This is a genomic window from Paenibacillus sp. FSL R5-0475 (genome assembly GCF_038004585.1).
GTDB lineage: Bacteria > Bacillota > Bacilli > Paenibacillales > Paenibacillaceae > Paenibacillus_AQ.
In genome coordinates this window covers 6,803,367-7,029,750 of record NZ_JBBORK010000001.1, presented here as the reverse complement: position 1 = coordinate 7,029,750, position 226,384 = coordinate 6,803,367, and the positions used below count along the sequence as shown (strand labels likewise).

262 protein-coding genes, 5 tRNA genes, 3 pseudogenes and 1 riboswitch (2 of these 271 only partly in view) are annotated in these 226,384 nt (G+C 42.7%); of the genes and pseudogenes, 56 read left to right on the top strand and 214 right to left on the bottom strand.

All coding sequences use genetic code 11. From position 1 onward, the window contains the following. Positions 1 to 1,654, bottom strand: partial view of a biosynthetic-type acetolactate synthase large subunit gene (gene ilvB / locus MKX41_RS31695; RefSeq protein WP_340974685.1) — the 5' portion only. Its footprint begins 89 nt before the window's first position; 1,654 of the gene's 1,743 nt are visible here — the first part of the coding sequence; the start codon lies at positions 1,652 to 1,654; its stop codon lies beyond the left edge, outside the window. Positions 1,655 to 2,244: 590 nt separating this feature from the next. On the opposite strand from ilvB, the gene MKX41_RS31690 reads away from it, so the two are divergent. Beyond that, entirely contained in the window at positions 2,245 to 2,691 is a 447-nt protein-coding gene (locus MKX41_RS31690; RefSeq protein WP_042125089.1) for a GNAT family N-acetyltransferase, read from the top strand. Positions 2,692 to 2,713: 22 nt separating this feature from the next. Here MKX41_RS31690 and MKX41_RS31685 read toward each other — a convergent pair whose 3' ends face one another. The 5 genes from MKX41_RS31685 to MKX41_RS31665 all read right to left on the bottom strand — a co-directional run bounded on the left by MKX41_RS31685 (position 2,714) and on the right by MKX41_RS31665 (position 8,064). After that, a complete protein-coding gene (locus tag MKX41_RS31685) occupies positions 2,714 to 3,067 on the bottom strand; it encodes a hypothetical protein (RefSeq protein WP_042125087.1) in 354 nt (117 codons plus the stop codon). 200 nt (positions 3,068 to 3,267) lie between these two features. Further along, positions 3,268 to 4,224 carry an ABC transporter permease gene (locus MKX41_RS31680; RefSeq protein ID WP_042125085.1) on the bottom strand — a complete coding sequence of 319 codons (957 nt, stop codon included), beginning with the start codon at positions 4,222 to 4,224 and terminating at the stop codon, positions 3,268 to 3,270. After that, positions 4,225 to 5,298 carry an ABC transporter permease gene (locus MKX41_RS31675; protein ID WP_042125082.1) on the bottom strand — a complete coding sequence of 358 codons (1,074 nt, stop codon included), beginning with the start codon at positions 5,296 to 5,298 and terminating at the stop codon, positions 4,225 to 4,227. Continuing rightward, entirely contained in the window at positions 5,291 to 6,829 is a 1,539-nt protein-coding gene (locus tag MKX41_RS31670; protein ID WP_042125080.1) for an ABC transporter ATP-binding protein, read from the bottom strand. The genes MKX41_RS31675 and MKX41_RS31670 overlap by 8 nt, the downstream gene beginning before the upstream one ends. Before the next feature lie 179 nt (positions 6,830 to 7,008). Continuing rightward, positions 7,009 to 8,064: a BMP family lipoprotein gene (locus tag MKX41_RS31665; RefSeq protein WP_042185713.1), complete on the bottom strand. Its 1,056-nt coding sequence runs from the start codon at positions 8,062 to 8,064 to the stop codon at positions 7,009 to 7,011. 307 nt (positions 8,065 to 8,371) lie between these two features. Between MKX41_RS31665 and MKX41_RS31660 the strand changes: the two genes are divergently transcribed. Then, the gene (locus MKX41_RS31660; protein WP_042185711.1) at positions 8,372 to 8,914 is read left to right on the top strand and encodes an acyl-CoA thioesterase; all 543 of its coding nucleotides are present in this window, start codon (positions 8,372 to 8,374) and stop codon (positions 8,912 to 8,914) included. A 140-nt stretch (positions 8,915 to 9,054) separates the two neighbouring features. Here the strand turns inward: MKX41_RS31660 and rplT are convergent, their stop codons facing one another. From rplT to MKX41_RS31640, 4 genes are all read right to left on the bottom strand, one after another. After that, positions 9,055 to 9,414, bottom strand: coding sequence for a 50S ribosomal protein L20 (gene rplT / locus MKX41_RS31655; protein ID WP_042125073.1), 360 nt, complete (start codon positions 9,412 to 9,414; stop codon positions 9,055 to 9,057). 31 nt (positions 9,415 to 9,445) lie between these two features. Continuing rightward, a complete protein-coding gene (gene rpmI, locus MKX41_RS31650) occupies positions 9,446 to 9,646 on the bottom strand; it encodes a 50S ribosomal protein L35 (protein WP_036679507.1) in 201 nt (66 codons plus the stop codon). Positions 9,647 to 9,706: 60 nt separating this feature from the next. Beyond that, a complete protein-coding gene (gene infC / locus MKX41_RS31645) occupies positions 9,707 to 10,204 on the bottom strand; it encodes a translation initiation factor IF-3 (protein ID WP_036679510.1) in 498 nt (165 codons plus the stop codon). 279 nt (positions 10,205 to 10,483) lie between these two features. After that, on the bottom strand, positions 10,484 to 11,722 hold the full coding sequence (locus tag MKX41_RS31640) for a glycosyltransferase family 2 protein (protein ID WP_042185708.1): 1,239 nt from the start codon (positions 11,720 to 11,722) through the stop codon (positions 10,484 to 10,486). A gap of 403 nt (positions 11,723 to 12,125) precedes the next feature. On the opposite strand from MKX41_RS31640, the gene MKX41_RS31635 reads away from it, so the two are divergent. Both MKX41_RS31635 and MKX41_RS31630 read left to right on the top strand, forming a co-directional pair. Beyond that, positions 12,126 to 12,653, top strand: coding sequence for a phosphatase PAP2 family protein (locus MKX41_RS31635; protein WP_042185706.1), 528 nt, complete (start codon positions 12,126 to 12,128; stop codon positions 12,651 to 12,653). A gap of 49 nt (positions 12,654 to 12,702) precedes the next feature. Then, positions 12,703 to 13,818, top strand: a complete 1,116-nt coding sequence (locus MKX41_RS31630; protein WP_081382712.1) for an MGDG synthase family glycosyltransferase — start codon at positions 12,703 to 12,705, stop codon at positions 13,816 to 13,818. A gap of 84 nt (positions 13,819 to 13,902) precedes the next feature. Here MKX41_RS31630 and trmB read toward each other — a convergent pair whose 3' ends face one another. Then, positions 13,903 to 14,619, bottom strand: coding sequence for a tRNA (guanosine(46)-N7)-methyltransferase TrmB (gene trmB / locus MKX41_RS31625; protein WP_036679523.1), 717 nt, complete (start codon positions 14,617 to 14,619; stop codon positions 13,903 to 13,905). Between the two features lie 196 nt (positions 14,620 to 14,815). Further along, positions 14,816 to 15,001, bottom strand: coding sequence for a hypothetical protein (locus MKX41_RS31620; protein WP_042125061.1), 186 nt, complete (start codon positions 14,999 to 15,001; stop codon positions 14,816 to 14,818). Positions 15,002 to 15,324: 323 nt separating this feature from the next. Between MKX41_RS31620 and MKX41_RS31615 the strand changes: the two genes are divergently transcribed. From MKX41_RS31615 to MKX41_RS31600, 4 genes are read left to right on the top strand one after another with little or no spacing between them, the layout of a single operon-like run. Continuing rightward, entirely contained in the window at positions 15,325 to 16,281 is a 957-nt protein-coding gene (locus MKX41_RS31615) for a TIGR01212 family radical SAM protein (RefSeq protein ID WP_076286344.1), read from the top strand. Continuing rightward, entirely contained in the window at positions 16,281 to 16,883 is a 603-nt protein-coding gene (locus MKX41_RS31610) for a class I SAM-dependent methyltransferase (RefSeq protein ID WP_340974679.1), read from the top strand. The genes MKX41_RS31615 and MKX41_RS31610 overlap by 1 nt, the downstream gene beginning before the upstream one ends. Positions 16,884 to 16,929: 46 nt before the next feature. Next, positions 16,930 to 17,898, top strand: coding sequence for a type I phosphomannose isomerase catalytic subunit (locus MKX41_RS31605; protein WP_340974677.1), 969 nt, complete (start codon positions 16,930 to 16,932; stop codon positions 17,896 to 17,898). A gap of 27 nt (positions 17,899 to 17,925) precedes the next feature. Continuing rightward, positions 17,926 to 18,876, top strand: a complete 951-nt coding sequence (locus MKX41_RS31600) for an alpha/beta hydrolase (RefSeq protein WP_340974676.1) — start codon at positions 17,926 to 17,928, stop codon at positions 18,874 to 18,876. 315 nt (positions 18,877 to 19,191) lie between these two features. Here the strand turns inward: MKX41_RS31600 and MKX41_RS31595 are convergent, their stop codons facing one another. Both MKX41_RS31595 and recQ read right to left on the bottom strand, forming a co-directional pair. Then, on the bottom strand, positions 19,192 to 21,099 hold the full coding sequence (locus MKX41_RS31595) for a B12-binding domain-containing radical SAM protein (RefSeq protein WP_340975135.1): 1,908 nt from the start codon (positions 21,097 to 21,099) through the stop codon (positions 19,192 to 19,194). A gap of 16 nt (positions 21,100 to 21,115) precedes the next feature. Continuing rightward, positions 21,116 to 22,951 carry a DNA helicase RecQ gene (gene recQ / locus MKX41_RS31590; protein WP_042185693.1) on the bottom strand — a complete coding sequence of 612 codons (1,836 nt, stop codon included), beginning with the start codon at positions 22,949 to 22,951 and terminating at the stop codon, positions 21,116 to 21,118. Positions 22,952 to 23,121: 170 nt separating this feature from the next. On the opposite strand from recQ, the gene MKX41_RS31585 reads away from it, so the two are divergent. The 10 genes from MKX41_RS31585 (at position 23,122) to MKX41_RS31540 (ending at position 32,257) form a co-directional block, all read left to right on the top strand. Next, positions 23,122 to 24,735: a spore germination protein gene (locus MKX41_RS31585; protein WP_340974674.1), complete on the top strand. Its 1,614-nt coding sequence runs from the start codon at positions 23,122 to 23,124 to the stop codon at positions 24,733 to 24,735. Continuing rightward, positions 24,728 to 25,831 (top strand): GerAB/ArcD/ProY family transporter, encoded by a 1,104-nt coding sequence (locus MKX41_RS31580; protein ID WP_340974673.1) that lies wholly within the window; start codon positions 24,728 to 24,730, stop codon positions 25,829 to 25,831. Before MKX41_RS31585 ends, MKX41_RS31580 begins: the two co-directional genes overlap by 8 nt. Further along, on the top strand, positions 25,824 to 27,047 hold the full coding sequence (locus MKX41_RS31575) for a Ger(x)C family spore germination protein (RefSeq protein ID WP_340974672.1): 1,224 nt from the start codon (positions 25,824 to 25,826) through the stop codon (positions 27,045 to 27,047). The genes MKX41_RS31580 and MKX41_RS31575 overlap by 8 nt, the downstream gene beginning before the upstream one ends. 24 nt (positions 27,048 to 27,071) lie before the next feature. Further along, a complete protein-coding gene (locus MKX41_RS31570) occupies positions 27,072 to 27,260 on the top strand; it encodes a CLC_0170 family protein (RefSeq protein ID WP_149645127.1) in 189 nt (62 codons plus the stop codon). Between the two features lie 93 nt (positions 27,261 to 27,353). Continuing rightward, complete coding sequence (locus tag MKX41_RS31565; RefSeq protein ID WP_340974671.1) at positions 27,354 to 28,346, top strand: RluA family pseudouridine synthase; 993 nt, start codon at positions 27,354 to 27,356, stop codon at positions 28,344 to 28,346. Between the two features lie 103 nt (positions 28,347 to 28,449). Continuing rightward, a complete protein-coding gene (locus tag MKX41_RS31560) occupies positions 28,450 to 28,869 on the top strand; it encodes a GNAT family N-acetyltransferase (protein ID WP_339269406.1) in 420 nt (139 codons plus the stop codon). Positions 28,870 to 28,966: 97 nt separating this feature from the next. After that, complete coding sequence (locus tag MKX41_RS31555; protein ID WP_042185682.1) at positions 28,967 to 29,488, top strand: hypothetical protein; 522 nt, start codon at positions 28,967 to 28,969, stop codon at positions 29,486 to 29,488. Between the two features lie 46 nt (positions 29,489 to 29,534). Further along, positions 29,535 to 29,930 (top strand): hypothetical protein, encoded by a 396-nt coding sequence (locus tag MKX41_RS31550; RefSeq protein WP_076284126.1) that lies wholly within the window; start codon positions 29,535 to 29,537, stop codon positions 29,928 to 29,930. A 20-nt stretch (positions 29,931 to 29,950) separates the two neighbouring features. Continuing rightward, positions 29,951 to 30,520 (top strand): TetR-like C-terminal domain-containing protein, encoded by a 570-nt coding sequence (locus MKX41_RS31545; protein ID WP_042125036.1) that lies wholly within the window; start codon positions 29,951 to 29,953, stop codon positions 30,518 to 30,520. 156 nt (positions 30,521 to 30,676) lie between these two features. Next, the gene (locus tag MKX41_RS31540) at positions 30,677 to 32,257 is read left to right on the top strand and encodes an oleate hydratase (protein WP_340974669.1); all 1,581 of its coding nucleotides are present in this window, start codon (positions 30,677 to 30,679) and stop codon (positions 32,255 to 32,257) included. Positions 32,258 to 32,398: 141 nt separating this feature from the next. Here MKX41_RS31540 and MKX41_RS31535 read toward each other — a convergent pair whose 3' ends face one another. Next, complete coding sequence (locus tag MKX41_RS31535; RefSeq protein WP_076284124.1) at positions 32,399 to 33,121, bottom strand: DsbA family oxidoreductase; 723 nt, start codon at positions 33,119 to 33,121, stop codon at positions 32,399 to 32,401. Positions 33,122 to 33,394: 273 nt separating this feature from the next. Between MKX41_RS31535 and MKX41_RS31530 the strand changes: the two genes are divergently transcribed. The 3 genes from MKX41_RS31530 to MKX41_RS31520 all read left to right on the top strand — a co-directional run bounded on the left by MKX41_RS31530 (position 33,395) and on the right by MKX41_RS31520 (position 36,543). Beyond that, positions 33,395 to 34,327, top strand: coding sequence for a glycosyltransferase family 2 protein (locus tag MKX41_RS31530; RefSeq protein WP_076284123.1), 933 nt, complete (start codon positions 33,395 to 33,397; stop codon positions 34,325 to 34,327). Between the two features lie 180 nt (positions 34,328 to 34,507). Then, positions 34,508 to 35,614, top strand: a complete 1,107-nt coding sequence (locus MKX41_RS31525) for an FAD:protein FMN transferase (protein ID WP_340974668.1) — start codon at positions 34,508 to 34,510, stop codon at positions 35,612 to 35,614. 77 nt (positions 35,615 to 35,691) lie between these two features. Continuing rightward, positions 35,692 to 36,543 carry an RCC1 domain-containing protein gene (locus tag MKX41_RS31520; protein ID WP_340974667.1) on the top strand — a complete coding sequence of 284 codons (852 nt, stop codon included), beginning with the start codon at positions 35,692 to 35,694 and terminating at the stop codon, positions 36,541 to 36,543. Between the two features lie 73 nt (positions 36,544 to 36,616). On the opposite strand, the gene MKX41_RS31515 is transcribed toward MKX41_RS31520, so the two are convergent. The 10 genes from MKX41_RS31515 to MKX41_RS31470 form a co-directional block, all read right to left on the bottom strand. After that, entirely contained in the window at positions 36,617 to 37,327 is a 711-nt protein-coding gene (locus tag MKX41_RS31515; RefSeq protein WP_042185668.1) for an HAD family hydrolase, read from the bottom strand. Positions 37,328 to 37,363: 36 nt separating this feature from the next. After that, positions 37,364 to 37,825 carry a GNAT family N-acetyltransferase gene (locus tag MKX41_RS31510; RefSeq protein ID WP_042185666.1) on the bottom strand — a complete coding sequence of 154 codons (462 nt, stop codon included), beginning with the start codon at positions 37,823 to 37,825 and terminating at the stop codon, positions 37,364 to 37,366. Positions 37,826 to 37,928: 103 nt separating this feature from the next. Continuing rightward, positions 37,929 to 38,435 (bottom strand): metallophosphoesterase family protein, encoded by a 507-nt coding sequence (locus tag MKX41_RS31505; protein WP_042185664.1) that lies wholly within the window; start codon positions 38,433 to 38,435, stop codon positions 37,929 to 37,931. A 126-nt stretch (positions 38,436 to 38,561) separates the two neighbouring features. After that, positions 38,562 to 39,755 carry an anti-sigma factor gene (locus MKX41_RS31500; protein ID WP_340974666.1) on the bottom strand — a complete coding sequence of 398 codons (1,194 nt, stop codon included), beginning with the start codon at positions 39,753 to 39,755 and terminating at the stop codon, positions 38,562 to 38,564. Continuing rightward, entirely contained in the window at positions 39,748 to 40,251 is a 504-nt protein-coding gene (locus MKX41_RS31495) for a sigma-70 family RNA polymerase sigma factor (protein WP_042185661.1), read from the bottom strand. The genes MKX41_RS31500 and MKX41_RS31495 overlap by 8 nt, the downstream gene beginning before the upstream one ends. A gap of 197 nt (positions 40,252 to 40,448) precedes the next feature. Then, entirely contained in the window at positions 40,449 to 41,441 is a 993-nt protein-coding gene (locus MKX41_RS31490) for a siderophore ABC transporter substrate-binding protein (protein WP_269321807.1), read from the bottom strand. Between the two features lie 122 nt (positions 41,442 to 41,563). Further along, on the bottom strand, positions 41,564 to 42,319 hold the full coding sequence (locus tag MKX41_RS31485) for an iron ABC transporter ATP-binding protein (RefSeq protein WP_076298253.1): 756 nt from the start codon (positions 42,317 to 42,319) through the stop codon (positions 41,564 to 41,566). Beyond that, positions 42,313 to 43,257 (bottom strand): iron chelate uptake ABC transporter family permease subunit, encoded by a 945-nt coding sequence (locus MKX41_RS31480; protein WP_340974665.1) that lies wholly within the window; start codon positions 43,255 to 43,257, stop codon positions 42,313 to 42,315. Before MKX41_RS31480 ends, MKX41_RS31485 begins: the two co-directional genes overlap by 7 nt. Before the next feature lie 2 nt (positions 43,258 to 43,259). Further along, positions 43,260 to 44,207: an ABC transporter permease gene (locus MKX41_RS31475; protein ID WP_042125010.1), complete on the bottom strand. Its 948-nt coding sequence runs from the start codon at positions 44,205 to 44,207 to the stop codon at positions 43,260 to 43,262. A gap of 232 nt (positions 44,208 to 44,439) precedes the next feature. Then, positions 44,440 to 44,682, bottom strand: a complete 243-nt coding sequence (locus MKX41_RS31470) for a YqkE family protein (protein WP_143759304.1) — start codon at positions 44,680 to 44,682, stop codon at positions 44,440 to 44,442. A 109-nt stretch (positions 44,683 to 44,791) separates the two neighbouring features. Between MKX41_RS31470 and MKX41_RS31465 the strand changes: the two genes are divergently transcribed. Further along, the gene (locus tag MKX41_RS31465) at positions 44,792 to 45,136 is read left to right on the top strand and encodes a winged helix-turn-helix transcriptional regulator (protein WP_042185654.1); all 345 of its coding nucleotides are present in this window, start codon (positions 44,792 to 44,794) and stop codon (positions 45,134 to 45,136) included. Between the two features lie 18 nt (positions 45,137 to 45,154). Here MKX41_RS31465 and MKX41_RS31460 read toward each other — a convergent pair whose 3' ends face one another. Then, complete coding sequence (locus tag MKX41_RS31460; protein ID WP_340974664.1) at positions 45,155 to 45,658, bottom strand: GNAT family N-acetyltransferase; 504 nt, start codon at positions 45,656 to 45,658, stop codon at positions 45,155 to 45,157. Further along, on the bottom strand, positions 45,642 to 46,526 hold the full coding sequence (locus MKX41_RS31455; RefSeq protein WP_339801297.1) for an SDR family oxidoreductase: 885 nt from the start codon (positions 46,524 to 46,526) through the stop codon (positions 45,642 to 45,644). The genes MKX41_RS31460 and MKX41_RS31455 overlap by 17 nt, the downstream gene beginning before the upstream one ends. Positions 46,527 to 46,818: 292 nt before the next feature. Between MKX41_RS31455 and MKX41_RS31450 the strand changes: the two genes are divergently transcribed. After that, the gene (locus MKX41_RS31450) at positions 46,819 to 47,913 is read left to right on the top strand and encodes a M24 family metallopeptidase (protein ID WP_340974663.1); all 1,095 of its coding nucleotides are present in this window, start codon (positions 46,819 to 46,821) and stop codon (positions 47,911 to 47,913) included. A gap of 873 nt (positions 47,914 to 48,786) precedes the next feature. Here the strand turns inward: MKX41_RS31450 and MKX41_RS31445 are convergent. The 3 genes and pseudogenes from MKX41_RS31445 to MKX41_RS31435 form a co-directional block, all read right to left on the bottom strand. Then, positions 48,787 to 50,460 (bottom strand): DUF6138 family protein, encoded by a 1,674-nt coding sequence (locus MKX41_RS31445; RefSeq protein WP_340974662.1) that lies wholly within the window; start codon positions 50,458 to 50,460, stop codon positions 48,787 to 48,789. A 55-nt stretch (positions 50,461 to 50,515) separates the two neighbouring features. Then, positions 50,516 to 50,779, bottom strand: a pseudogene (locus tag MKX41_RS31440) (DNA alkylation repair protein); the annotation flags it as partial. Between the two features lie 34 nt (positions 50,780 to 50,813). Continuing rightward, on the bottom strand, positions 50,814 to 53,969 hold the full coding sequence (locus MKX41_RS31435; RefSeq protein ID WP_340974661.1) for a hybrid sensor histidine kinase/response regulator: 3,156 nt from the start codon (positions 53,967 to 53,969) through the stop codon (positions 50,814 to 50,816). 413 nt (positions 53,970 to 54,382) lie between these two features. Between MKX41_RS31435 and MKX41_RS31430 the strand changes: the two genes are divergently transcribed. Next, a complete protein-coding gene (locus MKX41_RS31430) occupies positions 54,383 to 55,162 on the top strand; it encodes an alpha/beta fold hydrolase (RefSeq protein WP_340974660.1) in 780 nt (259 codons plus the stop codon). 160 nt (positions 55,163 to 55,322) lie between these two features. On the opposite strand, the gene MKX41_RS31425 is transcribed toward MKX41_RS31430, so the two are convergent. The 10 genes from MKX41_RS31425 to MKX41_RS31380 all read right to left on the bottom strand — a co-directional run bounded on the left by MKX41_RS31425 (position 55,323) and on the right by MKX41_RS31380 (position 63,824). Beyond that, positions 55,323 to 56,288, bottom strand: coding sequence for an NAD(P)H-dependent flavin oxidoreductase (locus tag MKX41_RS31425; RefSeq protein WP_340975133.1), 966 nt, complete (start codon positions 56,286 to 56,288; stop codon positions 55,323 to 55,325). A 6-nt stretch (positions 56,289 to 56,294) separates the two neighbouring features. Continuing rightward, a complete protein-coding gene (locus MKX41_RS31420; RefSeq protein ID WP_340974658.1) occupies positions 56,295 to 57,098 on the bottom strand; it encodes an energy-coupling factor transporter transmembrane component T family protein in 804 nt (267 codons plus the stop codon). Then, positions 57,091 to 57,948, bottom strand: a complete 858-nt coding sequence (locus MKX41_RS31415; protein ID WP_340974657.1) for an ATP-binding cassette domain-containing protein — start codon at positions 57,946 to 57,948, stop codon at positions 57,091 to 57,093. Before MKX41_RS31415 ends, MKX41_RS31420 begins: the two co-directional genes overlap by 8 nt. Continuing rightward, complete coding sequence (locus tag MKX41_RS31410) at positions 57,933 to 58,733, bottom strand: energy-coupling factor transporter ATPase (protein ID WP_340974655.1); 801 nt, start codon at positions 58,731 to 58,733, stop codon at positions 57,933 to 57,935. The genes MKX41_RS31415 and MKX41_RS31410 overlap by 16 nt, the downstream gene beginning before the upstream one ends. Beyond that, a complete protein-coding gene (locus MKX41_RS31405) occupies positions 58,734 to 59,555 on the bottom strand; it encodes an SDR family oxidoreductase (protein ID WP_340974654.1) in 822 nt (273 codons plus the stop codon). 2 nt (positions 59,556 to 59,557) lie between these two features. Next, positions 59,558 to 59,899, bottom strand: coding sequence for a MaoC family dehydratase (locus tag MKX41_RS31400; protein ID WP_340974651.1), 342 nt, complete (start codon positions 59,897 to 59,899; stop codon positions 59,558 to 59,560). Beyond that, entirely contained in the window at positions 59,874 to 60,275 is a 402-nt protein-coding gene (locus MKX41_RS31395; RefSeq protein ID WP_340974650.1) for an FAS1-like dehydratase domain-containing protein, read from the bottom strand. The genes MKX41_RS31400 and MKX41_RS31395 overlap by 26 nt, the downstream gene beginning before the upstream one ends. Then, positions 60,272 to 61,423 carry a thiolase family protein gene (locus tag MKX41_RS31390; RefSeq protein ID WP_339245715.1) on the bottom strand — a complete coding sequence of 384 codons (1,152 nt, stop codon included), beginning with the start codon at positions 61,421 to 61,423 and terminating at the stop codon, positions 60,272 to 60,274. The genes MKX41_RS31395 and MKX41_RS31390 overlap by 4 nt, the downstream gene beginning before the upstream one ends. Continuing rightward, positions 61,420 to 62,901: an AMP-binding protein gene (locus tag MKX41_RS31385; RefSeq protein ID WP_340974649.1), complete on the bottom strand. Its 1,482-nt coding sequence runs from the start codon at positions 62,899 to 62,901 to the stop codon at positions 61,420 to 61,422. Before MKX41_RS31385 ends, MKX41_RS31390 begins: the two co-directional genes overlap by 4 nt. Positions 62,902 to 63,110: 209 nt before the next feature. After that, positions 63,111 to 63,824 carry a queuosine precursor transporter gene (locus MKX41_RS31380; protein WP_042185630.1) on the bottom strand — a complete coding sequence of 238 codons (714 nt, stop codon included), beginning with the start codon at positions 63,822 to 63,824 and terminating at the stop codon, positions 63,111 to 63,113. 10 nt (positions 63,825 to 63,834) lie between these two features. Continuing rightward, a riboswitch (PreQ1 riboswitch) is annotated at positions 63,835 to 63,880 on the bottom strand. Between the two features lie 343 nt (positions 63,881 to 64,223). On the opposite strand from MKX41_RS31380, the gene MKX41_RS31375 reads away from it, so the two are divergent. Further along, positions 64,224 to 65,912 carry a methyl-accepting chemotaxis protein gene (locus MKX41_RS31375; protein WP_042185629.1) on the top strand — a complete coding sequence of 563 codons (1,689 nt, stop codon included), beginning with the start codon at positions 64,224 to 64,226 and terminating at the stop codon, positions 65,910 to 65,912. A gap of 58 nt (positions 65,913 to 65,970) precedes the next feature. Here the strand turns inward: MKX41_RS31375 and MKX41_RS31370 are convergent, their stop codons facing one another. From MKX41_RS31370 to MKX41_RS31335, 8 genes are all read right to left on the bottom strand, one after another. Beyond that, positions 65,971 to 66,297, bottom strand: coding sequence for a YnfA family protein (locus MKX41_RS31370; protein WP_340974648.1), 327 nt, complete (start codon positions 66,295 to 66,297; stop codon positions 65,971 to 65,973). A 148-nt stretch (positions 66,298 to 66,445) separates the two neighbouring features. Beyond that, a complete protein-coding gene (cobS, locus tag MKX41_RS31365) occupies positions 66,446 to 67,261 on the bottom strand; it encodes an adenosylcobinamide-GDP ribazoletransferase (protein WP_340974647.1) in 816 nt (271 codons plus the stop codon). Next, complete coding sequence (gene cobU / locus MKX41_RS31360) at positions 67,258 to 67,806, bottom strand: bifunctional adenosylcobinamide kinase/adenosylcobinamide-phosphate guanylyltransferase (RefSeq protein WP_042185626.1); 549 nt, start codon at positions 67,804 to 67,806, stop codon at positions 67,258 to 67,260. The genes cobS and cobU overlap by 4 nt, the downstream gene beginning before the upstream one ends. Beyond that, on the bottom strand, positions 67,803 to 68,864 hold the full coding sequence (gene cobT, locus MKX41_RS31355) for a nicotinate-nucleotide--dimethylbenzimidazole phosphoribosyltransferase (protein WP_042185625.1): 1,062 nt from the start codon (positions 68,862 to 68,864) through the stop codon (positions 67,803 to 67,805). The genes cobU and cobT overlap by 4 nt, the downstream gene beginning before the upstream one ends. A 92-nt stretch (positions 68,865 to 68,956) precedes the next feature. Next, on the bottom strand, positions 68,957 to 70,120 hold the full coding sequence (locus MKX41_RS31350) for an aminotransferase class I/II-fold pyridoxal phosphate-dependent enzyme (RefSeq protein WP_340974646.1): 1,164 nt from the start codon (positions 70,118 to 70,120) through the stop codon (positions 68,957 to 68,959). Beyond that, positions 70,113 to 71,045 (bottom strand): D-alanine--D-alanine ligase, encoded by a 933-nt coding sequence (locus MKX41_RS31345; protein WP_076284158.1) that lies wholly within the window; start codon positions 71,043 to 71,045, stop codon positions 70,113 to 70,115. The genes MKX41_RS31350 and MKX41_RS31345 overlap by 8 nt, the downstream gene beginning before the upstream one ends. 19 nt (positions 71,046 to 71,064) lie before the next feature. Then, positions 71,065 to 72,516 (bottom strand): MocR-like pyridoxine biosynthesis transcription factor PdxR, encoded by a 1,452-nt coding sequence (gene pdxR, locus MKX41_RS31340; protein ID WP_042185623.1) that lies wholly within the window; start codon positions 72,514 to 72,516, stop codon positions 71,065 to 71,067. Between the two features lie 125 nt (positions 72,517 to 72,641). After that, entirely contained in the window at positions 72,642 to 73,178 is a 537-nt protein-coding gene (locus tag MKX41_RS31335) for an AAA family ATPase (RefSeq protein WP_042185621.1), read from the bottom strand. Positions 73,179 to 73,355: 177 nt separating this feature from the next. Here MKX41_RS31335 and catA point away from each other — a divergent pair, with 177 nt between their 5' ends. Next, on the top strand, positions 73,356 to 74,015 hold the full coding sequence (gene catA / locus MKX41_RS31330; RefSeq protein WP_340974645.1) for a type A chloramphenicol O-acetyltransferase: 660 nt from the start codon (positions 73,356 to 73,358) through the stop codon (positions 74,013 to 74,015). A 106-nt stretch (positions 74,016 to 74,121) separates the two neighbouring features. Here the strand turns inward: catA and MKX41_RS31325 are convergent, their stop codons facing one another. The 6 genes from MKX41_RS31325 to MKX41_RS31300 form a co-directional block, all read right to left on the bottom strand. Then, complete coding sequence (locus tag MKX41_RS31325) at positions 74,122 to 74,808, bottom strand: histidine phosphatase family protein (protein WP_340974643.1); 687 nt, start codon at positions 74,806 to 74,808, stop codon at positions 74,122 to 74,124. Continuing rightward, a complete protein-coding gene (gene cbiB, locus MKX41_RS31320; protein ID WP_340974642.1) occupies positions 74,787 to 75,746 on the bottom strand; it encodes an adenosylcobinamide-phosphate synthase CbiB in 960 nt (319 codons plus the stop codon). Before cbiB ends, MKX41_RS31325 begins: the two co-directional genes overlap by 22 nt. Positions 75,747 to 75,795: 49 nt before the next feature. Further along, complete coding sequence (locus MKX41_RS31315) at positions 75,796 to 76,575, bottom strand: adenosylcobinamide amidohydrolase (RefSeq protein WP_340974641.1); 780 nt, start codon at positions 76,573 to 76,575, stop codon at positions 75,796 to 75,798. A 574-nt stretch (positions 76,576 to 77,149) separates the two neighbouring features. Beyond that, positions 77,150 to 78,238 (bottom strand): threonine-phosphate decarboxylase CobD, encoded by a 1,089-nt coding sequence (gene cobD, locus MKX41_RS31310; RefSeq protein ID WP_340974640.1) that lies wholly within the window; start codon positions 78,236 to 78,238, stop codon positions 77,150 to 77,152. A 336-nt stretch (positions 78,239 to 78,574) separates the two neighbouring features. Continuing rightward, positions 78,575 to 79,321, bottom strand: coding sequence for a type I methionyl aminopeptidase (gene map, locus MKX41_RS31305; RefSeq protein WP_340974639.1), 747 nt, complete (start codon positions 79,319 to 79,321; stop codon positions 78,575 to 78,577). Positions 79,322 to 79,328: 7 nt separating this feature from the next. Beyond that, on the bottom strand, positions 79,329 to 79,913 hold the full coding sequence (locus MKX41_RS31300; RefSeq protein WP_149645163.1) for a TetR/AcrR family transcriptional regulator: 585 nt from the start codon (positions 79,911 to 79,913) through the stop codon (positions 79,329 to 79,331). A gap of 282 nt (positions 79,914 to 80,195) precedes the next feature. On the opposite strand from MKX41_RS31300, the gene MKX41_RS31295 reads away from it, so the two are divergent. Beyond that, positions 80,196 to 81,197: a lipoate--protein ligase gene (locus MKX41_RS31295; RefSeq protein WP_042185606.1), complete on the top strand. Its 1,002-nt coding sequence runs from the start codon at positions 80,196 to 80,198 to the stop codon at positions 81,195 to 81,197. Positions 81,198 to 81,281: 84 nt separating this feature from the next. Here the strand turns inward: MKX41_RS31295 and MKX41_RS31290 are convergent, their stop codons facing one another. Beyond that, positions 81,282 to 81,995, bottom strand: a complete 714-nt coding sequence (locus MKX41_RS31290; protein ID WP_340974638.1) for a metal-dependent hydrolase — start codon at positions 81,993 to 81,995, stop codon at positions 81,282 to 81,284. A gap of 229 nt (positions 81,996 to 82,224) precedes the next feature. On the opposite strand from MKX41_RS31290, the gene MKX41_RS31285 reads away from it, so the two are divergent. After that, positions 82,225 to 83,172 carry a DMT family transporter gene (locus MKX41_RS31285; protein ID WP_076284092.1) on the top strand — a complete coding sequence of 316 codons (948 nt, stop codon included), beginning with the start codon at positions 82,225 to 82,227 and terminating at the stop codon, positions 83,170 to 83,172. A 12-nt stretch (positions 83,173 to 83,184) separates the two neighbouring features. Then, positions 83,185 to 83,988 carry a Cof-type HAD-IIB family hydrolase gene (locus tag MKX41_RS31280; RefSeq protein WP_060624902.1) on the top strand — a complete coding sequence of 268 codons (804 nt, stop codon included), beginning with the start codon at positions 83,185 to 83,187 and terminating at the stop codon, positions 83,986 to 83,988. A gap of 279 nt (positions 83,989 to 84,267) precedes the next feature. On the opposite strand, the gene MKX41_RS31275 is transcribed toward MKX41_RS31280, so the two are convergent. Further along, positions 84,268 to 86,067 (bottom strand): ABC transporter ATP-binding protein, encoded by a 1,800-nt coding sequence (locus MKX41_RS31275; RefSeq protein WP_340974637.1) that lies wholly within the window; start codon positions 86,065 to 86,067, stop codon positions 84,268 to 84,270. A 282-nt stretch (positions 86,068 to 86,349) separates the two neighbouring features. Here MKX41_RS31275 and MKX41_RS31270 point away from each other — a divergent pair, with 282 nt between their 5' ends. Further along, positions 86,350 to 87,567 (top strand): sugar efflux transporter, encoded by a 1,218-nt coding sequence (locus MKX41_RS31270; protein WP_340974636.1) that lies wholly within the window; start codon positions 86,350 to 86,352, stop codon positions 87,565 to 87,567. Positions 87,568 to 87,596: 29 nt separating this feature from the next. On the opposite strand, the gene MKX41_RS31265 is transcribed toward MKX41_RS31270, so the two are convergent. The 5 genes from MKX41_RS31265 to cysT all read right to left on the bottom strand — a co-directional run bounded on the left by MKX41_RS31265 (position 87,597) and on the right by cysT (position 92,661). Continuing rightward, complete coding sequence (locus MKX41_RS31265) at positions 87,597 to 88,388, bottom strand: MBL fold metallo-hydrolase (RefSeq protein ID WP_340974635.1); 792 nt, start codon at positions 88,386 to 88,388, stop codon at positions 87,597 to 87,599. A 209-nt stretch (positions 88,389 to 88,597) separates the two neighbouring features. Then, positions 88,598 to 89,665 (bottom strand): sulfate ABC transporter substrate-binding protein, encoded by a 1,068-nt coding sequence (locus MKX41_RS31260; protein ID WP_340974634.1) that lies wholly within the window; start codon positions 89,663 to 89,665, stop codon positions 88,598 to 88,600. A 320-nt stretch (positions 89,666 to 89,985) separates the two neighbouring features. Then, a complete protein-coding gene (locus MKX41_RS31255) occupies positions 89,986 to 91,050 on the bottom strand; it encodes a sulfate/molybdate ABC transporter ATP-binding protein (RefSeq protein WP_042124940.1) in 1,065 nt (354 codons plus the stop codon). Position 91,051: 1 nt separating this feature from the next. Beyond that, positions 91,052 to 91,849 carry a sulfate ABC transporter permease subunit gene (locus MKX41_RS31250; protein WP_340974633.1) on the bottom strand — a complete coding sequence of 266 codons (798 nt, stop codon included), beginning with the start codon at positions 91,847 to 91,849 and terminating at the stop codon, positions 91,052 to 91,054. After that, entirely contained in the window at positions 91,846 to 92,661 is an 816-nt protein-coding gene (gene cysT, locus MKX41_RS31245; RefSeq protein WP_042185592.1) for a sulfate ABC transporter permease subunit CysT, read from the bottom strand. The genes MKX41_RS31250 and cysT overlap by 4 nt, the downstream gene beginning before the upstream one ends. 206 nt (positions 92,662 to 92,867) lie before the next feature. On the opposite strand from cysT, the gene MKX41_RS31240 reads away from it, so the two are divergent. Beyond that, the gene (locus MKX41_RS31240; protein WP_042185590.1) at positions 92,868 to 93,269 is read left to right on the top strand and encodes a secondary thiamine-phosphate synthase enzyme YjbQ; all 402 of its coding nucleotides are present in this window, start codon (positions 92,868 to 92,870) and stop codon (positions 93,267 to 93,269) included. Between the two features lie 141 nt (positions 93,270 to 93,410). On the opposite strand, the gene MKX41_RS31235 is transcribed toward MKX41_RS31240, so the two are convergent. From MKX41_RS31235 to MKX41_RS31225, 3 genes are all read right to left on the bottom strand, one after another. Further along, positions 93,411 to 93,992, bottom strand: coding sequence for a TetR/AcrR family transcriptional regulator (locus MKX41_RS31235; RefSeq protein WP_076284085.1), 582 nt, complete (start codon positions 93,990 to 93,992; stop codon positions 93,411 to 93,413). A gap of 4 nt (positions 93,993 to 93,996) precedes the next feature. After that, the gene (locus MKX41_RS31230) at positions 93,997 to 94,629 is read right to left on the bottom strand and encodes a YigZ family protein (RefSeq protein WP_076284084.1); all 633 of its coding nucleotides are present in this window, start codon (positions 94,627 to 94,629) and stop codon (positions 93,997 to 93,999) included. Positions 94,630 to 94,760: 131 nt separating this feature from the next. Next, positions 94,761 to 96,116: a glucose-6-phosphate isomerase gene (locus MKX41_RS31225; RefSeq protein WP_076298278.1), complete on the bottom strand. Its 1,356-nt coding sequence runs from the start codon at positions 96,114 to 96,116 to the stop codon at positions 94,761 to 94,763. 234 nt (positions 96,117 to 96,350) lie between these two features. On the opposite strand from MKX41_RS31225, the gene MKX41_RS31220 reads away from it, so the two are divergent. After that, positions 96,351 to 97,250: an NAD(P)-dependent oxidoreductase gene (locus MKX41_RS31220; protein ID WP_076298279.1), complete on the top strand. Its 900-nt coding sequence runs from the start codon at positions 96,351 to 96,353 to the stop codon at positions 97,248 to 97,250. 179 nt (positions 97,251 to 97,429) lie between these two features. Here the strand turns inward: MKX41_RS31220 and ppnP are convergent, their stop codons facing one another. Both ppnP and tkt read right to left on the bottom strand, forming a co-directional pair. Further along, positions 97,430 to 97,747 (bottom strand): pyrimidine/purine nucleoside phosphorylase, encoded by a 318-nt coding sequence (gene ppnP / locus MKX41_RS31215; protein ID WP_042185578.1) that lies wholly within the window; start codon positions 97,745 to 97,747, stop codon positions 97,430 to 97,432. 33 nt (positions 97,748 to 97,780) lie between these two features. Further along, positions 97,781 to 99,823, bottom strand: coding sequence for a transketolase (gene tkt, locus MKX41_RS31210; RefSeq protein ID WP_340974630.1), 2,043 nt, complete (start codon positions 99,821 to 99,823; stop codon positions 97,781 to 97,783). Between the two features lie 302 nt (positions 99,824 to 100,125). Here tkt and MKX41_RS31205 point away from each other — a divergent pair, with 302 nt between their 5' ends. Further along, a complete protein-coding gene (locus tag MKX41_RS31205; RefSeq protein ID WP_340974629.1) occupies positions 100,126 to 100,758 on the top strand; it encodes a hypothetical protein in 633 nt (210 codons plus the stop codon). Between the two features lie 66 nt (positions 100,759 to 100,824). On the opposite strand, the gene MKX41_RS31200 is transcribed toward MKX41_RS31205, so the two are convergent. The 15 genes from MKX41_RS31200 to MKX41_RS31130 all read right to left on the bottom strand — a co-directional run bounded on the left by MKX41_RS31200 (position 100,825) and on the right by MKX41_RS31130 (position 117,275). Continuing rightward, positions 100,825 to 101,604, bottom strand: coding sequence for a GNAT family N-acetyltransferase (locus tag MKX41_RS31200; RefSeq protein WP_076284079.1), 780 nt, complete (start codon positions 101,602 to 101,604; stop codon positions 100,825 to 100,827). Positions 101,605 to 101,699: 95 nt separating this feature from the next. Further along, positions 101,700 to 105,530 (bottom strand): hypothetical protein, encoded by a 3,831-nt coding sequence (locus MKX41_RS31195; protein WP_340974628.1) that lies wholly within the window; start codon positions 105,528 to 105,530, stop codon positions 101,700 to 101,702. Between the two features lie 13 nt (positions 105,531 to 105,543). Beyond that, positions 105,544 to 107,802 carry a PKD domain-containing protein gene (locus MKX41_RS31190; protein WP_340974627.1) on the bottom strand — a complete coding sequence of 753 codons (2,259 nt, stop codon included), beginning with the start codon at positions 107,800 to 107,802 and terminating at the stop codon, positions 105,544 to 105,546. 6 nt (positions 107,803 to 107,808) lie between these two features. Next, positions 107,809 to 108,453: a hypothetical protein gene (locus MKX41_RS31185; protein ID WP_340974626.1), complete on the bottom strand. Its 645-nt coding sequence runs from the start codon at positions 108,451 to 108,453 to the stop codon at positions 107,809 to 107,811. A gap of 35 nt (positions 108,454 to 108,488) precedes the next feature. Beyond that, the gene (locus tag MKX41_RS31180; RefSeq protein WP_339269308.1) at positions 108,489 to 108,986 is read right to left on the bottom strand and encodes a hypothetical protein; all 498 of its coding nucleotides are present in this window, start codon (positions 108,984 to 108,986) and stop codon (positions 108,489 to 108,491) included. 20 nt (positions 108,987 to 109,006) lie between these two features. Next, complete coding sequence (locus MKX41_RS31175; RefSeq protein WP_340974625.1) at positions 109,007 to 109,387, bottom strand: hypothetical protein; 381 nt, start codon at positions 109,385 to 109,387, stop codon at positions 109,007 to 109,009. 15 nt (positions 109,388 to 109,402) lie between these two features. Then, positions 109,403 to 109,546, bottom strand: coding sequence for a hypothetical protein (locus MKX41_RS31170; RefSeq protein WP_156113062.1), 144 nt, complete (start codon positions 109,544 to 109,546; stop codon positions 109,403 to 109,405). Between the two features lie 7 nt (positions 109,547 to 109,553). Next, positions 109,554 to 109,763: a hypothetical protein gene (locus tag MKX41_RS31165; RefSeq protein WP_042185565.1), complete on the bottom strand. Its 210-nt coding sequence runs from the start codon at positions 109,761 to 109,763 to the stop codon at positions 109,554 to 109,556. A 56-nt stretch (positions 109,764 to 109,819) separates the two neighbouring features. Beyond that, positions 109,820 to 110,689: a hypothetical protein gene (locus MKX41_RS31160; protein WP_340974624.1), complete on the bottom strand. Its 870-nt coding sequence runs from the start codon at positions 110,687 to 110,689 to the stop codon at positions 109,820 to 109,822. Between the two features lie 11 nt (positions 110,690 to 110,700). Beyond that, a complete protein-coding gene (locus MKX41_RS31155) occupies positions 110,701 to 111,750 on the bottom strand; it encodes a hypothetical protein (RefSeq protein ID WP_340974623.1) in 1,050 nt (349 codons plus the stop codon). A 12-nt stretch (positions 111,751 to 111,762) separates the two neighbouring features. Further along, positions 111,763 to 113,208 carry an ATPase, T2SS/T4P/T4SS family gene (locus MKX41_RS31150; protein WP_340974622.1) on the bottom strand — a complete coding sequence of 482 codons (1,446 nt, stop codon included), beginning with the start codon at positions 113,206 to 113,208 and terminating at the stop codon, positions 111,763 to 111,765. Next, positions 113,205 to 114,269 carry a hypothetical protein gene (locus tag MKX41_RS31145; RefSeq protein WP_340974620.1) on the bottom strand — a complete coding sequence of 355 codons (1,065 nt, stop codon included), beginning with the start codon at positions 114,267 to 114,269 and terminating at the stop codon, positions 113,205 to 113,207. Before MKX41_RS31145 ends, MKX41_RS31150 begins: the two co-directional genes overlap by 4 nt. A 12-nt stretch (positions 114,270 to 114,281) precedes the next feature. After that, a complete protein-coding gene (locus MKX41_RS31140; RefSeq protein WP_042185555.1) occupies positions 114,282 to 115,022 on the bottom strand; it encodes an SAF domain-containing protein in 741 nt (246 codons plus the stop codon). 178 nt (positions 115,023 to 115,200) lie between these two features. Further along, positions 115,201 to 116,100 (bottom strand): formyltetrahydrofolate deformylase, encoded by a 900-nt coding sequence (gene purU / locus MKX41_RS31135; RefSeq protein ID WP_042193405.1) that lies wholly within the window; start codon positions 116,098 to 116,100, stop codon positions 115,201 to 115,203. A gap of 65 nt (positions 116,101 to 116,165) precedes the next feature. Beyond that, positions 116,166 to 117,275 carry a deoxyribonuclease IV gene (locus MKX41_RS31130; protein ID WP_340974618.1) on the bottom strand — a complete coding sequence of 370 codons (1,110 nt, stop codon included), beginning with the start codon at positions 117,273 to 117,275 and terminating at the stop codon, positions 116,166 to 116,168. A gap of 172 nt (positions 117,276 to 117,447) precedes the next feature. On the opposite strand from MKX41_RS31130, the gene MKX41_RS31125 reads away from it, so the two are divergent. Both MKX41_RS31125 and MKX41_RS31120 read left to right on the top strand, forming a co-directional pair. Then, positions 117,448 to 117,912 carry a DUF2621 domain-containing protein gene (locus MKX41_RS31125; protein ID WP_042124904.1) on the top strand — a complete coding sequence of 155 codons (465 nt, stop codon included), beginning with the start codon at positions 117,448 to 117,450 and terminating at the stop codon, positions 117,910 to 117,912. A gap of 40 nt (positions 117,913 to 117,952) precedes the next feature. Continuing rightward, entirely contained in the window at positions 117,953 to 118,858 is a 906-nt protein-coding gene (locus MKX41_RS31120; RefSeq protein ID WP_340974617.1) for a TIGR01777 family oxidoreductase, read from the top strand. A 28-nt stretch (positions 118,859 to 118,886) separates the two neighbouring features. Here the strand turns inward: MKX41_RS31120 and MKX41_RS31115 are convergent, their stop codons facing one another. The 8 genes from MKX41_RS31115 to MKX41_RS31080 form a co-directional block, all read right to left on the bottom strand. Continuing rightward, the gene (locus MKX41_RS31115; protein ID WP_340974616.1) at positions 118,887 to 120,542 is read right to left on the bottom strand and encodes a DUF6382 domain-containing protein; all 1,656 of its coding nucleotides are present in this window, start codon (positions 120,540 to 120,542) and stop codon (positions 118,887 to 118,889) included. Between the two features lie 18 nt (positions 120,543 to 120,560). Further along, complete coding sequence (locus MKX41_RS31110; protein WP_340974615.1) at positions 120,561 to 121,070, bottom strand: A24 family peptidase; 510 nt, start codon at positions 121,068 to 121,070, stop codon at positions 120,561 to 120,563. A gap of 24 nt (positions 121,071 to 121,094) precedes the next feature. Continuing rightward, a complete protein-coding gene (locus tag MKX41_RS31105; RefSeq protein ID WP_149645188.1) occupies positions 121,095 to 122,087 on the bottom strand; it encodes a TadE/TadG family type IV pilus assembly protein in 993 nt (330 codons plus the stop codon). 18 nt (positions 122,088 to 122,105) lie between these two features. Further along, positions 122,106 to 124,364: a hypothetical protein gene (locus MKX41_RS31100; protein ID WP_340974613.1), complete on the bottom strand. Its 2,259-nt coding sequence runs from the start codon at positions 124,362 to 124,364 to the stop codon at positions 122,106 to 122,108. A gap of 60 nt (positions 124,365 to 124,424) precedes the next feature. Continuing rightward, the gene (locus MKX41_RS31095; protein ID WP_340974611.1) at positions 124,425 to 125,099 is read right to left on the bottom strand and encodes a TadE family protein; all 675 of its coding nucleotides are present in this window, start codon (positions 125,097 to 125,099) and stop codon (positions 124,425 to 124,427) included. Next, a complete protein-coding gene (locus tag MKX41_RS31090) occupies positions 125,096 to 125,284 on the bottom strand; it encodes a Flp1 family type IVb pilin (RefSeq protein ID WP_340974610.1) in 189 nt (62 codons plus the stop codon). Before MKX41_RS31090 ends, MKX41_RS31095 begins: the two co-directional genes overlap by 4 nt. Before the next feature lie 13 nt (positions 125,285 to 125,297). Beyond that, positions 125,298 to 126,173, bottom strand: a complete 876-nt coding sequence (locus tag MKX41_RS31085) for a type II secretion system F family protein (protein ID WP_445671351.1) — start codon at positions 126,171 to 126,173, stop codon at positions 125,298 to 125,300. Between the two features lie 327 nt (positions 126,174 to 126,500). Further along, positions 126,501 to 126,710 (bottom strand): hypothetical protein, encoded by a 210-nt coding sequence (locus MKX41_RS31080; protein ID WP_340974608.1) that lies wholly within the window; start codon positions 126,708 to 126,710, stop codon positions 126,501 to 126,503. 183 nt (positions 126,711 to 126,893) lie between these two features. Here MKX41_RS31080 and MKX41_RS31075 point away from each other — a divergent pair, with 183 nt between their 5' ends. Beyond that, positions 126,894 to 127,187, top strand: coding sequence for a helix-turn-helix domain-containing protein (locus MKX41_RS31075; RefSeq protein WP_340974607.1), 294 nt, complete (start codon positions 126,894 to 126,896; stop codon positions 127,185 to 127,187). 226 nt (positions 127,188 to 127,413) lie between these two features. Here the strand turns inward: MKX41_RS31075 and MKX41_RS31070 are convergent, their stop codons facing one another. From MKX41_RS31070 to MKX41_RS31045, 6 genes are all read right to left on the bottom strand, one after another. Beyond that, positions 127,414 to 127,794, bottom strand: a complete 381-nt coding sequence (locus MKX41_RS31070; protein ID WP_340974606.1) for a hypothetical protein — start codon at positions 127,792 to 127,794, stop codon at positions 127,414 to 127,416. Positions 127,795 to 127,806: 12 nt separating this feature from the next. Beyond that, positions 127,807 to 127,944, bottom strand: coding sequence for a hypothetical protein (locus MKX41_RS31065; RefSeq protein WP_340974605.1), 138 nt, complete (start codon positions 127,942 to 127,944; stop codon positions 127,807 to 127,809). After that, positions 127,937 to 128,422: an accessory gene regulator B family protein gene (locus MKX41_RS31060; protein WP_340974604.1), complete on the bottom strand. Its 486-nt coding sequence runs from the start codon at positions 128,420 to 128,422 to the stop codon at positions 127,937 to 127,939. The genes MKX41_RS31065 and MKX41_RS31060 overlap by 8 nt, the downstream gene beginning before the upstream one ends. Next, complete coding sequence (locus MKX41_RS31055; protein WP_340974602.1) at positions 128,415 to 128,858, bottom strand: hypothetical protein; 444 nt, start codon at positions 128,856 to 128,858, stop codon at positions 128,415 to 128,417. Before MKX41_RS31055 ends, MKX41_RS31060 begins: the two co-directional genes overlap by 8 nt. 327 nt (positions 128,859 to 129,185) lie before the next feature. Next, positions 129,186 to 129,431 (bottom strand): hypothetical protein, encoded by a 246-nt coding sequence (locus tag MKX41_RS31050; protein ID WP_340974601.1) that lies wholly within the window; start codon positions 129,429 to 129,431, stop codon positions 129,186 to 129,188. 161 nt (positions 129,432 to 129,592) lie between these two features. Then, entirely contained in the window at positions 129,593 to 129,901 is a 309-nt protein-coding gene (locus MKX41_RS31045) for a hypothetical protein (RefSeq protein WP_340974600.1), read from the bottom strand. A 148-nt stretch (positions 129,902 to 130,049) separates the two neighbouring features. Between MKX41_RS31045 and MKX41_RS31040 the strand changes: the two genes are divergently transcribed. Next, complete coding sequence (locus MKX41_RS31040; protein WP_340974599.1) at positions 130,050 to 130,280, top strand: helix-turn-helix domain-containing protein; 231 nt, start codon at positions 130,050 to 130,052, stop codon at positions 130,278 to 130,280. A gap of 18 nt (positions 130,281 to 130,298) precedes the next feature. Here MKX41_RS31040 and MKX41_RS31035 read toward each other — a convergent pair whose 3' ends face one another. The 4 genes from MKX41_RS31035 to MKX41_RS31020 are packed head-to-tail and all read right to left on the bottom strand — an operon-like array spanning position 130,299 to position 133,623. Further along, positions 130,299 to 132,668, bottom strand: coding sequence for a hypothetical protein (locus MKX41_RS31035; RefSeq protein WP_340974598.1), 2,370 nt, complete (start codon positions 132,666 to 132,668; stop codon positions 130,299 to 130,301). 4 nt (positions 132,669 to 132,672) lie between these two features. Continuing rightward, positions 132,673 to 132,906, bottom strand: a complete 234-nt coding sequence (locus MKX41_RS31030; protein WP_280788398.1) for a hypothetical protein — start codon at positions 132,904 to 132,906, stop codon at positions 132,673 to 132,675. Between the two features lies 1 nt (position 132,907). Further along, the gene (locus tag MKX41_RS31025) at positions 132,908 to 133,333 is read right to left on the bottom strand and encodes a hypothetical protein (protein WP_340974596.1); all 426 of its coding nucleotides are present in this window, start codon (positions 133,331 to 133,333) and stop codon (positions 132,908 to 132,910) included. A gap of 5 nt (positions 133,334 to 133,338) precedes the next feature. Next, complete coding sequence (locus MKX41_RS31020) at positions 133,339 to 133,623, bottom strand: hypothetical protein (RefSeq protein WP_340974595.1); 285 nt, start codon at positions 133,621 to 133,623, stop codon at positions 133,339 to 133,341. A gap of 126 nt (positions 133,624 to 133,749) precedes the next feature. On the opposite strand from MKX41_RS31020, the gene MKX41_RS31015 reads away from it, so the two are divergent. After that, complete coding sequence (locus MKX41_RS31015; protein ID WP_445671334.1) at positions 133,750 to 133,983, top strand: helix-turn-helix domain-containing protein; 234 nt, start codon at positions 133,750 to 133,752, stop codon at positions 133,981 to 133,983. A gap of 145 nt (positions 133,984 to 134,128) precedes the next feature. Here MKX41_RS31015 and MKX41_RS31010 read toward each other — a convergent pair whose 3' ends face one another. The 4 genes from MKX41_RS31010 to MKX41_RS30995 all read right to left on the bottom strand — a co-directional run bounded on the left by MKX41_RS31010 (position 134,129) and on the right by MKX41_RS30995 (position 135,404). Then, positions 134,129 to 134,602 carry a hypothetical protein gene (locus MKX41_RS31010; RefSeq protein WP_340974593.1) on the bottom strand — a complete coding sequence of 158 codons (474 nt, stop codon included), beginning with the start codon at positions 134,600 to 134,602 and terminating at the stop codon, positions 134,129 to 134,131. An 11-nt stretch (positions 134,603 to 134,613) separates the two neighbouring features. Beyond that, positions 134,614 to 134,913 (bottom strand): hypothetical protein, encoded by a 300-nt coding sequence (locus tag MKX41_RS31005; RefSeq protein ID WP_340974592.1) that lies wholly within the window; start codon positions 134,911 to 134,913, stop codon positions 134,614 to 134,616. Next, positions 134,906 to 135,103 carry a hypothetical protein gene (locus MKX41_RS31000; RefSeq protein ID WP_340974591.1) on the bottom strand — a complete coding sequence of 66 codons (198 nt, stop codon included), beginning with the start codon at positions 135,101 to 135,103 and terminating at the stop codon, positions 134,906 to 134,908. The genes MKX41_RS31005 and MKX41_RS31000 overlap by 8 nt, the downstream gene beginning before the upstream one ends. Before the next feature lie 88 nt (positions 135,104 to 135,191). Continuing rightward, complete coding sequence (locus tag MKX41_RS30995; protein WP_340974589.1) at positions 135,192 to 135,404, bottom strand: helix-turn-helix domain-containing protein; 213 nt, start codon at positions 135,402 to 135,404, stop codon at positions 135,192 to 135,194. A gap of 320 nt (positions 135,405 to 135,724) precedes the next feature. On the opposite strand from MKX41_RS30995, the gene MKX41_RS30990 reads away from it, so the two are divergent. Beyond that, the gene (locus MKX41_RS30990; protein ID WP_340974588.1) at positions 135,725 to 135,847 is read left to right on the top strand and encodes a hypothetical protein; all 123 of its coding nucleotides are present in this window, start codon (positions 135,725 to 135,727) and stop codon (positions 135,845 to 135,847) included. 241 nt (positions 135,848 to 136,088) lie between these two features. Continuing rightward, positions 136,089 to 136,952 (top strand): ATP-dependent DNA ligase, encoded by an 864-nt coding sequence (locus tag MKX41_RS30985; protein WP_340974587.1) that lies wholly within the window; start codon positions 136,089 to 136,091, stop codon positions 136,950 to 136,952. Between the two features lie 406 nt (positions 136,953 to 137,358). Here MKX41_RS30985 and MKX41_RS30980 read toward each other — a convergent pair whose 3' ends face one another. From MKX41_RS30980 to MKX41_RS30620, 73 genes are all read right to left on the bottom strand, one after another. After that, positions 137,359 to 137,637 (bottom strand): holin, encoded by a 279-nt coding sequence (locus MKX41_RS30980; RefSeq protein WP_340974586.1) that lies wholly within the window; start codon positions 137,635 to 137,637, stop codon positions 137,359 to 137,361. A gap of 13 nt (positions 137,638 to 137,650) precedes the next feature. After that, positions 137,651 to 138,568 carry a peptidoglycan recognition protein family protein gene (locus tag MKX41_RS30975; protein WP_340974585.1) on the bottom strand — a complete coding sequence of 306 codons (918 nt, stop codon included), beginning with the start codon at positions 138,566 to 138,568 and terminating at the stop codon, positions 137,651 to 137,653. Continuing rightward, on the bottom strand, positions 138,569 to 138,853 hold the full coding sequence (locus MKX41_RS30970; protein ID WP_149647245.1) for a hemolysin XhlA family protein: 285 nt from the start codon (positions 138,851 to 138,853) through the stop codon (positions 138,569 to 138,571). It lies immediately after the preceding gene. A gap of 75 nt (positions 138,854 to 138,928) precedes the next feature. After that, the gene (locus MKX41_RS30965; RefSeq protein WP_339241483.1) at positions 138,929 to 139,060 is read right to left on the bottom strand and encodes an XkdX family protein; all 132 of its coding nucleotides are present in this window, start codon (positions 139,058 to 139,060) and stop codon (positions 138,929 to 138,931) included. Further along, entirely contained in the window at positions 139,061 to 139,543 is a 483-nt protein-coding gene (locus tag MKX41_RS30960) for an XkdW family protein (RefSeq protein WP_340974584.1), read from the bottom strand. Between the two features lie 21 nt (positions 139,544 to 139,564). Beyond that, positions 139,565 to 141,124: a hypothetical protein gene (locus MKX41_RS30955; RefSeq protein WP_340974582.1), complete on the bottom strand. Its 1,560-nt coding sequence runs from the start codon at positions 141,122 to 141,124 to the stop codon at positions 139,565 to 139,567. 11 nt (positions 141,125 to 141,135) lie between these two features. Then, positions 141,136 to 141,744, bottom strand: a complete 609-nt coding sequence (locus MKX41_RS30950) for a putative phage tail protein (RefSeq protein WP_340974581.1) — start codon at positions 141,742 to 141,744, stop codon at positions 141,136 to 141,138. A 3-nt stretch (positions 141,745 to 141,747) separates the two neighbouring features. Further along, positions 141,748 to 142,086: a hyaluronate lyase N-terminal domain-containing protein gene (locus tag MKX41_RS30945; protein WP_340974580.1), complete on the bottom strand. Its 339-nt coding sequence runs from the start codon at positions 142,084 to 142,086 to the stop codon at positions 141,748 to 141,750. An 11-nt stretch (positions 142,087 to 142,097) separates the two neighbouring features. Next, positions 142,098 to 143,120: a DUF2793 domain-containing protein gene (locus MKX41_RS30940; RefSeq protein WP_340974579.1), complete on the bottom strand. Its 1,023-nt coding sequence runs from the start codon at positions 143,118 to 143,120 to the stop codon at positions 142,098 to 142,100. Position 143,121: 1 nt separating this feature from the next. Next, positions 143,122 to 143,535, bottom strand: coding sequence for a phosphoglucomutase (locus MKX41_RS30935; RefSeq protein ID WP_340974578.1), 414 nt, complete (start codon positions 143,533 to 143,535; stop codon positions 143,122 to 143,124). A gap of 1 nt (position 143,536) precedes the next feature. Further along, on the bottom strand, positions 143,537 to 144,601 hold the full coding sequence (locus MKX41_RS30930; RefSeq protein WP_340974577.1) for a baseplate J/gp47 family protein: 1,065 nt from the start codon (positions 144,599 to 144,601) through the stop codon (positions 143,537 to 143,539). Then, entirely contained in the window at positions 144,588 to 145,001 is a 414-nt protein-coding gene (locus MKX41_RS30925; protein WP_340974576.1) for a DUF2634 domain-containing protein, read from the bottom strand. The genes MKX41_RS30930 and MKX41_RS30925 overlap by 14 nt, the downstream gene beginning before the upstream one ends. Further along, positions 144,998 to 145,291, bottom strand: coding sequence for a DUF2577 domain-containing protein (locus tag MKX41_RS30920; protein ID WP_340974575.1), 294 nt, complete (start codon positions 145,289 to 145,291; stop codon positions 144,998 to 145,000). Before MKX41_RS30920 ends, MKX41_RS30925 begins: the two co-directional genes overlap by 4 nt. Before the next feature lie 2 nt (positions 145,292 to 145,293). Continuing rightward, on the bottom strand, positions 145,294 to 146,259 hold the full coding sequence (locus tag MKX41_RS30915; RefSeq protein ID WP_340974573.1) for an XkdQ/YqbQ family protein: 966 nt from the start codon (positions 146,257 to 146,259) through the stop codon (positions 145,294 to 145,296). 4 nt (positions 146,260 to 146,263) lie between these two features. After that, positions 146,264 to 146,959, bottom strand: a complete 696-nt coding sequence (locus tag MKX41_RS30910) for a LysM peptidoglycan-binding domain-containing protein (protein WP_340974572.1) — start codon at positions 146,957 to 146,959, stop codon at positions 146,264 to 146,266. A 13-nt stretch (positions 146,960 to 146,972) separates the two neighbouring features. Continuing rightward, positions 146,973 to 149,396 (bottom strand): tape measure protein, encoded by a 2,424-nt coding sequence (locus tag MKX41_RS30905; RefSeq protein WP_340974571.1) that lies wholly within the window; start codon positions 149,394 to 149,396, stop codon positions 146,973 to 146,975. Positions 149,397 to 149,453: 57 nt separating this feature from the next. Further along, a complete protein-coding gene (locus MKX41_RS30900) occupies positions 149,454 to 149,918 on the bottom strand; it encodes a hypothetical protein (protein WP_340974570.1) in 465 nt (154 codons plus the stop codon). A 243-nt stretch (positions 149,919 to 150,161) separates the two neighbouring features. After that, positions 150,162 to 150,569 (bottom strand): phage tail assembly chaperone, encoded by a 408-nt coding sequence (locus MKX41_RS30895; protein WP_149647231.1) that lies wholly within the window; start codon positions 150,567 to 150,569, stop codon positions 150,162 to 150,164. Positions 150,570 to 150,604: 35 nt separating this feature from the next. Next, complete coding sequence (locus MKX41_RS30890; RefSeq protein WP_340974568.1) at positions 150,605 to 151,066, bottom strand: phage tail tube protein; 462 nt, start codon at positions 151,064 to 151,066, stop codon at positions 150,605 to 150,607. Then, on the bottom strand, positions 151,067 to 152,383 hold the full coding sequence (locus MKX41_RS30885; RefSeq protein WP_340974567.1) for a phage tail sheath family protein: 1,317 nt from the start codon (positions 152,381 to 152,383) through the stop codon (positions 151,067 to 151,069). A gap of 3 nt (positions 152,384 to 152,386) precedes the next feature. Beyond that, a complete protein-coding gene (locus MKX41_RS30880) occupies positions 152,387 to 152,581 on the bottom strand; it encodes a hypothetical protein (protein WP_340974566.1) in 195 nt (64 codons plus the stop codon). Beyond that, entirely contained in the window at positions 152,578 to 153,000 is a 423-nt protein-coding gene (locus MKX41_RS30875; protein WP_340974565.1) for a phage tail terminator family protein, read from the bottom strand. Before MKX41_RS30875 ends, MKX41_RS30880 begins: the two co-directional genes overlap by 4 nt. 2 nt (positions 153,001 to 153,002) lie before the next feature. Further along, entirely contained in the window at positions 153,003 to 153,407 is a 405-nt protein-coding gene (locus MKX41_RS30870) for an HK97 gp10 family phage protein (protein WP_340974564.1), read from the bottom strand. Continuing rightward, on the bottom strand, positions 153,404 to 153,775 hold the full coding sequence (locus MKX41_RS30865; RefSeq protein WP_340974563.1) for an ABC transporter ATP-binding protein: 372 nt from the start codon (positions 153,773 to 153,775) through the stop codon (positions 153,404 to 153,406). The genes MKX41_RS30870 and MKX41_RS30865 overlap by 4 nt, the downstream gene beginning before the upstream one ends. Positions 153,776 to 153,777: 2 nt before the next feature. Then, positions 153,778 to 154,146, bottom strand: a complete 369-nt coding sequence (locus MKX41_RS30860; RefSeq protein ID WP_076303918.1) for a phage head-tail connector protein — start codon at positions 154,144 to 154,146, stop codon at positions 153,778 to 153,780. Further along, the gene (locus MKX41_RS30855) at positions 154,130 to 154,408 is read right to left on the bottom strand and encodes a hypothetical protein (protein ID WP_340974562.1); all 279 of its coding nucleotides are present in this window, start codon (positions 154,406 to 154,408) and stop codon (positions 154,130 to 154,132) included. Before MKX41_RS30855 ends, MKX41_RS30860 begins: the two co-directional genes overlap by 17 nt. Before the next feature lie 19 nt (positions 154,409 to 154,427). Beyond that, positions 154,428 to 155,420: a major capsid protein gene (locus MKX41_RS30850; RefSeq protein ID WP_340974561.1), complete on the bottom strand. Its 993-nt coding sequence runs from the start codon at positions 155,418 to 155,420 to the stop codon at positions 154,428 to 154,430. A 26-nt stretch (positions 155,421 to 155,446) separates the two neighbouring features. Then, positions 155,447 to 155,803, bottom strand: coding sequence for a hypothetical protein (locus MKX41_RS30845; protein WP_340974559.1), 357 nt, complete (start codon positions 155,801 to 155,803; stop codon positions 155,447 to 155,449). Then, complete coding sequence (locus tag MKX41_RS30840; RefSeq protein WP_340974558.1) at positions 155,800 to 156,420, bottom strand: phage scaffolding protein; 621 nt, start codon at positions 156,418 to 156,420, stop codon at positions 155,800 to 155,802. The genes MKX41_RS30845 and MKX41_RS30840 overlap by 4 nt, the downstream gene beginning before the upstream one ends. A 142-nt stretch (positions 156,421 to 156,562) precedes the next feature. Beyond that, positions 156,563 to 156,811, bottom strand: coding sequence for a hypothetical protein (locus MKX41_RS30835; protein ID WP_340974557.1), 249 nt, complete (start codon positions 156,809 to 156,811; stop codon positions 156,563 to 156,565). 5 nt (positions 156,812 to 156,816) lie between these two features. Continuing rightward, positions 156,817 to 158,577 carry a minor capsid protein gene (locus MKX41_RS30830; RefSeq protein WP_340974556.1) on the bottom strand — a complete coding sequence of 587 codons (1,761 nt, stop codon included), beginning with the start codon at positions 158,575 to 158,577 and terminating at the stop codon, positions 156,817 to 156,819. Next, on the bottom strand, positions 158,574 to 158,798 hold the full coding sequence (locus MKX41_RS30825) for a hypothetical protein (RefSeq protein ID WP_340974555.1): 225 nt from the start codon (positions 158,796 to 158,798) through the stop codon (positions 158,574 to 158,576). Before MKX41_RS30825 ends, MKX41_RS30830 begins: the two co-directional genes overlap by 4 nt. Then, the gene (locus MKX41_RS30820) at positions 158,776 to 160,287 is read right to left on the bottom strand and encodes a phage portal protein (RefSeq protein ID WP_340974554.1); all 1,512 of its coding nucleotides are present in this window, start codon (positions 160,285 to 160,287) and stop codon (positions 158,776 to 158,778) included. Before MKX41_RS30820 ends, MKX41_RS30825 begins: the two co-directional genes overlap by 23 nt. A gap of 19 nt (positions 160,288 to 160,306) precedes the next feature. After that, positions 160,307 to 161,551: a PBSX family phage terminase large subunit gene (locus MKX41_RS30815; RefSeq protein WP_340974553.1), complete on the bottom strand. Its 1,245-nt coding sequence runs from the start codon at positions 161,549 to 161,551 to the stop codon at positions 160,307 to 160,309. Next, the gene (locus MKX41_RS30810; protein WP_340974552.1) at positions 161,544 to 162,407 is read right to left on the bottom strand and encodes a terminase small subunit; all 864 of its coding nucleotides are present in this window, start codon (positions 162,405 to 162,407) and stop codon (positions 161,544 to 161,546) included. Before MKX41_RS30810 ends, MKX41_RS30815 begins: the two co-directional genes overlap by 8 nt. 562 nt (positions 162,408 to 162,969) lie before the next feature. After that, positions 162,970 to 163,560, bottom strand: coding sequence for a sigma factor-like helix-turn-helix DNA-binding protein (locus MKX41_RS30805; protein ID WP_340974551.1), 591 nt, complete (start codon positions 163,558 to 163,560; stop codon positions 162,970 to 162,972). Between the two features lie 47 nt (positions 163,561 to 163,607). After that, complete coding sequence (locus MKX41_RS30800; RefSeq protein ID WP_340974550.1) at positions 163,608 to 163,829, bottom strand: hypothetical protein; 222 nt, start codon at positions 163,827 to 163,829, stop codon at positions 163,608 to 163,610. Further along, positions 163,826 to 164,005: a hypothetical protein gene (locus MKX41_RS30795; protein ID WP_340974549.1), complete on the bottom strand. Its 180-nt coding sequence runs from the start codon at positions 164,003 to 164,005 to the stop codon at positions 163,826 to 163,828. Before MKX41_RS30795 ends, MKX41_RS30800 begins: the two co-directional genes overlap by 4 nt. Before the next feature lie 100 nt (positions 164,006 to 164,105). Continuing rightward, positions 164,106 to 164,444 carry a hypothetical protein gene (locus MKX41_RS30790; protein ID WP_340974547.1) on the bottom strand — a complete coding sequence of 113 codons (339 nt, stop codon included), beginning with the start codon at positions 164,442 to 164,444 and terminating at the stop codon, positions 164,106 to 164,108. After that, positions 164,441 to 164,632, bottom strand: a complete 192-nt coding sequence (locus MKX41_RS30785) for a hypothetical protein (protein ID WP_340974546.1) — start codon at positions 164,630 to 164,632, stop codon at positions 164,441 to 164,443. The genes MKX41_RS30790 and MKX41_RS30785 overlap by 4 nt, the downstream gene beginning before the upstream one ends. 13 nt (positions 164,633 to 164,645) lie before the next feature. Next, positions 164,646 to 165,071 carry a YopX family protein gene (locus tag MKX41_RS30780; protein WP_340974545.1) on the bottom strand — a complete coding sequence of 142 codons (426 nt, stop codon included), beginning with the start codon at positions 165,069 to 165,071 and terminating at the stop codon, positions 164,646 to 164,648. A gap of 35 nt (positions 165,072 to 165,106) precedes the next feature. Then, positions 165,107 to 165,400 carry a hypothetical protein gene (locus tag MKX41_RS30775; protein ID WP_340974543.1) on the bottom strand — a complete coding sequence of 98 codons (294 nt, stop codon included), beginning with the start codon at positions 165,398 to 165,400 and terminating at the stop codon, positions 165,107 to 165,109. Between the two features lie 13 nt (positions 165,401 to 165,413). Further along, on the bottom strand, positions 165,414 to 165,731 hold the full coding sequence (locus MKX41_RS30770; RefSeq protein ID WP_340974542.1) for a BC1872 family protein: 318 nt from the start codon (positions 165,729 to 165,731) through the stop codon (positions 165,414 to 165,416). Beyond that, complete coding sequence (locus MKX41_RS30765; protein WP_340974541.1) at positions 165,728 to 166,033, bottom strand: hypothetical protein; 306 nt, start codon at positions 166,031 to 166,033, stop codon at positions 165,728 to 165,730. The genes MKX41_RS30770 and MKX41_RS30765 overlap by 4 nt, the downstream gene beginning before the upstream one ends. Continuing rightward, positions 166,030 to 166,329: a hypothetical protein gene (locus MKX41_RS30760; protein WP_340974540.1), complete on the bottom strand. Its 300-nt coding sequence runs from the start codon at positions 166,327 to 166,329 to the stop codon at positions 166,030 to 166,032. The genes MKX41_RS30765 and MKX41_RS30760 overlap by 4 nt, the downstream gene beginning before the upstream one ends. Further along, on the bottom strand, positions 166,330 to 166,998 hold the full coding sequence (locus tag MKX41_RS30755; RefSeq protein WP_340974539.1) for a hypothetical protein: 669 nt from the start codon (positions 166,996 to 166,998) through the stop codon (positions 166,330 to 166,332). Continuing rightward, a complete protein-coding gene (locus MKX41_RS30750; RefSeq protein WP_339248164.1) occupies positions 166,995 to 167,213 on the bottom strand; it encodes a hypothetical protein in 219 nt (72 codons plus the stop codon). The genes MKX41_RS30755 and MKX41_RS30750 overlap by 4 nt, the downstream gene beginning before the upstream one ends. Positions 167,214 to 167,281: 68 nt before the next feature. Next, on the bottom strand, positions 167,282 to 167,488 hold the full coding sequence (locus MKX41_RS30745) for a hypothetical protein (protein ID WP_340391981.1): 207 nt from the start codon (positions 167,486 to 167,488) through the stop codon (positions 167,282 to 167,284). 380 nt (positions 167,489 to 167,868) lie between these two features. Continuing rightward, complete coding sequence (locus MKX41_RS30740) at positions 167,869 to 168,108, bottom strand: hypothetical protein (RefSeq protein WP_340974538.1); 240 nt, start codon at positions 168,106 to 168,108, stop codon at positions 167,869 to 167,871. Beyond that, positions 168,105 to 168,425 carry a hypothetical protein gene (locus tag MKX41_RS30735; protein ID WP_340974536.1) on the bottom strand — a complete coding sequence of 107 codons (321 nt, stop codon included), beginning with the start codon at positions 168,423 to 168,425 and terminating at the stop codon, positions 168,105 to 168,107. The genes MKX41_RS30740 and MKX41_RS30735 overlap by 4 nt, the downstream gene beginning before the upstream one ends. 3 nt (positions 168,426 to 168,428) lie before the next feature. Continuing rightward, positions 168,429 to 168,824: a hypothetical protein gene (locus MKX41_RS30730; RefSeq protein ID WP_340974535.1), complete on the bottom strand. Its 396-nt coding sequence runs from the start codon at positions 168,822 to 168,824 to the stop codon at positions 168,429 to 168,431. After that, positions 168,821 to 169,402, bottom strand: a complete 582-nt coding sequence (locus MKX41_RS30725; RefSeq protein WP_340974533.1) for a hypothetical protein — start codon at positions 169,400 to 169,402, stop codon at positions 168,821 to 168,823. Before MKX41_RS30725 ends, MKX41_RS30730 begins: the two co-directional genes overlap by 4 nt. Before the next feature lie 142 nt (positions 169,403 to 169,544). Then, positions 169,545 to 169,997 carry an ASCH domain-containing protein gene (locus MKX41_RS30720; protein ID WP_340974532.1) on the bottom strand — a complete coding sequence of 151 codons (453 nt, stop codon included), beginning with the start codon at positions 169,995 to 169,997 and terminating at the stop codon, positions 169,545 to 169,547. Beyond that, positions 169,994 to 170,398, bottom strand: coding sequence for a hypothetical protein (locus MKX41_RS30715; RefSeq protein ID WP_340974530.1), 405 nt, complete (start codon positions 170,396 to 170,398; stop codon positions 169,994 to 169,996). The genes MKX41_RS30720 and MKX41_RS30715 overlap by 4 nt, the downstream gene beginning before the upstream one ends. 5 nt (positions 170,399 to 170,403) lie before the next feature. Continuing rightward, a complete protein-coding gene (locus MKX41_RS30710) occupies positions 170,404 to 170,817 on the bottom strand; it encodes a hypothetical protein (protein WP_340974529.1) in 414 nt (137 codons plus the stop codon). Positions 170,818 to 170,868: 51 nt separating this feature from the next. Beyond that, positions 170,869 to 171,555 carry a hypothetical protein gene (locus tag MKX41_RS30705; RefSeq protein ID WP_340974528.1) on the bottom strand — a complete coding sequence of 229 codons (687 nt, stop codon included), beginning with the start codon at positions 171,553 to 171,555 and terminating at the stop codon, positions 170,869 to 170,871. Positions 171,556 to 171,585: 30 nt separating this feature from the next. After that, on the bottom strand, positions 171,586 to 171,870 hold the full coding sequence (locus MKX41_RS30700; RefSeq protein WP_340974527.1) for a LexA family protein: 285 nt from the start codon (positions 171,868 to 171,870) through the stop codon (positions 171,586 to 171,588). Positions 171,871 to 171,919: 49 nt separating this feature from the next. After that, positions 171,920 to 172,597 (bottom strand): HNH endonuclease, encoded by a 678-nt coding sequence (locus tag MKX41_RS30695; protein WP_340974525.1) that lies wholly within the window; start codon positions 172,595 to 172,597, stop codon positions 171,920 to 171,922. A 140-nt stretch (positions 172,598 to 172,737) separates the two neighbouring features. Next, complete coding sequence (locus MKX41_RS30690; RefSeq protein ID WP_340974524.1) at positions 172,738 to 173,040, bottom strand: hypothetical protein; 303 nt, start codon at positions 173,038 to 173,040, stop codon at positions 172,738 to 172,740. Beyond that, complete coding sequence (locus MKX41_RS30685; protein WP_340974522.1) at positions 173,033 to 173,566, bottom strand: Holliday junction resolvase RecU; 534 nt, start codon at positions 173,564 to 173,566, stop codon at positions 173,033 to 173,035. Before MKX41_RS30685 ends, MKX41_RS30690 begins: the two co-directional genes overlap by 8 nt. Beyond that, positions 173,520 to 173,711 carry a hypothetical protein gene (locus MKX41_RS30680; protein WP_340974521.1) on the bottom strand — a complete coding sequence of 64 codons (192 nt, stop codon included), beginning with the start codon at positions 173,709 to 173,711 and terminating at the stop codon, positions 173,520 to 173,522. Before MKX41_RS30680 ends, MKX41_RS30685 begins: the two co-directional genes overlap by 47 nt. Continuing rightward, positions 173,708 to 173,968 (bottom strand): hypothetical protein, encoded by a 261-nt coding sequence (locus MKX41_RS30675; protein ID WP_340974520.1) that lies wholly within the window; start codon positions 173,966 to 173,968, stop codon positions 173,708 to 173,710. Before MKX41_RS30675 ends, MKX41_RS30680 begins: the two co-directional genes overlap by 4 nt. A 2-nt stretch (positions 173,969 to 173,970) precedes the next feature. Next, positions 173,971 to 174,138: a hypothetical protein gene (locus tag MKX41_RS30670; protein WP_188114690.1), complete on the bottom strand. Its 168-nt coding sequence runs from the start codon at positions 174,136 to 174,138 to the stop codon at positions 173,971 to 173,973. After that, on the bottom strand, positions 174,135 to 175,058 hold the full coding sequence (locus MKX41_RS30665) for a DnaD domain-containing protein (protein ID WP_340974519.1): 924 nt from the start codon (positions 175,056 to 175,058) through the stop codon (positions 174,135 to 174,137). The genes MKX41_RS30670 and MKX41_RS30665 overlap by 4 nt, the downstream gene beginning before the upstream one ends. Next, a complete protein-coding gene (locus MKX41_RS30660) occupies positions 175,051 to 175,488 on the bottom strand; it encodes a hypothetical protein (protein ID WP_340974518.1) in 438 nt (145 codons plus the stop codon). The genes MKX41_RS30665 and MKX41_RS30660 overlap by 8 nt, the downstream gene beginning before the upstream one ends. Further along, on the bottom strand, positions 175,488 to 175,880 hold the full coding sequence (locus MKX41_RS30655; RefSeq protein WP_340974517.1) for a hypothetical protein: 393 nt from the start codon (positions 175,878 to 175,880) through the stop codon (positions 175,488 to 175,490). Before MKX41_RS30655 ends, MKX41_RS30660 begins: the two co-directional genes overlap by 1 nt. After that, entirely contained in the window at positions 175,870 to 176,364 is a 495-nt protein-coding gene (locus MKX41_RS30650) for a hypothetical protein (RefSeq protein ID WP_340974516.1), read from the bottom strand. The genes MKX41_RS30655 and MKX41_RS30650 overlap by 11 nt, the downstream gene beginning before the upstream one ends. Next, complete coding sequence (locus tag MKX41_RS30645) at positions 176,342 to 176,662, bottom strand: hypothetical protein (protein ID WP_340974515.1); 321 nt, start codon at positions 176,660 to 176,662, stop codon at positions 176,342 to 176,344. Before MKX41_RS30645 ends, MKX41_RS30650 begins: the two co-directional genes overlap by 23 nt. 25 nt (positions 176,663 to 176,687) lie before the next feature. Next, positions 176,688 to 177,386 carry an ORF6C domain-containing protein gene (locus MKX41_RS30640; protein WP_340974513.1) on the bottom strand — a complete coding sequence of 233 codons (699 nt, stop codon included), beginning with the start codon at positions 177,384 to 177,386 and terminating at the stop codon, positions 176,688 to 176,690. Positions 177,387 to 177,392: 6 nt separating this feature from the next. Further along, positions 177,393 to 177,668, bottom strand: a complete 276-nt coding sequence (locus MKX41_RS30635; RefSeq protein ID WP_340974511.1) for a hypothetical protein — start codon at positions 177,666 to 177,668, stop codon at positions 177,393 to 177,395. A gap of 4 nt (positions 177,669 to 177,672) precedes the next feature. Then, positions 177,673 to 177,861 carry a hypothetical protein gene (locus tag MKX41_RS30630; protein WP_340974510.1) on the bottom strand — a complete coding sequence of 63 codons (189 nt, stop codon included), beginning with the start codon at positions 177,859 to 177,861 and terminating at the stop codon, positions 177,673 to 177,675. Between the two features lie 49 nt (positions 177,862 to 177,910). Then, positions 177,911 to 178,141: a helix-turn-helix domain-containing protein gene (locus MKX41_RS30625; protein WP_340974509.1), complete on the bottom strand. Its 231-nt coding sequence runs from the start codon at positions 178,139 to 178,141 to the stop codon at positions 177,911 to 177,913. Between the two features lie 50 nt (positions 178,142 to 178,191). Further along, positions 178,192 to 178,407 carry a helix-turn-helix transcriptional regulator gene (locus MKX41_RS30620; protein WP_340974508.1) on the bottom strand — a complete coding sequence of 72 codons (216 nt, stop codon included), beginning with the start codon at positions 178,405 to 178,407 and terminating at the stop codon, positions 178,192 to 178,194. Positions 178,408 to 178,556: 149 nt separating this feature from the next. Between MKX41_RS30620 and MKX41_RS30615 the strand changes: the two genes are divergently transcribed. The 3 genes from MKX41_RS30615 to MKX41_RS30605 all read left to right on the top strand — a co-directional run bounded on the left by MKX41_RS30615 (position 178,557) and on the right by MKX41_RS30605 (position 180,616). Continuing rightward, on the top strand, positions 178,557 to 178,880 hold the full coding sequence (locus tag MKX41_RS30615) for a helix-turn-helix transcriptional regulator (RefSeq protein ID WP_340974507.1): 324 nt from the start codon (positions 178,557 to 178,559) through the stop codon (positions 178,878 to 178,880). Between the two features lie 12 nt (positions 178,881 to 178,892). Next, the gene (locus tag MKX41_RS30610) at positions 178,893 to 179,363 is read left to right on the top strand and encodes an ImmA/IrrE family metallo-endopeptidase (RefSeq protein WP_340974506.1); all 471 of its coding nucleotides are present in this window, start codon (positions 178,893 to 178,895) and stop codon (positions 179,361 to 179,363) included. A gap of 65 nt (positions 179,364 to 179,428) precedes the next feature. Next, positions 179,429 to 180,616, top strand: coding sequence for a tyrosine-type recombinase/integrase (locus MKX41_RS30605; protein ID WP_340974505.1), 1,188 nt, complete (start codon positions 179,429 to 179,431; stop codon positions 180,614 to 180,616). Positions 180,617 to 180,684: 68 nt separating this feature from the next. Here the strand turns inward: MKX41_RS30605 and MKX41_RS30600 are convergent, their stop codons facing one another. The 4 genes and pseudogenes from MKX41_RS30600 to MKX41_RS30585 all read right to left on the bottom strand — a co-directional run bounded on the left by MKX41_RS30600 (position 180,685) and on the right by MKX41_RS30585 (position 184,901). Further along, on the bottom strand, positions 180,685 to 181,386 hold the full coding sequence (locus tag MKX41_RS30600; protein ID WP_340975131.1) for a type II secretion system F family protein: 702 nt from the start codon (positions 181,384 to 181,386) through the stop codon (positions 180,685 to 180,687). 31 nt (positions 181,387 to 181,417) lie between these two features. Then, a pseudogene (locus MKX41_RS30595) lies at positions 181,418 to 181,819 on the bottom strand (ATPase, T2SS/T4P/T4SS family); the annotation flags it as partial. A gap of 103 nt (positions 181,820 to 181,922) precedes the next feature. Beyond that, entirely contained in the window at positions 181,923 to 183,968 is a 2,046-nt protein-coding gene (locus tag MKX41_RS30590; protein WP_340974504.1) for a hypothetical protein, read from the bottom strand. 135 nt (positions 183,969 to 184,103) lie between these two features. Continuing rightward, positions 184,104 to 184,901 (bottom strand): hypothetical protein, encoded by a 798-nt coding sequence (locus MKX41_RS30585; protein WP_340974503.1) that lies wholly within the window; start codon positions 184,899 to 184,901, stop codon positions 184,104 to 184,106. 121 nt (positions 184,902 to 185,022) lie between these two features. On the opposite strand from MKX41_RS30585, the gene MKX41_RS30580 reads away from it, so the two are divergent. Beyond that, positions 185,023 to 185,277, top strand: coding sequence for a helix-turn-helix domain-containing protein (locus MKX41_RS30580; protein WP_340974502.1), 255 nt, complete (start codon positions 185,023 to 185,025; stop codon positions 185,275 to 185,277). 49 nt (positions 185,278 to 185,326) lie between these two features. Here the strand turns inward: MKX41_RS30580 and MKX41_RS30575 are convergent, their stop codons facing one another. The 3 genes from MKX41_RS30575 to MKX41_RS30565 all read right to left on the bottom strand — a co-directional run bounded on the left by MKX41_RS30575 (position 185,327) and on the right by MKX41_RS30565 (position 187,374). Then, a complete protein-coding gene (locus MKX41_RS30575) occupies positions 185,327 to 185,686 on the bottom strand; it encodes a hypothetical protein (RefSeq protein ID WP_340974501.1) in 360 nt (119 codons plus the stop codon). A gap of 619 nt (positions 185,687 to 186,305) precedes the next feature. After that, positions 186,306 to 186,572, bottom strand: a complete 267-nt coding sequence (locus MKX41_RS30570) for a hypothetical protein (protein WP_340974500.1) — start codon at positions 186,570 to 186,572, stop codon at positions 186,306 to 186,308. 196 nt (positions 186,573 to 186,768) lie between these two features. Then, complete coding sequence (locus tag MKX41_RS30565; protein WP_340974499.1) at positions 186,769 to 187,374, bottom strand: recombinase family protein; 606 nt, start codon at positions 187,372 to 187,374, stop codon at positions 186,769 to 186,771. A 283-nt stretch (positions 187,375 to 187,657) separates the two neighbouring features. On the opposite strand from MKX41_RS30565, the gene MKX41_RS30560 reads away from it, so the two are divergent. Continuing rightward, positions 187,658 to 190,813 (top strand): metallophosphoesterase, encoded by a 3,156-nt coding sequence (locus MKX41_RS30560; protein WP_340974498.1) that lies wholly within the window; start codon positions 187,658 to 187,660, stop codon positions 190,811 to 190,813. A 230-nt stretch (positions 190,814 to 191,043) separates the two neighbouring features. On the opposite strand, the gene MKX41_RS30555 is transcribed toward MKX41_RS30560, so the two are convergent. Then, positions 191,044 to 191,274 carry a helix-turn-helix domain-containing protein gene (locus tag MKX41_RS30555; RefSeq protein ID WP_340974497.1) on the bottom strand — a complete coding sequence of 77 codons (231 nt, stop codon included), beginning with the start codon at positions 191,272 to 191,274 and terminating at the stop codon, positions 191,044 to 191,046. Between the two features lie 161 nt (positions 191,275 to 191,435). Here MKX41_RS30555 and MKX41_RS30550 point away from each other — a divergent pair, with 161 nt between their 5' ends. Continuing rightward, positions 191,436 to 191,750, top strand: coding sequence for a hypothetical protein (locus tag MKX41_RS30550; RefSeq protein ID WP_340974496.1), 315 nt, complete (start codon positions 191,436 to 191,438; stop codon positions 191,748 to 191,750). A 130-nt stretch (positions 191,751 to 191,880) separates the two neighbouring features. On the opposite strand, the gene MKX41_RS30545 is transcribed toward MKX41_RS30550, so the two are convergent. Both MKX41_RS30545 and MKX41_RS30540 read right to left on the bottom strand, forming a co-directional pair. Further along, positions 191,881 to 192,210, bottom strand: coding sequence for a hypothetical protein (locus MKX41_RS30545; RefSeq protein ID WP_248548431.1), 330 nt, complete (start codon positions 192,208 to 192,210; stop codon positions 191,881 to 191,883). A 310-nt stretch (positions 192,211 to 192,520) separates the two neighbouring features. Continuing rightward, the gene (locus tag MKX41_RS30540; protein ID WP_340974495.1) at positions 192,521 to 193,744 is read right to left on the bottom strand and encodes a restriction endonuclease; all 1,224 of its coding nucleotides are present in this window, start codon (positions 193,742 to 193,744) and stop codon (positions 192,521 to 192,523) included. Between the two features lie 65 nt (positions 193,745 to 193,809). Here MKX41_RS30540 and MKX41_RS30535 point away from each other — a divergent pair, with 65 nt between their 5' ends. From MKX41_RS30535 to MKX41_RS30525, 3 genes are all read left to right on the top strand, one after another. Then, complete coding sequence (locus MKX41_RS30535) at positions 193,810 to 194,049, top strand: BRO-N domain-containing protein (protein ID WP_340974494.1); 240 nt, start codon at positions 193,810 to 193,812, stop codon at positions 194,047 to 194,049. Between the two features lie 84 nt (positions 194,050 to 194,133). Continuing rightward, a complete protein-coding gene (locus MKX41_RS30530) occupies positions 194,134 to 195,312 on the top strand; it encodes a hypothetical protein (RefSeq protein WP_340974493.1) in 1,179 nt (392 codons plus the stop codon). 203 nt (positions 195,313 to 195,515) lie between these two features. Then, the gene (locus tag MKX41_RS30525; protein WP_340974492.1) at positions 195,516 to 195,875 is read left to right on the top strand and encodes a hypothetical protein; all 360 of its coding nucleotides are present in this window, start codon (positions 195,516 to 195,518) and stop codon (positions 195,873 to 195,875) included. A gap of 629 nt (positions 195,876 to 196,504) precedes the next feature. Here MKX41_RS30525 and MKX41_RS30520 read toward each other — a convergent pair. The 7 genes from MKX41_RS30520 to MKX41_RS30490 form a co-directional block, all read right to left on the bottom strand. Further along, positions 196,505 to 197,710, bottom strand: coding sequence for a hypothetical protein (locus MKX41_RS30520; RefSeq protein WP_340974491.1), 1,206 nt, complete (start codon positions 197,708 to 197,710; stop codon positions 196,505 to 196,507). Positions 197,711 to 197,769: 59 nt separating this feature from the next. Further along, positions 197,770 to 197,970 (bottom strand): hypothetical protein, encoded by a 201-nt coding sequence (locus MKX41_RS30515; protein ID WP_340974490.1) that lies wholly within the window; start codon positions 197,968 to 197,970, stop codon positions 197,770 to 197,772. A 107-nt stretch (positions 197,971 to 198,077) separates the two neighbouring features. Beyond that, positions 198,078 to 198,548: a hypothetical protein gene (locus MKX41_RS30510; RefSeq protein WP_340974489.1), complete on the bottom strand. Its 471-nt coding sequence runs from the start codon at positions 198,546 to 198,548 to the stop codon at positions 198,078 to 198,080. Between the two features lie 28 nt (positions 198,549 to 198,576). Then, complete coding sequence (locus tag MKX41_RS30505) at positions 198,577 to 199,311, bottom strand: hypothetical protein (RefSeq protein ID WP_340974488.1); 735 nt, start codon at positions 199,309 to 199,311, stop codon at positions 198,577 to 198,579. After that, complete coding sequence (locus MKX41_RS30500; RefSeq protein ID WP_340975130.1) at positions 199,308 to 199,925, bottom strand: hypothetical protein; 618 nt, start codon at positions 199,923 to 199,925, stop codon at positions 199,308 to 199,310. Before MKX41_RS30500 ends, MKX41_RS30505 begins: the two co-directional genes overlap by 4 nt. A 366-nt stretch (positions 199,926 to 200,291) precedes the next feature. Continuing rightward, positions 200,292 to 200,741 (bottom strand): hypothetical protein, encoded by a 450-nt coding sequence (locus tag MKX41_RS30495; protein WP_340974487.1) that lies wholly within the window; start codon positions 200,739 to 200,741, stop codon positions 200,292 to 200,294. Positions 200,742 to 200,944: 203 nt separating this feature from the next. After that, on the bottom strand, positions 200,945 to 201,631 hold the full coding sequence (locus MKX41_RS30490; protein ID WP_340974485.1) for a hypothetical protein: 687 nt from the start codon (positions 201,629 to 201,631) through the stop codon (positions 200,945 to 200,947). Positions 201,632 to 201,987: 356 nt separating this feature from the next. On the opposite strand from MKX41_RS30490, the gene MKX41_RS30485 reads away from it, so the two are divergent. Continuing rightward, complete coding sequence (locus MKX41_RS30485) at positions 201,988 to 203,811, top strand: recombinase family protein (protein WP_340974483.1); 1,824 nt, start codon at positions 201,988 to 201,990, stop codon at positions 203,809 to 203,811. A 124-nt stretch (positions 203,812 to 203,935) separates the two neighbouring features. Here MKX41_RS30485 and MKX41_RS30480 read toward each other — a convergent pair. The 6 genes and pseudogenes from MKX41_RS30480 to MKX41_RS30455 form a co-directional block, all read right to left on the bottom strand. Beyond that, a pseudogene (locus MKX41_RS30480) lies at positions 203,936 to 204,796 on the bottom strand (CpaF family protein); the annotation flags it as partial. Beyond that, a complete protein-coding gene (locus tag MKX41_RS30475) occupies positions 204,789 to 205,952 on the bottom strand; it encodes a hypothetical protein (RefSeq protein ID WP_340974482.1) in 1,164 nt (387 codons plus the stop codon). The pseudogene MKX41_RS30480 and the gene MKX41_RS30475, both read right to left, overlap by 8 nt. Positions 205,953 to 206,139: 187 nt before the next feature. Next, positions 206,140 to 206,574, bottom strand: a complete 435-nt coding sequence (locus MKX41_RS30470; RefSeq protein ID WP_340974481.1) for a DUF6526 family protein — start codon at positions 206,572 to 206,574, stop codon at positions 206,140 to 206,142. Between the two features lie 15 nt (positions 206,575 to 206,589). Then, entirely contained in the window at positions 206,590 to 207,519 is a 930-nt protein-coding gene (locus MKX41_RS30465; protein WP_340974480.1) for a copper amine oxidase N-terminal domain-containing protein, read from the bottom strand. A 74-nt stretch (positions 207,520 to 207,593) separates the two neighbouring features. After that, a complete protein-coding gene (locus MKX41_RS30460) occupies positions 207,594 to 208,013 on the bottom strand; it encodes a thiol-disulfide oxidoreductase DCC family protein (RefSeq protein ID WP_340974479.1) in 420 nt (139 codons plus the stop codon). 93 nt (positions 208,014 to 208,106) lie between these two features. Continuing rightward, on the bottom strand, positions 208,107 to 208,385 hold the full coding sequence (locus MKX41_RS30455) for a hypothetical protein (RefSeq protein WP_042124803.1): 279 nt from the start codon (positions 208,383 to 208,385) through the stop codon (positions 208,107 to 208,109). A gap of 339 nt (positions 208,386 to 208,724) precedes the next feature. On the opposite strand from MKX41_RS30455, the gene MKX41_RS30450 reads away from it, so the two are divergent. Further along, entirely contained in the window at positions 208,725 to 209,204 is a 480-nt protein-coding gene (locus MKX41_RS30450; protein ID WP_042124801.1) for a glutathione peroxidase, read from the top strand. Positions 209,205 to 209,378: 174 nt separating this feature from the next. Here MKX41_RS30450 and MKX41_RS30445 read toward each other — a convergent pair. Beyond that, positions 209,379 to 209,461, bottom strand: a tRNA-Leu gene (locus tag MKX41_RS30445). An 83-nt stretch (positions 209,462 to 209,544) separates the two neighbouring features. Further along, on the bottom strand, positions 209,545 to 209,910 hold the full coding sequence (locus MKX41_RS30440) for a helix-turn-helix domain-containing protein (RefSeq protein WP_340974476.1): 366 nt from the start codon (positions 209,908 to 209,910) through the stop codon (positions 209,545 to 209,547). Positions 209,911 to 210,141: 231 nt separating this feature from the next. Between MKX41_RS30440 and MKX41_RS30435 the strand changes: the two genes are divergently transcribed. Continuing rightward, on the top strand, positions 210,142 to 210,765 hold the full coding sequence (locus tag MKX41_RS30435) for a hypothetical protein (protein ID WP_340974475.1): 624 nt from the start codon (positions 210,142 to 210,144) through the stop codon (positions 210,763 to 210,765). 75 nt (positions 210,766 to 210,840) lie between these two features. Here MKX41_RS30435 and MKX41_RS30430 read toward each other — a convergent pair. The 11 genes from MKX41_RS30430 to MKX41_RS30380 form a co-directional block, all read right to left on the bottom strand. Beyond that, positions 210,841 to 210,923: transfer RNA gene (locus tag MKX41_RS30430), tRNA-Leu, on the bottom strand. A 6-nt stretch (positions 210,924 to 210,929) separates the two neighbouring features. Beyond that, a tRNA-Glu gene (locus MKX41_RS30425) sits at positions 210,930 to 211,001 on the bottom strand. 84 nt (positions 211,002 to 211,085) lie between these two features. Continuing rightward, positions 211,086 to 211,946: a cation transporter gene (locus MKX41_RS30420; protein ID WP_340974473.1), complete on the bottom strand. Its 861-nt coding sequence runs from the start codon at positions 211,944 to 211,946 to the stop codon at positions 211,086 to 211,088. A 448-nt stretch (positions 211,947 to 212,394) separates the two neighbouring features. Continuing rightward, positions 212,395 to 212,931, bottom strand: coding sequence for a class I SAM-dependent methyltransferase (locus tag MKX41_RS30415; RefSeq protein WP_340974472.1), 537 nt, complete (start codon positions 212,929 to 212,931; stop codon positions 212,395 to 212,397). A 19-nt stretch (positions 212,932 to 212,950) separates the two neighbouring features. Continuing rightward, positions 212,951 to 213,427: a hypothetical protein gene (locus MKX41_RS30410; RefSeq protein WP_340974471.1), complete on the bottom strand. Its 477-nt coding sequence runs from the start codon at positions 213,425 to 213,427 to the stop codon at positions 212,951 to 212,953. 18 nt (positions 213,428 to 213,445) lie between these two features. After that, a complete protein-coding gene (locus MKX41_RS30405) occupies positions 213,446 to 214,354 on the bottom strand; it encodes a GIY-YIG nuclease family protein (protein ID WP_340974469.1) in 909 nt (302 codons plus the stop codon). 105 nt (positions 214,355 to 214,459) lie between these two features. Continuing rightward, complete coding sequence (locus MKX41_RS30400; protein ID WP_076298368.1) at positions 214,460 to 214,996, bottom strand: hypothetical protein; 537 nt, start codon at positions 214,994 to 214,996, stop codon at positions 214,460 to 214,462. A gap of 83 nt (positions 214,997 to 215,079) precedes the next feature. After that, positions 215,080 to 215,526 carry an oxidoreductase gene (locus MKX41_RS30395; protein ID WP_340974466.1) on the bottom strand — a complete coding sequence of 149 codons (447 nt, stop codon included), beginning with the start codon at positions 215,524 to 215,526 and terminating at the stop codon, positions 215,080 to 215,082. A gap of 271 nt (positions 215,527 to 215,797) precedes the next feature. Then, positions 215,798 to 215,886 (bottom strand) — tRNA-Ser (locus tag MKX41_RS30390). A 7-nt stretch (positions 215,887 to 215,893) separates the two neighbouring features. Continuing rightward, positions 215,894 to 215,969: transfer RNA gene (locus MKX41_RS30385), tRNA-Asn, on the bottom strand. Between the two features lie 153 nt (positions 215,970 to 216,122). After that, positions 216,123 to 216,875, bottom strand: a complete 753-nt coding sequence (locus MKX41_RS30380; RefSeq protein ID WP_340974465.1) for an MBL fold metallo-hydrolase — start codon at positions 216,873 to 216,875, stop codon at positions 216,123 to 216,125. Between the two features lie 126 nt (positions 216,876 to 217,001). Here MKX41_RS30380 and MKX41_RS30375 point away from each other — a divergent pair, with 126 nt between their 5' ends. Then, positions 217,002 to 217,433: an Lrp/AsnC family transcriptional regulator gene (locus MKX41_RS30375; protein ID WP_149645207.1), complete on the top strand. Its 432-nt coding sequence runs from the start codon at positions 217,002 to 217,004 to the stop codon at positions 217,431 to 217,433. 200 nt (positions 217,434 to 217,633) lie between these two features. On the opposite strand, the gene MKX41_RS30370 is transcribed toward MKX41_RS30375, so the two are convergent. Beyond that, positions 217,634 to 224,455, bottom strand: a complete 6,822-nt coding sequence (locus MKX41_RS30370) for an S-layer homology domain-containing protein (RefSeq protein ID WP_340974463.1) — start codon at positions 224,453 to 224,455, stop codon at positions 217,634 to 217,636. Positions 224,456 to 224,659: 204 nt separating this feature from the next. On the opposite strand from MKX41_RS30370, the gene MKX41_RS30365 reads away from it, so the two are divergent. Further along, positions 224,660 to 225,298 (top strand): pentapeptide repeat-containing protein, encoded by a 639-nt coding sequence (locus MKX41_RS30365; protein ID WP_042124771.1) that lies wholly within the window; start codon positions 224,660 to 224,662, stop codon positions 225,296 to 225,298. Positions 225,299 to 225,311: 13 nt separating this feature from the next. Here MKX41_RS30365 and MKX41_RS30360 read toward each other — a convergent pair whose 3' ends face one another. Then, positions 225,312 to 225,782, bottom strand: coding sequence for a SprT family protein (locus tag MKX41_RS30360; protein WP_081382729.1), 471 nt, complete (start codon positions 225,780 to 225,782; stop codon positions 225,312 to 225,314). Between the two features lie 120 nt (positions 225,783 to 225,902). Here MKX41_RS30360 and MKX41_RS30355 point away from each other — a divergent pair, with 120 nt between their 5' ends. Beyond that, the gene (locus tag MKX41_RS30355; RefSeq protein ID WP_042124766.1) at positions 225,903 to 226,265 is read left to right on the top strand and encodes a hypothetical protein; all 363 of its coding nucleotides are present in this window, start codon (positions 225,903 to 225,905) and stop codon (positions 226,263 to 226,265) included. A gap of 65 nt (positions 226,266 to 226,330) precedes the next feature. Further along, a protein-coding gene (gene cmpA, locus MKX41_RS30350; RefSeq protein WP_094874036.1) for a cortex morphogenetic protein CmpA crosses the window boundary here: on the top strand, positions 226,331 to 226,384 show its 5' portion. Its footprint extends 84 nt past the window's final position; the window shows 54 of its 138 coding nt (coding positions 1-54); the start codon lies at positions 226,331 to 226,333; the stop codon falls past the right edge of the window.

Sequence of the window (226,384 nt, the reverse complement as noted above, 5' to 3'; positions counted from 1 at the left end):
CCAATACTGGACCCGGTGTTTCCAGAGCTTTCTGCCATGCATCACGTGCTTCTTCCTTATTCGTCGCCCGTAGACCTTTTACACCATAGGCCTCAGCCAGCTTAACGAAATCCGGACTACCTGCAAGGTCTGTATAGCTATAACGTTTGTCATAGATAAGATTCTGCCATTGGCGAACCATTCCAAGCACTTGATTATTAATAACAACGATTTTGACAGGTATATTGTTAATCGCACAAATCGCCAGCTCTTGGGAACACATTTGCATACCGCCATCCCCGTTAATCGATACTACCAACCGTTCAGGATGTGCCATTTGCGCACCGATAGCTGATGGGAATCCGAAGCCCATCGTTCCAAGACCACCTGAAGTAATCCATGAACGCGGATGATTGAACTTGTAATATTGTGCTGCCCACATCTGATGCTGGCCAACGTCCGTAGTAACAATCGCTTCACCATTAGTGGTGTCAGTAATCATTTCAATAACCCATTGTGGTTTAAGCTCTGTCTCCGAATCTTTATACCGAAGTGGCTGATCAAGCTTCGACTGCGCGATATGCGTTCTCCAAGCATCAGCCTTAGATGCACGGCCAACTTCAGGAATCAGCATTTCCAGTACAGTTTTTACATCTCCAACGATCGGAATATCAGGCGATACATTTTTTCCGATTTCTGCAGGATCGATATCGATATGCACGATCTTGGCTTTTGGCGCGAAGCCGTCCAGCCTACCCGTAACACGGTCATCGAAGCGGGCACCGATATTAATGAGCAAATCACATTGCTGAATCGCATTGTTTGCGGTATATGTGCCATGCATACCTGGCATTCCCATCCAAAGCTCTTCAGCACTTGGGAAGGCTCCAAGTCCCAGCAAGGTTGTAGTTATTGGAATCTCTGTCCGTTTCACGAATTCGAACATAGCCTCATGTGCTCCAGAGTAGATAACTCCACCACCTGCAATGATAATCGGACGTTCAGCAACCTCAATCGCACGAACCAGTTTATCAAGCTGCAGTTTGTTTGGAACTGTACAAGGGTTGTAGCCACGAAGATTTACGGTCTTCACTGGTGTGAACAACGTCTTTGCTGCCGACACATCTTTCGGTATATCGATCAATACTGGACCTTTACGACCGGTATTCGCCACATGGAAAGCTTCATGTATTACGCGAGGGAGATCCTCAACATCTCTTACAAAGTAGCTGTGCTTAGTGATTGGCATCGTGATTCCAGTAATGTCTGCTTCCTGGAAAGCATCTGTACCGATCAGGCTTGAGAAAACGTTACCTGTGATTACGACCAATGGAGTGGAGTCCATATATGCTGTAGCAATACCTGTTACAAGGTTTGTTGCGCCAGGACCCGAGGTTGCGATACACACCCCTGGTTTGCCACTTGCTCTAGCGTAACCGTCAGCTGCATGAATCGCTCCTTGCTCATGACGTGTTAACACGTGATTGAAATCCGTAAAACCGTACAATGCATCATAAATGTACAATACAGCTCCACCTGGATATCCGAATACTGTGTCTACACCCTCCAATACAAGGCTGCGGAGTAGTATTTCCGAACCGGTAATAACTTCCGGCTCCATCCATTTTTCTTTTAGCTGCTCTGTAGACCGTAATTCCGGTATTTGCGCGCTCATCAGTATTCCTCCTCCGATATTTAACATTCATTATGCAAATGACGGACCGTCCTCTATACATCAGCAAATAGTTATTTATAAAACAAAAAAACCTTCCGCCTCCCACGCACAGTATTAGCGCGTGAGGGACGAAAGGTTGATCTTCCGTGGTACCACCCATGTTTGCATTACATCTCGCGATGCAACGCCTTATCAGGTATACAAAAATCCATCGATGTAGGCAAGGGCCCTAATCTCTGTAACCTGAAGTCCGTAACGCGGACTAAACGATTCCCCCTAATAATTCCACCACTCTAGCCAGTGGACCTTTCAGGGAAACAGCTCCGAGGTGAGCTCGTATATAAGGGATTTCGGTGGAGGTTGCAGCAAATCCTCACACTCTCTGAGCAAAAGAGCCCTTAAAACTTCGTCCTCATCATTGCCGATACATGTATGTTCGTTAAAATGTTTAGACACATTATATGATTCCTATCACGGATAGTCAATACCCTTATTTTTAAAATCGTCACAACTCCTGCTTCTACCCTCTCGGAACGCCTGCCCCTCTCCCAACATATGATGTACGACAATGCGTGGAAAGGGGACGCTCTATGATTCGTTATCGTCGACCGAAGCAGGATGACGTTGTTATTTTTGATTTAATCGAGCGACAGCTCGTTCCATTATCTCATCTGCCGCAAACTGAAATCACTAAAATCAAAAAGGATTTACCCCGTCGTCTAGGACACGGAATCACACTTGTCACCTGTCCCGACTATGAAAGCGATCCAAACGGGTTTGTCCATTTCTTGCTGCATGGTGATTTACTCTACATCGATATGCTAGCCATTGCACCAGATGCTCGGCGAAAACACTTGGGAAATATGCTTATGGATCGGGCAGAAAGATTTGCACTTTCTCGCGGTTGTCATCGTTCTAAGGTATCTGTCGATCTAGGGAATGCAGCAGCGCTAGCCTTTTATCGAAAATTGGGCTACAGCGTAGCCCGTTATCAATCGCTAAGTTTTTGTTACGAGCTTGAGAAACGATTCTCCTAGCCAAAGCAGCACTTATCGGAACTCAAAAGAATCCAAAAGGTGAATATGGTGTGCCTCCGTACCCATAACCTCCATAAGGAGTTCCATATCCGTAACCGCCACCATAAGGTGTAGCTCCACCATAGCCTCCTCCATAGCCACCGCCATAACCTCCACCATAAGCATAAGGGGCAGTACCAATGGCGAGCAAATCAAACAACACTAATGGAATGATTGCTTTAGTTTGTACTTTTTTACCACTTACACGTTGTAAAATAAGACGATTTCCTGATACACGAAGCAGCTTTCCTGTAACCTGTGTGCCATCTTTTTTCACAGCGATGATCTGTTTACCTATGAGCCTCATAACCTGCTTTTTCGTAACTGGCTTAGTCATAATATCCCCTCCAAAAAGTTTTGCATGCCTCTGATTCCCACCATCTTCAAAACAGTTTATTCGCACAAAAGTACCTTCGCCTGTACACTTGCCCTTACCTCTTAATGTTTATCCATATCGATCCTAACAAAAAAAGCCGTATCTCCGGAAAAGTCCGGAAATACGGCTTGATAATGATATAAGCAAAAAATCGAAAAGATCTAGCGTTTACCAGGATCGTAAGGCTGACCTAATGCCTTAGGAGCAGCGGAACGACCTACAGCACCTACCAATACAATGATCGTTAATACGTAAGGAATCATAAAGATGAACTCTTGTGGTATGTCCTTTGACCATTCAAACAATTGTACGTAGTTACGGATCGCTTGAGAGAATCCGAAGAATACAGCAGCGCCAAAGGCACCAAGCGGATTCCACTTACCAAAGATCATCGCTGCAATAGCGATAAAACCTTGACCTGAAATCGTATTATGCCCAAAGGTTCCGGTTGTAGTTAGAGTGATTGTAGCACCACCGATACCAGCCAGCAATCCACTCAGCATTACGCCGATATATCTCATCCGCTTCACCTTGACCCCTAAGGTGTCTGCAGCACTAGGATGTTCACCTACTGCGCGTAAACGCAGTCCAAATGGCGTTTTAAACAAAACGAAATAAATAACAATAACCAGCACAATGGCCAGATAAGTGGTCGGATAGGAATTAAATATCCCTTCACCGATCACTGGGATTTTGGAGAGTCCAGGAATTGAAACCTTGTTAAACCCATCGATTAGTGGAGTTTCAGCAGATCCATCAAACAGCAGCTTTACCATGTAGAGCGTACTGCCTGCGGCTAAAAAGTTAATAACCGTACCACTGATCGTCTGATCCGATTTAAAGGTAATAGCTGCAACTGCATGAATTAGTGAACCAATTACCCCGACGGCCATAGCACATAGTACGCCAATCCAAGGAGCCCATTCACCCATCCCAGCATCTTGAGCATAATAACCGCCCACTGCTGCGGCAAAAGCACCAAACATCATCAAACCTTCAAGTCCAATATTTACGACACCGGAGCGTTCAGAGAAGATGCCGCCAAGTGAGGCAAAAATAAGCGCTGTGGAAAAAACAAGCGTTGTATTAAGCAGTTGACCTAACGTCTGCAGATCCATCTATAACACCTTCTCTTTCTTGCGCTTGAAGTAAAAGGGCTTAAGCACCCAGCGCACAATCCCTTGTGCCGCAATAAAGAATATGATTGAACCTATAACGATACGAATAAGCTCTGGAGGAACATCTGCAGCAAAACTCATTCCTGCAGAACCATAAGTCAACGTACCATAGAGAATCGCAGCAAGAACAACACCAAGTGGATGTGTTAAACCAAGTAGAGCCACTGCGATACCATCAAAACCATATCCTGGTGATGCCGCGAACACAGATTGATAATGGAATACACCCAGTACCTCCCCTGCTCCGGCCAACCCTGCAAATACTCCACTTATGAACATTGCTTTTACAACGTTACGGCCAACATTCATACCTGCGTACTCGGCAGCATGAGGATTGTAACCAACAGCACGCATTTCATATCCTTGCTTAGTCTTCCATAAGTAGACATAGAAGAATACTGCTGCAGCAAGGGCAATAGCTGTTCCCCAGTGCAGACGTGCATTGTCAAATAACGAATTCAAGAACGTCATAGAAAGTGAAGCTGGAATATCCTCGGAACGATTCTGTCCCGGGAGTAAAAGAAATGCTCTTACAATATAATTCGACAAGTACAGAGCAACCCAGTTTAACATGATCGTGGTAATAACTTCATTAATCCCACGTTTGGCCTTCAAGTAGCCGGCGATACCAGCCCACAGACCTCCACATAACCCTGCTATAATAACAGCAAGCGGAACCAATATGAATCCTGGCAAGGCTGCAAATTTAATGCCCACCACGGTCGCAGCTGTCATACCAATCATCACTTGTCCGTCTGCCCCGATATTAAACATCCCTGAACGGAATGCAAAGGCTACGGCTAAACCAGTGAGCATTAATGGCGTCATTTCGCGCACGGCTTCACCAAAGTTGTACAAGTTACCAAATACACGTGAGAACAGTGCGGAGTAAGCAGTTATCGGATCATAACCACCCATAAGCATAACTATTGCTCCCACAAGAAAACCAAGTACGATGGCGACAAGAGGAACGATATAGCTGTCAGTTGTGAAGATTTTTTTGAACTTATTCAACTGCCTTACCTCCCCGCTTCAAGCTGCCTGCCATCATAAGACCCAGTTCCTGGTCATTCGTATCCTGCGGGAACACTTCACCGACAATTTTGCCTTCATAGATAACAGCAATTCTGTCTGATACATTCATAATCTCGTCCAATTCAAACGAAATGAGTAATACAGCTTTTCCTTGGTCACGCTGTGCGATAAGCTGCTTTTGAACAAACTCGATAGCCCCAACATCTAGACCGCGTGTTGGTTGTGCTGCAATAAGTAATGTCGGATCTTTATCTATTTCCCGAGCAATAATCGCTTTCTGTTGATTTCCGCCGGATAGAGAACGTGCTTTGGTCTGAATTGAAGGTGTACGCACATCAAATTGCTCCACAAGACCTTCAGCATATTTATCAATGACATCATTTTGCATAAAGCCATTTTTGTTATATGGACTCTTATAGTAAGTTTCCAGAACCATGTTCTCACTTACTGAGAAATCAAGCACCAAACCATGCTTATGACGGTCCTCTGGAATATGAGACACATTCATCTCCGTAATCTTACGCGGGGATAAATTAGCTATTTCGTTCCCGGACACCTGAATAGAACCAGAATCAATTTTACGCAGACCTGTAATGGCCTGAATCAGTTCACTCTGTCCATTGCCATCTACACCAGCTATTCCGAGAATTTCTCCGGCTTTCACATCAAAGCTAAGGCCGTCCAGCACTGAGACACCATCTTTACTCTTGCTGTTCACATCCTTCAGCTCGAGTACAGTTTTGCCAACCTCAGGAGCCTTCTTATCTACCTTGAAGGTTACGCCACGTCCAACCATCTTCTCAGCTAGTTCATTCGGATTAGTCTCTGCGGTATTTACGGTATCGATTACTTTTCCGCGTCTAATAATGGTGACCCGATCAGATATTTGCATAATTTCTTTAAGCTTATGCGTAATCAGGATAATAGATTTTCCCTCTGCAACAAGCCGCTTCATAATCGCCATCAATTCCGTAATTTCTTGAGGCGTAAGTACTGCAGTCGGCTCATCAAATATGAGAATATCCGCTCCGCGGTACAGGGTCTTCATAATTTCTACCCTTTGCTGCATACCTACAGAAATGTCATGAATAACGGCATTTGGATTCACTTGCAGGCCATATTGCTCCGATAGCTTCCGAACCTGTTCCGCAGCGGATTTATAGTCAATTTTAAGACCTTTCTTCGGCTCCATCCCAAGAACAATATTCTCGGTAACCGTAAAAGGTTCCACGAGCTTGAAATGCTGATGCACCATACCAATACCAAGCTCAATCGCTTTATTGGGATTATCAATTATAACCGGTTTCCCGTCGATTTCAATACTACCTTCGTCCGGTTGATACAATCCAAACACGATATTCATTAGGGTTGATTTACCTGCACCATTCTCACCGAGCAATGCAAGAATCTCACCCTTTTTTAAGGTCAAGCTAATGGAATCGTTAGCAACAATACCAGGAAATCGTTTTGTGATTTGCTTCAACTCTACGACAGGAGCCGCAGCACTCATGGAATCACCCTCATCACAGAATATATAACTACCATGCAGACACGGATGTACCGCCCTTTTCAAGACGGTATAACTGTGTCCAACTTATCATAACCAGTGCTTTAACAAGGAATAAGGCCAGCACATAACCGGCCTTATTCTTTGTTGCTTATTGTAATCCGACAAATAAAAGGGAGATCTTACTCGGTAGGAACTGTAATTGTTCCATCAATGATTTGTTTTTTGTAATCTTCAACTTTAGCCAAGATCTCTTCAGAAACGTTAACTTTAGATGTATCAGAGATACCTACACCATTGTCTTTCAAACCAAGAACAGTTGTAGTACCACCTTTGAAAGTACCATCGATTACTTCTTTGGAAACCTTCTTCACAGCTTCGTCAACGCGTTTGATCATGGAAGTCAAAGTTACGTCCGTACCAAATTCAATGGATTGGTCTTTGTCTACACCGATAACCCAAACTTTTGCACCGCCAGCTTTGTTACGGGATTTAGCTTCGTTAAATACGCCATTTCCTGTTGCACCAGCAGCAGGGAAGATGATGTCATTACCATCGTTATATAATGTAGCGGCAAGAGATTTACCAGTATCTGGTTTGTCATATGCACCTGCATAAGTAATTGTAACTTTAGCGTCAGGCTTAACTGCTAATACACCAGCTTTAAAGCCTACTTCAAAACGTTTGATTACTGGGCTTTCCATACCGCCGATAAAAGCTACCTTGTTAGTTTTTGTAGTCAAACCAGCAACCACACCAACCAAGAAGGAACCTTCGTTCTCAGAGAAAGTAACGGATGCTACGTTAGGAGCATCTACAACGCTATCAATAATTGCCAAGTTAGCATTTGCGTTCTCACCAGCAACCTTTTTAATTGCGTCGCCAAGATCAAAACCAATACCCCAAGTCAAGTTGTAGCCATCTTTAACGAATTGGTTAAGGTTTGGCTCATAGTCAGCGTTTGATTTACTTTGCAAATATTTAACGGAAGAACCTGTTTCTTTTTCAAGAGCTTGTAATGCTTCCCATGCGGATTGGTTAAACGATTTATCGTTTACGCCTCCGATGTCAGTAACCATACCAAATTTGAAATCAGATTTTGCGGCATTTGTTCCGCCATTTGTTCCTGCATTAGTCTCGCCATTTGCAGCATTTTTAGCGTTGTTGTTTCCGCAACCAGCCAATACTACTGTGAATGCCAGCAACATTACAAGAGATAGCTTGAAAACTTTTTTCATTGAATGTGATCCCCCTTAAAATATTGGATGTCATCTGTGTTCTACTTGGACATTCCATAGATCAAATTATAACTGCAATAAAATCTAAAATCCAGTCCATAAATGACCTCAGGTCAATAAATATTTGTACTTTTTCGTAAGTAACCGCTTTCCATGACACGACATGTTATCATCATGTTTGAATGATGTTAGAAAACCTTATTTTACTTTGTATAGTATTCCAACACATTACAAATATTATTGCACACTTATGTGTTTTCTATTATTATGATTGCTTAGTATTTGCACTGAAAGGAAGTTATCAGATATGACCGATGAAAAAAATCCACAAACGATGCCGGCTTTTAAATATTGCCGTGAATCCCGTGTCTTCAAAACCGGACGCGTTTTCCCTAATGATGTTAATAATCACAAAACATTGTTTGGCGGTAAGCTTATGAGCGGCATTGATGAAGTAGCCTCCATCTCAGCTATGCGCCATTGCCGTGCTAATGTCGTTACAGCCTCTACAGACTCTGTTGACTTCTTGAGGCCCATCCGACCTACAGACTCCGTATGTTTCGAATCCTTCGTTTCTTGGACCGGACGTACAAGCATAGAGGTATTTGTAAAGATCATTTCAGAAAACTTATATACGGGTGAGCGCGCCGTCGCTGCCACTTCATTCCTTACCTTTGTTGCAGTTGGGGAGGATGGCACTCCCACTCCAGTTCCTGCCATAATCCCAGAGACCGATGAAGAGAAACTGATCAGCGAATCAGCTAATGAACGTTCTGAGCTACGTAAAGTAAGAAGAACCATCAGTAAAAAGCTCGCTGCCGAGCTCAATACTGTGAAGTACTGGGAATAACTCTGCTTAATGCAGAGTTTTTTTTCTCGTTTTTTTACGGCAGAGAAATCATTTCCTCATTCTATATACTTCATACCACACAAAAAAGCACCGCTGCATGGGCAACACGCAGGCGGTGCTTTTCGATTATATTACAACACTTACGCGTTGATTTTCTCTTTGGCAATACCAGCCAAGGAGTTGAATGCGTTAAGATCATTTACAGCCAGATCAGCCAGCATCTTACGGTTAACTTCTACACCAGCCAATTTCAGGCCGTATACAAGCTTGCTGTAAGAAAGACCGTTCAAACGAGCTGCTGCATTAATACGAACGATCCACAGTCTGCGGAAGTTACGTTTAGTTTGACGACGGTCGCGGTAAGCGTAAACCATCGATTTCATTACTTGTTCTTTAGCTGTTTTAAAAATGCGGTGTTTAGAACCGAAATAACCTTTTGCCAATTTCAATACTTTTTTATGTCTACGACGAACTACAAATCCGCCCTTAACTCTTGCCATATTAATAAACCTCCCAAAAATGTGTGATAAACTATTTCAAGTTAGCCAATCCTTGTTTCAAACGTCTTACATCCCCAGGGGCCATTACTGGATTACCGTTCAGAACGCGCTTAGCGCGTTTAGATTTGTGGGACAGCAAGTGGTTTTTGTGAGCTTTGTAACGTGTTACTTTACCAGTTCCGGTAATTTTGAAGCGGCCTTTCAGGCTGCTATGTGTTTTCATCTTAGGCATGGTGTTTCCTCCTTGAATATTATGCGGCGCCAAATTGCATGTAAGCAAGTGACTCCAGATTTATTGGGCTTTAGGAGCCAAGATCATAATCATGCTGCGACCTTCCAGCTTAGGCTGGCGCTCAACAACAGATATATCAGCCACTTCGTTCTTAACACGCTCGAGGATTTTCTGGCCGATATTCGCATGTGTAATCTCACGTCCGCGGAAACGAACGGAGCACTTTACTTTATCGCCTTCACCCAAGAACTTGATCACATTGCGGAACTTGGTTTGATAATCATGTTCCTCAATGTTAGCACGGAACCAGACTTCCTTGATATCAACGACCTTCTGGTTCTTACGGGCTTCCTTCTCTTTCTTCTGCGTTTCATAACGGAACTTGCCGTAATCCATGATGCGGCATACCGGCGGCTTAGCCTGTGGTGCTACATTGACTAAATCTAGATTAAGATCGATCGCCATTTGCAACGCTTCGCGGATCGGTTTAATTCCGATTTGTTCACCTTCCGCACCAACCAACCGTACCTCTTTGGCCCGAATTTCATCATTGATCATATGTTCCTTACTGATAACTCTCCACCTCCGGATCTTTTTAACAACTATACTGCCTTACTCCATAAAAAAGGGGTGCCGGTAACACCCGACACCCCGTGTTTGATCAACGTTCATGAACATTAACATTCATAAAGCATTGAGATCAAAACCAGCCGGCGAATATGCCAGTCAGGTGAGAAGCAGGTGCTTCTTCTTGCAATCCCTATGATTTGCGTACTTGAATACTATACACCACTCCAAACGGAGTGTCAATTCTTTTATTCAATATTCTTAAATATCTTATACCTGCTTGCTTTGCACTTCTTCAAGTCTTACGACACGCGTATGCTTGGTATGGCTCCATTGCTTGTTGTTCTGCGTAAAGAACGCATAGAACGTAATTGGATACCAAGAGATCAGGTAAATTGGGAAGAACACCAGATAAGCGTACACCTTCTTGAATTTAACCTTCTCCAAAGCCATCGCAATCCCAAAGGTCACCAGATTCAAACCGATCGCAAGGAAACCGAGCCAGACTGGCAAGCTGCCGTAAATATTAGCAATATTCGGTCCGTTAAAGAGGGCCATATCCACCCACATTACCGCCGTCATCAAGAAGGTGAGCAAAACAATGTACACATTTGCTCCGTAAAGCGCAAGGTCAAACTTCGTTAGGCTACGTTCTTTAATACTTTGCCAAAGTAATGGAAAAAAATAACGACGAGCTACAGTAAAGTGTCCTTGCATCCAGCGCAGACGCTGTCTTGAAGAGGCCTTGAAAGTTAGAGGCTTCTCATCAAATACCTTTGCGTCATAGTTGAACTTAGGATATACACCATGAGATGCACTGCGCATCGTAAACTCCAGATCCTCAACCAAGCTTGTAGCTCCCCAGCCCATCTCTTTAAGGAGATTGGTCTCGAAACACATTCCTGTTCCGCCAAGGAAGTTCGCCATATTCAAATTATGGCGTGAAAGTTGCCACAAACGGTTAATATACCAATACGACACACCATACGCTGCAGTAATCCAGGAATCTTCTGGATTCTTGGTGTCAATATAACCTTGAATAACACGTGCTCCTGAACAAAGATCATTATTCATCTCCATTAGGAATTCAGTATGTGCCAGATTATCGGCATCAAACATTACAACTGCGTCATATTGACGCTGCATGCCCCAAAGCTCCTTGAGCATCCATTCAATGGCATAACCTTTACCACGTAGATTCGGGTTAGTACGGACACAAGCGTTCATTCCGTGCTCTCTAACGATGCGAGCTGTGCCATCTGTACAATTGTCACAAATTACAAATACGTCAAACAGTTCTGAAGGATAGTTAAGCTGCTTCAGGTTTTCCATTAACGCGCCGACGACTTCTTCCTCGTTATGTGCAGCAACAAGTACTGCAAATGTTTTTTCTGGCTTATACTTTGTCTTTGTCTTTTTCTTGTGCAGACCAAATAACGAAAAGGTAAACTGATATACTGCGATTGCTGCCAAGATCACTTGGAGCGTAACAAACAGTGCGTCTGTCATGACCTTTTGATGCCCCCTTTTTTTCACTCTCGGTGTTCTTTTTTTCTCTCTAGCTTGCTTGACGTTCCTTCTGACCCTTTTGTTGCATCCCTTAACAATAGACCAAGAGTATTCTTATTCTAAGCAGACTTCACAATTTTTATATGTGTTGTTTAAAAGAATTGTATGGATTCCATTTATTTGGATCCTTATTTATCTCTTACCCTTTTAAACATGTTTAGTCCGCTTGAATCATTGTACGGCGTTAGCGGCTCTAAGTCAAAACTAGCAAATTTCTAGCAAAACTGAGCTTTTCCTTGAAATGGACTACCTTTAAAAAGTATGATTAAGACAGATCTAATGCTAAAGAACGGACTGCTCATAAGCACCTGTTATCGGTAGCCGACTGGCGGAGGGACAAGATATGAGACATTTATTCATGAAGCTACATCTCTGGGAGCGGCACCTTTTTAAGTGGATCAACGGACGAATGCATAATCGTTTTCTGAACTTTTGGCTCTTCTATCTCACTCATTTGGGTGGAGCTACAAGCACAATTGTTATCAACATACTGATATGGGCATTTGCTCCTCAGCCATGGAGAACCGCTAGCCTGCAAGCAATGACGGCTCTAGCTGTTAGCCATTTGCCCGTTGCTGTCGCCAAAAAACTGTATCCACGCATGCGGCCTTATCTGGCGTTACCGGATACGAATACATTTCGTAATCCATTAAAGGATCATTCTTTTCCTTCTGGTCATACTACAGCTATCTTTGCTTCAACGGTCCCATATATGGTAGCATTTCCTGCCTTGACCGTTATTCTGCTGCCGCTGGCCTGTATTGTCGGGTTTTCACGCATTTATCTGGGATTACATTATCCATCTGATGTCTTTGCAGGCTTAGTGATCGGAACCAGTGTTGCAGCGGGCACTATAGCCTTATGGATCTGAAGTATATATGGTTAAACCGGGAAAACCTTTGAGAATAGGTGAATCAAAATTGCAAAAAAAAAGAATTTTAATACTCTCAGAAGGCTTTGGAGCAGGACATACTCAAGCAGCTTATGCGCTGTCGAGCAGTCTGCGCCAACTGTCACCTAATTTACAAACGAAGGTGCTAGAACTTGGGAATTTCCTTAATCCCAAAATGGCACCCATTATTCTGTCTGCTTACCGTAAGACGGTAACGACTCAGCCAAAGCTGATGGGGTATGTCTACCGTCACCAGAAATCATTTAATCGTCTTACCACGCTTGCCCTGCATCGTATATTTTATACGCATACCAAAAATGTTGTTATGCAGTTGAAACCTGACGTTATTGTCTGCACACACTTCATTCCGGGTGCTGTAGTATCTCGTCTTAAGAGAGTGGATCCTACCCTAAAGATGCCACTCGTAACTGTTATAACGGATTATGACGCACATGCCAGTTGGATCAGTCCAGAGGTAGACCGTTATCTGGTATCAACACCAGAGGTTAAATCCAAATTGCGTATGCGAAACATTCCTTCTGCGAAAATTCAGGTTACAGGGATACCCGTACACCCTAACTTTTGGCAGCATCCTGGAAAGCAGGAGATTCGACAGCAATTCAATCTCAAGGATATGCCAACGGTACTAGTCATGGGCGGCGGCTGGGGGATCATGAACGATCAGGTTGTAAATGCCTGTCTGGCGGAATGGCGAGAAAAGATTCAGATTGTTTTCTGTCTCGGCAAGAATGAAGAGCTGCTTCAGGAAATGAAAGAAGACTCACGTTATAATCATCCTAATATATCCTTGATCGGCTTTACGCGTGAGATTGACAAGCTGATGGAGGTGTCCGATCTGCTCGTCACGAAGCCGGGTGGAATGACCTGCAGTGAAGGGCTTGCTAAAGGAATACCGATGCTTTTCTATAACCCTCTGCCCGGGCAGGAGGAGGAGAATTGCCGTTATTTTACCGCAGCAGGTTTCGGAGAGCCGATAGAGTCTTTAGACGTAGTCGTAATGTGGATGGAACGTCTATTAAACAACTACGAGGATGTGCAGAATAAGCGAAAACTTCATCTTGAGGAAATCGCCCGTTACCACCCATTGCAATGTGCTCAGAGCATTATCGAATTATTGGAATAGTTAATTTAAAAGCGGCAGCCTCCAAACCACTTGGAGGCTGCCGCTTTATTATTGAAGCACATCTTTTGGAGTAGTGCTTTGTAACTACAACCGATATTTGTCCAAACGGGTAGCTTGATACTGCTTGAGCGCTTCCGCACCTACAATGGCCTCACAACGATGGATATTCACGCCACGTCCGACAAATTTCGTCTCGTATTCCGTCATAATATGATCCTCATTTATGATGCCGTCCGCATGTAGGTCTAACGAGATATTTTTCATCTGTAGACCAAAGTCCGCAAATGCATTTAATGAGAATTCAAATAGGCTTCGAGAATCTGTTTTCAAATGAATTTCACCTAAGTCGCTTAGCAGCCCCCGATATTTGTCAAGAAAACGCGGGTGTGTCAAACGACGACGAGCATGCTTACTCTTTGGCCACGGATCACTGAAGTTAAGATAAATTCGTTCCAGCTCTCCTGGAGCAAATACTTCCTCTGCATAATCAATATTGGCGAGTGCCAATTTCAGGTTGGGCGGCGTCTCATGACCTGCCGGCTCCCATACTGCTCTAGCCTTATCTCCAGCACGGCGGATCAGCTCATCATACATATCAACGCCGATAAAATTAATATCGGGATATTTGAAGCTCATTTGGCTGATAAACTGTCCCTTGCCCATTCCGAACTCCACATGGATCGGATGATCATTCCCGAACAGCTTGGACCACTCACCTTTATAACTCCGAGGGTCAAGAATGACTAGATCGGTCTGTTCTTCCAAACTTTCACGTATTCCTTTTCTTCCGCGTAAACGCATAGGTATTCCTCCGATTATCTCTTATACGATAACTGTCACTTGCAATATTGTGCCGAAATTGTCCCGAAAAGTAAAGGGATTGAGGTAAAAAAGAAAAAGGAATTCTCTGGCTCAGCTCTTAAATGAGCTATCCAGGGGAATTCCTTCGTTGTGTATATTTGGAATTAAGGCTCATTCTTGTCCGGTAGATTAGGATCTACTTTGTGTTTGAGCTGGTGGCAAATGTCTTTTTTTCGAATGCGCTGCGAATTTTACGCTGTGCATCTGTCTTGATCTTAGGGTTGCCGTTAAATTCCACACCTGTTAGTGCAAGGGCTTCATCTGGCGTTAAGTGGACTTCAATCGAATCTTTACCCTCAGCATATACCGTTTGAGAATTCATTGCTATCACCTCACGGTTATTATTATGGATCGGACGACACGAAATTATGAACTCCTGGCTGAATTTCTTTAAGCCACAGCAGCTTTTCACACTCTGAATATAACATACTATGTAAGCATTTTCAAGTTGAAAGCGCCTTACTTTCGGCCTATTTTTCATGCCAGTACCGGGAGTGAATGTTACGCCGAGCTCTGTTTTTTGATACAATGTATTGGATTATAAGAAACGGCTGTGTGTTCTTTTATAAAGGATGCCATCCGTCTCAGAAAAATATAAGGATAAGGATACTTATCTATGTTTATATTTTCAGAAAGGAGCTCCTCGTGTCTAATCTTCAATACACTACTCCTCCGCAGCTTTGGGGAGATAAACGTTTTCATACCTGGAATTACGAAATGCGTGAACATTTGAACACCAAGGTATTCAAAGTTATGCTTGATGCAGGCTTTACCTGTCCCAACCGTGACGGCTCCATCGCTAAAGGTGGTTGTACTTTTTGCAGTGCCAGAGGTTCTGGTGATTTTGCGGGAAGTCGCCGAGATGATCTCGTCACCCAATTTAATAATATCCGTGACAAGCAGCATCTAAAATGGCCAAACGCTAAATACATTGGATATTTTCAGGCCTATACGAATACGTACGCTCCGGTCGAAGAGCTTAGAGAATATTTCGAAGTGATTTTACAGCAGCCAGGTGTCGTTGGACTATCTATTGCTACACGGCCTGACTGTTTGCCGGATGATGTTGTCGAATATTTGGCCGAGCTAAACGAGCGCACGTATCTGTGGGTAGAGATGGGTCTCCAGACTATACACGACTCCACCTCTGAGCTAATTAACCGGGCTCACGATAGCCAGTGTTATGTAGATGCTGTTGAGAAGTTGCGGCGTCATGGCATTCGTGTCTGCACCCATATCATTCACGGTCTCCCACAGGAGACGCATGAAATGATGCTTGAAACGGTATCTGCTGTGGCTCGCATGGATGTGCAAGGAATTAAGATTCACCTTCTGCATCTCATGCGTAAAACACCCATGGTGAAGCAATACGAAGCTGGATTGCTACGATTCATGGAACAGGACGAGTATGTGAAGCTCATTGCCGATTCACTCGAAATTTTGCCCCCTGAAATGATTGTACATCGCTTGACTGGAGACGCTCCTCGGGATATCTTAATCGGACCGATGTGGAGCCTCAAGAAATGGGAAGTGCTAAATGCCATTGACGATGAGCTAGTTGCTCGTGATACTTGGCAGGGTAAGTATTGGAGGAAGAGCTAATGGGCTTTATGTCCGTTTTAAGCTTTGCTCATAAATTAATCTCTGAGCGGTTAACTTTAGGTGATCGTGCGATTGATGCCACAGTAGGTACTGGTGCTGATACGCTTTTTCTAGCCAAAGCAACCGGAGCTCGCGGTGAAGTCTACGGCTTTGACATTCAAGCTGCAGCAATGAGGCTGGCTGAAGAGCGCCTGCGGCTTGCAAGAGAGGAAGCTCCCTCGCTCGCCACCGTCACCTTGCTGGAACGTAGTCACGCCGAAATGGCTGAAGCTGTTCCAGCGAACTGGCATGGCACCGTTGGAGCTGTAATGTTCAATCTAGGCTACTTGCCTTCAGGAGATGCCGACAAGAAGATCATTACTCAGCCGGGCAGCTCCATTGCAGCCTTGGAAGCTTCTCTCCAGTTACTGCGTCCAGGTGGGATCATTACGGCAGTTCTTTATCCCGGCCATGCAGGCGGAGATAAAGAAGCCGCTGCCGTTGAATCTTGGGCAGCAGCTGTTTCCCAAAAGGTAGCACAAAGCATTGTTTATCGTCAGCTGCAGCGCACGGATTCACCTTATATGATTGCGCTCGAAAAGAAAAAAGGAATCCCCTCTTAAACTGTAAGCATCAAACTATTTTATATTTGGGAAGGAAGATGTAGCAATGACTCAACCATATCCTCTGAAATTTCAACCGGAGTTTAAAGAACGTGTCTGGGGAGGCCGCGCGCTGGAGAAATTCGGCCTAGATCTACCTGAAGGACATATTGGTGAAGGCTGGATGATCGCCGATCACGCGAATGGAACGTCTTCGGTGGTAAACGGAGAGTTAGCCGGTCAAGGCTTAGATCAAATTCGTGAGCAGTTCGGCCATGAATGGTTCGGAAGTAAAGGGATTTCAGAAACGGGTGGAAGATTTCCTCTACTAATCAAATTGCTGGATTGCAACGACAATCTTTCCGTTCAAGTCCACCCTACAGATGATTATGAGGGATTACCACAAGGTGAACTGGGTAAAACAGAGATGTGGTACGTGTTAGACGCTAAGCCAGGTGCCAAAATCATCTATGGTCTTAAAGAAGGCGTGGATCGTGAAACATTGCGCGAAGCACTGGAGAAAGGCACCGTTATGGATAGCCTTCAAGAAGTATCTGTCTCTGCAGGAGACTCCTTCTATATTCCAGCCGGAACCGTTCATGCGCTATGTGCTGGTGTCGTTGTAGCAGAGATCCAGCAAAATTCCGACACTACATACCGCATTTATGACTATGACCGTCCAGGCCTGGACGGAAAACCACGTGAGCTTCATATTGAAGATTCACTTAATGTTACAGCTTATGAAGGCGCCGGGGCTACTTCGATGAAGACAGATAACGCAGTCCCTGGAGAGTGGCTGCAACTTGCCGCTTCGCCATATTTTATCGTAGAAAAAGGACTCGTAAATGGTTCATGGGACCTCACCACTACAGAAGACAGCTTCACTATTCTAGTCATCTGTGAAGGCAGCGGACATCTTACTTGGGATGGCGGCTCCCAACCTTATGCTGCAGGAGAATGCTATCTGATTCCTTCCAGTCTCGGCCGTTACGCTATCGAAGGTCATTCTACTGTGCTTCGCTCTTATTTACCATAAGTCGAGAACCTTTAGGAGGAATGGACCATGAAGGAAAATAGCTTTACCATAACGGATCCCATAGGTGTAAATATCCATGTCTATGAATGGTTACCTGAATCCGATGTGCCAGTTAGAGGAATCGTGCAAATTTCTCACGGTATGTGTGAAACAGCTGTCCGCTATGCTCGTTTTGCGGAAGCATTAACCGGAGTAGGTTATGCAGTATATGTCAATGACCACCGGGGACATGGTAAAACCGCTGGTCAAGTCGATCTGCTTGGCGATGTTGGGGAGGACGGATTCTATTGGATGCGGCGCAATCTGCTCCAGGTAGCAGCCAAAGCACTCTCCAAACATGAAGGTAAGCCCATCTTTCTATTCGCTCATAGTATGGGTTCCTTTCTGGCTCAAAAGCTGATGTGTGAAGAGGGTAACGAAATCTATGAAGGATTTATCCTAAGCGGTACAAATGGTCCTCGCGGTATGCTGCGCCTTGGAGAATCTCTGGCTAGTGCACAGCTCAAGTTAAAGGGTGAACATCACCGAAGTGTACTACTGAACAGCTTAGTATTCGGCAGTTACAACCGTGCTTTTTCTCCCGTAAGAACTGCTTATGACTGGCTGAGCAGCGATGATGCGGAAGTTGATAAGTACATTGCCGATCCATTCTGCGGAGCCATTTGTACAACACGCTTTTTCCGTGGTTTTTTCCACCTCCTAAGGGAGATCCATTCCGAGGAATCACTTAGAACATTATGTACAAGTAAGCCCATTTATATATTTGGTGGGGATAAGGATCCTGTAGGGATGAGCGGCCAAGGCATTCCTCGTCTTGCGGAGCTGTACAAGAAACGAGGGATATCGGACGTAGAGTATCGGCTCTATCCAGGTGGCAGGCATGAAATGCTTAATGAGGTGAACCGGGATCAAGTTACAGCCGATGTGCTTAACTGGTTAGAACAGCATCTCCCTTCTGAGGTTACGACTACAGCTTAAAAGTACAAAACAGGGGTGCCCCAAAAGCCGTGAAATGGCTAGTTGGGACACCCCTTATTTTTGATTAGATAAACATTGGCACTTGTTGTAGACGCTCCCCTTCTTTGAGCAGAAAGTTTCTAAAATCAAAAAAACGTGGGGAGCGTAAACTTACCAGCTTCAGCAGAATGTTCGCAAACGAAACCAATACAACCTCTTGCGCCACTTTAGGCGTAACTGAAACACAGCGCTTGCGAATTCAGAAGACGTTTGCGTATGTAACAAAAAAAGACCGCCCCCAAAGGAACGGTCTTTCCTCCCAACACAATCGCCTTATTACAAAGGCAGCGTATAATACTGAGCGCGTTGGCTCTCGTTCTGCTGATACATTACGATTAGCAGTGTACGACCTTCTCGAACGGAAGGTGATTCAGCTACGGCTACAGCAGAGCTTGTAGTTTGGACAGACTCTTCTAAACTACTTTCTGTAACTCCCTGTATTAATGACTCAGGAGAAGGTACAGCCCCGTCGTTAGCATTGTCTGCTTCCTCTTCCTCTGAACCCCCATCCGCCCGTAGACCGCTGATGGATTCAAGCACCGCTTCAAGCGAGAACGGTAGCACTTCAAGAACCGTATATTTTTGCAGCTCTCTTTCGCTGAGTCCGGCTTCTGCCAACTGCTCAGAGATTTGACCCGGATTAGCAGCGATATCCCTCAAGTAACTCGACCAATCCGACTTATCCAGCACGAAATCCCACCAGATTTTGCGAGGCTTATACTTGTGTCCTAGGAAATAATCAAGCTTCATTAGCCCAGTAATAATATCCATAGATGGAGTCCCACGATCTATCAAGAAGGACTGCAAACGGGTAAAGAGATCTTCTAGCTGATGCCCAATCTTTTGCCAGCCTCTCTCCTCCCAGTAGTCACCGAACTCCTGAAAGAAATCAAATGGTGAATCAAACACGTGACGGATCAAGTATTTGGCTGTATGGTCCATCCGGTGGCTGTTCCAGTATTTCTCCAGCACATCCTCAAGCCGCTTCAAACGAATAATATCCGAGAAGGTCATCATATGACTGCTAAGAATTTCGTAAGGGGCATGTTCCATATACGTATACTCATATTTTGCCGCCTGTGCACGCAGACCCGTCCCGCGAAGCATTTTGAGGAATCCAAGCTGCAGCTCTTCTGGCTCCATAACGAATACATCATTAAAGGTTTTGCGGAAGGTGGTGTAATCCTCCATTGGAAGCCCCGCGATCAAATCCAGATGCTGATCGATATTGCGACTTTCCTTAATCTTCATTACCGTACGAGAGAGCTTCTTGAAATTCTGGCGGCGTTTAACAAGCTCGTTCGTCTCATCATTTGTAGACTGTACACCAATCTCAAATCTAAAGATGCCCGGAGGCGCATTATTCGACAGGAAATCCAGAACTTCTGGCCGCATGATATCTGCTGTGATTTCAAACTGGAACACACAGCCTTGATGATTATCGATCAGGAATTGAAACATTTCCATCGCATAGTTGCGGTTGATATTGAAGGTGCGGTCCAAGAATTTAATGATTTTGGCGCCATTTTCAATTAAGTAGAGTAAATCAGACTTCACTCGTTCAATATCATAATAACGTACGCCTACCTCAATACTGGATAAACAAAATTGACAGTTAAACGGGCACCCACGGCTTGTCTCAAAATAAACAATACGTTTGCTCAGATCTGGAATATCCTCTGGAAAACGATGCGGTGTAGGCAGCGTATTTAGATCGCTTTTGGGACGAGGTGGATTTACAATGATCTCCTCTCCCTTACGATAAGCAGCTCCGTACACAAAATGAAATTTCCGGTCGTCTCTCAGCTCCTGCAGCAGATGATGGAACGTCTCTTCTCCATCTCCGTTGACGATGAAATCAATGCCAGCTTCTCTCTTCATCCAATGCAGCGGCTCATAAGAGACTTCCGGTCCTCCGAGAACAATCGTAACCTCAGGCATCACTTGCTTAAGAATTCCGATCAGCTTAAGCGTCTCTTCGATATTCCAGATATAACAGGAGAAGCCAATCACATCTGGCCGTTTCTGAAACAAGTCGGACACGATATTCATCACGGGATCTTTAATGGTGTATTCCACCAAATGAATATTTTTAAATTCGTGCTCACTGTAGGCTTTAAGCAAACGGATCGCCAGTGAGGTATGGATATATTTTGCGTTTAGCGTGGTCAGAACGATTTTCAATGCTACACGACCTTTTCTACATTTCATTTTGAAAAAACTCTAGGAATGCCTTACCATACTTCCGGTATTTCACTTCCCCGACACCCTTTACCCTCAGCATTTCCGCTTCGGTCTGCGGGCAAACCACACTCATCTCACGCAGCGTTGCATCATTAAAAATGATATATGAGGGCACATGCTCACGTCCAGCCAACTCTCGCCGGATCAGACGCAGCTGCTCGAAGACGGTCTCATTGACTGCGGAAGGTGACAGGTCATGACCGCGACTACGAACTCGCGTACCAGATGCCGCACCTGCTCGTGACGGCCGCGCAACTCTCTGCATCACCTCACGCTGCCCGCGCAGTACTTCGGCAGCCAGAGGCTGAAGCCGTACTACTGGATACTGTCCTTCCGACAAGGCCAGATATCCCTCTGAGATCAGCACATTGATGCTCTCCGAGATTTCCTTCTCTGTCCGGCTCGACATCGCCCCATGCGTTGGCAGCTTGTCAAAACCATATTGCATCACTTTCTGATTGCGAGAGCCTTTCAGCACAGAAGCCACCAATGCTACTCCATAACGTTCCCGCATACGGTGGATGCAAGAGAATATCTTCTGCGCATCTACGGTCATATCTATAAGCTCTCGTTCATCTGTACACGAGCTGCAAATGCCGCATAACTTGTCCTCATGCTCCTCACCGAAATAATCCAGCTGGGCACTGCGCAAGCAGCGGGTAGTATAACAATAATCAATCATTTGCTGAAGCTTGCGATATTCGTTAGCTTTACGGTCCGTATCCTGTGGATTCTGCTCGATCAGGAACTTTTGCGTCATAATATCCTGCGCACTAAAGAGCAGGATACACTCACTAGGCTCACCATCACGTCCAGCACGACCTGCTTCCTGAACATAAGCTTCCATGTTTTTTGGCATATTGTAATGAATTACGTAGCGGACATTGGATTTATCAATCCCCATCCCAAAAGCGTTCGTGGCCACCATAACCCGGATATCATCATATAGAAAGCCTTCCTGACTGTCTGCCCGCTCCTGATCATTCATACCTGCGTGATAGCGGCCTGCCGCTATTCCAGAAGCCTGCAGCCTTTGATATAGATCATCCACTTCTTTGCGTGTAGCCGCATAAACAATACCCGGCTGATGAGAATGCGTTGCTGTGTAATCCATGACGAATTCCCGCTTATTCTCTCCACGTAGCACAGACATCGCTAGATTATCTCTTCCGAGTCCAGTCATGAAAATACCCGGCTCGCGCAGACGCAGCAGCCGAACCATATCCTCCATAACCTCTGGTGTTGCCGTCGCTGTAAATGCAGCCAAGATTGGCCGTTCTGGCAGCTCGTTCACAAAAGGCGATACCGACAAATAACTTGTACGGAAATCATGTCCCCACTGAGATACACAGTGCGCCTCATCCACAGCCACACAGGAAATCGCCAGTTCAGCCATCTCCAGTCGGAACCAGTCCAGCTCTAGCCTTTCGGGCGCGACATAAAGCAGCTTCAAATCGCCGCGACGGGCAGCCCGAATCCGCTCATTTACTTCTTTCCCGCTTAACGTGCTATTAATAAAGGCTGCCGGAATACCTGCCGTGGTTAACGCATCGACCTGATCCTTCATCAGAGAGATCAATGGTGAGATCACCAGTGTCAGCCCAGGAAGCAGCAGTGCGGGAACTTGATAGCAAATCGATTTCCCACCTCCCGTAGGAAGAATACCGAGTGTGTCGCGACCTTCCAGCAAGTTCTGAACAATCTTCTTCTGACCATCCCGAAAATCCGGATAACCGTAATATTTTTGCAGCTCAGCCTGCGCCTGTTCAATAGTAGGTGCTTGCATCATCATATCTCTCATAACCCCTTAAGCGTTTCTATCTTTAGTTTAGCGGTCAAAAGTGTATTGAGCAACACTCCTTAACTATGGTCACCATGTTCTTCCTTTGAAATATTTACATAAAAGGCCTTCTTTTAAGCCAAGCTTTAAGAAGAGAGATTTCATAGAAGGGTGGAGCGACCGTGCAAAATTGGAAACAAAAATATACCTTTTTTAAACATAAGCCTGCACGCAAAGAGTCCTCTGCCCAGGACAATCGTCCGGTAAAGCCACTGGATTCCAGCCTGGAGAGCAATATAAGCTTCATTCAACAAGTCTTTGGAGAAGACAGCGATCTTATAGTCCGTAACTTCAAGGTGTACGGTAGACATGATGCGGCTATTATCTTTTTTTCTTCTGTGGTGGACCAGAATCAAATTCAGAACTATGTTTTAAAGCCATTAATGAATGTTTCCTCTGATCTCTCAGAAATTCCAAAAGATCTAAAGGATTTACCTGATTACATCTGGAGTATGACGGTACAAGTAACACAAGGTAACCGTACTAAGGATCTAAATACTCTAGCCTCTATCTTGCTGGAGGGAAATGTAGTTCTAATCATAGATGGAATGGATCAGGCACTTTACTTCAATCTGCGTAAAATTGAGCATCGTAGCATTGAGCAACCTCAAACTGAACAAGTCATACGCGGTTCGCGTGATGGGTTTATAGAGAATTTAGAATCCAATATCTCTTTGCTTCGCTATCGACTACAAACACCGGATTTTCGTGTAGTAACTGCCCCTCTTGGCGTACGGACGCGCTCAAAAGTATCTGTTTGTTATATCGAAGGAATAGCCGATCCAGGGCTAGTTCAAAAGGTGATGAAGCGATTATCAGCAATAAATGTAGACGGCATCCTTGATGCGGGGTATATCGAGCAATTCATAGAGGATCATCCCCTTTCCCCGTTTCCACAGGTTCAGCCAACCGAACGTCCGGATAAATCTATAGCCTCTTTATTAGAAGGACGAGTCATCATCCTTGTAGATGGCTCACCATTCTGCCTCATCGTCCCGGCGCTTTTCAATCAGTTCTTTCAGACGATGGATGACTATACAGAACGTTTTGTTGTAGGAAGCCTCCTAAGAATGATCCGCCTGATCGCATTATTATTTTCCCTTTTCTTCCCAGCCTTATATGTATCCATTATCTCTTTCAATCCTGAGCTATTGCCGACAGAGTTCGCCGTAGCAATAACTGGTGCAAGAGCTGGCGTACCCTTTCCAGCCGTATTGGAAGTTCTGATTATGGAAGTCTTCATGGAGGTGCTGCGCGAAGCAACCATTCGCCTACCGCAAATGATTGGCGGGGCTCTTTCTATTGTAGGTGTGCTTGTCATTGGTCAGGCAGCCGTAGCAGCAGGTCTGGCGAGTCCCACTACCGTAGTTGTTGTTGCTATAACGACTATAGGGTCTTTTGCCACACCCGCTTACAATGCTGCTATCTCTTCAAGAATGCTTAGATTTCCATTGATCATATTGGCAGGCTGCTTTGGCCTGTACGGAGTAATGCTTGGCACTATTGTTATTGTTAACCACTTATTATTCCTGGAATCCTTTGGCGTTCCCTACATGACACCCTTTGTGCCTACGATTTGGAAAGACCTCAAGGATAGTATCGTTCGGGTACCTTTATGGTGGATGCGAAGTCGCCCAAGCTTTCTCAATACACCTGATCCTGACCTTCTTGCGAAGGATATCCCCAAAATGCATACCGATCTGATTTTTAAGGAGAAAAGTGAAGCTGATGAATAGTAACCGCCCCATAACAACGATCCAAGTCATGGCTGTAATCATCAGTACGATTATAGGAATAGGAATCTTAAGTATTCCTCGTTATATGGCTGAAGCCGGAGACAGTGGTGCACCGCTCGTAACTGCTTCTGGCGTACCTGTTGCTTTTTTGGGTTGCTGGTTTACAGCGGTTGTCTGCCGAAAATTCCCTAACGAAACGTTGTTCGTATTCAGCCGCCGCCTTCTCGGAACTTGGCTCGCAGATATTTTCTCCATGCTTATTACTTTGTTTTTTGCTTTCTCTGCCGGGATCACCATGCGCCAATTCGGAGAAGTATGTGTTGCGGTTGTCTTTAAAAAGACACCAATCGAAGCAGTAATTCTCTTAATGCTCCTACTAGTTGCCTTATCAATCCGTAGAAATATTGTAAAATTCACTTATGTACATGTTTTTTATTTACCCTTTATTCTATTATCCGTTATCGCAATTATATTGGTAGCTATGAGAAATGTTGATGTTCTGAACCTGCTACCCCTCACCGGAAATTACACCACCTTTTCAAGCTTTTCCAAAGGAACAATTACATCCGCTGGCCTTTATCAAGGCACATTTGTCATCACCCTGCTGGTTCCTCTAATGAAAAAACCTCAACAGATCCTTAAAGCAGGCACTGTTGCGCTTGGTATCATTGGATTCATTTATGTAATGATCGTGTGGGTCACTCTAGGCATGTTTGGAGCTCAGGAAACCAAATTACTGTCCTATCCAACCCTAGAAGCAGCTCGCTCCATATCCATCGGCGCAGGACTATTAGAACGGTTTGATGCTCTTTTTATAATAATTTGGGTGATTTCTATATTCACTACCATTTTTACGAACTACTACTTAGCCGCATACTCTCTGCAACAAGTGCTGCGGCATAAGGATCACCGCCTAATATCCAGTTTCTTACTTCCACTTATCTTCACTTTTTCACTTTTGCCGAGAAACATATTTCAGGTCTATTCATTTGCTAGCATCACAGCGATAATCGGTTTGATTTTTTTGACCTTCTATCCTCTTTTATTATGGTTAGTCTCTTTAATCCGAAATAAAGGAGCCATTTCTCATGAATGAAAAAATTTATAAGCGTGTAGTTCTTATTTTTATTCTCTCACTCCTGTCTGGATTGCTCGCAGGTTGCTGGGACCAGCTCGAAATTGAAGATCGTGCATTGGTGCTAGGGTTATCCATTGATTCCGTCCCTCCAGACAGCAAAACAAATGATGACCAAACCACTCATCTTAAAAGCGCAAATATTAACCTACCCCAAATTCGTGTAACCGCCCAAATTGCGGTTCCGGGAAGAGTTCCACTCGGACCAGGCAGTGGGGGTGAAGGCGGAGGCGGGAATCAAAATCCAGTATGGGTCGTAGAAGTATACGGGTACACATTAGATGACGCCATGAACAATTTGCAGCAGCAAATTTCTGATCCACGTTATCTAATTCATTTACGAGTAATTATTATTAGTGAGGACATAGCAAGAAAAAGCATGGACGACTTAAATGATTATTTGCGGCGAAATCCAGAAGTTCGTCGCCGGACCTGGCTGCTAGTATCCGAAGGGGAAGCTGCCAAATTCATGAATATTAATCCTCCACTGCAGCGAGTGCCGACCCTTTACATCCTCTCCACCATGGAAAAAGCAGTGACATCGGGGAAATTTCCCGCTGATTATATAGGTGTATTCTGGTCAGCAGATTCCAAATGGGGCGAAAGTGGTTATCTGCCTTACGTCTCATTACATCAGGAAGACAATATCATGATTAAAGGCCTAGCTTACTTTAGTGGTGGAGTGATGGTCGGTTCGACGATTCCGATTGAGATTGGAGCATATATGTCCATGAAGGGCATTAATCCCGGGGGATACTCCGATCTTTTTTATGCTGATGAATTCGGTCCGGTGATGCTCAAGGTCAACGACCGGTTCACGAGGGTGAAAGTTCAATTCAAAGAGGGCAAACCTCACATCACCTATAACCTCTCTTTAGAGGCGGCTCTAGATGAGCATTTACGTAGTAATATCCCTATCGATTCCAGCCGTTCTTTAGAAAAGATTGAAGATATCTTTCAAAAGAGAGTGATCGGTATTTTCAACCACCTTATTGAAGAAACTCAACAAGCACATTCCGATGTCTTTGGCATGGGTGAATATATTCGTGCATATGCTCCCTCCTACTGGAAAGCACATGTTCGTGACAAACATGACTGGGAGCAGCAGTATTCCAATCTCAGTATTGAAGTTAAGTTGAAAACTCACATCGACAGAGTAGGTCTTAAACAAAATTAAATGACGTTTATAGGAGGCTCTACTATGCTCTATCACCAGCTAACCTACGTAATTGTTGCGCTGCTGATCTCCAGTGTTCTGTTGCTTACTGTGGATACTAAAATATATGCAGTCAATGCTATGCACCGGGAAAAGAAATACGCTAATGTGATCGGTTGGATATATTTCAGCTTATTCCTGCTGATAGGACTAGCTCAGCTATTCTATCTATAAATCGAATTCGTTTCTTGCTGCCCTTCACATAGTATTTCTTAACCGCCCATGGTATATTGAGGAGTACAATATTAAAGGACGGAGAATGCAGTCATGAACACAAGAAGAAATCCTAAAGAAACAGCCAAAAGAGGTACTCGTTCCCACAGCAATTCCCACAGCAAGCCAAATGGCAAGCTTAATCATAAAGCTAAAGCACCAGCAGCGCCCAAGTCTTTTACAGTAAATGAACCTTCTGAGCTGCTACCCTTCTTACTCATCCATATCACAGGCCGTGGACGAAATGCTATTAAATCTATCCTCTCGCGTGGACAAGTAGCAGTGAACGGCAAAGTAATCACACAGCATAATTTTCAATTGCATCCGGGTCAAACTGTGACGATTGATCAAGAAAAGCCTGTACAAGTAGCGGAAATGATCGGACTCACCATCGTCCATGAAGATGATGATCTAATCATTATTCAGAAGGATGCTGGACTGCTGTCGATTGCCACTGCGGAAGAAAATGAATTAACAGCTTACCGCCAGCTTATGGAGCATGTCCGCATCAGCAATCCTAAGAATCGAATTTTTGTCGTGCATCGCTTGGACCGCGATACGTCTGGGGTAATGATGTTTGCCAAAAGCGAACGGATCCAGCAAGCACTGCAAACTACGTGGAAGGATACCGTGAAAGAACGTTCTTACGTAGCTCTAGTCGAAGGCGCCGTCAAAAGACCTGAAGGTACAGTGAGCTCTTGGCTAAAAGAAACCTCTACCCTGAAAATGTACTCCAGTCCTCATGAAGGCGATGGTCTACATGCGATCACACATTATAAGCTCATTCAGGCGAACCGCCACTTCTCGTTACTTGAGGTAAAGCTTGAAACTGGACGCAAAAATCAGATTCGTGTTCATATGGCAGATATCGGCCATCCGATTGCAGGAGACAAGAAGTATGGTGCAGAGACCAAAACGGTAGGCCGTCTCGGTCTGCATGCTCGTGTACTTTCTTTTATTCATCCTACTACAGGAGAGTTAATGACCTTCGAAAGCCCGATTCCGAAGACATTCCTGAAATATACCGCACCTGCACCTACGAACTAACAAGATCACAGTGAATACCCATTCATCCTAAGGGGGCTGATTACAGTGGAGCTTACTACACTACAATCGCTACAATAACTTAACAAAGAATGGGTGATTAGCTATGACAACAGCACATCATTATGAATGTATTGAACGTTTACCCACGACTGAGGAGCATGCCTCCTTATGGGAAGCTGTCGGTTGGGGGAACGTGAATACGGAAATGACCGCAGCCTCTCTGGCTCATTCGGTGTATGGTATGGTCGTTGTACAGGAAGACAAGGTTATCGGTATGGGGCGGATCGTCGGCGATGGTCATATGTATTTCTATATTCAGGACGTAGCCGTGCTTCCCGAATTTCAGGGCCAAGGCATTGGTAATGTCATTATTGAGCAGCTAATACACTATATTCGATCTCATTGTTTTTCTGGCGCGTTCGTCGGACTTTTCGCATCACATGGGAATGATACCTTTTACGAACGATACGGCTTTCAGAATCATGCCCCCGGTATGACGGGCATGTTCAAGGTCATGGAGTAACAAGCGAAAGATGCCCGGTCCATATGGTCCCTGGGCATCTTTTTCACTTCTATTTAGATCATGTTACAATACTAATAAACAAAAGAAGGTGCCATTATTGTTCCATCCTACTGTCTTCGATAATATTAAAATTGCTTTTGAGAACCAAATCTACGATTACGATAATTTGGACGGAATTCTAGTAGTTACGGATCGTTCCGACCTTCTGAATATGGCATTGATGTCCAGAGAATTTAGCCTTTCCTTCCAATTGACGGCTGGCAGGAGCGTAACCGCCGAAGTCTTTCTTACTTCATCTGTGAAAGATCTTAGCGATGAAATACTGGAAGTGCCTAACACGGATCCCGGTTGCAATCTTTCGTTACGTTTTTATATGGAGATCGAAGATATCCCTGCTGAATGTCAGGCGATCGAGAGTATTCTCAAAGCGATATGGGGGCCTGAATTCCAGCCCGTGCAGTCTTTAAGCTTCATTTATGGTCAAGAAGGTGAAACCTACAACAACTGCATCGAGCTGCGATTCAAAAGGCAAATCACGGAGGAGCAAATGGAGGACATTCCGAACCTGCTGAATCATCTTCTGCAAAGTGTAGAAGAACTGGAATCTTTCTCCGTATAATCCCTACTGCACACCGTTCGTACTTTGGAAAAGAGGTGAGCCAGAAATGAAATTCCTGCCTGCTACCAAAAGTAACCGTTGGTTTATCTGGATGGCTGTTTATGGTGTTTTTCTGTGGTTGCTTTTCATTCTGCACAGATTCGTTATGATGGCTCATACATTAGATGTCACACTCTTGCTGCGCTTCGCACTCTTTTCCATTATTGTATCTGGTATCGTTAACGTCTTAGCGTGGTTCGGAGCTCGTCTACTCTGGTTAATCACTACAACAGGAATAATCATCGGTTCAGTAATTATGCTAAGCTACACCTATAGAGAGATGTCCGGTTGGGAGGATCTCGCGGGATTCCTAGCTTTTTTCTTTTTTACATGTGGAGGATTTGCACTCGGTTTATTGGCGGAAGCAATTCGTCTGCTGGTTAAGCAGTGGCCGAAAGCTTGAACGGAGGAGATGATCGATCGTTGTCCAATTCTTTTCTAACCAAAAATGCATTGTCCCATTCTCTAAAAGAACTAATGGAACATACGTCGCTCAATAAAATTACAGTCAAACAGCTCGTGGACCATTGCGGACTAAATCGACAAACTTTCTATTATCATTTTCAAGATATATTTGATTTACTCGGTTGGATCTATAAGACTGAGGCTGTAGAGAGCATCGCCCAGTATCGTAGCTACAGTACGTGGACGGACGGTTTTTATAGAATCTTCTGCTATATCGAACGAAATAAAACCTTTTGCTGCAACACCTTGAACTCACTGGGCAGAAATCATCTGGATGCGTATCTATACGAAGTGACGAATGATCTCATTATGGGTGTCATAAACGAACTGTCCGCCGGGATGGAGGTTAGCCACGAAGATAAACATTTCATTGCTAACTTCTATACACTGGCCTTCACAGGCCTTGTCATTCAGTGGATGAGAGACGGGATGAAGGAGCATCCGGATCACATTATCGAGAAGCTAAGTGTACTCATTGAGGGGAATTTTCTAAAAGCTTTGCACAAATATGAGAACAAACCGTTGTAACCTTTGGGTTCAGCGGTTTTTTTGTCTAAAAACTAGACACATAGACCGTAATGACTAAAATCCATACACTCTAAAAGGATTGATTATACCTTCGAAATTGGAGTTGGTTTACATTAAGAATGTGATTATTTCAACAACAACTTGGAGGCGACCATTGTGAAAAAAGAGTACGGTAATAAACAGGTTTATTTTGTCGGTGGCGGAATTGCATCCTTAGCGGGCTCGGCTTACCTGGTCAGAGACTGTGACTTTCCGGGACAGAACATTCACATTATTGAAGAGATGAAGATTCTCGGTGGCAGCAACGACGGCGCAGGTGACGCTGAGCACGGTTATGTCATTCGCGGTGGCCGGATGCTTAACGATGAGACCTATGAGAATACATGGGATCTACTCATGTCGATTCCCTCCCTCGACCATCCTGAGAAATCCGTTAGAGAAGAGATTATAGAATTCGATACCGCCAATCCAACACATGCTAACGCTAGACTCGTTAACCGCAACGGTGATGTGGAAGATGTATTATCCATGGGCTTTGATATGGCTGACCGGCTTGCGATGGGTAAATTAATTATTACACCGGAAGAAAAAATGGGGAAAGCTCGGATTAACGACTGGTTTGGTCCACACTTTTTCACCACGAACTTCTGGTATATGTGGGCTACTACTTTCGCCTTCCAACCTTGGCATAGCGCGGTAGAGCTTAAACGATATATGATTCGCTTCGTTCATGAGTTCCCAAGAATTCAAACACTGGAAGGCGTAACCCGTACTCCATATAACCAGTATGATTCCATCATCTTACCTATGCACAAATATCTCGAAGGCTTTGGTGTAGACTTTACATTGAAATGTACAGTAACTGACCTGCAGTTCAAAGACGGAGATGGCATTACCGTAACCCAAATGAACGTCCTGCGCCAAGGTGTCCCAGACGTTATTAACATAAGCGAAGACGATATCGTAATCGTCACGAACGGCTCCATGACTGAAGGATCGAGCCTTGGATCCATGACCTCTGCCCCACGTCTCAATGGGAAGGGTAGCTCATGGAAGTTATGGGAGAACATCGCTGCCAAAAAACCAGGTCTCGGCAACCCATCCTCCTTTGATGATCATATCGATGGTTCAAAATGGGAGTCCTTTACCGTAACCTTCCAAGATTCCAAATTCTTCGATCTTATGGAGAAATTCACTCGTAATCGTGCAGGTACTGGCGCATTGGTTACCTTTAAAGATTCGAGCTGGTTAATGTCCGTTGTATTAGCTTTCCAACCGCATTTCCGCAATCAACCAGAGCATGTAAAAGTATTCTGGGGTTACGGTTTGTACCCTGACAACGTAGGAGACTTCGTGAAGAAGAAAATGAGCGAATGTACCGGTGAAGAAATCATGGAAGAATTAATCGGTCATCTTCATTTCGAAGAACATAAGGACGAGATCATGGCAACTGCTAATTGTATTCCATGTATGATGCCTTATATCACTTCACAATTCATGCCTAGATTAAATAGTGACCGACCTAAAGTAGTTCCTGAAGGCTCCACTAACCTTGCCTTCGTTGGCCAATATTGCGAAATTCCAGATGATGTTGTATTCACGGAAGAATACTCTATCCGAGCAGCAAGAACTGCAGTATACACATTGCTCGGCATTAACCGGCCTATCGAGCCAATCAATCAACATCAGTACGATGTCCGCACCTTGTTCACAAGCTTTATCACTTCTTTTAGATAAACACATCATAAAAAGACAAGCGCTCCCGTATAGATTCGGGGGCGCTTGTCTTTGTAGTGTGTAAAACAGAGCAGAGTTTCGGAATTAAAAAAAGAAGAAATGGATACTTCTCCATCTCTTCTTCTCCACACTATACGAACTTTATATATTGCAAGATCCATCTGCGCAGCCATCATCCGTGGATACTTCGGATTTTCCATTGCCAACCACCTGCAGCGTTGGCCCTGCTTGCTCCTCCGCCCACACGGTATCCAACACCTCTGTAAATACAGGTCCTGGCTGTGCACCGGATAACGCATATTTATTATTGAACACGAAGAATGGTACACCGGTAATATTAAGACGGCTTCCTTCCTCGATATCGCCGTTCACTTCAGCTGTGTAAGCATCTGTCTCCAGCATTTCCGCAACTTCTGCCTGATCCAGCCCTACCTCGGCAGCAAGTGTAGCAAGTACACTGCGGTCTCCAAGATTCAATGAATCCGTAAAGTAGGCACGTAGCAAACGTTCGGACATTTCTGCACCTTTTCCTTTTGAGCTTGCAAAGTGACTCAGGCGATGACTATCGAAAGTATTCGTATGCTTCATCGTATCGAATTGAAAATTCAACCCCACATCTTGTGCTTGCTCAGCTAGCTGTGCGTTCATTGCTTTTGCTTTCTCAATCGTCATACCGTATTTGGAAGCCAGCATCTCATGAATACTCTTAGTCTCATTCACTTTCGCATGTGGATCCAGTTGAAAGCTGCGGAATACCACCTCTACTTGATCTCTGTTCGGGAACTGACTCAGTGCATTCTCCAAACGTCTTTTACCAATATAACAAAATGGACACGCATAATCGGACCAAATATCTATTCTCATGAAAAATACCTCCTAATATTATTGTTCATTTGTAACTGCTGAATAAGATTGATAACTAAATATTCGTCGCTTACTATTATATAGTTAAAAACCGAAAAATACAAACTTAACTTTTATTTTCAAAAAATCTCTTTAGACCTGAATCCCAACTAAAAGTATACGAAAGTGGTATATACGCTCTTCTTCAGGAACGATAGAATCAAGGTAACCATTTCGCCGGAAGACTACATTCAGATTAGCGGAAGAAAGAAGTCCTGAAGGGAGATTCAAGAAATGTATGATCTATCTATAGTGATTCCTACCCGTAACCGAATTGAAGACCTTACGGTGTGCATAGAGTCTATTGGCAAGCAGACACAGCTTGAGGACATCACCATCGAGCTATGGATTGTGGACGACGGTGAGATCCCTGAGGACAGATTAGCATATTATCGTGAAATACTAACTGGATTACCGCAGGCTAAACTGCATTATCATCGCAAAACTAAGCCTGGTCTCTGGCTTTCCCGTTATGAAGCGCTAGGACTGATCCACGCAGAAATTATGCTTAACTTAGATGACGATGCAGAGTTAGATGACTCCTTATATATTCGACGACTGCTAGATACTTATGCAGCCGATGATTCCATAGTTGGTGTAGGTGGTGTAGCCAAAGGCATACATAGTAGCATGCCAAGCAGGCTATTCGGTATGCTAACCGGACAAATGTCCGGATCACCAGGCAGATTGTCGGCAAGTATGTTTGCAGGCTCGCAATTCCTTTGGGGAGAGAAGAAGCATGTATTTGAAACTGATTTTTTTCACGGCTGCAATATGTCCTTCCGGCGCTCGGCACTACGTGATATTAAACCCTATCCATGGATGACAAGCTATTCCATAGCCGAAGATATTTATTTGTCTCATTTGGCCAGCCGTTATGGCAAGCTTGTGATTAATCCCGCGATGAAAATCATCCATCATGAGTCGCCAGGCTCTCGCGATAAGGCAGGCGTTGTAGCACATGCTACCGCCATCAACCACTACTATCTGCTCAACTTGCGTAAAGCTCCTTTTATGAATTATGCTGCCTTGATCTGGACACTGACTTGTCTGACGGCTAAAGCAACTCTAAAACGGAATTTCAAAGCTGTTAGCGGATATGCCAAGGGTATCCTCTTCGTATTAAATCCTCGCAAGAATAAATATAGTGAATATATGCTCGATTAAGTAGCATCGTTTACTTCTAAATCTGTAGCACCGCTCCGAATCAGGATTCGGGGCTTTTTTCTATGTCGCCCGATTATATCCCTAAATGTGTCATGAAATTAATTTCCATCAACTTGTTATCTGGGGTATGATATAAATAATGTGTTTTGTTTTAGAAACTAACTTTATGGATGGTGGAATATGTTCAAGAACAAAAAAACGACGCTGATCCTCGTTGTAATCGTCATCGCCCTCATAGCTGTCGGTGCTTGGCTAATTACTAAGGATAAGGACGATAAAACAGCGGGAACTACGGGTAGCGCAACAACATCCGGAAAAGGAGAGGAAAAGTCTCTCTCTCAAACCTTTTATATTTATGACACTGTTGTGAATATCAAAGTGTTCGGTGCTACAGTAGAACAGAAAAATATGGATGATATCCAGCAGATGCTGGAGCGAATGGATATGGAGCTTAGCCGCACCAAAGAAGGTGGAGAGACTTACGCAGTCAATCAGGCAGCAGGAAAAGAAGCGGTTGTTGTTTCTGACGAGACCCTGGATGTAATTAAACAATCCATACAATACGCAAAGGAAATGGACGGGCTATTTGATCCTACAATCGGTCCGTTAATCGATCTTTGGAATATCGGTAGCGGTGGAGATAAGGTCCCTCCCCAAGCTGAAATTGATAAAGCGAAGAGCCTAACCAATTACAAGGATGTTGAAATTGATGAAGCTGCGAAAACTGTAAAGCTGATGAAGGAAAATATGGTGCTAGATCTGGGCGGCATTGGTAAAGGTTATGCCGCTGACCGTATCGCTGATTATTTGAAAGAGCAAGGTCTAAATAGCGCTATGATTAACCTCGGAGGCAGCAGTATTATTGCTCTCGGTAAGAAGCCAAACGGAACGGAATGGAATATCGGATTGCAGGATCCAGATCAAAGCCGTGGCACACAGCTAGGAACCATTAAAATCTCAGATGAGGTCATCGATGCTTCTGGTGTTTACGAACGGTATTTTATGCAGGATAATGTTCGTTATCATCATATCCTTGATCCACGCACAGGATATCCCTCACAGAACGGTCTCAAAAGCCTTACCATTATGAGCCCGAATGCAACAGATGCGGATGCCTTATCCACTGGGGTATTCCTGATGGGAATCGAGGAGGGCATGAAATATCTTGAAGCTTTACCTGATGATGTTGAAGCTTTCTTTATTACCGACGACAACAAAATCTATGCCACCAAAGGCATAAAAGAAAGAATGAACCTGACAGATCCAACGTACAGCTTCGCAGAGTAAACGAAAAAGCTTGCCCCATTGAGCCGAAGCTGGCTTTCTAGGGAGCAAGCTTTTTTTGGATAGAAGGAGCGAGATTTATGAACCTTGTGAAACCCCTACCTTCCATAGCGGCGGGCTATCGTCATACCGCCCTCCTTAAATCAGACGGCACGGTGACGGCTGTAGGTGATAATAAATATGGCCAATGTGATGTAAGTGACTGGTGCGATATGATAGCGGTTGCGGCGGGTAATGCTCATACCGGTAATGCTCATACCATCGGGCTTAAATCAGATGGTACGGTGACGGCTGTGGGTTGGAATAAGTATGACCAATGCGATGTAAGCGGCTGGGCTGATATTGTGGCGGTAGCCGCGGGTTGGCGTCGTACCGTCGGACTTAAATCGGATGGCACGGTAGTTGCTGTGGGTCGAAATAATGAAGGCCAATGCAATGTAAACGACTGGCGTGATATAGTAGCAGTTGCAGCGGGTGATTGGCATACCGTCGGGCTTAAAACGGACAGCACGGTGACAATTGTGGGTAATAATCGGTATGGCCAACGCAATGTAAGTGATTGGCATGACATAGTAGCTATAGCGGCGGGTTACCTTCATACCATCGGTCTTAAATCGGACGGTACGGTGATTGCTGCGGGTCGAAATCACGAAGGCCAATGCGATGTAAGCGGCTGGCATAATATTGTGGCTATAGCGGCAGGTAGTCATCATACCATCGGTCTTAAATCAGACGGTACAGCGGTTGCTGTGGGTTGGAATAAGCACGGCGAATGCAATATAAGTGACTGGCGCGATATAGTGGCGGTAACGGCAGGTTGCACTCATACCATCGGTCTTAAATCGGACGGTACGGTGGTTGCTGTGGGTAATAACGAACATGGACAATGCGATGTAAGCGGGTGGCGCGGCATTCAACTACCCGAAAATTAGTTATAAAAGTAATGAAAGCCATGCGCAGGTTTCTCTCGCATGGCTTTCTAATATCTTTGGAGGACTTGTTCTCTCACACCAAAGGAAGCTCGCCAAATTCCTTATAATTAGTAAAAATATAACTAGGCTTATGATCCGTAGCCGGTTGTCTTCCTCTCGGATTGTACCAGCAAACCTTCCATCCAGCCGCAAGTGCTCCAACTACATCGTTAGCCCAAGTATCCCCTATATAAAGCGAATTGTCCGCCAAAGTACCCGTCTTTTGGTTTACGTGTATGAATATTTCTGGGTCTGGTTTAGCAAGACCTACAGCATCAGAAATAAAGATCATGTCCTCGGGAATAATCTGATCTAAGCCTAGTCCACGAATCTTACTCATCTGATGATCCTTCGGTCCATTCGTAATAATGCCTACCTTATGACCATCCGCAATAAATCGTTCAAGATGCTCACGCACGCCATCAATCATCTGAATCGTATATTGACGTCCAATATATGCCGCTTGAACCGCCGTGGCTTGATCACGATTAATCTGCAAACCATACTCGGCAAAAGCAAGCTCCAAACGGCGCACCCTCGTCTCTTCAAGCGGAATCTCACCGCGCAAATACATTGGCCACAACACATCGCTATGATGTCTCACTTTATAAAATAATTCTGCAAAGTCCAGACTACTCTCATCTGGGCTGAGCACTTCCCGTACCGCTTCTTTAAATGGTACCAGATGATCATACAACGTATCATCGAGATCAAAAAAGATTGCCAACTTATGACTTGTTTCCACTTTAACGCCCCTTACTCGTCTTTCTCTCTAGCTGCTTTAGAAAAAAAGGTTATAGGTAAAAAATTCATCATCCCGAATGTAGCCATGCGCTTCATATAACCGCTGCGCCACCACATTCTCCGTCATCGTTGTCAGGGATAAGCCCTTCGTATTCGTAGAGACCGCATAATCTCTAGCACTTTCCAGTAGCATAGCACCTAGCCCTTGCCCTCGGATTTCTGCAGTAACGAACAAATCATTCAGTATCCAAAGGCGCTCCATCGTAACCGATGAAAAAGAAGGATAGAGCTGTGTGAAGCCCCGCGCGCGTTTCTCATCGCCTTCCCCCTCAACCACCATAAGGATCACAGATTCATTCAGCTTTAGTCTGTCGGCTAAGAAGACGCGTGCACCTTCCCGATCTGAGGCTGCTCCATAAAATACTCGATACTCATCAAATAATGGGATGAGCCGTTCTAAATCATCCAGAACCACTCGTTCTATCCGATAATTGTTCATCAACAGCGCTCACTTTCCGGCTTCGCCCGTTTTAACCTCATTGTAAATGGTTACTGAGCCGTTCACCATGGAGAGAACGCCGAATGATTTGGACAATTGAGCCTTATTCCTTTGAATCGTAGAACACGTGCCGGGCACTAACTTTACCCGCTTCGATATCTAAAATTCCGAAAGAATACAATTTCTCACGCCGCTTATCTGTAGGAGAACCTGGATTAAATAGCAGGATACCATTCTCCTCTCTTAGCAAGGGCTGATGTGAATGACCGAAGAGAATACAATCCACCTCATCATTCGCAAAAGCAAGCAGTGCATTCCCATCCGTTCCTTTGCGGGAATGTGGCGTATGTCCATGTACCATGCCAATCCGGATTCCTTCAAGGGTAATGATCTTGCGCTCTCCGAAACGCGCAATGATCTCATCGCCATCATTATTTCCGGCAATCCCCTCCACCGGTGCTAGTTCTGACAGTAAATCATAGATTCCCATACTCACCCAATCACCGAGATGCAAGATTAAATCCACATTTTGAAACTCTGCTATCAACGCCTTTGGCAGAGACTTAGCCATTCTTGACATATGTGTATCAGATACGACTCCTACTTTCATAAATCTCAGCTCCTAATCTATCATACTTAACTTCGCTTATCATACTTATTCATAAATCTAATATTCAAATAATTGTACGATTTGCTTAAGCGAGAAGCAAGTTCTGTGACTTCTTCCACTCCGCAGCTAGTTCTCTCTATCCTGCCAATTCCACAGCCTTACTTCCCCAACATGCATTCTGCTGACCCATGTTTCTTCCTTCAGCTTGAGCAGTTCTTTCACCGGACCGGTTACGACAGCTCCATAGAGCTTAACTCCATTCTTCTCTATATAACTAATGGAATCATCCAAATCAATGAATGGAATCACCCTTTTGGAAATGGATTTATACTCTTGCATCAAGTGCAGCGTCTTGAGGAAGTTTGCATTACGCAGTTCACCATCACCATATGAGTTAACAGATGGAGAACTACTTGAACGGCTAGTCACCCCTCCAAACCATCCTCGCTTCTCCCTCGATTCCTGTGTCACTTTCATATCATCCGCATGCCAAATTGGCATATATGGAAAACCTAATGGATCATTAACTACTGGCTGTCGTGTCCGTGGACCTGTATCTGCCGCAAACCACAAAGGCTGAAGATTCTTAGGCTCAAACTTCTTCAACAGCTCATCTGTCGTAAATAATTGGTCAAAAGACAAGTATGCTTCCGCTACCGTCCCCTCAGGGAGCTTCTCTAATCTCTCCCACTCACTGCCATTATCCATACTATTTGCCGCATCATTCTTCCCCTGTGGATATAGAAAGTAATAACCAACACTTCTACTCTCATTCGTCCAGGAATAGTTGTAGAGCCTAGCCCAGCCAAATAGAAGCTTCATTGAATAATCCCCGACAGTGATTTGTTCATCTCCCACTTGTTTCTCTATCTTACTTGTCAGATTCATACTAAAAAATGGACCGGTACCACTGCTCAAATGTACAATCGTATTCGGCTGTGAGACAGCAATAGCGGAAGAAACAACATCACTATAAGTCTCTCCTCTTTCTCCAGTGCCATAAAATATCGCGGTGATGACACTGCTGATAATCAAGAAAATTAAGAACGCAGAAATTACCGTAAAAGTATTCGATATACGGGCTCTCCATTTACCGCGGCGGATGATCTTTTTTTCCTTGCCAGATCTGTTTCTTTTACCCTTTCCGAATTTTATGCTCTTATCCTCACTTGAAGCCGGCTTTTCTTCACCCATGAGTTCATCCAGATAAGCCTGATAAGCTTCCATCTTCTCCAGTTCGCGCTCCACTTCATCCCTATCCTCATCAGCAAGGGTACCTTCGCCGTACCTTCTTAACTTCTCCTTGAACTCCTCACTCATGTTCATTCCTCCTCCGCTCTGCTTCACGCAGCTTCTGTCTAGCCCGAAAAATCAATATCTTATATTGGGACAGACCCACATTCATAATGTCCGATGCCTCCAGATAACTAAGACCATGAAAATCATGTAGCAGCAGTGCATGCCTCTGATTGTCCGGTAGCTCACCTATCGCAATCCTCATCTCTTCCCAACGTTCCTGCCGAAGCAGCGTGCTTTCCGTGGTATCTGGATGGGCGAGCTGTTTAAAAAAATCCTCACTCTGAACAGTACTGCGTCCTTCCTTCCGCTTATAATCTACGAAGGCATTGTACGCGACACGGAACAACCACGGCTTAATCTTCTCGTCTTTACAATCCTCCAAATATAAATAAGCACGGTAAAAGGTCTCCTGCATTAAATCTTCGGCCGCGTGATGATCACCACAAAGGGAGCGCAAATAGCGGTAAATATCCATCACATACATCTGATATATTTCATCCAGTGAATTTCGCTTCATGCACTCCCCCCTTAACCTAACCACGTATACTCGCATAAAAAGTTACAGCTAAATTTAGCAACTAGTATGAATATACCAGTATTTCTATGGAAGAATGCGAAAAAAAGCCTGCTGACAAGGAGGTTTACTCCTGCCAACAGGCTTGTTAATAATTATCTGAATATTCATTGATCATTCAATTCCCCAGGTTACTCTGCTTACAGAACAACCTCAACTTCTTTGAGCATTTCACTAACAGAGATTAAACCGCCACCGGACAAGTACCAGTAGTTAGGATCAAGGTAAATGATTTTACCGTTTTTAAAAGCATTTGTGTTCTTCACGAGATCGTTCTCAACTGCATCCTTCGCTGAACCGGATTTGCTGCCATCACTCTTCACAGCCGCATCTCTATCTACTACGAACAGATAATCCGGATTCTTGTCGGCTACATATTCGTAAGATACGCTTTGACCATGAGTGGATACTTCGATTTTATCATCCGCTTGTGCAAATCCGAATACATCATGGATAATACCAAAACGTGAACCTGAACCATAAGCACTGATTTTTCCTTCATTGGCAAGAATGATAAGAGATTTTTTACCATCGGCTTTAGCTTTCTCATTCAGAGCTTTAACGGAGTCAGTAATAGTCGCAAGCTCAGCTTCTACTTCAGCTTCCTTGCCAAAAATTTGGCCCAGCGTCTTCACATTTTTCGTGAAGGATTCCATATAATTCGCATTATCTACAGCAACGTACAATGTAGGTGCAATTTTGCTGAATTCATCATAAGAATCTTGCTGTCTGCCGGAAATGATGATCAGATCAGGAGAAAGACTATTTATTTTTTCGAAGTCAGGCTCTTTCAAACCACCGACATTCTCATATTTGGCATCGCTATATTTAGAGAGATAAGAGGGTACATTGCTTTGAGGCACTCCAGTCACCTCTACGCCCAGTTTATCCAAAGTATCGAGTGTACCGAAGTCAAATACAACCACTTTCTGCGGATTAGTCTTAATCGTAATTTCTCCAAGTTCATGCTTAATAGTAAGCTCTTTGGATTCTGTATTCGGTGCAGTAGTAGCCTCTGTATTGCCTGCCGCTGCTGTATTATTATTTGAAGTTGCTGCATTATTGGAGCCACAGGCCGCCAAGATTACGGCAAGAAACACTGTCATGATTAGTAAAGATACGTTCTTCTTCAAAATATTCACCCCTATAATTTATAGTCAAGCTATTTGAATTATTCGCGTATACGTCAAGAAGCTGGCGCCTATCACTTCTAGCGTTACGTCATAATAATTTCCGAATATAAGCGGCGTCTTGTTTAAAAATAGACACCAATTTTACGACCACCTATTGTTTCTATAGGGATATCCATGTCATATACATCCCTAAGCACTGCTGTATCAATAATTTCATCCACCGTACCCGATGAAGCTACCCGCCCATTCTTGAGCGCTACAATGTAGTCAGAGTAACAAGAAGCGAAATTAATATCATGAATGACGAGCACAATCGTCTTGCCCTTCTCTTCTACCAATCGGCGTAACACCTTCATAATTTGTACAGAATGCTTCATATCCAGGTTGTTGAGTGGTTCATCGAGTAAAATATACTCCGTATCCTGAGCCATAACCATCGCAATATATGCTCTCTGACGTTGTCCACCGCTAAGCTGATCAATATATTTATCCTGCATCTCTTGAAGGTCCATGTAAGCAATCGCTTCGTCAACGAACGCTCGATCCTCAGGTGTGAGCTTTCCCTGTGAATAAGGGAACCTTCCGAAAGAAACAAGTTCCTTTACGGTAAGGCGTACGCTGATATGATTGGACTGCTTTAGTACCGATATTTTACGAGCAAGTTCATTACTCTTACAGCTGCCAATTTCCTTTCCTTCGATCAGTACCTCTCCCGCGTCTTTGGAGATAAGTCTACTGATCATGGAAAGCAACGTGCTTTTACCAGCTCCGTTAGGGCCGATAAACGAGGTAATAGTACCCTTTTTAATGGATAAAGACACATCGTCAACGACGGTAATCCCGCCATAACGCTTGGTTACATGCTTAACTTCTACCACGACTTATTCTCCTTTAACAGCAGATAGACAAAGTAGACGCCACCTGCAAAATTAATGATTACACTAACCGTAGTAGTGAATCCAAACACACGTTCAACTAGAAACTGTCCCCCGACAAGAGCAATAATGCTTAGCAAAATCGTGCCGGGAATCAGATAGGAATGCTTATACGTACGGAACAACTGATGCCCCACATTGGCTACTAGTAAACCCAAGAAAGTGATCGGTCCTACTAAAGCCGTTGATATCGAAACGTAGATGGATACAATAACTAACAGCCTTTTGACTACATAGTCATAATTGATCCCTAAGTTAATGGCTTCATCTTTTCCTAAAGAAATAACATCTAAATACTTCACAAATCGTATGAAATACAGCGTAGTTAGCGCTAGAACAACTGTAGACAATATCAGTAGATCACTGCTGACGTTGTTGAAGCTGGCGAACATTTTTCCTTGTAGAATCAGGAATTCATTCGGATCAATGAGCACTTCCATAAAAGAAGATGCACTCTGGAACATCGTCCCCATAATAAGTCCTACGAGCAGCAGGAAGTATATGTTTTGACCCTCTCTGCGGAACATTAGCTTATACAGCACACCTGAGAACAGAACCATGATGCAAGCTGAGAACAAGAAATTCACATTTTTATTCATAAACGTCATATTTGATGAGCCTAGGGCGTATACACCGAACGTCTGGATCAACATGTACAAAGAGTCTAGCCCCAGAATACTAGGTGTCAAAATCCGATTGTTCGTAATGCTCTGAAAAACTACGGTAGAGACAGCTATCACCGCTCCGGTAATTAAAATGGCCGCCAGCTTTCTCCCCCGACTGGGTAGAACATAATCCCAATTCCCCATAACATGATAGGTCATAAACAAGACGATGAGAGCAACAGCGCTTAAGGATAATATAGTTAGTTTCGTCTTCATCACTAATTCGCCTTTCTTCTCATCAGCAAGTAGATAAATAGACCACTTCCGATGACGCCTACCGTGAGACTGATGGATATTTCGTACGGATATATAATGAGCCTGCCCAGAATATCACAGAACAGGAGGAACACCGCACCGAGAATGGCAGTATGCGCCAGATTTTTTTTCAAGTTATCGCCTATGTATAGCGTTACTATGTTAGGTACAACAAGACCCAGGAATGGAATCGTACCTACGGTTAAAATAACAACTGAAGAAATTAACGCTACAATCACCAATCCTACGTTCACTACCGCTTTGTAGTTCATACCGAGATTGACGGAGAAATCCTCCCCCATCCCGGCAACGGTGAACTTATTGGCGAAAACATACGCGAGAATGACAAGTGGAATACTGATATAGATTAATTCGTATTGACCCTTAATAATCGTTGAGAAATCGCCAAGCATCCAAGACGAGATATTCTGAACCAAATCATTTTTGTAAGCAAAAAATGTAGTAATCGAGCCTACAATGTTCCCGAACATGAGTCCGACCAGCGGGATAAAAATACTATCCTTGAACTTGATCCGATCTAAGATTCTCATAAATATAAATGTTCCCAGTAGGGCAAAAACAAAAGCAACGAGCAGCTTCTGCATCGGTGTCGCCCCTGTGAACAGCATCAGGGACACGAGAATACCGAATTTCGCGGAATCCATCGTGCCCGCCGTAGTGGGAGAAACGAATTTATTCCGTGATAATTGCTGCATAATTAATCCGGCAATACTCATGCTTACACCAGCTATAATCAGTGCAGCTAAGCGTGGAATCCGGCTGACTAACAGAGTCTGCATCTGAGATTCTGTAAGCGAAAAAAGATCCAAAGGTGAAATGTCTTTTACGCCTATAAACAAAGATATAAATGAGAATACTATTAGAAGTAGGGACAAATATTTTAGTTTCATGAGTTGTTCCTTATCTGTTTAATAGTTAAATAGTTTGGGAAATAGATGATATTATCGGTATTGATAATGATTTTCATTTGCACTATGTTCGATTATACCTAAGCCCACTTTGAGGGTCAACCCTTTCGTATAGTAAAATTTAAAACAATTGAATTTTATAAATAACATTAAAAAAGAGACACCCTAATAGGCATCTCTTTATCACATGATCTATTTCCGCTAGCTATAGCAGTTATTTATACTTGTGCCAATCCTGATTACTGTTCTCCAACAGATGTGCAAAATCATTCTCAAGCCGCTTTTGCTCAGCTTTTCGCTGATCTTCAACCGCTTTACGAGCAGCTTCCTTGCGGTCATTCTCTTCCGCTTTCAACGCATCAGATTGTGCCTTCAGCTTTCCAAGAACATCACTGCTCAACAGGTCTTTTAGCGTAGCTGGTCCATCGGTCGCAGCAGGACGCGGAGTGGTAGGCATTTTCTTTTTTTTAGCCACTGTCAATCATCCCTTCTAGTAATGAATTAAATTGGAATTTGTTTAAATTATTGGTCTTTTCGTTTATAATGTTCACTAAGAGGTGAGCCATATGAAGTCCACTGATTTATGTCCCCAGCTACAAAAAAGTATGGATATTATCGGCAGGCGTTGGACAGGTTTAATTATCTACCAGCTCCTCCAAGGACCGCAACGTTTCAATGTGATTGAAGCAGCCTTGCCCATCAGCGGAAGATTGCTCTCCGAACGACTTAAAGAGCTGGAACTGGAAGGGATTGTCCTTCGAGAAGTATTCCCTGAGACACCTGTGCGAATCCAATATTCCTTAACGGATAAAGGACTTGCCCTGGAGACAGTTATCCGGGATTTGCAGCGTTGGTCAAAAATATGGATTGATTGTGACACAAATAGCGTAAGCTCAACACTCAAAATGTAAGCGTTTCAATTGTGGCAGTTAGATTTTAAGTCCAACAATCACTAAATCACGTTCTATACCATCCAATTCAGCTACACCGGGTAGTAATCCCCACTGCTTAAAACCGAATTTTTCTAGCAAACCAAGGCTTGGATCATTATGTCCGAATACAAAACCAACTAGATTCTTAATGCCGAGACTAGGTGCTTTCTCAATGGCCTCTTTCAAAAGAATTCTACCGGCTCCACCACCACGGAACTTTTCACTCACGTATACACTAATTTCTGCTGTTGCATTATACGCTGGACGACCATAGAAGGATTGAAAGCTGAACCATGCCGCAATCTCATCTCCCTGCCTAAGTAACCATAAAGGACGATGGTGGCTGTTATGCTCATTGAACCATTTTTCTCTGTCTGCAACAGTAATAGGTTCCAGATCCGCAGTTACCATCCGTCCAGCAATCGTTGAGTTATAAATCTCCACAATAGCTGTTAAGTCTGTAGGTTTTGCATCTTCAATCCTGCTATTCTCCCAATTCATCCCTTGATTCCTCCAAATGTGTTAATTCACTCAGGCCGACCTGCTCCTGGCTCCATTGCCACAGCCGCTGCGCCTCTTGTTTATTCTTCGCTCTGGGAGTCAGCTCCTGATTCTTTCGTCGATAATAATATTGACCGGTTACCTCTTGCAAATCCGATTCTGTAGCCAAATAGATCGCTGTATCGGCTCCTTGTTCAGGAGTTAAAAAGAAGTATGACAGCAGCTTAAGGATCGACTTGCCAAAGCCTGTCTCCCGGTTAACACCTATATTTGTGCCCACTGCTCCTGGATGCACGCAATTCACCGTTACTCTTGTCCCTTGCAGGCGTGCTGCCAACTCTTTCGTGAACAGTATATTGGCTAACTTGGATCGAGCATAGGCTTTTGCGGGATTGAAACGGCGTGCGAGAGTTGGATCTTCATAGTGAAGTGCACCTATTTTGTAAGCACCGGAAGCAACCACAACGATACGGCCTTGCTCTGCTGCTTTTAAAGGCTCCAGTAACAGATTCGTGAGCAAAAAATGACCCAAATGGTTCACACCAAGATCCATCTCAAAGCCGTCCTTCGTAAGCTGACGCTTAATCGTGACTACCCCAGCGTTATTGATGAGTATATCTAGAATCGGATATTTCCGGGTGAATTCCTCCGCAAAACTGCGAATGCTCTCCAGCGAGGCCAGATCACACAACATCAGCTCGATATCCACGGAGTGGCTCTTTTGCTTGGCGGCAGCCAGTGCTTCCTCTCCACGCTGGCGATTACGGCATACCATAATTACTTTGGCTCCCTTGCGAGCCAGTTCAACTGTCGTCGCTAGCCCCATACCAGAATTTGCTCCAGTTACAAGTGCAATTTTACCTCTCATCCCAAGAATCACTCCTCTCTCAACAACCGTACCCCAATAAGCTTCCGCCTAACCTTACGAGAAGTATATTTAAGATTATGTTACACCAACTAGTAGGCTCAAGAAAAGCTTCTTGTCAGGTTTTAAAAGTATAGGTGATCAAATATGCATCCTTCTTTACGGAAAGCTTGCGAATAGGCATGTTATGATTAGCCAACGATAGATGTAGTCCGTCTCGTGCGTCTAGTCTATTTTTGATCTATAATAGGAATATTGCAGTTCTAATCGTGAAGTTGAAAGGGGAACACCAACTATGAATAATGCTCTGACAAGCCTAGAGCAGCAAATGGCGGGCGAAGGCCTTGATGCCCTGCTCGTAACAGATCCCAAACATGTTTACTATTTAACCGGATTCGCCAGCGATCCGCATGAACGTTTTCTCGGTCTGCTGTTGATACGCGGAGAAGAGCCAATGCTCATTCTACCCGCACTAGATGCAGAAGCGGCTCAAGCAGCTTCTTCGGTCACCAAAATCATAACTCATAATGATACCGATAATCCCTATAACCTGCTTAAAGATTGTTTCGGCAGCAGTAAGCTAGGTACTCTTGGTATAGAGAAGGAACATTTCTCAGTAGCCCGTTTTGAGCATCTAACCGCAGCCGTTCCAGCAGAACGTTTTAGTGATATAGGTCCATTTCTGCGTAGCATGCGCTCCAAAAAGACCCCAGATGAAGTTAAACGCATGAAACATGCCGCTGAGCTAGTTGAGGAAGCTTTGCGCCGCGTGCTTACCCATGTGAAAACAGGCGTTACAGAAAACGATTTAGTAGCGGAACTGGAATATCTAATGAAAAAGGTTGGCGCTTCCGGCCCTTCCTTCGACACTATGGTGCTTTCTGGTCCAAAAACAGCCCTGCCTCACGGTGTTCCAGGCAACCGGGTCATTCAGCCAGGCGACTTCCTGATGTTTGATATTGGGGTGTATGCTGATGGTTATGCTTCTGATATTACACGTACCTTTGCTATTGAATCCGTGGACGACAAGCTAATCACGATCTATAACACCGTGCTGGCTGCCAACGAAGCTGGGATCGCTGCTTCCAATCCTGGAGCTCCTTTCGGTTCTGTCGACAAAGCTGCGCGTGATGTGATTGAGGAAGCCGGATTCGGAGAATATTTCTTGCACCGTGTCGGACACGGACTCGGTATGGATGTGCATGAATATCCATCACTCCATGGACAGAACGATGACATTATCGAGATCGGCAATGTATTCACCGTCGAGCCAGGGATTTATGTACCGGGACTAGCGGGTGTGCGTATCGAAGATGATCTGATTATTACAGCTGAAGGTGCGGAAACCTTAACAAGCTTCCCTAAGGAACTGACTATTCTTCATTTGTAGAAAAGAAAATACCAAGAGTATCCGAAAAATATTAAAATCAAAGATAGCCCATCCCTAATAAGTTGGAAATGAATCACTTTCAACTTACTGTGATGGGCTTTCTCTTTTCCCGCACCATACTCGACTTGTTCAGATCCTTTCAAATCTATAATCCCTTTCAACCTTACAAACTCTTGTTTTATAAGTGAGTTTCAACATTTCATCTGCCATTTCCGCATATTGGTTATCTCCATCAGTTCGTTCAGATGTAAAAATCACTACATATAAGGTAGTTTTGATGTTTTAGCAATCTCACTCATGACTTTGCCTCCGTTTTTTGGTTATTAATAGGCACATTTTTTGCTTTCTCCATTAATTTATACTATATTAGCGCTTGAATAGAAACGAGCTGTTCAGTGAAAATAAAGTATCACACTGGAGCTGTTGATTTAGCGTGGTTTTTGAATTGAAGAATCGCCAGCTTTTGAAAAATAAGTAGACTGCTGCTATTGTCATTGAACTAACGTTTCCCGTTTGTTCAAAAACTTTGTGTTAAAATACATTCCTAACAACTGCAGTTGTATTTTCCAGAATTCTCTCTCAGTTATAAGTTTTCTAATCCCCAATCGCTGTAGGTGTATTTTTTATTATGATAAACGTGTTTGAAATCTTTACAAAAATTCAGAAGTTTTCGGCTTCTTGTTTCAAAAGATCTATCACATGTCACTTATGGTAAGGTTCACCGTAACGGGGCTAGCGGCGAAAAAAGTAAAAGGAGCTGCCGCGGCATGCTCCTTCGCTTAACGCTCTTAATGCTTCGATCGTCTTCTCAAGGTTTTTTGACGTGGTATGCTAATTTGCGAATGATCTTCACACAGGATAGCCTCCCTATCGTCAAGCTTGTTCCGCTGCCTTTAGCAATCGAAGCAACAGCCCCTTACGCGGTTCCTGCGCCTTTCGAGCCAATACAGCCAGCTTCTCCGCCTTGCCTAAAATCGGATACAGCACTCGTTCGGCCTCGTAATCCGCCAAAGCCTCGACATGCTGCACCAATAGCGATAGCTTGTCTTCACTTTCCAGTTCAGGCTGAATCCTCAGCTTCAGCGAATCATGAGAGCAACGCAGGCAAGCGATCAAGGCGGGCATCGAGCGTTCGGTTATGCCATGGGTCTCGGCGAAAACAGCCGTGAACTTGTCCTGCACCAGCTGATGCTCCTCGTCTACAAGGGCCATATAGGTCTCTACCAACGGAAAATAACGCTCGTCCGTGAGTCCCAACCCGAATACGGCATAACTGCCCGGCATGACGCTTTTCTCACCTTCCGTATCCTCGTACCACACGAACTCTTCCATCGCCTCACGAGCGTATTCCTCCAATAACGGATACAGCTCGGAATAGGCCAGTGCATTTGCGAAAAAACGATGCGTATCCGATTTGGCAAGTCCTTTAATGGGTAATGCCTCTCTCACGCTGGATTTTAGCTTGATTTTGTAGCTTTTTGGGAAACCCTTCCGGAGTAGGGAGAGAATGAACGAAATCGCCCGTTCGTACGCACCAGCCTCTTCTTTACGAATAACGACCGTAATGATGGAAAACACATCGTTAGCCTTGCATTCAGTCAACTCGTCACGCAGATGAATGTCTTCAAGCGCGAAGGTGTCGCTACCTTCCTTCAACATGCGTTCGGCTTTGCCGCTGCCCAGCTGCCTCGCAAGCTCCAGAAAAGTCATGCCCTTGGCTTTACTGTAACTTGGCTCGTAACGAAGAATCATCACAGCGCCGTACAACAGCAGATCGATAGGCTGGTTCGGCTCATCCATATGCTTGAGAGCCTTATCCGGCTTGATTCCATTTTCATTGGTTCTGTATTCGGAAAGCGTAACATCATAGTGACGTGGCAGGAATACTTCCTCGGTCCAGTGGGTTAAAGCTCGAATGATATCGCTTCGATGCTCCCTCAGCGCTTGCGCCCGTTCTTTATTCAACGCCTGAATCCGGTCAAATATAGCAATCGTCCGTCCGACGTCCGGTTCGTTGAACAAATACGGGTCCAACAGATGGCGTGTCAAAAAGAAAGTTTCTAACGGCTTTGTCGGGTAAGCACCCTTCTCCAGTTTTTGCTCGATATAGGACTCAACCCGCTCCAGAAGCTGCCGCTTTTTCTCTTCATATATGATGTCAAACACCGTTAATCTCACGGGCCCGTCTGCCGTTGCGAATCTTCCCTTCAAGGTAAATCGGTAATCGATAAGGGCCGACGTATGCAACTTGTCCAGTTTCTCCCTTACGATGCTCGTCAACCGGGGCTGCACCTCATGCAAGACCTCCTCCTGCGTAAAAGGAGACGCCTTCATCGACTTGTGCCCTGAAGCATTCCTTCTAAAATCCGAACTGCCAACGCTAGTCCTACCCGGTCGATAATCCAGCACAATGTCGTTAAAAATGCCCACTTGCAGCGTGGTACGCCTGACAGCGCCCTCCACGTCCTTTCGTTTCTCTTGTTCCTCAAACCACTCATAAATTGCCGCTTTCATCTCTTCCAGTGCTTCTTCCTGTAGTGCGTTCATGGTCTCCCGCCTTTTCCACATGTTTCTTCGCTCATCGCATCCAAAATATCGTTTTTTTCCCTTCGGAAAATTCACTATCCTTGCGATTTCCGAGCAGCCAGCAGTAACAATTCCAACCCGCCGACATTTTCAGCTCTACACCACTTGCAATCCATTTATCGGCTAGTTCTTGCGCAATATCCGTTACTGCCAAAGTTACTGCTACCACAAAATCCGATAGCATAGCTGCCTCAATCCACCGTTCAAAATCCGCCTCAGACATTACTTTAGGATCCGGGATCACTCCTGCAAAGTACATAGAGTCGTATTTCCATGTAGCTTAGAGCGGCCAAGGTTGCTCCTCATTAAATCACTTATTTATCACCTAGCTTTATCCCGTTCAACCTGTTATGTACATGAAAAGTTACCTTTGTCCCTGTACCTAACGTACTTGTGATATGGAGTCCTGTTCCAAAGTGTCGTTTTAATCGCAGATCCGTATTAATCAATCCGACGCCTGAACGACTATCTGCTTTCCTTTCTAATATTCCTTGCAATCGGACCTCGTCTATTCCGTCCCCATCGTCTTCAACGGTTATCTCTGCATGCGTCTCATAGACAGAAATCCGAATAAGAATCGTTCCTCCACGATTGCGCTTCATTATGCCATGTCTTATCGCATTTTCAACGAGAGGCTGGATCGTAAGAAATGGGACTTTTATGTCCCCACAGTCATCTGTCTCCCAAATAACCTGTAACCTTTCTTCAAACCGAACCTTTTCAATATATAGATAAGAACGTACTAGACTTAACTCCTCTTCTATCGGAACAAGCCTATCCATGTTTTGAAATTCAAATTTATTCCTCAGAAAATTGCTGAATTCATCGAGCAAAATACGCATCTTATCCAAATTAATATCACTTAAAGCTGTTACAGCATTCAACGCATTAAATATAAAATGAGGCTGGATTTGCGCTTGCAGCCATGCAGCTTCTAATCGCAGTTGTTCTCGAACCGATTGTTTAATCGTAGCTAACGCCTCAATCCGTGATTTTATTTCTATTGCTTCCACTGGCTTCGTCACATAATCGTTTGCCCCCGCTATAAAGCCGCTCTGAATATCTTTCGGTTGGCTTCTTGCGGTAAGGAGCAATACAGGGAGCTCCGTGAGTGTAAACCGCTCACGAATCATTCGTGTCAGCTCATAACCGGACATCTGTGGCATCATGATATCGGAGATGACCAGATCCCATTCCTTAGTGTCCAGTACAGCTAATGCCTCTTTACCACTCGTTACCATCGTTAAATCATATTCGTCTGGTGGTAGTATGGCTTCAAGTACTTGAAGGTTGACAGGATCATCATCAACAACTAATAGAATCGGACGTTCACGATTCATTTCTATTAAAGTTGTTTGATTCGTAGCTGGCGGAATCTTCACTTTTTCCATATACACTGAGGAGGCTATTTCTTGAATCGGCATGGATTGTAATGGTTCAAATGAGTTGGTCAAATCATTCTCTTCCTCCTCTTCCAAACCTGCTAGCCTTAATGAAAATGTGAATTTTGAGCCCTCTCCTAAAACAGAGGACACTACTAACGTACCTCCATGAAGCTCAACCAGTTGCTTGCTTATACTTAAACCCAACCCAAAGCCACCATCAATCATAGTCTCACTCGTGCTGGCTTGCTCGTACGGACGGAATAGGCGCTTAAGCATGTTCTCATCCATTCCGATCCCGGTATCAGCAATAACGATATAGGCTCGTCCATCTTTTACAAAAGCTTGAATCGAAATGACCCCATCATTCGTATATTTCACAGCATTATGAAGTAAATTGAAAACGATTTGAACAACCCGGTTCTCATCCGCATTTACTGGAGGAAAATCTTCAGGAATTTGATTTGCAATTTTTACAGACTTCACATCTGCATTTAATTGCAGCATATCAAGTACTCCGGTCACAATTGGCTGAATATATATGACTCTTTTGTGTATGCGCGGATTGCCTTCCCGTAAACTCATCACATCAATTAAATCGTCTAATATCAATGTCATTCGACGTCCTACAGATAAACCTGTTTCAAGCTCTTTGATACTCCTTTCCTGCAACAAATGCCGCTCCCGTTTTAAAACGGATTGTGACATATTAAGAATACTATGAAGCGGATTTTTAAATTCATGAGAAGTATTTGCTAGGAATTGATCTTTATGGTCATTCATCCTTTGCAATGTTGTCGCAAGCTCTTTCGTGTTCGCATGCATGATAAAATAATCTTTAAACCATACAGAGGCTAAACAAGCTATCGCAATAATCAAATCGAACGGATAATAGACAAGACTCAAACCGCTATCCAGCAAGATTAACGACCAAAGAGCATAGTTCATCAACGCAAGAAAAGAGAAAAGCAGTAAAAGATTGCTCTTTAAATCTTTAATTACTTTTTTAAACATCGTAATCAGCGTTATAACTGCAGCAGTACCACCTAATACATAATAAATAGGGAAGAGCATGATCACCTGAGTTGGATTTAAAAACAACGTGATGCCGGCAGTCCCTAGATTCATTATTTTATAGACAGGGTACATCCTACGCCAATATGGAAGCTCGCGATGATTCGTACACTGGAGCAAAGCATAGGCTGCAATAACGAAAGCAATATTAGTCAGCCTAAAATCCCAATCAATTCCAATGTAAAATAACTGATGGAACAACTTCTCATCCGTACTAAAGACACTCGTGATCGTTACACATAATGCAAGCAAACTAAAATAAAGCAGCTTCTTTTCCTTATTTCCTATTAAATACAAAATAAGTGCATAGACAGCGTGCATAATAAAAATAATTGCTGCTAAAAACTGCATAAAAATGGAAGCCTTCATCTCTTTGGCAATGGCTTCTTCTGAACCGAATTTTATGGATCGGACAATGCCCCCGCTTCGACTATCCACATAATTTGCCGCCTGAATCACGAGTTCGATTACACCGTTGTCATCTGCTGTAAAGGTTGTAGAATAAGGTAGGTCCTTCGAAATATATTCATCCTTTGTTGTCGCCACCTGTCCGGATTTAGTAAGTAATCGACCGTTTACATATAATTCTGATGCAGTGCGTACACTGGGTACACGAATACTATAATTAAGATGCTTCGCCGGGTCTACATAAAGAAGCAAACGATAAGAGCCATACCCGTATGGAGATGGCTTGTCAGCATGCAAAACTTCACTCCATCCTCCCGGTACCTGAATGTGTCTTGGCGCATTATCGCCTAACATTTGTTGCCGACTACCATCTATCAACCATTGCGAGGGATAAAACTCCCATTCCCCATCAAGTAAGTGAATGCTGCCATCTTCTGCATTCCAATTGCGTAAATCGAATTGCCCATTATGAATTGACGCCTGTTTGGGATATTGAAACGCTTCCATCCATAAAATGCGAAAACCGGTTAAAATAACTAATATGAAAACTAGCAATAATATTATATAGCTCTTTTTCATTTGATATTTGGATGAGTGAGTTTCCACGAAGTATTTCTCCCCTAGTCATTTTCTTCTAAGACATTTAAATAAGTGCTCTCCATAATTTACCACAGTTAATATAGGAGAAACAGACGATAAAGACATCTTGATGTCTATTATATAGAAATACCGACTTGGAATTTCGCGAGTTTGTTGTTCACAAGAAAACTATAGCATGTTCTTTTCAACTAAACTGCCAGTTAGTTGAACAAATAAAAAAAACGGCTGCCTAAGCAACCGCTGTTCCACTAACGTACCCCGTGAGCTCAATGATCTGAAGAAATTGTTTCACTCAAGCTATTCCTCAGAAATCTCTACGTACTATCTTAACCCAATTTGACGCTGAAATTAGGCATTAACCTTGCCTAGGGCGAATATCTTAACGGGGGAAATACATTAAAAAAAATGAGGCGATACACTTGGGATACTTCGTTACTGTGGAACCGGGCGTAAAAGTATTTATAGAGGACATCAATCCGAAGGGAAATAAAACGATACTTTTTATTCATGGCTGGCCGCTAAACCATAAACAGTTCGAATATCAGTTCAATTTCCTTCCTAAGCTCGGATATCGTTGTATCGGAATGGACTGGAGAGGATATGGCAATTCGGATAAACCATTCGATGGTTACGGTTTCGATAGATTAGCAGATGATCTTCGTATGGTCATCGAAGCGTTACAGTTAAAAAACATAACACTGGCAGGACACTCTACCGGAGGAGCGATCTCAATTCGTTATATGGCTCGTTATAAAGGGTACGGGGTATCTAAACTCGTCCTGATCGACGCTGCGTCTCCATCAAGCGTTCCAAAAGAATTTACGAATAAAATCATCGAAGAGACAAACAATGACCGTCCGAAAATGCTGCAAAACCAAACGGAGAGCTTTTTCTTTCAGTACATTTCTGAAGCGAAATCCGAATGGTTCTTTCTAATGGGTTTACAAGCTGCGAATTGGTCGACCTCCGCCATTATGGTCACGTTAAGAGACGAGAATGTTTACAACGATCTTGGACAAATCGATGTGCCCACATTAATTATTCATGGAATTCATGATAAAGTCGTTCCGTTTACCCAAGCTCAGGAAACTAATAAGCTGATTAAAAATTCGCAATTAGTTCCATTCCAATACAGCGGCCATTGCCCTTTTTTGGAGGAGCGTGATAGATTCAACCAACTATTATCTTCTTTTGCATAACGCCTCGGATTAGCCGCACCATCGCTCCCCATAAATATAGTCCGATAATGCCCGATGATTGAGCAAACCTGCTCGTTAGCTTAATAAAGCATCGTCAATCTAATACCTATCTTTCAGTTCATTGATTCATCTTTTGGATACAGCTGCTCTGCTGACATCTTCACGCCTGCATTCCCCACATCCCGCGAATCGACTCTGCCTCTTTGACCATCCTGCCGACTAGTTCCGAGACCGTAGGGGTATCATGGATCAACCCTGTCACTTGGCCTGCCCAGCCGATGCCCTCTTCTTTGACATCATCATAAATCCAGCGCTTATTGGCTGCACCGCTAATATATTCTTTTAAGGCTTCATAAGTCGGAGTCACACGCTCAATTTCGAGAATCTTATCTATGTACTCACTACGTAGCACTCGCGCGGGCGCTCCGATAGAGCGTTTGATTACGACTGTATCTGACTCAGAGCTTTCTACTAGGGCTTTTTTATAAGAAGCAGCCGCATGAACACATTCAACCGTAGCAACGAATCGTGTGCCCATTTCAATTCCCTCAGCCCCCAGTGCATGGGCCGCCATCCATCCGCGGCCATCCCCGATCCCGCCTGAAGCAATCACAGGAATATCAATCGCATCAACTACTTGCGGAACGAGCACCATAGTCCCTACATCATCACGTCCCAAGTGGCCTCCTCCCTCCTGCCCAACAACAATAACCGCAGAAGCGCCTAATTGTTCAGCTTTTTGGGCTTGTCTGCGTGAAGAGACAAGCACGAGCGTTTTAATATCAGTCTGCTGTAGCATTTCCAGTATAGGGGCCGGATTCCCACCGGTGAGACTCACCACGGGAACCTTCTCGTCGATGGCGACCTGCACCCGATCTTCATAACCGATACCATGCACACCGATGGCAAAATTAACGCCAAATGGCTTGTCCGTCAAAGTACGTACCCGTTCTATTTCTGAACGTAAAGCCTCTGCACTCGGAAGACTCATCGCTGTAACCTGACCCAATCCACCGGCATTCGAAACGGCAGCTGCGAGGTCTGCATAACCTAAATAAGCAAGTCCACCTTGAATAATAGGATACTCTATGTTCAATAACTCCGTAATACGGGTGTTCCATTTCATCTTCATCTACACCTTTCCTATCTTTAACCACAGCAGAATCACAGCAAATAAAAGAGCAATTCCCCCTGCCAGATAATCCATTTTCTGAAATTGCAAAACCCTATAAGAAGTTCTTCCTTTACCATTTCCATAAGCACGCGCATCAATCGCATAGCTCAGCTGTTCAGCACGTTGAATCGTCGTGAAGAGCAAAGGAATAATGATCGGGACATAAGCAAATATCCGTTTAGGCAGTGATAATGCTGTAAGGTCATAACCTCTAGCCTTTTGTGCGAGCAGAATACGATCCAGCTCCTCCTTGATGGTAGGAATAAACCGGATCGCAATCACTATCATTAAGGAGAATTGTTCTACGGGTACCCCCATTTTGGATAGAGGTGCAAGTAGCTTTTCAAGACCATATGCTAAGTCTAGCGGTTTAGTCGTTAACGTTAATACTGAGGCTAATAAGATGAGCAATATAATACGCCAAACAAAACGTAATCCTGTTCGCAGTCCCTCTTCAGTTACCTCAATAAAGGACCACGACCAGAGGATCGTTCCTTTGGTGAACACAGCATTATACAGCAGGGTAAACAGCAAAACAAATAATAACGGCCGCAGCCCCCGCCAGAAGAAATGAATAGGAACCTTCGACAGCAGCAAAATTCCGAATACAAAAACAGTTGCAACTCCATAGCTAAGCCATGTTCCAAGCATCAGAAAGCTAAGCATGAGAATCACGATACTAACAAGCTTTATACGAGGATCCAAACGATGGAAAATCGAATGCGTCTCCACATATTGACCCACAATTACGGAATCAGCCATGTTGACGCCCCCTCGAATGCCAAATTGGCTGAACAGCATCGAAGATATCCTGCTCTTTACAGCTAGCAACCTCTATTTTTTGGCCAGATAGTTCCTCTACTAGCTTCAAAAGCTGTACGGGCTCAGGCATGGACAAGCCCAGCTCCACCAATAATTCTTCCTTTTCCATAAATAGTGTTCTGGGGTCAAAATGTCCTTCTAGCTGACCTTTATGGAAAACCAAAACCTCATCCGAGTACTCAGCAACATCCTCCATCTGATGCGAAACGAAGAGAATGGTGCGCTGATTTTGTTGCTGCCAAGTCTTCAGTAGCTTCAGCAAAGATACTTGGCTAGCTGGATCTAACCCCGCTGTCGGTTCATCCAAAATTAGCAGCTTCGGATTCGTCATCAGCACGGAGGCAAGCGCCACACGGCGCTTTTCTCCACCGCTTAATTGGAATGGATTTAACGGGAGAATGTCCTCTGACAGACCCACTTGCGGTAAAATCCTTTCAATCGCCTCCGTGATTTGCTGGCGTGAAGCACCCTGCAGATTCAGAGCAAAAGCAAGCTCCTTTTGCACCGTAGTTTCGAATAGCTGATGCTCCGGATATTGAAAAACAAAGCCCAGCTCCGGGACCACCTTTAATTGTCCTTTAGCATCTCTTGGAGCAGGCTGCTGATCAATCCAATACTCTCCTTTTACGGTGGGAATCAAGCCCTTCAGCATTTTGACAAAGGTAGACTTTCCTGCACCCGTGGGACCGATAATCGAAATCCATTTGCCCGCAGTAATGGTGCAGTTTATATTGTGCAAAGCCACATGATCAGCATAGTTTACACTTAAATTATCTAATTTGTAGACCATTGTGATCGAATTATCCCCTTCCAATCGGCTGTTCGCGGCACTTCTGAATGGAGCAATGCATGTACACGCACGGCAAAGGGTAGGTGTAATTGATAGTCCGCAACAGGCATCGTTTCAAAAAAAGCCAGTGGAGCACCATCATACTCGAGTCTCCCTTGATGCAGGAGTAATAATCGTTCTGCTGAAAGCACTTCCTCCATATGGTGAGTGATCTGAATAATGGTCAGACCTTGACGATGCAGCTCTTGCATAATGGCAAGCACCTGCTGCCTTCCCTGAGGATCAAGCATAGAGGTGGCTTCGTCAAAAATAATGACTTGCGGGCGCATCGCCAATATAGCCGCAATAGCGACACGTTGCTTCTGACCTCCAGAGAGCTGATGTGGCATAGCGTCCAGGTAATACTCCATATGAACAGCCTGCAAGGCATGCTCCAATCGGCTGCGCATTTCCTCCCTTGGCACACGAACGTTCTCCAAACCAAAAAGCACCTCATCCATAACGGTTGTGGTGATAAATTGATCCTCTGGATTCTGAAAAACAAAGCCAATTTGCTGATGAATATCTGCAAGATCAGCTGGCTTTGTGGTGTCTAGGCCCTTAAACTGTACAGCCCCTTTTCGCGGCAGCAGCAGTCCGTCCATGAGCTTTGCAATGGTGGATTTGCCAGAGCCATTCGCGCCAACAATCGCCACAAACTCCCCCGCTTCTATCGTAAAGCTGATATCCTCTAGGACAGGCTGACCCTTTTTATAATAAAAATGAACTTGATCGAAGGTAAGCATTTATTCACTCCCCTTTTGACGATGCCAAGCAGCGAAAAATGCCCCAATGCTGTTCTCGGAAAATGCAGGCGCAGGCTTCTCCCATTTTGTCACTGTTGATCCATTCACGGCAAAGATTTCACCGGTTAAATCCACATCGGTCTCGCTCAATAATGCATTTACGAAGGTAGCAATATCCTCAGGAGCACCTATTCGCCAGAACTCCGGGAACGGTTCATTACGACAGGCATGTTTCGCTTTCAAATGATCAATGACAGGTCTGGTCATATCTGTTAAAGCGGCTGGCGAAATCGCATTGACTCTAATTCCATCACGTTTCAGCTCCGCTGCTAGTGTCCACGTCATTCCGAGTATTCCAGCTTTGGCTGCACTATAATTCACCTGACCCACAGAACCTGTTAGTCCAGCCGTAGAGGTCATCAACAGGATATCGCCACCTGTCTGGCGCATATATGGAAGTACGCGTTGAATGCTATAGTAGGTGCCATTTAGATGTACATCCAGCACAGCCTTCCACTCTTCATCCGTCATCCGTAGACATTTCTGATCCTGCAAATTCCCAGCGTTAGCTATCAATACCTCAATACGGCCATACCGTGTAATAACCTCATCCACCATTGCAGTGACCGCAACTGGATCTGCTACATTAGCAGAGTATCCTGATGCCTCACCACCCGCCTGACGAATCTCGTGGACAACCTCATCGATTAAGACTTGTTTTGTACCATTTACAACTACTATATAACCGGACTTGCCGAGCTGCACGGCAATACTACGCCCGATCCCTCTGGTTGCTCCAGTAATTAAGGCTACTTTGTTCATCACTACACCTCTTTCACTGAAAAAGCCCCCGAAGCAATAACATCGCCAGCTTCTGTTGTAAGGGTCACTTTAACCATGCAGTCATCCTCCGAAAAATCAAAAATCACGACATTATCGACCTCTAAAGGCTTATGAAATTTCATATCATATTGAGTGATCCACTGTGCCTGATGCTCCTCGATATATAAGGATTGGGCTAATCCCATTAGATACATCCCATGCGCAATGGGCCGCTTAAACCCAGCCTCAGCTGCAGCACCCTCATCTAGATGAATAGCGGCCAGATCTTGGGAAGCTGCTGCATATTGCCGGATAGCCTCAGCCGTTATGCATTTTCTCATCATGATCATCACCTACCCGAATTAACACCGTTTCTGCGGTGACTATAAGCTCGTCCTCACATTTACAAACCAGCGTATGTGTGTAAAAGGTCAGCTTGCCCTGCCGGCCATCTTTTTGCACCTTGCTCGTTAATGCTAATTCACAATCTAACGTCATCCCTGCCGTAATCGGAGCTTGATATGAGAATTTCTGAGTGCCGTGAAGCAAGGGCTCTCCCTTGCTAAGCCAAGGAATTTCGAAGGCTTGCCAAAAAATAATAGGCATCGTAGAAGGAGCAATCAGATTGCCATTAGTCGTCTGCACGGGTGCCTCAATACTCTGTGCGTAATCCGATATCCACTCAGCAGTCATAAGAATCTGATGTCGGACACTGTTCATTCCGTAACCTCCACAAGCGTAGCCAGCCCCAACCCGCCGCCAATGCCCAAAGTGGCAAGTCCCCTTTGATAAGGCGTATGCTGCATTTCAGCACATAAGCGAGTCATTAAAATCGCTCCGGACGCCCCATATGGATGACCGATAGCTAATGCGCCTCCTCCAAGATTGACCTTTTCCTGTGGGATCTGAAGCTCATTCAGTGAGGCTAGAACTTGCGAAGCAAAGGCTTCATTAAACTCTACGATATCTAAATCTGCTATGGTCAGCTGTTGACGATGTAATACCTTTTGTACAGCTGGAACTGGGCCCATACCTAAATAATTCGGATCTACACCTGCTGCTTGCGCATCTACGACACGCAGGATAGGTTTTAGCTTGAGTTGCCGACATTTCTCACGGGACATCATTAATAGAAGCGCCCCACCATCATTAATAGGACAGGCATTTCCAGCGGTGACAGTACCCTTTTCTTCAAAGATTGAAGGTAGCTTTCGCAGCTTGTCCAGGCTCGTATTAGCCCTTGGACATTCGTCGGTGTTCACCCACTCCCCCTCAACCAGAAGAGGTACAATCTCCTGCTGAAACCTACCACTTTGCTGAGCATGAACGGCCTTCTGATGGCTTTTTAAGGCATATTGATCCTGCTCTTCTCGCGAAATCCCATACTTCCGCGCTACATTTTCCGCAGCAATTCCCATATCCGGATCACCGTAAGCGCTAGGTGTAAAATGAGCACGGGTATATAGCTGCGGAACCCCCATCAAGGTTTGGGGCTTAGCCATTTTCCAAGGGGCACGACTCGTGCTCTCAACACCGCCCGCTAAATAAATCTCACCTGCGCCACTTTGAATAAGCCGTGCTGCTATATTAATGGCCTCTAGCCCAGAACCGCACTGCCGATCCACAGTAACGCCCGGAACCGAAACAGGCAGTCCCGCTTCAAGCGCAGCTACCCGGGCAATATTCCCACCCGGACCGACCACATTTCCAATAATCACATCATCGATCATATCGACGGGCAGATTCGTCTCTGCCACAATATGCTGAATAAGCGGCGCCAGTAATGCTTCCGGCTCAAATGTACTTAATAAGCCGCCCATCCTGCCAATCGGTGTACGTTTTGCCATAACAATTACTGCTTCTATCATACCATCGCTCTTTTCACATAGTCTTTCATCGCTTGCCGGGCAATTTTGCCACTGCTTGTATAGATAAACTCATCAACTGTCAGCAGCTGCTTCGGCGCTTTGTAACTTGCTAAATACTGGCGACAATAATTCTTTATTTCGTCTATAGATAAATGCTTTGCACCATTCCATTTCACGAGGACTGCCAGCTGTTCTCCCCAATAATCGTCAGGGACACCAAGCACCATTACTTCTTGTATTTCCGGAAGATGCTCCAGTACTCGCTCTATTTCCTCTGGATAAACGTTCAGCCCACCCGAGATGATTCTATTTTTCAAGCGACCCGCCAGATATAAATAACCAGCTTCATCCTGATAAACATAATCCTCCAACACAAGCCATCCCTCTCGAAAAGCTGCTGCGGTCTCCTTCGGCAATTGATGGTAGCCTAGAAATATCATATCACTTCGCACATATAACTGCCCAATCTCCCCCGTAGGGACTTCACGGAACTCTTCATTACAAATGGAAATTTGCACTCCGGGATAGGGCTTGCCTACAGAGTTCGGATTATGCTCTTCCAGAACATCCAAATAACTAATATAACTCGCTTCTGAGGAACCATAGGATTCATAGAGACGCGCTCCAGCGAACACTTCTATGCCCCTTTTTTTGGACAACTCCGACCACTTTGCACCTGAGCTAATAATCGCATCAATCTGCGTCTGCCCAGGAACAGCCTGCTGCATCATGGATTCAAGCATTGTCGGTACAACAAACAACACCACACCCGGAATCTGCCTGCACAGCTCTAACACCTGTGTGGCGCTAAATTTTTGCGTAATATGAAAGTTTGCTCCACCATACAGACTCTGCATTACAGCGAACAAGGACAGCGAATGCACAAACGGACCCGGTGCTAAAACATCACTCATAGCGTCCAATTCAAAGGCAGCACTCGATACCTCAAAGCTCTTTAACCACGATAAATGGGTACGCATATATCCTTTGGGGAGCCCCGTTGTGCCTGAAGTAAAGCCGATAAATAATAACTCATTCGTCTCATCCAATTCAGCTTCTGGCTTCAGAGCCTTCAACCACTGATCATAGGAACCTGTTCGTTCATTTGAAAAAGTCAGCGTTGGGATGGCTTGGTCCTTGAAGACCAAATTCTTTGCAGCTTCCGGCTCGGCAAAAATCATTGTCGGCTGGCACTGCTCTATAATAACCCGCAGTTCATTTGCACTCCACTTGGGATCTAAAGGAATGGGAACACAACCTGCATAAATAGCCCCCAAGAAAACCTCGACAAATTCAATGCGATTCGTAGATAAAATAGCGATTTTGTCATGCTTAAGGCCCTTTTGCTGTAGACCATTGGCAATTCTCCGCATCGCTTGCACTAATGTTGCATAGGTATGCGTTGCTTGGGTCTGGGTTAAGGCAATGCTGTCGGGCTGCTGTGCTGCATGACGCAGTATAGGAACTACTAGATTCATCCTTCACCACACCTATTCGTAATTTCTGTGACTACCGATTATGTACACTCTCTTCGCTCGGGATACAATTAGAATGGCTACGATAGCTTATTTTAGCTTTATATTAATTTTATGTACATATTTATATGGAACGATTAAGCCCTCTTACGACTGGAAAAATCAAACAGCGCGCATCGATTATGATCGGTACGCGCTGGCTGTATTGTTGTCTATTCCTTCTTATGAGCGGATGATGGTATTCCATCTTCAGCAAAAGTAAAAGTTCGGGCGATATATAAGATAGGTGTGCTTACTGCGGTTAGTAAGAATTTCGCTAGATACGTTGTAAGCAAAATTTCAAACCACACACTCCAGTTATACAACCCAGCAAATGCAATGGTACAGAAGATTAGTGTATCCACAAAGGAGCTAACCATCGTACTGCCGTTGGAACGAATCCACAACTGACTTGAAGTGCTGTAATATTTGCGAATCCAGGAGTACAACCGAACGTCTAGGAACTGACTAATGAAGTAAGCAGTTAGACTACCCAACGCTAGTCGAGGCATCAGACCAAAGATCGTCTCCAAAGAAGACTGAGCAATATCGGTCTCTTGCGGCTTAAATACTAGTACCATTTGCATAATGACTGTCGTCATAAGCAAGGTGAAGAAGCCAAACCAAACCGCTTTACGTGCTTCTGCTCTTCCATACTTCTCATTAAGCAAATCGCTGGTCATATACAAAGTGACATACATCGTATTTCCGAGTGTCATCACGATATCAAATGGCATAGCAATCGTCTTAGCTACCTGAATGTTTGCAATTACAGTAGCGATACCTACCCATGCATACATTCCACTTTTGCCGAACAGGCGGTAACAGAGTAGAAAAAAAGCAAAATTGACAATAACAAATAAAACTCCCCACATCAAATTAAACATATTGCTTAAACTCCTCCTAGTTTTGTTTACGCGGGATGGTTACGAACCGCGGCATACATTAAGTTTTGGAACAAAACATTAATACTCTATCACACTGTCGTCAAACAATCCATAAAAATAAACAATTTATGAAATGGGTATTTATACCCATTTTTATTAACTAAAAATAAAAGTGTCAGTAATAATTCATCTTTTTCAGAAAAATATGCTATATAAACTAAAACTTTCACTATTCATCCAGAGGTTAATTCTATAGAATAGTATCAAACACTTCATTCCCGATCCATTTAGTTGATATATTACATAACTATGGAATATATTGCAGGTTGCCAGTCAATAGCAGTCGGTAGGGATATAAAGAAATGGGGCTTCGCTGCCCATAAAAAGGGGGAGAACAATATGTTTCGTTTCAAGCAGTCGATCAGTCGCAGATTTACGCGTTTATTATTTGTAGTTCTATTACTCACGTCTCTTTTGTTAAGTACCAGCTTCTACTTTATATCCACCAGTATTTTCAACAGCTATGTCATGCCACAAATCAATCAAATTCTAACTGCAGCTGCTCAGGACGTATATAAGAATATAAATACAATGCATGCTCAGCAAGCACTAAAGAAGAACGAACAAGCAGCCACCAATCTTGAATTCTATTTCCAGGATAAGAGAAAGCAGCATGGGGTTGAGACTATTTTTCTACTCAATCTAAAAGGCAAGGAAGCTGAGGTTCTGTCCGTAGATCATGATGCAAAATTAAAGCCGGAGGAAATTGTTAAGGTATCCTCTGCAATGCAGCAAGCTCTTAAAGGAAAGAGTGGACTAAGCGATACATACAAGGACTCGCATGGTGTACATAAGTCAGCTTATATCGGAATTCCCGGAAGTACGATGGTTATCGGAATCAGCAGTGATGTAAGCTTTATTCAAGAAAAAACAGACAGTATTCTGTGGACCAGCGCGGGGATCACTCTGCTAACGCTGATTATAGGCTCAACTGGTGCCTGGTTTATGAGCATGCGGATCACTCGTCCTATCTCAAAGCTTGCAGCTTACAGTGCCCGTCTTGCAGAGGGAGATTTCACAGAGGAATTAACGGTTAAAGGCAGTGATGAGGTAGCTCAACTGTCCAGAAGCTTCCAAGCGATGACCCTGCGCCTAAAAGAAATGATTGGACATGTACTCGTCACCTCAAATACTGTGGTCACCGATTCCAATTCTTTAAGAGAACGTGTTGAGGTCCTAAATGAAATGGCAGACCACTCTAGTACATCTGTTGTAGAAATTGGTAAAGGTAGTACGACCATCGCGAGCAGCGCTCTAGATAATTCAAAAGCTATGGAAGAAATCAATTTCGGCATTCAGCATATTGCTTCAGCAGCCACCGAAGTCACTGAGCAGATCAGTGAAGCTTCCGCTGAAGCGATTGGCGGTAATGAGATTGCCCAAAGTGCCGTTCTGCAAATGCGCCATGTTGAACGTGCCTCCCTGCAGTCGCTGGAGCAATTACAAGTTATGAATGAACGTTCAGTAATGATCGGAGAAGTCGTTCATAGTATTACTGAAATTACGAAGCAAATCCAAATGCTGTCGCTCAATGCTTCGATCGAAGCAGCACGTGCAGGAGAACATGGACGCGGCTTTGCCGTGGTTGCCGGAGAAGTACGCAAGCTTTCCGAACAATCCCGTAATGCGAATGAGCAGATTCGTGATTTCCTACTCGGACTTCAGGAAGATATGAATCGCTCCGTTACTGAGATGAACCATGTGAATTCTGAGGTAGCCTCTGGGGTAGGCAAGGTGGCAGAAGCGGGCGATGCCTTCAATCACCTTCTGATTCTGATCCAAAGCATCAATCAGAATATTCAATCCGTATCTGCGGCGACGCAGCAAATCTCAGCAAGTACAGAAGAAGTTAGTGCTTCCGTTGAGGAAACCGCACAAATCACTTCAAGATCCCAAGAAAGTGCGGACACACTATCCGAGAACTCCGAGCGCCAACGTATAGAGCTTGAAGGACATGCAGTAACCGTGCAGCATCTATATGAGCAGGCTAAGAAGCTTCAGGAAGCTGTGCAACAATTTAAGATCTAAAGCTTAGGCTTAAATAAAAACAACCCGTTCACACGAAAGTGTTGAACGGGTTGTTTTGTTAGTGTCTCGGCCCCCAAAGAATGACCGAAACGCCGATCACACAAATAACAGCACCAACCCAGTCATATACATCGGGTGTTTTCTTGTCTACTAGCCAGCCCCAGAACACAGCGAGTACGATAAACACCCCGCCGTAGGCTGCGTACACTCTTCCGAAGGACGGAAACTTCTGCAACGTAGGGATGATGCCATAGCTTATCAGAATCAAAGAACCTACCAAACCGTACCAGAGAGGTCTTGATTCTCTTAGCCATAACCATACTAAGTATCCGCCTCCGATCTCAGCAAGGCCGGCAATTACAAATAGTAGAATGGCAGCAACCATGTCATCCCTCTTTCCTATTGAACTCTAAAAATATCACCATGTGGACCTGCAAGCATCCGGGCCACCAAACAACTGGACCCACAAGCATCAGCAGTGGATATAAACAGATTGAGCCAGCTGGCTACTATGCGTCACCCGCAGGAGCCACTCACATGAAATTGTGCTGGAGCAGCACTAATACTAGTAGGAGCACAGCCTCTAGCAGTTCATTCAGCGCGCCGTACACATCGCCGGTGAGCCCGCCGAGCCGGCTGCTAATCCGCCGCGCAGCCACGGTGCCGCTGGCCAAGGCCGCAGCCGGCAGCAGTAACGCTGCCGCCAGATGCAGCGGCCACGCGGCTAAGCCAGCGCCGAGCGCCAGAGGCGCACCGGCTGCGGCTAGCGAGAGCAGCGCGGCTATCGCCAGCGCGCGCCGCTCATGCGAGGGAGCGAGGCCGGCGAAGCTCGCAGCCAGCCCCTCGTTCCCGCGGGCAATGGGATAACGCACCATAGCCCGCACCATATACCAGCGGCTCCAGATCGCTGGCAGCAAGAGCAGTGGCAGCTCGTAATAGGCGTAGCCTTCGATTAATGCTGCCACTAAAGAGACCTTTAACAGCAAGAGCAGCACGCAGGCGAGCACACCCATCGCACCCACACGGCTGTCCTTCATAATCTCCAGGATCCGTTCCCTCGGTCGGTAGCTTAGCAGACCATCCGCACTGTCCATCCAACCATCGAGATGCAGGCCGCCAGTAAGTCCTACCCATAAGATAAGGGTAATAACAGCTGCTGGCCAAGCCGGTAAAATCCAACCCGTCAAAGCTGCCCCAGCAGCTACGCACAGTCCGATAGCTGCACCCACCACAGGATAGAACAGCACACTTCGGCGCAGCAGCTCAGGAGAAAATCCAGGGTCACTCTTTACAGGAAACCGGGACAAAAACTGAAAGGCAGCCGCGGCAGCATCCCTGCGCTCCCTCATAAACGATACTCCCTGCTCTTGAGTTCAATTGGAATGCCCGCAGTCACTAAAAAAACCTGCTCGCATTGCCGAGCAAGCAGCGCGTTCATACGTCCTGCCAGATCACGGTACAATCGGCCAAGCGCATACTCCGGAACAATACCATCTCCAACCTCATTAGTGACCAAAATGAGGTTTCCTTGAAATGTGTGTACACTGTCTTCAAGTCTTGTAATCTCGCTCTCAATCAACTCTTGCCTATCCGTAAATCCTTCCATGGCTAGCAGTACATTCGATAACCACAACGTTAGACAATCTACGAGAACCGCCTTTTCACCAGATAAACGCTTAAGAAGATCTGGCAAATCATAAGGCTCCTCTAACGTCTCCCAAGCATATCCGCTTTGCGAGCGCTGTTGCTGATGCAGTGCAATCCGTTCATTCATTTCATCATCAAACGCTTGTCCGGTTGCAACATAGAAGGCCTGATCTGCCAGTGACGACATCAGTTTTTCTGCAAAACCACTTTTCCCGCTACGCGCCCCTCCCGTTACAAGAATACTCATTGTTTCCCAGCTCCAGAGATGCCTGCACTTTCAAAGGTGGCCATTTCGCTCAAAATGCGGCATATCGCCTCAATTAAATGAAGGGACAATACGCCTCCAGTTCCTTCACCCAAACGAAGACCCAGGTTAAACAACGGTTCAAGCCCAAGCCGCTCCAGCATCAGCTTATGTCCTTGTTCTCCAGATAGATGGGAGCCTATCATATAAGCAATGGATTCTGGCGCAAGCGCCTTCGCCACAAGAGCTGCCGCACCCGAAATAAAACCATCCAAAATGACAGGTACCCTGGCAGCAGCTGCGCCAAGAATCAGACCCGTCAAACCGGCGATTTCCAGTCCCCCTACTTTGGACAATACATCCAGCGGATCTGCCGGATTCGGCTGATTCACCTTTAAAGCGCGTTCCACAACTGCAATCTTATGTAGTAAACGTTCATCATCAATTCCCGTTCCTCTTCCAACGGCTACTTCAGGTGGTATTCCTTTTAGAGCACACAGAATAGCTGCGCTAGCCGTTGTATTCCCTATGCCCATTTCACCTGTAATAAAAATCTCTGTCCCGTTCTCAATCGCTTCTTGTGCGATTCTTATACCTACAAGCACAGCATTCATCGCTTCTTCACGACTCATCGCAGGTCCCACGGCTATATTATCCGTTCCTCGGCGCACTTTACAATCAATCAGATCCTCATGACTAAGGTCGCCGTTAACACCGATATCTACGAACTTTACCTCAGCCCCAGCTTGACGTGCCAGTACATTCACAGCCGCTCCTCCGCTGAGAAAATTATAGGCCATCTGCATTGTGACTTCCTGTGGAAACGCGCTAACTCCCTCGCAGCATACACCGTGATCGGCAGCCATAACAACTACCGTTCGTTTGGTGAAACTAGGCTGCTCCGTACCCGAAATTCCGGCGAGCTTAACGGCCAGCGTCTCCAATTGTCCCAGGCTGCCCGGTGGTTTAGTTAGAATGTTCAAGCGGTGCTCCGCCTTTAGGAAAGACTGTTCATCCGCTGGTGTGATTCGTTTAATTACTTCTTGAATAGATGAAATCATATTTTAACCTCCAATTAAAGATATCCGTATAACCTATTCTATCTTATCTACACATAAAAGCCCCCATCTATGATAGATGGGGACCACTAGAATTACAACTTCACTTTCATAAATCCTTCGATTCTCTCCAGCGCTTCCGTCAATTTTTGTAGGGATGCTGCATAAGAGCAGCGAATATACCCTTCTCCACCCGCTCCAAACACATGCCCCGGAACCGCAGCAACACCAACCTCCTTGAGCAGCTGCAAAGCGAAAACTTCTGACTTCATTCCGGTATTAGCGATGGAAGGAAAGACATAAAATGCACCCTCCGGCTCGTGGCAAGGTAAACCAATAGATCGAAATCCACTAACCAGCAGCTTTCTTCGCTCATCAAAGCATCGTTTCATGTGGTCCTTATGCTCCATACCGTTCCGCAGTGATTCAATGGCAGCAATTTGACCTAGTATCGGAGCACACATCGCAGTGTACTGATGGATTTTGAGCATCGCAGCAATTAATTCCTGATCACCACAAGCATAACCCACTCTCCAGCCAGTCATCGCAAAGGCTTTGGAGAAGCCACTAATGACAATCGTTCGTTCCAACATCCCAGGAAGAGAGGCAATACTTACATGCTGACTATCATAGGTTAGCTCGGCATAGATTTCATCTGAAATGACAAGTAAGTTATTCTCTTTTACAATCTGTGCAATGGGTAGCCAATCCTCGTAAGTCATTACTGTTCCTGTAGGATTAGTCGGAAAATTCACCATAAGAATCTTGGAACGCGGGGTAATCACCTGCCGCAACGCTTCAGGAGTAAGTTTAAAACCCTGTTCGGCTGAAGATTCAACCTCTACCGTAACCCCACCGTTCAAATGAGTAATCGGCGAATACGCAATATAGCTCGGAGAAGGGACGATAATCTCATCCCCGGGTGTAATAAAGGCCCGCAGAGCCAAATCCACGGCTTCACTGCTTCCCACTGTAACCATAATCTCGTTAGTTGGCTCATAGCGGAGATTGAAGCTTGTGTGCAGATAAGAGGCGATCTCTTCTCTAAGCTCCAACAAGCCGGAATTTGGTGTATACATCGTCTCCCCATTATTCAAAGCACGAATACAGGCAGCTCTTACATGCTCCGGTGTAACGAAATCAGGCTCGCCTACACCAAGCGATATAATATCCTGATTCCCAGTACTTAGGTCAAAAAAAGCCCGAATCCCCGAGGGAGCAATCTCCCGTACACGCGGAGTAATCCATTCATTATGCATGACTGAGCACCTCTTCTTTCGGACTCTTTTCTGTTAGGGAAAGGGAAATGATCTCATCCAGCAGTCCGCTGAAGCTGTAACCTGCCGCTTGCGCGCTTTTTGGTAAAAGACTCGCCTTCGTCATGCCCGGTAATGTGTTCACCTCCAGCACATATGGAATACCATCCTTAATGAGCATATCCACCCTTGCGTACACGCTGCATTTTAGTGCTTTGTAGCAAGTTAAGGCTGCATCACGTACTCGCTCATACACCTCAGCTGGTAGATCAATGACTCGTTCGTCTGCCCCGCCATCTTCGTATTTCGCACTGTAATCGAACCACTCCGCATGCGCCGAGGTGATTCCCAAAACGGGCAGCATCTCTCCATTTAGAATAGAGCAAGTGATTTCCTGGCCTTGAATGTAGCTCTCGATCAGAATCGACTGATCACAGGCAAAAGCCTTCTGTACTGCGCTCAACAGCTCCTCGCTACTGCTCACCTTTTCCATACCGATACTCGAACCGCCTGCACATGGCTTCACCATAACAGGATATCCAATCCGCTCTACGGCTTCTTGAGAATAATCCTTCATACTATCCCAGCACAGCCAATCCGCCGTATTGACGCCTGAGCAGCGCATAAGCTTTTTGGAAAGATCTTTATCCATACAAATGCTGCTAGACAAAACGCCACTACCCGTATAAGGAATCCCCATTGTCTCCAGCGTCCCCTGAACCGTACCGTCCTCTCCGTAAGCTCCGTGGAGCGCAAGCAGCGCGATATCGATTCCTTTTGCCTGCTCAATAAGCTCTTCACGCTTGGTAATCACTATTGGAGCAACCTCATATTTATTGGGATCTAGATTCTTCAAAATCTCTCTACCGCTATTCATGGATACCTCATACTCTGAGGACACCCCGCCCATAATTACGCCTACCTTCATCTTCATCTCAAGCACCTCTTTATCCCATTAGTTGTCGTGCTGTTCTGCCAATAATCTCGATCCCCTTGCGGATATCCTCATCCGTCACTCTGGAGAAACCGATCCGTATCGTATTTTGACCTTTACCGTCTGTGAAGAATATATCTCCTGCTGTAAAAATAACCCCTTGCTCATGACAGGCCGCTAGCAGCGTCCTTGTATTAAAACCCTCCGCGAAGGTTACAAAAAGATGCAATCCGCCATCCCCTGATAACGCCGTATAAGGAATAAACTCCTTACAGCATTGCAGGGTTAATTCATATTTTCGTTTATATTCCGCTCTGGCTTTTTTCAAATACTTCTCTAAATGGCCACCTAATAAGTACTGATACAAAATGGATTGATCCAGCGTCGAGGTATGAATGGTACGTGCGCGCTTGACGCTTTCGAGAGAATAGATCAGCTCCTGATCTGCCAGCACCCAGCCTACGCGTAGTCCCGGAAATAATACCTTTGAGAAGCTACCTAGATAGATCACGCTGTTGCCGCTCCCTGCTGCTGCGATAAGTGGAGCCACATGTGAGCCCGAATAGCGTAACTCCTCGTTAAAACCATCCTCGATCACTGGTATTTGGTACCGGTTCATCAGCTTCATTAGCCTCTGTCTTTTCTCGGGAGACATTACAATGCCGGTCGGATTATGATAAGAGGGGACAAAGTAGGCACAGTCAAAAGCTTGCTCCTGCAATGCCTTCTCCAGCTCAACCAGATCAATCCCATCACGCTCCATAGGAATCCCGGTGATCTCAAAGCCATTCAGCTTCAGATTTTTGATCGCCGTATGATGCGTTGGATTCTCACAGATGACCGAACCATTCTTTTTGCTAAGTGCAGACAATACAATATCGAATCCCTCTGTAAAGCCATTGGTGATCAATATATCCTTGCCTTTCATTTCAACGCCTTTGTGCTCCATATACTGCTTCAAATAGTCTATTAAAGGCTTATACCCTTTGGCATATCCATAATTTAGTAAGACGTTGCCTTCCACCGACATACGATCCATAAAGGAGCGTTTCACATTATCTAGATCAAAAAGACTCTCATCAGGTGCGATGCTCGTGAAGGAGATCGTCCCCTTCTCCGCTCGTATGCCGCGCTTCATGATATCCAGATCCTCCGCCAGCCGCGCATGATCATTGATACGCGTCTTCCAGTCCATCGTCCAGGAAGAGATTGTTTCACTGCCGGGAGGTGTAGGTGCCACATAACTTCCCTGACCCTGCACGGCATACGCAAATCCATCATCCTCAAGCTCTGCATAAGCAGAGATTACGGAGTTGCGGCTAACCTTAAGCAATGTGCTGAGTTCTCGTGTGGAGGGCAGCTTTTGATTGCCTTGCAGACCGCCTTTTATGATTAAGTGCTTCATATAGTCTTTAATTTGTATATACACCGGCCGTCCGGCTATGAGCTTAAAATCCTTAAACATCTCTCAATCGCCCCCATGACTATCATGGCACAATCACTCGCTTAAAAAAAGAACCACAGCCATGGGATTTTAATCCGGCTGTGGTTCTATGAGAGGACAAATGCCCAAAAAATCAAGTTATAGATCTATGCTTCGATCACAAGCTCCCCTTCTCCAGCAGGGATCTCAAAACCATTTAAAAACCGGGTTAGTATGTCCTCAGTAATCGGAAATGCGGCATTAGCGTCAAAACGTTCACTCCGGATAAGCAGTCTCTGACGCAATTCATCTGGCTGAATTTTTAAGTGAATCAGTTCCCACACGCCACCATAACTCTCAATAAGTTGCTTGTAATCGTTCCGTCTCTGACGTTGCCAGAAGCTGAAATCGATGACAACATGATGTTTTGCCTGAAGCAGATTCACCAGCTCCCCCCGCAGCTTTATCTCCGACTCTTCTTTATAGGACTCATAATTCTGCTCTGGATAATCCACCCCGAAACGTCCGTGCGTGGCCCAAATATCTTCATCTATCGAAAGTCTGGCGAATCCCTCTTTCTCCAGCTTTTTAGCAAAGGTTGTTTTACCCGACCCCGCTACACCGCACATCATCACTACGATGGAAGCAACACTCGTACGCTTTTGCTGAAGCAATTTTTCAATAACCAACTTTTCACTCAGCATTATAAATGCATCTTCCTTCCACTTGATCTAGTAAATATATTTTTAATTACGGCGATGATGATGGTATACTCATCGTTACAAAATACTTTTTCAAAGGATTGTGATAAGGATATGGTGAAATCAGTCCAGCAGACCTCCTAAAATGAAAAACGAAATAATTTTAGGAGGTCATAATAAATGATTTTTAACCCGATTGTCATTGATAACTGGAGTAGAAAACCCTATTTTGAACATTATTTAAACAATGTCAGATGCACCTATAGCATGACCGCAAATATTGATATCACCCTTCTACTATCAGAGCTTAAGCATAAGGGAATTAAGCTGTACCCAGCACTAATCCACATGATAACTACGGTGGTGAACCGTCATAGTGAATTCCGCACATGCTTTGATTCTGAAGGTAGATTAGGTTATTGGGATAGCTTGTCACCTAGTTTTACAATTTTCCATGATGATGATAAGACTTTTTCAAGCATCTGGACTTCGTACGGTGAAAAGTTTAATGATTTCTATAACCGTTATCTGGATGATATGAAAATGTACGGAAGCGTGAAACAATTTATCGCTAAAGCAAACGAACCACCGAACACCTTCCCTATTTCTAGTATTCCGTGGGTCAGCTTCACGAGCTTTAACCTGAACGTGTATAACGAGGGAACCTACCTGCTTCCCATCTTTACTATAGGGAAATATTTTCAACAAGACAAAAAAATACTATTACCAATATCGGGGCAGTTCCACCATGCCGTGTGCGACGGTTACCATGCCAGCATGCTGTACAATGAATTACAATCACGTGCAGATAACTATAAGGAATGGTTACCTAACATCTAATTATCCACTTTATTCTGTTGACGGCGAACGATAGTTTAAACATAAAGGGTTCCACATATTAGGTATGGCTAATATGTGGAATCCTTTTTTTCATTTGATTTTCTCATCAATCTCCCGAAATATCTGCCGACCATTGCCCGTTCTGCCAAAATAGCCTGAGTACCATTGCTGTTCCCGGAGAAGGTGCAACTGCGCTGTAGAATGTGACACCAGGAATTAACTGTGCAAGGAAATTCCGAATAACACCACCATGTGTGACTACCAACACCCTGTTTGTTATTGTCTCAGCCTTTTTTCCACTAATTTCAGCCTGCACAAATGTATCCTTAGCCGCTCGCCCCAGATCTGACAGGAAGCTACGCAACCGTTCGTCAAACTGCGCCCATGTTTCACCATCCGGTGGTGTAACTGTGGAAGGATTATCAATCCAGCTTCTATACAGTGAGTTATCCTTCAATTCCTCATAAGTACAGCCTTCGAACGTACCAAAATTCATTTCACGCAGGCGCGGATCGTAGACAGCCACCTTCTCTAAAGAAGGAGAAATGTAAGCAAGAGTCTCCCGACATCTAAGCAAATCGCTGCAAAATACACACCAAAAATCATTCGATACTTCAGACTGCTGCTTAAGCTGAGATAGCTGCTCTACTGCACTAGATAGCAACGGGAGATCCGTATGTCCTAAGTAACGATGCTCAGCATTCCACTGAGTTTGCCCGTGGCGAACAAGTACTAATTCTAGCTCTATAGAAGGAAACGCCATGTCTAGCATTAGCCCCCGATCCATATCCATGCCACAACCGCGCATAAGCCTACAAAAATTGAAGAGCAGAGCATCATCATCCGCGAAGTCTGAATAATATCGTCCGGCTCCATCGGTCGTACCGGATCCCCCATATAAGCCCGGAAAGAAGCGACACCATGATATACGTTCTCTCCTCCGAGACGGATACCAAGTGCGCCCGCAACAGCGGATTCTGGATAGCCGCTATTTGGGCTTGGATGGAGACGCGCATCCCTCTTCACCATCTGCAGACAATTGCGCCAATCCAGACGAAGCAGCCATGCACACAGTGCCAAGAGCAATGCTGTAATCCGTGCTGGAATGAAGTTGGCAACATCATCAAGCCGAGCGGATGCCCAGCCGAGATCTCGGTATTTATCATTCTTATATCCCACCATGGAATCGAGTGTGTTTACTGCTCGATAAGCCATAGCAAGCGGCGCGCCACCGATGAGCGCATAGAACAATGGAGAAATAATCGCATCGACGATATTCTCTGCTACAGTCTCTACCGTGCCACGCACAATTTCCGGGGAATCTAGCGAAGTCGTATCACGCCCCACGATCATTCCCAGTACCTTGCGAGCAGCAGGAATATCGCCTTTACGGAGTTCCACGTACACCGCCATCCCTGCATCCTTCAGTCCCTTAGAGGCAATCGTCGTCGAAATTAACCAAGCCTCGGCTAACCAGACGAGCCAAGGTGAGATATATGACAGCAGCCATAGCAGAATGGCTGTCAGTGCCCAAGCACCACCCGCCACACATAGCGGAAGTAACACCCCTGCTCTGCGCAGGCTTTGCGGGTGGGACCATAAACGACGGATCGCCCGCTCCAGAGCCGTGATTGCTTTGCCCATACCAATTACGGGATGGGGCAAGCTACGCGGATCACCTACGAGACGATCAATTACATAAGCCGCAAGCAGTACTAAAGCGATTGTCACAGGCGATCACCTCTGAACATTCTCCAGCAATTCCAGCTACCTATTCTCATTAGCTGTCCTTCCTTGCCTGAACCGATAGCAAACTCCCTGTCACAGCGCTATATACAAGACGCCCGATTGCGCCCCCAAGATCGGTAGCGGTTCCGGCGTAAACATGCTCTGCCTTGAATCGCCCACTTTGGCTCACAGCGAGCACTATCGCATCCGTAGTTGTTCCGGTAGCGATCAGGCCATTCTCGGGATCGGTAATCCCGAGGTCTGCCAGTGCAGCAGCTTTGGCTTCGACAGCTGTCTGCACAGCATTGACCATGGCCGCCGGTGTCAGGCGGCCATCAATACCTAGCATTATGTTAATCGTACCCGGGCGATAAACAGCCAGCACATTGCGTTCCACACCCGCGCGCGCAGCATTTCCTGCGGCGGCAGTAACGCAAACAAAAATACCCGCTGAGCCTATGTCTTCCTCAGCTACCGCTGCATGCTCTAGCGGTACTGCCGTCATCAGACCGGCACAGCCAGACATTGAATAACCCCACTCGCGGAGCTTATTCTCCATATCCTGAACAGGATCACTACATTCATAATTGCGGTCAACATATAAATTGACGGCCCTCTCTAGCCGATTCATTCCTCCACCATAGAACGCACTCGATAAACCATCTGCTTCAGCAGGTAGCTCTAGTAGCAGATGGTTTCCCTTCCACTGTAAAGCAAGCCCTGGCCAGATGGCCGAATGGTACTCTTTTACGCCTCCTGCGAGGTTAAATGGAATCTTTACTTGCACCATATATCGATCTTGCTCCTTCCACAGCACATTACTTTTATCCATTCATCCAATCAGCTTCGCGGTCGCGCCTGTACTTCCCCAACCGCCTCACTTAGAAACTACCTAATTCTCTATTTCAGCAAATGACTATCTGCTCTAAAATCTACTCCAACACATGCCCCAATATCCACCTAAAAATCCGTCCCTCACCCATCTATTGCACTTTATACAACAGATTCGGCTTTATTCACTGGCAAAAGCCATTCTGCTGTATTCCTTGCAATAGAATGTCACGTAAAAACCTAATTCGCATCATTTTCCAAATTTCTATTGTACACAGTGCTATAGAATCGAATTACTGCGCCAGCAAAGCGAGTTCTGTTGTACGAAATACAACGAATGCACTTTGGAGGATGTCCATCAGAAGCTATCTCACCAAACTTTGTCACAACCCTAAGCATGCGAGCTGAAGCCCGCCATCCGGTATCAAATCGCAACTTCTGCGGTACTTGAGTCACTTATTCATTAGAATCCCTGCCTTCTCTACGCCGCGAGTGTCACTTACAGTAGACTCCCATCCCCCTGCGCTACACCAGACACTTTAACAGCAAACCCGCTGCCCTCTAAGCTACACAGTTCACTTATCCGCCAGAATTTCCTTCATCTGTTTTAGCAGCCGGACATTATCCTCATGTCCCTTAACGGCTACTCGGATATGCTCGTCTCCTAGACCGGGGTACATAGCGCAGCTGCGTACCAGTATACCGACACGCCCAAGACGGGTCTGCATCTCAGCCGCACTCCACGGCGAAGGCAGGCCACAGAGCAGAAAGTTGGCTTCGCCTGGCGGCACTTCGCAGCCTAGCTGCATAAGGCCTTGACGAAGCAGCTCCCGTTCCGTGGCGATCAGTTCGCGTGTGCGACGTCCATACTCGTGCCCACACTCAAGGCAGGCTTCGCCCGCCAGCAGCGCCAAACCATTCACGCTCCAGGTAACCTGCTTTCCGGTCATCGCCTTTGCCAGCTCCGGATGCGAAATGGCAAACCCGAGACGCAGTCCGGGAATCGCATAAAATTTCGTCATCGACCGCACCAAAATCGTATGCGGAAACTGATCCAGATCCGGCAAAAGCGTATTTCGTTCTGCTTCTGGAATAAAATCAATAAAGGCTTCATCCACAGCCAAATACGTCCCGTAGCTTTCAGCTTTCTGCGCTAACCAGCGCAGCTCATCCACAGTATACTGAACGCCATTAGGGTTGTTCGGCTGTCCAAGGAACAGCAGATCAACCTTCTCCAGCAGCCCGGCAATCTCATTCACTCCAGCTCGGAAGTGCTGTTCCCTTGTCCCCTGAACAGATAATACTTCTGCGCCGAATTGCACAGCTAGCTGCCGGTACTCAGAGAAACAAGGTTCTACGATACCTACCTTTTGCGGAGCAATCGCAAGCAGCAACAATGCCATAGATTCTGCGGCTCCGTTGCCTACTGTCAACCAACTACTATGTACACCAAGGTCCTCTGCTAGCAGACTTTTGAAGCGTCGATGTCCAGGGTCAGGGTAGGCAACCACCGTAGACAATGCTGTTCTAAGTAGCTCTAAGACGGCTGGCGGAGGCCCGATAGGATTGATGTTTGCACTGAAATCAAGAAATGTGCCACCAGCCTCCTCATAAAGTTCCGCAGCTGTTAGCAAATCACCACCGTGGCCGTATTTTTCAAGCATATTTACACTCCCTCTATCCACTTTCGTTTGTTCGATATGTATCTCATTGCCACCATTATTGCGTCTTTACCGGGATTACGTCAATGCTCACTAAAGGAAATACCTGAATACCCGTTTGCCTCAAATCGACATTAAAATCTACGAGATGTCAAAAGATAATAAAGTTCTAGACTGGCAGCCTCATCAGATCTATGGACACGCTGTCCCGAACCCGCTTCGGCTTGAAGATGGGAACGGGATATCGTCTACATGATCACCTGTACAATAAAGAAAGATGCTATGCCGAATACGAAAAAAAGAAGTCGACCATTTCGTTGGTCGACTTCTAATTTTTTTCTATTGCGCGGTCAAAATTTGTGGACCTTCAGCCGTAATGGCAATCGTATGCTCGTATTGGGCGGCGAGCTTGTTGTCCATCGTCCGTGCGGTCCAGCCGTCCGGATCGATTGTCATCAAGTAGGTACCTTCGGTGATCATGGGCTCAATCGTGAACACCATACCTTCCTTGATACGGGGGCCTTTTCCAGGCTTGCCGACATGCATATAAGTCGGCTCCTCGTGCAGGTCGCGGCCGATGCCATGAGCGAGAAGGTCGCGCACGACGCCGAAACCGTGTGATTCCGCATGCCGCTGAATCGCGCTCGTCACGTCGCCGAGTCGATTGCCGGGCTGAGCCTGCTCGATGCCCAGGTTAAGACATTCCTTCGTGACACGCATCAACTTCTCGGCCATCGGCGAGATCTGCCCGACCGCATAACTCCAGGCCGAATCGCCGAGCCAGCCATCGAGCTCAGCGACCGTGTCGATCGTCACGATATCGCCTTCCTCAAGTGGTTTATTGCTAGGGAAGCCATGCGCGATTACATCGTTGGCGGAGGCACACGTCACATATTGATAGCCTCTATAGCCTTTCTGGTATGGCTTTGCGCCGTGCTTCAACATAATGTCCTCGAATATGCGCTCAATCTCGTTGGTGGTAATACCCGGTTTGATAAGCGGGGCGATTGTACGATGACATTCAGCCACCACTTGGCATGCCTTGCGGATAGCCTCAATTTCATGCTTGCTTTTTAAAATGACCATGTTCGTATCAGGACCCCTTCGTAATAGCTTGGATAGCGAGTCGGGCGATTCGATCGACGTTCAGATCGGAATTGCCCGCATAGTAGTGCAGCCCACAGCAACCGACCAGCACGGCAAGCATATGGTCGACGCTGTCGTCTTCGCACTGGGCGATCGATTGGAGTGGAACGTAAAGGCGTTCCATAAACCGTCTCTTGGCGTGGTGTCGATCCCTTTCAGACAAGCCTACATAATGTTCCGCCGCCATTTTGTAGACGAGATATGCGCGGGCGTCCGACTGCCACAGCTGGAGCAGCGCTTTACAATACATCAACAACTGCCTGTCATCCGGTGGGCTGCCGCTGATGTTCGCCCATTTGGCGATAACTTGCTCACATCGCTCAAAGCCGCTTTCTAATACATCTTCTATTAATAAATGCCGGTTGGGATAATAATGGTATACTGTGCCGTAACCAAGACCTGCCTCGCGGGCGACGTCGCGAATATCAAAGCTGCCGCCCGTGCGAAAGTAGGAGCGCGCGGCGACGTCCAGGATCTGTTCTTTGCGCTGTATGCGTATGAGCTCATTTTGTTCTTTGGTACGGGGGCACATAGCGTGTAACCTCCTTATTTAGACCTGCAAATTTGTCAATATAAAAATAGTAACCCATGGGCTGAAGAAATGCAAAAGATTTTGTTGATTTTCGATAAAATGAAGTACTGAACAATAAGACTGGGCGCTGGAAATTCTTCAATTTAAAAATCGCATTCATTCAACGAATCCAGCCTAATACTTTATTTCCACCGAATCACGAAGCGATCTCTTTTGTTAAAAAACTGCTTTTGGTTTAAAATGAGAACTGTAATCAATTTTGCTGCAACGGAGGAATTCACTATGATTTTTATTGATAACACAGGGATTACTGACGCTTCCATCAATTTGGCGATTGAGGAATATGCGCTGAAACACTTGCCGATGGACGAGAGTTACCTGCTTTTTTATATTAACAGCCCATCTATCATCATCGGTAAACATCAAAATACGATTGAAGAAATCAATCAGGAATATGTTAAAGAGAATGATATTAAGGTTGTGCGGCGTTTGTCCGGCGGTGGAGCTGTCTATCACGATCTCGGAAATCTTAACTTCAGCTTCATTACTAAGGACGACGGCCAATCCTTCCATAACTTCCTGAAATTCACCCAGCCGGTGATCGACTACTTACAAAGCATGGGTGTAAACGCTGAGCTTAGTGGACGGAATGATCTTCAAGTCGGCGAACAAAAAATTTCCGGCAACGCTCAATTCTCCACACGTGGACGCATGTTCAGCCATGGCACACTGATGTTTGACCTCAATTTGGACAATGTACAAGCTTCTCTAAAAGTAAATCCAGAGAAGTTCAAATCGAAGAGCACCAAATCCGTACGTAGTCGCGTAGCCAACATCAAAGAGCTGCTAGGTACAGACATGACCATTGAAGAGTTCCGCTCCGGTCTCCTACGTTCGATCTTTGGCATGGAGCCATCCGAGGTCCCTCAGTATAAGCTTCAGGAAGCAGACTGGGACAAAATCCACGAAATTTCCAAAGAGCACTACCAGAACTGGGACTGGAACTACGGTCTGTCACCAAAAAGCAACGTCAAACACACACGTAAATTCCCTGCTGGAATTATTGATATTCGTATGGATATTGAGGATTCCCTCATTAAGGACATCAAAATCTATGGTGACTTCTTTGGGGTTGGTGACGTAGTAGATGTTGAAAATGCACTTCGTGGCAAACGTTATAATGAGGCAGAGGTTAGAGAAGCATTAGCTGATCTGGATTTGAAGCATTATTTCGGACGTATTGAGCCGGAGGACTTTATCGGACTGGTTTTCTTAGAGGAATAGTTACACAAAAATAAAGGGGCCTGCTTATCCTATGCGCAATTTGCGTAAAGAATAGACAAGCCCCTCTTTCATATTCATTTTAGTTCAAGGAGAAAGTATAAATACATAGACAACGAACGCTAGAGTCAGCATGATGCAGATGTTCTCTACGGCTCCACCTTTTTTCGTGCCTGTACTCATTAGCTTTAGACGCAGCTTAAAGGGAATTGGCGGCAATGGTGTAATTCCTCTTTGAGTAAGGGAGTCTGCCAGTAGATGAAGTGCATACGACATACCGCCAGCTATCCACAGACTGCCACTATCATTTATACCCGCTGAGGCAAAATACAATAAGGCGCTCCAGCCCGCAACTCCATACAAGGTATGTGTCAGTCCACGATGAGGAACAACCGATGAGACTACAAGCACGCACGCTGCAATGTAGTTCCATGGATCATAGGCTTCCCCGAACGCAAAGAGTGCTATGGCAATCAAGATCATGACCAAATGGCGCAGCTTTCGACTAGGCAGGAAAGATACACTTCCGACTAGCAGTGCAAGCACAATATTCCAAGGACGTTCCACGATTCCGGCAAAATAGAGATAGATCGCCGCGCCTATCAAAGCAATTTGCAGCGCTCTTAATAGAAATTCTGGAATCGCCTTGCGCACAAGCAGCGAATTCGGTTCATCAATATCAGGCAGCAAAGAGCTTAACGCTGCGACCGCAATAACTGGAATCGTAATCTCGTGTGACATCAAACTCATTACAGATAGGGTAACCCCAGTGCTGATTATTAAATGGGATCTGCCCATCATGGTGAAACCGCTCCTTTCTAAGATGCGAAAAACAAGAACAAATGTGCGGTTATCGAAGTATATCAAGACCCTGTTTTTTTGTCTAGCCTAATCCCTTAAATCCCTTTAAATATAAGCCTTTGAGCGATTCCTATCTTGTCCTCCCCATGAATATACGATACAATTTGGACAACTTGACCTTGTCGTTCTTACAAGGACGGCATTTGCCGAAGAGAGGATGACCTAAGAAGTGAAGCGTTCCCGTATGGCCGATTTTAGCCTGCTACTTGTGGCGATGATGTGGGGATGCACCTTTCTGATTGTTCAAAATGCTGTCAAAGTGCTCCCTCCACTCGCGTTTAACAGCATCCGCTTTACAGGTGCTGCCCTGTTGCTGGCTCTAATCACTTTTATTTTTTACCGCAAGGAGTGGAAACAGCTAAGTTTCCGCATGGTACGTGATTCTCTGCTGCTAGGCCTTTTTTTGTTTATGGGCTATGGCTTCCAGACCATGGGACTTCTATATACAACCACCTCCAATACCGGGTTTATTACCGGTCTATCGGTCGTATTGGTTCCGTTTCTCTCTCTGGCGCTACTAAAGCATGCCATTTCACGTTACACTTGGTTCAGCGCGGCGCTTGCCGCGGTAGGTCTTTATCTGCTGACCTTCACCGGCTCTGCCTTGTCCCTGAATAAAGGCGATGCTTTGATCTTGCTCTGCGCCATAGCTTTTGCGCTACAAGTCGCATATACTGGCGTTTATGCACCTCATTATCCGGCGTTGCCGCTGGCAACCTTGCAGCTCGCCTTCGTTGGACTGTTCAGTATTGTCGCTTCGCTTATCTTTGAAGGAGCTGCACCGCTGGCACACAGCGCAGAGCTTATCAAGGACCCGGACGTTCTCTGGGCACTTTTAATCTCTATTGGTCCTACCAGCGCTTTTGCTTTCTGGATTCAAACCGCTTGCCAGAAGTACACTACGCCTTCCCGGGTAGCCATTATTTATGCCACAGAACCTGTATTCGCTGTTCTGACAGGCTTAGCCTTTGGCGGAGAAACGCTTGGTATGTCCGCTCTGCTCGGTTGTGGTTGTATTCTGGGAGCTATGCTTATGGCAGAGCTGAGTCCGGAACCGGGTCAGAATCAACATAAAAAGAATTATTTTTCCAAATTACATTTATTTAGAAAGAGATAAGGAGAGAGACAAATGTACAAATTGATCGCGATTGATATTGATGACACTCTAATTAACGATGATAAGGAAGTAACACCCGCTACACAGACTGCGCTTGAAGAGGCTGTAGCCGCTGGCGTTGTTGTAACCCTTGCTACAGGCCGAGCTTATGCTTCTGCACAAGCCATTGCCCGTCAAACTGGACTTAACGTGCCAATCATCACTTACCAAGGCGCACTCGTTAAGAACTTGCTCGATGAAAAGGTACTATATGAGCGTTACGTACCACAAGATGCGGTACACAAGCTGTTCACTTACTGTGTGGAGCATAATCTGCATTTGCAAACTTACATTGACGACAAGCTGTATGCCCGTGAAGACAACCAGAAGATCAAAGATTATACAGACCTGAACAAAACGCCATATTATATTGAACCAGATTGGGAGAAGCTTGTCCCACAAAAAACACCAAAAATGCTGATTATCGATGATCCTGCATTCTTGGATGAGCTGGCTCCAATTCTACGTGAATTGCTCGGCGATTCCGTGCATATTACCAAATCTAAACCACAATTCCTAGAAATCATGCATCATGAAGGAACCAAGGGAATTGCGCTTGAATTCCTAGCCAATCATTTTGGTTGTGATCTCTCCGAGACTATGGCTATGGGTGACTCTTGGAACGACCATGAGATGCTGGAAGCTGCCGGTCTTGGCGTTGCTATGGCGAACGCTATTCCCGCGCTGAAAGAAATTGCTGATTTCATAACCCTAAGCAACAATGAAGATGGCGTAAAATACGCGATTGATAAATTCATTCTCAATAAAGTGAACTAAATCGGCTGAACTTAATAGTTTTAGTGATAAAGTTCAGTTGCAACTACGGTGAATATTTGGACTTACGGTCGCTGTTAGGTTTGAATTTCATGATTTAAACCGTTGTCAACGGTAGAAATTCAAACCTAAAGGCGATCGCTTACGCTCCTACAGTTCCAAACTTTCCCCTCCATTGCTCCTTCCTTTACCTCAAGTTCTTAAGTTCAATCTATATAAATTCACTTTTTTAAGAAAAGGGTGTTGCTACGCCATATTTTATGACGTTGCAACACCCTTTTGTTATTTCAGCAAGCTCGGTATTCCTGTAGATGCAAACTCTAATGCCTCTTGCTCACCCTCCCCAGCCTCTTCCTCTTCCAGCTGAGAATAGTACAAGCCATGATATCTTCCTTCTGCTGCAAGTAGCTCCTCGTGGGTACCACTCTCCACAATTTCACTGTTCTCCATCACTATAATGACATCAGCGTTCTGAATCGTTGATAGACGGTGAGCGATAACGAGTGTGGTTTTGTCTCCCATTAATTTACGAATCGCTTGCTGCACCAGCTTCTCCGATTCATTATCAAGCGCAGCAGTAGCTTCATCCAGCAACAAAATTGGAGAGTTCCTAAGAATCGCTCTCGCAATCGATAGTCGCTGGCGTTGTCCACCGGACAGGCGTGAACCTTCCTCACCGATATCTGTATCGAGGCCCTCCGGTAAGTCCATTACAAAATCATAAGCGTTCGCTTGTCGCAAAGCTTCCAGAATTTCATGCTCATCTGCATCTGGATTTCCATTTCGGATGTTATCACGGATACTTCCTGTATAAAGCCCAGACTCTTGCGGCACATAAGAGAAGTGACTCCTAAGTTTGGCTAAACTCATCTCGCTTGTCTTCTCATTATTTATAAACACTTCACCCTCATCAGGTTCATATAACCCAAGGAGTACCTTAAAAAGTGTAGATTTCCCTCCACCGCTCGGTCCCACAATTGCCATTTGAGCCCCTTTGTGAAGCTCTAAGCTGATTTTGTTCAAACTACGTCTCTCCGCTCCCGGATAAGAGAAGGATACCGAGGACATGACCATACGCTCAAATTCAGGCTGTTTCGTAGCTGCTTCGGGTAAAGCCTCCACTTCTACAGGGCTATCCAACACTTCAAAGATCCGTCCCGCCGCCCCAAGTGATTGCTGCATCGAATTGATCAGTCCTGGCAATGCCGAGAACGGCATCACTAAATAATTCATGAGCTGGATGAAAGCAATCATCGCACCGACCTCAAGTGATCCTTTTGCCACAAAATAACCAGCCACGACCAGCGCCAGAAGAAACGTAAAGTTTCCCAAAAAAGAGGAGAATGAGCCAGTAGCTCCCTCTATTCTTCCCCGTTTTAATTCTTCGGAAGTGATATTCTCACTATGTTCCTGATATTGCTTCATTAGTCTGCGTTCAATGCTAAAGGATTTAAACACCATACTACTGCCTAGAATGTCATGTAAAAAGGAAGTAATCTTGCTCATATTAGTCTGAATCTTCACACTGTTCTCACGCATCGCTGAACCGAAGATTTTTCCCGTAAGGAACATCAAAGGACCCATTGCAAAACAGATCAATGCCAGTAGCCAGTTAATATAGAGCAAATAACCAAAAGCCGCGAGAGCAAGCAAAGGGTTACGGATTAAATCAATCATTACCTCGCCGGTAGCATTACCCACAGATTGATTATCATTAGTAAAGCGGGACAACAAATCTCCGGAGTGATTACGGTCAAAATAAGACTGAGGAAGAGCTAAAGCATGTCGCATCATATCTAGCCGCAGTTCATTTCTGATCTTGGCTGAGATTTTATTTTTGAGATAGCGATCGAAAAAACCGTTGATTGCACTCACTAATAAGTAGATTAATCCGAATATAACCAGCCCTTTAAAAGCTTTCACATCAAGTCTAACCGCCGCATCCGTAATTACTGAGAGCAGCCAAGCAATCGTTAAATCCAGAACAATCCCAAATAAAGTCGTAAACAATAAAACCGTATATAAGAGCTTGTGCCTTAACATGTATGTACTTAATCTTGAGAAAACACCTTTCTGCTTCAAAAAAATCAGCCCTCTCCCCTATTAGCTACTTATTACTCCCTTCCTGTCGTTGATAATTATTCTATATATGTAAATATAAGACGGCAATACTTTCTGATTATAAAGGATAAGCATGATTCTGAATACCGAATGCAATAGATATCACAAAAGGGACATCAACAGTCTGAGATTTGTCCGAGTGATGCCCCTTAGCCAAATCGCATATATATTGTTGCTGTCTTTTTCATGTATACTAGAACCAGTTTGACTATCTTAGCAAAAATAGAGGAGTAACTTCACAACATGATCAAAAGACTTACTGCACTATTTTCAATTCCCTCTTATGCCTTACTCTTTTTATGTATGCTACTTCAGGGAATGGGGATTTCACTCAGTTCACCCTTCTTATCCATTTATTTCACGGAACAGCTTGGCGTATCTGTCGGATTGTTTGGTGTTTTTCTAGCCACCACGTTAATTGCCGGAATATGGATCAGTACACTAATCGGGAGACGCTCTGACCTCGGCTTAAATCGAAATAACATTTACCTTGTTGCCACACTCTGTAATGCGCTGGCATATAGCGGGTACTTGCTCATTCAGGATTTCACGATCTTGTTCATCTACATGATTGTGTTCACCGCCCTCGGTGCACCAGGGATGCCTCAATTGTTCGCCATTGCTAGAGAAGCAGTGAATAAGAGCAATTTTACGGATACTGCGTTTGCTAATTCTACCTTGCGTTCAGCTTTCTCTCTTGGCTTTATTACAGGTCCTTTAATCGGCACCCTGCTAATCGCTGCTGTTGGGTTTAAGGGGATTTTCACGGGTACGATCGGAGTATTCCTGCTTGTTGCCTTACTCGTTTTCTTCTTTCTCAAATCAAATACAGATACAGAGCTGAGCAGCAACAAGGCTGAAGTAAAAGTAAAAACTTTCCGGCTCAGTCAGAACCGCAATATTCTGCTTCCTTTTCTGATTCTGATACTCATGTATGTAGCTCACTGGACGAGCAGCATCAATACGGCCCTCTTTATTACAAACAATTTAGGGGGATCGACAAGTGATGTCGGTCTAGTCAGCAGTATATGTGCTGCGCTCGAAATTCCATTTATGATTATGCTCGGTCTACTCAGTGCGAAGTACAGTAACCGAGCCTTGATGATGTGTGGGGCCATTTTAGGAGGAGCATATTATCTCGTTGTCATTTTCTCAGGCGAGATGTGGCAGATGCTTGCAGCCCAAGTTCTACTAGCCGTTTTCGTTGCTGTGATATCAGCAATTGGCATTAGCTACATCCAGGATCTGCTCCCAAACATGCCTGGGTATGCATCCACTCTTTACTCTAATTCATCCACGATCGGTAGACTGATTGGGAGTCTTGTTGGCGGGGGCTTAGCCAGTATTGTAGGTTACCGGTATTCATTTGTGCTCTGTTTTATACTCATCATTGTTTCCTTAGTCATGCTCGCGGTAAGCGGACGTCACCCTTTAAATGAACCAGAACAATTAACTGTTTAATCCGTTTATTTCTACTTGCCCATTCTCTTCTAAAGTGAAGAGACTGGGTTTTTGTATATTGGAATTCTCATACCTGTCTGGGCTAGAGTAACGTTCTCCGGTAAAATATATGCTTCTCTCATATCTACATCATGCGACATATGGGTATACACTGCCTTTTTAGGCTTCACGATTTGCAGTAGCTCCGCTGCCTCCGTCATGTCGTACACAGAGCGAGTGGATAGCTCCGCCGCTTCGTAATAGAAGCTTGTACCAAGGACCAGCAAGTCCGCCCCATGCATCAGGCGTGTCTCCTCAGCCCCAAGAGATATGGAATCAGGACAATACACCCATGTATAACCCTCCTTCTCTAGCCGAAAGGCGTACGAATATCCATTCTTACCATGGTTTACTTTCCAGGTATCTATCTTCCAGCCGTCCAGTTCTATCCCTTCATCACAGGGAATCATCTCGATGTGATTTCGCAGCCAAGGGTATTGCCGTTCGATAATAGGAATAACTTCTGCTGGAGTATAAAGTTCACCCTTAATGCCCGTCCATCGACAAGCATCTGCCCATTCCGGTAGCCCACCAATATGATCAAAATGAGCATGCGTCACCAGCAGTCTTCGCATATTCAGAACTCCCTGCGCCTCCATCTGACGTCGCCAATCTGGCCCACAATCAATCACTAGAAAGTCACTGCCATTATCTATAAGTACAGAGGAACGCAGCCTTGTATTGCTCCCATGCTCCCTTGCTTCTGTGCAGGTCTCGCAGCTGCAATATATCCGTGGAACACCCATGGCATCCCCAGTACCCAAAAACACCAACGTATCCATAATCTATCTCTCCTTCAGTTCCCATCAAGGAAGTCTTAAATTATCATATGTCTATCTTAAAGATGCTCACCAAAATATCCCCACAAAGTGAAGCTTTGCTTCGATGCGTACCCAGGTACTTTGCGGGGGCCCCAAATATATACTTTCGTCAAAAAAGTCATCCCTTAAGCAGTTGCCCTGCTAGGATGACTCTATTTTTACACCTCTACCTATATTCCGGCAAGTACCTGATACCAAATTCCCCGCTTGGAATAAAGCGTGCTTCGCACCTCATCCCAGCCCCCTAAATAATTGATATCGAAGAGACCCGCTGGATCGGGGTAGCGGCTTTTGTTCTCCGCATAGACCTGTTTATCTACGGGACGAAAGCCATATTTTGCAAAGATCTCTTGTGCCTGTGGGGTCATCAAGAAATCAACTAATGCTTCTGCTGCCGCGCGTGTCCCATGCTTATCCGCATACTTCTCTACGACAGCCGCTGGGTTCTCAATCAGCATTGTATTTTTAGGAATAATGATTTCATATTTAACACCCTGAGCAATCCGGGCCAGCAGTTCATTCTCATAGGTGACAATGACATCACCCACTCCATACTCGAAGGCAGCCATAGATGCGCGTCCGCTCTTATCCAAAGACTCCACATTGGCATGTACACTTTCTAAAAAAGCTTTCGCTGCTGCTGGATCCTTAACGCCCTCTTGCTCCTCTGACAGCTTCAGACCAGCCCCATAGATCGCGTTAATATCCCACTGCGCACCACCGGATGTTTTGGGATTTGGGTATAACACTTTAATCCCTGGCTTGGCTAAGTCCGCAAAATCGTGAATTCCTTTGGGGTTTCCCTCACGGGTACCCAGTGCGACTACCGAACGTGTCACCATGCCTTGTTCACCCTGCTCTTTCCACGTTGGCGCTACGAGTCCAGCCTTAACCAGCTTCTCGACATCACCTTCCATGGCTAGCAGTGTAACATCCGCTTCGAACCCGCCTACGATTGCACGTGCCTGTGTTCCGGAAGCTTCATAGGACTGTTGAAAACTAATCTCCTGTCCACTATCCGCTTTCCACTGCGCTGCAAATAACGGCAAAATATCTTCCATCGCATCCTTAGCCACACTGTATGCGCCAACGACTAACGTAACATCCCCTTGCTTCGAAGGATCTGCCATCGTCGTAATCGCCTTCTCATTCCCGCAACCGACTGCTGCCAGCGTGAGTATGGCCAGTATTAGGGCAGCAAAACATCCGTGCAGTTGTCTGCTCCTTTTGAAATTCATTGCGGCCCACATCCTTCGAGGTAATGATTTTAATATTTCCTTGAAAGTAGCTCTATGGCTGAACTTAAAATTCAAGTAACCAACGTTCGGTATTTGCCGTAATTACGCGGAATGTTTGGACTTCCGGCCGCTGTTATGCTCTAATTTCTTGATTGGAACCGTATTACGGTTGAAATTAGAGCATAAAGGCGGTCGCTCCGCTCCTACAGTTCCAAACTTCCACTCCATTACTTCATACCTTCACATCAGTTCCTCTAATCCTAGCTCATCACATTCGCTACTCTTCAAAAAAATTGAAAATCATTTTATTTATTTTTATATTAAATAAATATCGGCATCGGATCTTCTTTCAGGTTGTTCTCCTGGATCCAGCTTCGCTCATCATTAAACAGGTAAGCGCGGTGCACAAGAACTGAGATATCCTGTCCCGGCTGCAATGTTTCTTTCTCCAAAGAACGGTAAGTGACCAGTTTATGACCATTAACTTCAACCTCAACGAGCCATTCACTTCCACGGAAATGCAGATGCTTTACGACGCCTTTTTCCGTAGCTGAAGCCATCTTGAACTCATGCAGGTTACCAACTTCAATATACTCCGGACGAATAAGTGCTTTGGTAGGCTTACCATCTCCAGCGCCTTTAAAGCCTTTCACCTCAGAAGCATCTTCAATCAGTGTCGACTCCCCGATGAAAGTTGCCACAAATGGTGTTTTAGGCTCCTTATAAATATCCCAAGGCGTACCCTTTTGTTCCAACTGCCCTTGGTTGATGATCATAATCTCGTCCGCGACTTCAATCGCTTCGTCTTGGTCATGCGTTACGAAGATGGAAGTGATGCCAACACGCTCAATCAGCTCACGTAGCCAAGCGCGCAGCTCCTGACGGATCTTCGCATCAATAGCTGCGAAAGGCTCATCTAAGAGTAATAGCTGTGGTTCAGGCGCGAGTGCACGAGCAAAGGCCACACGCTGGCGTTGTCCACCAGATAGCTGATGCGGATAACGCTTCTCGAAGCCTTTTAACCCCGTAAGCTCTACCAGTTCCATAACACGATCACGAATGGCGGTTTTGCTGGCCTTTTTAACTTTTAATCCAAATGCAATATTATCAAAAACAGTCATATGCTTAAATAATGCATAGTTCTGAAAGACAAAGCCGATCCCGCGCTCTTGAGGAGGAAGATTGTTAACTGTCTGACCATGAAAAATGATCTCGCCATTATCCGGTGTCTCCAGCCCTGCGAGCATACGAAGAATCGAAGTTTTACCGCCACCACTCGGGCCGAGCAGTCCGATCAGATGACCTTTTGTAATGGTGAAATTGACGTCCTTGACCGCATGAAAATCTCCAAAATGCTTATTTAATCCCCGCACTTCCACATGCATATTACTGCACTTCCTTTCTTCTCTTGGTCCATTCCATCAATAACAGTAGACCTGCGGAAAATGCAGCCAGAACTAGCGCTATTCCTCCAGCAGCCATTACATTAAAATTCTCAACATCCTGATAGACTAGCGTCGTCGCCGTCTGGGTTTTGTTCATAATGTTACCCGAGACCACGAGCACTGCCCCGAACTCACCTAGTGAACGAGCCACCGTAAGGATGACCCCATACACAACCGCCCAACGAATCGAAGGCCAAGTCACCTTCCAAAAAATTGTCCAGCCACGAGCGCCCAGTGTAGAAGCAGCTTCCTCCTGCTGTGAACCAATCTCCTGAAGCACCGGCATTACCTCACGCACCATTAAAGGAAAGGTTACGAACAAGGTGGCAATGATCATTCCAGGAATCGCATAAACGATCTTCAGCCCAATTCCTTCAAAAATCGCACCCAAGGCGCTATCCGGACCCAGCAGCAGGACAATCATCAGCCCGCCAATGACAGGGGACACAGCATAAGGCAAATCAACAATACTGTTAAGCAAGCCCTTTAGACGTCTATTTATCCAGTTCGCCCGGACAAGATACAGCGCCATCATAATTCCGAACAACGTATTTAATAACGTAACTACGATCACAACAAGCCCAGTCATCATAAGCGCATGCAGCGCTTCAGGCCTAGTCAGAGCATTCCAGAAACCACCAAATCCTTCACTAAAAGCACCTATAGCCATTTTCCCTAGCGGTGCAGCGATTAGCAGAAAAAACACCAAGTAGGTGAGTCCGATCCACAATTTTCTCATGAGCGTCTCCCCCGCATCTGCAGCATATTAATGAGCCAAAGAATGAGAAAAGATAAGGTCAAGAGAATGACAGAAACCGCTGCTGCGGAAACCGGATTATCACTTTCAACTTCACCAAAAATAAAAACAGAAGATACGAGTGTACGACCTGGAATATTGCCTGCTACGAGGACTACAGCGCCGAATTCAGCAAGTGCCCGCGAGAAGGCGAGCATTCCACCGCTGATCATCCCAGGAGCCATAGAGGGGAGAATAACATGCCAGAAGACTCTAGTTCCCTTGGCACCCATTGTATATGCCGCTTCCTCTTCGGAAGGATCAAGTTCCTCCAGCAAGGGCTGAACCGCTCGAATCACGAAGGGAAAGGTTACGAAGACCATAGCAATTACGATTGCCGGTTGATGAAAAACAATTTCAAAACCAAGCGCTTCTGCAGCCTTGCCGATAAGACTACCAGGTCCGAGCAAGAGCAAAATCATCAAACCGCCAACTGCCGTCGGCAGTGCAAATGGTAAATCCACAAGACTATTAAGCAATGCTTTACCAATGAATTGATAACGAATAAGAACCCAGGCAATCATTGTTCCTAAAAAGACATTAATTAAAGTAGCGATTATCGCCAGCTTTAAGGTTAACAGCACCGACTTCCAGGCAATCGGGTCACTTATGCTTTCCACAAAATTACCGAAACCCAGTGAAAAAGAGTTGTAATAGACCCCAAGTATAGGCAACACAATCAATACTACAAAGTAGAGCAAAATTGTAGTTCGGAAACCCCAAGTCCAACCTTTGTGTCTAAGCAGAGAATTCAATGATTTTGCCCTCCCACCTCCGGATAACCGGTCGGTATACTAACCAACATCTCCATTAATTATTCCTATTTATATACTTGGTTTTATATTATTACTACTTTACCAAATCCTTCTCGTTGTCGTCAATTACTTTCAAGTGAATTTGGGGTAAAATATATATAACAAAGGTTAGGAAAAAGTGGCACATCACAGGAAGGGGAATGATTATGCTGCATACACTGGAGATTACTACAACGAAACGGGATGAATTACGGGATATTACTCGTGAAGTCATTTCTTTTGTGAAAAAAAGCGGGGTGCGTAGCGGGGTGATCGTAGTTTATTGTCCACATACCACCGCAGGAATTGCAATCAATGAGAATGCAGATCCTGATGTGAGGCATGATGTTCTGATGCGTTTGGATGAAGTCTACCCTTGGGAGCATCCGAAGTATCGACATGCTGAAGGCAATACTGCCTCCCACCTTAAGTCTATTACATCCGGACCTTCCCAGAGCATAATCATCCATGATGGCGAACTATTACTCGGACGTTGGCAGGGTATTTATTTTTGTGAGTTTGATGGACCTAGACGTAGACAATGTTTCTTGAAAATTATTGAGGGATAAACGATGAATGGCCGCTTCCGTTATTGCTACGGAGCGGCCATTAAAATATAACTAGAATTAATTATTACTTTGACCAAGCAGAGAAGTAGCGTTATACCAATGCACAGCTTTAAAGTGTGAACTTATAAAAAAAACAGCATGTTAAAGGCTGCGACATAAAACCTTGATATGAGCTGATGCTGCCTCTTTTACATCCTCAAATGATACTTTATCTTGGATATAATAAGATATAAATCCGTGAGCGGATAAGAACAAGGTTAGCGGCACGTTCTGCCAATCCTCGGACACATATCCCTCTTCCTTCATATGACGGCGTACAATACTTGAGAATAAATCAAAACATCGTCCCTGCTCTGCTCTACAATAAGCCAGCAGCTCTTCATCACGAATCATGAACATAATTTCATACTGATAAGGATGATCTATTCCAAACCTTATAAACTCCATAATTAGCTGCTCTACTCGAGTCATACCCTCTTCAGGTGGCTTATTCATTACTTGACCAAGCAAAGTAGCCACATGATTAAAATCTTCGACAACAATGGCGTAGAACAATTCCGCCTTCTCTTTGAAATGATAATAGAGAGAGCCGTGGCTGTATCCCAAATGCTGACCGATGCTTCGCATTGAAATTGCTCGATACCCTTTGGTAATAAACAGATGCCTAGCGGCCTCTAATATTCTTTCCCTCGACAACTCCTGCTCCACTGCTCTCCTTGCCATATACCTAATCCCCTTCGCTGTAGTAAATCCGCCGCCCTTCTGTTACCAAGGCTTGCCCTTGGGTTAGATCTGTTATCCATGCCATAAATGCGTCTCCCTCATCATTTCGCGGTAAACATAACAACGTTACTTTATCGGTGAACAAAGTCTCGCCGGTCTGAATACCCCTTCCCCGAAGTTCGTTCTCAACCTTGCCTAGCCAAGTGTAATCAATTTCTACGAATACCTCTCGTCTTAGCACACGGGTGATTACTTCTCCTGCTTCAAGCGCAAGCACTGCCCCATCCGTATAAGCTCTAATCAGCCCTCCGGCACCCAGCATAATGCCTCCGAAATAACGGGTAACAACAATTGCGACATTTTTAACTCCCTGGTTGCGAATTACTTCCAAAATCGGTTTGCCGGCTGTTCCACTCGGCTCCCCGTCGTCCGATTGCCTCTGGATTTCGTCTCGCTCCCCAATCACATAAGCAGAACAGTTATGCGTTGCGTCCCGATGTTTCTTCTTGATGTCTTCGATAAACAACAATGCTTCTTCTTCATTCTCAACTGGCATAACATGACCAATGAAGCGAGATTTGCGGATTACGACTTCCTTAGAACCGGAAGATCGCACCGTTCGATATTGTTCTAACATAATTATTCCAGTCCTTATATACATATGATGTCTTCATATAATGTCAGGAGCAGCCCCGGTATTGGATTACCTATGGACTGCTCCTGGTGACTTACACTAGTATGAATGGTCTCTAAATTACTGCTGCAATACTATTCTGTAAGTCTTGCTTCCAGCTCTGCCTTTTCTTTTTCGTAACCCGGTTTGCCAAGTAGCGCAAACATGTTTTTCTTGTATGCTTCAACGCCTGGTTGGTCGAATGGGTTAACACCGAGCAGGTAACCGCTGATGCCGCAAGCTTTTTCAAAGAAGTAAACCAAATAACCAAATGTGTATGGTGTTTGATCAGGAATAGTAACGATAAGGTTAGGTACTTGACCATCTGTATGCGCAAGCATTGTACCTTGGAAAGCCTTCTTATTTACGAAATCCATAGTCTTTCCTGTTAAGAAGTTCAAGCCATCCAGATCATCAGGATCGTTCTCAATGGTCACATGATGAGCCACTTGTTCTACTTGGATTACCGTTTCAAAGATATTACGGTTACCTTCTTGGATAAATTGACCCATGGAGTGTAGATCCGTAGAGAAATCAACGGAAGAAGGATAAATTCCTTTGAAATCCTTACCTTCGCTCTCGCCAAACAATTGTTTCCACCACTCCGATACAAAGTGTAAGGAAGGCTCATAGTTCACGAGAATTTCAGTTGTCTTACCTTTGCGATACAGAGCATTACGAACTGCAGCATATTGATAAGCTTGGTTAGTAGCTACATCTGGATTATTGAACTCATCCGCAGCGGCAGCAGCACCTTGCATCATCTCTTCAATGTTAATACCTGCTACAGCGATTGGAAGCAAGCCTACAGGTGTCAATACGGAGTAACGTCCGCCTACATCGTCTGGAATGATGAAGGATTCATAACCTTCTTCAGTAGCCAATTTCTTAAGGGCACCTTTTTCCTTGTCTGTAGTAGCGTAAATACGTTTGCGAGCTTCTTCTTTACCATATTTCTTCTCCAGCGCTGCGCGGAAAATGCGGAAAGCAATGGCTGGCTCAGTCGTAGTTCCTGATTTGGAGATTACGTTCACGGAGAAGTCTTTGCCTTCTACTAAATCAAGCAAATGCGTGATGTATGTAGAACTGATGTTATTACCAGCGAAATAAACTTCTGGAGTTTTGCGCTTATCTTTAGAAAGGTTATTGTAAAAAGAATGCGAGAGCGCTTCAATCGCTGCGCGTGCTCCCAGATAAGAACCACCAATACCAATTACAATCAGTACTTCGGAATCGCTCTGGATCTTCTTTGCGGCTTGCTGAATGCGTGCGAATTCTTCCTTATCATAAGCTGATGGAAGATCAATCCATCCAAGATAGTCTGAACCTACACCAGTCTTATTATGCAACTGTTCGTGCGCTAACTTAACTGGAGCGGCAAGGTTGTCAATTTCTTGTTGGTTGAAGAAAGTAAGGGCTTTGGTGTAGTCAAAATTAATCTTCTTAGACATCGGTAATGGAAACCTCCTGTTTATCTCTTTAAATTTGAAACCGCTTGTTACAACTTTATAATTAGGATACTTTAATTTGCCTTGACTGGCAAGGTCTTAGGGCACATCCCGGGCTTTAGAACCAAGTTTTCGAAAGTTTCATGGAAGCGTTTCCCGCATCATTAGGCATGGCTGAGCTGTGGTGCTAGCCTAAGTGCCGTGATAGAATGAAGAAAACGGAAGGTGGCTATACAAATGAAACAAATCGGTTTTATCGGACTTGGAACAATGGGAGCGCCAATGGCTTCCAACTTGCTTCGTGGCGGCTTTCAGGTGACGGTGTACAACCGTACAGCAGCTAAATGTAAACCTCTTGAAGCAGAAGGTGCCCAGACTGCCCTTACGCCACGTGCCGCCGCTGAAGGTAAGGATGTTATTATTACCATGATCAGTAATGATGATTCGGTTCGTGAAGTGTTTTATGGTCAGGATGGTATTCTTGATGCACTTAAGCCAGGCGGCTTAATTATTGATTCCAGCACAATTTCTCCAGGACTAGTTCACGAAATTGCCACTGCTGTAGAAGCTCGAGGTGGACATTTCCTTGACGCGCCAGTGACCGGAAGCAAGCCGGCAGCTATTGAAGGAACCTTGGTGTTCATGGTTGGCGGCAGTGCTGAAGTTATAGAACAGCATCGCGATATATTCGATACTTTGGGCAAAAAGCTGATACATATGGGTGAGAACGGCAGTGGTGCTGTAGCCAAGCTGGCTCATAATGCTATGGTCGGCATTCACAACGTTGCCCTAGCTGAAGGATTCGCTATCGCTGTAAAATCAGGTGTTCCAGCTGACAAGTTCCTTGAACTAGTGCAGCTTGGTTCTGCGGGTAGCAAACAAGCAGAGCTTAAAGGCCGTAAAATCATAGAAAATGATTTCAGCAATCAGTTCTCCCTTGCATTAATGTTAAAGGATTTGAAGTTAGCCTCCGCCCACAGCGATTTCACAGGCGTCCCTTCTCCAATGCTGGGACTAGCTAAAAGCATGTTCCAAGCTGGGTTTACCCAAGGCTATGGCGACGAAGACCTCTCCGCTGTAGTGAAATGCTATGAAGAGTGGATCGGACAAAAAATGGGTTCTACTGTATCCGAATAACATTTCACTTACTCATGACCGTTTCCACATGATTTCCAATGTGAGAGGCGGTCTTTTTTAACGAATTTCCAACCTAAAAATACGAACGCTTGTTTGCAATAATAATACTAAATTATTCTTTGTAGTGCAAGAAAAAAAGGAAGCCCTGCTTTTCAGCAGAGCTTCCTTTAGTTATGTCTTTATAGAACCGGGTAAGAACAGCAATAATCAGTTACTTCAAATACTTCCAACGCAAATTTTGAGTTGCCAGGGACATTGAACGTTGCCGCTCCCTTAATCTCCTGCCATACCTCAGTGCCGGGAAGCAGCACTTTAAGATCGCCGGACAGAATCTCCATAATTTCAGGACCATCCGTACCAAATTCATATACACCAGGCAACATGATACCAAGGGTGACCTTAGTTCCATCCTGCAAAATTACCGTACGGCTTGTTACTTGTCCGCCATAATATACATTGGCTGCTTTTTCAATCGTTGCGTTGTTAAACTGACTCATTACTTGTTCTCCCCCTAATGATTATTCAGTTAATTACAGAAGTGCTTTCACACGGCTAACTACGTTCTCAACAGTAAAGCCGTATTCTTTCATTACTCTGTCTCCAGGTGCGGAAGCCCCGAAAGTAGTGATGCCGAGGATATCGCCTTGGTCACCAGTGTAACGTTCCCAGCCAAAGGTTTGTGCCATTTCGATTGCAAGACGAGCCTTAACTCCTGGAAGAATTACGGAATCACGGTATTCTTTATCTTGTTTTTCGAACAGATCCCAGCTTGGCAAGCTGATTACACGAACATCGATACCTTCTTCAGCCAAAGCAGCTTGTGCTTTAACAGCCAATTGTACCTCAGAACCAGTAGCGATCAGTTGTGCTTGTGGAGTGCCATTCTTGGAATCAGAAACAACATAACCACCACGTTTGATGTTTTCACGAACGCCATCAACTGTTCCAGCAAGAATTGGCAAGTTTTGACGAGTCAGAACCAAAGCAACTGGATTCTCTTTGTTTTCCATAGCATAAGCCCATGCTGCAGAAGTTTCGTTAGCATCAGCCGGACGAATAACAGTCAGACCTGGGATGATACGCAGGGAAGCCAATTGTTCGATTGGTTCATGCGTAGGACCATCTTCACCAACTGCAATACTGTCATGTGTCAGTACATAGGTTACTGGCAATTTCATGATCGAAGCCAAACGGATGGCTGGACGCAGATAGTCTGTGAACACGAAGAATGTTCCTCCGAATACTTTAAGACCCGTATGCAGTGCAATACCGTTCATTGCAGCAGCCATACCAAACTCACGTACGCCGAAGTAGATGTTGCGGCCATCATAAGATTCTGGTGTGAACGATGTCAAACCATTCAAATGTGTCATAGTGGAACTTTCCAAGTCAGCGGAACCACCCACAAGCTGAGGAACGCCAGCAGTCAGACCGTTAAGCGCACTACCGGAAGCTACACGAGTCGATACTGCCTTATCTTCAGTAGTGTAAGTTGGGAGGTTAGCATCCCAGCCTTCTGGAAGATCGCCGTTGATTACTGTTTCGAACTGTGCAGCAAGCTCTGGATATGCTTTTTTGTAAGCTGCGAATTTGTCATCCCAAGCTTTGTTAGCTGCGATTCCGTTTTTCTTCACTTCTGCAAAATGAGCACGCACTTCGTCAGGTACATAGAAATCTTCTTCGTATACCCATTTATAGAAATCTTTGGTAAGCTTAGCTTCTTCTGCTCCAAGTGGGGAACCGTGAGTACCGCCATGGCCGCCTTTACCTTGTTTGTTAGGGCTACCATAACCAATTACAGTTTTCACTTCGATCAAAGTCGGTTTGCTAGTCTCAGCTTGAGCTTCAGCAATCGCTTTGGCAATAGCCGGAAGATCATTTCCGTCTTCAACGCGAAGTACTTGCCAACCATAAGCATCAAAACGTTGAGCCACGTTCTCGGAGAAGGAAAGGCTCAATTTACCATCAAGGGAAATATCATTTGAATCATACAATACAACCAATTTGCCCAGTTTCAAATGACCAGCGAGTGAAGCGGATTCGGAAGAGATCCCTTCCATCAGGTCACCATCACCACAAATAGCGTAAGTATAGTGGTCAACCACTTTATGTTCATCTTTGTTGTAGGTAGCTCCCAATTGAGCTTCAGCCATAGCCATACCAACAGCCATACCAATACCTTGTCCAAGTGGACCTGTTGTTGCATCGACACCAGCGGTGTGACCTACTTCTGGGTGACCCGGAGTCAAGCTGCCCCATTGACGGAAATTTTTCAATTCTTCCATAGGAAGATCATAACCACTAAGGTGCAACAAGCTGTACAGAAGCATAGAACCATGTCCTGCGGACAATACAAAACGGTCACGGTTTACCCATGTTGGATGATCAGGGTTGTGTTTCATTGTTTTTGCAAACAATTGGTAGCCCATTGGTGCAGAACCCATTGGCATACCTGGGTGGCCGGAGTTTGCTTTTTCAATGGCGTCAATCGCCAAAGTACGAATCGTTGTAATGGACAGGTTATCTACAGTTGAGTTTTCTTCCTTTTGAATCACTTGTTCTTGTTCACTCATTTAATAGTTCCTCCTCTGAAATCTCAAGAATGTCATTTTGACTCTTATTGTATCATTAGTGTGGAAGCAATTCCAATTGTTTTTAAAAACTCTTTATTTGAACAGCTTATCTTTTGCAATATCGACGTATTTATATACACACAAGAACTATGAGACAAGCCAGAATTGCACTAGTCTATGGTCTAGTTTTTAATTGCGACTAAAGATTGTTTTACAATGCTCAAATATACAGTAAGATGGAGTTAGTTAAGCATAATTTTCATTCATTACCCAACATTTCCTAGTGGAAAGGAACTTTGAACATGAGTTCGAATAAGGACATCTTTATTGTGCTTACCGGTACAGGTACGGCCTTTAGTGGTTTTATTAAGTGGTTTACAAAAGCCGATCTGAATCATGCTTCGATCGCCTTTGACTGTGAACTGCGGGAGGTATACAGCTTCGGAAGAAAAAAAATGCACAATCCATTTGTGGCAGGACTAATCCAGGAGAACTTTATCGACCCTTTTTATAGCAGTGCTAATTGTTCCATCTATCAGTTGCGTGTTAGCGCTGAGGAATACGATACGATGTACAATCACGTCCAAGGGATGATGCAAAATCAGGAGCGTTATAAATACCATCTTTTAGGATTAATCGGTGTGCTTCTGAATATTAAAATCGATAGAGAAAATGCTTATTTTTGTTCCCATTTCGTTGCCTCTTTATTTGAAGAAACTGCAGTTCAGCCTGTGAATAAGCCTTCCTGCTTCGTTACACCGGAAGATTTCGCGCTTTCACTCTGTGCACATAAGATTTTTACTGGCAAGCTATCCTATTATTTACGCAGAGCTCAGAGAGCCTCTTCGCGCCCATCCTCTTTACCATTACATACTACTTCGGTTGCCGCACGAATGATGCGAATGAATGAAGACCGGACTGAAGGGGTCGTTTAAAAGGTTCTATGCTTGTGAAAAAGGACTAAGCGGATTTAAATCCGCTTAGTCCTTTTTCATTAACCATCAAATAACAAATTGGACCATGTACTGTTTGCACATAAGCTCAAAGCCGATGGATTGATATAGAGAAATTGCGCCTACATTTTCCTCAAGGACATTCAAATACACGTTAGAGGTAACCCTTCCCCCCGCTCGGGTGAGCTCGGCACAGATCTTTTTCCCGTAGCCTTGCCTTCTCCATCTTACATCCGTTCCGATGTTCCCCAATTCAACGTAATCTTCGCTATAAATATGGTATCCACCTACCGCAATCAGCTCATGTTGTTCCATCACACCATAGAACGGATACTGTAATTCTTCTTTTGAGAACGCCATTGTATCTAAATCGGCCATTTTCGACTCAATAAGTTCAAAATAAGGGGGACCCAAATGTAAAACGCTTGTATCCACCGGTGGTAACGCTTCTTGATGGATATGCTTCATTAGAAGCAGTTTTTTGGGTGACTTAACAAGTTCAAGCTGTGAAGCGAGTACAGCCATAACTTCTTCATTCACAATTACATTACCGACAGCATTGTCAGGTAAACTCAATTGATCTTTCATAAATGCAAGCACGGACCGGAGACAGAATGACTTCTCCACAGGGAATACGGAAAACGCATAGAACGAAAGCCCTCTAAAAAAAGCCAATACGCCGAGCAGCTCCCCATACTCTGTAAACTGTCCATAGTGTACCGTATTATGCTTACGAGCTGTAAGGTATGAATAGTATAAAAAATGCTGTTCCCTATTAATCGAACTCAAGATTGATTTCATTTCCGCTGGTGTTAACTCTCGAATCATGTCCCCTACCCCTATCAATGTTTGATACAATGCTTCAACATTAACATGATCCTGTGAAGTCACGCAAAAAAGATGGGGTGATATAGGCTCCTACTCTACTTAATTCGATGACTCTGGAAATACTCCGACCAATCCGATGATATAACAACCGTAACTGTATCCGTTTTGGTGTTGTACGCATTCTGAGCCGTAAAGGTAAAAGTAACAGGGCCATCTAGTAGCTTTTCAAAAGAGCTATCGTACATTTCACCTGTCCAGAAGGTTTTATCGTCGTTAGTTGGGCTGAGCTGCGTAATGAACCCTCCGTTCATGGTTACTTGCACAGTATCCGGGAGACCTGTTGCTGTACCTTGCAGAACAAAACGTTCTCCTGCCCAAAATACGTTGTATCCTCTTGGACTCTCCTCATTGCCGCTTTTTTTCAGATTGTAGCCTTTACGGTTGTTGTTCCACTCTTCAGTGTGCTTAACGCCTCCTTTAATACTCAGTAAATTCACCATGAAGTATTTAGGTGGAGAGACATTGCTCCAGTTGTAACCATCAAAAACTTCAACTTCAACGGCATATTTTTCATTCTCAATCAGTGAACCGACTGGAATCTGCCATTGCTTAGCGCTTGATACTTGCTCACCAGATTGTACCTTGATTGCACCAGTGGCCAAGTTAATAATTCGCACCTTATAACGTTGCTGCAGATCTTTGTCCTCATCTTGATAATCCCATTTAATGATCGGGGTGAGTGTACTTGCGATTGTTGGTTTTGACGAGTCCGTACTGGTTGGATACGTTATCGAAACTGTTGGTATACGGTTGACTATCGTAACATTCTGGGAAAGGTCTCGATATAGCCCTAGAGAATCTGTTACACGTTGTCTAAACGTAAAGATACCATTGCTGCTAAATTGCTTGGTAAAGTCATTCTTAACACTTGCGAAAGCTTCTGAACCATTTGATGTTTTCAGATAATACTTAAGGCTAATGCTATCTCCTTTAGGCTCATCTTGGTCCGTAGCCGTACTTTTAATATTCAAAACATCTGTACGGTAGATCGGTACCTTAGTCGCATCTTTACCAGTATCTGTGATCAGAGTGAATCCCGGCTTAGGTGCATTATCGATGATGAATGTTTTTTCATTTGATACATCTGACCATGAAAATTTGGAGTACGCCCGACCTTTCACTGTAAAGTATTCAAACCGTTCAAATGTATTATTTGGGATTTGATATTGTCTGAGCAATCCTGAAGGATCCGGATTTTCTATGGTGGAGACTAATAGACCATCCTTCGTAAAGAACTCTAACCTGTATTTCTCTTGTGAATCATTTTCCGGATCCGCGTAAGTCCACTTGATTAATGGATCGCCTTGTTCCGAGTCAATCACAGATGGGTTTGTTGCTGTACCTAAAGGACTAGTTAAAGTCATAGTAGGTGCCAAGTTTTCTTTCACTTGGACTTGCAATCCAGCGATATTCGACTTATCTCCTATTTGATCGATTGCCCAATGTTCTAACGTATATACTCCCGGATCTGAGAAAGTAAGCGTAATGTCACGCGTAAGATACGATTTCATTTCACCAGTACTGTTCGTTACTTTCCAATAGTATTCTAATGAGCCCTGATCTGATGTATCCTCATCGATATCCCCTGAAGTATATTGTTTCGTATCATACTGATTTACGGATGAAGGTCCGTTAATCTTAGCAACAGGGACATGATTCTTAACCATAAATGTACGTGTAGCATAAGAGCTTAATTTTCCATCAGAGGCTGTGAGCTGCATTTCCCAGCCATCAGAAATGGCTTTTTTATGTGATATACCGTTACGATTAATAAGATCACGAATGGTCATTGATTGATAACGGTTGTTTCCTGCCCAGTAGTAGGGAGAGTCATTAAATTTTGCATTCCAGGCATAAGATAAAACATCTCCATCTTCATCCGGATCTGGTGTTAAGTTATCCATTGTGATAATCGTATCGCGGTATATTTCGTTAGGCATTGTAAATGCTGCAGCCGGTGGATGATTGACTACCTGTACATTTTGACTGTACCAATCTGACCACAAGCCACGATTATCATGTACTTGTAGATTGAGTTGATAATTCCCTTCTCCGAATGATGCGATATTCGGTGGTGTTGTTGCTCCACCCCAATGTTCCCATACTTTATTCCATCCGTCTTTGATTACAGTCCAGTAGTATACATCTAATGGATCATTATCTGGATCGAAAGATTTGTCTATAATGCTCGTAGATTTACGATAGGAAACGATATTCGGATTAACGGTAAATAATGCAACCGGTGGTAGATTAACAGAGGCATTCCCCACAGTCCTTTGACACCAATCACTCCATACACCGATTCCATTATCTCCATCCACATCACGGACCCTTAAACGTATGTCGTAACTGTCTTTTTCAAAAACTCCCCCAGGTGGCTGCCCGTCGATCCACATCTCATCAACGGTCTTTTTATATTGCCATTGCCACTGCATAATCCCTTTATCAGAACTTGTAATATGATCTAAATCGTAGGATGAATCTATTAATTGAACATTTCCATTGATAAGCCTTGCTGAAAAAAGCGCTATTGGCTTGCGATGGACTTTAAAACTCATCGTAGATGCGGCATCTTTACTCCACATCTGATATTCAGCAAAGCGAGCATCCTGTTTCGGTATATCCTTAGCTTGATAACTCACTACATATTGTCCGGTATACGGAAATGAAGTGTAAAGGCTCGTCCTCCATAGTCCCGAATCCCCTATAATCCCCATTGAGTTATCAAAGTAATTCGGATCATGATCATATCTCACTCGATCAGCGTACTTAGCATCCCACTCATAATCTTCATAGGTGGTGCCGCTATTCTCTATAGGACTATTAACGAGAACAAAAGCGTTTCGCTTCAGTCTGTTTGTAACCTTAAAGGTCATACTCGCGGATTCTGACATATTTGAAGGATCTGCTACTTTTACAGTCATCGTATAATCGCCCGGCGGGATCGAATCAGCCACAGCGTCTACAGGGATAGAGAAATACTGATACCCTTTCGTTTGAGATACTACCGTCTTCCTATAAAATATATTTGGTATCTCAGCGCTTACGATAAGATCATCATTATCTGGATCGTGGACATATCCCTCGATGTTAAGTATGTTTCGTCCAGGCTCGTTCTGCAGGACTTGATTATTGGGTGTATTTAACGAAATGGTAGGTGGACTATTAGGTATCAAAGGAAATACTCTTTGAAAATTATGACCAATGTACGGCCCTCCAAATCCATGTTCTGGACCATATCCACGCCATCCATCTTGTTGACCTGCGCCAAAACCGTAGTTAATTACTAACCCTATTGGAAGTTCGCCGTACCCTAAAGTCCCCGTATAGTTGTAATAGGTAACATCTGTCGCTAGATTAAATGTATGTTCAAATGTATTCGGGTAAAACGGTCCATCAAACCAACTCTTGTACAATGGGGTGAAATTGGTATACTGACTGGTCCAGTCACTCGGACAACCGTATTGGTAACTTGGTAAATCTAATGGTTTCCCCTCTGGAATTGCCGCTACACAGAGATCCGCTCGAACGACACGTTTATCTAGAGCACTTTGTGAAGGAACCAAGTTTACTCCTAAAGTCAATGTTGCATCCGAACTAATGTCAAACGTAAGTTGCTTAGTGGTACGATTAAATTTAATATTCGTTAGCTTTTGGTTATTTATTGTCCCACTAAGAGTGCCATAATTCCAACCAGCATCAAAAAAAGAACCATCAGCAGGTATATTTATATCTTTATAAGTAATGAAATTTGGATCACCCGTCGCAGCCTCTGCTGTCTGAAGATACACTCCCTGACTAGGGAAAACTCCGAATAGGATAGTGATTATAATTACTAGTGAAAGTATTTCTTTTGTCTTCTTCATTTAAGCACCTCTCCTACCAGGACCAATCAACTTCTGGCGCTCGATTTTTCACTTCTACAATCCGTGAGCTTAACTTTTGTCCATCTGAATTTGTAGATTTCCGATCAGCTTCTGTCACAAACTCATCAATAGTTGGTTGACCAAACTCTTCAAACACAGTAAGTCGGACTTCATATTTCCCTACCTCGCTCAGCTCTAAATTTAAGCGATCTTTGTTCTCATTACTGAAGGTCACCCATGCTTCTCCGCTAAAACTCCCGTCATTATTAGAATCATAGCGATACTCCCAGAGTCTCCGACCCACTACATCTTTATCAGGTGAATAGGATATATCATCCAATGAAACCACCGCTTTATTACCGTAATCAGGACTTCGATATACCACTCCAGGCAGAGTAAAATAGTTGTACGGCGCTTCATCTGGCACAATATCAAAAGTAATCTCATCACTATCAGAATACCCAAGCGTATTTTCCACATAAATCGTAGCCTTATATTTTCCAGCTTTTTTAAATAAGATGTCTTTGCTTTCAAGTTCAGATAATGTACCACTATATTTAATATCTGCGTTCGTACCACCAGATACAGCAGTGATGGTAACTCGTGTTTTCGATGGTATTAACGGAAAGCGTGTTGGACTCTGGCTTCTATTAAACAATGTCGTTTTACGATTTTGTTTAAGTATTCCTTCTATATTTATAATTGCTGCTGGCTTCGGCTCAATGACGGTAACTTCTGTACTTGTACTACCTATTTGTCCATCATTGTCAACGACTGTGAGAGCTATAGGAAATGTCTCTCCAACTTGTTCTATGGTATACCATACATACCCCCTTGGGACATTTCCGATTTCTCCCTGCGCTCCAGATGTGCTCCAAGCATAATCAGTGATATATCCATCCGGATCATAGGAAGCATTCCCACTAACGAGCATATCAGACCCTGCTTTTATGTATCTAGCTGTTGATATTCTCGCAATAGGTGGCTTTCCTTCAGGTTCTGTTGGAATAGTTGGATTTGGAGGAAAAGTAACTTGAGGATTGTTTTTATAAACACCTGCTGAAATCTGTAGGGGCTGTTCCAGAGAGGTGATCGTTCCATTCTTTGTGACGATTGGCTTTTTAAAGCGGACGAGAACGGTTAAAGCATATTCCTGAGTAAAATATTCGCCCGTTACACTCGACTTTTTGATCTCAAAATCAAATAAAGTACTTACGTTAAATGTCTTTGCAGACTCCTTTTTCGTTTTGAGTGTATTGTTCCTGTCTTTCTCTTTAGCATAGAACACCCACTCGTCAATATTTGAAGCATCATTGTATCCTTGCAGCTGCCCCATTAACGAAATTTGAACGGGTTCATCTTTATCTCCCAATTTTGTTGGATTGGGATTAGGTTTATTTAGAGTTACGATACCGGTAAGTGTAGGTTCTGTAGGAAGGGTGTAGTCGAAGGAGACATTTCCGCTGTATTTGTAAGATGTTACATTAGCAGAGGCTGTGTAGGAGTAATACAAAAAAGTCTTATATCTTCTTCCTAAGGCATTACCTCCCTTGCCAAAACTCTCACTGACTTCTTCAGGATCGTAGTCCACTTTTGCCTTATCAAGAGAGTGGTAGATAATAAACCTGTTCCCACTTACAATATTATGACTAACATAATTAAGGGGTAATTTTTTATCATCAACATGGATTCGAACAGATGATTCGATGATATCTACAGGTTCTATGATTACGTACGCACTACCGTTGTACCACTTTATCCTATCTCTGGTTACATCCGATTTAGTAACTACTGTTAATAGTGGAGGATCTTCCGAAGGATAACCTGATCCGGTACGATCATAATGTTTCTGAGTATTGGTATTGGGATCCCATTCATTGATCTGCCAACGTCTACCGTCCGAATATCGCCAAATCGAGTTACCAGGTTCAGTATAAAAAGGAACTTCAAATGACCCGTAATATCCCTTTACATCATCAATGGTTTGTTTCCGCTCTACACCTTTCAGATTTAACTTAATTTTCCCATTCTCGATAGAAAGATTAACTTTTTGATTGGACCCATTGTACTTTAGTGATGAGGTAATTATTGAAGAACTAGATATCCCACTTGGAATGTCTAAATAATATGTTTTTTGACCATTTGAAGATCCAGATAATGATTCTGTAGGTATCGATAATGTCTTACTAGATGAATCTGCTGCGTATAAAAAATCAGGAATATAAGAAAAGAATAATGAAAGTATCAGGATAACCATTGATAATTTCTTCATGCTTCATTATTCTCCTTGACGTTTAACGATTATTTTTTCATCAAAACCACCACCGTAATATATAAGAATTTTAAGATTCGTAATGTCCTCTGTCGATACATACATCTGATAGGTTGATAATTTCTGACCGGGTTGTAATTTCCAATTCCACAAAGCTTCTTTACTATTTATTTCATCTGCCTTAAGTTTTGGCATAGAACCAGCAAGATTTGATCCATTCGTATTGATGATCCACTTGCTAGTTGGACTTTTCGATGTTTGTTGAACAAGCTTTTGACTGTCATTAGCAATAGTAATTTTTGTCCATACCATATATTTCGTAGCTTGCTTAAAAACTTGTTCACGATATCCATACTTTTTAATTAATTCCTGAGCATCTTTGGATTTCACATCATAAACCATCAATTTCTCCAGCGTATAACTCAGACCTCCAGCGCTGATCGTCACAGGCAGCTCCAAGTCTTTCTTCAATCCAAATTTACTCAGATTATCCCTCATAATAGGCGTTGGCGTTGCTGTAGGTTTCACGGTCGCTGTTGGCTTAGCCGTAACTACTGGTGTAACCGTTTCCGCATTTACAACCACTCCCTGCCCCAAAACCACACTAAATAACATTGCCGCTACCAAAGTCGCCTTTACAACTCTCTTCATCCCCAAATCTCTCCCTTGTCTCAATTGGATTTTTCCTACTTATTAAACTTATACTCCTGAACTGCTGGTACTCTGATTGGCTCTTGTGTTTTGGCTCTGGAGATCAGCAGCGGATGTTCCGTCTCAATGACGGCAATAACCGAGGGACCCTCTATGTATTTGGTAATGCCATGTTCACTATCCTCGTATAAAAGTGGAAAAGTCACTCCGTCCGAATCATCAACAATATCAAACTTCACAATCTTTACTTGATTCTTAAAACGGCTGCCTACTTGGGGAGAAAGGCCGTTATCAAGCCCAAGATTCGCCTGCAAGGCATGTTGAAAAGTATCGTAAGCAAGCGCGGGATCGATAATTAGACGACCTCGTGTGAGTTCAGTTTCATCTAATTCCTGCGCGGCATCATGAACAGCGATATTGTTTGCATCTTTTAGCATGCTGCGCAGCATGTCCCACTCCTGATTCTGGATCTGAAAGAACCAGGAGTAGATAAAGATCAGTAGGACAAATGCCAGCTTAATAATGTAATCCATAAATTAGGCTCATCCCTTAATCAATCGAGATATTCACTCATAATTGACCCATGTCCATAATATCGGGTCGGCTGCGAAACCGTGGAAAAGTTATACGGAAACAAATTTATCCGTGGTGCTGTTATATACACATCAATTCGTTGCTTGCGTTCTTGAATGGTATCTGTACTGCTCGTAATTTCTATAGAATCCTCTGAGAACCCAATCGCCTTCAGATTTGAAATCACTTCGTTCCGCATAGACGCTGTGACCATCCCCTCCGTTGCAGCTTTTTGTGTGATGTAGGATGTATTAGCTTTGACCTGTAAATCTAGCAGATAATCAATATAGGTGAATATGGGCTGCAGGATAATAAACAGGACAAGCCACATGAATAATGCCCGGAGGACGGTCTCCTTCAATAGAAACGCCTCCTTCTAATATTGTTCTACTTGCTTAGTATGCGTGATGATATCGTCTTGACTGCTGCCAATGATATGCGTAGCTACTGTGATAAACATCCCTGCGATTACAAAGCCAATAGCCAGAAACATTGCTATAGAGATAGAGTCTTTTTTCATAATCGAATTAAACCGAAGGTTGGGTTAAGACCCGAGCAGTTGCCGTTTGGCTGGAATCCAGCGGTTGAATAAATGTCACACCCGGAATCGTCGGTTTATTATCATCCGTAGCATCAATTACATCTCGAACTACAGGAATCAAAACGGCAATTACGATGGCCACACATAAAAATCCAATAGCAATAAACAAACCTGTAGAAATAGCATCCTTTTTCATTGTTAAAATCTCCCTTTTATTTTATATTTTTTAAATAATATTGAATATACTATTTTTCACTGGAACATACCGACCCCATTAAAATTCCCTTTGATCAGTAAAATGTACTGCATCGCCATCGCGACGATCATCAAAAAAGTAGCAATCGATGGGATAACATTAATGATCGTAGATAGATCACCGATAAAAGACCACTTTTTCAAATACTGATCGCTGGAGATTTTGGAGATAATCTTACTTTGCTCACGCAAATAATTCGCCGCTTCTGTGTCGTCATCCATACCCTCAGTAGCCAGCAAAATGGACCGAATGTCATTAATAAAACTATGATTATCCGGAAACTTTGCACAAAACCATTCAATCGCCCCCTCCACACCCTCATCTACTGCTCGTTCTGACAACTCGTACAAGTCCTGACGTATATATTGAAAATGTCCAGCCGTACTCCCGCAAAAAGTGCCAAATTGCGCATATCCGCGCTTGCGTAGCCGATTATTCTCGTATAGACGGATGAAAGAGATCAGCTCACCGTCTTTTTTAATAACCGTTTTTTGATGAAGCCATGCAAGCACCCAGCCAAACGGAAGGTAGCGCATCGGACTGCTGATTACGAGAATAAGAAGAGCAATTAGAGGGTCATAAATAGAAAAAGAATTAGAACGAATGAAATCACTGACGACTTGAGTTATTAAATAAATCAGCGCTGCAGAGTAACGGAAAAGCGTAATTTTACGGGCCGCAATCGATAAACCAGAATCATTTAATAATTGCTGAAGTCTATCCCCCTGCACCCGTTCCCCAAGCTCATTCCACCGTAGTCCTAATCGGACAAGATATCTTTCCTGTTTACTACTACTGCTTACAAAGACAAGTAATGCGACATAAACAATCCCGATTACAGTAACTAATAGTAACAATCTGTCCATATCTCATCACCTTAGTGGTAGTCCAGTTTAGGTCTGGCGAGAATAGTGCTGATCACAAAAGAAATAAAAAGACCGGAGACGATCACCATCAAAAAAGAAAGTCCTACTGTAGTCTCAAACTGCAATTGGAAATAGATATCAGGCTTCAGCATGTACATAAAGGTTCCAACCGTTGATACCAGCACCAAAAGATTCCCGTATAAACCAAGGCTAATCGCATCTCTACTTCCCGCTTTTACAGTCAAAATGGTTTCCCTCTGTTGCTCCATAGAACGATTTAACAGCATCAGTGAGCTTTTTAAATAACGGGTCCCTTCCTTCTCGGCATAGAGCAGATCCGATATAAATTCTAGGGCGAAAGTAGTGCCAATCGCATTGGAAAATCTCCCTGCTTCCTCAACAAGCTCCTTCTCATTACTGTAATTGGAAAATGCAGCCCCTAGCAGCTTCAAAGGACCCTTCAGCACATTCTTATCCGTAAGAAAATCCGCTGTCCGATCGAGAACGGAATCTACCGACAAGTGAGTGAATTTGGTGGAGATTTTGACTACATCGAGTAAATCATAGCTTCCATGCACCTTCCTCTGCGCGTAAATGTATCTCATACGAAAATAAGGAATCGTAGCAGAAATCACAGCCATAAAAAGTGGAAATCTCCAAGCCCCTTGAATAGAACGCCCTTCATTAAAAGTTATCCCCTCCAGAAAAGGATTGTTAAAGCTCAATTGCCCAGGAAGCTCGCTTAGCGTCAGTAGTCCTGATAGAAAAACCGCGATAAACACTATTGCTGTACGCGTCATAAAACGCATAACGCTAATTCCCGGCTCATATTTTCGGTGTACGAAATATAAAAGATTATCTAGATGACGGTAGAGCCACAGCCTTTTTTTTACCGAGCTAACTCTTTTGCCAAAAATACTCATTTTATGTTTGATACGAAAATCGACTTTCTGACCTACCTGTCGTAAATGCCGTTCGATTAGCGGTTTAATGAGCAGCCAAATTCCCCATACAATTAACAAATGAAGGACAAAACGAAGAATATACAATAATAAATCCACGGTTTCACCTCCTCACTCGTTAAGAATGATCTTAGATTTCAAGCTTTCTTTGATAGGCTGATCCATTGGTTTTGCTGCTGCAAGCTGTCCCAGCTCTTTCTGGAGCAACTGTGTTGCCTGCTCATTTTTCCTAGTCATCTTCAGAATCAGGTTCTTTGTCAGTTTTTCATTATAGGACCAACACATCTTCTGGGGTTCCCAGCGCATCAGATCATTCGCAAATACAGAGTTCTTTTCCTCGTCATAAAAGACTTCCGATATTCGCGTTAACCGCTTCTTCCCGTTCGGAACACTTTCCAAAATAAAAACCAGCTCGCATGATTTCAGTGCAGAGATCAAATGCCCCTTAAGGCTCCCGCCAATCCTTGTCGACACGGCAAAAGCGCCTTGATAAGGAATATCCTCCGAATCAACGGTGTGGAAGGTTCCGGTGATGCCGTCATACCCTTTTTCCCCACTCCACAGATAAAATTCCCATTCGTTATACCGCATTTCCGTCATATACAAAATGTTTGGGTCATGCCGCAGCGATTCTACCCCTACCTCCATCAATTCCTCGTTCGCAGCCTGGATTGGAATAATTCGGTGCCCTTTAATCTGGTATGGTAAAATCGACTCCGGATGCTTTTCTATCATCACTACACCCATACAGGATGAAGATCCGAGCAGTTGCTCGCCGACGATCGTATTTGCAAAGGTTGTTTTTCCCGAGCCTACAGCGCCCGCAATAATGGTATTGCGAAAGGTAGACGATAACGCCCGAATCATTTCAACCGCTTCCGCAGGAATGCATTCTGTACCCGCCTGATCTTCTAGACTCAGAAACTCTACAACCTGCCGCCGTAACGATATTGTGGTGAAGCCATCCCATACTCTCGGGGATACCCAAATGGCAAGCCTAATAAATCGACCAGGCCAGAGCGGGTCATCCATTTTAAACTCCACTGAAGGGTTGTCCTTGTTCAGCTTTTTGTTGGGATCACTTTTTAATAAGGAGCGCTTTAACTGTTCAACCCGATCTAGTGAAGGCATCTCATATGGATAAGCTACAAACTCACCTTTCTGGTTATAAAAGATCTGCTTTCCGATCATCTGTAGCCCGGTTGATTCACTGTATGCACGATCAGTAAACCAACGATACGCCGGACCAAAACCCTTCCATTCATGATAGAGCGCTTCTGCAGCCGTTCTGTATGCTTCTGGAACCTTTCCCGTAAAGGGTGTCTTCCGCAAGTATTTCTCTATCTCATTCATAAAAAAGCTAACCGCCTGCGGATCGCCAATTAGCGCCTTCGCATTTAACTCGAAGTAAGCATCATCCTCACGTTCCAGCCCTTCATTCATATCGTTTTTCATTTTTTGCAAAAATGCGTAAAAGTCTTCCTTGCCCGGTTTGCTCATGCGTAGGATACTTTGTTTTAGAGAGAACAACGGACGATTCAGTTGGTTTCCATTCATAGGAATATGCCTTTCTTTTTAGCTTCTGGCGCCAGGCTCATGGACACGAGCAAAGAATGTACCTTATCATCCACATGCTGCAGCTCTTTTTTGCCTAAAGGTAAGCTTTCCTGCAAAGGCTGGTAATACGGCAGCTCCAGCAAGATTTCAGTCCCGAAGCGAAGCGCTAGATTTTTAGGAGAAGATATTTCTTCCACATTACTGCGGTTAATAATCAGTTGAAAATCATGTGGACGTAGATCCATATGCCCAGCAAGCTCTAGTAGAGGTTCGAGTCTGTATTCATGCTTTGGATGAGTGACGATCATACGCAGTGCCGATTTGTGCATTCCGACATACCATGCAGCACTTTCCGGAATAGAGCCAAAGTCAGCAATAACAACATCTGCATTTGTCCCAGCCCTAGCCAAAAAATATTCAATCTCATCCTCCTGATAATCTTGTGCACTCAAGTAATCGTAATTGCCTGGGAGATACGAGTAACCGTCTTGCTTAATCAATTGCTCAAAATCCTCATCATAAATCATCTTCCCAGTAAGCCTTGATCGAAGCCTATCCAGACTAATGGTCGCTTTACGGTCATATCCGGGATCATATAAATCAAGTCCAAGGACAATAACACGAAGGCCTGCCGCGGCAATTCGTCTTGCGAACAGTTTGGCTACACTAGTGCAGCCGATCCCAGGACCAGATCCAAAAAAACCAACCAGATTACTTCGTTCCTCCCCTTCCTCGTCTAGAATAAAGCGAATCTTCTCTATCACCACTGACGAGGTAGAGCGAGGAGGGATAAAATAGATTCCTAAGCTTTCACACAGCATATGTACAGCTTGGTAACCACTGATTCCCTTTTGCAAATATACATATAGGATCGTTGAGCTCGGATAATTCCGGCGCAGTTCGCTAAGTGACTGAGCTTGAATCTGGTCACTGGTAACCATTAGCATATGGCCCTCTGCATGAGACGGATCAGGAAGTACGCTTTGTGTAATTACAATAAATCCTGCATTTTTGATATCATTAATGGTTAACTGATCTATGCCTAGACTAAATATTTTCAAGACTCTTCCCTCCTACTCGACCCGTACGATCCACAGCTTTTTTCCCTGCTCCAAAAATTGTCCGAGCCGCTCGCCATCACTTTTCTTCAGCTTCAATTCTGGTGTCGCCACCTTGCCAGTCGAAGTGAACCGATTATTGTTGTTTCCCTTTTCTGAATCCAGCACATCATTATTGTCTTCTGTTCGCACATAATTCACGGTGACTCCAGATATAAACACCTCCTTTGCAGGTTCACTAATTGAGCTCTGCACGATCAGTTCCTCCTCTTCCTTCTTGTTTGGGCTAAGCGATTCACTCCGCCTCTCTCGGTCTCCATCAACAAGATAAATATCTACCTTATCCCGGCTGCGCAGTGAACCATTGATGGCATAGATCGCTTCCTTTGGTATAGGAAAAATCCCTTCATCCTTGAGGGGTTCTAAATCACTAACATCCACTAAGGATGCCGTCAAAATACTTCCGTTGGTCAGATTTACATTCGTAATTTTATGCTCCACTTGTGCGATTTCTGTAATTACACCCGAAGGTATATCCTTGGTCTGAACAGAATCCAGATATAAATCACTTGCTTTCAGCTCATAGTTTTTTGGAAGAAGCTCCCCGCCTTCCACCTTGATTTTGACCACAGTTCGGGATAGTACGTAGGGCTTGAAGTAGAGATCATAGCCTAGCAATCCCCCGACTCCAGTAATCAAAATGAGACTTGCGAAGAAATAATTGCGTTTCAACAGTTGCCTACGCTGTAAAGCCAAGCCTTCCACCTCCTCAAAAACACAGTTTTGAAAAACGACAAAAAGCAACTTGGCGTAAATAGCCAAGCTGCTGGTAAAATGCTTTTTTACCTGTAGAGATTTAGAGAGCTATTAGATTATAGAGTTCCGGTAAAAGCGCTCAGGTTCATACCATAGGCTCTCACCGAAAAATAACCTTTTATTTAAACACTACGGTCTTATTTTGATGGACGAGGATCCGGTCTTCGATATGCCACTTCACCGCACGAGCCAGAACAACCCGCTCAATGGTGCGTCCAATCCGCTTCAGCTCGATGACATCATCACCGTGACTTACCCGCTGCACATCTTGTTCAATAATCGGCCCACCATCAAGCTCTTCTGTAACATAGTGAGCAGTTGCTCCGATAATCTTTACCCCGCGTTGGTACGCTTGAGCGTAAGGATTACCGCCAATAAAGGCCGGCAGGAAGGAGTGATGAATATTAATAATTTGGTGGCGATAGTGCTCAATAAACGACGGTGAGATAATCTGCATATACCGAGCCAGAATTATAACATCAATGTCGTCTCCGATGACCTCAAGCTGACGTTTTTCCGCCTCAGCCTTAGTATCAGCTGTAACTGGAATATGGTGAAAAGGAATGCCGAAGGACTCGACATACGATTTCATATCCAAATGGTTGCTCACGACGAGAGCGATGTCGGCTTCTAGATCACCAGCTTGCCACTGCCAGAGCAGCTCCACAAGACAATGGTCTTCTTTAGAGACAAATATGGCTAATCTTTTCTTATGACGAACATTGAAAATTTTCCAGTTCATCTTGAAACGTTCAGCCACCCCACCGAACAAAGAACGTATCTCTTCCAGACGATCTCCTAATTCGGGAAGGTCAAACTCAACTCTCATGAAGAACATTCCGCCATCTGGATCCATTGTGTACTGATCCGATTGCACAATATTCGCGCCATGCTGATACAGAAAGTGTGATACAGCCGCCACGATTCCCGGTCCGTCAGGACAAGAAATGAGCATACGCGCCCGGTTGGAATAAGACTCAACACCTGACGAATTGTTTCTTTTTACGTGTAATTCCATGATCCTCATCCCATCCTCTCATCTACATGTGCAATCTGAAGTCTAACTTATGCGTGAACGAGCACTTACTTGCCTGCTAACCATGCAATCAAGCGATGATTAATGGCTTCCTCGCTCAATTGCGGGAACAGCTCGGCAGCGATGACTTCATCATATAGACGCTCCAGCGGTTCACGTGGATCAGCTTTTTTAGCCTTGGCATCGTTCTTCAGAATCTCCCAGACATTAAGCACAAATTGACGGGAATCGATCTCCTTATTAGCAAAAAACTCACGCAGTTTTTCAACATCCTCTATAAACTCCGGTCCAAATCGTTCCGCTACGTTACCACGGAGCAAAGCAATCTCTACCTCATACATCGGACGCTGTTTCTTCGCATCTTTACCAACCCATGGCGTCTCAAGAATGAATGGCAGACCTGTCAATTTCTCATGATGGACGATTTTGTTAATCGTATCAAAACCGATCCAACCCGAACCAATTGGAGTGTGACGGTCTTTACCTGCTCCACATGGATTTTTGCTGTCATTGATATGGATAACCCCAAGACGATTCAAGCCGATAATCTCATCAAACTTGTTAAGAACGCCATCCAAATCATTAACGATATCATAGCCAGCATCATGAATGTGACAAGTATCAAGACATACGGACAAACGCTCGTTATGTTCAACCTTATCAATAATAGAAGCAATCTCCTCGAAGCTGCGCCCGATCTCTGTTCCCTTACCAGCCATAGTTTCTAGGGCGATATGAACTTCCGTTTCATTAGTTCCCCCAAGAACCTCATTAAGGCCATCTGCAATCCGCTGAATGCCGTATTCTGCATCCTTATCAGTGAATGCACCTGGATGTAATACGATATGCTTGACCTCAAGTGCGTGCGTACGGCGGATTTCCTCTTGTAAGAAATCAACGGCCAACTGATACGTGTTCTCTTTATAGGAAGCGAGATTAATAATGTAAGGTGCGTGGACGACAATCTCCTCCACACCGTTTTCTTTCATTGCTCGCTTTCCTTCAACCGGATACATGGCATCAATCGGCTTGCGGCGCGTGTTCTGTGGCGCTCCTGTATATATCATAAATGAGCTGGAACCATACTCATTTGCTTCATTTGCTGCGGTCAAAAGACCCTTGTCCGAGCAAGACACGTGTGAACCTATTTTCAGCATACTTCTTCCCTCTTTCCTTCACGAATTACCCCCTATTCTACCGTGATCAGAAAAATAAATCTAGACAAGGTCAATATGCTGGGTTCTGCTTCGCAAAACTTTGGAAATAAGCTATACTTTAATATGAGATTAAATTATGTGAGAATACTCATTGCCAAAAGGTGGTGTATGCATGTCTATCCAATCAGGACTTGGTTTATTATCCGCAACACCGAGCAATTGGTTCATGAACTCTATCGCTTTCTGGACATTTATGCTGCTGGGTTCCATGTGTATCGGCGGTTTTTTTATGTTCCGGAAATTCCTAAAGGTGTTGCCAAAAGCTGATGGAAAATCAAAGCTGGACTGGCAAAATTACTGGGTAGAACGCAGCCGTTCACTCTGGAGTGATGAATCAAAAGCTTTCTTAGACCAGCTTGTTCAGCCTGTGCCCAGCCCTTTTCGCGATATCGCCAAACATTCCATTGCTGCCGAGATCGGAAAGATCGCTGTGGAAAGTAATGCAAAAGAGGTTACTCGTGATCACTGCATTAAAGGTTACATAGTCGCCACACCACGGCGTGACAATCGTTTTCTCGTCAATTTTCTTGAAAAGAATAAAATCGACTACTCTGCTTACCAGCATTTGTTCAAGTGATTGATAATCTGATGTTGTGTTCAGAACGGAGGCCAACCTTATGAAATATGTAATATGTGGCGGCACCGGTTTCATTGGCAGTGAACTAACAAAATACTGGCTACAGGCAGGAAATGAAATTGCAATCGTCGGTCGCAATCTACCTAAAGCTGCGCCATATCATCCTAAGCTGAGTTACCACACATGGGACAGCCTACACGCTGATTCAACACCCGTGGAAAATGCGGACGCTTTGGTCAATCTTGCTGGAGCCTCTCTCAGCCAACGTTGGAGTCAGAGCGGCAAAAAGGCAATTATGCAATCCCGTCTTTGGGCCGTTTCCGCTGCTGCTAAGCTACTCGCCCGTTTGAAACACAAACCTTCTGTAGTCATTCAAGCGTCAGCTGTGGCTATTTACGGAACCTCCTTGCAAGATACCTTTAATGAATCATCGCCAGCCCATGTCATGGACTTCCCTTCTGACGTGGTTAAGACATGGGAAGAAGCTTCAGATGAAGTATACAAGAATATCCGTATGATCAAGTTGCGTACTGGGGTTGTGCTCGGTAACCGAAACGGAGCATTCCCTAAGATGAAGCTTCCCTATTTACTGGGCTTTGGTGGTAACATCGGCGCGGGAAACCAGTGGGTATCCTGGATTCACCTGACCGATATCGTTCGTCTGATCGATTTTTGTATTCAGAATCCCACCATCGCCGGACCTGTTAATGGGACTGCACCACATCCGGTCACGAACGAAGAGTTCGGTAGAACGATCGGCAAAGTATACAAACGGCCGCATTGGTTCCCACTACCCGCCATTCTGTTAAAAACAGCAGTAGGTGAATTGTCTGAGATCTTGCTCAAAGGACAACGCGTTCTTCCATCGGCGGCATTAGAACATGGCTTTATCTTTACCTTCCCCATACTTCAAACCGCTTTAGAAGATTTGAAAAGCCAAAAATAGCAGAATTAACATTCTTTGCTTGTACTCTTCATCCCATGTGGAATGTGTAACTTCCTTTTACAATCTTAAATACGGTCCCCTCTGACAGCGGGTACTCTTTGTAAGGGATCATGGCTTCGCCTTGAAAAAGCGTTCCATTTCTGGAGTCGAGATCCTTAAGTACGTATCCGCTTGGGCTCCTAGATATCTCCGCATGTACTCTTGAAGCTCCTTCTGATCTTTCTACATACTGAGCTACTTCTGCCGATCGGCCAATGATAAAACTAGTTCGGTTTAACGCTATAGTTTCCGACTCTGCCTCTTCCTCATCGCTTCTTTTGAGATAAGGAACATTTCGAGCTAGCTTCTCATTTCGTTTGCCTTGCTCAGGTGTTTCCTCCCGTGATAATAAAGCGGTTGGGGCTATTGGACCTGGTGGTATTACAGAACTATCCTCCTCTTTCCTTGATTCAGATTGCACAGACGGAATGTTAGATAAAGGGTCGGATGGATGCTGATCTCCCTTTGGAATCGATGCTGCTGGACGCACAGGGGTCACAGGATACCTACCGAAATCCCACTCCAGTTCTCTTCGATTCGGACTCCGGTTTGTATCTTCAGAATCCTCACTCGTATGTTCCTTTTCTTCGTCACTTCCAAACCTAATTCTTTCGCTCCATACCATCCAGCTAAAAGTAACCAAGGCAATCGTTGCGATCCCACAAACGGCTAGCCATAACGGTTTTGGGTTATTCAAATATAGGAATTTCCATAATAATGCATCACCCAATAAGCAACCTAGAATAATATAGGTTCTTGAGCTTGAGGGTTGTGAATTCGTCAACTTATTATCGTCTGTAGACCGAAGAGACCTTTCCTCTTCTTTCACCCTAAGATTCGGACTGGAATAGCTATTTAACCACGGAGCTGAATTCTGCTGCGTACGCAGACCCTTATCCTCGTTCCGCTCACTCATTTTTTTCTGGGGAGCAGGTACCTCATTCACAAACAGTTCCCTTACTCTCTCTTGCATTCGTCTTTCAGGCTCTGCCGGACGTACTTCTGTCAACTTAGGAGATGTGTATGCCATTTCTGCGTTACTACTGAATTGTCCTCTACAAGAGTCGCCCTCTGTCAACAGCTCTGAGAGAAGACCCTTTAAGCCCGCTGGTGTAAATTCTTCTTCCCCACAGTATTGCAGTACTCTTTGAACACCACTCCCAGTAAGCTCTGTGATAGAAGCCATCATCACCATGATCAGCGATTTGAGGGACTCTCCCAGCCTAGAAGCAGGCTCATTCCCCTGAACAGGGATATAGGTGAGATATACCTTACCACTCTGCAATGATCCTTCAATAAAAATATAATCTTCATGCAAAGCATACTGATCCGCCCGAAGCATATATAACCTGCCATCTTCCATCCCTTGCGCAATTTGCAGAAGTAATCCAAAAAATGAGGTCATGCTCAACTTCTCACTTTTGAGCAAATGACTGAGCATTTTTTTACGCAGAACAGCATATTCCATCGTAACCTTTAAATCAATTTCCCTAAGCAACAACCTTAAATGATGAGGAATATCAGTGTTCATCAGCATACGAGCTTGAACCATATTAAGCTTACCCACCGGCATCCCTTCTGCTTCGCCAAGCATCATATATATACCGTCCTGCTGCATAAAGTCACGGGATAATCCGTACAACAAGCATCACCACCTCCTATTTTAAAAATAAAGATAAGCGCAAATGGTACCAGGGACTACAGCCAGCATGAAGGGAAATCTCAACAGCTCACTATCTTTATTTCTTAATAGGAATGAACTCTTCAATAATATGAATCCGGAAATTGTGTTAAATATCCTGCGCGTACGCCTGCCTGTCTCCCGTCTCTTTAAGACAATTAGCCAGCCTATCAAGGCCCCAAACAGTACGGAGTACATCACGACCTGCAATGTAAATAGCATTCCTGTCCACGCCCCGATCCCGGCAAAAAGCTTAACATCCCCTGCACCAACCGCCCCTATCAAATGCATGATTAGAAGCACTGCAAATCCTGAAGCGGCACCCACACCAGCCTTAAGCAGTCCATCCCAGCCGTTCATCAGCGCTTGAGCAAGCAGACCAGCAAGCAAGCCTGAGACAGTGATCCAGTTAGGTATTCTCATCGACTTTATATCCGTAATAAATGCAGCTGCCAGAAACGGCAGACATCCCCAAAAGGCCCACTCCGCCATGGATTACACTCCTTTCCCCTTCACTCATTTCACTACTGTGAACATCACCTCAATAGATCTACCGTCATCGAGCTGAATTACAAATGGCCACGAGCCCGGTGTAGTATTCACACCAATTTTCCACTCCCACTCGATATATCCGTCCGCATCCGCTTGTTTCCAGCCTAAATATTTAGCAGTGCTTCCCCCGCTTTTATAAAAAACGGATAAGCTAGCGGAAGCATTCGGCGGAATCTTGGCACGAACTTTACCTTGCTTATTGGCTACAGCTGGATTCGGTTTCTCCAAAATCTTAATAAAATCCTCTGGTTGACCAGTGCCGTCGTTGCCCTTATTTGTACCTTCTCCTGTATCCCCGATCCAAAGACGTTCAACAGCACTTGCCTCAAGTACAATGCGTTGGTTTAGAAAGGGAACCTTCATCGGCAGCTCATAGCTAACCACCAATCCAAAGTAAGGTCGGGTACCCTTCTTTAACTCAGGCACGATAATGTTGGATACATGAATTCGATCATAATCCAGTAAGTCTGATGACAGATACGGCTTTAGTAGGGGTTTTATCGCTAGATCCAGTACACTTTCAGAGGTCTCAGCCTGTAGCTTCTGCAGAGGTCCCTCGCCCTTCTCTAAAGCTGACATGACCCACTCATTCAGCGGCTTAGGTAATGACATTGCATAACTGCTGCCCCAATCTGTAAGTGACAAGCGAGGAATCGTCCAATTCGATTCGGCTTGATTGCCAGCGGATAGGTCGGTGCCATCCTTCACTGGATTAGCGCCAGCTTCGCTTGTTGCTCCCCATTTCTGCACAGCCAAAGCTGCCGGGTACATATGCGTTGAAATAGATTTCACAGTATCAGATGCTGTGCTTTGTAAGGCTGTTGAATACAAGGTCATCTGTACGATAGAAATTAGGAACAAAACAAACAGTAGGAAGATCGGAAGTACCATCGCCGCTTCTACTACCATGCTGCCTTCTTCCTGCGTCTTCCTCCTAATCCGGTACCCGTCCCCCATATCCTTACCAACCTCCTGCTAGTATGAAAAATCAGCCTGCACTGCTCTCATATATGTACTGCCTTGCACTTCTCCAGAATACCCAGCGCTATAATCCAATAGCTTCACAACACCCGGTAGAAACCATAGTCGCATTCCAAGCTTAATATTCGATGAGACATACGTACTTCTTTCATCTGGATTTATTCCTGTGTTCAGTCGAATGAGAGCCAGCATCCGAGATAATTGAACATTCCCGCCTCCATGCAGCATCATGAACAGACGCAAATGATCACGATAAGTCAGCTGGGCCGGTAAATATTTAGACAGTGGTATGGAATCTTTCTCACAGAGTAGCAGCATGTCCTGAATAGCTTGCTGGATCCCATACAACAGTGCTGCGGCCAGAACAGCCAATGGGTTTCCTAAACTTGCCTTCTCAATAAAACCTTCCATCGTTCGAATAGACAGCCGCATGGCGAATATTTCAGCATACGCTGCGGCTACATTTCCTGCAGGATTAAGAAATCCATAAAGAATGTATTCCAGCTCTTGCGCTTGAGGATTAAGCTGGTCTGTAAGTTCGGCTGTCCCCTCAGAACCTTGTGCTAGAGTAGCTAACTTGGAAACATCAAAATGTTGAAAAAAGAGAGCAGAATACTCCGTTTGAAAAAGTTTATCTCTAGCCCCTCCCATAATGCCACCCATCGCTGCATAGATTCCGTCCATATCCTCCATCGCCGAACTCCCAGCAGTATACGGGTTAGTGCTGACTTCAGATTTAACAAGTGGATCTGATACTAATTCCTTATTAAAAGCAATATTCTCCTCGTAATATTGACGAAGTGTATCATAGCTTTTCAGAGAATCTGTCACTCCGTTACCCATCATTCGAATCTTATCAAGTAACGCTTTCGCTTCACCCAGCTTCGATTTTGCTTCTCTCTCCAATTGCTTACGCTCTTTATCCGAGCTACGGTGCTGTTCGATTAAAGCCAAATCACTAACGATAATACTTCCCTTCTTACCGTAATTCTGTAGATAGTTATTCACTACGCGTGAAGCTTCAAGAACAGAAGAGATCATTTGATAGGGGTCACCATATTCACTCAAAGCTTCATACAGCACACCCGACATTCCTGTTACGATAGGTTCATTGGCCTCGTAAGAACTTTGCTGCATAGATATACTATTCTCCATCTGACTTAGATCAGTTGAGGAGAGAATCAGTGCATCTTCCTGCTCACGCAGCTTTTTAAGCGGGTCTGAGCTTATCTCTCCTGAGCTCGCCGGAATATCCCAGTCATAAGCAGGATCATTTGATAGATCCACCCCCTCCATTCGTGACTGTTCCAATATATTTCTCATCTCGTCATTCAATTGCTCTGCCTTCTTTAACGCTTCATTCGCTCCCTCCATTGATCTTTCATGGTCTTCACGAAAAGCTGTTAATAAGGCAGGAAGCCGCGATAACATTTCAGTAGTTCGACTCCGGTATAGAGACAATTGATAAGTGTACTTTGCAGGCTTTTTACTATCACGATAAAGATCATCGTAATATTTCCCAAGATAGTCACTATACTGTGCGGGAATATCCGCCGCCGATTGCATACTTCCGAGTGAACTGGCAGAAATGGACTCTGCAGGGGGATTCATAATCCATTGAAGTAACCTTCTTCCACTCTCCGCAGCCTGGCTTCTCTGCTCTAACATAAGATCCAAAGCCTCTTCTCGCTCGTCATATAACGGCTGCAGCTTACTAATTAGTTCAGTAGCCCGTGAGGCCTCTGCCATTACTCCTGACATCGGCTTGAATTTACCTGCCAATTCCAAAGCAAAATCCACCGGAGCCTTATACTTCATTTCCTCCAGTATTTGTCGACTCACAACATCATAGCTACCCAGCGGCCTGCTCCATTTCAAAGATGACGATTCCAAAGCGAAGGGTACAAGATTGAACGTGTCACTCCTACCACTTTTATGCATATTATCATTGAGTACCTGAGACAGCAGCATATCCCCGTCACTCTCTCCAAAGGCGAATAAACCATACTTTTCTCGTAGCTCAACATCGTAAGATGACATTATAGAGCGAACGCTAGCCCTCGCTAAACGTTCCTCCTGAACATTGAAGGCAGCAATCCGCGCATAGTCAATCAGCACAGCGGTAAATAAAAAGACGAAAGCCAGTACCATAATTAAAAAAATTGAGACTGAACCTTCCGTTTTGCCCTTACCCTGCCTCTGTTTCTTTCGACTCTTACCGCTAACAAGGCAACTGGTAAATATGCTCCTCATCAAAACCTCCCTCCTTATCCCTACCTTCAATAGATACAAGATCTACTAGCAAGGAAATATTCACTTATCCTGAAGCTTGGTCATCATCGCGGATGCATCCTTCTTCTCCATGTGGACTCCAGACCCACTAGTACCCTCTAAGCCTCCCTTAAACTTAGCCCCGAAGTAACGCATCAGGTCGACCGTACGGATAAACTCAACAGGCTCAGCGATGATAGATTGAGTTTTTACAGTCGGCTTTGCCTCATCAGACAAAACTTCATCAAGTACAGGTAAGTGCAGTAGACGATTTAATTCAGCACTTACTTTCCGTCCTGCAAGTGAATATGCGTAGTTCAAATTTCCCGGCATATTATTCGGAATCATAGAGGACGAATGTCTGAGTTTAAGCACTGGTAGATCACTTTCCTCTGACACTTCACCAGGTAGCTCTATTGCCGCGCCATCACTTCCAGCTTCTCCGCCGAATAAAGCGGCTAGCAAAGCATCGTCTCCAATTCTCCAATAAAGGGAGTCATACTCACCTGCAGCATAGGAGCCAGAAACCTCTTTATGGCTGTTGTCCCAATTGTAAGCCGCACGCTCAGTAGCCCCTGAGGCCACTTGCAGAAGCATAGATTTCTGGTAGCTATACAAACAGAAGAACAGAAGGAGCATTGTAATACACATGACCATTGGTAGTAGAATTGAAGCTTCAATAGTAAAGCTGCCTCGATCGTCCTTAAGCTTTTTCACTCGAATACTTCCTGGCTCTTTTCTCCTGCAGTTTTAATCAAAGCCTCCACTACTTCCTGAATTTTGTCCTTAAACAAAAGAACGACCGCAATCAGCACTGCAATAATCAGAATCATTTCCAGTGTCCCCAGGCCTTCCTCATCCTTCCAAAAATTCTTCACGCTACCCAATATTGTCGTCATCATTAGTTTCACCCTCCTACATTTTTAACATCATGAATGCTGGCGTTCCCACCAGTACAATTACTATTAAAAAGATAACTACCATCGGAAAGACTAGTTTAGAGGAAGCTTGCTCCCCTCGCGTTCGGCTGATAGCTTTCCGTTTATCCCACAGCATCCGCGAGAGATCGCGTAGCGATAACACAAAATCCGCTCCACCTCTGCGATAATTCAGAAGAACCGTCGTCGTGAACAACGATACCTCCTGCACTGCACATCTCTTGCTAAAATTCTCGAATGCCTGCTGAAATGAATACCCTCCTTCCCATTCACTGGTCATGATCCTAAGCTCCTTATACAATGGGTGATTAACATCACCTCGATGGCTCTCCACATAGCGGATAATCGCCCGTTGCACAGTCTCACCTGCTCCTACCAGCAATACAATGCTGTTCAGAAGTTCTGGTAGCTCGAGCATAATGTTCTGCTCTCTCACCCTCACCTTTTTATGTAAATCACTCACCATAGCAGCTGGTAGAGCTACCGCCAAGAAAAAACCTAGAATCAGACCTGCCTGATCGCCGCTAAAGCCTGTGATCAAACTTCCACCCACAAGAAGCAACCAACTGTAGCTAAGCATCTCACCCATGAATAACAGGGTTCGTTCTGCACTGTAACGCATCCCATAACTTCGCTGCAGGGAACGTTGAATCCTGAACATCAACGATGGAAAACGACTGACAATGCCGGTTTTCTCAATGAGCAGCAACAGCGGTTCACCCAGCTTCCGAAGTCGTAATCCTTCCATAGGAAGTTCTCTTAATCCGTCATATCTTTTTCCGCATTTAATTCGTAACAGAGCCCAGACAACAAGTAAAAATATAGTGACTACTGCACATAGCCATCGCATGATTTCATCCCCTTCACAGCGGAATGTCCATTATTTTAGTAGTCCAGAGATAACATAAAAACAAAGCTACTAATGCAAGCGTCGATATGGCTATACCCGCTCCTGTGTACATGGGCTGCATGTTATCATGACAAGGAAGTTAAAGGAATCAAAGAGAATCCGCAAGTAGTAAAACCCTTATGGGACAAGCATTTCTCCCGTTTTATAGGGAATGTTGAGGAATGTTGGAGAATCCCGAAATATCCGCAAGAATCAGTATTTTGTGGGTATTTTTTGGGTAAACAAAAAGAAGGTGCATATTAAGCACCTTCTTTTTGTTTGGGAGTTTTATTAGTTAAAGTTAATTGTATCAACTGTCCTTTGATAAATATTAGCTAAGGTTAAAGCTATACTTACAGGCACTTCGCCTGGAGTTTCTTCGTATTGAATTAGTTCATTAATTGTTATTCCGGCAGCTTCAGAAGCTTTAATTTCGTTCAATCCCAATCTTACTCGCGCTTCCTTCAAACTCACTTCTTTTTCAATATGCAAAATAACCATGATGTTCCCTCTCTCTATGTATATTGGCTAAAAGTGAAAATCAAAATGTCAATAGGAATTTACCCGGCAAAACCGTATAATATAATATCGATAAATATGGTAAAGTAAAAATAGATTTTTAATAATGCACTCTTTTCAAGGATCTGCCGGCCAGGGTAGATCCTTGATTTCGTTTTGTTCAGAATGCTAAAACACAAACGTCATGATATAATCTCATTGTTATTATATTCCACCTCATTTCTACAAGGAGTTAAAACAGTGGTTAAGCTCTCCCGTGGGAGATGCCGACTAAGATATTTACTAGCTAAGTCCAAGGTGACACAAGTAGAATTGGTGCGGAGAACTGGATACTCCAAACAGCAGATATCAAACTGGGTCAATAACCGCGAACTCATGTCGTTTGAAGCTGCCGCCACTATTGCTTATGTACTTAAATGCCACATAGAAGACTTGTATGAGCTAGTTATACATCATTGAGCCGGTCGGCTCTTCCCGGGAGAAAGTATAGCTATAGCTATACTTTTTATTTCTTCTAATAACCTAATCCCACATTTAGATTACTAAGTTCTTTCTTACATCCCTATTTTACCATCCACAAAACATGAAAATTGTCGATACTTGCTGTCGAATCCGTATTTCGTACCCGGGTACGAAATGTCTTGACAAAGTTTCTATTTCGTGAATATAAAAAAAGACACAATCACTATGATTGCGTCTTTTTTATTAAATCTTCAATTATATCTAACTTTTTTTTGTTTTCTGCAATTGGTACGGGTTCCACTCCTTCACCGAAATGTGCAATATATACACCAAATCTCCCTGGTTCAATGCCTGTAATTTCGTTGACATTGACCAGTAGTCCGCTGTCTAATTGTACGAACCCTTCTGACCTAAAAGCGTGTTTGGTGGAATCATAAGTTCTTGTGTGTCCGAACTTGCCTTGTCTAGTGTTAAACAACGGGGCATATAGTTTTCTTCTTGGTTCAAAACTATTTATATAGCAAAGCCCCTCAAGCGAGTATATACCATGATTTCCAGTCTCTTTTCCATCGATAACTTCAGAACCAACTATATGAATGCTCATTGTTCCGCACCACTACAAAAGTTCTTTCGGTAATTTTTGAGAACCGATGAACACTTTCAATGTTGTTGCGCCTGCCTTCTCACGCGCCACAGACTTTCTAGCGCTTTTTTCTAGACCTTGAGTCAGCTTTTTTGCCATTTCCTTAATCATACTTCGGCCCCTCCTTTCTTTCTATAATCAGTGCTGTTTGAACGATAAAAACTATCGTTAAAACCGGAGATTGTATAAATAGATTAGCTACCACTAATGCCAGAGAAGCTAATTTTATAGGCATTTCCTTTTTGGAATACAATAACAGCAATGTGACTGTTAACCATGTTAATAATACCATATTTACAGTACTTATGGATAGTATTGGAGTAATAGTAAATAACGAAACAGATACTATTGTACATGGTGTTAAGGGCAAGTGACGACCGCCACTAAATTTTCGTAAAGCAGCAAAACCGACCATTCCTAAACAAGATTCCCAAAAATGATTTGTTAACGCGCCGATCCCAGCAGTCAATATTATAATTGAATAGAAATTTAGTTTCCTAGCAATTTCATAGGTCATGATATTAACGTTTGATTCAGGAACAATAGAATTTAGTTTCATAGATATTTTTCTAGCAGTATACTCAATCAATGGTAAGATCCCTCCTGTTTGAAAAGTAATAAGACAATCCGAAACTAATTATCGCTGAAGGAAAAACAAGCAATTCATTAACATTTAGTAATAGCACTAATGATAAAGCCACCACAATTAATGTTGTTGCAACTGCTATATTTAACCCCAGATGCTTTGAGTAATCATTTTTAATCAAGAATTCATGAGGTGGAATAGGTATAAAAGAAAATCCATAACCAAACAGTTTCATGAATGTGGCTATCACTAAAGTTATAGCTATAGAAGTAATCTGAAATAGTTGTACCTCTACACCTTGTGAATGAAAAATAAATGATTGTTTGCCACCGTCTACGGCTATAAACCCTATTAATACCGCTAACTGCACTAAAATGTAAGCATTAAGCCCTGCTCCAGTAACCAAAGCGGCATAAAACAACTTCAGCTTCATTGCCAATCTGAAAAACGCTATTAGAAACAAGGCTAGGATAGCAAGGTCTAGCCAAGGTAGTCCAATTACTATTCTAACAAAATACGATATCGTAGAGGATGCAAGACAGAATCCGAAAATAGGGAACATGTATCGCTTAAGTGGCAAGCGATACAATTTCAGAGATAGAACAAATACCGCGAAAACGTCCACCAATCCAATTAAGATATACAAAACAGCTGACACAAGCAACACCGCCTGAATTTATTTTATTTCACCAGATTAATTATATAATTGAATTAAGTTGATAGCATAGGACTTTTTTCCAATACAGGCGGTGCGCCTGACCTAAAATCATAGATCGTATTCAGCCCACCCTTTAGGTAAGTCCTCCTTCTTTACTCCTTCTAAATGTTCAGCTTCAACAAGGACTAACAACGGTTCTTGAATATCGATCTTAGCCCCCTCAATTTCAAGTAATCCATCATAAGACTTAAACTTCCCTTTCTTGACTACATATCCAATACGTCCACCATTACCACTTGAATGCCCTTCTGCGATCCTTACCGACATCCCAATTTTTAGATCCTTTTGTTTCATGCTTCGTCACCTTCCAGGTTTAGTGAGAGCGCGCGCTGCTCTCATATGGCGGATTCCGCGACAACCACACTTCACAGTGGTATTGTTTCGACCTACCCCGCAGCAGGCACTCATCAGGCGGTTACAAGCTCATTTGTTACTAAAGGGGCCGCGGCCCTAAGCTAGTCTAAATTACATTCCATACTGATTGAATACTGTGATTTCAGCTTTTCAAAAGCTGCAGTCGTAACCTTGTAAGAGTTCCAGCCAACCTTGTGACTAGGTCGGATAAAATCTTCTTCTGAGTAGATCTTTAGTAAAGTTATTCCTCTTCCTTTTAAATCAAGTTGAGTATCTACAAAGTAATGATTACCGTAATAGCTCAAACGTGCGTCCATTTGAGCATTAACTTTTCTTTGACCCATTTCAGGTGTGAAAGAATGAATACCTTTCGCAATTCTTTCTGCTGGAAATTCAAGTACCTTTGACATATCTCATATCACTCCTTATGTTCTTGTCTCAGAATTGACTCTAATTTCGTGTCGTTCAATAAACTTATACTATCATGACTCTATTTTCGTGTCAACACCTTATTGACACATTTTTCGTGTCATTGTATGCTTGCTTTGAGGTGGTTATATGGGAAGAGTAAAATCAAATCTGAAGAACCTTGTAGACGCGAAGGGTAAGTCGATTCGCGAAGTGGCCAAAGAGATCGATTATAGATTTGAATCAGTGAGACAGTTGTATAATGATGATTCAAGGCAGTTCCCTCGCGATCTATTAGTAAAACTTTGTGCTTATTTTTCTTGCGATATAGGCGATATACTCAAATATGTTGAAGATGAAGAAGAAACCCCACCAGCTTAAATAGCTGACGGGGTTTCTTTATTGTAGGGGCTTAGGTAGGGCCGTTATAAATCTTGCATATCCATTTTTATTCTTAAGTAGATTCAAACTACGAAAACGCGGTAGTCGAAGAAGATCCTCTAATTCAAATGGAGCTAATTCATCCCTCAATTCATTAAAGTTCTTCTTATCACATCCGCTTATAAGCATATAGGAAGCATTAGCACTCCTAAGCTCTTCACGGATATATTTCAGTTGGTTTAAATAGTGACAACTAATGATGGGCTTAGCTGCAAATTTAGCCAATCTACTTAGCTTTTCTGTTAAAAACTTTTCTGTATTTTGGACCTGATACAATTCATCGAAAACGATATTTACTTTTGTAAGCTTATTACGCTCTGGGATACGCTGCCCACGTACCTGAAGAGCCAACCAAAGTTTGGTAATCCAATACGTTGTGTATACATCACGTTCACCGTCTGTAGAAAACATCGTCTCCGCCATCCGGATAGTGATCAATTGATTTTTCTGCAGCTCCTTCGCAAGATCGATGTTTCCGGCAGTCGATTTTTTTAGCATCATTTCCATATAAGTATTAGCTTTAAGTTTATTTAAACGATCAATTACACCTGTGATAAGATGTTCTTTTGTTCCGATCAACTGCGAAATTGATGTAGTTACCCCATCCTCTTTAAGCTTTATATCCTTGTATTCATCTAGTTCACAAAGGCTGCTGATATACTCAGTAAGGTTTTCTTGCTGTTGTCTAGGGACCTTTTCAATAAACACGTGACGTGCCGTATGATCCTGCAGGACGCTGAATACATCCCGTATACTGCCTGTAGACACAAAGACTACAAGGGCTGCACTGGTTAGGTATCGCTCCATCTTGGCGCTGAGGCGCGTATCATCGGCGTTAATACTATTAATAAGTGTCATGAGCTGTGTAGTCTGCTTCTTAGCATTGTCATACTGGATAAAGGGATCAGTGCTAGTTCCTACTTCGTTGTATCCTAATCCCTGTAATGTCTTTACATCGCCGCAGTTAATCGTAAGTGTTTGATGTCCTGGAAATGCAGCAGATACTTCACTGCTCAATTCGCAGTTTTTAATGTAATCAAAAATCACTACACATTCGCCAGCTGTAATCGCGTCTTTACTCATGTTTCCGATCAATGCCGATTTCCCGGCGCGTGTTGGCCCGATCAAAACAAGAGTTAAATTTTTATACTCCTTGTCATTACTGATATAAGCCGCTTGCTCTTTTCCTCTATATAGATTGGTTCCAATCCTAATAACGCCTTTCTGTAAATCCTCTGGTACTTCCGTTTCTTGAGTCTCGACCTTATCTATAAAATCATATCGTTCCAAAATGTCACGCCCAGCAAGCGCAATAAAATTCTGGAGTTCTTCGTCACCCATCTTATTTACGGCTGCTCCGCGAAAAGAAAAATCATTATACCGTGATTTACTCCTGAGTAATCGAGAAGCAAGTTCATTATCTCCACTAACTGAATCGAAGCTATGCGTAAGACTTCGCCCATTATTCCTCTGACGTAAACCATCTGTGCTCTCACTCATTACTATTATTTGTGTATTAAGTATTGTTGCTGTTGCCTTTTGTTCTGTGCTAGAGCTAATCTTTCCGCCCCCGTTCAGACGAAGTAGGAGCCCATCAAACGGGTTCTCACTTGCAGCCTTACGTTCACCCCCTATAAGCTCGCTAACTTCACCAGCGATGCCAGCGAGCATAGATACTGCCATTCGTAGTAAGTACCCAATCCCAGCTTTATTACGATCAACTGGCATCCCTCGCCGAACTTTATCTATGGTTGCTTTATATGCGCTACGCCAGCTAAATTGCGAGGTTGGCATAAGGTTAAATAGTATTCCTGCTCGATCTCCATCCTCTAAAGCTTCAATTATATTTAGTGATGAGTTTAGCCAATCATTATTCCTGCGATCCACAGTAAGGCTAAGAGCATCTTCTTTCTTATAACTCAAATGATACTTTGCAGTTCCAGATTCAAACTCAGGAAGTTCAAAAACTTCCTCGATCGTAACGCCTTGCCAAGAATCGCCCATCTTTTCTTTCATCAACCCTAAATGCTGCCGAGGAATAATAAAGTAAAACTCTACTTTTTGTTTTTCTAGATAAATAAAGTACCCTACCTTAGCTGGCAAGGAGTACGACATTGAAACAGGTACTGATAATCGTCGACCCAGCACACTTATAACCCGTTCCTCTTCCATCCGGACTGACTCAAAAACATTCTTATATAGGGACCCTATAATCCGCGCCAGCTTGTGAGTGTTATTATTTCGGATACTATTGCTAGGCTTCAGCCGCAAGTACACATATTCAGGTTTGATTATTCGCAGGGCTTCGCTAAACTTGATAGCCTTCATACGATCACCCCACTAGATACTTAATTAGCGTGTATCCAACAACTAACAAACTGGTCCATCGTTTCCCCTTTTCCCAGCCGGCCACATATAAAATAATGGACAAGCCCCCACCAACCAACGCGATAGAGTAAGAAAGATCGACTGCTACATCCTTTAATCCACTAAGAGCCCCTATTACAATCTCCTTCACTGCTTCCCGTGAGTGCTCCTTCAGACCATCAATAAATGGATTCATCATCTCACGCTCCCATATCAGCAAACACAACATCTACCTGCTTTAATCCCCACGGCAGCGCCCATAGTACAACGTATACAAGTAAATATCCCAAGAAATTTTTCTTAGCTGATTGAACGTCACCTTGAATTGCGCTCTGGATTGTATCGATACCGCCTTTCATGATAATTATCCATTTCCCAACGTTGAGCAGTTTTTTATACAACTTGTCGGCTACTGCATCTATACCGGTTGCAGCGTGAGACGTATCTGGTAAGCCGATAAGAAGCAGCAAAGTTATTCCAGCAACCTTGATAAGTGTTTCTTTTTTCATAACGGATTTAGTGATCTTTTCACAGATTCCATCCAAATTAATAGTAATAACAGGCTCTTCCAACCGTTTATGTTCTATAAAAAAATCGCACCAGTTTACCGTTTTCACTTTGGCCATGTTAATCATCTCCTATTAGGGATGTATACAGCAGGTTTACTTGCGACCGACTTACTTTTAGTCTCTGCAGTTAACCATGGCAATGCTCGATCAGACTCAATCAAAGGCCTATCAGGTACAACCAACGGACGTTCAGTAACTGTTGCGCTTTTGGTAGTTCTAATCCCTAGCATCAGCCTTAGTCCGTCTCTGGACAAGCTACTTACTGTTTTCTTATCCATGTTTCTAACAGCCTCTTTTATATCTGCGTCTAGATCCTTTCGAAGTCTAAATGTAATTGGATCGTTCATCTTGTTTACCTCCTGTAAACGTTGGTATACAAGAGCATACTGAGCACCGCTTGGACAATATTCGCAAAAAATTGTGAAAGATTCGTATATATTTGCGAAGCTTGGACAAAATAAACCATAAAGGGAGTGATTCTTTTGTGGGGATTAGGTAAAAAGAGGAGTCCATTAGGCAAGTGGTTGGACAGAGCAGGTTATAATCAAGAGGATTTAGTAAAGCGGTCAAAAGTAAGCAGAAATACAATAAGTAAGTCCTGTTCCGATACGGATTATATTCCATCACCTGCCGTTATGAAGAAAATATTAAAGGCCCTTCGAGAGGTTGACTCCTCTGTCCGGGCCGATCAATTTTGGGATTTGTAGACTTTATGTATACTTTCCCTATTTGGTCATGCTCTTAACTTTCGCTTCCGCTTCCTTGCGGCTTGCCGCTGCGGTTCTCAGCTGAAAGTTTATTTATACTATATACCTACGCACAAAAAGGGGTAATATGACTCTTGGCTTCGGCTTATTTAAGATGCTCTTTTAGAGCACCCCCAAGATCGTTAGTGTACTGAGTCAGCCGCAAGCTAATTTCAGTACGCATAACATCACGAGTTAATCCAAAGCGGTCCTGATATCCCCGGCAAAAGATTTTGTAATACGTGATAAATTCGTCTTGTTCATCCGCCAGCATTTTGATATTCCGCTGCTTCAGCTCTTTCTGCAGTCGATAGGTATCCTGCATGATTCGGCGTTGTATGGCTTCACCAGCCATCAAAAAGGTACGTTTAAGAATGCTGCTGGAGTGTTCGAGCTCCTTCAAGCTCTTGCCCACCATTGTATCTATGTAGGGAAGCAAAATGAGATCTCGAACCATCGTGCGCTCCTCCGTTGTTATCATTTTATTTGGATTCTCACGCTGCTGTTCCTCGTACTGCTCAACATGCTCGGTCATGATCATTTTCGTTTTCCAGCGTTCATTACCGTCCAATTTGGTCATAGTGACCCCTCCTAATGATAAAGCCAGTAATCAATATTAGTACTGCCTCTGCTGTTCTCTGTGCCTTGTTGTGGCGTTTTTTCGTATGGCACGTTCCGTTCCCAATTATCGATAATAATTGTTGTCTCGATAGGCGTAGACACATCCCAAACTATATAATGCTCCGCAGACAACACCTTAAACCCCTTAATTATCTCCGCCGGTCGGCGTCCGCTCAATCGTCCCAACTCTTTGATGTTGGGCATCCGCCTAAAATGATATCTAAATTGCGATATAATCCGCAGCAGCTTGCGCGAAGTATCATCAAGCATGACGCTTCTCCACTACAGGCTGCCACGAGAGGACACTCGCTACCAAGAACACACGCGGTGCCCCAGTGGTCAGACAAGTAGCCCTAATACGGCCAGCACGAATGCCGAGTATCTCAATCTTGCGTTGCGTTATCTTCTCCGACTTGTCTTGGTATATAATTTCAACTATTTGGCCGGCACTCATTTTCATTTGATCGCCTCCATTTACGAGAACGTTTGTTTGTATTATAACCAAACATGCGTTCTTAAATCAATGTAAAAAAAAGGAGCCACAATTATTATCCGGGCTCCTCTTCGTATTCTATTAATTGATCGATCTGTTTTAAGTTAAAGTATTTCATTAGTGTTTCCAAATGTTCAGGCGGCCAATGTTTAGCGGTGTTTTTCTCCATATCGCTCAAGGTGTTCCAACGTATACCAGTTGCTTCACTTAATTGGCGTACACTCAACTTTTCTAATTCTCTTAGTTCTCTAATTTTCAATTTCAGCATTCTAATCACCTCAATCTGACTATACTATATACCAATCATAAATTCAACGATTTTCGTTGACATTCAACGATATTCGTTGTATAATTAGAGTATAGAAGAAAGGGGGTGAACAAGGCACATGAAAGATTGGGTTACGCTCCTTACAGCAATCATTCAACTCATTACCGCAACACTGCTGCTAAAGGACAAAAAGAAAGGAACCAAAAAACGCCGCGGACCACGCAAACGTAAATAGGTTCCCGGAGAGTAGGGGTTGCACCCCCTGCTCTCCACCCAATCATAACATATAGATATTAAAAAATAAATTGGAGGCTGGTATCATGGTTTACATTCAGATTAAGCCCTGGAAATCATTTTTAGCTCTCCGGCGTTATATTCGAGAAATGAAGAGGATCGGTTTACCTGTGAAGGTGGTCGATGAGACAGCTTGGTGGAGATTTTAATTACGGGGGCTACGGCCCCTCAAAGGAGGAGTACTAATGTTCAATATAATTGTATGGGGAGTCGTTGTGGCTGCGTTGATTCTCTCAATCGCAGCACTAATTAAAGCCCGTGGACGGCGTTAATTCTAAAAACAAAAAAATACCCCGCCGATCAATTAAGGTTGACGAGGTATTTTTATGCCCAATACTTCCCTGCCCTTTCCTCTTCCATTGGCATTTATAATTAGGTAGAGGTGAAACTATGTTTATATCCCCAATGTTGTTGCAAACGGCTCCCGGGCCATTTTCGCACAGCGATTATATATTTGAACCAAAGATAGATGGCCATCGACTTATTTACTCCCAAGAGTCCGGTAAGATTCGGTTATATACAAGACACGATAATGAATGTACCCTGCAATACCCTGAACTACATTTCCCATTTACGGATGATGTTATTTTGGACGGCGAGGTTGCCTGTGTCGATCCTACAACTGGTGTTTCAGACTTTGAATCTGTTATGAGTCGATTTCAGACGAGACGAGCAGATAAAATCATCCAACTTACCGGGACTCTCCCCGCGTATTATGCCATCTTTGATATTTTGATGTACAAAGGTCAGGATGTGCGTGGGTTGCCCCTGATGAGCCGTAAGGAGATACTGGCGGGATTAACCCTACCATCTAATAGCTATGGAGTAGTACCGCACGTGGAAGGTGCTGGAGAGGCATTGTTCAAACAGATTGAAACAATGGGTATGGAGGGCGTAGTAGGTAAGCGTAAAAACAGCATATACGAGACTGGTCGGCGCTCTCACGCGTGGCAAAAGGTTATCAATTGGACCTATGCTGATGTTTTCATAACTGGTTATCGCAAACAGGAATTTGGTTGGTTAGCTGCTGTACCGTCCGGTTCATCTGGAAAATTACGTCCAGCTGGGATCATTGAACTCGGCGCGTCACCGATTCATAAGCAGGCATTCAGAGGCGTTGCTCAGCAGCTTGTAAAAGGCGAGGATAAGGAGTTCGTACATCTTGAACCAAGATTACGGGCAAAGGTGCGAATGAGGAACTGGACCAAATCTGGAATGCTTAGAAGTCCAGTGTTTACAGAGTTTATAGTTTAAACGTAAAATACCCGCTGACCAATTAAGGTTAGTGGGTATTTGTTGTACATGCTTAGGCTAAAACCATCCTAAATTCAAATTCGGTTCTCATGTAATAAGCATCCGCGACTTTAACACTAACAGGATTCCATTTCTGGACTGGACCTCCACAATCGATAATACAGCCGGCCAGATCACCTCTACGTTCAAGTATATCAACTTCTGACTGTTTTAAAGCAGCCGTTAGAAAATCAGAATCTGTCTTTAGGACTTTGTATATATTGCTCAATACGATCACTCCTATGTACTTAAATACTTTGCCATTATTGACAGGGTACGGCGCATCTGTCGCCTATATATTACTCGACGCAGAAGTAATCTGTAAACGACAAAAAGCCCACCAGCCGAAGCCAGTGGGCTAATTTTTTTATTCTTTTGTAGTCCCATCCCTCTTACTAAAAGCTAATTCAAATAGTCCAGTTGCTGATAGCCCAGCCAACCCTCCAGCCCACAATCGAAGCACAAGTTCTAGCTCCGTAAATGGATAAGTAGCAGCGCCAACCAGTAAACCGATAACCAAACCAATCAGCGGCAATATGTTTTTTGGCACATTAACTGTAGTCTTTACGAACTGTACTCCTGCCAACACAAAAACGGCGATCACCGAGGCGAACGCCAGAACATCTGTTAAGTTTTGATTTCCCATACATAAATCCCCCTTATTCTACTGGCATACCAGCTGCTCTACGCAAGTGATTTGCAAAATTATTAAAGAGCATCATCCCCGATTTATCCCCATTAGACTTGGCAGTATACCATTCAGGCGAGAGCCAACGGAAAATAATTTCTTGGGCATTACTTTTATGCAATTGCTTAAATGGCGCTGTTGAACCTGGCTGTAAGGGGATACCCGAAGCCATTCTAAGATTATCAGCAAGGTTGTGAAAGTGCGTTAACCCCACCTGATCCTTTTCCTTATGAGCCACAAACCATGCTGGGGATACATAATCATCGATTAGCCTTTGAGCTACACTGGCAGGCATCTGCACAGCAATAGGCGGTATAACGGGCACTGGCTGTTCCTTAATCTCTGATACCACATCATAAAGCAAGTCTTTAAGCGTTTTACCTACAGACGTTAATGCTTGATCAATGTCGCGTTTACGCGTAGGATCTAGCTGCTTATGACTTGGAATATGTGTCAGTGGATTTAGACCCCACTTGTCACAGCAATAAGCCATATACCACACAAAGCGCTTGTACGCCTCAAGTGTTTTTATCTTACCGCCGTAGCATAGCTCCACACCTAATGCGATATCATTAGCATCATCTCCATAAAGCTTATTGTCAGTAGTAACGTTGTAAAGGACATGCCAGGCCTTTTCTGCTGGATCCAATCCCGTACCTGTTGGGATGATCTCTAGTATTTTTGTATCGTCAATAAACGTCTGAGCCGAAGCTGAGCGGTCTTTAAGATTTTGAAAATAAGTATAATGGTTATCCGCAGTTGCCCCTGGATTGCCAGTATCATGAGCAACTAAAAAACCCGGCGTTCCCGATGTTAAACGGGTGCCGGGCCGAACATTTTGACGCTTGTTTATATAACGCCGTTCAATCGGGTATTTGTCCTTAATCACTTAGTTTCCTCCCATTCTGATAGCCACCACAATAGCCCCTATAATCACTGTAATGATTGCCCCGCCAACAGTCCTCCAAAGCCAGCGTTGTGCATCCTCAATCCTGTCTAACCTATGATGTGCTGATTTAGTAGATTGCATAGCTTCACGCGCTAAATCTCGCGTGGCTTCAATAGTCGTTGTTAGGGCAGGTACTGCTTCAAGTGTCTTTTCGATTCTGGCCAACTGTATCTGGATTTCCACAAGTTTATCCTCTGTTCCCAAGACTCCGCCTCCTCCTGACATCCCTACTCCCCCTCTCTAATCCTCCCAATATAAATAGCCCCCGTAATTGCTACGAGGGCAAAATAAAAACGCCTACTATATGGCGCTATCTGTAATCTCTTTAGCTTGTTCAGTCGTTATCTTTTTGGCGGTAACAAATACCTGTACTTGCTCCCCCGTATACAACCCTGCGTCAAAGTATCGCTTAATCAGTGCGTACCAGTTCATTTACAACACACCTCCTTCCACGAGGCTCAGGAGTAAGGCTGCCTGGTCCTGTTCCGCTTGATCTTGCCTTGCCTGAGTCTGCACAAGCTCCAGTAATAAAGCAGCGTTATCGGCTCGGAGTTGCTCGGTCTCCGTCAGCTCTGGTGGTTTATTAGCTTCGGCTTCCTGGTAGGCTGTCCAGGCTGCTTGAAGTTCGGCTTCTGTTGGTTGGGGTTTGTCCAGATTCCACACCGCGATAAATTGCCCACGCTCTACCATGTCAAAATCTACGCCTTCTGCTAGTCGATTGTAGTCCACTACATAACGGTAATGTACGCCCTCTATATATTCAGTCTCGTCTTCATCTAATGGTCGGATCTCATAACGAAACCGACCATCTACGCCTTCACGTAATACGGGTTCAGCTCCGTTGTCCCAAACTTCAAAATCTCTTATAGGGTCAGCTTCGGGATAAATGTGCATAATTGCTTGGGCAATATTCATTTTTTGAACACTCCTTATTGTTTAGGCTACTCTAACAATTTCAAGTCGCGTTGTATCCATCCCAGTTGACAATACCACTTGTGCATCAACGTAAACTTGTGGAAGCACAACTTCTCCTGCTTGAAGCATGAGCATTATACTACCATTATATATAATATTTTCGCCACCGATTGCATACCGCACGTCTACGCTCCAGCCATTGGTACCATGCAATATCCTAAGTTGTACTTGTTTACCCGCAGGCATAGATACAACTAATCCTTGCGCTTTTATGCTATACCAACCAGTTTGAGGGGCAGTAAAAGTTCCCGTAGTTGTATTCAAACCACCAAACTGGTTTGTATGGCCTACATTGTATTTTATTACATTCCATGTTCCGGCTGTAAGAGTCATATTTGCTGACATTGTTGCCCACACTATAGGGCGGTTATTTTGCGTATTATCTCCCCATGGGTTAATAACACCAGAAGCGCTATCAAATATAGTCCCTCCGCCCGATGTCACATTCGTACCAGATGGCTTGCTTCCGATAAGAGAGATTTTTCCGCCTGCTCCAGCATTAGCTGCGTTAGCGTTGCCCGTTCCTGTATTGGCTTCCGATACAATTTCCCCGTTGATTAAAGCATGTAAAGCAGCGGCTTTATTTGATATTACGCAAGAGTTTACATAAACTTTCGATGAATGCGCTTGAATCCCTATTATTGTAGTAGCGGCGCTCACTATGTTCAAATACTGCAAAATTACATTTGTACAACCTTCTACATATAAATTTGTAACTGTTGTACTCGTAATATTAAAGCCTTTTGCGGTAATCTGAACTGAATTTCTATAAATTGTAAGTACGTTTATAATTCTACTTGTACTAGTGACGCTATCGCCATTAAGTGTAATCACACCAGAACCAGAAAAACCCGCTATTGTTACTTGTTCAGGATATGTCCCAGCGGCTACGTTTATAGTCACATTGTGGTTTACAACTTGTGGAATGGCTGAGATAGCCCTAGCAATTGTCTTAAATGCCCCCGCTGCTGTGTTAACTTGTCCTGTATTACTATCACTACCATCTGTACGGACATAGTAGGTGATGTCTCCCGTTGTTTGTTTTGGTCTGGCGTTTAATTGATCTTGGATTGGACTTGTTACGCCGTAAAGCTGATCTAGTGTAGCGTTATTTATCTTACCAGTACCGATCTTGAGCATGTTAATATACGCTTCATCATTGATGTCACTATCCATGATAGAACCAGCCGCATTTATCTTACTGAACTTAATTCCGGCATTAGCATTAACGTCAGCATCTACAATTACTCCTGCTGCAATAGCTGTAACACCATCACCGGTACTGGTAACGTCTCCGGTATGGTTTGGATGCGTGTAGTTATTCGCGCCTGTTGCGATACCCGCTAGCTTTGTTTTTTCAGCTGCGGTGTAATCGTTCGTAGACAGCTGTTTGCCAGTAACTTTATCGACCTTACCAGTAACGGCATTATCCAATATGTCCATATTCCCGTTCAGATCGGCAATATCAACGAGATCCGTTCCCTCTGGCTTCTTTAAGCCCAAATTCCCTGTAGTTTTCATTTCTCACTCTCCTATCCAAAAGTTCTTAAGTCGTTCCATGTACCAGTACCGGCAGTATTCCATGATATTGCTTTAAGCGAATCCCAGAAGGTATACGTATAAGCAAACTCATAAGCTAGGTGTGCTGGCTTAATTTCATCAATTATCTGAATTAGTCCAGCCATATTCGGTGGTATGCCTAGAATCCCAATAAATCTGATAATGAATCGGTATTCTCCTGGAACTTCTTCTACGGATACATCCCCGCCAGCAAAAGCCGATGCTGTTCGTTGAATCATTTCGGGTGTCGTTGTGCCAGTTCCCCGCCGTTTAGCCTTAATCATTTCTCTTCTACTGATGTAAGACTTTGATGGATCCGAACTTAATCCAAGCTCAGCCTCCCAACGTGTAAGGCTCCATGTTGCAGTTTCAACATAAGCCTGATCTAGCACGTCCTGTACACCTGTAGTTAAGCCATGTATTTCAATACCTAAAGATTCCTGCAGTTCTTCTATTTCTCGTATACCCCTGTAATAGGATGGTAAGTATTTCATAAGATCAACTCTATTTATCTCATCACTGTCTTCTATTTCATCAGCCGAAAAAAGAAGAGTGCTGTATAAAGAATCTCCATAGCTCAACCATCACACCCCCTTTAATTGGTTCCACGTTAATGGACCCTTACCCATGTATTCGGAGTGTGTGTGTGATGATGGAGGATATGTTGATGGTTTCCCAGCTACACCAGACCAAGGGACAGCATCAGCGTTAGCAGCATAGTCAACTTTGCCATCGTTGTTCGTATCATAAATACTTTTAAGCATATCTCCTGAGCTTTGAGCAGCCACCAACAACACATTACCGGTTATTGTACCGATATATAACTTACTCGTATCAGTACAATAACCAAGCTCACCGACAGCTAGTGTTCCGATGGCACTTTCCAGGCCTCGTCGGATCTGGATCATTACATTTCTAGCCATTGCCTCGCCTCCTAGAACGTACCGCCATCAATCGTAGCCACCGTAAGTTTATTGCCATTAGCTGTATCGTATACAATGCTGGAACTATCAATATTAGCCTCGATCCCGGTCGCGTTAACAACAATGCCTTTACCTGGCTTAGCAGCTACCGTAGTAGAATCTACAACAATCCCATTTCCAGCTCCTACCGTCAATGTAACGGTATCTGATTGACCACCACCAGTAAGACCGTTACCCGCTGTAATCGTCTGTAGGGCACCACCAGTCCTAACCCATGCCGTTCCATTCCAGCTGTAGATCTTTTGTTCATCGTCAACGTAAGCAGTCCAACCGACAGCCGGGGTATAGTAAGCCCAGGCTCCAGACTGATACTCTGCTATCTGGTTTGTCTTACCTGCCCATGCCCCTGTCGCTGATGCTGGAATAATATAACGGTCGGCTTCTGCTGGGCTTGCCGGTGGGGCTAATAAATGTTGGTCTTTTACGGATGCTTGTGGTTCGATATTATGTTTTGCTAATTCGATTTCATTTTTGATTTTTTGTGCGGACCAGATGTCGGTAATGGCTGTACCTGAATCATTAATGACTCGGTGTTTAGCTGCATCATCAATATGGCTTTTAATCTCAGCAGCAGTTTTAGTATTTGTGCCATCTGACACCTTATTGATATGACCTGCACTGACATCAGCCTTTAATACCTTTGCATAAGTAGCACCATCCGCAATATTATCAAGTGAACCCGTTAAATCACTGAGTGCTTGGGCGTTCACTCGTCTCCAAGCTGTACCATCGTCAAAGTAAAGATATCCGCTATTCGCCCCACTCGTTACATAGAACAGACGTCCGACCGATGCGGCCACCGGACGAGAAGCCTCTGCACCTGATAACGCTCGTCCAACCATTGAGTTAGTTGTACCGTCTCCGATATATATTTCTTTCGTATCTGTACAAAAACCCAGTTCGCCAACAAGCAATGCACCGTAAGTGCTAAGTTGAGCTTTAGTACCACGTTTTATTTGTATCGTCTGTGCCATCTTATACCCCTCTCGTAAATGATCCGCCGTCTATCAGACCACTCGATTTATACCGCTCTACCTCTGTCTGTGTGGCTGTTACAGACTTTTGTAGCACATTAATATCATCAGCCTCTACCGTGTCCCCTGGTGTTTCATAGGTTACGTAAACTTCAGCAGCTCCACTAAATATCTTAATTAACCTACGCCATGGTGTATCACTGGGGATGGTTAAGGTCCAGTTTGTCAATTTATCACCAGTTAATTTACTACCGCTATAGACTTGGATAGTTGAGTTATTGATATTATCGTGATTCAATAAACCCTCATAAACGCCTGCTACAAGTGCTATCCGTTCTTCAATAACATAGTTGTTTCCAGTTGGATTTTTGTTCAGCTTCTCTTGAAAAACATCTATTTTATTCGGGTAGGCCATGTTACACCCCCAATTCCACAGTACCGATCACTGGCACCTCTTCTTCGGAAAGAACAATGTTCCCAGCGGCTCCATTGAGTAGCAATCCAACATAATCAATAACCCCATCAGTGCCTAAAAGGAGCGATCCAATTACGGCTTGACTAACATAAGTAGATACAAAAGACGCTGACTTACGCCAAGCTTCCAATCGCTCCAAAAAGGTATTCTTCACACCCTGCAAGCTATAACCGGGTGCTAAGGTTACCTTAGCTGATATATTAATAGTCTTGCCGATTGCTGATGTAACTGTTACGACTGCACCTATTGGAGCTTGTCCTTCGCCTTTCCCTGCGACTGGATCAATGTAGTCTTGTACTTGATTAACAAGAACGCTTGATGCCGGAGAACCTTCTGCATTTACAATGACGACTTTTACGGTTTTCGGACCTGACCATAATGGAAATACGCGAGCTCCGCCCACTCCGGAAACTTCAAGAGCCCATTCAATGTAATGATATTTGTTTCCGCTGGTCGCTGGACGTCTGGCAGAATCAAGGTACCGCTGTCGTAATGCATTGTCAGTCTCTCTATCAGTCCCGGGAACAAGTAACTCTTTCAATTCAGCTCTTGCTAGATTGTTAATAAAATCGATAGGAATTAAGACACCGAAATGCTGATTTCCCGCAATTCCATCAACCTCTGCCTCAAGGCGGTACTCTCCTAAGGAGAGCCGAGAAACCACCTTATAATTGTTTGAACCAATCGCGAAGCGACTACCAATTGGAACATCCATTAAGGTGTTGGCCGCATTATAAAACAGCCCCTGGAGTTGAGCCTTAGTTGCCTTCTTGCGGGTCACACCAGACCAAGCAATCGACCGATCCAGATAATCGCCACTAGCGGTATCGGCAAATATTAAATTCGCGTTAATATCCAACTCAACATACATCTGAGCCAACTCCATTGCCGCCGGAGCCATAGCATCATAAATAATACTGCCCTCTCGCTTATCCAGCTCATCGGGTATTCGATCTAGCATCCGCTCTAAGATCGTTTCAAACGTTTGGTTCTCATACACCACCATTCACCTCCAATCGGTCTGTATAGTTTCCGTAGTCGCTCTCCACATCAAATAAGACAAGTGCAGTATCACCATCATAGGTAAATCTAAAGTTGGTCACGGAAACGATACGATCATCTTGCAGAAGCGCCTCCCTAGCCCAGCGTTCTAATTCTGTTTCAAAAACTGCTCTCCCACGCACTACACCTACATCCGCCTCACTACCGTAATTGTCGCTGTAAATTAGATTTTCAAACCGGGTTGTGGAGAGGATTTTAATAGCTGCCTGTTTTACAGCATCCAATCCGTCCACTACCACGGATCCTATACGTCCGTTTACAAGGTCTAATTTGTAGGTGAGGCTTGGTTGTGGCGTATCCTCCATGTCCTCATTTAGCAGTACATTATCGCTCTGTGGTATCAATTACTCACCACCCTATCCATGATTACGTAATGCTGACCGCCCTGCATACGGATAAGAAGCAGTTTATCTCCAGCGGCAAGGGCTTTCCGGATTACAACTTCCTGAGTGCCTACAGTCGCCTTTAGCTCAGTTAATGATTCCGGCACAATTAAAAAATCCTCTGGAAGAGATAGCCGGTTATCGACTAGCACTTCAAGAGGATTTATCTTTGTTACGGATCCTAATTGCACTATGACGGGACCTTGAGCATTGACAGCGCCTAAGGCAGCTTGTTTTATCGCTTCAATCATGTTTACACCAACCTCAACTCTAGGTCCATGGTATGCACGCCACCTTCTTTCTTGTGAGTACATTCATCGACCAAGAAGAATTTATTTATGTTCATCGCCTTGATATATAAATTGACGTAACATCCTGCGCGCATCCGATAATCGCCAAGAGCCTCTATACTAAGCGTTCTCTTTTCTCGATTTTTCATAAATAATTGCTGTTCCAATTGCTCTTTAATCTGAGCCTGATTCAATTTTTCATCCACCGATTCGTAGAGTTGTAGTAACCCCCACTTAGCAATACTGGCGCTATCCTTGGTAACGTAAGTTTCCCGCTTACCCGTTTCCTTGTTATCCCGATACAAGACGATTTGATTATAGGTTTCATCATCAATGTTGCGGCTGTAGGAGTAATCAGTCATAAGTGAATCATCACCCACAACAAAAGGTAAGCGCATATTAGAAACATTACGTATCGTCAAGCTCCCAAAATCGTCGAAGAATACGAAGTTGGTCCCGTAATTAATCAGCGTTTCATCTAACGCCATGCAGATCATATCAATAAACGTTTTATCGTCACGGATTTGGGAAGGTATAATGTATCTAGTATCTTCCAGCTTTCCAGTCTTTAGCTGCATGTCCTGTGCGATCTTTTGAACTACCTGAGTCGCAGTCTGTTTGCTGAAAACATAAGTTCCGCTATTCATCAGATAACGAACTTGATCATAGGCCAAAATTGTTATTTCTTCAGCCGTACCCGTTTCAATACTGAAGATATATCCATAGAAGACCTTATGTCCTTCATCTGTGTACCGAACCACATCGCCATTGTTCAACTGGAATTTTTTATCTTGCCATGGTCCACCGTCTACAAGAGTGAATTCTAGGGACGCTGCCTTGCCTATGCGGATCGTCTTCCAAGATATATCAGTAACGATGCTGGATACATCCCAGACGGCTCCATTTTTATTATCGATCAATAATTCCACTTAATCACCCCGGAAGCTTCAGGACGGAACCGATCTTGAGCGTCTTCAACTGTGCGTCGGTGAGTCCATTTAGTTTTTGAATTTCATTCCACCGACTACCGTCACCTAGTTCTCTTTTAGCAATCTTCATCAAAGTATCCTCGGATTTGACGGTAACTGTTTTCGACTTGGTACGTTCATCTGCACGTTTTGCTGGCTCTTTCTTTGTTGTAGTGGTTGTACCGGCTGCTGTCTCGGTTGTCTTCAACTTCACTTTTTTAGCAGCGTAAAAAACATACTCCTTCAAGCTGATGTTATATTCAAAATCACCTGGGGATCCAGCAACCTCTTTATAATTAAATTCCTCAATACTGGTCGCAATGTTGATTTTTAGACCCGTTGACGTAAAAATAAACCGGATCGGCTTCCGCTTGTTCATCCAGGTTTCAATCAGTTGGATGTAGTCAGCGGGTTGCCCCCAGTTTTTTGATGATACATAGCTTGGTACGGTACCACCTACAGCGATAGCCGGGAAAAAGCTGCTGAAGCTGATCTCTTTGAGCTTAGCAGCTTTGATTACGTTAATTTCGCCAAGGTCCGTTATATTGTAGGCCTCCCCATCGCCTTCTCCGCCAATCTCTATTTCTTCAGGAAGGACAGGGATCTCAAACCATATAGCACGGTTGTTAAAACTCAGTTCGATGCTGTAGCCATCGGCCACACTACCGCCCCCTTTAGTTATAGAGACCCTTCGCGGTACTAGCGATCTCTTCATTAAGCTTCTGCGTTATCTTTGACACAATCGAATCAACATTCGCCTGATTGGTTACTGGACCAGTCTTCATCTGAATAGTTGGTGTCAATGTCACAAAGTTTTGAATGTTTTTCATTTCGGCGACATCACGCATAACCTTTAGGTCTTCTTTACTTATATCAATTGGCTTCTCTACTTTACCGAGCTTATCAACTTTTTTGAGCTTCTTCTTGTCATCATCAGCGGATGCCATTTCTGCAGTAGTCGCTGCTCCGGGTGGCAATATCGTAAAAGAATCTTTCGCTCCTTTGAGTGCTTCATCAGCCGCTTTATTGTCACCTCCAAAAAGATTTGCTCCTTTATCGTAACCAGCTTTATATGAATCCCCATAATTAAAACGCTCAAGACCAATTCCCTTTTCCTTTAGGATACTGTCTATATCCAGATCTTTTGCTTGGTCCTTATATTTACCATTGCCGTATTCTTTTACGGCTTTTTCTGCCATGCTACCAAGACCAGAACGCCATCCTGCTACCGTATCCGCCATACTACTTCCAAAGATAAAATCCATCGCTTTTGCGATCTTTTCCAATATCCCTAGTACACTATCTGCTAAATCGGCAAATAAATTTATAACAGCCCCAATCGGATCGTTAAATAAATTTCCAAAGAAATTGGCAAAGCTATTCCAAATGTCGAAGAAAAATTCTACAACACCAAAAACCAATTCCAATAATCCAAAAAAGAGATTACCTATAAAGGCCCCCACCGCAGCAAAAGCACCGGCAATAACCCCTGTAGCAGAAATTGATTTCCCTGCAAATTTATTAATTGCAGCTATTACAAGATAGAACAGAGCAATCAAAGCTATGATCGCGAGAATAATCCATGTTATTGGACTCGCGAGCATCGCGGCATTAAGTCCCCACTGCGCTGCTGTTTGAGCAGCTGTAGCCGAAGTAGCTGAAAGTGTAGCACCAGACAATACAGCTTTTATGCTGGCAGACGCAAGTTCAACCGCTGAGGTTATACCGCTCCATACAGAAATTGCAATAAGTGCACCTTTATATAAGCCTAATGCAGTCACAATCCCTAAAACAATAGGTTCGAGTATTGGCCAATAGCTAGACATGAAGTTATAAACATTAATTAATGCAGTCAACAAATTATTTGCCGCGTCTGCTGCGCCAGCAATTCCTGATTTAAAGTCTTCAATGAACGCCGTTCCTCCCGGGCTATTTAACATATCGTTAATACGCTGGATTAATGGTCCGAATGTTTGAAGAGCAGAATTTTGCAATTCATTCATTACGTCGCCAAATGTCCGAGGCATAGAAGCGAATTTCACATTTATATCATCGGCTGCGTTGAACATAGCCGCCTTGATGATATCTGAAGTGATAGTCCCGTCAGCACTCATTTCTTTGAGTTGACCCTTAGTCTTCCCGGTTACATCTGCAATCGCAGCTGCCAACATTGGAGCATTCTCCATGATAGACCTAAATTCATCCCCTTGGAGTTTTCCTGCGGCCATCGCTTGAGATAATTGATACATCCCAGCTTGTTGTTCCATCGTGCTGGATCCACCAATACGGAATGACTTTTGCATTAACTCTGTAAAAGCAACTAATTCGTTATTAGACTTAAATGCTTCGCCTGCCAAAGTACCCATTCTACTTATAACCGCCGCCATATCTGTGTAGCTACCTTTAGCACGATCAGCGGACTCAAAAATTTTATCTTGAAGTTCGGCCGTGGTTTGCATTTTGTCATTAATTAAATCTAGGCGAGCAATTGTGTTAATGTAATCATCACTTATTTTCGTACCTAATCTAATACCTTGAATACTCAAGTATGCCGCTGCGATATTCTTCATGTTGCCTAGCCATCCGCTACTCGCTTTCCCCGCTTCGCGAAGACCTCCGTTAGCTTGTCTCTGTAAATCAGCAATTTGTTGTTCAAGTCGGGCTATGCGTTGCAAAGCTGAGGATAGCTGTGCGGCTTGATTTGAGTCGGTTCTAGTAGTTGTTCGTAATCTGTCCATAGATTGAACTAGTCGTAACACCATGCGCTGTAAGCTAGTAAACGTAGCACGTAGAGCAGGGGGCATTTCCAAATCGATACTTGCTTGTATGTTTCGCAATCGTGATTCTATCAGCGCTCTCGCTGCATTTACTTGTTGCATTAGTCCTGCTTGATCAATGGTAATTCTTAATATTGGTTGTCTGAGACGTTCAACTTGTTGAACCGCTTGACTCGCGTCCATCCTTATAGAGATAGGAGATTCTACAACTCGCTTCAACCTCTCCATACGTGCTGTAACTTCTAGTACCTGGTTAGCGACACGTTGCATAGGGCTTGAAAAGCTGTCTAGCATTTTAAGGGTACTGGATACTGTTGTCACTCAGTTATCACCTCCTAAAAAAAATAAAAGCCGCCATATAGGCGACCTCTAAATTATTTATAGTTGAATTGTTTGCTTCGGATTATTTGATATTATAGGTCGTATCTTATCAATGAATTTTGCCGCTTCAAATGATTTGGGATTGTCCCGGAACATTAATACAGCAAGTTCATTTGCAGAATTAATGTAGTTCATAATCAAGTATGGGGTTACCGTTCGCTCCTTTTTACTAGTTGCTCTTGCACCGACAACTAATCCGATAGGACCGAATAAAAGCCCTCCGGCAATACCCTTCGCTGCGCTGCTATTCACGATATGCGCAATCTCAACATCAGTCTTAAAATCAGCAGCTTGGATCTGAGACAAATTGACAATAAATTCAGATCCACCACCAGTGATTACTAACTTCCCATCGTTTATTCTGAGTTCACAATGAGTATTTTCAGCAATCGGCAATCCCTCTGTATGGAATAGAGAAGCGCCAAAACTACCGTTAACCTCTTTCTTCTTAAAGATACCCATGCACAACCTCCGTTGCTTTTTCCCTATATTCTACCACATAGTGAAAAACGTGAGAGGGTAATAATTCCTATTTCTTTGCTTTTACCTTTGCTGCATCTTTCTTCTCTTTTTCAACACGTTCATTAACCGCAGCCATAACAAAGGCCCTTTCTTGTCGCGAAAGAGCCATATATTCATGAGGCCACTTATGGAACTTATGGAGGGCGTAATATGCATAATTCGCATCAGCATCACCCTCCCGTATTAGTTTTTTGCTTCTTCAACCAAGTCTGACATTTCTGCATCAAAGCCACTCAACTCACTGATCTTTTGAGCCAATGTTGCAATCTCCCCAGCTAACAACACCTTCTGTACATACTCTTCAGGAGATGCGCATCCCAACTTTTTAATACTAGTAGCATCTTTAAAGTTGGGCTCTACGCAATTCCGGATTATTGTCTGCAGATTAAATCGGCCTGAATCAAATTCAAATTTACGTCCCTTCTTTGGGATCGTGCAAGACTTGCGAGTTTCGTTGAATTCCTGATCTGTCATTGCCTTAATCTTAAAAGAAAGAACCTTTCCCTCTTTATCCTTAAATCGTGACGATACTACAACTTCATCAGTCAAGCCATCCACAGGATTTTCATTCAAAAATTCTTGTAAACTCATATTAATAATTCCTCCTAATATAATTTCGTTTTAATTTAATTGTTTGGCGCGGTGAATGATTGACCCATATCAATATCTTCAAATGTAAAGTCGATATCTTCTTCCAATGCATCTGATTCAGTATCCAAGGATACCATCACCACACTATCTAAGTTTACCCCTAGAAGTGTTACTGTTTGTGCGCCGATAGTGGATCCGGGGTCTTCGTTTGTAACGGTAATATCAAAGTTGGTATCTCTACCCGTTTTGATATAATCGATCATCAACTGGCGGAACCGACTTGTTACATAATAAATCGTCATGCTGCCAGTACCCGACCATCCAGTAGTTTTATGCTGAGTACCACGACGGCCTAATGTTTTAACTTCAGCCTTCTCCTTTTCAACTGACGCTTCAAGAGTCTTGATGTAGAACATTTCCTCTACCTGACCATTGATTGTGGCGTAAGCCCGCCCCTCTTGTCCGCTAATCGTGTCATTTGCTTTTAAGAACGACATTTATCTCACCTGCACTTTCATATATACTTTTTCAATACTATCTACTGGTTGAATATTTGCTTCAACATAGATTGCATCTGAGTCAACACCAGGGAGTACCGTGATATCCGTCTGGGCATCAAAGTTTTGAATAGCAGAAATGCCCTGCAAGCTATCCAGATAGATTACAGCCTCTTTACGAAACAAAGCTCGGCCATCAACATTGTTTGATACCTTACCGATGTAAAATGATTCAAAGATACGCTTTAAATCATTCGCAATACCATCCAACACACGGAGCACACGGTTTTTTTGAAGTTGTTTCCCCTTCTTTGGAGTATAAGAGAGGAAAGTATTAATATCCTGCTCCACCACGGCCCGATTAACGGAAGGTGTAAAGACAAATTCCCCAGCTTTTAACGCTGCCTCAATTTGTGTGCTCGTATACCTTGGTGCCACATCTACAGCATCGTCGTATGCCGAATAAGTCAGAGACTCATTCATCTCAGCTGCTGCCGAAGCACCGGCTACCCAAGCAGTGGCCTGCGCTGCTGTAAGTATGGTCCCATCTGAAAGTACTACGCCATTCTTGACGCTGATTACACCTTCGGAATCGGCTACAGGGTAGTTCTCAAGTGCTGCCTGTACTTTTTTACCCTCTGACTCTCTCAAGCGCCGTACAAAGGCAGCATATACTGCTTTAAGTGCGTTGTCCGTGGATGTCAGCGCCACTGTTTGGAAATCGTACAGCTCTAGTGCAGCTAAATAAGCAGTATGATCAGCATTAGTCACAGTACCATTAGCTCCGCCCACTAAAGGAGCCCCTGCGCTTGCTGTTAAAGCCCCAGTCCCACCCCAAACAATCCAGTCATTAGCTTTGAGACCAGCGATGTTAGCGACCACCTGAGTATCCACCACTGCGTTATCCAGCAACGTTTTCACATCAAATTTGCTACTGTCGTCAATGTTGGTTTGTACTACAATCTTTAGATCGTTCCCCCGAGTACCACCGTATTTTGCTGTTGGTATAAAGGCGCCGATTGTAGCAGATGCTTTAACTCCATCATTAAGCTTGTAAAGCAATACTGTACGCGCTCGCTTTTGCGCCTCACGCACAGGCAACAGTTCTGAAGCTGTAATGTCAAACCCAAGTGTTTTGAATGTATCCTCACCAGCTATAATCGGTGTGATGATCTTTGCTGCTCCCCATGGGAGTGTCAGCGCTAGAGAGGTTATTCCCCTGCTGCCAACTGTACCTAATGCCCCGCCAGAAGTTTCCACGTTGACATATACACCGGGTCTTTCTTTATTTTGAGTGGTCCATGTTCCACCGGCCATAATCTATTCAACCTCCTTGTTCTTAAATTCTTCGATAACCTGCTGTGCCTCGGCCGCCGTATACAACTTTCCCGGCTCCAGCAGCGCCGACAGGACATCTTTATCCTGGTATGAGTATTTGGTAGAGCTCAAGAACTGCTCCTTTGTATACGAAGCCTCAGGAGCTTCAATAGCTTCCTTTTCATTTTTCACACTCACTTAATACCGCCCCCTTGCTTCATAGTCTGCATTTTAATTTCCGGTGCTTTGTCTCGGATCAGGTGTACATTGTACTCAACGAAGAAATGCAACACTCCATCTACAATTTCATGACGCATCCCAGTCCCTCGGTAAATACCACTATGTCCCGTTAGGTACTCCAGTTCTGAGTAAAACTTTTCAGCTACTAATTCACACTCTTCGCGGAGAGCAGCCGATTTACGTTGTGGGAAGTAATGGACATCGAAGGGATTAAAACGCTGGTAGCGTCGGTTAACCCCTCTGACCTGGCTACTTTCCAATAACAGCACAAAAAAGCACGGCTGCTTCATGCCCTGCTCTACTGCTTCGTCATAAACCGGATACTCCGGAGTAAATAACGATAGCTTTTTTATGAGTGCGTTTTTGATATCCTGCATACTCACCGCCCCAAGTGTTTCTCCATGTATTTCTTAAGCTTCCTCTCCATGATCCCCGGCAACTCTCTCTCAAGTTCCTGCTCGGATAGAGTCAGCATAAATTTACCGTTAACCCAACCGGTACGCAGTCTGGTAACATGGCCGTACTCAACATAGAGTGCATACTCTACATTGTTGACAATCTCAACGTGTACACCGCCTCCTGGGAGCCGAACCACATCACCAATTTGCCAGCCCCGACGCAAGTCACCCGATTTTACCGGAGTTCTAGCTATAGTCTTCGCCAGTAACCGTCCTGCAAGCTCACGAATACACTCCTCCATAAATGCTGGAAATTCATTTTGCATCCTTTGAAGGTTCTTCTGAAGCTTTTTGACATCGGAGAAATCGAATTTACCCATACTCATGCGTTCAGGACCTCTTTTAGCTTAATCTCCTGATGAGTCGCATAACGGAATGGTTTCCCGGCTTGTTCGCCTTCAAACACCATCCCATTTTGTACAACAGTAATCTGGCTGCCCGGCTTGATAGTTACATCAGGAGAGATAAATAGTTTAGCATCGTATTCCACCCTGTCTGACGTTACGGTCTGTGTAGCGCTTGGAAGAGTTGATTGAGAGAGTCCACAAGGCTCGTCAGCCAACACAACGAAAGGCTGCTGTCGTGTTTTACCGCTTACTGGATCTTTTGCATCCTTCATTTCCGAAACAGTACATAAACCTTCATAGGTGCTCTCCAGCGCTGCACGTTCCGCAGCTACCATTCCAAATTGCATAGTTACCACCTCAATCTGCGGAACGCTTGCAACTGAGCCGCATAATTCCGCACGAAAGCTGCTCCAGATCCGACCGTAACCGTAGCCTTAGCGGATCCGAACGCTGTTGTAACATCCCCACGTTTGATACTAGTAACTGCTGGTGCTGTTTGTTCGAATTCTGTCGGGTACTTCGTCCGGTAGTAATCCTCAGCTATATGCAGAACCACGTTATCTAAGGCTTCAGGAATAGAAGAAATGTTGCAATAGGTCTTTATCTCCTGAACAATGGTCTCCAGAGCAAACAGTAACCTTTGATCCTTGGAGGTATCCTCTATTGTGATTGAGAGCAATTGTTTTAGCTTAGGTAGATATTTAAGATACTCCTCCATCAGACTCACCAGCTTTCAGGATAGCTGCAAGGACGTCCTCCCTTTTGGTAGCCTCACCGAGATCAATGTTATGATCTTTAGCGTACACCTTGAGTGCAGGCAGCTTCATCTCTTCCAAAGGAACAGATTCTTCAGGGACTTCCTCTCCGATAGCACCCAACTCTTGCAATCGTAAAGCCTGTTTATCATCTAATTCAATTTCCCCAGAAGCAACAATAACCCCGCCTTGAAGGACGGGGGTCAGCACTTTATATCTAGTCATATTTATGATAGCTCCTCTCTTAGACCGACAGGCGGTAGATTTGGGATGGTTGTTTGATACCTACAAACGCCGATTCCCCTACATAGATTTCATCTTGTGGCGGTGGACCAAGATCGCTTTTTGTAACAACATAAATGCCGGGTTCAAAGCCCTTTTCTACTGTAGGGCCGTGAACTGTGATAACTGGCTGCGCTCCTAGTAACGCTACAGTTCTCACAGGAAGCAAGCGAGATGCTGCCGCTCCTTCTAATGAGATTTGATCGTCATTGATCCGGATTTGAATTGTAGCGTCAGCCGCTTGAGCCAAAAGAGCCTCAACCTGTGAACGGTTTGGAATCATCGAACTATTTACTCCGAAGATAGCCCCTCTTATTTGCTCATTAAGTGTGATATCAAGCATTACGCTGCTGGACATATCAATATATACCGGCGCCAAGCCACCGTTTGCGTCTTTATATGCTTGTACAGCTGCCCGTAGATCATCTAATGGTGTAGAAGTCGCGCGATTACTCCATGCCGTTGCTGTAGGGACGATAGGAGATACTCCGAAACTAACATTAATCAGAACGTCATCCCCGGATTTGTACACAATGCTTCCCCCATAAGTGGCTTGAGCACGCAACCATTCTTCAACATCTCTAACGCCTTCGATCAATCGATCAGTTTGATCATAAACCTTTTGAATAGCGCGCTCCCTTTCAGCTTGCACCCGCGGATTCATAAATTTAAGCTGTTCACGCTCATCAATCCGTACACCGTGCTGGATCTTTGCTACTTCTTGAGTAAGTGTTTTGAATCCTTGCTTATCACGAAGTGGAGCTCCTGCATTCCATCCGGTAATAGAAGCCGATGGTACATACGTTTGCGTGAATACATCATAATCGAACGACAGATCATATACTGTGTCGTGATCACTGATAGCATCAAGCAAGTATTTTTTTGGCAAAATCCGATTCTCTACATATCCCATAAATTGAGGTTGTTTAAATTGATCCAGTGAAAGAATTCCCATTCTTTATTCACCCTTCCTTTTCTATTTTAGTAGTATCTATAACGACCGCCAGCAGCTGTCTTAAATGCTGCTGTAACCCCAGTGAGTTTACTTGCAACAATCAGCGCCTCAGCCCATGCACCCACAATCACATTCACAGTAGTAGCTTCGCCCGTAAATACATCGTGGTTCGTCAGATATGGTGTACCTGTATCAGCATCTGCCCAAGGTTTAGCCAATCTGTTTGCCTGGATGCTAACTGCTGTACCAGCTGGAATCAATGTGTTTAGTGCGAATTTAGTGCCATCCAGAGTAATGCCCCCGACTTTTTCGATAGATCCTTTAACTGTATAGAGAATTTCCTTTTGTGATCCGTATTCCTTAACTCTTGGATTCAAATTCATTTTTTCTCACTCCCTTGGTTTCTTTGTTCTGCAATAGACTTCCCGGCGTTGTACCCTTCAGGCGTAGTACCAGCAGGTTTTGTTGCATCAAGCGGTGTTGTCCCTCTAAATGAGGGAGCCGGCTGTTGCTGCTGCTGCTGTGGATCGGCTTCCGGCTTGAACAGGTATGCATCAGTACTTTTTAAGCCTGTGAGTTGTTCATCCAAACCGACCAAATTCCCATCATCACCAAATATCAGCCTGGTCTTGTCAATCAAACCAGTTACCACCTTCTCGTTATGCACCTTACCAGAGAGTACAGCAGTAATGGCATTGTCCAACTTGATCTGTTGCAGGTCGGCATCATATTTGTCCTTTGCCGTCTTGTTATCAGTCTTGAGCTGATCAATCTGCTTCTTCAGATCATCTGACAGTCCAGCAGCTTTACTCAGATCCTCGATTTGCTTGTCCCGATCAGCGACATCCTTCTCAGCCTGCTGTTTAGCCGTAGAAACTTCGTTATACTGACTCTTCGGAACAAAGTGCTTCGGAATCTCTTTGCCAGCATCTGCAATAGCTCCGTCAATCTTGGAATCTTCAACGCCCAACTTCTTCAACAACTCTTTCAGCCAATCCATATATCATCTACCTCCATAGATTTGTATAGCTGCTCTCCAGCTTAGGGAGTGAACCGATATGCTCCGGTTCATGAGCAAATAGGCCGCGGTAGTCTCAACCGTGGCCCAATATAAAAAGCACCCTCGCATATTGGAGAGTGCTTCATATACCATATTTCTGTTTGATTAATACCCATTTCATAGCTTCTTCACGATTTAACCGCCGTTCGTCTGGTGCATTAGCATCCAGGACACCTACTAGCTGTTTCGAGAGCTCATCGCGCTTTTGAAGGTACTCATATCTAACGGCGCTGATCTCGTCTACCAAAGCGTCAAATCGTTCGCCTAGCTTATCGCGTTGCGGGGCAAACTGTTCAGCAATAGCCGCTCTATTCTCTTCTTTAGTTCGCAAGATCATCACTCCTTTGTATATTGTAGCGATTCAAGTAGCATTACTAGCTGTTCCATGGTTAGATGCTTTTCGTCATAACCTGTGAGTGCCTGCTCAATAGTAAGCAATGCAAGATACGAATCTTCTGCTTTATCAAGTAAACGGTTAATCTCATCTGTACTCAGGTTTATTGGGGCTGACTTCTTCAGGATGTATGTGCTGCTAGAATCAACAGCTCGTAATTCCTTTATTCCATTCTTTATGAATGCTAGGACATCATCCCGGCTGAATGATCCTCCAGGTTCTCCATCCACTGTAGGGTGATTGTGGGTGACGATGCTCTTTTTAAGTACTTCAGGTGGTTTGATCTTAGTAATATCAACTGATGCCTTATCACCCTTAACATGGATAACCTCACCTTCTTTAGTGAGAGCAATAGCATGTTCTTCTGGTGCATTCCTAATAGCTTGTTCAGCATCCTTTACATAGTTCCGAACGATATCAGGTTTTGACAAGTCAATATTACCTAATTTACGCGGTATGTCTGGCTGCAGCTTTGGCAGATCCATCTTACTGAGATTAATCAGCGGTGGTGCAGTCTTTCCGGTTTCATCATACCATTTCTCCGGTTCCGGGGTATAGATGCTTTTCACAGGAATTGGAATATCCTTTGTTGGTCCACCCGGAATCTCAATAGTAGGTAAGGGAGTCTCAGGCGCTAGCTTAGTCGGAGTTTCAACAGAAACAGTCTCTGTAGCTTCAGGAGCGTATTTCTCCGCCCATTCCTTATAGTTGATATCCTCTGGTATGGTTTCAGTCTTACCATCCTCGTCACGCGCAACCCGAGCTTTAATGTTATCGTCATAGTGCGGAATAGTCGTTGACCGACAGTGTGCATGCAGAGGTGGATAGTTAACATTAACCACCGCATCGGAAATAGCAAATACCTTTCCATCCATGTCCTGGCACTTAGCAGATGTCTTATTATCCAACGTAGCTGTAAAGCGGTATTCTTCAACACCTATTTCTTTATATCCAGCCATTCGAGACTGTCCAGCAAAATAAGCTGATTCCGTGAGGATTAATCGTGTCGCTGCTTTTTCTGATACACCCATACGATCCTGAAGCTGTTGGATCATCTGTTTAGATGTATCTCCGCGAATGAGACCTTGAGTGAAGATATTCCGCAACTCACCATTTAACCTTACTCGATCGGTCCATATACGAGATGAGAAGTTGCTACCATCTGGCGCCCATGGAGCCGAAAGGATAGCTTCAAGCTGCCGCTTATCTATCTTAGAGAATGATGCGCCTATACCGATACCCTTTTCCAGTTCAAAGATACTTCGATAATAACCGTCCTTGTAAACGTTGCCTAGCAGTTCTGTTGTGCCTGTCAAACGCTTAGCTGATAATACCTCAATATGTTGCTTCATCTGCAACTGAATGGATTCTAAGCGGGTAACGCGCACTCTTATGCTGGCATTCTCAAGTTCCTTCATCCATCGCTGATCTATGGCGTTTTCTTTACCACGAGCAATGTAATCCTCAACGGTCCATTTGAATTCTTTAAGCTCGCCTGCTTTGAGAACTTGTTTAGCAGCGGATAAACTAACTATCCCGTTATTATCTGCGAACCGCTGATAGAAATTGTTAACGTCCATCTGGATAGATATTTGAGCCTTGCGGTATTCCTTTTGCATTGCTTTGTTAAATGGTACACCCTTATTCAGTAGCGATTCATTCAGCTGCTCCATCCGTTTGGACCAATAGGCGGCTGATCTCATTCTTCATCAACTCCACCGCCCTCTGAAGGTGCAGGAACTACGAACCCGCAAACAGGTGATCGATCTCCTTCGCCACCCTGTACAGAAGATATCAGACTAGCTAATGATTCAATATCCTCTGCGTCTATGGTTTTCCCAGATTTATAGGTTTCAATTGCTGATCGAGTCATACCTTGAATCAGCTCATTTACCAACATCTCACTCTTTTTTGTTATCGCCATCTTTATCACCTCCTGGAGGAGTGTCATTATTAGGGAGCCCGTATTCATCCATTTTCGCAAGACTCGCGGCCTCTTCAGATTCCAGACGTTTCAATTCTTCCTTCACATCAGTAACCCAAGGATGATTTGCTACTTGTGTTTCTTTGGATACGATCCCCTCACTGTTCTTAGCATCAGTAATAACCTGTGATTCATTAATGACGATATCACGGTTAAATAAGAAATTGACTGTCTCTTCTGAGAAGTCATTCCCCGTGGTATTGAAGATATGTTTGTCAACGAACCACAAAAGTTGCTCAAGTGCTGCTTGGAATTCGTTTTCGATATCGTTAGCGTCCATATCCAGATCAGCATATAAGAATTTTAACGCTTCCCCGCTCGGTGCTGTTGCAAATGAATCCGCTTGAGTATCTACCCCGCGACCGAATTCATATATATCAGACCGGGTCATCTCCGTATGGAGTTTATAAGCCTCAGTATTGATATTGACATCCATAGTTTCGACATCAGCGCCATCTTCTGCAGTTACCTTAACAGACCTAAAAATCATCAAGTTTCTTCGAAACTCACCAAGATCAGTTCCATCATATCCCTTAAGTTTAAATATGCTGTTGGGAATGTCTTCTAAGTTATTGCTGTTATCAGACTTGCTTCTATCATAGTCATCTATCAGCGATTTAAGTAAGCTGATCAACGGTATCTCGTCCTCGTTATATTTAAAGCAAATGAAAGGGATGCGCTCCCAGTTTAATGCATGTTCAGCTTTTTCAGACCCGTCCATAGCAGCAAAATGACTGCTGAACTCACCTAATTCCACATCCGGTATCAGTCCGCTTGTTGTCGGTAGAGCTATGCTACTGGTACCGATCACATAGCGGTTAACGCCTTTGGAGTGCCAGAATTCAACCTTTTGGATAGTTGTTTTCTTTTTCCCCTCATATGCTTCAACCTCATATACACGGATTATCGCATCCAGTTCGGTATGAGCGGCGTCTTTCCAAAGTGGTATGATTTCTTCAGATGGTAACTTCTTAAACCGGAAACGGCCTTCCTCGTCGTAATAAACATGCAACCAGGCGCGGCCCTTCTTGCTACTTTCCTTCAACAGGCTTTTTAAAAGTCGCTTAAACCCTTTATCAAATATTCCTGTCAAAAGTTCATCATAAACTTTGTTCTTCGTCTGTATGCTCATTTCCTTACTCAGCAGATAACCAGCTTTCTGGTCAATAAGCTTCCGCAAGAATCCATGGACGATCTTGTTATTAGCAAGGTTTTTAGCTTCAATTAGCGCTCCACTGTCTCCAATGGTCATTCGCTTACGTTCTAAGATATCTGCCTTATTCCGATAGTAACGTTCACCAGCAAGCATATCCTTACGTCCCTGGGATGATAACCAATCATCTATTTCCTGTTTAATGATCTCCTCGTCTGTCATAGCTGAAGCAGCGCCGGTTTCAATAATCCGGATAACCTCCTGTGTTGTACTCAAATAGTTTCCTCCTCTCCTATTAATCAAATGAGAATGCATCTGGTTTGCGGATTTGTTCCATAGCATAACGCAACGCATCCATAGCATGGTTAAAGTCATCAACTGGCTTTTTCGTGAACTTACCAGCTTTATTCTGTTCCCATACATAGCTTGATAGCTCTATGCTGACATTTGGACATTTGAATTTATGAACAACGATTTCATACTGCTGAATGGTTTGAATACCAACCTTAACGCTATCCCCACCCTTTTCAGCGGCTCTGATCCTACCAATCCCGAAACCACGGATTTCAGCAATTGATTTTGGCTCTGAGGAATCCGCAATGATACGCTCCTTAGAGTAGCCCTTTTCTTTCAGCATATCGGCAATATCATCGTTCAGCATGCCATGCTCATAGTGTTCATCGAAGATATACAGCTTCTTCTCCTCTTTGTTAACCAGAGCGCATACAAGAGCAGTAGGGTCATTCGTATAACCAAAGTCGAGTCCAAACACTGCCTTGTAACCCTTTTGCTTGGCAATAGCTCGATAATCAAACTCTTCTTCCCGCCAGTCTTCATATATAGCACCCTCAGCAATACCCCAATCTCCGTCACCCTCTACCCTATGACGCTTTGGTTTATTCTTCTTCATCCACTCAAATAGTTTGCGGTCCTCGTCTCCCAGGAACTCATTACAGCGGTATGTTGTAGTATCCACAAATGTATCTGGGTTCTCAGTATCAAAGAAGCGATGTTTCAACCAATGTTTTTCATTCCATGGGTTAAAAGTAATCGTTAGCTGCTTATAGTATCCTTCCGGCAGCAGACCACGAATAGACATATCCACCTTATCGAAATCATCCTCATTAAGGATCTGATAGGCTTCTTCAAACCATGCCCAACACAAATATCCGGTGTCCACCGTAATAGAGGTGATTGACATCGGATCATCAAGGCCGCGGAACAATATCTTTTGTCCTGTTGGCTTATATATGGCTTCTAACGGCACTTTCTTAAACTGCCACTTGTTACCCACTCCTAACCTATTCGCTGCCCATTTAAGCTGTGCCCAGGTAGAGTCTTTATGAGTATTGAACGTCTTACGCAGAACTAAAGTATTCGCTAAAGGATATTCCATCATCTTTGCAATAATGGATAAAGCAGCTGTTACGCTCTTTTTCGAACCCCGACCACCTTTGACCACCCGGTAACGCCCTTTAAAATGCCAAAACTTTGCGTATCCCTTGCCGACGGTCTCCTGTAAACTAATAACTTTACTCATGGAGATCATCCTTTATGAATACGACCTCAGATTCAACCGTTTTACTGATAGCCGTAACCTCAAGCTGCATTTTCTGAACGCGAAGCTTAGTTTCTTCATCCATATAACCTAGGTACTTCTCCAGCTCTTTCAGTGCTCGCATCTTATCGTAAAACTTGATACTTACACCATCACGACCTTGCTTCACTTCACTGATTAGTGTGCCATCTACCTCATATGCTGATTTAAAGTGGACAAAACTAACTGTTTTGGTTACCGGATCGCCCTCTTCATCATAAGTAGGTCCATCTATACCGATTACTGGTTCTTCAGTTGTACCAAAGTCTACGTAATCAGTAGTATCAGCAAATGCGATTTTAAGGTACTCGGCTATGACCCGATGAACGCTCAACCCGAGCTCACCAACCATCTGATCCTTCAACCTTGTTATCTCCGCCTGTATTTCAGGTTTCCTCAGGTTTTCCCATCCTATGGAATAAGCAGCCCTCTTTGAATAACCGGCAGCTAATGCCGCTCTAGTTGCGTTGAAGTCTCTCATATATTCAAGGACAAACATTCTTTGCTTGTCAGTCAGCTCATCTTCTACTTCTGACGGATCGCCTCGAGCCACTTCTTTTTTCTGCTTGTTGATCTTCGGTTTCTTTTGTTGTACAACACTTTTCTTTTCTTTTGGCTGTTGTACAACGTTGTCTGATGATTGTTGTACAACATTCCATTTATCACGTTGCTTCCAGACAGCTACCTTCTTTTCATCAATGTCCAGTTGCTCGGCTATCTGCCTGTTTGTTATTTCCCCACCGTGTTCACGCCATATCTCTAGTGCGCGGTCACGGTTTGGATCGCGTGCTCTTGGCATTACATTATCACCACCCCCGTATTTAAGGCATGAAAAAAGCACCCTTACCGGGTGCTATGAATCAGCGCTAACGTTATAAACACTAAAATTTTTGAAAATAGCATCTTGAATAGTATCCAATTCTTTTAATGCCTTATCCAAAGTTGAGAAACTGCCCAAAAGAACGTTTGATCCTACCAAGTTATAATTTGAATTGGGTTTATACGGGTTTTCGCTTTTGACTACAATACTATCAGTCTTTACCAAGACCTCTCTCGATTGCGACCTTATCCACATACATTTCACCTCCCTACGACATCATATTTCGACGTTCAGGAAGGATTTCCCTGCTACTATTTACCCATGTACCTTACTTCGCCGTCACCTCTGCAGCTTTTGGGGTTTAGATTATGGGCTCTGTGAAATAAAAAAGCCGCCTATTGGCCGCCCTTGAAAATTAATTTGGTTGAGCTCAATTAACCGTGAGCTCATCGGCTGGCGTGGTTTTTTACACGTCATTCATTATAAGAGTCGAACCGTTAATAGGTTCCTCCTATATATAGGTGGCAGGCGTACGGCAAGATTAGACACATTGGAGGAATAGACTCATTCCCTTGTTAATCTCTACTTTGGTTGTAGCCCGATCCAGATAAGATTGCACCGTGCTTTTTTTAGTATCCAGTTCAAGAGAAATCTGTTTAAGGGACATTCCACAACCGTGGTGTAGAACGAAACATTGCCTTTCTCTCTCAGATAAATTATGCATAGCATCCTCAATAGCGTATTGTTCATGAGGTTGCAAACATCGTCCTTCCTCTTCTTCCTGTTGAAACTCTACTTCATAGGCTGTCAGATATTCCATCCATGCAGGATCCCATACACTTGTTCGTTGAGCTCCAGATCTTCGATCAATCGTTCTACGCCAACCTGGAGGATATCCAGTTTCCATCCATTCAATTGAATAATCCAGATCACTTATAATTGCGGACATCATATTTTTATCTAATTTAATCGGTTCCATCTGCTTACGTAAGAGTTCACGCTCATTCCTATCTTTAGAGTCTTCTATTTTCTTCTTCAGCGGCTCAAGTTCTTTTTCCAGTGAAGCAAGCTTTTTATTTAACTTCCCTTTAGTGTCTTTATAACTCGCAATCAACGCCCGATCATTAATCATTAACCCTCAACTCCTTTATGATATAATCGACTTGAGGATAAAAGCTGCTATTGCCCTGATGCGTCAGGGCTTTTTTCTATATAAATACCTTCCACCATCATAGAAAACATCTTCATGTTTGTGCTGATAGGATACGTGTTATATGCATCTTTAAATCTCACCCAGCTCGGTCCCCACTTCAACACTTCAACAGGTTTTCCAGGGCTTGCAGTAAAAACAAATTGTCTATGCCCGTCCGCCAATGCTTTTTGAGTGTCCTTGTATTTCATTCTACCGACCCCTTAATAACGAATGGTCTCTCTGCTGCTTTCCCGGTCGGTTTGGGATATTTAGCGTCAATTTCTGCGATTTGTTCAGGAGTGAGTTGTGAGCTCATGATCTTCCCTTGTCCACCGCCTTTAGCTTCTATGTCCTTGCTTTTGATTCCTGAGTACCAATCGCTCATTATGATTTCCTCGCTTTCGGATTGTAATAGTGTCTTGTTCCTCTCTTTATGGGGAGCAGATAAGCCTTAAACCCTTATCCGGCCCCCGTTATCACTGGGATTATTCGGTCTGACTCGATGACCTGACGGCCTGATACAAAACTTCTCGCGTGATAAACTCATTCACTCTATCCAGTTCCGTTTTTTCAATGACAATACGGTCGGTCATATCAGCAGCATGGAAACTTATAATTTCATTCGTGAATTCTCTAACCATCTCGTAAAGTTCGCCAGGACTATCAGATGCACTCTGCCAACTTTCTTGCTCTGCCCAGTCGGTTACGTCCTCTTTTCTGATTGTGAACTGTTTTTCTTTGCTGGTTTCGATCTGCGGAAGTTTCTGGCTGCAGCATTTGCAATACGCTCTTTTCGTGACATATTTTACGATGATTTTGCTCATATCCTCTTCTTCCCCTCTCTATATGCTCGCCACTCACCGTAATATTTGAATTGCAGAGTGTATGTCAGCCCAAGCACAACACAATCATGTTCTACGTCTACGATTCCCCATGCTGGGTTGTCACTCGGAATATGACACCAAACCGGAACACCATGCATCTTCTTGATTTCGTCGATCGTTAATTCCATCCTCTTCTCCCCCTTATACCTCTATTAGTTCTGGATTCTCGTATATAGTTCCAATTACTTCAGCATTTTCGTTCTCAAAGTAAAGCATGGTGGAACCGTATGGATGATGACCGATAAGTTCTGCATTGTATTTCCCTTTGTCAAAGGTGACTTTATAATGTCGTATCACTTTTTCTTGAGACATTGGATTAATCCAACTTCCATCTAGGACATCCCCTTTGTATATCTCCCGTCCGTTCTTGTCTTTTAATCCGGTGTACTCACCCATTGACTTTAAATCGCATTTAACTGGAGAGCTTTCTGTGTAAAGAACCGCATAATCCTCAATGTTTTCACGCTGTTTGCATTCATCCGTTAGTCCATCTAAACACCAACCAAAACCATAATGCCACGACTTATTTTCTATACTATAGCCCCTATATTTAGGCTCTCTGATCACGGTGTATCGTCTCCTTTGATTGGGGTCTCAGCCCCCTAAATGTCACCTGTATCAACGAATCTTTGCAGTACTTCGATTATTTCTTTAGCCTGATCCTGATTAATGTGCATCCTGGTGCTCAGCAGTACGCCCTCCGGTATGGCATACGGCACCCAGCCCGTTCCACCTTGCGGCGTTTGGCTCGCCATGATTTGCGGATTGGCATCACTGACTCCGATCCATATAGCATCCTCTGTAGCCAAGGAAGATTTCTGTATTGAGCATTTGTCTCCGTATAAATCTTCAAATTCTATAATGGCGAATCCTCTGTTTGTTTTTCCCGTTTGCATTGTCTCAGCCCCCTTATAAGTTCAGTACAGCCAGTAAAGCAGCTTTGCAGATGGCTTCAGGTGCACTTGATTGCATAGAAGTTACTGCTAATTCATCCTCGTGTTCGTATATCGCACAATCGAATAATCTGTTCTTTTCAAAGGACACACCTTGCACAAGCACATCTTTGTGATCATTCATCAAGTGTGTTACTACTTCCCATGCTGCGGATATGTCCGATGAATAATGGACATGTGCGACCATCTCTAAATCAAATATATGATTACAAATTAGTTCATCCAGTTCCTGTCCCGGCTCCATCGCTAGTATCTCTTCCCTTGTGAGTGTCATTGGGCACCATCCTTTGTAATTCCTTCAGCATATTCTTGCTTGCACCATTCTTCATATTTGGCATACGCATTGTTCATTTCTTCTTGACTGCCATCCTTCAGTTCTAAGCAAAACTCACTGTGCCAGAAATCCAGCCTGAAGCATTCTTTCGGCGCGGGATCGAATGGAAAGTCTGCATCTTCCGGCAGCTCATCTCCGCGCTTACCGCAGTCCCAGTTAGTCGATATGGTAGATCCGTAATCTCCATACTCGCAATCATCCATGATGTGGTGACAATTGAAGCATGAGTGTGGTTGTGTCATTGGTTATCTCCTTCCTCAACCTCATATGCATGGAACCCTTTAAGATCATCTACATGCGGCCATTGTCTGTACCAATCTCGGGCGTGTTTAGCAAAGACTGCGTTATGCTCATCTCGATTGTTGACCACCCATGTTATTTCGTGGTAACTATACTCGGGATGTCGGGTTTTCAGATCGTCGATCTTATAACTACCGCTAAGCTTCCGTTCCCCGACTTTCCAAATCTTAATTTTATCGTTCTTAAGAATGACAGAAGCATGCACCTCATGTGGGTAAACATCTAACCAGTGCGGCATCTATTCGCCCTCCTTGGGTACTGGGGATACTGGATACACGAGTGGAGTCCAGTGCGTATGATAATCGGGCCAATCCATGTCCATCGGTGACCCACAGTATGGCGGTTCGTTAACCGGGAATATCCACCAAAGTACATCTCCCAAATCTTCATGCCATTCGTCTATTGGTTTTGTGGTAATCTCCGGTGTGGGTTCTGGGGTATCTGGGTAAAGGGTGGCTAAGATATCATTCAGGACCGCATCAATCTCAGTCATGTTCGCTTCACCGTGATACCAAGTCCACTTTAAAGCTTCTTCAATTGCCTCCTTCAGCTGTCGTTCCCGTTGCTCTGCTGCGTCTGCACGGGCTTCTGTTGCTGTCAGTTCATCATTGAGACCTCCCAATAAGCTGCGTAATCTCAATACCTCTCTGCCGCGTCCTGAAGCGATCTCCTGTAGTGTCTTAGCTTCTTGGAGCCAGTAAGGAAGGGCTTCATGTGCTGTCATGATAAAATCAACCACAAGCTCATTCTCACATTCAGCCACATACTGACATGGTTCATCTGGCATTACTTCGTGTATTATCCATATTCCCGTTCCTTCTTCTGTTCCTGTCATCCAATCGTTCTCATGCCACTCTTTAAGCTTTAGACAACTCTCCATATCCTTTTGCCAGTCCCTTTGTGTCATTGGGCTTCCTCCCCGATCTTGATCAAATCACCTTTAAACATTTCTGACTCTTTTCTGCATTCTGGATTAGGGCAAATGTGAAATGAATTGTTTTCCCTTTGTTGAATCTCGCAAATTTCATCTGAGTATGTTCCGTACTTTTTCATTGTCTCGGCATTCCAAAGTTTTGAGTAAGATTTAATCCTGCAGTGTGGACATGTATATTTCAGTTTCACGTTATATCCTCCTTGTGGGAGAGGAGGGCTATTAACCCTCTCTGTCCCTGTATCTTCGTACTCCGAAATTAATCTCCATCCACCATTCTCAATTTACTTTCAAACTCTAACTCTTTGCCATTTTTCACTTTCCAATAACGCAGATTTCCATTCGCCATTCTTAATTCATAGGCTTGATGACATTTAGATGCGTCCATACAAGCAAAATTCTTAACTCCGACTTCGTTCACTTCTACTAAGAACTTCTCTTCAATTTGCTTCGCTGTCAATCTCAACTTAGCACCCCCCTATTACATAGTTTGCGTCTACTCTGTCTTTGGGAGAGGAGGGATACTCCTACTCCCTTAATGATCTGGTACGGCCCCCGCGTTGCTGGGTTTATGCTGTCGGACGATGGCCTTCGGCCGTTATGAGACAGTTACGACTCAATCACGTAAATAACGTTATCGCACTTCTCGTTCAACTTTTTTGCCACGCCTTCAGCTATCTTTTTCGTTTTATATTCCTTGGCCTCATACCGTCTGTTTGTCGTGCAAGGAAATCTTTCTCCTTGATGTGTATATGTTTTTCCCAAATAATAATCACCATCGACCTGTATATAAAAAGGCATTTTACCCTCCAAGATTTGAGCCCTTCGGCTGTTAAATGGTATGCATCAATCCTGTGGCGCTGAAGTTCCTGCGTTACCAACGATAGTCCAGACACCATCCGGATAAACATCCAACCAATCACCAATTCCGACTATTTGGTTTTCGACCGCCAAGCCCTGCACACCAGATTTATTTGTGGCGTAGACCACCAATGCCATCTCTCCGGTTTCTTCATCTTTCAGAACATCATGTAGTTGTATTTCCTTGCCCGTGGTATCAAATCTGGCTTCGACTGTTCTGGTCATACTGTAATTCCTCCTTCATAATCGGGAAGCTCAACCTTCCCGTTCTCGTCGTACACATCAAACAGCTCATTGGTGGCCCTGAGAGTGGACTCTCTAAGCTCAAGGATGCGCTTAAGCGTCTTGCAGGTGTACACCTTCATCCCTTGATAGCGCCCATCCAGCCCGGTGAAGCCGCCACGATAGAAGCGTGCAAAATCACTATGCTTGTAGACCGCGCGATCATCGCTCATATATGGTCTCTCTGGTATCACAGTTCCGTCAGTCTTGCGTATCTCCGGCAGTGTCTTCGCCTCCGGCTCCTTACGTAAATAGTACATATGCTATTTCTCCCCCTGTATCGTGACATATGCCGCCTCTGCCCTCTCTCTGGGGCTGGCGAGCAACAAACTTGCTATAGCTCTATAGCTTGGTTCTGAACATATCGTGAGTTCATCAGTGTTTACGAACTCATCCAAGTGGTCAATATACGCCTTGTAATTCAATTCAAGCGCCTTTGCCTGTACCTCTAGGCTGGCAGCAGGGTCGGTGCAGTAAGTAGGGGCGTCTAACCAAGCTTCATCTTCAGTTTTGCGATACATCCGCGCTGACCAATTACCTCTGACAAGGTTGAACGGAAAGGGGTGCGTCGGCTTCTGCTCAAATACTGAAATTTCGTACCCCATCAACTCCGCCAGCTCCCGGTTAAGCTGCTGGTCTGTCATCTGTACCTGTGTCATGCCTTGTCGCTCCCTTCCTTATTTCCTAGGGCTAATAGGTTTGAGCTGAGCAACATTATCCGATTAAGTGCTGTGTCTGCTCTATCCAGACTGCCACTATTTCCAGCGGCAGCTTCTTTGTGGATTTCTGATACTTCGTATATGATGGATTGTTCTCTTTCCTGTTGTCGGGCTATGGTCTGCTGTGCCTCGACTAGCTTCTTTCGCAATTCTTTATTCGTTTCGTGCAATGTATCGTTGAGCTTTTGCTCAGTTTCAGCATCTTGGTTTACCTCATACAACCTGTCTCGCAGCTCCGTAATCTCTTTTCCGTGTCTAAGGATTAATGCGGCTTTGTCGTCCAGGTTGTCGCCAAGCAGGTCTATAGCTTTGTCTTTTTCCTTTTCTGCCTTATCTAGAGCTGCTATATAATAATCAATAATTCCGAGTAAGCACGCCCTGTCCCCATGAAGAGATCCGGGTTTCACCTCTAATTCGTTCCAGAATATCTCCTTATCCATTCGTAGGTGCTTATCTCTGATGGATTGTAATCTTGTGTAGTCAATTTCCGGTAAGGAAACTTTTCCTGATTCACTCATTTGCCCCATACCTCCTTATGGCATGCCTTGCAAACTTCCAGTTCATTGCCGTTGAACTTATTTTTCATGACCAGTTCAGAATGATGCTCATTACAGAGTTTGCAGAGTGGACGACCACATCCGGGACATTTCTTGAGTTCAATCATGAGTGCGATCCTTCCCAGTTCCATATCCGTTGCTGACCTCTGGCAGGGATCGGCTCCGGCAACTGCTTAACGTCCCGCAATTCCCAAGCGTAGCGTCCAGAACCGTACCAGCCAAAGGCATACTCTTTATCTAGGGTATTGAAGTGTGTTTTTCTAGTCTCGGATTCCAAAGCAATCACACCGCCCAGTAAATCGCAACGGACCTTAAAGCACTCTTTCAGACCTGCTATAGCTACCACAGCTCCGGTCGGTAGCTTGTCCGCTGTATAACCGTGGCGAGCCAGCGCTGCCTTAATCTCTGGCTGTTCGCAGGCTTCACGGTCCACCTGTTTACCAGCATGTATCGCTAACTTTCCACGGTGTTTAGTAGGCCAACCGCGAGTCTCAAAACGTTTCTCCCCGAGAGCAATTAACGTTGCCCAGGGCTGTATGATGGTTATGGCTTTCATACCTTCGCCGCCTCTCCCTTAGTTATCACGGTCACATCTGGCCGGAATCCACATGCAGCGCGGTTATCGAATTCGACATGGCCGGAGCAATCAATCTTTGTGATGACATGAGGGGTCGAGAAGTCGAATCCGGCGTTGCTACTACCACTTCCGAGCCTCGTTATCATTACGTTGTCACCTACGTTTGCTCCCAATCGTTCAACTTCTTCTGCTAGCTCCTGGGCATTATAATGTTCCTCGTCGATTTGATTTGTCAGTAGCCGATATTTCTTGCCCTCAGGTGTTTCCACTTGGTAGAGGTCCGGTCTTCCTCCACGGTGATAATAGTCGAAATAGATAATTCCACCTTCAAGTTCTTGCCCAAAGCATGGATGTTTTGGATCAGTAATTTTAACTTTCATACTGGTTATGCCTCCCCTGATTTATTAGCTTCACGTGCTTTCAGCTTGCGGTAAAATTCAGCATTAGTGTGGGATGTAATCTTTTCGTACTCAAATGGCATTTCACAGTTTGGACAACTAGGAAGCATTGTGCCTCTCTTATAGGACTGTTCTAGCTTTTTGAAGAGTACTGAATGAGGCTTTTCCTTGAGCCACAACTTCTTTTGCTCATGCATCCCTTTATGTTGCTCATTCAACCTATCGTAGTGCCTAGCCAAATACTCCATGGCTTCAAATGGATCAACAATCTGCCCACAATCACAGGTAACCTCCCGGTTCACGCTGTCCACGGTGAATTTCTTATTGTATTGATCACAAATGCATTTCCGTGGCTTATTACGCTCGATTCGAAGCATATCCAAAGTAACGATATTATCCATTGCAAATCTCCTTTATAGGAAAGAGGGTAGTTAACCCTCTCTCAAGATTGCTTACTCGTATTCAGGATTGCTAAATTCTGTTTCATAGTCATCCATAATAACTTTTGTGCCGTGTGTATAAAGTTTAAACAGGGTTGCTTCAAGTCCGTGCAATCCGCCCATAATCGTTTTTGTATCAAATGTCTTGTCGGCAATTTGGACACTGTTGATGCAACCCTCCTTGTCAAGAACGAGGCGGTATTTACAGCGATAATTAGGTTGATCGGGTTGTGGATCAAAGTAAATGAAGGCGAGTGTGCTGTAATTTTTATCTGCATGGACCGTGATTTCTTTATAATCCTCATAGTCTAGTTCTCCGAGTTTGAGTTCATCCTCAACCATTTCTTTGATAATTTCCGAAAAGTTAATTGACTCTTGCTTCGTTCCCAGCAATTCCTGCAACTGCTCCTGCATTTTGGCAACACCAACATCATGAACGGATCTTTCCAGTTCTGTTTTGATAGCATCGAGAATCACGTGGTTATAAGATGGAATATCCAATTGTTCAAGATTAATCTGTAGCTGATTTTTTACGGCTTCTTTCAATCCCTTGCCGAAGTCGCTCCAGCTTCTCAAAGAGTCTTCAACAACATCCTTAATTGTGTCTTCAAGCTGCTTTTTGATAATTTTTTCTAAATATCCCTCAGTGTTCAGTTCAGACAATTTAGAATTAATGATTGCGTTCATATCCATGCTCATCGTTTATCTCTCCTTATGGGCTATGCCCTATTAATCATTCGCTAAATCATCAGCCTTTGCGTTTATCTCAGATGCTCCCGCCTTAGTTACCTGATTCATTCCTTTTCTGGTGAGCACTATGGTCCTTGGTTGATGCCTCTTCCAGGACAGGAGCTCTTTTTTCTCCAAACGCTCAATAAAACCGTGAGTTGTCGATATTGACTGGTGGCCCATAGCTGCTGCAATTTCTCGTATACTGGGCGGATATTGAAATTCAAATGAGAATGTATCAATAAAGTTGATGATTGCTTGCTGCTTTTTCGAAATGAATTCCATCTTCAACCCTCCCTTACAAATAACTATTATTCGTTGTTATAAGAATTTTCTAATCTTCAAATCGGTCATTAGGATGGTAAGATCCCTGGGCTGCATAGCCATTAAGAGCATCAGTAAACATTGCAGTGAAGGTGTTTAAGTCCTTTGTTTCTAAGGATTCCAGTAATCTAATTTCCTTTACTCGGAGATCCCTACCGGCTGCGGTTGAGATTAGATCTGCTATAGGTTCAATCTGCTGCAGCCGCTTATCCCTTGCTTTCTCCAACTCAAGTTGCTTGTTTAACTTGTGATTGTGTTCATTCCAGTCTTGTTCATCAAACCAGAAGTAATCTCCGTGACGTTCCCGAAATACATCAATCCATTCTTGCAACAATTCTGGAGTGGTTTGCACGATGTCGTGGCAAGGTCCGCAAAAGCGTACCCCATTGGTCTTGACTCCTCGTCCCTTCCGGCCACGCGGCCATACATGGTGAGTTGTTGTACTAGGTGCAGATAAACATTGCTGGCAAATGCCATCCGTCTCATCTTTCAATTCATTTACTATTGAAGGTGGGAACTCTGCGCGGCTGGCTGAGCTTTTACCTGGTTTATGATCCGCGAATATCTTTTGCTTTAAAGGAGATACTTCTTTCTTCTCCTTCTTCCGTTGCCCTAAGCTACTTGACTTCTTGGGTTTCTCTTGTTTCTTCGGTTTCCAGAAAGTTTTATGAGGGGTTTCTTGAAGCATGCTACACCTCATCTCTCTTTGATTTTGTTTAGTAGGTTGTCCAATAGATAATTGCTCTGCCTCCCACTCACATTCAGTACAACGATATAAGTCCGTAGTTATTTCCCTCATATCTGATCCACACTGGAGACATACCAGAATCATGATCCTCTCTCCGCTTCTGCAAGTTCGGCTGGTGTTAAATCGCCAACGTTAATCTGATCTCTAGCCCGGGCATATAATGGAGCGTAGCTATAAGGTGGTATTGCGTTTCGAACATGAAGATAAGCAATGGGTTGTTCTGTAGCTTCCACATGAGCTTTAAGTTCCGCACATCGGTATTTGGGAAGGATCGCCCAGCCTTTAGGACGTTCCGGACGCCATCCGGGACCACCTGTGATATAAAGTGGCTTACCACACGATGCGGCTTCGTCACGGGTTAACCACCCGTTTCTATCAGGCATTCATTTTACCTTCCGCGAACCAGACTCTATCAACTGCAGCTAAGTAATCCAGCGGTACACGGCCTGTCCTAACTTCAAACGCGTCAATCTCGAAGTTATCCAACGTCATGCTTTTGCGTCCGCCCCTGGAAGCCTCAACCTTGTATGCACGTAATGCTGTGAAGGGTAAAAGGTATGTTTTACGTTGTTTTCTAAACTCGACTAGTACGAAGCATAGAGCTCCGAACTTATGACACTTCTCTAAATGCTCGTACTGATGATCCTCAACATTTTTTAGGTCAAATCTATCAAGCTCCTGGACTGACTTAGCTTCGAAAAAAACAGCTCTTCCACGATAGATGCCATCATAATCAACAGTTGATTTAGCTTCAAAGAATCCAGCGAGTACCTTTGTTCCTTTACTTCTTGTTACCTTTACTGGGGTTGATCGTTTATTGATAACCGCTACTCCCCGATGTTCATATGATTCATTTGTGTAATTAATCAGATTTTCGAACGCTGCCCCGCGGTTTCCTTGTCCTACCATCTTTTAGCCCCCCTTTTCCGTCTGGACGCGGTGGATCGAAAACATATCGCTTGTCATCGATCACAAGTACGCTTGGCAGATCCTCGTACATTTTTGCAACGGTTACGATTTTCTTATATTTCTTACCTAACTCGTAATGTGTCATTTCAATTCTTCCCTCCCTCTTGTCGGAGATTCTAATTCACGTTTCTCGGCTATTTGGTCAATCATGTCTTCAATCTTGGCCCGTACAACTTTTTGACTAGTTGATAACCCAACACCTGCAGTTGATGCCTCTGAGATAATTTTAGCTATGATATGATCAGCTGCCGCCAGATGTTCAAACAGTCGGTATTCCAAGGGTTCAAAAATTCTATCAAATTCATTGAGCAAGTATTTTTCTCGTCTTTCAGCGGGAGTCATAGTCACCACACTTTTTCACGTTTGCGATCGACGAGCAGCATTATAAGTTTTTTTATTTTTTCTCGAGCTATGAGTTCTTTAGTAGCGTGGATCCGTATGTCATAGTCCAGAGAATCATTGTTAATTATCTGTTGAAGCTCTGTGTCAGTCTTCCAGTTTAGAAAGTTCATCGATTTTTTTCCTCCTCAGCTCGTTTTCTTTTTTCAAGAAGTTCAGCCATTGACCTCTCATGAAGTTCGATTTCCTCTTGAGTAGGAGGAGCAACAGGGTTCTTAGTAATTTCAATTTGTGGTTTCCCACTTTGTCCACCACGACCATTCCTATATCCATTACTAGAAGTATTGCTTCGTATATCCTTTTCCTTTGTCCATGGCTCGTCTATGCCTTCGGCTTTCCAGTTTTTCAATGTGCCTCCTACATAATTCAAACTACGCTTTCCAGCCAAAACAGCCTTCTTCATAGCCTCACAAAGCCACCGTTCGCTATAGTCCTTTATGAAATCATTGATTTGATCCTTTATCACATCACTGATAGTTCCGAAGCCCTCTGCTTCAAACATTCGATATGCATCAGATACAGTTGGAAGAGGACCACCATCAAAGAGATATTCGTCTTCAGCGTTGTTGAGCGAAAGCTCAACGGCTGGTTCTATTCTTTTCCGTTCTTGTTCCTCTTCTCTTCTGTTCTCTTCAGTTCTATTAAGTTCAGTTCTATTAAGTTCAGAGGGAATTTCTTGGACATTCCCGGAAATTCCCGGAAATTCAGGAAACTTGGAGTTTGTTCGTTTATGCAATCCTTGCTGATGCTTCTCAAATTGAATAATCTGAACAAACTGTTCACCATCAACTTCATACCAATGAATAAGTCCATGATTCTTTAAGCGCTGTAAAGATTCAGCTATTTCTTGTTTGGTTTTATCCAACATTGGAACAATAAGACCTTTCACTTTTCCTGGAGAACCGCCCAAGCGTCCAAAATCATCTGTATGAGGTATCATCCAAGTAAATAGGAGCATATCAAAAATATCTGGCAGCTCATTTACTTTCTCCGAAATAGATATTACTTTTGAAATCATTCTCTTTTCAGCCATCTTCAACGCTTCCTTTACTTTCCATGATGTTCTTTTCATTTCCGGGAAATTCCCGGAAAGGCTGACCTCCATCCGATAAAGCGCAATCCGCACTGCAATAGTGCCTTTTTTTGAACATTATCTTTTCATGACCATCTAGTATTTTATTTTCACAATCAGGATGTGAACATTCCCAAGGGATTTTTAATCGTCTTGGATTGCGCGGACTTCCTGCTTTATTTGACTCGACAGGTTTATCCTCATAATCTAGGCCAACTGACTTCCTATCCACGATCTTTAGACGTTTACGTTTTTTCTCAATCTCTGCCTGTATTGCTAAAGATGTTTTACCGTTAAGGCGTATATGATTAGCTTGACTACGGTATAACTCATTCAAATCTTTGCGAAGTTGTTTACGTTCCACTGGATCGAATTGCTTTGCTTTAGCCATCAATCCCCACCTCCTAGCGTGTTCATATCATGCCGCACTCTCAACCGTAGCTCATAGATATACTCCCGTAATGATGTGAACTCATTTTTCCACATCATCTTTTCTTGCATGGCATCCGCCTCCAACATGCGGAATTCCTCTATAGCTAACTCACCAGCTGATTCCTTATCGCCGCGACCAGCTGACTTTCTAGCCTTTGCATATGCCGCCTTGCGTGCTGCATATATCCGTAGATATTCTCCGTCTCTGACGGCTGACACGCGCCCCATCAGCATATGCGCAGCCGTCAGGAGCCTTATCTTTTCAAGGATTGCTCCTGGGGCGTCTGCGTTATATTCATCTGCTTGGGCACGAAATTTTTTGATATCGATAATGTATTGGTCAATGTCCATTATCTTTAGCCATCTTCAGGGCAAAACAGCTATAGTCGCAAAGAAAATGTCCACCTCTTACCTGTAGGATTTCATAATCTTTTGCAGGTATCACCCCTCCGCACCCCGCGCAAACTACTGATTTCCATATCGACGTTCTTGTAGGTTCCTCCAACTTCAAGAGCCTTTCTAGTTTACGTCGCAGAATACTTTCTGGAGTTTGTTGGAAAACAGCTAGATGTTGGGTATGAAAAAATAGTTCATCGATTCTTTTCTTTACCTTCTTATTTTTTTGAGCATGTACTAAAACTAATGTTTCTCCGTCATCAAATGAGTATTTTTGAAAATCAACGTGTTTATCAACCTGACTTGAATACACTCTAACGACTGCATCAAATTGAGTGAATGCTTTAATCTCAACGGTTGATACAGCTTTTGTAATAGGTTCTTTGATCCAGACCGAGAAAATGCGAGTTTTTCTTTCAAGAGGCTGTGACGTTAACATTGCATTCACCTCCATCGCGTGGTAAACTATGCGTAATTATATTTGTAATGTGCGTGACTGGCTCTCCGGCTCCTACCCCGGTGGGCCGTTTTTCATTTAATCGAGTCTTCCGGAACTCATTCAAGGCCATATCATCCCAAACTTGCAGCAGCTGATTCTGACACTCACGCCGATATCGAGCAGCAAAAAGATAGATATTGAAATCAACCTCTCCACCCCGTAATAACGCATCATCCTCAACTGTCTTCCAAAACACAACTTCTTCGCGGAGATCCGCAGCTATCATATGCTTGTCCATAAGATCCCTCCTTTTCTTGATAAATTCAGAACAGCATTTGACCGTTTGCTTGTTCAATCTGTCTCATTAGGTTATTTGGTGGATTCCAAATCGGAACGTATTGAATCGCGCGATCGTAATCCTTAATGAATGTGTTGTTATACGAGTTAATCCCAAAGAACTCTGTAAATTCGTTCCATAGTGCCGAATAAACTTGTGTCCGAATGCTGCTATCCTTATAGGCTACTGATTTCTTACCGCCTACAATTTCTAAAACTCGTTTGTTCCCTGCCTTTTTTAGTGTTCTTTGCTGCCCGTAATCAATCGTTGTGCGGTTTTCTAAATGCTCTACCCGATCTTCCATTTCTTTAGTTCGAATATCCAGCATTAGAATTGCTTGTAATTCTTTACTAGCTCCAGCGAATGGATTCTTGAACTTCTCTTCCATTGCTTCGAACTTGGTAACATATGCAGCTGTGAAGAGTATTCCTTTTTCGCCAGTCATTTTATTGGCAACCATGTCACAGCCTTTACGAGTAAGTTCAAAACAATCGTAATTCTTGTTGTTGCCCTCCACCTTGTAAATGCTCGGAATGAAGAAATCCTGAGAACGAAATTCTGCGTTTTCTAAAACTTGGATATATCCTGAGATACTTCTAAGCAAATCACTGTGTCTGACGTCCGTCATTACTGCTACTTCTCGGCTGTTAATTGTAACTGGAGCCTGAACAATTTGTTTATGCATGAATCGCTACCTCCCTTTACTCCTAGCTGATCTCCTATCCTTCGCGTTAATGGAGTCGCTAGGGTATCCGATATTTAACCGCTGAACTGGCGTATGTCCTTCTAAATTCTTGTTTGCGGCTTGAGGATCATAACCGATACTTTGCGGTTTACCGAATCTCCCAAACAGTTCTTTGCGCTCCATTCCATGAGCAGTGCGACAATGATTTACTGTGATTACATCACCTGTATGACCGCAATTGGGATAAGGGCATCTGACTGTACTGCAAATGATTACTGTCACTTAACTAAACCTCCTTACCTTCACCTAAAGAAGTTATATACTTTACTTCTAAGTCATCTATAAGTGCTATCATTTCTGGATGATCCATCCAATAACAACGAACGCGATCTATAAAATCCTGTAATTGCTCTGGTGTACAACCACGATTAAAGCAATTTTGGAATACTTTATTTAAGTCATCTTTATTTTTCATTTCAAGAGACTCCTGTTTAATATTTTTTGAGGTTATAAATAATGAAATGTTAACTGTTAATTGAAGTCTGCTGTGTAGCTAACCGGTTCTCAGCCTCTTTAGCCTCTATCCAAGCAATTAGAACCTCTTTACGAATTCTGCGAGTATTTCCCACCTTGTAGCTATCCAACCCTTGCCTTAAACACCATTCCCGGGCTGTTTTTGTACAAACACCTTGACTATCTGCCAGTTCTCGAATTGTCATAGTGTCGGAATAATCATCCAAATACAACTTTCTCAAAAAACCACATCCTCTTTAAGTTGTTTTATCCACTTAAAGTGGATACGAAGTCAAAAAAAATCAATTTCATCTACTCCCCTCCCCACCGCTTTAGCAAACATCTTTGCCTGCCCTACCATCATCGTATCAGGGTCTCTCTCCCACTTCATAATCGTATGTCTATGCACTCCTGTTTTTACAGCTAAATCCTGTTGGGTTAGTCCACTTATTAGCCTAGCTTGCTTAGGGGTTAACCTCATATGGAGTATGTTTGGCTTATCTTCCAATTTCGGCACCTCCTTTCTCGGTGATATTGCCATAGTATTCCACTCTAAGTAGATTGTCAATACCAATTTACCACAATATTCAACCTTTAAGTTGATTTTCATCGACATATATTGTATACTCATGACAATATATAGAGCGGAGTGATGACGTGGGTATCGCTGAAAACATTAAAATTATTCGAGAAAGATATGGACTCACACAACAAGACTTAGCTGAGATTGCAGATGTAACAAATAGAGCCGTTTCAGCATGGGAAACCGGCGTCAAAGAACCTCGTATGGGTGCAATCGAAAAAATCGCAAAACGTTTCAATCTCAAAAAAAGTAATATCATCGAGGATGGTGGTATGGATTTGGTGGGAGATGAACTTCCTGATACGATCGCTGCCCACTTTGATGGCGAAGATTACACGGAAGAAGAGCTCCAGGAGATTTTGAAATATGCAAAATACATTAAATCAATACGTAAATAAAGGGTGAAGTCAATGTTTGAAGGTTTGTTACTAGAAGCAGAATCTGAAGGCATAGAAGTAATAAATCATTCCTTCAAAAACTTAAACCTTAAAGGTTTATATGTTGACGGTGTTATCATCCTAAACCCAGCGGCAATTCATACAACTGCGGAAAAAAATTGTATTCTTGCAGAAGAAATCGGGCATCACCATAGTTCTTTCGGTAATATACTTGATCAAAAAAATATCGTTAAGCGAAAGCAAGAATACTATGGAAAAAAATGGGCATATCAAAAATTGGTACCTTTAACTTCTTTTGTATCTGCATTTAATGCTGGTGTCAGAAATCGATTTGAATTCGCAGAACATCTCGGTATTACAGAAAGATTTCTTGATAATGCAATTTCTTATTACATAGAAAAACACGGGCTTTACCATAGCTTTGATGGAAAACATCTAATCTATTTCGATCCTTTAGGTGTAGCATTAATGTTTGAAGATTAATTGTAGATTTTTAATACTGTTAAGGCTTTTAAAACGAAATATCTCGTGAAGGAGGTGAAAACTAGATGATAAAGAAGTACCCTAAAGTTAGATCAAGAAATGGATTATTCACCTACCGTTACGATGTAACAGATCCAACTACTGGTAAACGTGTTCAAAAAGAAACTATCAGTTACCCTACAGCTAAAAAGGCCTATGAGGCAGGTCTGATTATAGAACACAAACTAAGAACTGGTGGATATATTGATGAAACTAACCTAACAATCTCTGAATGGGCTGATAAATGGATTGAAATTTACAAAGTATCAGGTCGAGTAAAGCCTCGGACGGTTGATATTCGAAGAGAAAGCCTTCAAAGAATCAAAAATAAAATTGGTGGCATTAAATTACGCGACTTAAGCACACTACAATACCAAACGATGCTTAATGATTTAAAAGATCAAGGATACTCTTACAGCACCATATCTCTTGCACATGTTGCTGTTCAATTAATGTACAAAACAGCTTTACAGTTAGAAGTAATTGAAACAGACCCTACAGAGCGAGCTGAAATGCCCGTATTTGAGATAACTGTTCAAGAATTAGAGAACGGAGGAGAGTTGCCTAAATACCTAGAAAAAGAAGAATTAGGATTATTTTTAAGAACTGCTATGGGTGAAGGTGATGTACAAAGATTCCACGCTCTATTTACCTTGTCTTATACCGGGCTGCGAATCGGTGAATTATGTGCTTTAAAAACGTCAGATATAGATTATGTCAATAAAAAAATATCAATAACTAAAACCTTGTACCATCCAGAAGGAATAGAAAAATATATCCTCGGTACACCTAAAACTAAATCTTCTATTCGAAAAGTTGACATTGGAGATTCAGTGATAAAGATATTAAAAAAACAAGAAGCTTGGCGCAATGAGTTTAAAATGTCCCGCCGTCACGAATATTACGAAAAAGAAGAATTCGTTTTTGTGAATGACCGAAAATTGCCAGGAATGCCCATCTCTCCAATAAGATTAGCTGAATATATGAAGAAAATAATCCGTGAAGCTAATTTACCAGAAACTATAACTCCCCACTCACTTCGACACACATACACCAGTTTAATGGCTGAAGCTGGAGTGGAACTTCCTGCGATCCAAAAGCTATTAGGTCATAAGAAAAATCAGATCACGGAAGTAGTGTACCTTCATGTAACAAAATCAAAACGACGAGAAGCCGTTGATAAACTCGATGCTCTGATGGATGGTTTAATATGATTTGTGGGTAAATCGTGGGTATACAATTCACAAAACACAACAACAGCAAGACTTTTTACGTCCTTCGATTATATGGGCTGCATATAGTCTCCTGCAGTCAAACTCATAAAGATCACCATAATTAGTGGAGATATTAACAGCGCTTTCGCTTCGAATTTCTTCTGTGAAATGCTTACAGTAATATCTTGCTGAATATCCAGCTTCTCTCCAATAATCGTAGACGTACGGCGCACTACTTCTACCAGATCACCGCCTGTACGTTTACATACAGTGAACACGTCAGCGAACCGCTCAATATCTTCCATTCCTGCTCTTTCACTGAAATCCCGAAGCGCTTCCTCCACTGGCTGACCGTATTCCATACGCGTACAGATAATATTTAGCTCCGAGATCATATCGCCGCCCCCCTCCGGGTCCAGCATACGTAAGTCTTGGACCGCTTCCCGGAAAGCATTCTCAACCGCTCGCCCTGCTGACAGTGAGGAAGACAATGAAAATAACGTCTGTTTAAACTGTAAATTAAGCATACTCCGGCGTCTTTTCAGCAAATAATTACGCAGCATACGAGGTGCATACAGCCCACCTGGCATAAGTAGTAACGACAGTATCCAATGATGATAAAAAAGATATCCCACTCCAAACAGCAGCAAACCACCTACTGCAATAGCCAGAGTTTTCTGTACCAAGGTCAACTCGTATACCGTATAATCCGGCAATAATGAATGGCCTCTGGAATCAGCTTTCTTAGGCTTTTCAGCAGCAAACTTAATCTTAAGCACTACCTCTTCCCCCTTTAAGAATTCAGAATCCAGCCTGTGATAACGGATAGGAGGTTACACCAGCCATTCTAAGCTTTGCTGTATGCATAAGCGGGTTTGCGCAAGAAACCAGCCCTCCTTGTACCCGGCCCTCTCGTTCACCGGACTCTCGAAATTCATATAGAGGGTTCAAGACCACTTCTCCATCTTTCAGGCCTGCAACCTCACTAATCTCCATCACTCGCCTAGAACGATCACGGAGCCTGGATAAGTGTACGAATATATCAATCGCCGATGAGATCTGCTGACGAACAACCGTTACTGGCAGGTCCGCAGCACTTAACACCATCGTCTCCAGTCGACTGACCATATCGTGCGCGCTGTTACTATGCCCTGTTGACAAGCTTCCATCGTGTCCAGTGTTCATCGCCTGTAGCATGTTTATAAAATAGGTTAATAAATACTTTGGACAAATAAAAAAGCTCCCTTTCAAGTAGTGAACTTTGACTCATTAATAGACAAAGTTCACTACTTGAACGAAGCTCTTTTTACATTTTTGAATCCCAAGGGTATTTAAATTGAAATATTTTGCTCCATGATTCACCGCATGAAATATTATGGTAAATCGAATCAATAATGTCTATATAACTATCTGACTTAGTATTCTTGACGCTATTAATTATAATTAAATATTCAACATATTTAAATTCAAGGATTTTATTATGCATTGAATACATAAGAGATAGAGTCTCTAAAAATGAATTTATTTGATTTTTTCCAGGTACTGAATACTTCAGTGCAGCGTAACAACCTTTTTTATGTTCATAAAAACTTAGTACTGTGTCTAGAACACTATTTGAAATACAATGATAATTATCTAAATTGAAAAATTTATAATTAAAATTTGAAATTACTGGTTTTAATTCCTTTATTCTATTTTCTTTTTCACTTGTTTCGATATCAGAAATCAGAAAGTTGTTTATGTTTTTATCATCAGAAGGTTTGAAAACCTCATTCTCGTATAGATGAATTATACTTTGTGAATTATCTATTTCATGTAGTAAAGCATTCAGAAGTAAAGTTTTGTTAGTACTTACATCGCCAATTATTAAACTATTACCTTTATCTAAAATAATTTTTTTCAGTATAGTTTCTAGTTCATCATTTTCATCACTGTCTTCCATATCATCCCTAAATCCGATACTTTTATTTATATATTCGCATAATGAAATCCCAGATCTATTACTTCTTTCGATTTGTATAAATGGATTTTTGCTATGTAACAAGTTTGAAAAAGATTTATTTTTAATAATTGCTAATTCAATGCCTGTATTACTTTCTTTCTTATTCTTTTCAATAAACACCTTTATTTTCTGTATATCATATAAATTATTATTTTCCATAGGCAACACTTGTCCATTATTACTTGTTATAAAAAGCTTACATTCATGCACATCTATAGTAGTAATATCTTTTGTTATTATGTAACCTATAAAATCTAAACCCTCACAGTACCAGAAAAACCTCTCTAAAAAAGATTGTAGCTCAATGTTATCTGTAAACTTTATTTTCTTCTCCTCAACCCATTCTTTTACAAACATTGGATCGTATTTCTTCTGTTTTGAACTGTATTCAATGAAAAGTATTCTTTCTTCATTATAATCAGCAATTAATTCTTCAATTTTCAGTTCTTCCAGTTCATCTAAAAGCTTTTTCATAACTATATCAGTTGAATATTTATCAACATATTTCTCGTAATTACCTATTATAGCTTTTAATTTTTCTATAGTAATCTTCTTATAGTCCTGATAATCAATTTCCTTTAATGTTCTTCTGTCTATCGAATTATTTCGAACACAAGTTTCGTAAAATTCGTCTGCTAATTTATGAGTAATAGGTAACAATACACTTTCCTCTATTTGGTAGTCTGTTTGGGTTTTGATAAAATTCCGCAACGATATAACCGCTTTTAGCTTTAAATTCTCATATGAATCTAATTGATCTTTATTTTCAAATATAAATTCAATTTTTTTTGCAAATTGAGAAATATCAATATCCTCATTAATAAACAAGTAATTTTCTATTACTTTGTCTTCATTATTCATAACTTTTAGAATTTCCTTCAATGCCTTTTTTTTATTTAGATTATGCACTTCCATATATTTTTCGAAATTTTTTTTATATTTTTCTATATTACTTACACAATATCTCAATAAACAATTTTTTATGTATTCAATTTTCTTTTCCAAACTCCAGTCTTTATAAAAACCAGCCTTATTTATTGAAGAATTGGTAGTAAAACTCAACTTCTCACTGTCTGCATTATTCAAGTAAAAATTGTAAATTGTTTTAATAATCTCTTCATGATTTTCTGAGAATTCCCTTTTATAAAATTTAACTTCCCAGGATTTTTTTGTACCATCTTCAAAAAAACAACCAATGTCTGCCCCACACTCTAGTCCCACAGAGTCACCATTATGGGTAAGGGTAGTTACGAGCTCCACAGCTTTGTAAACTTGTATATGATACCCAGCTATACTTCCAAAAGCATCAGTATTTTTAATCACAACGTCATCTTTTAAAGATCCACACATCAACATAAACCCCTTCCATTCCATTTATACAAATGAAATATCACTAATATCCAATAATATTATACCACTTTGATATAATTTTCCTTATAAACACAAAAAAGTCAAGAATTTTACCCTTGACTTTTTTGGCTTAATTTAGTGACTCCAATTCACTTTTTGAACCTCCGCCATGTTGCCTTGACCCTCTTCATACCTATTACTAGGAATTTTAGATACTGTAGTTACATGAATATCTTTGGATTTCAAAGATTCAAATAAATCCTTGAAACTATCTCTATGGAAATACAAGTACCAACTGTCTGATCCATCGTCAGGAATTACCCTAGCACAAAAATATTTAGCTTCAATATCGCTACCAAACCCATAATTATAATAATCATTAATGGTAGCTGTTCCTTCCACAACGAAGTCCTTATCCAAATTATTTTTCATGTCATACTGGACGTCCTTAGCTTTTAGTCGATGCTCATCTTGGTAGGCTTTTTTGTATGAGTACCCCTCAGGTTTATCTTCCGCTGCGTCCAACTTTTTACTTATTCCATTCGCATAATCGTCCTTCAGATTCTTCTTATTTAACATCCCTTCACCAATAATACTTACAACAGCTTTTCTCGCCTCTTTAAAATTCTTCACTCCATTTTCATACCCATAGTATTCTTCAAACTTCCCAACTACCATATTACGTACATTATTAGTTAGTTCTTGCTCATTCGTATTTTGATCTTTTAAATATTTTAATTTCCCTGCATCCGCCATTAAATCGACTAAATCAATATCACCATCTACCTCTTTGAACTGATCCGCCATGATTGCGTATTGGATACTCTCATTCCATATATCTTGACTGATGTCAGCTGGCTTTTCTTTCATTTGAGATGAGCACCCTGATATTAATACTACACAAAAAAATAAACCTAATATTACCTTTCTCACTTTTACCCCTCCATAAGTTCTATTTAAATAATTATATTCTATAATATTCCTATTTGTCGAGTATACCAGACATTAAAAGCGTTCAATATTTCGGATAATAGGTGTAAAAGGAGTCTTTCCTTTGCCACTTGAAGCTGTATTCGGAAAAGTTATAAAAAGTCTTCGTATTAACAAGAATATTACCCAAGCCCAACTCGCTGCAGATAGCACATTGGAACGTAGCTATATTTCAGAACTTGAAAACGGAAAATACCAACCTACTCTGACTAGCTTGTTTGATATTGCAAAAGGACTAGGTATGAACCCTTCTGATTTAGTGAGACTCGTGGAGATAGAATTTGAAAGACAGAATCAATCTAATCGGACACAATACTAAATAAAAAGGCATTCGGATGATTTATCCAAATGCCTTCTCTCCCATCTTTTTATGGTAAGAAAAACGAAGCTGCTTTTTTATAAAACTCTTTCTCCCATTCTGTTGTGCGGACAAATAATAGAATAGAGCCTACGAAGATTGCTCCTATTCCAGTTTCTACTTCACCTACAAATTTAAACATATCCACGCTCAAATCCACCATCCCAGATACTGAAGTTTTAAGATGCCTTTCAGCATCAAAGTTAGAAAATGATTCAGGGTTATTGATTACTTTAATAGCTGGTTCCGTTATATAACTCATAGTATTGTCCGCTGTCACTTTTAGATCCCTACCGTCAATATACAGAAACAAACCGATTACTATCATTATCAAAGCAATAATTCTTCTTGGGGTTAATTGTTTGTCCATTTCTATTCCTCCATTAATAAAGTTAACTATACCTACGTTACGAACAATATTTATCCAGCGTTTCAATATGTTATCAATTTTTAAATTCATAGACCTTCGTCGCTTTACCTTTTAGCAGAGTAATATTACTACGTGGATAGTAACATCCTTGCATCGTTCTAATTGTTTCCTCGTTAAAACTAGCGATTAAGCATCTCTCCTCTAATTCACCATTCACCCAAATCTCTAAAATCTGTTGCTGTTCTTTACATCGTAGCAACTCGTTATTGCTCGTAATCTTCTGACCTATCATTTTTATCACTCCTTCCTTACAAACGAAAAAAAAGCACATACTAAATCAAAGACTAAACGTCTAAGAATTAGCAGTGCTTCTGCGTTTGGTAGTATATTGAGTTTTTATAATCATTTCTTAACTATACTATATCAGAAGAGAATATAATTGTAAATATAACCCATGTAATATATTACATCTGCGCCGCCCTGAAGAGCCCCCTACCTTACGAGTTATCAAAATTTTTTTAGAAGTTTTAACTATCCCCCCTCTCATTCTTAAAATTTAAAAAAGTCTTCATTATGAAGACTCCAACACTAAAATATGCTTTAGATTTTTCTATTATTATTAAATAGTCATACCCTTCTGCCACACACCCTCTATGAATTTCTCTCTTGTTCCATCAAACTTAGCCCCAATTTCTCTATAAATAATATCCTTTAACTTCCCTTTTTTCGGTATCCAAATTCCATTTACTGCGTAGTAGTAAACGTTCCAACCTTTAGATGACCGTGTAGATTTAATGCGTATAGATCGTGCTTCATGTTCTAAAATAAATTCAACTTCATCATTCATTTGAGAGGTTTTCCCTATGCTGATGTTTTGGATTTCCATGTATTCCGCCACCTTTATGTTAGTAACGGATGATGGTTGTTGCCTGAACTTCTTAATAAGTTATCACCAAGCCGTCATATTAATAAATTCTGCATTCGTAATGGGTTTCCTTCTCCTCAAGTATCGTTATATGAGTTTCCAATAGTTTGTTTTATTTGTTTCATCTTTCAGTTAGTATAATAAGTAGTCTAAAACTTTATTTTACATTTTCGTAGTCGCTTACTCTTCTATAGAACGTATTCGGCTTCATTTCTACTCTTTTCATTGCTTCAACAGCGGTGATCCCACCCGACTTCCACTCGTTATATACAACTATAAATTCTTCGTTGATCTCTTTCTTTGGTCTTCCAAACTTGACTCCTTGGCTCAAGGCAACTTCTATTCCTTCGGCTTGTCTTTGTTTCGTCTTTTTTCGTTCCTGCTCAGCCACATAGCTAAGTAGACTCAAAAATTGATCTTCCATCAATCTCCCCAAGTCACCCATGTTCTTAAACTTACGACTATCAAATAGCGTTTCATTTTCAAGTACAACAATATCCGCATTGACTTCACGTGTGATGTACTTCCATTCACGAATGATTCCTTCGTAATCTCTTCCTAATCTATCCAATGCATCTATGTATATTAGATCACCCTCACGGATCACAAGTCGTAATGCTTGATATTGTGGTCGGTCAAAATCTTTACCGCTTGCCTTGTCGATGAATGTATATCGCTCCTCGATACCCAACTCCTTCATCTTATTGATTTGGCGTTGGGTATTTTGATCTTTGGTGGAGACTCGCACATAGCCAATCTTCATTTCATCATCCTCCTTGACACATATAATATGTCAATAAGTATATCATTAATATGAAACATTTCAAATATATTAATTATACATTTTGAAACACATCTGATGATGGATAATGTATCGGTTCAAAATGTATAGGATTTGAAAGACATAATAATATTTATCGAAAAAATCCCCAAAAAGGGTAATATTCATAAACTATAAATTATATTCCTTGTATCCCTACTAATATTAATTTATTCTATTAATATCCATCTTATGATATTCAAAAAATTTCCAAGGAGTTGTTGACGTGTTAAGATTTGTGCATTTATCAGATTTCCATCTCTCTGATAACAAAGTCGATTTCGAAAATTATTGCATGAAACCTTTAATTAACGATTTAGTTGAGTTAAATACTGAAAAAAACATCGATTTTATTCTATACACTGGAGATTTGGTCGATAAAGGAGGAAAAGGATTTGGCTGGGATATTGAATTCGCCTTTTACTCATTTGAAGATACCGTAATAACACCTATTCTTAATGCCTTGAGTTTGCCCAAGGACAGGTTCCTTTTTGTTCCAGGTAATCACGATATTAATAAGAAATTAGATTCAAAATTACTAGAGTCTGGGCTGTACAATCTTTTAACAACTGTAGAAGAAGTTAATGCATATATAGATGAAAACAAACTTGAGGGTTCCCAGCGTATAAAACAATTCAAAAATTTTGAAAGAGAATATTTTGAAGGAACACAACATAGTATTTCTAACTTTGTATCAACCTATAAATACTCTATTAATAACATTAAGATTGGCATTAGTTGTTTCAATTCCGCATGGCGATGTTGGGAGAGTCAAGAGGATAAGGGTCGTATACTTGTTGGTGAGCGACAAGTACTTATTGGTACTAATTCAATTAATGATTGTGATCTTAAAATTGCAATGATTCATCACCCCTTTGATTGGCTAGCTCCTTTTGAAAAAAAGATTATTGAACAAAAAATTTCAAGATCATACAACGTTATGTTTTGTGGGCATGTTCATGAAGGTGAAAGTTCTTACAGAACCTCAATGGCTGGAAATCTATTCATATCTGTTGCTCCCTCAAATTTAGGTGAGAACGTAAGAACTAATGACCGTACATTTTCAAATGGTTACTCAATACTTGACTACACCTCAGATCAAATAATCTTAAGCAATCGTAGGTATAATCATACAAAGGAGAGTTTTGACCCAAACACAGATGCAGGTGACAAAGAAGGCAAAGTAATTTATGGACTTCCTAATAAAAGTGCCTTAAGTTTTGCGCAAAAAAAAAATGATTTATGTGAACTAATTAGAGAGGAGCGACTGATTCAGATCGATGAACATTTACTTAGTTATCGTACTAACACAAAAGCTCCAAAGAAAATCCATGAGCTTTTTGTCCTACCCCATTTAACCCATCCAAGAACCAATGAAAAACTGAAAGAACAAAAAAAAGAGAATGAAAAAATTTATGATTTAAAAGATATCTGTACAAATAATGCTAGCATTATATTAGTAGGTGACAAAGAATCAGGAAAAACTATACTTTTAGATAAATTATTGGTAGATTTTATTGATAATGAAACTATCTATAATAAAATACCTATCTTAATCAATTTAGATGAATCCCCAAACTCTAGATTTGAGACTGATATTTCTAGATTTTTAGGAATATCTGTACGTGAAGTAAGTGAAATTCTTGATCATCAAGAAATTGTACTTTTACTCGATAATATTACTCCCACTTACAGAAAAACTCATAAACTAAAACGTTTAGAGGAATTTATTACCGAAAATTCGAAAGTCCAGATAATAGCCACTGCTAATTCGCTAATTGCATCTGACTTACCTATAGAATTAAAGGATTTTCCAGTACTCAGTAAATTTACTGTAGTTCAAATCAATCCCTTTAAATCTAAACAAATCAGAAATTTAATTCAGAATTGGTTCTCGAAAAATGAAACTTATAATAATTATGAAAATCTAGATGATATGATTAAAATTTTAAGTAAATTGAACATTCCAAGCACTCCCCTAGCAGTATCAATGTTTTTAAGTATTATTGAATTCCAACCTAACTATACTCCTATCAATAATGCTACTATGCTTGAAAATTTCATAGAAATCCTTTTCGAAAAACATAACCCTCAAGAAATTTATTCTGAAAAATTCGACTATAGAAATAAACAAAGATTACTAGCAGAAATTGCATACATAATGTACGAAAATGACTTAACAAATTACAGATTAGAAAGAATCCAAATCATTCAATTTATTGACGAATATTTAAGATCTCGAAAATTCCAGTTTAAAGCAGAAGAATTATTAAAAGAATTTGAAGAAGTAGGTATTTTTATAGATGAATTTGACAGTGGAGTTTACTATTTAAGTTTTAGATTCAATTGTTTCTTCAAATATTTTTTAATGAAAAATATGGATTTCAACCCTCCCTTCAAAGAATTAGTACTTTCAGAGGAGAGCTACTTAAATTTCGAAGATGAAATTGAGTATTATACTGGATTAAAAAGAGATGAGGAAACCATTTTAACTGATGTTATGGATCGAATGATTCTAAAATTTAATAGTCTAACTGAGAATGTGCCTCAACTAAAAGACTTAGATCAAATTTTTCAATCTAAATCTTATCTAGTTAATAATTTGGATCAAGAAATGATTCAGTCCTTGTCAGAGAAAGAAAAACCTACAAATGATGAAGTCGATATAATTAACGATAGAAAACTAGAAGTCGGAGCTACGAAAGAAGTTGGAATTCAGAAGAAAGAAGAAAAACGATCTTTTTATAAAGATTTGGAGATATGTTGGACAATAGTTGCAAAAGTTCTAAAAAACACAGAAGAAACTACCAATGGAAATTTGAAATCTCAAGCATACCAGAGCTTATTAAAATGCACTTCAATTTATATCGCTCTAGCCAAGATACTGGTTTCTGAATATAGTGAGGAGCTTCAGCTTGAAAATATGGAGTATTTACTTAATTTACTTCCTTTTGCACAACAAGTTAGCGTTTCTAATTTAGTAGGTTCATCTAAATTAGAAATTGTTATGGAAGATGATATTAAGGAAAAACTCTATTCAAAAAATCTTTCATTCTCTGAACTCGAAGTGTTTTTATCTATTTTCATTTTTGCAGATTTAAAAAAAACAGAGCATATAAAATATATTAGGGACTTTATGAATAAATCTAAGAATAAATTTATTAAAGACAACATCTTATTCAAACTAATAAATTACTATTTCACAAAAAAAACACACGATCAACAATATTTAAACCTTCTAGGTGAGCTGACAATAATGGAGCAAACAAGCAATAATTTCATGAAAGTAAATCTCAAAAATAAAATTATGCTTGATTATAAGATGCGAAAAGAACAGAAAATAAGACAAGGAGAAGTTGATGGTTTGGGTTTCGACAGTTAAGATTTATCATATAGATAAAACTTGAATTTTATCTATTCAGGTGAGTCAACCATATTCCATATTCTTCGCCGAATCTACAGATTCCTTGGAGAACGCAAAATTGCACTCTGCCGCTGAATTGCTAACGTAAGAGTGCAATTTTTTTTTGAGTTTTCAACATTTTCATTTTTCAAAATAAGACAGGTTAACGTGAATCTATAACACTATCGCGCGGTTGAACACTACAAGCCCTAAATATCCCCCTTAACTACTTCCACCTTCTCCAATTGCATGAGCACTGAAATATCTTCTATCTCCAATGCTGCCGCTATTCGCTCAATAATACCAATGTTGAGTTCCTTGAATTTGTTATTACATAGATTAGATATCTTAGCTTGCGTCACATTAGATATCTTGGACAACTGAACCTGAGTCATTTTTCTTTCAGTAAGGATATCCTGAAGCTTAATCCTTAATTTCATATGTTTCCCCCCTATTTTTTTGGAAAATATGCAGTTGACATTATACCGATATCGGTATAATGTAGCAGCCAGCCCTAGTATACATTCTTATTTATCTACACGCAAAGTTTAGTAATATAGCCGATACATATGGGGCAACACTTGGAATGGGGGATTAAATAATGATAAATATCGAAACTAAATTAGACATGACGATCACATTTTCTAATGTAAAAACAGCTTATGCCTATGAGGGCTCTGTAAAGGAAATTCTCCACAACGGAGCATGGATCAAGACTAAGAAACTAACTATCACATTCAACAAACAGGAAGCTCAACAACATGAAAACTATCGTTTAGCTAATAGCGATGAAGTATTATGGTGGGCAGGGGCAAGCGGTTGTGATATGCCTGAGACAATAGAGTGCGGGGATGGACTCTTTCAATGGATTGAGCCTAGGTATGACATCGTGGAGAGCGGATTGTTTAAGATATAACGCAAACGATTAATAGCCCTCCTACACATATTAGGTGTAGAAGGGCTATCTTTCGCTTTACTAAATCTAGAATACTATTTCATCACCTGTCTTACTCTTCTTGAAAGGGGTGCTATACTTTGTTTTACTACTAATTATCATCTTTTACTTTAAGGTAGGTAGCACCATAATCAACGATAGCCATTGTTTCAGCAGTTGTCTTTGTAGCGTCATACGCTACTTCATCTTGATTAAATTGTGATACAGACAGTTGCTTCTTTTCATACTTTCCATCTTCCGTATAAATTACATCGGGATGTTCTAAACGATCAGCAACATACTTTGGAACATTAGCTTCTACCGTATCAGTTGCAGGTTTGTTAACGTTATTCTCAGCAGCAAGAACGTTTACTGTTCCCATAAAAATGCATGAACTCACTAGAAGTGTAGCCAGCCCTATTAATATTGGTCTGACGCGCAATTTTCACACCTCCTTTCAGTCTAGCCGATAGTATAACCATTCTCTGATACTTTAACCAGTACCAGTATGGTTTCCAATTAACAAGAATAATGGATTTGAAGCGGTTCCTTGAGGAACATTAGTAATCGTAATTGTTTCTGCTGGACTAGAAATGTTCCCTACTACTTTTGCTACATCTGATTGGTTTGTTCCATGCCTCTTGAGGAGTTTTGATTACCTAATTAAAATTATGTTAGTAGCATTATTGCTGCATTTCCGTACGTGTTCATTAGCTTTTACGCTCACTTCAAGTATTGTATTGAATCAAAAATCATAAAGTGGCTGCGGTACTTAGGGAATTTCCTAACATCTTAATCAACTCTGAACGATCAATTAGCTTAACATCTGCCTTGTCAGCAAGCTCATATGCTGATTTTGTAAACGTTGACGTTGTAATAACCCAAGCTTCATTGCAATCATACATAATTCTTCCCGAAATCGCCTCTTGGATTGCTTTATTCCCTACGCTTTGTTTACCATACCTTTTGGCTTGAATTGCGATTCTTCTATTACCAATTTCAATTATTAAATCAGCTCCATGATCACCACTTGTGGCAGTTGTTTTCACCATAAACCCTTTATGAATAAAATATGTTGCCAGTCTTTGTTCAAATTGTATACCTGACATCTTATCAATTTCATTGATTCCACTAGCATTACGAACTCTTATTCTTTCACGAGCCTCATCAGCTTCTTTATCCATTCGATCAATTAACGCTAATGTTCTGGTGATATCATCACTTTCACGATTAAACTCATCCACAGCTTTCGAAGCTTTTGTACTAGCAGTCGTAGTTTCCCTATCATATACGTATCTAATATATAACGTGGCACCAAAAAAGCTTACAACGATCCAGGAAATTGTATCTGGTGTCAGTTGCACTAAATCAAAAAACCAAATAATTAGTACTACCCAAAAAAATATACCGAGGCTCTTACCAAAGCTCTCCAACCAAGAGCCGTATTTAACTTCCTTAACGAATCCAATTGCCCTTTCTTTGAAGCAATTGTCACACACATCAAGATAATACTTTTGTGGTGAATAGTGTGTTAAATGAACTACCTTCTTGTACTCATACTGCCAACCTTTAATTTCTTCGGGATCGTATTTAAGTTCTGTTCCTTCAGGTATAGGTTGGTGTTGATATCTTATTTTCACAGGTAACGCACAACATCTGCATATACCAGGTATTGTTTTCAATGTCTCTTTAACCTTTACTATAGTTTCATCCTCAACATGACGCTTTGTGTTTTTGTTATTCTCAGACTTCTGGAAACAATCTTCACAAATCCCTTCCTCAATTCCATAACGAACTCCATGTTTACACTTTTTCAAAACTTGTCGATCTATGAAAAATTTTATCCAACCAATAAGGAGTAACCCTAAGAATATTATAGCCAAAGGGAGTAATACAAAGTTTATAATACGTTCAGGGAATATAACTCCTAATTCAATAAGTATTAGCTTTATACCTCTTCCAATGACCACTCCCACTGCATTACCTCCTTTTAATAGCTTTTTGTTCCAATATGTAAGAACTGCGATGATTATCATGAACCATGAATGATGTATGTGGAGTTTTAGGGATTGATCAAGTTGCAGGAATTAAACGAAGATTAGACGATGAGGTGATTACAAATCACCTCATGTCCGATTCTCTAGGTAGAATGCAAAATACAGCAATTGTCAACGAAGATGGATTGTACGATGTGATTTTAGATTCCAAGAAACCAGAAGCAAAGAGTTTCCGTAAATGGATTACTAATGAGGTTATTCCTTCGAATTCTGCTAATATATGACTTCTTGTATTCCACAAATCAACAAATATAGTTATAATGACCTATACATATACTACCATAATACAAGTTGATAGGAGTACGGCAATGCCTTTTTTCATTGAACATAGAGAAAAAATCAATCTGGTTCCATATCAACTTCATGAAAAAGAGCAATATTTTAGTGATCTCTCCAACATTGAAGGTAGTTGGACAGGTCGTATTGATGCCCAAATTGCTAATACCTTCATTCATGAAGCTGTACAACTAATCGTTAATTCGATATCTGTTTATGAAATGGGTTATTTTGATTGTGCCTATTATTCCTTGAGGCAGTCTATAGAAATTTCAACCTCTATGGTCTATCTAATGGAATTGGAAACTGAGAAACGTGAAGAAGAATTGAAGAAATGGAAGGCTCAAAGTACATTTCCAATGTTTAATCAGATGATAAAGTTCTTGAACACAAATGGAAATGTTTTTGCCGACATGAGAAATCAAATGGTTAGTTACTTCGTAGAGCTTCAAAGTGTAAAAGAACACCTTAACAAGATAGTCCACAAGTTAGGCTTCAATACCTTTTACGTTTCACGAAATCATGCTTTAAATCAAAATAAAGACAAGACAAGGTTCCACAGTGAATTTACGAAACTTACTGAAAAAAGCATTGGAGCTATAGCTGTACTCAGACTTGCTATCGACCCACTTCCAGTGTTACTTATGGATGAAGAAATTTATACAAGAACTGGAGATATGTTGACTGAGCCATACTCCCAAGAATTTGTAGAAAGATACATTGGTTTGGAGAATATTGAAGCTTACAAACATACCGAGTTCTACTCTTCTCATTATCAATCCTTTATGGAAAACGAAAAAATGTTACCTTCAGTAATTGATGTAGTTAAGAACCAATACATTGATAGAGAAATGTTTGAAGAAATACTTACTCAAGTTGATTTACTGGGTTATATAGATTTTCTCGTGGTATTATGTTTCCAACTTTCTGATAAAATTTCAGTTATTTACTCTTATGATGGTCTCAAAATTCACTTTTCCAACATCAAGTCAATTCGAAGCAAGTTTGGCTTTAGTTCTCTTAAATTCAAAGAGATCAAAGAATCAGGTAATCATTTTAACATTACATATGAAGAAGCATTCTTATCTTATGTAAATGCAAACGGAGAGGATTTATTCCTTGAACACAATGAACCTTTCAGTGAAGATGAGTTTGATTATATCGCTAAAGTACTTAAAGACTTAACTACGTACCCTGAAAAAGAAAATTGATAGTTTAAGATAAGATATATTATTTTGAAATTATTAACATTTCCAAACGCTCGAAACTCAGAATTTTATTTAACTACATCAGAGCACTATCCATAGAATTCAAAATCTCATACAAGGCACAGCCTACGTTAAGTGAGTTTTCTACCAACGTAAATTAGCTCTAAATACATTTTAGAACTGGACTAAGTGGGGGATGACAGAGAATGGGTATAGCAATAACTAACCAAATGATTGAAGTTTCTTATGATAATGCAAAAAAGGTATATCATAAACAAATCGAACTTGGTAAAGCCCTTGATGCAATTGTTGCAGCCACAGGGATGGGACGTGGCTCAGCACTTGCCTATGTTCATGACTTTAGTCAAATGATGCAAGGAAATGAATATCATCGAACAATGAATACTAGGGCGACTGAGTATTTCTTATTAAACATTCTAAATGATTATGGGAAAGAATATTTTGTCAATGCATTACAGGCTGCAAAGGCTCACACGGAGTATTATGCTAAACAAGGCAAAGGATCTCTCAGGGCAATAGAAGAATTAGTTCAACGATTATCTTAAAGAAGCCCTCTACCGTTCTTATAAGCTTAAACTTGTCTTTGATATGAGTGAAGCTGGACTGGATAGTGATCCTGAAATCGAATCTGAGACAACTAGATTGTTTCAACCACGCCGTAACACTCGTATCAGTGCTGTCGCCACGAAGGAATAGAAAATAAAGGTAAGTGACTTCCTTTAAACAGTTTATTAAAATGCTGACACTTGAGAAATTGAATACACTAAGGTCGAGTCAAGCTAAGTGTAGATGCTAGAGTGCCAACGGCACGACAGGAGCGAAGCGACAGGGTTTTAAGGTCTTGACCTTCAGGGAGCGTAAGCGAGAATAAACCAAACCCTCCCCGAAGGGGTTTCTAGGTAAGTTTTTTTCTTTCTCTTAGTTCTTTTGTTTATACTGTATAAATCGATGTCATTATTGACCAAAAATTATACTCACTTGAGTATAAAACGTAGTTAAATTCGACATGAATTTATACTTAAAAAAATAAATTCTTGTCAGATTTAACTCAAAACTATACTCAGATAATCAATCGAACCATTACGCACACAGCACACATCACATGTCTCTTGTGAATTAACAATATAAAGTAGCCAAAACTACTCTAGTTCTACTATCAGCAAGTTCCATTAGATTAACTTGCTATTTCATCTTCCCTTAATGAAGATGCTGACTCTTCCAGTTGCTGTTTCTTTGCTTCTGCTTCCTTGGCTTCTCGATTTGCTTTAGAATGGGCATAACGTGCGTCATAATCATCATCAGCTATGAGGTCTTCAGGATTAACATAGCATTTACTCATTTCTTCAGCTATCTTAATAGCTGAAGTCTCCTTGTCACGCCTCGATTTCTCCTTATTGCCTAAGTCGATAAGTTCTTTACGTTTTCCTGGCTTTGACTCATTCATTTTGTCTAATCGCTTATTTACATGGTCTAAAGTAACTTTGCATTTTGTAGTCACGAATACGTACATGTCGTAAGCATCTAAGTAAACGCTCCTGTCTGGGTTGAATAGGTTTGTTTCATGAACGCGTTCATCCGTAACATTTTCCATTGCTTCAGCAGAAGACAAGTGACGATTCACTTCTTTAGCCAAAGTTTCTTCCCTCTCATTAGTATCAGTATTTTTCTCACGCTTTTGACGCTCTTTTTCGCTCACTACGGAAAACTGATTAGTTTCACGTTTTGGCTTGCCATAGACGTCTTGATACATCGCACCACGTTTTTTATCCACTAGGTTTAGTTCATCAAGTTCCTTGATCAACTTCACTGCTGTTGCATGAGATACTCCCATTGCTTTTTCCCATTCATCAAGTGAGATGCGGTATTTGCCCTCAAAATCATCATGATCACGAAACATACGCCATTCAGCATAGATCATTGCTCTAAAGTGCCTAGCATTGTTTTTACATGCGTCAAACATTTCCTGAGTTACCTTTTGATAACCTCTATGCTTGTAATTGTCGCTAAGAACTTCGTCCAAGACGTGGGAACTATCTAAGTCCACCATGCTAATCGTAAGCAGCGTATCATACTCAAACGATTCTTCATCGAAGGTAATCTTAATCCAACTTCTATCATGCAAGACCAACAACAGGCGCTTGATCTCTTTCCTGTTGTCGCTCTCCTTGGTCTTGATTGGAAATTGCTTACTAAGCGTCACAACCGTTGTTTCAAAACTTCCCCAAGTCCAATAGTTTTGCGACATCTTTCCTAGAATGAAATATAGTATGAAAGCATTTTCATCTTTCTGCACGACAAATAAACCTTCATGTGCGTAGGCGTTCATCTTCATTGGAAACCCTACATATTGTTCTTGCTTTGTCTCTGGATTTTTGTACATTTTAATCACATCTCCTTATAATTTAACACGAATATAATTTAACACTGCGTCCTTAAACTTTATTGTTCATTAACTCCATAATGGCGCTGACTGAACTCCACCAATGCTTTATTCAATTCTTCAGTTCGTTTGAACTGCCAAAATTTCTGCATCGTCTTCTCATGAAGCCCTGAACAAATAAAACTAAACTCTCTATCCATGCGTAGAAACTTGAATAGCTTCATGCTATAGCAATAAAAAAACTCATTTTCTGAAAACATGTCTTACCTCCTTTCATAAATATCCAAACAAAAAAAGCTCCGTTCACTTCACGGAAACATGTTGGAGTTACTATTAATTCATATAGACTCTCACACAATCGACTTGATTAGCATACTGCTTTATCTCTCGAGACGTTTATGTATTGTGGCAACATCCTAATGTTACCTTTTTCATAACCAAGTTCAGGATTGATCCTGTCCAATGTGGGACGATACTTATAAATATTATTATTTGCGACATATACATCCGTTTGTGCAATCCATTCATTCCTGAATGTTTCGTCATTCCACAACGCTTCCAAAAGGCTTCTTGCATTGTCAAAGCTGCATCTAACGTTCTCATAACCTTTACGCTTATAAGTGGGCTTTCCTCTCTCGAAAGCCGCATAGCATGATTCTCTTAATAAATACATCGAAAGATTTTTTTCTTTCAACATCTTTGTTTGTTCTTTTTGATATTCGCTTTTACACTTCTTGCAGTAGTTACCCTTCCCATCCTTTGTATTGGATTGATTATAAAAATCACCTAACGGAAAAGACAGATCACATCTATTACATACCTTTATACTCTCTTTCATTAATATTCTCCTTTATATATTTGATAAATCATCCAAACGTTGCAACTACGCCGATTACGGTAGCACCAGAAAAATCCACCTTACCTCTAAACAAAGTGCTACTATACAAAGCAGCTTCCACAATTATAGAACCTTGTGCAGTAGTGAGAGATAGATCACCCGCTACCTGCTGTAAGCCCCCTCGATATTGATCTTTGTAATAAAAGTCAAGAGAAGAAAAGTTCCCAGAATCAATGACTACTCCATTCTTTTCATTCAACTCGTTTCTCGAAACTAAGCCATTCTTAGACAATTCTATTCTGCTTGCGGCTGAATCCGCAGTTCTAATTAGACCACCTGTAATTATAGAACCATCAATTGTGCCTTTAAAAGTACCATCTAATGCGGTCAGCTTCCCATCCATCGTTACCTTGAAGGGCGCATTAGAAAACGAAGCGTTACCTAAGTAAACTCCATTAGAATCCGCTTTCAAAACGTTATTGCCACTACCTATGGCAATTGTCCCACCGTAAATATTTGGCGATTCGATTGTTGTTTGAGTAATCTTCGTAGCGGAAATATAGCTTGGGAGAGTTGGAATTTGAGGTTGATTTGTAACTTGCGTCCAACTTATAGTTGCTTCTGGCGACATGAACACATTTCTACCAAGCTGAAGATTATCAATCCCCCTCAATGTTCTAGCTTTACTTCCACCGTTATACGTCGCATAGGTCGTACCGCTAGAATTACTAGTTATATCATTTAAATTCATTGCGACATTCATTTTGTGACCTCCAGTACATATTCCTTAGTTCCTACCTCAGATATTACATGTATGCTAATATCTCCCCCCACACTTTGTTCTTGCTCGCCTATAATCTTATAAGTATTCAGAACGCTCTCTATTGGATTCTGAGGATTGAAATGCTTTGGTAGGTAGATTAACGCCTTATCCTGTCCAATCCCTCTTGCAGACATCGCAGATCCGACTGTAATGCGAGGATCAAATCCACTTCTATGGCAATACTCGATCATGCCGCATTCTCCTTTATCTATGTCATAAAAAGCTAACACAGTAGCCAAACATGCTCCATCTGGCATTAAATCGTAGTAGGTTGGATAATCTATAAGGAATTGTTGATGAACTCTCAAAGATTCCCTCTCTACGATTATTGTAATCTGTTCAATCGATGTTGACTCATTGACTTGCTTTACTACCAGTGAACGTAACATTTCGCAATAATCTTGTACTCCAGAACAGAACATTGATACGTGATTGGTAAGCTTAGTTAGCTTCCTATGGCAATCGCTTACAATTTCACTAGCTTTGGTGATACGTCCATCACCGCATATTATTACGAATTTTTCTGGATTATTAATGGCAATACATAAACTCATCTTCCTCAACTCATTTCTCTAGGATATATTTTTTATATAGCTCGATTTTTCCTGCGTCCATACCAGTACGATTATTCTCGTAATTGCTTAGATGAGCTTTATGACAATTAAGTAGTGCAGCTATTTCCCGTAGCCTAATTCTCTTCGATAAACGGAGTAATCTTAATTCTTCTCTTTCAGACATTTTCATATCTCCTTTCATTTTTAAACAGCACAAGGCTAGGAGATATAAATATCCCCATAAATTAAAAAAACAGAAAAGGTCCAATAGGACACTTCCTGTCTCTCACCATACTAGTATTATATCATAAAATCATTTATATGTCAAATATTGTAAAAACATAATAAGTTATTGGGGTTTCTTCACTACAGGATACATTCCAATCTCTCATCCACTTTTTCAGTTAAGTTATATGCTGACTTAATTTGTTCAAGTGTAAATGGAGTTGTCTCAAATTCAATACACTCTTCAAGAGTAGTAATCATTTCATTATACTTTTCTTTATTAAAATTTAAAAAAAGCATACGGGCAGCAATTTCTCCTTTAGATAATTGTGATTTCATAATTTTTGAATCTAATTCACTTATTTTTTTTCTGTATTTAGTAATAAGATTTTGTAGTTGTTTCTTTTCTGCTACGCTATGAATTAATCCGAACATTTGTCTGCACTCTACAATTAATTGAAGTTTATATTTATACTTGGCTTTTTCCATATGCAGATGCACCTCACTTATAGCATTTACACAAAAATCACCTGTTTGTTTTTCAACTTCTCTCATATCCAATTCTTCTGCATAATTAGCAACTACGTTCATGTTCATTCTCCTCGTTTTTTATTATTAAATACCTTTTGAATAATTGTTTATATAGTTTCTTAGAGTTTATTCTTCTTCTCGTAATAACCTGATCTTCTCTCTCAAATCAGATTTACTCATTTCCTTCATTCTTGCTTTTGAAAGAAGTTTTAGATTTCACTATTATCACCCTTTTAGTCTTCAGTTCATAAAGCATTCGTTATTCACAAAACCTTATGTTTTACTAATACTTCCCCCAAATCCTTATAGAAGGATAGAAGTTTTTCGTTAGGGAAAAGTTCTTGAGACTCCCAATTTTCCTCATCAACACTATGATAAGAATTTAAATAGTTGATTATGCTCTCCAACGCATTTAAACCACTAACTTCAAACTTCATTGCGTAATCTAAGTAATTATTTAATCTACTCACAATGAACTCTTCAGGATTTCTATCTTTGAATATCTCGTATTTTGTTGCACTGTCTAAAGCCCAAACACGTTCTAGTAATTGGCTAACTCTTTCTTTGTAAGAATTCATTTTTATAACCTTGTTTAACTCAGAGTATAAAAATTTCAATTCGTCTTCGTACGTATCCTCGTCTAAATCGTGTAATAATTTACCCCCATTATCCATATCGTACACCCGTAGTTCATCGATGCGATCATCCCACTCCATCGTTTCGATATGATGAATTTTAATTTTCAACTCGTCTATATATGTTAGTTCTTTTTGAAAGTACTCCATCGAAAGACCTTTAAAAATTTTTGATAACTCTGGAATATACTTTGATGGAATTTCCCTATTCCCCTTAAGCCACGCACTAATGTTAGGAGGTGAAATCTTTAATTTCTCCGCTAGATCCTTATTTTCCACGTTAAAAACCTGACAAACATATTCTAATCCAATCATTTTGTCCAACTCCTCATTTGTTAATTTAGTATTCCTAAGAACACAATAACTGAATATTTGTAAATTGTAAATGATAAAAGTTAATTTTGATTAATTATTAACATTGTGATACTATAGCAAAAACTTCTTACTCACAGAAATAAATAAAGTCTCCTAAGCTATAAACTCACAATCAGAGCCTACTACCATTTCTCCACAAGCGTTTTTATACACAACGTAGGGTTTAACATTATCATCACCCTAATTAGCTTAGGAATACTTTTAGCCGCATCAGAAAGTCTGCTGGTCTGATTAGAAAAAACTGTTTATACTGCTGCATTAGTTAACATGACCATATCCATGAAAGGAGTCAAATTATGATTATGAGAGCGACATTTTATGCAAGAGTAAGCACAAACTCGGAGGATCAAAAAAAATCAATTGATTCTCAAATACAATTTTTCAAAGATTATATACAGAAAAATGATTTTTCAACTGTCCAATGCGGTCTTTTTTGTAGAAGTGATGGTACTGCAGAAGTTACGAATGGCTATTATGTTGATGAAGGATTCTCAGGGGCAAAATCTTTTAAGTACAGAGGTGCCTTTCAACAAATGATAAAAGATGCAAAAGCACGAAAATTCGATATTATATTCGTCAAAGATATGAAACGTTTCGGTAGAAACGTACAAGAAACATTAAAGTTCATTGGTGATTTAAAAGAATTAGGAATTGGAGTTTACTTTGATAATATTAATGCGTCTAGCCTAGAGAGTGAGGATAACTTAAAAATACAGTTATTTGCGGTTCTTGCTGAGAATGAATCTACCTCCAAGGGGACAAGTGTTCAGTGGGGTAAAAAGGTAAAATACGCTCAAGGAATATGGGGAGGTCGTGAACCATACGGCTACAATATCAAGAATGGTAAGTTAGTCAAAAACGAAGAAGAAGCTTTAATTGTAAAAGAGGTCTTTAATTTGTATCTAAACGAAGGTATGGGTTTATATAATATTGCTAAAATTTTAAATTCTAAAGATACTCCTACTAAGAGAGGAATAGCGATTTGGGGTCAAAGTTTAATTTCTAATATGCTAAAGAATGCTGTATATACTGGGGAGATTCGACTTCATAGAACAAAAAAAATTGACATCAATCGCAATATTATAGAAAAAGTCCCTAGAGAAGATCAAATAGTTGTATACGATGAAACGCTTAGAATTATTGATGATAATTTTTTCGAACTAGTTCAAATCGAAAAAGCAAAACGATTTGAGCAATTTGGTAATTTCAAATATAAGACTATTACTATCGAAGATGATGACGGGAATAAAGTGGACAAGCAACAACGAACCATTATTAAAGGTAAAAGTAGACATTCAAACAAACATTTATTTTCCAACTTACTAGTATGTGGTAACTGTGGAGGCAGCCTCAGAAGAAGAGTACAAAACAATAAAACCAAAAGTTATACTTACTGGTTTTGCAGAAATAGTGAGCTTCATGGAAAAACAAAATGCTCGTATCGTAATGTTCAACACGAACATAGTCTTACTGAATTTGTAAAAGAAAAGATCGATAATTATCGTACTACTCCTAATAAGAGAAAGTATTATCTGGATACAATTTTGAAGACAAAGTATAACGCTAAAGATATCGAAACAAAAAAACAAAACCTTCTAGATGAAATTAAAGAGATCAATCTAGATATTGATGGAATTATTAGATTAGCAGGGAGAGATTTAATTAATGACGATGACTTCAAAACTAGAAAGAAACAATTTGATTCTCAATTATTCGAAGCAGAATCCAAACTTAATCAACTCATTTATATTGATAAGGAGATAAATAGTCTTAATGAGCAGTTCAATAGGTTCACAAACTTTTTAGAACAGGTAGATGTTGAGAATCTTACAAATGGAGTCTTGAGAAAGATTGTACATAAAATAACTGCCGAAACTCATGATGAGCCCATCTTCCCAGGAGCAGCCTTTGTAGAAAAAACGTTGGATATTGAATGGAACTTCCTTGATACTACCGAAAAAGAGATACTGAGTGAGAGTTTTAAAAGAGTTAGAAAAATAATTACAAACAGAGAGAATAACCAATTAACGGATGAAATGATTGAAAAATCAGCTAATGAAGCAAATAGAAGACCAACAGAAGATGAAATTTTATGTAATTTAGAAAGATATCATGAATAATAAAAAGCAGAGAACCCAAACTATCTTTTGACAACACTTGGGCTCTTTGCTTCTTTATTATGTTATCAATTATTACTGCAATAAGTTTGTTCCGTTTCCTAAAAAATATTACCTATTTTATAAACATCGCCTGTAGCATATCGAGGCATTCAGCTCCCCGTACCTCACCCACAACAATTCGATTGGGTCTCATCCGCAGCGAAGAACGAATCAAATCTCGAATGGAAATCTCCCCTCTGCCTTCCGTATTCGCGTTCCTAGTCTCCAGGGAAACAAGATTTGGCACCGTTACAATCTGTAGCTCAGCAGAATCTTCTATTGTGATGACCCTCTCCTGTGAAGGGATAAACTGAGATAATGCATTTAGAAAGGTGGTCTTCCCCGAGCCCGTTCCCCCGCTTATAAAAATGTTGTATTTAGCAGCTACTAAGATTTGCAGTAGCTCTGCTGCTTCCAGGCTTAAAGCTTCACGGCTCACCAATTCATTCATCGTCATCGGCTTCTCCGGGAATTTACGTATGGTCATCGCTGGTCCCTTCAGTGAGACTGGCGGAAGTACAATATTCACACGGGATCCATCCTTCAACCGGGCATCAACGATAGGAGAGGAGTCATTTACTACCCTGTTAACACCGGATACTACCGTTTGGATAATGTCTTCCAGCCTGCTGCTGGACTCAAATTCCAAAGGAAGACGACGAATCTGACCCTCCTCTTCTATAAAAATCTCAGTATGACTATTGATCATAATCTCCGTGATCGCCGGATTATCCACTAATGGCTGAAGCACATCCAACCCTCGGAAGGAGTCAAATAGTCTCTTAACTAACTCATGCTTCTCCTGTGCTGTTAAGTAACGGAGGCTTTCACTTTCTAGAATCGTTCGTTCGATAAACCCAGTAAGTTCACGGTTTCCTACTGCAGAAGTCACATCAAGCCCTGCACGAATCTCACTACGCAGCGCCCTGAACATCTCCTCATTCATGGATATTCTTCCCTGTAAAAACTAATGGGAGTGCTGGCTCTACAATCCGCTTGCACAACTGCATGATCTCCTGCTGAAATTGTGGAGAGTTCAAAAAGAGCTCTTCACGGTGTTGCAGCGTCCATGATGGGATAAAGGGACATACGCCTTCAATGATAATTCCTTCAGGAGGCACCCACTCTTCCAAACGATCCACTGCAAAATTCACTACAAATTTACTCTTGTCCATCACATGGGGGGACATGCCAGAGTTAGGAGCGGTGCAATGCGACAGCCATCTCATAGTCTTATACATGCTTACATCATCATTTTTCAGGACCCAAAGTAGAACCCCACTTCGCTGCAGCACAGCTTTCGCACGCTCTTCCTCGATGCTGCCGGTGTCCACAATAACAACATCAAAGTTTCTCTCCGCAACCAGCCGCTCTAACAAATCCAGCGTATCTTGCAAAGTCATCTGCAGCATTTCCTTCACATTAATAACTGGTCTGAAAGCAGCAGTTCGGAGGTGATCATATCTAATGAAGTATTGTCCTAATTCAATCGTATCCGCTTCATCCTTGTCTCGATTAGCCTTTATTTCATATAGCAGTCGCTCTAGTCCAGCCGTATGACCTGTAGGGATTCTGAGAAACAACCCACTGCTGTCTACACTCTCAAGGTTCAGATAAAACACCGAAAGGCCCATTTCACCAAGTTGCTTCGCCATATTCAATGCTATCGTTGTTTTGCCCATGTTGCCGCTAGCAGAAACAACCCCCAGCAACAGCGTTTCATCTAGCACAGAAGATCCTCTACCTCTCTGAACTTCACATAACTGGAGAAATGCACCCAGGAGGGAAGGAAGCGCCTGATATTTGGCAATCATCACTCCCCCTCCCAGGCTTTTAGAACTCTTACCGAGATAACCTCCATCCTCACTCAAAACTGCCCATGGAACCGTGCTTTTCCCCTCTACTAGCCAAGCCTCGATAAAAGAAGAGTCCCCCACAACAGCATCCGGGATGTCTTCTCCCCTCATAAATTCGATAAAAGCATCCATTCGGCTAAAAGCCGTAATACGCAGCATTTCTCCGTACTCACTGTGATGAAGATAGTGCAATAATGGTTCGATATATTGACTTTCACGCACTGCGAGCACAATCCTTGCCGCCATGAAACCACGCTCCTTTCGATAAGAAGAAATCCATTATTTCCTCAAAAAAAGACAGCAAAAAAAGCACCGACAATAACCGTGGATACGGTAATTGAACGGTGCTTCCGTTACTATTCCTTTAATTTACAGCTATAGTAGCATATATATATGAAGGCAGCAATAAGTTTTTTCGCACACTAGCTGGATACTACACTCTCATCTTATCTTCGCGCCAGTTTTTAATGGCAGACCGAATATCAGCAGGAATGAGCTTCTCCTTCACCGCCCGTTGACACAGTCCTGGAAACTCATCATCACCCGCATAACGTAGCGCTATAATTTGGGCTATTTCAAGCTCTGGGCTCAAAGCTTCGCCTGTCAGACGGAAATAGCGGAACTGCTCTTCCACTCTCACCACGCGGTCCTGATTTTTTGTCGCATATATACGAATTCTTGTAATCGCAAAAAGTAAGCATAAGGACATCCCGAATAATAGCAATGGCACCGTTAAAGCACCATCATCACGTATCTCTTGAACAGCATAAATCGCCGACCACACAAACAAAATTAGCGCAAGCGGCATCGTCACAAAATGAAAAGGCCAATCAAAACGCATAAATCCCTTGGGCTTGCCTTTATTCATAATTCATCTCCATATTTAATATGACTTGTAGAGCGCTAAAAGCTCCGTCTCGCCGGGAATAGCCACGATAAAGGGCTTGTTGTTCTCCCAGTTCAGCGACTTCCCTGATACTTTAGTCGTTCCATCCGCATTAACGATTCCGCAAATAATCTGACTTCCCCATACACTCGTATAATAATAGGCATAGGATGGGGCTAAAACAGGGGCTTTACCATATTCCTTTGCAATGGGGTGTCCGAATATCGCGGTAAAATCTTTTTTATCAGCCTCTTTCGAATTGTCCAAATCTGCTTCCCATACGACTGTTCTAATGTTGTCTTTAATCTCATAATACGATACAAAATGCCCATAGATTATGAAATATCCATCAGATCTGCCTTCAGGAAAATAATACGACATAGACAACGCTTCATTATCACCCGTTAATTGGGACGGTTCTCTTTCTTCAACCGGGAATTGTAAAGCAGCAATGCGGGAAACTACCAAGTCCCTACTATTATAATTCTGCACAAGCTTCGCATTTGCACGTTCCTGAACCCAGACAGTATTCGTAGTAGCATCTACCGTTACTCTTGCTCCAAGAGCTTCCGCAATAAATCTCAGCGGCACCGTAACTCTTCCATCCATGATGCTAGCAGGTGCATCCAGTTGTACAGATTCGGAGTTCTTCCACGCCGTTCGAGAACCCACAGCAAGCATAATCTTCATGGAGTCTCTAACGATCGTTACTTGCTTTGTACGGGCTTCCCACTGAATAGAAGTATTCTTGAAGCTCTCAAAAGCCTTCAGCGGAACCATCGTCTGTCCAGAGACGATTTGCACGCCATAATTCACGCTCGAATTATTCACCATTACCTTGAGCTTAGCATCTGCGGATACCGTTCCCATCGTACCTAAAGAAACTAGCATAACTATTAATAGATAAAGCCCTGCCTTTCGCAACATCCCTTCGCCCCTCGCTAAATGTCCTTAATTATACCAAATTATGGTTACATTATAACATCTAGCCAAATCCCAGATTACAAAAATCTTTGTTTAATCTCCGGTGTTGGGAGTAGACACTGCTCATCGCGCCCGAACCAACGGTAACGATTCCTTGCAACATAGCGGTAGAGGGTATTCCGTATTGGGCGCGGCACTATAATGAAGATATACGCAGCAGGCCAAGGCCATCTCAATCTACGTGCAATCCGCAGTACAGCAGCCGACTCTGTATAATACACACCGTTCTCCAGCAATACAACTGTGTTCAACTGCCCAGGTTGAAGTCCAGCCTCACTCATTAGCTTAGCGGCAATTTCACTTTGTAAAGGGGCGAATAGAAATTTAGCCTTGGGATCACGCGGGATGATGAAACGAATCAAACCTTGGCAAAGATGACACACCCCATCAATCAACACAATGGACTTATTTTGCATAATGTTCAGCTCCTCGTTCATAGCTCCCCCTCCCTATAAATATAAGTGTATCGCATATTTTGGGTAAACAAAAACGCGGGATAGAATCCCGCGCCAACATGTACCGTTCTTTAATTATTCAGCAATTGCCTTTTCAATCCATTGATCACCGATCATTTGTCCTTCGAAATCAGCAGTGAATGCCTCCATGCATTTACAGATGAAATCTTTGCGGCAAATTGGACATGGAGTTTTAAGCAGGCGGCTGATGTTCGTCATTTTCCATTCCGGAAACCGATTATAAAACGCACGGCACTCCGTTCCATCAGCAAGCTTGATAATGAACTCGTACAATCCTTCCTTATCGTTGCTGCTGGCTTTGGTCACATTCGTAATATTCGGTCTGTAAGACATCTTCATCACCCATTATTTAAATTTTTGGTTGTAAATTGCACACGCAACATATTCTCAGATACTTAGACATATTAAAGAATTTTAAGAGTGATGTCAACCAAAGACGCCTAACACGGAGGCTATTTATTGCTCTTTTCTGATCAACGCCTTTATTCAGTCATTATTTCCATAAAATATATACAGATACATTTAATTTATGATCATTCATTTTGCTGTGATTTGATAAACCGAATGGGCGTTAATGGTTCATAGAATTTTCTTATTTGGCTCACCCTCATAAATAGTGTACAATTAAATTGCGATAAATTAAAATTAGGAATTACAAAGGAGGTGGCATCCATGAGTATTTATGATTTTGAGGTCAACACTCTTCGGGGTGCAGAAGAATCATTGTCCAAGTACAAAGGTAAAGTACTCCTTGTTGTGAATACAGCTAGCAAATGTGGGTTTACGCCTCAGTATAAAGGGCTTCAGGAAGTGTACGAGAAATTTAAGGATCGTGGATTTGAGGTACTTGGTTTTCCAAGCAATCAGTTTGCTGGCCAAGAGCCTGGCGAAAGTGATGAAATTGCAGAATACTGCGAGATTAACTATGGGGTAACTTTTCCAATGTTCGAGAAGATTGATGTAAAAGGTGATGAAGCACACCCATTATTCAAATACTTATCAAAGGAAGCACCTGGTGTTCTAGGCTCAAAAAGCGTGAAATGGAATTTCACCAAGTTCCTGGTGGATCAAGAAGGCCGTGTCCTTAAGCGTTTTGCTCCTAAAACTACTCCTCAGCAGATCGAATCCTATATCTCCAAGCTTCTGAAATAATCCATTCAATATGAAATTTAAAAAAAGGATACTGGCCACATCACTCAGCCCACTAGGTGATATGCGGTCAGTATCCTTTTGTCTTTAATCAATATACGAACATACAGCTTTCCGATTGCTCGTTAAGCATAAAAAAGAAGCCTTGCATCGCAAGGCTCCTTTCGTCATTCTGTATGCGGTAGAGAGGACTCGAACCTCCACGGGTATACACCCACTACCCCCTCAAGATAGCGTGTCTGCCATTCCACCACTACCGCGCGGTGAGATAAAACATAAAACTTTGTTTGAGGTCAACATTCATTATTATAAATGTACTTCCCCGAAATGTAAAGGCGTTGATTTAAGAATTTTCGTCAGCCCATTTCTGCTTACGATATTCAGTGAATGCTAGGTATTCCTTAATGAATTCCTTTTCCTCTGGACGCAATTCATTCGTTCGATCTTCATTCAACTTCGCTTCTCCGAAATCATAGTCCTCATTGCTCTCTTTCAATATTTCAGATGTATTTCTACCTAAAATAAGCCAGTCCAGACTTACATGAAAAAAAGCGCCGATCTCAATTAATTTATGTGTTCCCGGAGTAGATTTGCCCCGCTTCCAATCTCCCATATTACCTGTGCTTATATTTAACTGCTCGCAGAATGATTTCTTGGTGAGACCTTTTTGCTTAATTAAGTACTCTATACGTTCGTATATGGTCTGCATCCGTAAACCGCCCTTCACAAAAAAAATAAAAAAAGACTTATTTAAGTAATTACCTATTGCAAAATAACGTAAAAAAGTATATAATTGGTGTTACTATGTATTATCCGATTATATCATATGGTTAGAGTGACGATAAGAGGCGACTCAGGTGACAAGTGTCTGATGTAATGCCGTCTGACCCCCTTAATTAACATGTCATCCCGAAGGATCTCTAGGAGGGAGCGGTGACTTTTGTCAAAATGCTTATCATCTTCCATTATCCATTCACTTGAATATCTGCCGCACAATGCAGTGGTCATCAACAGCCAAGGAGTTATCCAGTTCACCAACAGGAAGTGGAAAGCATTTAGTCATGAATATGGCCTCTCCCCTCACAAACAATGGATTGGAGCTTATTATTCGGAGCTTCTGCAAGATGTGATCATCGATTCCGATCAATGGGCCAAGCTTTATGATTCGGTGAAAATTATACTCCGCAGAGAGCAACAGATTTATACCTCTGAGTTCATCATACAAACCGCCTATAAAGGGACGCGTATCTTTCGATTGGAAATCTATCCGCTACTCTCTGATTATTATCTAGAAGCTGCTTTTATAATTTCTCTATATGATTTGGGTGTATTTATAGAAGGAACTAAAATGTCGGGGATCACAAGCAGCTGTTCGACATGTCAGCCAACACAAGAGTTAATCCCCATCTGCGCTTCCTGCAAATCCATTCGAAATTCTAAGGATGAATGGATCAACATTGAACATTTTTTAAAACATCAGCTTTCTCTGCAATTCACCCATGATATTTGCCCAGACTGTGTCAGACAGCTCTATCCCCAATATGCAAGAGCCTTCAAGAACTAATCAACTTGTCTAACCCTATAAAAAAAAGTAAGAAAACCTCTGCGAAGCAAAGGATTTCTTACTTTTTTATTTGTATGCGGTAGAGAGGACTCGAACCTCCACGGGTATACACCCACTACCCCCTCAAGATAGCGTGTCTGCCATTCCACCACTACCGCATAATATGACCCGTATGGGATTCGAACCCATGTTACCTCCGTGAAAGGGAGGTGTCTTAACCCCTTGACCAACGGGCCTTAGCAAGGTTGTCTTAACGTGACAACAAAAATTATGATACCAGAAATATAAGGACATGGCAAGCACTTTTTTTTCATATCACTTCAGCCTATAGCATTCTTCGATTCTTCAATCATCTCTATATCCCAATCACGTCTAATCCTTGCCTTGATCACCTCATATTGTTCCCTGGAGTCGCTGTGTATCTCATGAACATAAAGAAGCTTCCTTCTAGGACCATGATCCTCGTAACGAATAAGTTCAATAGAAAGATTCACGCCGCAAGACTGTATAGTTTTGATTAGCTTTCTCCTAACAAAAGGATAATGCTTAGCAATCAGTACGAGATGCATATGTAGCATCATACCAACGCCGATCAACGCAGCAAGCCCGCCAAAGATCAGTCCCGCAAGACCGTTATAATAAGACATATCCCCTTGATGTGTAAACGAAAGTATAGCTGTCTGTGTAAGAACGAGAGATATTAAAGAGGCCGCTAGATTGGATAACTTGATTGCCGAAACGGCTGGCGCTTTTCCTTTTCTCATCATAACGATCGACCCATGCACCGCCATAACAATTTCTACAAAAGTCATGCATGCGATGGCGAGTGCTACATTCTTCGAATAACTCACGGAACTGCCATACAAAAATAACAGCAAACAATAGATGATAAAAACAACGCTAGACGTAGTTAAGATGACTCCAACCTTGAAATAACTCTTATATTCTTCTCTACCGTAACCGTAGGGATGTGTTTCGTCAGGCAGCTGCTTCCCCGCGTAATGTCCCTTGACCGCCGTTGCCTTCGCCAAGGCCAGCCCTACATTGTAAAAAGCATATATGCATAAGAAGACCGAGGCAGTGTATAACCCTACAATCATTTTCCCAACGGCCATAACAATGTTCATATAGTACGATACTTTTGCATAGGTGATTGAACGTTCTATTTTCCTATAATCCATGTTCCTCACTCCCGCCAACTAACAAAAAAAGAGCCATAATAGGCTCTAACTTGTGTGCTCTGTCAAATAGGTTTATAACTTAACATACTATTTTGAACAAAACAAATGCTTTTTCTTACAACCAGATTAAAAGATAACTTTACACTTTAACCATCAATTTCTTCTTTAAGCGGGTTACGAACAGCTCCATCAGAACGGCTAGGACTAAAATGAAATACGTTATAGCCCCAATCTCAATATTCCCGATGATCAGCTCTGGCGAAGACTTCGTAGAGTTCCAGTCAAAATGAGAATGGCCCGAATATGAAATAGCAAACCAAGTTGCGAACAATTTATTATTGCTATATCTTTATCTGACCTTATTCTAAGTTGTTCTTAACTATTTTTCATATATGTAATCGATAAATCCTTGCCGTATCCATTCGCCTTCAAACTTTCTTTCAAGCACTCAATCTTCTTTATATATTAATTGCATATCAGAAAACATAGAGTCCGCCTCATCATAATCATAATAAGAGTGAATTACTAATTCATCATCTTCCATTTGCTCATACTGATGTTCTCCTAAATCAACTCCGTCACCGACTCGAAAATCCTTGATAGTTAAAAAATTAACAAATATTAATCCACCAGGTTTTAGCACCCGTTTCAATTCATTTATTGCTTCTTTCACATCTTGTTTTCTCATATGAAAAATAGAGTTATATGAATACACGAAACTCATCGACTCATCGTTTAATGCCAACTGTCTCATGTCACCCTGATGTATGTTTAAATTCTGCCCTCTTTCTGCTGCGAACTGATTAGCTCTGTTCATTTGTTCAACATTCATCTCTATTCCGTATGTAGCGTATCCATAATTCGCAAACAAACTTAGTGGAGGAGTATCCCCTCCTGCCCCGCAATCTAATATGGTCTTTTCCATGCCACTTTCATTACATAATGCCAAAAACCTGTACAAGGGTATTTGTTTAAAAAGCTCCATGTTAATCCACTCCTTTGACTTATATGATTTTCCGTCTTAAATGTTTTTTATAGATTTTTAATACAAATTCTTTCTCTACAAAATTATCATCATATCCTTCTATCGGTAGGCCATTATGTAAAGAGGAATTTATAAAATCTTCTAAAACTTCTTTTTTATCTCCCGTATATTGAATCGAGCAAGCAAATGGTAGTGCTTTGTTTACATCTGATATTAAGTTGAATCTCAACTGGCTCGCCATTAGATCAAACCACAGGTAAAAGATCATACCATTAGCTGAATTTGATCTATCGATCTGTTCTTGTCTATTTTCAATTACTTTATTTATGAAATTGTCGAAATCATCAATTAAATTTTCTTTCACCAAGTCAGGTTGAATTGTAATTCTCCACATATTTGTCTCAATTTCTTTTTGAATATCAGATTCTGATGACCCAATGTATAATTGATCTGTAATTATTTCTTCTAGATTTTCAAAGTACTCATCTTTGTTCATGTAACGTACTCCTTATATTCACGAGTCTTCTTCATTGAATCCCCCTTCAAACTTCTTCTCTTGATTTTGCTTAAATGTTTTTCCGCTAGAATCGACCCACTCTACAGGACCAGCGGCTTGACGACCTAGCACAACAGCTGTTGCCGCGCTAATACTTGAGAAAATAGCATTCTCCTTGAATATATATAACTCTCCTCCGTCAATTAGGACCCCTGTTTCTATTAGTTTATTTCTTTGTTTAACCCAGCCTTCTGAAATAGAATTTGATGTAACTTTACTGCTTTGAGATCCAGATAAAACTACATAGCCCTTTTCTGTTTCAATTAATTTTGCTAATACTTTCTTACTTTTTGCCGTATAAACAATTTCGTTATTACTTTCTGTCTGCTTCAAAACACTAACATCTTCGGATTGCTTTATTGTAGACGGAACTAAAAACATAAAATTCACTACAGGTAAAATCAGTTTGATTTGTTCTAAAAAATATCCCATATCTGAAATATCTGCCTCTGGTAATGTTGTCAATTCTGGTTGTATGGTATTATCAATTTCAGCAGTCTTAGCATCTTTCGCCAAAGTAATAATCCTAGACTCTAAATGCTTTATATGAGATTTTGTTAGCATTTCATCTTTACTGATAAAAGCTACAATTTCAGTAAAATCCCTATCTGAATCAGCTAAATGCTGTTTAAGCCGCTTTCTTAAATTCTCAGCTTCTCCTATATATATTCGTTCGTTGTAATTTTCGTTATTCGGCATTGATTTTAATATATAAATACCTGGTCGGTTAAACTCCTGTCTTTCTATTATTTTTGGTAGTGATGATCTTTGCGAGTAAACTGCTTTACCAGACCAATTTCCAATTTCAATAGTTCTAGGGCCTGTTTCAGAACCATCAACAAGAAATATCGTTAATTTCTTACCCATATGTATGTATTAGTCTCCTTCTAAAATCGATTTCTATAACGTTCCTACATTCGCAATCACAAGAAGCTCTCCGAACCCTTCAGACCTAGGGTCATTTAACCTTCTTCAAATATTGTAATCTTCTATTCTCTTTATTTTTATTTCTTGTATTATGTCTTTATATTTTTCAAGATCGAATCGAAATTCTAATTCATTGGATATCATTAAACTTTGGAGTTCTTCTAGTCTCTGTATTAATTTTTCCGAAAAATCAATTATATCACTCCATGAAAAAACAAATCTATTAGTGCTCTTAATTGTTTTATCCTCGTATGGAGATTGTTGCGTTGTCCAAATCATCGCTTCATTATCATGTACAACATCCACATAATACCCTCCGCAACCGAAAATACCACAAGTACAGGTAAACATGGGGTAATGCCCCGGATAACATAATGATTCAAAAAAAACATCTTCTACAAACACTTCATCTTTATCTAACTTATGGCCATTTATATCTAAAGAAATGCACCATTTAATAACAGGCATTAGTACCCTTTTGTGTTTAGATATATTCTTATATTCATTCCTGCTGCTTATCTCAATCTCAATGGATAATAAATCTTGTTTATTATCTTTGCCCTTTATTAAAAAAGACTTCATAATCCACCTCAAGGTTGTTCTAATTTGAAAAGTCGGAGACTTAGCCTCACAGCTTTTCCGTCTGCAGAATACTTCTTGAAACTTTATTGAATCCCCGCAGTTCCAAATGTCTCTCTAATAACTTTTTCGTATTCATCCCATTTAAAATAAAAAGGCCCAACATCAATAGCTTTATTGCTGGGTTCCAGTTTGAAATCTCTCCATATGATTAGATTCTCTTCTTTCTCAATAAATACGGATATAAAGCCACACTCTTCATCTCCACACCAAGGGCAGACTAATATTGGGTATCTGTAGTACATATATTCATGCATTTGGTTTAATAAAAAATAGTTAATCATTTTCCTTTGATGCTCTTCACTCCCCCACCCGAGGGATGGAACCATGTCATGTCTTTTCAGCATTTGATAAAGAGACCTGCCATCAAGTATTATGTCGGCAAATTTGGTATTTTTATTTCCTTCTTGATCAGGATCAAAGCTATCATATCTACTTGAAGGTTTAGTTTGTAATTGATTTATATTTTTCATGTTCCCTCCGTTATATGAATGCTGTGTTAGCCGATGTAACTGGCATCTTGAGACTGATTCAGTAATATTCGCTTTTCTCACTCCATTTACCTTCCAAAATATAGAATTTGATCACTGATAATTCAGATTAAAAAAGACAAATCACACATCCGCGTGATCTGTCCCCAATACTTCCTCTAATCCATATATGTCGCATTTAGCCACTGCAAAATAAATTTACACAACAAAAAAAGAGCCCCCATAATGGAAGCTCTTCTTATGTAATTCAGAACGGAGAGAGTGGGATTCGAACCCACGCACCGCTTACGCAGTCTAACCCCTTAGCAGAGGGTCCCCTTATAGCCACTTGGGTATCTCTCCATAAAAATGGCTCCCCGAACAGGACTCGAACCTGTGACAACTCGATTAACAGTCGAGTGCTCTACCAACTGAGCTATCAGGGAACATTAGAAGTAAATTAGAAGTGAACATGAATTAATTTATCATGATTTCAAGGTCTAGTCAAGCAGGTAAAATAATTTTTGTGATCGTTTTCAAATTCATGCATTATTTCTGCCATTAGCTAGATTTAAGAGGGGATCACTCCCCCCTTTAGTTTATACGTAACACCATTCCCCGTCTTGCGGAAGCTGTACTCGATCCTGTAGCTCCTCCTTCTCCAAGTGAGCTCTTAGCTTATCCCTGGTAACAAGGCAATGGTTGATGGCGTCCATGTGTACAGCGATCACCTTAGTAGAAGAAGCATATTCGCATAAGTCTACGACATCCTGCTCATTCATTGTGATATGACCTCCGGTTAAAAACTGCGCTCCACCAGCATTAACGATCGTCACCTCAGGTTTAAAGGCATCGAGTGCAATCTTCACCTCATCACACCAAATCGTGTCTCCTGCCAAATACACAACTGGTTCGTTTTCCGCCTGAAAGACAAACCCGGATACCTTCCCCATCAGCTTGCCAATCTCTCCGGTTCCATGCTGTCCACCGGTACGTGTTATAGTTACTCCTTGGAATGTCAGCTTATCGGTGATTTCCGAGACGTTCTCAAATCCCTGCTCTACTAGGGTATCCCTGTCCCCCTCCTGACAAAATAACGGTAGATTAATCGGCAGCAAGGAAACGGCAGCGGCATCCCAATGATCTGGATGAAGATGCGTGACTATTATTGCATTAGGATTCAGCCATTTGTCTACTGATCCCGGTAACGATACAAGCGGATTCCGACGGTCATTTTCCGTATTAAAAATGGGAGGATTAGCGCCCTGCTCACTCAACATAGGATCAATAAGAAATGTACTTCCCCCATACTCCATCCATAGGGTCGCGTTGCGAATATGCTGTATTTTCATCGTAAGCCCTTCTTTCTTTCAGATATCTTCTGCTACAATTAATTATAGTTGGACCTTGAAACAGAATACATTGAGATTGGAAAGAGATTGGCCTGTTCTACTTTCACGCAGAAAGGATTTTAAATAATGACGAGTTCTTATTCCATAGATGATGTGGATTTTCGCATCTTACAGCTTCTAATTGATGATTCCACGATCAGTCACAGAGACATTGGGCAGCAAGTGCATATGACAGGCCAAGCTGTGGGCGCACGTATTCGCAAAATGCAGGACACCGGAGTGATTGAAGGCTACACCGTCCGCTGGAATCCAGATAAAGTTGGTGAGGCGATCAATGCCTTTATAACGGTCTTTCTAGGTTCGAATACGGTACATCCAGCCTTTCAAACATTCGCAAAGCAGCATGATAGCGTAAAAGAAATGCATCGCGTCAGTGGAGAAGGCTGCTATTGGATACGTGTTCGTACGGGAAGCCAAGAGGATTTGAATAACTTTCTCGACGAGCTGCTAAAGTTCGGAAATTACAGAGTCAATTTATCGATGGGGAAGCTTAAATAAGGCTGTATCGCCTATGAGGCCGCTATCGGAGCCAGTTGACCTTTTACGCAGCATAATCGAATATTTGGCATACTAACGGACCCTCTAGTCGCTATTGGCATGAAAATCACCAAATATGTTCTGGCAGACAGCCTTCGTCCAAAAAACGCAGAGCAGCTATTCTCCAATTACTGGAGAATAGCTGCTCTTTTAGTAGAAATTTAATTCAATAATCCGGCAGCTTTAAGTAATCTTGCTAGGATCACAGCTGCCTCTGCACGGCTAGTATCACTGCCAGGCGCAAAGCTATCTGCCGATTGGCCTTTCATGATTCCTTTTGCTGTCAAGACATTCACAGCCTCTTTAGCCCAAGAAGAAATAGTAGACGAATCTGTGAATGCATCTGTCGCAGGGTTAACTCCAGATTCTCCAGCTCCAAGGTTTAACAGCTTTAGTGCCCTAGTTGCCATAACAGCCATTTGCTCCCGTGTAATAGGGGCGTTCGGACGGAAGGTTCCATCCTCATAGCCTTGAACCAGTCCTAAGGCTGCCGCAGCTTTGGTGTCTGCAGCATACCATGATAAATCAGACACATCACTGAAGGTCTTCGTTGTGTTCGCAGCGGCTAAGCCTAAAGAGCGAATTAGCATAGCTGCGAACTCAGCACGACTAACGGAATACTGAGGTGCAAAGTTATCTGTGGATTGTCCGGTCAAGATCAGTCGACTGGCAAGCGTTTCGATCTCGTTCTTTGCCCAGTGTGAAGAAATATCTCCAAAAGTTACAGGATGTTGTGCAACGACGAATATCCCGCTAGCACTGCTGCTCTTAACAGTAACCTTGGTCATCCCACCTACGATCTCGAATAATGCAGGTACATAACGGAAGGAACCCGTCTGCTCATCGTAAATAAGGACTACTCCCGTCTTTGCAACCAGTGCTCCCTCCATCATAAATGTACGATCTACATACGTAGTGCCGAACCCATTAGCAGGTACAGTGTTTTTGCCATCTGTGACCTTTAAGGTGACAGATGCCGGAGTTCCTTGTACATTAAAACCTTGCTGCTTAGCCTTGGCAAGCAGTTGTTCCAATCCTTTTCCACTTAGCGGATTTAGTTGAAACTCTAGCGTGCCCGCTGGCATTTGTGCCGCTTTCAGCACGCTCTCCACGAGTCCTAACGGGAAGCGATAGCTCATATCGCCACTGGCAATGACAAGCACCGCATTCGGGCTAAGTGCTGCTGCATTGCGTAAAGCTTCTGCGCTAAAGCGAGCTATACCCTCTCCGTTAGCTGAAATCTCGATAAGAACTTGCCCAGCAGTCGCCTTAGCTTTTAGCTGCGCATCATGATTAGCAGCTGGTGTTGGCGTTGGTGTAGCGACAGGTGTAACAGGATTTGCTGACCCCGCCGGATCAGGAGTACTCGTTGGACCTGGTGTACTTGTTGGTTCAGTCGGATCCACAGGATCCGTCCCACCATTAGGTAACACCACCTCTACTGTATACACCCTCTTATCATTGCCAACAGTTACCGTGAAGTCTGTGCTTCCCGCTTTAACTCCATGGATACTGTCGTTTGTAAAAGCAGCAATGTCACTGCTCACAACATTAAAGGTAGCTTGTGTAGTAATATCCGCTCCTTCTTTGTCCAACACCTGAAGAATAGCTGACTTTCCTTGTTCTAGTACAACAGGTCCGCTCTGTCCATCTGCTAGCTTGATGGAGAAAGGTTTAACAGCTGTGGCTATCCCTTGGTTCTGTTCAATGATGCTAAATTCAGGAGATGCATTGGACAGGAGGTTCATCCGTTCACCACGAATAATCAAGTTGTCGACGAGCAGATTTCCTTTCAGCTCCTTTGTAACCTCAATCCCGCTTGTGCCCGCTCCGTCAATCACGTTATTCGTGAGAACCAGACCATCCATATTCAGATTGCCGTGGGCAATCAGGCCAGAATAGGTGCTGTCGAGCGCCGTATTGTTACGGATGAGTACTTTTCCTTTTAGGTTGCTCTCACCAGCGTACAGCCATAACGCACCGAGGTTTACCCCGTAGCCCGAATCATAACTACCTGTGCGAAGCAATGTATTCCGCTCAACGATAGTCGTTCCTTGGAACGGCTCTGCGGAGAAACGGGTAGATACAGCGATCCCGGCTCCGTTAGTTACAGTATCTTTTACCACGTTATCTTGAACTTTGTTATCTTTACCACCGAAGACCACAATGTTATCGGCCAACCATGGCAGTGAGACGTTATTAAAACGTGCCGTATTGTTATAGCTAAATGTCCGTTCCGCGCCATTCACTTCATTCAATTTGGTATCTGTGAACGACCACATCGCAATACCATCATCCCCTGGATAGCGGATGTCACTTTGTTCCATCATGCTGTTGCCAGTGCCTACAGCAAAGTTAATTCCATCCGCCATCAGATTGCGGATTCGAAGACCTGCCATATACAGACCATTCGTACGAGCCTTCTCACCAATAGGTTGTGTTAACCACAAGCCTGCTTTGGTATGTTCAATCCATATGTTCTGAATGACCGAGCCTTGGCCAAAAGCACCATGGAAGGCGTTAGTGAACGCTTCATCGTCCCGTACATTAATGCCACCTTCAATCAATAGATCGTATACGCCAACCTTGCCACCGTGACCGTAAAATTTGGCGCCATTCAGAACCGTATACCACATGCCTGCTCCACGGATTTCGGCTGTATCCAGATCCAGCAGACCCTCTCCGACATTAAAGGTACCTACCGGGAACCAAACCCCTTTCCCTGTTGCCTTCGCTTCGGCAAGCGCTGCCTTAAAGGCTGCGGTATCATCTCCCTCATCATTGGCTACCGCTCCAAAATCCGTTACAGAAATAAAGCCGGCAGGGCGAGTCAACTCAGGGGCTACCTGCTCCATATCCACCAAGTCGATGACGTATGAAGTCGCTTGGTCTCCTGTTCCTTTCTCTAAACGAATGGTTGCTCCGGCAGGAGCATCGCCAATCAGAGCATGAATTTCATCAAAAAAGCGATGTCCACTACCTTGACGAGGATCATTTGACCATGGGTAGCTACCATATTCCCAAGCATATTTTGAAGTCAAATTAAGCTGTTTCTTAACTCCATTTACATATAGAGTCAGTGTTTCTTCAGCACCAGCACCATCCGAACTGTCCGGAATGGAATAGCGCAGAACAATAGAATTAGCTGCTTCTGCAAGCTTGAACTCTATATAGTCCCCAGTATTCTTCAAGGCGACGGCTTGTCGTCCAGAAGCCTCAGAAGCCATAGTGCGATATTTCCGCGAAGGACCGATTAGTGTTCCGTTAGTCACTGCATCCTCAGCTTCATAGCTAATATAAGGAACTGTTGCCCCGCGGTAAACTTTGTTCACGCTATTTTTTACTGTCAGGCTATCAATGCCTACTTTATTCCAATCGATATTGTCGTTGCTTAGAGAAACGGTGTTGATTCCTGCACGCAGCTGCAGCTTCACCTGTACAGTCTTCCAAGAGGAAGTCTTGACCACGTTAACTTTATCTGATTCCTTCAGGCCGTTCACCTCAAGCAACAGATCTGTTACATCACTGGAAGTATTCTTGTAACGAACAACGGCATCATATTCACCGGCTTGCTGGGCATTGACTGCAAACCGTATAACATGATCTCCTTGGAATGCTTCTCCTCCTGCATACATTGCATCTGTAGGGATAGGCAGGAAGCTCCAAAGAGTGCTATCGGTTCCCACAGCAGAACCAAGTTGAACAGCTGATGCGTCGTGAGTAAGATAGGCTGTATTATCCGCACTTAACAGGAGCTTGTAGCCTAACTTCTCTTCCAGCGTCCACTGGGAACGTTCTGTTTCCCCGGAAGATAACAAGACGACTTGATCCCCTTCATTTAAAGAAAGATATTGCTTCGTCTGAACATTCATTATGCGTTTACGTCCATTTACATCTTGGACGATCCATTGGGAGTGAGCCACCGTGTCGGAGGCTTCTGCATATACGAGTGCCCCTTCTTGTTCAGACAATACTTTACCAGTCAGCCCTTTCGGCACGATCGTTATAATGTTGGTATCATTCTGAACTGGAGTTGTTGTATTGTTATTGCGCAGTTCTCCAGACGGAGTAGTAAACTCCTGCTGAGCCGCTTCAAGTGTCCATTGAGCTAAGCCGTCACTCTCTAGTAGGAGCGCACGTTCAGCATATCCTGTCTTATTCGCAATGTTTATTAATTCATCGTCGTATTCTCCATAGAGACTACGAATGGTGTAGTGCGTATAATCGGAAGTCAAGCTTACTTCCCAAGCAGATGCTCCGTCTATAGCCGGTTCCGCGCTACTGCTCTCCAAGTATGAATAATCTCCATTCAATGTTAAATAATGGCCTGTTGCTCGATTGATAATCGTTTGTTTGCCGTCCTGCACAGATATATTCCAATGCGAGAATCCATTCTCTGCTGACGGCTGCCCGTACAGAACAACTCCGTGTTCATTCTCGTATAAATACTCCCCGCTGCTTGCATTCTTAAATCTTACAGGGTAAGCAGGGATAGGTGGCGCAATCGCTTCAACGGCTTCAGCGACAAAATGAGCACTGTTTCTATCCGCTGCATCGGGAGCCTTACTGATCTTTATAATCGGATTCCCATTCTCATCAGAAGCCCCATACATATAGTGGCCAGCCCATCCACTCTTGAAAGTAGTCAGACCTGAAGGCTGCATATCCACAATCCACTTAATGCTGCCCCATACATCATAGACGGTTTGCAGTGTCTGAACGGCAACATTAGGCTCAATCTCATCTACTGCACCACCTATATGCTCCAGGGAGAGGTAACGTCCAGTACCTTTATTTTTAATCTTCACAGATCCATTGCTACCAGCTATTTCTTGCAGCTGCCAGACAAAGGTATCGTCATTCATATCAAGTGAACCATAAGTAGCCTGACCTACTGTTACATCCTCGTTCGCAGCAGCTAAAGCTACAGATTTTGAATCAGCGGTTGCAGATTCCGACTTATCCTGCGGCACCATTGCTTCAGTGTCCTGCGAATCATAGACAGCTTCGGTGACAGTCTTAGATTCTAACAATTTCCCTAGTACATCTGGAGAGGTCAACAAAGGACCATCCTTAAGATATTGATCATCACCATTTACAGCGTCAAGCTTGAAGCGGAACAAGTCCGGCTTTTTCTCAGTAACGGTAACAAATCGCCACTGTGGGCTGCCCCAGCCTGGATTGATCACACCATACTCGGCGTATTTAGTGAGATTTTGAAGTGAAATGAACTTCTCAGGGAATTTATTAGGTTCCTTATCGAGAACACTGCTGATTACGTATGTGTTGTCGCCAATATTTTTACCTGTCCAGATAAATTCCCGCTCCACATTATTCCTGTCTGGAAGCTCAGTGACCTGGATATGGCCATCTGGCATATTCATTGTGTTAATGTAGTGGCCTGTTTTCTTGTTCTTGAATAACTTACGGCCATTATATTTCTCAATCAGCCATTGATCGGAGCCATCCTTTTGCATATTTCCATATTTCAAGAGACCATCAGCAGATTCATACCAATAAAAAGACTTCCAGCCATTTTGAATACGATAATATGGAATGGTGCCATCTGTTGGTGTGTTAGGGTCTAGAAGCTGCCACTGGGCGCTTAATGAAGTCGCATCCCCACTTGCTCCAGCACTGTCTCCACCCAAGGTAGATAGATAGATGCCTTTGCTCTCTACATTTTCTAGTGTCAGATAATCATCATAATCATCAGAATCTTTAAAATTCCATTGATCCGATGGTTGGCTTCCGCTGATCTGCTCAGCCTTGGCTGTGCCATCACTATACGAAAGGTAATGATTAGTTGCTGCATTACGGATACGTTTATTACCGTCATAATCCTCTATATACCATAGATAATCGGATGAATCAGCAGTATCTGGAGCAATTAATCCGTGCTTAAGTGCACCGTTTGCGGATTCATACAAGAAATCTGTAGCTACTTGTGCATCTGTATAAGTTGCCAAGCGTACCGGCTGCAACTCGGAAATAGGGACAACTGTCCACTGGGCATTATGACTGGTTGCTTCACCCGGCCAGCTGTTAGAGCGCACGTTGTTATCTTCCTCAAACTGAGGATTCAGCCATAAAGGCTTAACTCCGTCGGTTAATCCTTTATTACTTAAGGTAATAAAACCCACTCCATCCGCGCCTGGTGCATCTTCTTTCACCCATTCACTTAGCATCACCTTGTCCGGATCGATTTCTTGCGAAAAGACTCCCGCCCAAGTCACTTCATTTTGCTTAATATAATGACCCGTCTCACGGTTTCGAATCATCAGTGTTCCGTCGTCCGTACCCGGCTCAAGAAACCACTGGGCAGCCTCATTCTTCAAAGGCTGTTTACCGTAAAGTACATTTCCTTTCTCCTCATACATCACCTGACCGGGACGCATCCGGCTTTCCAACCGTACAGGTACTGTTCCTGCGTTAGGATCGATAAAAGCCCACTGCGGACTCTCAAACGTAATATTGATATCCGAGCTTACTTGCGCATAACCAAGCTGATTCTCCTCGTGGATAACCAGCTTACTCTCAGGCACGCTCGCGCTTCGGATGATCATGTATCCGTTTCTATTGGAAGTATCGATCAACCATTGATCCGTAACACTTCCAGCTCCTTGGAGATCTGCCGCCTTAAGTGTATCCTCTTTGCCGTTATTACCAGCCATTGTAATGTAGTGGCCCGTCTTCACATTCTTAATCCGTGACAGACCATTTACAGTCTCCACTGTCCAATGCGATGATGTGTCCGCTGGATTGGTCATGCCATAACGCACGATACCATCAGACGTTTCATATAAGAAATTATTTTTCCACTTATTCTTGATGAGTACTGTCCCTGATGGAATTAGCCCTGCGCCTGTTCCTCCAACCCCTTCTGCTCCTACGGAACCGCTACCGATTCCCATCACAGGCAAGCTTGAGAAAATCAGCAGCATCGCGAGCAGACCCGCCATCGCGGACCTGAATCGTTTCATAAATGTGCCCCCTCTACCTAATATGGACTTCCCTTCCATCTTAAGTTGGCAACGCTTACAAAACGATGTGTGATTTTATCCAGAAAAAGGTGTATTTGTACGTATCTCCCGAAAGGTCTGAGCGCTACTGAAAATTGACAAATCTGCTGAACCCTAAGATAGTTAATTTAATTAGAAACGAGCATTCATTAAATGGAGGTACATATGAAATTCAAAATGGATTCACCAAAAATATCAGATCCAGACGCCCTACTCCCTGAGCAAATATACTCGCTGCAAACCAAAGATGAATTCAGTCGTTGCAGCATAAGCGATACAGTTATTGATAATCAAGAGGCGAATAAAGTCAGCTTTGATCAAGTGGTTTTTAAAAATGTTACGATTATCGAGTCGTCCTTAACTGGGATTGAACTGATGGATGTAATTTTTGAGCGATGCGATCTATCCAATGTGGATTTTACGAATGCAATTATTCATCGAACCGAATTCAGGAACTGCAAGCTCATCGGTACGGACTTCACAAGAGGCAGATTCCAGAATGTTCGCGTGGTAGATTGTATCGGGGATTTCGCAACATTTCGAATGGCTAATCTGAAGCAGGTTGCTTTTGAGAATAGTTCATTGATGAGCTCTGATTACTACCAATCGAATTTCCAGAAAGTCAGCTTCAGCGAATGTAATATTGATCAAGCCACATTGTCAGGATCAAAGCTTAACGGGATCGATCTTAGTGACTGCGAGTTTAGTGGCTTGATCGTGGATATACAAGATTTGGAGGGATGTATCATTTCGCCTCAGCAAGCTGTTTCCTTTGTTGGATTGATGGGTCTGGTTATAAAATAACGGGCTGTTCTACTTACTGGACTTCCAGCGCTAGCAGCTTCAGCTTACCCGAACATTTGCCGCAGCGGTAGCGCTTTGGGTCTACTTTTCGCTTACGCGGATACTCCATAGCACATGCTGTACAGATCAGCTTGTACCGGTAAGGGAGTGACTTTCGAGCTTTCGCACCCGGCAATGTCTGACAATAGCGACTCCCGCCGACTTGTGCCAGCAGTCTTTTGAAATCAGTGTCACGATGCATATACCCTCGCTTCGCCAAATGCAGATGATAATGGCAGAGCTCGTGTTTTATAATCTTCTCCGTCTCTTCTCTACCGAACATAGCAAGCTGATGGGGATTAATCTCTATATTATGGCTCTTGGTAAAATATCGACCGCCTGTTGAAGATAATCGGCTGTTAAAGCTTGCCTTGTGCCTAAAGGGTACGCCAAAGCTGTCCCGTGATACCTGCTCAATCCACAGCTGCAGCTCTTCGTTGCTCATCGTTTCCATAGCGTTCTATCACAAGTCCTTTCCACGGGAATTAAGATCTCTACTTGAATTGTAACTTGTGCATAGGCTAAACTGTCAAGAAGGAAGACAAGTACGGAGGGAGAATGACCAATGCCGAAAATGCGGTATGTAATTTTGCAGCAACATCAAGAATTGCAATTCGTGGAAATGCCCGAGGAATATGCGTACCAGCTAAGTGCGCTCAATTTACGTCTAAACAAAGAAATCGACAAGCTGACAGCCGATAATGTACCGGATCTGCCCTTAGCTATTGCTGAGTGTGATTCATTGGATCTGCTACGCGAAGATTACTCCCTGGAGTCCGGTCTGGATTATATCAATAGATTGGAACAGGCCTTTGCCTCTGTTCAGGAGCAAAAGAACTATCCACTCATCTCCCTGCTGACCGAGATTCGGGCGCTGCAAGCGCAATTAGAGCAGTGGTACGAAGAGGAAGCAGAAAGCATTCTGTAAATCGTCACCTTTAGGCTCATTTCTCCATATGCTAACTTACGTAAGCAGTTAGAGGAGTGATACCCTTGCCACAGTGGCTCTGCCATCAACTGATGAAAGCCTATTACAAAAAAGACCGC

What these genes read in the sequence shown, in the direction of transcription:
- MKX41_RS30785 (WP_340974546.1), bottom strand. Translation starts at nt 164,632, where the DNA reads ATGGAATTAACGATCGACGAAATCAAGAAGATGCATGGTGTTCCGGTT.
- MKX41_RS30380 (WP_340974465.1), bottom strand. Translation starts at nt 216,875, where the DNA reads ATGAAAATACAGCATATTCGCAACGCGACCCTATGGATGGAGTATGGG.
- MKX41_RS30510 (WP_340974489.1), bottom strand. Translation starts at nt 198,548, where the DNA reads ATGAAAGAGAGTATAAAGGTATGTAATAGATGTGATCTGTCTTTTCCG.
- MKX41_RS31500 (WP_340974666.1), bottom strand. Translation starts at nt 39,755, where the DNA reads ATGAGTGAGGAGTTCAAGGAGAAGTTAAGAAGGTACGGCGAAGGTACC.
- MKX41_RS30400 (WP_076298368.1), bottom strand. Translation starts at nt 214,996, where the DNA reads ATGAAGTCTTTTTTAATAAAGGGCAAAGATAATAAACAAGATTTATTA.
- rpmI (WP_036679507.1), bottom strand. Translation starts at nt 9,646, where the DNA reads ATGCCTAAGATGAAAACACATAGCAGCCTGAAAGGCCGCTTCAAAATT.
- MKX41_RS31200 (WP_076284079.1), bottom strand. Translation starts at nt 101,604, where the DNA reads ATGATTCGAGAGTTAACACCAGCGGAAATGAAATCAATCTTGAGTTCG.
- MKX41_RS31080 (WP_340974608.1), bottom strand. Translation starts at nt 126,710, where the DNA reads ATGGTTATTTTGCATATTGAAAAAGAAGTGAGTTTGAAGGAAGCGCGA.
- MKX41_RS30640 (WP_340974513.1), bottom strand. Translation starts at nt 177,386, where the DNA reads ATGCATAAACAAATTGTTCAGGCTCCAGTTACAATTAACAGCCGAGAA.
- MKX41_RS31510 (WP_042185666.1), bottom strand. Translation starts at nt 37,825, where the DNA reads ATGAACAATTATCGGATAGAACGAGTGGTTCTGGATGATTTAGAACGG.
- MKX41_RS31605 (WP_340974677.1), top strand. Translation starts at nt 16,930, where the DNA reads ATGACTCAACCATATCCTCTGAAATTTCAACCGGAGTTTAAAGAACGT.
- MKX41_RS31565 (WP_340974671.1), top strand. Translation starts at nt 27,354, where the DNA reads ATGAACACAAGAAGAAATCCTAAAGAAACAGCCAAAAGAGGTACTCGT.
- MKX41_RS31410 (WP_340974655.1), bottom strand. Translation starts at nt 58,733, where the DNA reads ATGCTTACCTTCGATCAAGTTCATTTTTATTATAAAAAGGGTCAGCCT.
- MKX41_RS31120 (WP_340974617.1), top strand. Translation starts at nt 117,953, where the DNA reads ATGAAATATGTAATATGTGGCGGCACCGGTTTCATTGGCAGTGAACTA.
- MKX41_RS31465 (WP_042185654.1), top strand. Translation starts at nt 44,792, where the DNA reads ATGAAGTCCACTGATTTATGTCCCCAGCTACAAAAAAGTATGGATATT.
- MKX41_RS30455 (WP_042124803.1), bottom strand. Translation starts at nt 208,385, where the DNA reads ATGTCTTACAGACCGAATATTACGAATGTGACCAAAGCCAGCAGCAAC.
- MKX41_RS31690 (WP_042125089.1), top strand. Translation starts at nt 2,245, where the DNA reads ATGATTCGTTATCGTCGACCGAAGCAGGATGACGTTGTTATTTTTGAT.
- MKX41_RS30945 (WP_340974580.1), bottom strand. Translation starts at nt 142,086, where the DNA reads ATGGCTAGAAATGTAATGATCCAGATCCGACGAGGCCTGGAAAGTGCC.
- MKX41_RS30790 (WP_340974547.1), bottom strand. Translation starts at nt 164,444, where the DNA reads ATGAGCAAAATCATCGTAAAATATGTCACGAAAAGAGCGTATTGCAAA.
- MKX41_RS31345 (WP_076284158.1), bottom strand. Translation starts at nt 71,045, where the DNA reads ATGAAGGTAGGCGTAATTATGGGCGGGGTGTCCTCAGAGTATGAGGTA.
- MKX41_RS31620 (WP_042125061.1), bottom strand. Translation starts at nt 15,001, where the DNA reads ATGAATTCTCAAACGGTATATGCTGAGGGTAAAGATTCGATTGAAGTC.
- MKX41_RS31425 (WP_340975133.1), bottom strand. Translation starts at nt 56,288, where the DNA reads ATGAAATGGAACACCCGTATTACGGAGTTATTGAACATAGAGTATCCT.
- MKX41_RS30410 (WP_340974471.1), bottom strand. Translation starts at nt 213,427, where the DNA reads ATGAACAAAGATGAGTACTTTGAAAATCTAGAAGAAATAATTACAGAT.
- MKX41_RS30570 (WP_340974500.1), bottom strand. Translation starts at nt 186,572, where the DNA reads ATGGAAATCCAAAACATCAGCATAGGGAAAACCTCTCAAATGAATGAT.
- MKX41_RS31180 (WP_339269308.1), bottom strand. Translation starts at nt 108,986, where the DNA reads ATGGATTACATTATTAAGCTGGCATTTGTCCTACTGATCTTTATCTAC.
- MKX41_RS30685 (WP_340974522.1), bottom strand. Translation starts at nt 173,566, where the DNA reads ATGGTAGGACAAGGAAACCGCGGGGCAGCGTTCGAAAATCTGATTAAT.
- MKX41_RS30940 (WP_340974579.1), bottom strand. Translation starts at nt 143,120, where the DNA reads ATGGCACAGACGATACAAATAAAACGTGGTACTAAAGCTCAACTTAGC.
- MKX41_RS31130 (WP_340974618.1), bottom strand. Translation starts at nt 117,275, where the DNA reads ATGCTGAAAATAGGTTCACACGTGTCTTGCTCGGACAAGGGTCTTTTG.
- MKX41_RS31685 (WP_042125087.1), bottom strand. Translation starts at nt 3,067, where the DNA reads ATGACTAAGCCAGTTACGAAAAAGCAGGTTATGAGGCTCATAGGTAAA.
- catA (WP_340974645.1), top strand. Translation starts at nt 73,356, where the DNA reads ATGATTTTTAACCCGATTGTCATTGATAACTGGAGTAGAAAACCCTAT.
- MKX41_RS30830 (WP_340974556.1), bottom strand. Translation starts at nt 158,577, where the DNA reads ATGAGATCAGCCGCCTATTGGTCCAAACGGATGGAGCAGCTGAATGAA.
- MKX41_RS30530 (WP_340974493.1), top strand. Translation starts at nt 194,134, where the DNA reads ATGCCTTTTTTCATTGAACATAGAGAAAAAATCAATCTGGTTCCATAT.
- MKX41_RS31035 (WP_340974598.1), bottom strand. Translation starts at nt 132,668, where the DNA reads ATGAAGGCTATCAAGTTTAGCGAAGCCCTGCGAATAATCAAACCTGAA.
- MKX41_RS30375 (WP_149645207.1), top strand. Translation starts at nt 217,002, where the DNA reads ATGACGAGTTCTTATTCCATAGATGATGTGGATTTTCGCATCTTACAG.
- MKX41_RS30520 (WP_340974491.1), bottom strand. Translation starts at nt 197,710, where the DNA reads ATGTACAAAAATCCAGAGACAAAGCAAGAACAATATGTAGGGTTTCCA.
- MKX41_RS31495 (WP_042185661.1), bottom strand. Translation starts at nt 40,251, where the DNA reads ATGAAGCGAAATTCACTGGATGAAATATATCAGATGTATGTGATGGAT.
- MKX41_RS31325 (WP_340974643.1), bottom strand. Translation starts at nt 74,808, where the DNA reads ATGGATATGGATCGGGGGCTAATGCTAGACATGGCGTTTCCTTCTATA.
- MKX41_RS30720 (WP_340974532.1), bottom strand. Translation starts at nt 169,997, where the DNA reads ATGAAAGCCATAACCATCATACAGCCCTGGGCAACGTTAATTGCTCTC.
- MKX41_RS31075 (WP_340974607.1), top strand. Translation starts at nt 126,894, where the DNA reads ATGCTAAAACACAAACGTCATGATATAATCTCATTGTTATTATATTCC.
- MKX41_RS31010 (WP_340974593.1), bottom strand. Translation starts at nt 134,602, where the DNA reads ATGACCAAATTGGACGGTAATGAACGCTGGAAAACGAAAATGATCATG.
- MKX41_RS31240 (WP_042185590.1), top strand. Translation starts at nt 92,868, where the DNA reads ATGCTGCATACACTGGAGATTACTACAACGAAACGGGATGAATTACGG.
- MKX41_RS30535 (WP_340974494.1), top strand. Translation starts at nt 193,810, where the DNA reads ATGAATGATGTATGTGGAGTTTTAGGGATTGATCAAGTTGCAGGAATT.
- MKX41_RS31505 (WP_042185664.1), bottom strand. Translation starts at nt 38,435, where the DNA reads ATGAAAGTAGGAGTCGTATCTGATACACATATGTCAAGAATGGCTAAG.
- cobT (WP_042185625.1), bottom strand. Translation starts at nt 68,864, where the DNA reads ATGATTTCATCTATTCAAGAAGTAATTAAACGAATCACACCAGCGGAT.
- MKX41_RS30700 (WP_340974527.1), bottom strand. Translation starts at nt 171,870, where the DNA reads ATGGAATTCATTTCGAAAAAGCAGCAAGCAATCATCAACTTTATTGAT.
- MKX41_RS31300 (WP_149645163.1), bottom strand. Translation starts at nt 79,913, where the DNA reads ATGTGCCCCCGTACCAAAGAACAAAATGAGCTCATACGCATACAGCGC.
- MKX41_RS31460 (WP_340974664.1), bottom strand. Translation starts at nt 45,658, where the DNA reads ATGAATTGGGAGAATAGCAGGATTGAAGATGCAAAACCTACAGACTTA.
- MKX41_RS31265 (WP_340974635.1), bottom strand. Translation starts at nt 88,388, where the DNA reads ATGGATACGTTGGTGTTTTTGGGTACTGGGGATGCCATGGGTGTTCCA.
- MKX41_RS30855 (WP_340974562.1), bottom strand. Translation starts at nt 154,408, where the DNA reads ATGACTAGATATAAAGTGCTGACCCCCGTCCTTCAAGGCGGGGTTATT.
- MKX41_RS31385 (WP_340974649.1), bottom strand. Translation starts at nt 62,901, where the DNA reads ATGAATCTAGTAGTTCCTATACTGCGTCATGCAGCACAGCAGCCCGAC.
- MKX41_RS31525 (WP_340974668.1), top strand. Translation starts at nt 34,508, where the DNA reads ATGTTCAAGAACAAAAAAACGACGCTGATCCTCGTTGTAATCGTCATC.
- MKX41_RS30995 (WP_340974589.1), bottom strand. Translation starts at nt 135,404, where the DNA reads ATGCTGAAATTGAAAATTAGAGAACTAAGAGAATTAGAAAAGTTGAGT.
- MKX41_RS30890 (WP_340974568.1), bottom strand. Translation starts at nt 151,066, where the DNA reads ATGTCGTTCTTAAAAGCAAATGACACGATTAGCGGACAAGAGGGGCGG.
- MKX41_RS30735 (WP_340974536.1), bottom strand. Translation starts at nt 168,425, where the DNA reads ATGTACTATTTACGTAAGGAGCCGGAGGCGAAGACACTGCCGGAGATA.
- MKX41_RS30730 (WP_340974535.1), bottom strand. Translation starts at nt 168,824, where the DNA reads ATGACACAGGTACAGATGACAGACCAGCAGCTTAACCGGGAGCTGGCG.
- MKX41_RS31455 (WP_339801297.1), bottom strand. Translation starts at nt 46,526, where the DNA reads ATGAGAGGTAAAATTGCACTTGTAACTGGAGCAAATTCTGGTATGGGG.
- MKX41_RS31665 (WP_042185713.1), bottom strand. Translation starts at nt 8,064, where the DNA reads ATGAAAAAAGTTTTCAAGCTATCTCTTGTAATGTTGCTGGCATTCACA.
- MKX41_RS30660 (WP_340974518.1), bottom strand. Translation starts at nt 175,488, where the DNA reads ATGGCTAAAGCAAAGCAATTCGATCCAGTGGAACGTAAACAACTTCGC.
- MKX41_RS30810 (WP_340974552.1), bottom strand. Translation starts at nt 162,407, where the DNA reads ATGCCAAGAGCACGCGATCCAAACCGTGACCGCGCACTAGAGATATGG.
- MKX41_RS31170 (WP_156113062.1), bottom strand. Translation starts at nt 109,546, where the DNA reads ATGAAAAAAGACTCTATCTCTATAGCAATGTTTCTGGCTATTGGCTTT.
- MKX41_RS31480 (WP_340974665.1), bottom strand. Translation starts at nt 43,257, where the DNA reads ATGAAGACGAAACTAACTATATTATCCTTAAGCGCTGTTGCTCTCATC.
- MKX41_RS30775 (WP_340974543.1), bottom strand. Translation starts at nt 165,400, where the DNA reads ATGCAAACGGGAAAAACAAACAGAGGATTCGCCATTATAGAATTTGAA.
- MKX41_RS30760 (WP_340974540.1), bottom strand. Translation starts at nt 166,329, where the DNA reads ATGCCGCACTGGTTAGATGTTTACCCACATGAGGTGCATGCTTCTGTC.
- MKX41_RS31295 (WP_042185606.1), top strand. Translation starts at nt 80,196, where the DNA reads ATGATTTTTATTGATAACACAGGGATTACTGACGCTTCCATCAATTTG.
- MKX41_RS30920 (WP_340974575.1), bottom strand. Translation starts at nt 145,291, where the DNA reads ATGATTGAAGCGATAAAACAAGCTGCCTTAGGCGCTGTCAATGCTCAA.
- MKX41_RS30670 (WP_188114690.1), bottom strand. Translation starts at nt 174,138, where the DNA reads ATGAACTTTCTAAACTGGAAGACTGACACAGAGCTTCAACAGATAATT.
- MKX41_RS30405 (WP_340974469.1), bottom strand. Translation starts at nt 214,354, where the DNA reads ATGGGTAAGAAATTAACGATATTTCTTGTTGATGGTTCTGAAACAGGC.
- MKX41_RS30415 (WP_340974472.1), bottom strand. Translation starts at nt 212,931, where the DNA reads ATGGAGCTTTTTAAACAAATACCCTTGTACAGGTTTTTGGCATTATGT.
- MKX41_RS30470 (WP_340974481.1), bottom strand. Translation starts at nt 206,574, where the DNA reads ATGAATAAAGGCAAGCCCAAGGGATTTATGCGTTTTGATTGGCCTTTT.
- MKX41_RS30680 (WP_340974521.1), bottom strand. Translation starts at nt 173,711, where the DNA reads ATGACACATTACGAGTTAGGTAAGAAATATAAGAAAATCGTAACCGTT.
- MKX41_RS31420 (WP_340974658.1), bottom strand. Translation starts at nt 57,098, where the DNA reads ATGGCTGATTCCGTAATTGTGGGTCAATATGTGGAGACGCATTCGATT.
- MKX41_RS31250 (WP_340974633.1), bottom strand. Translation starts at nt 91,849, where the DNA reads ATGAGAAAATTGTGGATCGGACTCACCTACTTGGTGTTTTTTCTGCTA.
- MKX41_RS30965 (WP_339241483.1), bottom strand. Translation starts at nt 139,060, where the DNA reads ATGAACTGGTACGCACTGATTAAGCGATACTTTGACGCAGGGTTGTAT.
- MKX41_RS30590 (WP_340974504.1), bottom strand. Translation starts at nt 183,968, where the DNA reads ATGTGTGGATCTTTAAAAGATGACGTTGTGATTAAAAATACTGATGCT.
- MKX41_RS30565 (WP_340974499.1), bottom strand. Translation starts at nt 187,374, where the DNA reads ATGAAGATTGGCTATGTGCGAGTCTCCACCAAAGATCAAAATACCCAA.
- MKX41_RS30690 (WP_340974524.1), bottom strand. Translation starts at nt 173,040, where the DNA reads ATGCCTGATAGAAACGGGTGGTTAACCCGTGACGAAGCCGCATCGTGT.
- MKX41_RS30475 (WP_340974482.1), bottom strand. Translation starts at nt 205,952, where the DNA reads ATGGCGGCAAGGATTGTGCTCGCAGTGCGTGAAAGTCAATATATCGAA.
- cobS (WP_340974647.1), bottom strand. Translation starts at nt 67,261, where the DNA reads ATGAGGGAGCGCAGGGATGCTGCCGCGGCTGCCTTTCAGTTTTTGTCC.
- MKX41_RS31255 (WP_042124940.1), bottom strand. Translation starts at nt 91,050, where the DNA reads ATGCATGTGGAAGTGCGGGGATTAAATAAGCATTTTGGAGATTTTCAT.
- MKX41_RS30370 (WP_340974463.1), bottom strand. Translation starts at nt 224,455, where the DNA reads ATGAAACGATTCAGGTCCGCGATGGCGGGTCTGCTCGCGATGCTGCTG.
- MKX41_RS31000 (WP_340974591.1), bottom strand. Translation starts at nt 135,103, where the DNA reads ATGAAAATGAGTGCCGGCCAAATAGTTGAAATTATATACCAAGACAAG.
- MKX41_RS31235 (WP_076284085.1), bottom strand. Translation starts at nt 93,992, where the DNA reads ATGGCAAGGAGAGCAGTGGAGCAGGAGTTGTCGAGGGAAAGAATATTA.
- MKX41_RS30655 (WP_340974517.1), bottom strand. Translation starts at nt 175,880, where the DNA reads ATGGACATTGACCAATACATTATCGATATCAAAAAATTTCGTGCCCAA.
- MKX41_RS30645 (WP_340974515.1), bottom strand. Translation starts at nt 176,662, where the DNA reads ATGGACAAGCATATGATAGCTGCGGATCTCCGCGAAGAAGTTGTGTTT.
- MKX41_RS30955 (WP_340974582.1), bottom strand. Translation starts at nt 141,124, where the DNA reads ATGAAAACTACAGGGAATTTGGGCTTAAAGAAGCCAGAGGGAACGGAT.
- MKX41_RS30860 (WP_076303918.1), bottom strand. Translation starts at nt 154,146, where the DNA reads ATGGAGGAGTATCTTAAATATCTACCTAAGCTAAAACAATTGCTCTCA.
- MKX41_RS30805 (WP_340974551.1), bottom strand. Translation starts at nt 163,560, where the DNA reads ATGATTAATGATCGGGCGTTGATTGCGAGTTATAAAGACACTAAAGGG.
- MKX41_RS30765 (WP_340974541.1), bottom strand. Translation starts at nt 166,033, where the DNA reads ATGACACAACCACACTCATGCTTCAATTGTCACCACATCATGGATGAT.
- MKX41_RS31375 (WP_042185629.1), top strand. Translation starts at nt 64,224, where the DNA reads ATGTTTCGTTTCAAGCAGTCGATCAGTCGCAGATTTACGCGTTTATTA.
- MKX41_RS30895 (WP_149647231.1), bottom strand. Translation starts at nt 150,569, where the DNA reads ATGAGTTTACAAGAATTTTTGAATGAAAATCCTGTGGATGGCTTGACT.
- MKX41_RS31220 (WP_076298279.1), top strand. Translation starts at nt 96,351, where the DNA reads ATGAAACAAATCGGTTTTATCGGACTTGGAACAATGGGAGCGCCAATG.
- MKX41_RS31105 (WP_149645188.1), bottom strand. Translation starts at nt 122,087, where the DNA reads ATGGGGGACGGGTACCGGATTAGGAGGAAGACGCAGGAAGAAGGCAGC.
- MKX41_RS31205 (WP_340974629.1), top strand. Translation starts at nt 100,126, where the DNA reads ATGAGTTCGAATAAGGACATCTTTATTGTGCTTACCGGTACAGGTACG.
- MKX41_RS31025 (WP_340974596.1), bottom strand. Translation starts at nt 133,333, where the DNA reads ATGGCCAAAGTGAAAACGGTAAACTGGTGCGATTTTTTTATAGAACAT.
- MKX41_RS31400 (WP_340974651.1), bottom strand. Translation starts at nt 59,899, where the DNA reads ATGATGAGAAAATGCATAACGGCTGAGGCTATCCGGCAATATGCAGCA.
- MKX41_RS31195 (WP_340974628.1), bottom strand. Translation starts at nt 105,530, where the DNA reads ATGAAGAAGACAAAAGAAATACTTTCACTAGTAATTATAATCACTATC.
- MKX41_RS30465 (WP_340974480.1), bottom strand. Translation starts at nt 207,519, where the DNA reads ATGTTGCGAAAGGCAGGGCTTTATCTATTAATAGTTATGCTAGTTTCT.
- MKX41_RS30460 (WP_340974479.1), bottom strand. Translation starts at nt 208,013, where the DNA reads ATGAACGAGGAGCTGAACATTATGCAAAATAAGTCCATTGTGTTGATT.
- MKX41_RS30695 (WP_340974525.1), bottom strand. Translation starts at nt 172,597, where the DNA reads ATGCTTCAAGAAACCCCTCATAAAACTTTCTGGAAACCGAAGAAACAA.
- MKX41_RS30665 (WP_340974519.1), bottom strand. Translation starts at nt 175,058, where the DNA reads ATGGCTGAAAAGAGAATGATTTCAAAAGTAATATCTATTTCGGAGAAA.
- MKX41_RS31315 (WP_340974641.1), bottom strand. Translation starts at nt 76,575, where the DNA reads ATGGATAAAAGTAATGTGCTGTGGAAGGAGCAAGATCGATATATGGTG.
- MKX41_RS30725 (WP_340974533.1), bottom strand. Translation starts at nt 169,402, where the DNA reads ATGAGTGAATCAGGAAAAGTTTCCTTACCGGAAATTGACTACACAAGA.
- MKX41_RS31450 (WP_340974663.1), top strand. Translation starts at nt 46,819, where the DNA reads ATGAATAATGCTCTGACAAGCCTAGAGCAGCAAATGGCGGGCGAAGGC.
- MKX41_RS31045 (WP_340974600.1), bottom strand. Translation starts at nt 129,901, where the DNA reads ATGTCAAAGGTACTTGAATTTCCAGCAGAAAGAATTGCGAAAGGTATT.
- MKX41_RS31680 (WP_042125085.1), bottom strand. Translation starts at nt 4,224, where the DNA reads ATGGATCTGCAGACGTTAGGTCAACTGCTTAATACAACGCTTGTTTTT.
- MKX41_RS31580 (WP_340974673.1), top strand. Translation starts at nt 24,728, where the DNA reads ATGAATAGTAACCGCCCCATAACAACGATCCAAGTCATGGCTGTAATC.
- MKX41_RS30485 (WP_340974483.1), top strand. Translation starts at nt 201,988, where the DNA reads ATGATTATGAGAGCGACATTTTATGCAAGAGTAAGCACAAACTCGGAG.
- MKX41_RS31635 (WP_042185706.1), top strand. Translation starts at nt 12,126, where the DNA reads ATGAGACATTTATTCATGAAGCTACATCTCTGGGAGCGGCACCTTTTT.
- MKX41_RS30960 (WP_340974584.1), bottom strand. Translation starts at nt 139,543, where the DNA reads ATGAATATTGCCCAAGCAATTATGCACATTTATCCCGAAGCTGACCCT.
- MKX41_RS31390 (WP_339245715.1), bottom strand. Translation starts at nt 61,423, where the DNA reads ATGATAGAAGCAGTAATTGTTATGGCAAAACGTACACCGATTGGCAGG.
- MKX41_RS30500 (WP_340975130.1), bottom strand. Translation starts at nt 199,925, where the DNA reads ATGAGTTTATGTATTGCCATTAATAATCCAGAAAAATTCGTAATAATA.
- MKX41_RS30795 (WP_340974549.1), bottom strand. Translation starts at nt 164,005, where the DNA reads ATGAGCGATTGGTACTCAGGAATCAAAAGCAAGGACATAGAAGCTAAA.
- MKX41_RS30675 (WP_340974520.1), bottom strand. Translation starts at nt 173,968, where the DNA reads ATGACTCCCGCTGAAAGACGAGAAAAATACTTGCTCAATGAATTTGAT.
- MKX41_RS30710 (WP_340974529.1), bottom strand. Translation starts at nt 170,817, where the DNA reads ATGGATAATATCGTTACTTTGGATATGCTTCGAATCGAGCGTAATAAG.
- MKX41_RS31185 (WP_340974626.1), bottom strand. Translation starts at nt 108,453, where the DNA reads ATGAAGAGAGTTGTAAAGGCGACTTTGGTAGCGGCAATGTTATTTAGT.
- cobD (WP_340974640.1), bottom strand. Translation starts at nt 78,238, where the DNA reads ATGCTTGAAAAATACGGCCACGGTGGTGATTTGCTAACAGCTGCGGAA.
- MKX41_RS30800 (WP_340974550.1), bottom strand. Translation starts at nt 163,829, where the DNA reads ATGAAATACAAGGACACTCAAAAAGCATTGGCGGACGGGCATAGACAA.
- recQ (WP_042185693.1), bottom strand. Translation starts at nt 22,951, where the DNA reads ATGATGATGCAAGCACCTACTATTGAACAGGCGCAGGCTGAGCTGCAA.
- rplT (WP_042125073.1), bottom strand. Translation starts at nt 9,414, where the DNA reads ATGGCAAGAGTTAAGGGCGGATTTGTAGTTCGTCGTAGACATAAAAAA.
- tkt (WP_340974630.1), bottom strand. Translation starts at nt 99,823, where the DNA reads ATGAGTGAACAAGAACAAGTGATTCAAAAGGAAGAAAACTCAACTGTA.
- MKX41_RS31260 (WP_340974634.1), bottom strand. Translation starts at nt 89,665, where the DNA reads ATGAATTTCAAAAGGAGCAGACAACTGCACGGATGTTTTGCTGCCCTA.
- MKX41_RS30440 (WP_340974476.1), bottom strand. Translation starts at nt 209,910, where the DNA reads ATGCAGACCATATACGAACGTATAGAGTACTTAATTAAGCAAAAAGGT.
- MKX41_RS30555 (WP_340974497.1), bottom strand. Translation starts at nt 191,274, where the DNA reads ATGAAATTAAGGATTAAGCTTCAGGATATCCTTACTGAAAGAAAAATG.
- MKX41_RS31405 (WP_340974654.1), bottom strand. Translation starts at nt 59,555, where the DNA reads ATGAACAAAGTAGCCTTAATTACTGGAGCAACCAGAGGGATCGGGCGT.
- MKX41_RS30550 (WP_340974496.1), top strand. Translation starts at nt 191,436, where the DNA reads ATGATAAATATCGAAACTAAATTAGACATGACGATCACATTTTCTAAT.
- MKX41_RS31225 (WP_076298278.1), bottom strand. Translation starts at nt 96,116, where the DNA reads ATGTCTAAGAAGATTAATTTTGACTACACCAAAGCCCTTACTTTCTTC.
- map (WP_340974639.1), bottom strand. Translation starts at nt 79,321, where the DNA reads ATGGTCATTTTAAAAAGCAAGCATGAAATTGAGGCTATCCGCAAGGCA.
- MKX41_RS30755 (WP_340974539.1), bottom strand. Translation starts at nt 166,998, where the DNA reads ATGACACAAAGGGACTGGCAAAAGGATATGGAGAGTTGTCTAAAGCTT.
- MKX41_RS30845 (WP_340974559.1), bottom strand. Translation starts at nt 155,803, where the DNA reads ATGAATTTGAATCCAAGAGTTAAGGAATACGGATCACAAAAGGAAATT.
- MKX41_RS31190 (WP_340974627.1), bottom strand. Translation starts at nt 107,802, where the DNA reads ATGAAGAAATTATCAATGGTTATCCTGATACTTTCATTATTCTTTTCT.
- MKX41_RS31050 (WP_340974601.1), bottom strand. Translation starts at nt 129,431, where the DNA reads ATGAAACAAAAGGATCTAAAAATTGGGATGTCGGTAAGGATCGCAGAA.
- MKX41_RS30705 (WP_340974528.1), bottom strand. Translation starts at nt 171,555, where the DNA reads ATGAGCATGGATATGAACGCAATCATTAATTCTAAATTGTCTGAACTG.
- MKX41_RS31165 (WP_042185565.1), bottom strand. Translation starts at nt 109,763, where the DNA reads ATGAAAAAGGATGCTATTTCTACAGGTTTGTTTATTGCTATTGGATTT.
- MKX41_RS31290 (WP_340974638.1), bottom strand. Translation starts at nt 81,995, where the DNA reads ATGATGGGCAGATCCCATTTAATAATCAGCACTGGGGTTACCCTATCT.
- MKX41_RS30505 (WP_340974488.1), bottom strand. Translation starts at nt 199,311, where the DNA reads ATGAATGTCGCAATGAATTTAAATGATATAACTAGTAATTCTAGCGGT.
- MKX41_RS31600 (WP_340974676.1), top strand. Translation starts at nt 17,926, where the DNA reads ATGAAGGAAAATAGCTTTACCATAACGGATCCCATAGGTGTAAATATC.
- MKX41_RS31415 (WP_340974657.1), bottom strand. Translation starts at nt 57,948, where the DNA reads ATGGTCTACAAATTAGATAATTTAAGTGTAAACTATGCTGATCATGTG.
- MKX41_RS31280 (WP_060624902.1), top strand. Translation starts at nt 83,185, where the DNA reads ATGTACAAATTGATCGCGATTGATATTGATGACACTCTAATTAACGAT.
- MKX41_RS31575 (WP_340974672.1), top strand. Translation starts at nt 25,824, where the DNA reads ATGAATGAAAAAATTTATAAGCGTGTAGTTCTTATTTTTATTCTCTCA.
- MKX41_RS31660 (WP_042185711.1), top strand. Translation starts at nt 8,372, where the DNA reads ATGACCGATGAAAAAAATCCACAAACGATGCCGGCTTTTAAATATTGC.
- MKX41_RS31535 (WP_076284124.1), bottom strand. Translation starts at nt 33,121, where the DNA reads ATGAGAATAGATATTTGGTCCGATTATGCGTGTCCATTTTGTTATATT.
- MKX41_RS31005 (WP_340974592.1), bottom strand. Translation starts at nt 134,913, where the DNA reads ATGCTTGATGATACTTCGCGCAAGCTGCTGCGGATTATATCGCAATTT.
- MKX41_RS30935 (WP_340974578.1), bottom strand. Translation starts at nt 143,535, where the DNA reads ATGGCCTACCCGAATAAAATAGATGTTTTTCAAGAGAAGCTGAACAAA.
- MKX41_RS30970 (WP_149647245.1), bottom strand. Translation starts at nt 138,853, where the DNA reads ATGTCAGGAGGAGGCGGAGTCTTGGGAACAGAGGATAAACTTGTGGAA.
- MKX41_RS30825 (WP_340974555.1), bottom strand. Translation starts at nt 158,798, where the DNA reads ATGGCGATAACAAAAAAGAGTGAGATGTTGGTAAATGAGCTGATTCAA.
- MKX41_RS31150 (WP_340974622.1), bottom strand. Translation starts at nt 113,208, where the DNA reads ATGAATGGAAACCAACTGAATCGTCCGTTGTTCTCTCTAAAACAAAGT.
- MKX41_RS31030 (WP_280788398.1), bottom strand. Translation starts at nt 132,906, where the DNA reads ATGATGAATCCATTTATTGATGGTCTGAAGGAGCACTCACGGGAAGCA.
- MKX41_RS31100 (WP_340974613.1), bottom strand. Translation starts at nt 124,364, where the DNA reads ATGAGGAGCATATTTACCAGTTGCCTTGTTAGCGGTAAGAGTCGAAAG.
- MKX41_RS30850 (WP_340974561.1), bottom strand. Translation starts at nt 155,420, where the DNA reads ATGGGAATTCTTTCACTGGATCAATTTAAACAACCTCAATTTATGGGA.
- MKX41_RS30575 (WP_340974501.1), bottom strand. Translation starts at nt 185,686, where the DNA reads ATGGACAAACAATTAACCCCAAGAAGAATTATTGCTTTGATAATGATA.
- MKX41_RS30360 (WP_081382729.1), bottom strand. Translation starts at nt 225,782, where the DNA reads ATGAGCAACGAAGAGCTGCAGCTGTGGATTGAGCAGGTATCACGGGAC.
- MKX41_RS30930 (WP_340974577.1), bottom strand. Translation starts at nt 144,601, where the DNA reads ATGGTGGTGTATGAGAACCAAACGTTTGAAACGATCTTAGAGCGGATG.
- MKX41_RS30355 (WP_042124766.1), top strand. Translation starts at nt 225,903, where the DNA reads ATGCCGAAAATGCGGTATGTAATTTTGCAGCAACATCAAGAATTGCAA.
- cobU (WP_042185626.1), bottom strand. Translation starts at nt 67,806, where the DNA reads ATGAGTATTCTTGTAACGGGAGGGGCGCGTAGCGGGAAAAGTGGTTTT.
- MKX41_RS31610 (WP_340974679.1), top strand. Translation starts at nt 16,281, where the DNA reads ATGGGCTTTATGTCCGTTTTAAGCTTTGCTCATAAATTAATCTCTGAG.
- MKX41_RS30980 (WP_340974586.1), bottom strand. Translation starts at nt 137,637, where the DNA reads ATGGGAAATCAAAACTTAACAGATGTTCTGGCGTTCGCCTCGGTGATC.
- MKX41_RS30650 (WP_340974516.1), bottom strand. Translation starts at nt 176,364, where the DNA reads ATGTTAACGTCACAGCCTCTTGAAAGAAAAACTCGCATTTTCTCGGTC.
- MKX41_RS31070 (WP_340974606.1), bottom strand. Translation starts at nt 127,794, where the DNA reads ATGAGCATTCATATAGTTGGTTCTGAAGTTATCGATGGAAAAGAGACT.
- MKX41_RS30990 (WP_340974588.1), top strand. Translation starts at nt 135,725, where the DNA reads ATGGTTTACATTCAGATTAAGCCCTGGAAATCATTTTTAGCTCTCCGG.
- MKX41_RS30630 (WP_340974510.1), bottom strand. Translation starts at nt 177,861, where the DNA reads ATGAAAAATAAAGATGACTTAAATAAAGTATTCCAAAATTGCTTTAAT.
- MKX41_RS31110 (WP_340974615.1), bottom strand. Translation starts at nt 121,070, where the DNA reads ATGGCGGAGTGGGCCTTTTGGGGATGTCTGCCGTTTCTGGCAGCTGCA.
- MKX41_RS31160 (WP_340974624.1), bottom strand. Translation starts at nt 110,689, where the DNA reads ATGGACAGATTGTTACTATTAGTTACTGTAATCGGGATTGTTTATGTC.
- MKX41_RS30420 (WP_340974473.1), bottom strand. Translation starts at nt 211,946, where the DNA reads ATGGATTATAGGAAAATAGAACGTTCAATCACCTATGCAAAAGTATCG.
- MKX41_RS30450 (WP_042124801.1), top strand. Translation starts at nt 208,725, where the DNA reads ATGAGTATTTATGATTTTGAGGTCAACACTCTTCGGGGTGCAGAAGAA.
- MKX41_RS30885 (WP_340974567.1), bottom strand. Translation starts at nt 152,383, where the DNA reads ATGGCCGGTGGAACATGGACCACTCAAAATAAAGAAAGACCCGGTGTA.
- MKX41_RS30495 (WP_340974487.1), bottom strand. Translation starts at nt 200,741, where the DNA reads ATGAACGTAGTTGCTAATTATGCAGAAGAATTGGATATGAGAGAAGTT.
- MKX41_RS31230 (WP_076284084.1), bottom strand. Translation starts at nt 94,629, where the DNA reads ATGTTAGAACAATATCGAACGGTGCGATCTTCCGGTTCTAAGGAAGTC.
- MKX41_RS31270 (WP_340974636.1), top strand. Translation starts at nt 86,350, where the DNA reads ATGATCAAAAGACTTACTGCACTATTTTCAATTCCCTCTTATGCCTTA.
- MKX41_RS30985 (WP_340974587.1), top strand. Translation starts at nt 136,089, where the DNA reads ATGTTTATATCCCCAATGTTGTTGCAAACGGCTCCCGGGCCATTTTCG.
- MKX41_RS30865 (WP_340974563.1), bottom strand. Translation starts at nt 153,775, where the DNA reads ATGCAATTTGGAATGGTAGCTGCGGAACGTGCAGCGCTGGAGAGCACC.
- MKX41_RS30770 (WP_340974542.1), bottom strand. Translation starts at nt 165,731, where the DNA reads ATGACACTCACAAGGGAAGAGATACTAGCGATGGAGCCGGGACAGGAA.
- MKX41_RS31670 (WP_042125080.1), bottom strand. Translation starts at nt 6,829, where the DNA reads ATGAGTGCTGCGGCTCCTGTCGTAGAGTTGAAGCAAATCACAAAACGA.
- MKX41_RS30515 (WP_340974490.1), bottom strand. Translation starts at nt 197,970, where the DNA reads ATGTTTTCAGAAAATGAGTTTTTTTATTGCTATAGCATGAAGCTATTC.
- MKX41_RS31335 (WP_042185621.1), bottom strand. Translation starts at nt 73,178, where the DNA reads ATGCTGAGTGAAAAGTTGGTTATTGAAAAATTGCTTCAGCAAAAGCGT.
- trmB (WP_036679523.1), bottom strand. Translation starts at nt 14,619, where the DNA reads ATGCGTTTACGCGGAAGAAAAGGAATACGTGAAAGTTTGGAAGAACAG.
- purU (WP_042193405.1), bottom strand. Translation starts at nt 116,100, where the DNA reads ATGGAATTACACGTAAAAAGAAACAATTCGTCAGGTGTTGAGTCTTAT.
- MKX41_RS31395 (WP_340974650.1), bottom strand. Translation starts at nt 60,275, where the DNA reads ATGAACAGTGTCCGACATCAGATTCTTATGACTGCTGAGTGGATATCG.
- ppnP (WP_042185578.1), bottom strand. Translation starts at nt 97,747, where the DNA reads ATGAGTCAGTTTAACAACGCAACGATTGAAAAAGCAGCCAATGTATAT.
- infC (WP_036679510.1), bottom strand. Translation starts at nt 10,204, where the DNA reads ATGATCAATGATGAAATTCGGGCCAAAGAGGTACGGTTGGTTGGTGCG.
- MKX41_RS30395 (WP_340974466.1), bottom strand. Translation starts at nt 215,526, where the DNA reads ATGAAAAATATAAATCAATTACAAACTAAACCTTCAAGTAGATATGAT.
- MKX41_RS31370 (WP_340974648.1), bottom strand. Translation starts at nt 66,297, where the DNA reads ATGGTTGCTGCCATTCTACTATTTGTAATTGCCGGCCTTGCTGAGATC.
- MKX41_RS30610 (WP_340974506.1), top strand. Translation starts at nt 178,893, where the DNA reads ATGTTTGAAGGTTTGTTACTAGAAGCAGAATCTGAAGGCATAGAAGTA.
- MKX41_RS31350 (WP_340974646.1), bottom strand. Translation starts at nt 70,120, where the DNA reads ATGCATAATGAATGGATTACTCCGCGTGTACGGGAGATTGCTCCCTCG.
- MKX41_RS31520 (WP_340974667.1), top strand. Translation starts at nt 35,692, where the DNA reads ATGAACCTTGTGAAACCCCTACCTTCCATAGCGGCGGGCTATCGTCAT.
- MKX41_RS30365 (WP_042124771.1), top strand. Translation starts at nt 224,660, where the DNA reads ATGAAATTCAAAATGGATTCACCAAAAATATCAGATCCAGACGCCCTA.
- MKX41_RS31560 (WP_339269406.1), top strand. Translation starts at nt 28,450, where the DNA reads ATGACAACAGCACATCATTATGAATGTATTGAACGTTTACCCACGACT.
- MKX41_RS31475 (WP_042125010.1), bottom strand. Translation starts at nt 44,207, where the DNA reads ATGAAACTAAAATATTTGTCCCTACTTCTAATAGTATTCTCATTTATA.
- MKX41_RS30840 (WP_340974558.1), bottom strand. Translation starts at nt 156,420, where the DNA reads ATGGATTGGCTGAAAGAGTTGTTGAAGAAGTTGGGCGTTGAAGATTCC.
- MKX41_RS30870 (WP_340974564.1), bottom strand. Translation starts at nt 153,407, where the DNA reads ATGAGTATGGGTAAATTCGATTTCTCCGATGTCAAAAAGCTTCAGAAG.
- MKX41_RS30875 (WP_340974565.1), bottom strand. Translation starts at nt 153,000, where the DNA reads ATGCAGGATATCAAAAACGCACTCATAAAAAAGCTATCGTTATTTACT.
- MKX41_RS31065 (WP_340974605.1), bottom strand. Translation starts at nt 127,944, where the DNA reads ATGATTAAGGAAATGGCAAAAAAGCTGACTCAAGGTCTAGAAAAAAGC.
- MKX41_RS31445 (WP_340974662.1), bottom strand. Translation starts at nt 50,460, where the DNA reads ATGAACGCACTACAGGAAGAAGCACTGGAAGAGATGAAAGCGGCAATT.
- MKX41_RS31570 (WP_149645127.1), top strand. Translation starts at nt 27,072, where the DNA reads ATGCTCTATCACCAGCTAACCTACGTAATTGTTGCGCTGCTGATCTCC.
- MKX41_RS30900 (WP_340974570.1), bottom strand. Translation starts at nt 149,918, where the DNA reads ATGGGTATCTTTAAGAAGAAAGAGGTTAACGGTAGTTTTGGCGCTTCT.
- MKX41_RS30740 (WP_340974538.1), bottom strand. Translation starts at nt 168,108, where the DNA reads ATGACCAGAACAGTCGAAGCCAGATTTGATACCACGGGCAAGGAAATA.
- MKX41_RS31640 (WP_042185708.1), bottom strand. Translation starts at nt 11,722, where the DNA reads ATGACAGACGCACTGTTTGTTACGCTCCAAGTGATCTTGGCAGCAATC.
- MKX41_RS31550 (WP_076284126.1), top strand. Translation starts at nt 29,535, where the DNA reads ATGAAATTCCTGCCTGCTACCAAAAGTAACCGTTGGTTTATCTGGATG.
- MKX41_RS31530 (WP_076284123.1), top strand. Translation starts at nt 33,395, where the DNA reads ATGTATGATCTATCTATAGTGATTCCTACCCGTAACCGAATTGAAGAC.
- MKX41_RS30815 (WP_340974553.1), bottom strand. Translation starts at nt 161,551, where the DNA reads ATGAGTAAAGTTATTAGTTTACAGGAGACCGTCGGCAAGGGATACGCA.
- MKX41_RS31470 (WP_143759304.1), bottom strand. Translation starts at nt 44,682, where the DNA reads ATGCCTACCACTCCGCGTCCTGCTGCGACCGATGGACCAGCTACGCTA.
- MKX41_RS30525 (WP_340974492.1), top strand. Translation starts at nt 195,516, where the DNA reads ATGGGTATAGCAATAACTAACCAAATGATTGAAGTTTCTTATGATAAT.
- pdxR (WP_042185623.1), bottom strand. Translation starts at nt 72,516, where the DNA reads ATGTTTAAGGATTTTAAGCTCATAGCCGGACGGCCGGTGTATATACAA.
- MKX41_RS30715 (WP_340974530.1), bottom strand. Translation starts at nt 170,398, where the DNA reads ATGAAAGTTAAAATTACTGATCCAAAACATCCATGCTTTGGGCAAGAA.
- MKX41_RS30490 (WP_340974485.1), bottom strand. Translation starts at nt 201,631, where the DNA reads ATGATTGGATTAGAATATGTTTGTCAGGTTTTTAACGTGGAAAATAAG.
- MKX41_RS31020 (WP_340974595.1), bottom strand. Translation starts at nt 133,623, where the DNA reads ATGAACGATCCAATTACATTTAGACTTCGAAAGGATCTAGACGCAGAT.
- MKX41_RS31040 (WP_340974599.1), top strand. Translation starts at nt 130,050, where the DNA reads ATGGGAAGAGTAAAATCAAATCTGAAGAACCTTGTAGACGCGAAGGGT.
- MKX41_RS31090 (WP_340974610.1), bottom strand. Translation starts at nt 125,284, where the DNA reads ATGATGACGACAATATTGGGTAGCGTGAAGAATTTTTGGAAGGATGAG.
- MKX41_RS31380 (WP_042185630.1), bottom strand. Translation starts at nt 63,824, where the DNA reads ATGTTTAATTTGATGTGGGGAGTTTTATTTGTTATTGTCAATTTTGCT.
- MKX41_RS30605 (WP_340974505.1), top strand. Translation starts at nt 179,429, where the DNA reads ATGATAAAGAAGTACCCTAAAGTTAGATCAAGAAATGGATTATTCACC.
- MKX41_RS31125 (WP_042124904.1), top strand. Translation starts at nt 117,448, where the DNA reads ATGTCTATCCAATCAGGACTTGGTTTATTATCCGCAACACCGAGCAAT.